The 200341-nt window shown below is 73.1% G+C and carries 148 protein-coding genes, 5 tRNA genes, 2 rRNA genes, 1 pseudogene and 1 riboswitch (1 of these 157 running past the window's edge); of the genes and pseudogenes, 56 read left to right on the forward strand and 100 right to left on the reverse strand.

Annotated features, from left to right (window positions below; all coding sequences use genetic code 11):
* From FZ103_RS15745 to FZ103_RS24910, 3 genes are all read left to right on the forward strand, one after another.
* Positions 1-506: the final stretch of a cytochrome P450 gene (locus FZ103_RS15745; RefSeq protein ID WP_156002205.1), read on the forward strand. The gene continues 826 nt to the left of window position 1, outside the view; 506 of the gene's 1332 nt are visible here — the last part of the coding sequence; the start codon falls outside the window, past its left edge; the stop codon is at positions 504-506.
* Positions 479-1645: a cytochrome P450 gene (locus FZ103_RS26075; RefSeq protein ID WP_156002208.1), complete on the forward strand. Its 1167-nt coding sequence runs from the start codon at positions 479-481 to the stop codon at positions 1643-1645. The genes FZ103_RS15745 and FZ103_RS26075 overlap by 28 nt, the downstream gene beginning before the upstream one ends.
* A gap of 77 nt (positions 1646-1722) precedes the next feature.
* Positions 1723-2244 (forward strand): hypothetical protein, encoded by a 522-nt coding sequence (locus FZ103_RS24910; RefSeq protein ID WP_186356372.1) that lies wholly within the window; start codon positions 1723-1725, stop codon positions 2242-2244.
* Between the two features lie 63 nt (positions 2245-2307).
* Here the strand turns inward: FZ103_RS24910 and FZ103_RS15760 are convergent, their stop codons facing one another.
* The gene (locus tag FZ103_RS15760; RefSeq protein WP_186356373.1) at positions 2308-3771 is read right to left on the reverse strand and encodes an FG-GAP-like repeat-containing protein; all 1464 of its coding nucleotides are present in this window, start codon (positions 3769-3771) and stop codon (positions 2308-2310) included.
* Positions 3772-4015: 244 nt separating this feature from the next.
* Between FZ103_RS15760 and FZ103_RS15765 the strand changes: the two genes are divergently transcribed.
* From FZ103_RS15765 to FZ103_RS15795, 7 genes are all read left to right on the forward strand, one after another.
* Positions 4016-4909, forward strand: a complete 894-nt coding sequence (locus FZ103_RS15765; RefSeq protein ID WP_156002214.1) for a LysR family transcriptional regulator — start codon at positions 4016-4018, stop codon at positions 4907-4909.
* 388 nt (positions 4910-5297) lie between these two features.
* Complete coding sequence (locus tag FZ103_RS15770; RefSeq protein WP_186356374.1) at positions 5298-6368, forward strand: tartrate dehydrogenase; 1071 nt, start codon at positions 5298-5300, stop codon at positions 6366-6368.
* 107 nt (positions 6369-6475) lie between these two features.
* The gene (locus FZ103_RS15775; protein ID WP_186356407.1) at positions 6476-7561 is read left to right on the forward strand and encodes a tartrate dehydrogenase; all 1086 of its coding nucleotides are present in this window, start codon (positions 6476-6478) and stop codon (positions 7559-7561) included.
* Positions 7562-7699: 138 nt separating this feature from the next.
* Positions 7700-8875: an enolase C-terminal domain-like protein gene (locus FZ103_RS15780; RefSeq protein ID WP_343233557.1), complete on the forward strand. Its 1176-nt coding sequence runs from the start codon at positions 7700-7702 to the stop codon at positions 8873-8875.
* Positions 8876-9014: 139 nt separating this feature from the next.
* Positions 9015-10013 (forward strand): tripartite tricarboxylate transporter substrate binding protein, encoded by a 999-nt coding sequence (locus FZ103_RS15785; RefSeq protein ID WP_156002223.1) that lies wholly within the window; start codon positions 9015-9017, stop codon positions 10011-10013.
* Positions 10014-10151: 138 nt separating this feature from the next.
* On the forward strand, positions 10152-11726 hold the full coding sequence (locus tag FZ103_RS15790; protein WP_156002226.1) for a tripartite tricarboxylate transporter permease: 1575 nt from the start codon (positions 10152-10154) through the stop codon (positions 11724-11726).
* Positions 11723-12406: a tripartite tricarboxylate transporter TctB family protein gene (locus FZ103_RS15795; RefSeq protein WP_156002229.1), complete on the forward strand. Its 684-nt coding sequence runs from the start codon at positions 11723-11725 to the stop codon at positions 12404-12406. The genes FZ103_RS15790 and FZ103_RS15795 overlap by 4 nt, the downstream gene beginning before the upstream one ends.
* 226 nt (positions 12407-12632) lie before the next feature.
* On the opposite strand, the gene FZ103_RS15800 is transcribed toward FZ103_RS15795, so the two are convergent.
* Positions 12633-12824, reverse strand: coding sequence for a hypothetical protein (locus FZ103_RS15800; protein WP_156002231.1), 192 nt, complete (start codon positions 12822-12824; stop codon positions 12633-12635).
* A gap of 262 nt (positions 12825-13086) precedes the next feature.
* Between FZ103_RS15800 and FZ103_RS15805 the strand changes: the two genes are divergently transcribed.
* Entirely contained in the window at positions 13087-13764 is a 678-nt protein-coding gene (locus FZ103_RS15805) for a hypothetical protein (RefSeq protein WP_156002234.1), read from the forward strand.
* Positions 13765-13816: 52 nt separating this feature from the next.
* Here FZ103_RS15805 and FZ103_RS15810 read toward each other — a convergent pair whose 3' ends face one another.
* The 10 genes from FZ103_RS15810 to FZ103_RS15855 all read right to left on the reverse strand — a co-directional run bounded on the left by FZ103_RS15810 (position 13817) and on the right by FZ103_RS15855 (position 26408).
* On the reverse strand, positions 13817-14740 hold the full coding sequence (locus tag FZ103_RS15810; protein ID WP_156002237.1) for an LLM class flavin-dependent oxidoreductase: 924 nt from the start codon (positions 14738-14740) through the stop codon (positions 13817-13819).
* Positions 14741-14768: 28 nt separating this feature from the next.
* Positions 14769-14957, reverse strand: a complete 189-nt coding sequence (locus FZ103_RS15815; RefSeq protein ID WP_156002240.1) for a hypothetical protein — start codon at positions 14955-14957, stop codon at positions 14769-14771.
* A 109-nt stretch (positions 14958-15066) separates the two neighbouring features.
* Positions 15067-15852 carry an ABC transporter permease gene (locus tag FZ103_RS15820; protein WP_156002243.1) on the reverse strand — a complete coding sequence of 262 codons (786 nt, stop codon included), beginning with the start codon at positions 15850-15852 and terminating at the stop codon, positions 15067-15069.
* Positions 15852-16772: an ATP-binding cassette domain-containing protein gene (locus FZ103_RS15825; protein WP_186356375.1), complete on the reverse strand. Its 921-nt coding sequence runs from the start codon at positions 16770-16772 to the stop codon at positions 15852-15854. Before FZ103_RS15825 ends, FZ103_RS15820 begins: the two co-directional genes overlap by 1 nt.
* A gap of 50 nt (positions 16773-16822) precedes the next feature.
* Positions 16823-18979, reverse strand: a complete 2157-nt coding sequence (locus tag FZ103_RS15830; RefSeq protein ID WP_156002246.1) for a peptidase domain-containing ABC transporter — start codon at positions 18977-18979, stop codon at positions 16823-16825.
* On the reverse strand, positions 18976-21804 hold the full coding sequence (gene lanM, locus FZ103_RS15835) for a type 2 lanthipeptide synthetase LanM (protein ID WP_156002249.1): 2829 nt from the start codon (positions 21802-21804) through the stop codon (positions 18976-18978). The genes FZ103_RS15830 and lanM overlap by 4 nt, the downstream gene beginning before the upstream one ends.
* A gap of 81 nt (positions 21805-21885) precedes the next feature.
* Positions 21886-22101, reverse strand: a complete 216-nt coding sequence (locus FZ103_RS15840) for a hypothetical protein (protein ID WP_156002251.1) — start codon at positions 22099-22101, stop codon at positions 21886-21888.
* A 96-nt stretch (positions 22102-22197) separates the two neighbouring features.
* Entirely contained in the window at positions 22198-25236 is a 3039-nt protein-coding gene (locus FZ103_RS15845) for a type 2 lanthipeptide synthetase LanM family protein (RefSeq protein WP_156002253.1), read from the reverse strand.
* 246 nt (positions 25237-25482) lie between these two features.
* The gene (locus tag FZ103_RS15850) at positions 25483-25668 is read right to left on the reverse strand and encodes a plantaricin C family lantibiotic (RefSeq protein ID WP_156002255.1); all 186 of its coding nucleotides are present in this window, start codon (positions 25666-25668) and stop codon (positions 25483-25485) included.
* Positions 25669-26048: 380 nt separating this feature from the next.
* The gene (locus FZ103_RS15855) at positions 26049-26408 is read right to left on the reverse strand and encodes a LuxR C-terminal-related transcriptional regulator (protein ID WP_343233558.1); all 360 of its coding nucleotides are present in this window, start codon (positions 26406-26408) and stop codon (positions 26049-26051) included.
* A gap of 634 nt (positions 26409-27042) precedes the next feature.
* On the opposite strand from FZ103_RS15855, the gene FZ103_RS15860 reads away from it, so the two are divergent.
* Positions 27043-27234 (forward strand): hypothetical protein, encoded by a 192-nt coding sequence (locus FZ103_RS15860; RefSeq protein ID WP_156002257.1) that lies wholly within the window; start codon positions 27043-27045, stop codon positions 27232-27234.
* A 267-nt stretch (positions 27235-27501) separates the two neighbouring features.
* Positions 27502-27972 (forward strand): hypothetical protein, encoded by a 471-nt coding sequence (locus FZ103_RS15865; RefSeq protein ID WP_156002259.1) that lies wholly within the window; start codon positions 27502-27504, stop codon positions 27970-27972.
* Positions 27973-28086: 114 nt separating this feature from the next.
* On the opposite strand, the gene FZ103_RS15870 is transcribed toward FZ103_RS15865, so the two are convergent.
* The 6 genes from FZ103_RS15870 to FZ103_RS15895 all read right to left on the reverse strand — a co-directional run bounded on the left by FZ103_RS15870 (position 28087) and on the right by FZ103_RS15895 (position 33923).
* Positions 28087-28614: a hypothetical protein gene (locus FZ103_RS15870; RefSeq protein ID WP_156002261.1), complete on the reverse strand. Its 528-nt coding sequence runs from the start codon at positions 28612-28614 to the stop codon at positions 28087-28089.
* A 454-nt stretch (positions 28615-29068) separates the two neighbouring features.
* Positions 29069-29512, reverse strand: a complete 444-nt coding sequence (locus FZ103_RS15875; RefSeq protein ID WP_156002263.1) for a hypothetical protein — start codon at positions 29510-29512, stop codon at positions 29069-29071.
* Between the two features lie 216 nt (positions 29513-29728).
* Positions 29729-30619 (reverse strand): type IV toxin-antitoxin system AbiEi family antitoxin domain-containing protein, encoded by an 891-nt coding sequence (locus tag FZ103_RS15880; protein WP_186356376.1) that lies wholly within the window; start codon positions 30617-30619, stop codon positions 29729-29731.
* Positions 30620-30882: 263 nt separating this feature from the next.
* Positions 30883-32028 carry a glycosyltransferase gene (locus FZ103_RS15885; RefSeq protein WP_156002392.1) on the reverse strand — a complete coding sequence of 382 codons (1146 nt, stop codon included), beginning with the start codon at positions 32026-32028 and terminating at the stop codon, positions 30883-30885.
* A gap of 604 nt (positions 32029-32632) precedes the next feature.
* The gene (locus FZ103_RS15890; protein WP_156002265.1) at positions 32633-33211 is read right to left on the reverse strand and encodes an NADAR family protein; all 579 of its coding nucleotides are present in this window, start codon (positions 33209-33211) and stop codon (positions 32633-32635) included.
* Positions 33212-33572: 361 nt separating this feature from the next.
* A complete protein-coding gene (locus FZ103_RS15895) occupies positions 33573-33923 on the reverse strand; it encodes a Scr1 family TA system antitoxin-like transcriptional regulator (protein ID WP_255430039.1) in 351 nt (116 codons plus the stop codon).
* On the opposite strand from FZ103_RS15895, the gene FZ103_RS25175 reads away from it, so the two are divergent.
* The 7 genes from FZ103_RS25175 (at position 33897) to FZ103_RS15930 (ending at position 41843) form a co-directional block, all read left to right on the forward strand.
* On the forward strand, positions 33897-34439 hold the full coding sequence (locus FZ103_RS25175; RefSeq protein ID WP_222936773.1) for a DUF5753 domain-containing protein: 543 nt from the start codon (positions 33897-33899) through the stop codon (positions 34437-34439). The genes FZ103_RS15895 and FZ103_RS25175 overlap by 27 nt on opposite strands.
* The gene (locus tag FZ103_RS15905; RefSeq protein ID WP_156002271.1) at positions 34436-34654 is read left to right on the forward strand and encodes a DUF397 domain-containing protein; all 219 of its coding nucleotides are present in this window, start codon (positions 34436-34438) and stop codon (positions 34652-34654) included. Before FZ103_RS25175 ends, FZ103_RS15905 begins: the two co-directional genes overlap by 4 nt.
* Positions 34655-34857: 203 nt before the next feature.
* Positions 34858-35649 (forward strand): DUF6082 family protein, encoded by a 792-nt coding sequence (locus FZ103_RS15910; protein ID WP_156002273.1) that lies wholly within the window; start codon positions 34858-34860, stop codon positions 35647-35649.
* A gap of 298 nt (positions 35650-35947) precedes the next feature.
* A complete protein-coding gene (locus FZ103_RS15915; protein ID WP_156002274.1) occupies positions 35948-36289 on the forward strand; it encodes a DUF6507 family protein in 342 nt (113 codons plus the stop codon).
* 129 nt (positions 36290-36418) lie between these two features.
* A complete protein-coding gene (locus tag FZ103_RS15920; RefSeq protein ID WP_156002276.1) occupies positions 36419-38467 on the forward strand; it encodes a hypothetical protein in 2049 nt (682 codons plus the stop codon).
* Positions 38452-39387 (forward strand): hypothetical protein, encoded by a 936-nt coding sequence (locus FZ103_RS15925; RefSeq protein WP_156002278.1) that lies wholly within the window; start codon positions 38452-38454, stop codon positions 39385-39387. Before FZ103_RS15920 ends, FZ103_RS15925 begins: the two co-directional genes overlap by 16 nt.
* 353 nt (positions 39388-39740) lie before the next feature.
* On the forward strand, positions 39741-41843 hold the full coding sequence (locus tag FZ103_RS15930) for a cellulose binding domain-containing protein (RefSeq protein ID WP_156002279.1): 2103 nt from the start codon (positions 39741-39743) through the stop codon (positions 41841-41843).
* An 87-nt stretch (positions 41844-41930) separates the two neighbouring features.
* Here FZ103_RS15930 and FZ103_RS15935 read toward each other — a convergent pair whose 3' ends face one another.
* Both FZ103_RS15935 and FZ103_RS15940 read right to left on the reverse strand, forming a co-directional pair.
* Positions 41931-44549, reverse strand: a complete 2619-nt coding sequence (locus FZ103_RS15935) for an FtsX-like permease family protein (protein ID WP_255430040.1) — start codon at positions 44547-44549, stop codon at positions 41931-41933.
* A gap of 4 nt (positions 44550-44553) precedes the next feature.
* Positions 44554-45357, reverse strand: a complete 804-nt coding sequence (locus FZ103_RS15940) for an ABC transporter ATP-binding protein (protein WP_156002280.1) — start codon at positions 45355-45357, stop codon at positions 44554-44556.
* Positions 45358-45647: 290 nt separating this feature from the next.
* Here FZ103_RS15940 and FZ103_RS15945 point away from each other — a divergent pair, with 290 nt between their 5' ends.
* Both FZ103_RS15945 and FZ103_RS15950 read left to right on the forward strand, forming a co-directional pair.
* Positions 45648-47333, forward strand: a complete 1686-nt coding sequence (locus FZ103_RS15945) for a sensor histidine kinase (RefSeq protein ID WP_156002281.1) — start codon at positions 45648-45650, stop codon at positions 47331-47333.
* On the forward strand, positions 47330-47989 hold the full coding sequence (locus FZ103_RS15950; RefSeq protein WP_186356378.1) for a response regulator transcription factor: 660 nt from the start codon (positions 47330-47332) through the stop codon (positions 47987-47989). Before FZ103_RS15945 ends, FZ103_RS15950 begins: the two co-directional genes overlap by 4 nt.
* A gap of 77 nt (positions 47990-48066) precedes the next feature.
* Here the strand turns inward: FZ103_RS15950 and FZ103_RS15955 are convergent, their stop codons facing one another.
* Entirely contained in the window at positions 48067-48645 is a 579-nt protein-coding gene (locus FZ103_RS15955; protein WP_186356379.1) for a hypothetical protein, read from the reverse strand.
* A 112-nt stretch (positions 48646-48757) separates the two neighbouring features.
* On the opposite strand from FZ103_RS15955, the gene FZ103_RS15960 reads away from it, so the two are divergent.
* Entirely contained in the window at positions 48758-49246 is a 489-nt protein-coding gene (locus FZ103_RS15960; RefSeq protein ID WP_156002282.1) for a MarR family winged helix-turn-helix transcriptional regulator, read from the forward strand.
* Positions 49247-51280: 2034 nt separating this feature from the next.
* Here the strand turns inward: FZ103_RS15960 and FZ103_RS15965 are convergent.
* The 13 genes from FZ103_RS15965 to FZ103_RS16025 form a co-directional block, all read right to left on the reverse strand.
* Positions 51281-51353, reverse strand: a tRNA-Lys gene (locus tag FZ103_RS15965).
* Positions 51354-51486: 133 nt separating this feature from the next.
* A complete protein-coding gene (locus FZ103_RS15970; RefSeq protein WP_255430041.1) occupies positions 51487-54729 on the reverse strand; it encodes a BTAD domain-containing putative transcriptional regulator in 3243 nt (1080 codons plus the stop codon).
* Positions 54730-56412: 1683 nt separating this feature from the next.
* Positions 56413-57216 carry a cupin domain-containing protein gene (locus FZ103_RS15975; RefSeq protein ID WP_343233559.1) on the reverse strand — a complete coding sequence of 268 codons (804 nt, stop codon included), beginning with the start codon at positions 57214-57216 and terminating at the stop codon, positions 56413-56415.
* On the reverse strand, positions 57213-58250 hold the full coding sequence (locus FZ103_RS15980) for a PmoA family protein (protein WP_156002283.1): 1038 nt from the start codon (positions 58248-58250) through the stop codon (positions 57213-57215). Before FZ103_RS15980 ends, FZ103_RS15975 begins: the two co-directional genes overlap by 4 nt.
* A 147-nt stretch (positions 58251-58397) precedes the next feature.
* Positions 58398-60374, reverse strand: coding sequence for an ABC transporter substrate-binding protein (locus FZ103_RS15985; RefSeq protein WP_156002284.1), 1977 nt, complete (start codon positions 60372-60374; stop codon positions 58398-58400).
* Positions 60375-60431: 57 nt separating this feature from the next.
* On the reverse strand, positions 60432-61508 hold the full coding sequence (locus tag FZ103_RS15990; protein WP_156002285.1) for an ABC transporter ATP-binding protein: 1077 nt from the start codon (positions 61506-61508) through the stop codon (positions 60432-60434).
* Entirely contained in the window at positions 61492-62655 is a 1164-nt protein-coding gene (locus FZ103_RS15995; protein WP_156002286.1) for an ABC transporter ATP-binding protein, read from the reverse strand. Before FZ103_RS15995 ends, FZ103_RS15990 begins: the two co-directional genes overlap by 17 nt.
* A gap of 13 nt (positions 62656-62668) precedes the next feature.
* Complete coding sequence (locus FZ103_RS16000) at positions 62669-63835, reverse strand: ABC transporter permease (protein WP_156002287.1); 1167 nt, start codon at positions 63833-63835, stop codon at positions 62669-62671.
* Positions 63836-63838: 3 nt separating this feature from the next.
* Positions 63839-64840 (reverse strand): ABC transporter permease, encoded by a 1002-nt coding sequence (locus FZ103_RS16005; protein ID WP_156002288.1) that lies wholly within the window; start codon positions 64838-64840, stop codon positions 63839-63841.
* Between the two features lie 169 nt (positions 64841-65009).
* Positions 65010-66128, reverse strand: coding sequence for a Gfo/Idh/MocA family protein (locus FZ103_RS16010; protein WP_156002289.1), 1119 nt, complete (start codon positions 66126-66128; stop codon positions 65010-65012).
* A 531-nt stretch (positions 66129-66659) separates the two neighbouring features.
* A tRNA-Lys gene (locus tag FZ103_RS16015) sits at positions 66660-66732 on the reverse strand.
* 175 nt (positions 66733-66907) lie between these two features.
* A complete protein-coding gene (locus FZ103_RS16020) occupies positions 66908-67096 on the reverse strand; it encodes a hypothetical protein (protein ID WP_156002290.1) in 189 nt (62 codons plus the stop codon).
* Between the two features lie 78 nt (positions 67097-67174).
* The gene (locus FZ103_RS16025; RefSeq protein ID WP_156002291.1) at positions 67175-68134 is read right to left on the reverse strand and encodes a BadF/BadG/BcrA/BcrD ATPase family protein; all 960 of its coding nucleotides are present in this window, start codon (positions 68132-68134) and stop codon (positions 67175-67177) included.
* Between the two features lie 749 nt (positions 68135-68883).
* On the opposite strand from FZ103_RS16025, the gene FZ103_RS16030 reads away from it, so the two are divergent.
* Complete coding sequence (locus FZ103_RS16030) at positions 68884-69954, forward strand: MurR/RpiR family transcriptional regulator (RefSeq protein WP_156002292.1); 1071 nt, start codon at positions 68884-68886, stop codon at positions 69952-69954.
* A complete protein-coding gene (locus tag FZ103_RS16035) occupies positions 69951-70928 on the forward strand; it encodes an N-acetylmuramic acid 6-phosphate etherase (RefSeq protein WP_156002293.1) in 978 nt (325 codons plus the stop codon). The genes FZ103_RS16030 and FZ103_RS16035 overlap by 4 nt, the downstream gene beginning before the upstream one ends.
* Positions 70929-70980: 52 nt before the next feature.
* Here FZ103_RS16035 and FZ103_RS16040 read toward each other — a convergent pair whose 3' ends face one another.
* Positions 70981-72534 (reverse strand): DUF885 family protein, encoded by a 1554-nt coding sequence (locus FZ103_RS16040; RefSeq protein ID WP_156002294.1) that lies wholly within the window; start codon positions 72532-72534, stop codon positions 70981-70983.
* A gap of 194 nt (positions 72535-72728) precedes the next feature.
* On the opposite strand from FZ103_RS16040, the gene FZ103_RS16045 reads away from it, so the two are divergent.
* Positions 72729-73373: an ElyC/SanA/YdcF family protein gene (locus tag FZ103_RS16045; protein WP_343233560.1), complete on the forward strand. Its 645-nt coding sequence runs from the start codon at positions 72729-72731 to the stop codon at positions 73371-73373.
* Positions 73374-73457: 84 nt separating this feature from the next.
* On the opposite strand, the gene FZ103_RS16050 is transcribed toward FZ103_RS16045, so the two are convergent.
* The 3 genes from FZ103_RS16050 to FZ103_RS16060 all read right to left on the reverse strand — a co-directional run bounded on the left by FZ103_RS16050 (position 73458) and on the right by FZ103_RS16060 (position 82144).
* Entirely contained in the window at positions 73458-74960 is a 1503-nt protein-coding gene (locus FZ103_RS16050; RefSeq protein ID WP_156002295.1) for a hypothetical protein, read from the reverse strand.
* A gap of 2366 nt (positions 74961-77326) precedes the next feature.
* Entirely contained in the window at positions 77327-77971 is a 645-nt protein-coding gene (locus FZ103_RS16055) for a vancomycin high temperature exclusion protein (protein ID WP_156002296.1), read from the reverse strand.
* Positions 77972-78556: 585 nt separating this feature from the next.
* Complete coding sequence (locus FZ103_RS16060) at positions 78557-82144, reverse strand: NB-ARC domain-containing protein (RefSeq protein WP_156002297.1); 3588 nt, start codon at positions 82142-82144, stop codon at positions 78557-78559.
* 391 nt (positions 82145-82535) lie between these two features.
* On the opposite strand from FZ103_RS16060, the pseudogene FZ103_RS26215 reads away from it, so the two are divergent.
* Positions 82536-84741: pseudogene (locus FZ103_RS26215) on the forward strand (3'-5' exonuclease).
* 133 nt (positions 84742-84874) lie between these two features.
* The gene (locus tag FZ103_RS16070; RefSeq protein WP_156002298.1) at positions 84875-85258 is read left to right on the forward strand and encodes a hypothetical protein; all 384 of its coding nucleotides are present in this window, start codon (positions 84875-84877) and stop codon (positions 85256-85258) included.
* Positions 85259-85443: 185 nt separating this feature from the next.
* Here FZ103_RS16070 and FZ103_RS16075 read toward each other — a convergent pair whose 3' ends face one another.
* Together FZ103_RS16075 and FZ103_RS16080 are read right to left on the reverse strand one after the other, a co-directional pair.
* Positions 85444-86400 (reverse strand): type IV toxin-antitoxin system AbiEi family antitoxin domain-containing protein, encoded by a 957-nt coding sequence (locus tag FZ103_RS16075; RefSeq protein WP_156002299.1) that lies wholly within the window; start codon positions 86398-86400, stop codon positions 85444-85446.
* 106 nt (positions 86401-86506) lie between these two features.
* Positions 86507-87136 (reverse strand): YdeI family protein, encoded by a 630-nt coding sequence (locus tag FZ103_RS16080; RefSeq protein ID WP_156002300.1) that lies wholly within the window; start codon positions 87134-87136, stop codon positions 86507-86509.
* A 262-nt stretch (positions 87137-87398) separates the two neighbouring features.
* Between FZ103_RS16080 and FZ103_RS16085 the strand changes: the two genes are divergently transcribed.
* Both FZ103_RS16085 and FZ103_RS26080 read left to right on the forward strand, forming a co-directional pair.
* Positions 87399-88295, forward strand: coding sequence for an EI24 domain-containing protein (locus FZ103_RS16085; RefSeq protein ID WP_186356380.1), 897 nt, complete (start codon positions 87399-87401; stop codon positions 88293-88295).
* Between the two features lie 335 nt (positions 88296-88630).
* Complete coding sequence (locus tag FZ103_RS26080) at positions 88631-89950, forward strand: lytic polysaccharide monooxygenase (RefSeq protein WP_343233562.1); 1320 nt, start codon at positions 88631-88633, stop codon at positions 89948-89950.
* A gap of 287 nt (positions 89951-90237) precedes the next feature.
* Here FZ103_RS26080 and FZ103_RS16095 read toward each other — a convergent pair whose 3' ends face one another.
* From FZ103_RS16095 to FZ103_RS16110, 4 genes are all read right to left on the reverse strand, one after another.
* Positions 90238-91350, reverse strand: coding sequence for a D-alanine--D-alanine ligase family protein (locus tag FZ103_RS16095; RefSeq protein ID WP_156002301.1), 1113 nt, complete (start codon positions 91348-91350; stop codon positions 90238-90240).
* A gap of 124 nt (positions 91351-91474) precedes the next feature.
* Positions 91475-92686: a PLP-dependent aspartate aminotransferase family protein gene (locus tag FZ103_RS16100; protein WP_156002302.1), complete on the reverse strand. Its 1212-nt coding sequence runs from the start codon at positions 92684-92686 to the stop codon at positions 91475-91477.
* Between the two features lie 108 nt (positions 92687-92794).
* Positions 92795-93805, reverse strand: a complete 1011-nt coding sequence (locus FZ103_RS16105) for an NAD(P)H-dependent glycerol-3-phosphate dehydrogenase (RefSeq protein WP_156002303.1) — start codon at positions 93803-93805, stop codon at positions 92795-92797.
* A gap of 32 nt (positions 93806-93837) precedes the next feature.
* Entirely contained in the window at positions 93838-94734 is an 897-nt protein-coding gene (locus tag FZ103_RS16110; RefSeq protein WP_186356381.1) for a lysophospholipid acyltransferase family protein, read from the reverse strand.
* Positions 94735-95017: 283 nt separating this feature from the next.
* Between FZ103_RS16110 and cofC the strand changes: the two genes are divergently transcribed.
* Complete coding sequence (gene cofC, locus FZ103_RS16115; RefSeq protein WP_156002304.1) at positions 95018-95665, forward strand: 2-phospho-L-lactate guanylyltransferase; 648 nt, start codon at positions 95018-95020, stop codon at positions 95663-95665.
* Positions 95666-95843: 178 nt separating this feature from the next.
* Here the strand turns inward: cofC and FZ103_RS16120 are convergent, their stop codons facing one another.
* From FZ103_RS16120 to leuC, 3 genes are all read right to left on the reverse strand, one after another.
* Positions 95844-96122, reverse strand: a complete 279-nt coding sequence (locus FZ103_RS16120) for an HU family DNA-binding protein (RefSeq protein WP_156002305.1) — start codon at positions 96120-96122, stop codon at positions 95844-95846.
* 296 nt (positions 96123-96418) lie between these two features.
* The gene (gene leuD, locus FZ103_RS16130) at positions 96419-97009 is read right to left on the reverse strand and encodes a 3-isopropylmalate dehydratase small subunit (protein WP_156002307.1); all 591 of its coding nucleotides are present in this window, start codon (positions 97007-97009) and stop codon (positions 96419-96421) included.
* A 39-nt stretch (positions 97010-97048) separates the two neighbouring features.
* Positions 97049-98446 (reverse strand): 3-isopropylmalate dehydratase large subunit, encoded by a 1398-nt coding sequence (gene leuC, locus FZ103_RS16135; RefSeq protein ID WP_156002308.1) that lies wholly within the window; start codon positions 98444-98446, stop codon positions 97049-97051.
* Positions 98447-98662: 216 nt separating this feature from the next.
* Between leuC and FZ103_RS16140 the strand changes: the two genes are divergently transcribed.
* On the forward strand, positions 98663-99352 hold the full coding sequence (locus FZ103_RS16140; protein ID WP_156002402.1) for an IclR family transcriptional regulator: 690 nt from the start codon (positions 98663-98665) through the stop codon (positions 99350-99352).
* A gap of 25 nt (positions 99353-99377) precedes the next feature.
* On the opposite strand, the gene FZ103_RS16145 is transcribed toward FZ103_RS16140, so the two are convergent.
* The 4 genes from FZ103_RS16145 to FZ103_RS16160 all read right to left on the reverse strand — a co-directional run bounded on the left by FZ103_RS16145 (position 99378) and on the right by FZ103_RS16160 (position 103211).
* Positions 99378-100556, reverse strand: coding sequence for a sorbosone dehydrogenase family protein (locus tag FZ103_RS16145; RefSeq protein ID WP_156002309.1), 1179 nt, complete (start codon positions 100554-100556; stop codon positions 99378-99380).
* Positions 100557-100621: 65 nt separating this feature from the next.
* The gene (locus FZ103_RS16150; protein ID WP_186356383.1) at positions 100622-101368 is read right to left on the reverse strand and encodes an SGNH/GDSL hydrolase family protein; all 747 of its coding nucleotides are present in this window, start codon (positions 101366-101368) and stop codon (positions 100622-100624) included.
* 182 nt (positions 101369-101550) lie between these two features.
* Complete coding sequence (locus FZ103_RS16155; RefSeq protein WP_222936769.1) at positions 101551-102147, reverse strand: DUF4188 domain-containing protein; 597 nt, start codon at positions 102145-102147, stop codon at positions 101551-101553.
* A complete protein-coding gene (locus FZ103_RS16160) occupies positions 102144-103211 on the reverse strand; it encodes a redoxin domain-containing protein (protein WP_156002311.1) in 1068 nt (355 codons plus the stop codon). The genes FZ103_RS16155 and FZ103_RS16160 overlap by 4 nt, the downstream gene beginning before the upstream one ends.
* 87 nt (positions 103212-103298) lie before the next feature.
* On the opposite strand from FZ103_RS16160, the gene FZ103_RS16165 reads away from it, so the two are divergent.
* Entirely contained in the window at positions 103299-103961 is a 663-nt protein-coding gene (locus FZ103_RS16165; protein ID WP_156002312.1) for a MerR family transcriptional regulator, read from the forward strand.
* 78 nt (positions 103962-104039) lie between these two features.
* Here the strand turns inward: FZ103_RS16165 and FZ103_RS16170 are convergent.
* From FZ103_RS16170 to FZ103_RS16200, 7 genes are all read right to left on the reverse strand, one after another.
* Positions 104040-104115, reverse strand: a tRNA-Glu gene (locus FZ103_RS16170).
* A gap of 93 nt (positions 104116-104208) precedes the next feature.
* Positions 104209-104281: transfer RNA gene (locus tag FZ103_RS16175), tRNA-Glu, on the reverse strand.
* Between the two features lie 42 nt (positions 104282-104323).
* Positions 104324-104398, reverse strand: a tRNA-Gln gene (locus FZ103_RS16180).
* 264 nt (positions 104399-104662) lie between these two features.
* Positions 104663-106162, reverse strand: a complete 1500-nt coding sequence (gene gltX, locus FZ103_RS16185) for a glutamate--tRNA ligase (protein ID WP_186356384.1) — start codon at positions 106160-106162, stop codon at positions 104663-104665.
* A gap of 113 nt (positions 106163-106275) precedes the next feature.
* Complete coding sequence (locus FZ103_RS16190; RefSeq protein ID WP_156002313.1) at positions 106276-106884, reverse strand: hypothetical protein; 609 nt, start codon at positions 106882-106884, stop codon at positions 106276-106278.
* 190 nt (positions 106885-107074) lie between these two features.
* Positions 107075-107599, reverse strand: coding sequence for a hypothetical protein (locus FZ103_RS16195; RefSeq protein ID WP_156002314.1), 525 nt, complete (start codon positions 107597-107599; stop codon positions 107075-107077).
* A 164-nt stretch (positions 107600-107763) separates the two neighbouring features.
* Entirely contained in the window at positions 107764-108564 is an 801-nt protein-coding gene (locus FZ103_RS16200; protein ID WP_186356385.1) for a fumarylacetoacetate hydrolase family protein, read from the reverse strand.
* A gap of 275 nt (positions 108565-108839) precedes the next feature.
* On the opposite strand from FZ103_RS16200, the gene FZ103_RS16205 reads away from it, so the two are divergent.
* Positions 108840-109772 carry a DUF3152 domain-containing protein gene (locus FZ103_RS16205; protein ID WP_156002315.1) on the forward strand — a complete coding sequence of 311 codons (933 nt, stop codon included), beginning with the start codon at positions 108840-108842 and terminating at the stop codon, positions 109770-109772.
* Between the two features lie 39 nt (positions 109773-109811).
* On the opposite strand, the gene cimA is transcribed toward FZ103_RS16205, so the two are convergent.
* From cimA to gatB, 9 genes are all read right to left on the reverse strand, one after another.
* Entirely contained in the window at positions 109812-111410 is a 1599-nt protein-coding gene (cimA, locus tag FZ103_RS16210) for a citramalate synthase (RefSeq protein WP_156002316.1), read from the reverse strand.
* A gap of 388 nt (positions 111411-111798) precedes the next feature.
* Positions 111799-112917 carry a branched-chain amino acid aminotransferase gene (locus FZ103_RS16215; RefSeq protein WP_156002317.1) on the reverse strand — a complete coding sequence of 373 codons (1119 nt, stop codon included), beginning with the start codon at positions 112915-112917 and terminating at the stop codon, positions 111799-111801.
* A 270-nt stretch (positions 112918-113187) separates the two neighbouring features.
* The gene (locus tag FZ103_RS16220) at positions 113188-114255 is read right to left on the reverse strand and encodes a 3-isopropylmalate dehydrogenase (protein WP_156002318.1); all 1068 of its coding nucleotides are present in this window, start codon (positions 114253-114255) and stop codon (positions 113188-113190) included.
* 754 nt (positions 114256-115009) lie between these two features.
* Positions 115010-116599, reverse strand: a complete 1590-nt coding sequence (gene serA, locus FZ103_RS16225) for a phosphoglycerate dehydrogenase (RefSeq protein ID WP_186356386.1) — start codon at positions 116597-116599, stop codon at positions 115010-115012.
* A gap of 314 nt (positions 116600-116913) precedes the next feature.
* Positions 116914-117909: a ketol-acid reductoisomerase gene (gene ilvC, locus FZ103_RS16230; RefSeq protein WP_186356387.1), complete on the reverse strand. Its 996-nt coding sequence runs from the start codon at positions 117907-117909 to the stop codon at positions 116914-116916.
* Between the two features lie 133 nt (positions 117910-118042).
* The gene (gene ilvN / locus FZ103_RS16235; RefSeq protein ID WP_156002319.1) at positions 118043-118567 is read right to left on the reverse strand and encodes an acetolactate synthase small subunit; all 525 of its coding nucleotides are present in this window, start codon (positions 118565-118567) and stop codon (positions 118043-118045) included.
* Positions 118568-118606: 39 nt separating this feature from the next.
* A complete protein-coding gene (locus FZ103_RS16240) occupies positions 118607-120463 on the reverse strand; it encodes an acetolactate synthase large subunit (protein ID WP_255430072.1) in 1857 nt (618 codons plus the stop codon).
* Positions 120464-120829: 366 nt separating this feature from the next.
* Positions 120830-123532: a bifunctional diguanylate cyclase/phosphodiesterase gene (locus FZ103_RS16245; RefSeq protein ID WP_156002321.1), complete on the reverse strand. Its 2703-nt coding sequence runs from the start codon at positions 123530-123532 to the stop codon at positions 120830-120832.
* A gap of 1299 nt (positions 123533-124831) precedes the next feature.
* Positions 124832-126382, reverse strand: a complete 1551-nt coding sequence (gene gatB, locus FZ103_RS16250; RefSeq protein ID WP_156002322.1) for an Asp-tRNA(Asn)/Glu-tRNA(Gln) amidotransferase subunit GatB — start codon at positions 126380-126382, stop codon at positions 124832-124834.
* A 799-nt stretch (positions 126383-127181) separates the two neighbouring features.
* Between gatB and FZ103_RS16255 the strand changes: the two genes are divergently transcribed.
* Together FZ103_RS16255 and FZ103_RS16260 are read left to right on the forward strand one after the other, a co-directional pair.
* Entirely contained in the window at positions 127182-128393 is a 1212-nt protein-coding gene (locus tag FZ103_RS16255) for a thioester domain-containing protein (protein WP_156002323.1), read from the forward strand.
* A gap of 487 nt (positions 128394-128880) precedes the next feature.
* Complete coding sequence (locus FZ103_RS16260; RefSeq protein WP_255430044.1) at positions 128881-130101, forward strand: thioester domain-containing protein; 1221 nt, start codon at positions 128881-128883, stop codon at positions 130099-130101.
* A gap of 202 nt (positions 130102-130303) precedes the next feature.
* Here the strand turns inward: FZ103_RS16260 and gatA are convergent, their stop codons facing one another.
* The 8 genes from gatA to mnmA form a co-directional block, all read right to left on the reverse strand.
* Positions 130304-131782 (reverse strand): Asp-tRNA(Asn)/Glu-tRNA(Gln) amidotransferase subunit GatA, encoded by a 1479-nt coding sequence (gene gatA, locus FZ103_RS16265; RefSeq protein WP_156002407.1) that lies wholly within the window; start codon positions 131780-131782, stop codon positions 130304-130306.
* Positions 131783-131802: 20 nt separating this feature from the next.
* Positions 131803-132102, reverse strand: a complete 300-nt coding sequence (gene gatC, locus FZ103_RS16270) for an Asp-tRNA(Asn)/Glu-tRNA(Gln) amidotransferase subunit GatC (RefSeq protein WP_156002324.1) — start codon at positions 132100-132102, stop codon at positions 131803-131805.
* Positions 132103-132347: 245 nt separating this feature from the next.
* Positions 132348-134429, reverse strand: a complete 2082-nt coding sequence (locus FZ103_RS16275) for a bifunctional diguanylate cyclase/phosphodiesterase (protein ID WP_156002325.1) — start codon at positions 134427-134429, stop codon at positions 132348-132350.
* 364 nt (positions 134430-134793) lie between these two features.
* The gene (ligA, locus tag FZ103_RS16280) at positions 134794-136971 is read right to left on the reverse strand and encodes an NAD-dependent DNA ligase LigA (RefSeq protein WP_186356390.1); all 2178 of its coding nucleotides are present in this window, start codon (positions 136969-136971) and stop codon (positions 134794-134796) included.
* A 24-nt stretch (positions 136972-136995) separates the two neighbouring features.
* Positions 136996-138015 carry a methionine synthase gene (locus FZ103_RS16285; RefSeq protein ID WP_186356391.1) on the reverse strand — a complete coding sequence of 340 codons (1020 nt, stop codon included), beginning with the start codon at positions 138013-138015 and terminating at the stop codon, positions 136996-136998.
* Between the two features lie 99 nt (positions 138016-138114).
* Positions 138115-140346: an MMPL family transporter gene (locus FZ103_RS16290; RefSeq protein ID WP_343233563.1), complete on the reverse strand. Its 2232-nt coding sequence runs from the start codon at positions 140344-140346 to the stop codon at positions 138115-138117.
* A 276-nt stretch (positions 140347-140622) separates the two neighbouring features.
* On the reverse strand, positions 140623-141150 hold the full coding sequence (locus FZ103_RS16295) for a DedA family protein (protein ID WP_156002329.1): 528 nt from the start codon (positions 141148-141150) through the stop codon (positions 140623-140625).
* 154 nt (positions 141151-141304) lie between these two features.
* Entirely contained in the window at positions 141305-142390 is a 1086-nt protein-coding gene (mnmA, locus tag FZ103_RS16300) for a tRNA 2-thiouridine(34) synthase MnmA (protein WP_186356392.1), read from the reverse strand.
* A 136-nt stretch (positions 142391-142526) separates the two neighbouring features.
* Between mnmA and FZ103_RS16305 the strand changes: the two genes are divergently transcribed.
* Entirely contained in the window at positions 142527-143711 is a 1185-nt protein-coding gene (locus FZ103_RS16305) for a DUF695 domain-containing protein (RefSeq protein WP_156002330.1), read from the forward strand.
* A gap of 23 nt (positions 143712-143734) precedes the next feature.
* Here the strand turns inward: FZ103_RS16305 and FZ103_RS16310 are convergent, their stop codons facing one another.
* The 10 genes from FZ103_RS16310 to FZ103_RS16355 form a co-directional block, all read right to left on the reverse strand.
* Positions 143735-144910: a cysteine desulfurase family protein gene (locus tag FZ103_RS16310; RefSeq protein WP_156002331.1), complete on the reverse strand. Its 1176-nt coding sequence runs from the start codon at positions 144908-144910 to the stop codon at positions 143735-143737.
* 125 nt (positions 144911-145035) lie between these two features.
* Positions 145036-145980, reverse strand: coding sequence for an electron transfer flavoprotein subunit alpha/FixB family protein (locus FZ103_RS16315; protein ID WP_156002332.1), 945 nt, complete (start codon positions 145978-145980; stop codon positions 145036-145038).
* A gap of 29 nt (positions 145981-146009) precedes the next feature.
* On the reverse strand, positions 146010-146789 hold the full coding sequence (locus FZ103_RS16320) for an electron transfer flavoprotein subunit beta/FixA family protein (RefSeq protein ID WP_186356393.1): 780 nt from the start codon (positions 146787-146789) through the stop codon (positions 146010-146012).
* Between the two features lie 242 nt (positions 146790-147031).
* Entirely contained in the window at positions 147032-149080 is a 2049-nt protein-coding gene (locus FZ103_RS16325) for a serine/threonine-protein kinase (RefSeq protein ID WP_255430045.1), read from the reverse strand.
* Between the two features lie 397 nt (positions 149081-149477).
* Positions 149478-150014, reverse strand: a complete 537-nt coding sequence (locus FZ103_RS16330; RefSeq protein ID WP_156002333.1) for a YbaK/EbsC family protein — start codon at positions 150012-150014, stop codon at positions 149478-149480.
* A 65-nt stretch (positions 150015-150079) separates the two neighbouring features.
* A complete protein-coding gene (locus FZ103_RS16335; protein WP_394350109.1) occupies positions 150080-150889 on the reverse strand; it encodes an enoyl-CoA hydratase/isomerase family protein in 810 nt (269 codons plus the stop codon).
* Between the two features lie 154 nt (positions 150890-151043).
* Positions 151044-151967, reverse strand: a complete 924-nt coding sequence (locus FZ103_RS16340) for an energy-coupling factor transporter transmembrane protein EcfT (RefSeq protein ID WP_186356394.1) — start codon at positions 151965-151967, stop codon at positions 151044-151046.
* Positions 151964-153712, reverse strand: a complete 1749-nt coding sequence (locus tag FZ103_RS16345) for an ABC transporter ATP-binding protein (RefSeq protein ID WP_156002335.1) — start codon at positions 153710-153712, stop codon at positions 151964-151966. Before FZ103_RS16345 ends, FZ103_RS16340 begins: the two co-directional genes overlap by 4 nt.
* Positions 153709-154305 carry an ECF transporter S component gene (locus FZ103_RS16350; RefSeq protein WP_156002412.1) on the reverse strand — a complete coding sequence of 199 codons (597 nt, stop codon included), beginning with the start codon at positions 154303-154305 and terminating at the stop codon, positions 153709-153711. The genes FZ103_RS16345 and FZ103_RS16350 overlap by 4 nt, the downstream gene beginning before the upstream one ends.
* Positions 154306-154454: 149 nt before the next feature.
* Positions 154455-154562: riboswitch (TPP riboswitch) on the reverse strand.
* Positions 154563-154671: 109 nt separating this feature from the next.
* Entirely contained in the window at positions 154672-155337 is a 666-nt protein-coding gene (locus FZ103_RS16355) for a methyltransferase domain-containing protein (protein ID WP_156002336.1), read from the reverse strand.
* A 353-nt stretch (positions 155338-155690) separates the two neighbouring features.
* On the opposite strand from FZ103_RS16355, the gene FZ103_RS16360 reads away from it, so the two are divergent.
* The gene (locus tag FZ103_RS16360; RefSeq protein ID WP_156002337.1) at positions 155691-156164 is read left to right on the forward strand and encodes a MarR family winged helix-turn-helix transcriptional regulator; all 474 of its coding nucleotides are present in this window, start codon (positions 155691-155693) and stop codon (positions 156162-156164) included.
* Between the two features lie 51 nt (positions 156165-156215).
* Here FZ103_RS16360 and glgP read toward each other — a convergent pair whose 3' ends face one another.
* Positions 156216-158840, reverse strand: coding sequence for an alpha-glucan family phosphorylase (glgP, locus tag FZ103_RS16365; RefSeq protein ID WP_186356395.1), 2625 nt, complete (start codon positions 158838-158840; stop codon positions 156216-156218).
* A gap of 582 nt (positions 158841-159422) precedes the next feature.
* Between glgP and FZ103_RS16370 the strand changes: the two genes are divergently transcribed.
* From FZ103_RS16370 to FZ103_RS16400, 7 genes are all read left to right on the forward strand, one after another.
* Positions 159423-161396: an alpha-1,4-glucan--maltose-1-phosphate maltosyltransferase gene (locus FZ103_RS16370; RefSeq protein ID WP_186356396.1), complete on the forward strand. Its 1974-nt coding sequence runs from the start codon at positions 159423-159425 to the stop codon at positions 161394-161396.
* 151 nt (positions 161397-161547) lie between these two features.
* Positions 161548-163398, forward strand: coding sequence for a maltose alpha-D-glucosyltransferase (gene treS, locus FZ103_RS16375; RefSeq protein WP_343233566.1), 1851 nt, complete (start codon positions 161548-161550; stop codon positions 163396-163398).
* A 20-nt stretch (positions 163399-163418) separates the two neighbouring features.
* Entirely contained in the window at positions 163419-164828 is a 1410-nt protein-coding gene (locus FZ103_RS16380; protein ID WP_156002338.1) for a phosphotransferase, read from the forward strand.
* A gap of 28 nt (positions 164829-164856) precedes the next feature.
* A complete protein-coding gene (glgB, locus tag FZ103_RS16385; RefSeq protein ID WP_394350110.1) occupies positions 164857-167073 on the forward strand; it encodes a 1,4-alpha-glucan branching protein GlgB in 2217 nt (738 codons plus the stop codon).
* 151 nt (positions 167074-167224) lie between these two features.
* Positions 167225-167857 (forward strand): TetR/AcrR family transcriptional regulator, encoded by a 633-nt coding sequence (locus tag FZ103_RS16390; protein WP_156002339.1) that lies wholly within the window; start codon positions 167225-167227, stop codon positions 167855-167857.
* Positions 167854-168609 (forward strand): ABC transporter ATP-binding protein, encoded by a 756-nt coding sequence (locus FZ103_RS16395; protein WP_156002340.1) that lies wholly within the window; start codon positions 167854-167856, stop codon positions 168607-168609. The genes FZ103_RS16390 and FZ103_RS16395 overlap by 4 nt, the downstream gene beginning before the upstream one ends.
* Positions 168606-170228, forward strand: coding sequence for a hypothetical protein (locus FZ103_RS16400; RefSeq protein WP_156002341.1), 1623 nt, complete (start codon positions 168606-168608; stop codon positions 170226-170228). The genes FZ103_RS16395 and FZ103_RS16400 overlap by 4 nt, the downstream gene beginning before the upstream one ends.
* 182 nt (positions 170229-170410) lie before the next feature.
* On the opposite strand, the gene FZ103_RS16405 is transcribed toward FZ103_RS16400, so the two are convergent.
* Positions 170411-171091 carry a hypothetical protein gene (locus FZ103_RS16405; RefSeq protein ID WP_156002342.1) on the reverse strand — a complete coding sequence of 227 codons (681 nt, stop codon included), beginning with the start codon at positions 171089-171091 and terminating at the stop codon, positions 170411-170413.
* 166 nt (positions 171092-171257) lie between these two features.
* Between FZ103_RS16405 and FZ103_RS16410 the strand changes: the two genes are divergently transcribed.
* Complete coding sequence (locus FZ103_RS16410) at positions 171258-173027, forward strand: S49 family peptidase (protein WP_156002343.1); 1770 nt, start codon at positions 171258-171260, stop codon at positions 173025-173027.
* Between the two features lie 29 nt (positions 173028-173056).
* Entirely contained in the window at positions 173057-173527 is a 471-nt protein-coding gene (locus FZ103_RS16415) for a flavin reductase family protein (RefSeq protein WP_156002415.1), read from the forward strand.
* 603 nt (positions 173528-174130) lie between these two features.
* Here the strand turns inward: FZ103_RS16415 and FZ103_RS16420 are convergent.
* The 6 genes from FZ103_RS16420 to FZ103_RS16445 all read right to left on the reverse strand — a co-directional run bounded on the left by FZ103_RS16420 (position 174131) and on the right by FZ103_RS16445 (position 179224).
* Positions 174131-175042: an ABC transporter substrate-binding protein gene (locus tag FZ103_RS16420; RefSeq protein WP_255430047.1), complete on the reverse strand. Its 912-nt coding sequence runs from the start codon at positions 175040-175042 to the stop codon at positions 174131-174133.
* Between the two features lie 67 nt (positions 175043-175109).
* The gene (locus FZ103_RS16425) at positions 175110-175793 is read right to left on the reverse strand and encodes an ABC transporter permease subunit (protein WP_186356398.1); all 684 of its coding nucleotides are present in this window, start codon (positions 175791-175793) and stop codon (positions 175110-175112) included.
* Positions 175790-176572 carry an ABC transporter permease gene (locus FZ103_RS16430; RefSeq protein ID WP_156002344.1) on the reverse strand — a complete coding sequence of 261 codons (783 nt, stop codon included), beginning with the start codon at positions 176570-176572 and terminating at the stop codon, positions 175790-175792. The genes FZ103_RS16425 and FZ103_RS16430 overlap by 4 nt, the downstream gene beginning before the upstream one ends.
* Positions 176565-177713 carry an ABC transporter ATP-binding protein gene (locus FZ103_RS16435; RefSeq protein WP_156002345.1) on the reverse strand — a complete coding sequence of 383 codons (1149 nt, stop codon included), beginning with the start codon at positions 177711-177713 and terminating at the stop codon, positions 176565-176567. The genes FZ103_RS16430 and FZ103_RS16435 overlap by 8 nt, the downstream gene beginning before the upstream one ends.
* A 113-nt stretch (positions 177714-177826) precedes the next feature.
* The gene (locus tag FZ103_RS16440) at positions 177827-178480 is read right to left on the reverse strand and encodes an HAD family hydrolase (RefSeq protein ID WP_343233567.1); all 654 of its coding nucleotides are present in this window, start codon (positions 178478-178480) and stop codon (positions 177827-177829) included.
* A 90-nt stretch (positions 178481-178570) separates the two neighbouring features.
* Positions 178571-179224: an NUDIX domain-containing protein gene (locus FZ103_RS16445; protein WP_156002419.1), complete on the reverse strand. Its 654-nt coding sequence runs from the start codon at positions 179222-179224 to the stop codon at positions 178571-178573.
* Positions 179225-179536: 312 nt separating this feature from the next.
* Here FZ103_RS16445 and nadA point away from each other — a divergent pair, with 312 nt between their 5' ends.
* Together nadA and FZ103_RS16455 are read left to right on the forward strand one after the other, a co-directional pair.
* Positions 179537-180535: a quinolinate synthase NadA gene (nadA, locus tag FZ103_RS16450; protein ID WP_156002346.1), complete on the forward strand. Its 999-nt coding sequence runs from the start codon at positions 179537-179539 to the stop codon at positions 180533-180535.
* 195 nt (positions 180536-180730) lie between these two features.
* Positions 180731-182257, forward strand: coding sequence for a hypothetical protein (locus FZ103_RS16455; RefSeq protein ID WP_156002347.1), 1527 nt, complete (start codon positions 180731-180733; stop codon positions 182255-182257).
* Between the two features lie 580 nt (positions 182258-182837).
* On the opposite strand, the gene FZ103_RS16460 is transcribed toward FZ103_RS16455, so the two are convergent.
* Positions 182838-183437, reverse strand: coding sequence for a TetR family transcriptional regulator (locus tag FZ103_RS16460; protein ID WP_156002420.1), 600 nt, complete (start codon positions 183435-183437; stop codon positions 182838-182840).
* Between the two features lie 422 nt (positions 183438-183859).
* Here FZ103_RS16460 and FZ103_RS16465 point away from each other — a divergent pair, with 422 nt between their 5' ends.
* The 4 genes from FZ103_RS16465 to FZ103_RS16480 all read left to right on the forward strand — a co-directional run bounded on the left by FZ103_RS16465 (position 183860) and on the right by FZ103_RS16480 (position 188401).
* Positions 183860-184876, forward strand: a complete 1017-nt coding sequence (locus FZ103_RS16465) for an MBL fold metallo-hydrolase (RefSeq protein ID WP_156002348.1) — start codon at positions 183860-183862, stop codon at positions 184874-184876.
* 363 nt (positions 184877-185239) lie between these two features.
* On the forward strand, positions 185240-186523 hold the full coding sequence (locus tag FZ103_RS16470) for a glycosyltransferase family 4 protein (protein WP_156002349.1): 1284 nt from the start codon (positions 185240-185242) through the stop codon (positions 186521-186523).
* A gap of 25 nt (positions 186524-186548) precedes the next feature.
* Positions 186549-187292: a class I SAM-dependent methyltransferase gene (locus FZ103_RS16475; protein ID WP_156002350.1), complete on the forward strand. Its 744-nt coding sequence runs from the start codon at positions 186549-186551 to the stop codon at positions 187290-187292.
* Positions 187289-188401: a prenyltransferase gene (locus FZ103_RS16480; protein WP_156002351.1), complete on the forward strand. Its 1113-nt coding sequence runs from the start codon at positions 187289-187291 to the stop codon at positions 188399-188401. The genes FZ103_RS16475 and FZ103_RS16480 overlap by 4 nt, the downstream gene beginning before the upstream one ends.
* Positions 188402-189219: 818 nt before the next feature.
* On the opposite strand, the gene FZ103_RS16485 is transcribed toward FZ103_RS16480, so the two are convergent.
* Together FZ103_RS16485 and FZ103_RS16490 are read right to left on the reverse strand one after the other, a co-directional pair.
* Positions 189220-189414 carry a DUF397 domain-containing protein gene (locus FZ103_RS16485; RefSeq protein WP_156002352.1) on the reverse strand — a complete coding sequence of 65 codons (195 nt, stop codon included), beginning with the start codon at positions 189412-189414 and terminating at the stop codon, positions 189220-189222.
* The gene (locus FZ103_RS16490) at positions 189414-190259 is read right to left on the reverse strand and encodes a helix-turn-helix transcriptional regulator (protein WP_156002421.1); all 846 of its coding nucleotides are present in this window, start codon (positions 190257-190259) and stop codon (positions 189414-189416) included. The genes FZ103_RS16485 and FZ103_RS16490 overlap by 1 nt, the downstream gene beginning before the upstream one ends.
* A gap of 184 nt (positions 190260-190443) precedes the next feature.
* On the opposite strand from FZ103_RS16490, the gene FZ103_RS16495 reads away from it, so the two are divergent.
* Both FZ103_RS16495 and FZ103_RS16500 read left to right on the forward strand, forming a co-directional pair.
* Positions 190444-190815 (forward strand): hypothetical protein, encoded by a 372-nt coding sequence (locus FZ103_RS16495; protein WP_186356400.1) that lies wholly within the window; start codon positions 190444-190446, stop codon positions 190813-190815.
* Complete coding sequence (locus tag FZ103_RS16500) at positions 190812-191051, forward strand: hypothetical protein (protein WP_156002354.1); 240 nt, start codon at positions 190812-190814, stop codon at positions 191049-191051. Before FZ103_RS16495 ends, FZ103_RS16500 begins: the two co-directional genes overlap by 4 nt.
* Before the next feature lie 315 nt (positions 191052-191366).
* On the opposite strand, the gene FZ103_RS16505 is transcribed toward FZ103_RS16500, so the two are convergent.
* Entirely contained in the window at positions 191367-192443 is a 1077-nt protein-coding gene (locus FZ103_RS16505; protein ID WP_156002355.1) for a TetR/AcrR family transcriptional regulator, read from the reverse strand.
* A gap of 172 nt (positions 192444-192615) precedes the next feature.
* Here FZ103_RS16505 and FZ103_RS16510 point away from each other — a divergent pair, with 172 nt between their 5' ends.
* Positions 192616-193836, forward strand: coding sequence for a cytochrome P450 (locus FZ103_RS16510; protein ID WP_156002356.1), 1221 nt, complete (start codon positions 192616-192618; stop codon positions 193834-193836).
* Positions 193837-193896: 60 nt separating this feature from the next.
* On the opposite strand, the gene FZ103_RS25895 is transcribed toward FZ103_RS16510, so the two are convergent.
* From FZ103_RS25895 to FZ103_RS16525, 3 genes are all read right to left on the reverse strand, one after another.
* A complete protein-coding gene (locus tag FZ103_RS25895) occupies positions 193897-197739 on the reverse strand; it encodes a transglycosylase domain-containing protein (RefSeq protein WP_275548871.1) in 3843 nt (1280 codons plus the stop codon).
* 592 nt (positions 197740-198331) lie between these two features.
* Positions 198332-198449 (reverse strand): 5S ribosomal RNA (gene rrf / locus FZ103_RS16520).
* Positions 198450-198575: 126 nt separating this feature from the next.
* A 23S ribosomal RNA gene (locus FZ103_RS16525) occupies positions 198576-200341 on the reverse strand; the annotation flags it as partial.

Consider the following 200341-nt stretch of genomic DNA (forward strand, 5'->3'; position numbering starts at 1 on the left):
TCAACACCAGCCTGTGGCACGCGCCGCCGATGCACACCCTCATCGGCCGGTTCGCCACACGCGACGCGGAGGTCGGCGGACGCCGAGTGGCCGCCGGCGACTGCCTGGTGATGGGGTTCGGCCCGGCGCAGCAGCTGCTGCGGCGCGACGAGCGCCTGGACACCGAGACCAACCGCGCCTACATGATCTTCGGGCTGGGCCCGCACGCCTGCCCCCGCGCCGGCCGCGACCTCGGTCTCGCGCTCGCCGAGAAAGCCGTGCAGCGGATCGACCGCCGCCTGCCCGACATGGTCCTGGTCGACGAGCAGTGGCAGGGAGTGTCGGCGGGCCGACTCAGCGGCGTGGAGTCGCTGCGCGTCGCGTTCACCCCCGCCGATCGCATCTACGAAGGAGCTCCGTGGCAACTCAGCGCATCGCAATCGACCCCCGAGACCTCGACAGAGACGCGACCGCGCACGCCCTTCACGCGGCGGGGCCGGTGGCTGAGGTGGATCTGGGGGGAGTGAAAGCCCTGGCCGTCACCCGCCACGAAGCGCTGCGCGCGGTCCTGGCCGACCGCACGGGCACCTTCGTGCGGGGCGGCGCGCAGCAGCACTGGCGCGCGGTGCGCGAGGGCGAGGTGGACCCCGACAGCGCGCTGGCGCAACTGGTCGGGGGGTCCATCGGCAGCCTGCTTACCGCAAACGGCGCCGAGCACACCCGGCTGCGCAAGCCCATGCAGACGCACTTCACCCGGCGGCGGGTGGAGGCCCTGCGCCCGCGGGTGGAGGAGCTCGCCGACGATCTCCTGGCCGACATGGACGGCGCCGACCCCGTGGACGTCAAGGACGCCTACGCCTGGCCGCTGACGGTCGGCGTGCTCGTGGGCCTGCTGGGCGTCGAGGCCGAGGACGCCCCCGTCCTCGGCGACATCGCCCGGCGCGTCTTCGAGCTGAGCGATCCCGGCGTCTACGCCGAGGCCAACGCCTTCCTGCGCGAGCTGGTGGCCAAGCGGCGCGCCGCGCCCGGCGACGACCTGGTCAGCGCACTGGCAGCGGCCGACGACGCCGCCGAGGAGGCCGACCGGCTCGGCGACGCCCAGATCGCCGCCAACCTCGTACTGCTTGTGATCGCAGGATTCGAGACCACGATGGGCACCCTGGCCAACGGCGTGCGCGGGCTGCTGGCCCACCCCGACCAACTGGCGCGCGTCACCGGCGGCGAGGTCGAGTGGACGGCGGCGATCGAGGAGATCCTGCGCCGCTACACCTCGGTGAGCCTGCTGCCGGCCGTGTTCTCCACCTGCGACACCGAGGTGGCGGGCGTGCCCGTGCCCGAGGGAGAGATGCTGCTGCTGGCCTACGGCGCCGCCGCGCTCGACCCGGGCGCCTGGCAGGACCCCGGCGCCTTCGACGTGGGCCGCGACGCCCGCGGCCACCTCGCGTTCGGCCACGGTCCCCACCTGTGCCTGGGCGCCCCGCTGGCGCGCCTGGAGCTCGCCGTGGCCCTGCCGCGGCTGTTCGAGCGCTTCCCTGCTCTGGCCCTGGACGCCGAGCGGGAAGCGGCCGGTGCCGCGTCCCCGGTGGAGAGCTGGATGATGCACCACCCCAAGCAGCTGTGGGTGCGCCCGCGCGGAGTGGCCGCGGGACCGCACGCGCGGCCCTGAGCCGGTGGCGGGTCTGCGGCGCGTATCCGCCGCCGCGTCCGCCATCGGGTGCCCTTCCCTTTCGATACGGTCGTCTCATGAGCGGCGACGGCAACGCGTATCTGATGGTGATCGGCGATCAGGAGGCGCTGGGCTGGATCCTTTCCACTCAGCAGACCGCGTTTCCCGCCACGCGGCGGAGCGACGTGGCGGGGCTGGCGGCCGGTGATCGGATGCTCGTCTACACGACCCGGGGCTGCTTCCGCAATCCCACCCGCGACCAGGGCCGGGTGATCGCCTCGGCGGCGGTGCAGGGGCCGGTCGTGCGGGACGACGACCCGGTGCGCTTCGGCGAGCGCGAGTTTCCGCTGCGCTGCCCGCTGCTCATCACCGAGGTGGCCCCGTTCGGCAGCGGCGTGGTGCTCGCCGAGCACGTCGAGCACCTGCACGTCTTCCCGGATCCGCGCTCGTGGAGCGTCCGCCTGCGCCGCTCCCCCGTGGCGCTGGACGACCACGACCACCGCTACGTCGCCGACCGCCTCCAGCACTGCACCCGCCCGCTCGCCGAGGCCATCGAGGACTACACCTCCCGCGCCGCCTCGGCCGAGCCGCGCCGCTGAGGGCGCCCCGCCGCGGCCCGCACGGCGCGGTCGGCCGCGGGGCATGCCGCAAACGGGCTCCCGTCAGGCCGAACCCCATCCCCGGGTGGAGAAGACCACCTGGGGGCTTTCCGCGAAGCCCTCGCCGTTCGCGGGGTATAGCGCGTAGCGCGCGAACTCGCCTGCGTCCGTCTGCAGAAGCAGGTCCGCCGCTCCGTCGCCGTTGTAGTCCCGCAGCGCCTCCGGGGACCACAGCGGCGGGTCGTCCTCGGCCTGCTCCGCGCCCTCGGGCGGGTCGGGCAGGGTGAGGCTGACGCCGGTGGCCCGGGCGACACCCTCGGGGCCGCCGGAGAGGACGGCGAAGCGCTGCTTCCCGCCGGAAGTGTCGCCGCGGTGGGGGTCGCTCAGGCCGACCACCACGTCGTCGTAGCCGTCGCCGTGCACGTCGGCCGCGATGAGGTCGCCGCCGAAGCCGTCGGCGTCCTGCGCCTCACCGGGCACGCCCGGAGTGGCACGGGTGACGCGCACCGGCTCACCCGCGGCGAAGCCGTCGGCGCCGGAGTAGACGTCCACGCGTCCGGGATGCAGCTCCGGATCCTCCTCCCCCAGCTCGTTCTCGTTGTCGGGGACGCCGTGGGTACCGACGGCGAGGTCGGGCACGTCGTCGCCGTCGAAGTCGCCGCCGGCGAGGTCGTGTCCGGCCGGGGTCTCGCCCAGGATCCCGGCCGCCGGACCGCCGTCGGAGCGCAGCACCAGGTGGGGGGCCGGGGATTCGTCGTAGTTGCGCAGCAGCACCAGGTCGGTGGCCGGGTCGGTGTCGGCGGCGAAGGCCACCAGTTCGCTGCTCACTCCCTCCTCCTCCGGCCTCACCGGCAGCGGCAGGTCCTCGGTCGAGGACGGCGCGCCCGAGCGGTCGAAGGGACCGCGCAGCAGCACCGTCTCGTACCGGGTCGGCAGGAAGAGCAGGTCGAGAGCCACGACGTCGACATCCCCGTCCCCGTCGAAGTCGCCCATCGTCGTGGTGGGCGGCTCGGAGTCCGCACCGGGGTCGGTCTCCAGCCACGGCAGCGGCACCGGCTGCTCGGCGAGCCCGTCGGGGCCGCCCCACAGCACGTACCCGCGGTCGGCCGAGACGACCATGTCGGTGTATCCGTCGTCGTCGAGGTCCGCGGTGGTCCGGAGGAACGGCCCCAGCACCGGTGGCGCTCCGACGTCGGCGACGCCGAGGTCCTCGGGGGTGAGGACGCTTCTGCGGTCGGGGTCGAGACCGGATTCGCCGCCGAGCACCGCGCCCGCGAAGAAGGGCTCATCCCAGGTACGTATCGCCAGGTCGGAGTAGCCGTCGCCGTTGAAGTCGACGGGCGGGTCGGTTCCGGCGCCCGGGGAGCCGCCGGCGGCGGGCGTCGGTGAGACCGGGCCGGGCTCGGGATGGAGGTTGACCGGCGGAGCGGGCGATTCGCCGGAGCCGGGGGCCTCGGCCGCGGATCCGCCGCAGGCGGTCGCGGCCAGGCAGGCGAGGCACGAGGCGGTGGCCGGCAGGGCGGACAACGGACGCCGAAGGCGCCGGCGGCGCGGCGGCTGTGCGTGAATGGGGACCTCCAGGGGGTCGCGGACCGGACTTTTGTACGACTCCATCGGTTCATCGGTGGTTTACCGCGATGTCCCGGAAACGCCGGGTTGCGGGCGCCGAGCGCCCCTGCCGCACCCGTCCGCCCTGGGGCGAACCGGCCCCGGCGCGCCCTTTCGATAGGTTGGACCTATCGCGCCTGGAATACCGAACACGGGATGTCGTATGGACACGCGCCAATTGGAGTACTTCCTCGCGATCGTCGACCACCAGGGCTTCAGCCGGGCGGCGGTGCGGATGCATGTCGCGCAGCCCTCGCTCTCCCAGGCCATCCAGCGCCTGGAGCGGGAACTGGGTGTGGCGCTGTTCCACCGGGTGGGGCGGCGGGTGCTGCTGACCGCGGCGGGGCGGGCGATGGTGGAGCCCGCGCGCCAGGTGCTGCGCGGGCTCGACACCACGCGCGCCAGCGTGGAGTCCATCAAAGGCGTGCTCTCCGGACAGGTCGACATCGCGGTGATGCCCTCCCAGGCGGTCGAGCCGCTGACCACGATCGTCACCCGCTTCGCCGAGCGCTTCCCCGGTGTGACCGTCAACGTCTCAGCGGTGTTCACGCCGCCCGAGGCCGTCGACGCGGTACGCGAGGGAGTCTGCGAACTGGCCCTGGTGGGATCGGGCGAGGCGCTGCTCCCGATCGGCATGCAGGAGCACCCGATCGAGATGCAGAAGTTCGTCCTGGTGACGCCGCCGGACAACCCATTCGGCGGGGCCACCCGGGTGACCTGGAGCGATCTCGCCGGGCAGCGGGTGATCGCCTACCCCGCGGGAAGCCGCGGCCGGCACCTGGTCGACCGCATCCGCGCCGAGGGCGTCGACCTGCACATCGCCGTCCAGGCCGGCCACCGCGAGGCGATCCTGCCGCTGGTGCTCAACGGGGCCGGCGTGGCGCTGCTGACCGAGTCCTGGACCCGCACCGCCCGCAGCGGCGGCGCGCACGTGCTCGACCTGGACCCGCCGACCTGGATCCGGATCTCGCTGCTCAACCGCGACGCGCCGCTGACCCCGGCCGCGCAGGCGTTCCGCGAGACGGCGCTCGCCTCGGCGCACAACGCCCACCGGTGAGCCGCCCGGCGCCCGAATGCGCACGGGCGCACGCCGACGCGCACGCCGGAGCGCGCACCGCGAAATCCGGATTCCAGCGCGCAAATCGGCGCATTCCACCGACCGCCCCGGAAACCCGCATGGCGGAAATCCTCGCGGAACTCCCGTTTCCCCCTTCCCCGAAAACGGGGCCGGCCCTGCAGTGAACACACTCCCATAGGCGCTGCCTATCGGTCCCATCGCCAACGGCAGTTGGACATTCGACACAATCGTGAAATTAGATGTTCACCGTGTGATCCGGGGTGGCACGCGGCCCCGGGGTGCGGCCGTCCCCGCGCCCCGGGCCCGGTGCTCCGGATCGCACGCGCACGAAAAACGGGTCGGATTCCGCGGCGGACAGGGAGTCGGTGTGCAGCGTTTCGATATCGCGGTCATTCCCGGAGACGGGATCGGCAACGAAGTCATGCCCGAGGCCCTGCGCGTCCTGCAGGCGGCGGGCGCCCGATACGGCGTGGAATTCGCCTTCCGCGAGTTCGACTGGAGCTGCGCCACCTACAAGCGGACCGGCCGGATGATGCCCGAGGACGGCATCGACAGGCTGCGCGACCACGACGCGATCCTGCTCGGCGCCGTGGGCTATCCCGGCGTCCCCGACCACGTCTCCCTGTGGGGCCTGCTGATCCCCATCCGCCGGGAGTTCGACCAGTACGTCAACCTGCGCCCGGTCCGGCTGCTGCCCGGCCTGACCCCGCCGGTGCGCGGCGTCTCCCCCGGCGACATCGACTTCTGGGTGGTGCGCGAGAACAGCGAGGGCGAGTACTCGACCCTGGGCGGCCGCCAGGGCGAGGGCACGCCCGGCGAGATGGTCGTGCAGGCGTCGGTGTTCACCCGGCGCGGAACCGACCGCATCCTGCGCTACGCCTTCGAGTTCGCGCGCCGCAACAAGCGCTCGCTGGTCACCTCGGCGACCAAGTCCAACGGCATCTACCACTCGATGCCCTACTGGGACGAGCGCTTCCGCGCGATCGCGGCGGAATACCCGGATCTGGCCGTCGAACAGGAGCACATCGACATCCTCACCGCGAAGTTCGTGCTGCGGCCGGGCCACTTCGACGTGGTGGTGGGCAGCAACCTGTTCGGCGACATCCTCTCCGACCTGGGACCCGGCGTGACCGGCACGATCGGCGTGGCCCCCTCCGCCAACATCGACCCGGAGCGGCGCCACCCCTCGATGTTCGAACCCGTGCACGGCTCGGCCCCCGACATCGCCGGCCGCGGGGTCGCCAACCCCATCGGGCAGATCTGGTCGGCGGCGATGATGCTCGACCATCTGGGCGCCGCCGAGGCGGCCGCCGGGGTGCTCGGCGCGGTGGAGTCCGTGCTGGCCTCGCCCGACGCGCCGCTGACCCCCGACCTCGGCGGCAGGGCCGGCACCCGGGATCTGGGCGAGGCCGTCGCCGCCGCCGTGGCCGGCCGGTGAGGCGGCGCCGGCTCCGGCATCCCTGACCGGCCCCGCCGACCCGCCGCCCCGCCGCCGCTCCCCGTCCCCTCCCCTCCCCGCCCCGCCGAGCGAACAGGAGCCCCGCCATCAGCGCTCAACGCCCCCTGACCATCGCCGCGATCCCCGCAGACGGAGTGGGGACCGAGGTCGTCGACGCCACCCGCACCGCGCTCGCCGAACTCGCCCGGCGCGGCCCCGAGCCCTTCGAGATCACCTGGCGCGAGTTCCCGTGGGGCTCGCGGTACTACGCCGAGCACGGCCGGATGATGCCCGAGGACGGCCTGGACCGCCTGCGCGACATGGACGCGATCTTCTTCGGCGCGGTGGGCTGGCCGACCGTGCCCGACCACATCAGCCTGTGGGGTCTGCGCCTGGCCATCTGCCAGGGCTTCGACCAGTGGGCCAACATCCGCCCCGTGCGCTTCCTGCCCGGCGTCCGCAGCCCGCTGCGCGGCACCCAGGGCGCACAGGGGTCCGGACTGGACTGGGTGGTGATCCGCGAGAACAGCGAGGGCGAGTACGCCGGGCTGGGCGGCCGCAACCTCGCCGCCCGCGGCCCCGGCCACGAGGTCGCGGTGCAGTCGGCGCTGTTCACCGAGACCGGGTGCGAGCGGATCATGCGCTACGCCTTCGACCTGGCCCGCACCCGCGCCCGCCCCAAGGTCACCGGCGTCACCAAGAGCAACGCCCAGCAGTACGGGATGGTGCTGTGGGACGAGGTCTTCGACCGGGTGGCGGCCGACTACCCCGATGTCGAGGCCGAGCGGGTGCTCGTCGACGCCATGGCGGCGCGCTTCGTGCTCCAGCCGGAGAGCCTGTCGGTCGTGGTCGCCTCCAACCTGCACGCCGACATCCTCTCCGATCTCGGCAGCGCGCTCGCCGGGAGCCTGGGCGTCGCCGCCAGCGCCAACCTCAACCCCGAACGCCGCTTCCCCAGCATGTTCGAGCCGGTTCACGGCTCGGCCCCCGACATCGCCGGGCAGGGCGTGGCCGACCCGATCGGCGCCTTCGGCAGCGCCGCGCTGATGCTGGACCACCTGGGCCTGCCCGCGGCGGCCGCCGCCCTGGAGGACGCCATCGCCCGGACGACCGGCGCGGGCGTGCTCACCCCCGATCTCGGCGGCGGCGCCACCACCGACGAGGTGACCAAGGCGCTCATCGACCGGATGTGAGGCGGGCCGGCGGGCGGCACAGCACCACCGCCCGCGGCCTTCCCCGCTTCCCCGTCTCCCGACCCCGGCGGCGCGGCCGACCGGTGCCGCCGCTGCGCCGGCGGCGCGCACACCAGCACAGCCAGGACAGGACGACCATTGCGCATCACCAAGATCACGCACAGCGAGGCGCCGATCGCCTCGCGCATCAGCAACGCGGTCATCGACTTCTCCCGGATGACGGTGTCGATCGTCGCGGTGCACACCGACCTCGTCGTCGACGGCGAACCGGTGGTGGGATACGGGTTCCACTCCAACGGCCGCTACGCCCAGTCGGGCATCCTCGCCACGCGGATCCTGCCGCGGGTGGAGGAGGCGCCCGCCGAGGCGATCACCGATCCCCGGACCGGCGTCATCGACCCCGTCCGCGTGCACCGCGTCGCCATGGCCAACGAGAAGCCGGGCGGCCACGGCGACCGCGCGGTGGCGGTGGGCACGCTGGACATGGCCATGTGGGACGCCGCCGCCAAGGCCGAAGGCCTGCCGCTGTTCCGGCTGCTGCACCGGCGCTTCGGCGCCGGGCTCGGGCCCGAAGAGCCGGAGACCTCGGTGTGGGTCTACGCCGCCGGCGGCTACTACCACCCCGACAAGCCGATCGACGGGCTGCGCGCGGAGATCGGCGGCTACCTGGAGGCCGGCTACCGCGACGTCAAGATCAAGATCGGCGGCGCGCCCCTGGGCGAGGACCTGCGCCGCATCGAGGCGGTGCTGGAGCTGCTGACCGAGGGATCGCGGCTGGCCGTGGACGCCAACGGGCGCTTCGACCTGGCCACCGCTCTGGAGTACGCGCGGGCCCTGAGCGACTACGACCTGCTGTGGTACGAGGAGCCCGTGGACCCGCTGGACTACCGCGCTCACGCGGTGCTGGCGGAGGAGTACGCGGGCACCCTGGCCACCGGCGAGAACCTGTTCTCGGCCGCTGACGTGCGCAACCTGCGGCGCTACGGGGGGCTGCGGCCGCACCGCGACGTCCTGCAGATGGACCCGTCACTGAGCTACGGGGTCGCCGAGTACGAGGCGATGCTGCGCGAACTGGCCGCGGGCGGGTGGTCGCCGCGGCGCTGCTGCCCGCACGGCGGCAACCAGATCAACCTCGCCCTGGCCGCGGCCTTCGGGTTCGGCGGCTGCGAGTCCTACCCGCAGGTCTTCGAGCCCTTCGGCGGGTTCGCCGAGACCACCCCGATCTCCGGCGGCCGGGTCGCCCTGCCCGAGGCGCCGGGGATCGGGATCGAGCTCAAGCCCGCGCTGCACAGCATGCTGCGCGAGCGGCTGTGAGTCCTGCGCCGCGCCCCCGGGCGCGCACAGGCGACGACGGCCGCGGCGGCGCCCCCGCCGCGGCCCGCGGCGCGGCGGCCGGCCGCCGCGCCATGCCCCCCATCTCCTTTGTGCCCGCGGGGCACAGCGAGGAGGCACGATGCACAACACCTCACGCAGGGCCTTTCTGGCCGGTCTGACGGCGGCCGCCCTGCCGCTGCCGCTGGCGGGCTGCGCCACGCGCAGCGCACCCGCAGGAGGCGACGTCGCCGACTATCCCACCCGGAGCATCACCTACACGCTGCCGTTCGACCCCGGCGGCGAGTCCGACATCACCGCACGCCTTCAGCAGCAGCCGCTGGAGGAGGCGCTGGGGGTATCGGTGGTGGTCACCAACCGCCCGGGCGGCGGCGGTGCGGTGGGCTGGTCGGAGCTGGTCCACCAGACCCGCCCCGACGGCTACTCGCTCATGGGCGCCAACGTCCCCCATGTGATCCTGCAGCCGCTGGCGCGCGGGCAGGCCGGCTACGAGACCGATCAGATCAACTGGGCCTACATCTTCCAGAGCACGCCCAACGCGCTGGTGGTCAGCGGTGACGGCCCGTTCCGCACCGTCGACGACTTCATCGCCAAGGCCAAGACGGAAAAGCTGAGCCTGGGCGGCAGCGGCTCCTACAGCGCCAACCACATCGGCGCCCTGGCGCTGGCCCAGGAGTCGGGGGCCGACGTGACCTACGTGCCCTTCAGCGGGACGGCCGCGGCCTCCCCCGCGCTGCTGGGCGGGCAGGTCGACGGGCTGATGACCTACAACACCGAGGCCCTGCAGCTGCAGGACAAGGGCATGCGGGTGCTGGCCGTCGCCTCCGAGGAGCGCGTGCCGGAGTTCCCCGACGTGCCGACGCTGCGGGAAAGCGGTTTCGACATCGTCGAGGGCGCCTGGCGCGGAGTCGCGGTGCCGCCGGAGACCCCCGACCGGGTCGTCGACGTGCTGGCCGACGCGTTCGCCCGGGTCAACCAGGACCGGGAGTTCCGCAAGAAGGCCACCAACCTCGGCTTCCACATCCTCGACTGGGGGCCGCGGGAGTCCGCGGAGTTCATCCGCGAGCGCACCGCGCTGGCGAAGGACCTGCTGCGGCGCTTCGACCTGCTGCACGGATAGCGCCCCGGCGGCCCCGCAGCCGGGGCCGCGGCTTGCCGCGGGTGCTGCACGGCACCCGCCTGGGGGCGGTCGGCGGCACAGGATCCCCCCGGCCCGCCGCACCGGCCCGCCCTTGATCACCCAACGCCAGGAGCAATCATGTTCCCAGGTATCGAGGAGGCCGTGCTGCAGGTCGTCTCACCGGCGACGCTGCTGCTGTGCCTTGCCGGCGTCGTCGCCGGGATGGCGGTCGGCGCCACGCCGGGGCTGAGCGCCACGGTCGGCCTCGCGCTCCTCCTCCCCCTCACCTTCACCCTCGACCCCGCCCGCGGCCTCGTGCTGATGGGCGCGTTCTACTCCGGCGCCATCTACGGCGGCGCCTTCACCGCGATCCTGGTCAACTCGCCGGGCACGCCCTCGTCCATCGCCACGACCTTCGACGGCTATCCCCTGACCCGCAAGGGCCGCAGCGAGGTGGCCATCATCGCGGTCACCACCGCCTCGGTCGTGGGCGGGCTGGTGGGCGTCGTCGGGCTGCTGCTGCTCGGGCCGGCGATCGCCGACGTCGTGCTGGCGTTCGGTCCCCAGGAGTACTTCTGGCTGGGCATCTTCGGTCTGACGATGATCGCCGGTCTGGCCGCGAAGTCCCTGGTGAAGGGGTTCGCGGCCGGGTTCGTCGGGCTGCTGATCTCCACCATCGGCATCGCGCCCGTGGGCGGCGACGTCCGCTTCACCTTCGGCTTCACCCAGATGCAGGCCGGAGTGCCGCTGATCGTGGCGCTGATCGGGTTCTTCACCGTCCCCGCGATGATCGATCTGATGGTGGATCCGGGCTCGCGGGCGGCGGCCATGCGCCGCGAGGCGCGCCGGCGCGAGCCGGGGCTGCTGCTGCGGACGGTGCGCGACGTCCTCTCGCGGCCGCTCAACCTCATCCGCTCGGCGGTGATCGGCACGTTCGTGGGCATGCTGCCGGGCGCCGGCGGCAACGTCGCCAACCTCATCGCCTACAACGAGGCCAAGCGCGCGTCCAAGACGCCCGGCGAGTTCGGCAAGGGCAAGGTCGACGGGGTCGTCGCGCCCGAGGCCGCGAACAACGCGGTGGTCGGCGGCGGGCTCATCCCGCTCCTGACGCTGGGCATCCCCGGAGCGCCCCCGGACGCGGTCATCTTCGGCGTCCTGCTGCTGCACGGCCTGCGGCCGGGCGCCGAGCTGTTCACCACGCAGGGGGAGCTGACCTTCACCTTCATCATCGCGCTGGGGGTCTCGGCGCTGCTGCTGGCGCCGGTGGGGCTCATCGTGGGGCGCGGGCTGCAGCGGGCCGTCGTGCGGACGCCGACCGCCTACCTCGTACCCGGGATCGCCCTGGTCACGATGATCGGCGCCTATGCGGTGCGCAACAACCCGCTGGACGTGGTGATCATGGTGGCGCTGGGCCTGGTCGGTTACGGCCTGCGCCATCTGGGGCTGCCGCCGGCGGCGGTGGTGCTGGGCGTGGTGCTGGGGCCGATCATCGAGGCGGGCCTGGGCCAGGGGCTGCTGACGGCCAGCGGCGACGCCGTGCCGTGGCTGTCGTTCTTCACCCGGCCCGTCAGCGCCGGGATCATCGTGCTCGTGCTGCTGGCGCTGCTGTGGCCGCTGTGGGGCCGGTGGCGCCGGCTCCGCGCGGCGCGCACGACGAGCGCGGCCGGCGCGGCCGGACCGGCCGCCGACACCGAGCGGGAGGGCACCAAGTGAGCAGCGACCTCAGGCGCGATCTGATCTGCGCCGCCTTGATCCTGGCGGTGACCGCGGTGTTCTGGACCCGACAGGACTTCTCGACGCCCACCGACGTGATCTTCCCCCGCTTCGTCCTGGTCGTCCTGGCCGTGCTTGGGCTGGCGATCGCGGGCATGGCGGTGGTGCGCGCGAGCCGGAACGGCGCCGCCTCCGATGGCGAAGCGCCCGAGGCGGGCGCCGGCGCGGAGCTGCCGCCCCAGACTCCGGGGATGCGCCAGGCGCCCGGCGGGCGGTCGGCCGCTCCCGCGGCGGCGGCCGCTCCCGGGACATCGGGCGCCGGTACGAGCCTGACGGAAAGGGCCGCGGCCGAGGACGCCGCGAGCGACGACGGGAAGGGCGGCGACGAGGCCGGCGAGGAGCCGGTCGGCGGCCCGCGGGGTTCCCGCCCGCGCTGGGCCCTGCCCGCCGCGGCCGCCCTCCTCCTCGCATGGGCGGCGGCTTTCGGCCTGTTCGGCATCACCCTCAGCGGCGTGGTGGCCTTCGTGGCGACCGCGATCCTCATCCGCCGCGGTCCGGGCACCCCCCGCCGCCTGCTCATCGACGTCGGCGTCGCCCTGGTGGTGGCATTGTTCTGCTGGGCGGTGTTCACCCGGGTGCTGTATGTGCCGCTGCCGGTTTCGGTGCTGCTCGGGATCTGATTCGGCGGCGGTGCGCGGAATCCGGCGCGACTCACCGCAGCGGGCCCCGGAGCCGACTCCTGCGCCCGGGAACGGCCTCCGCGGCCGCTTCCGGGCGCGGGGCCTTCCGGGCGCTCCGGCAGGAACGGGCGGCGGTCCCGACCGCAACGGCCGGGGCCGCCGCCCGGCGCGCCGCGGGGAAGGCGGTCGGCACCGCCGTCCGCGGCTCAGCGGAGGCCGAGGAGCGTCACTCGCCCATCGGGTTGTTCCAGATGCCCTTGCCCCACGGCGAAGGCCAGCAACCGCCGGTCGCCGACCGCGGCGAGGCCGAGGGCTTGGTGCGCTTCAACGAGATCCGGACCACCGGACGCCCCTTGCGCGAACCGGTCACCTTGCGCTTGGGCGACAGGCCCCAGTTCTCCGGGTTGATCATCGACATCAGCCTCCTGGCCGGTCGCCGGTGTGGACGACACTGGTGCATGTGGGAGATTTCCGATTCTGCCGCCCAAAGTAGCACCGGAATCCGCCCGGAATCGGGAATCGGGCACCGCACCGCCGCCTGTCCGCCACCGGCCACGCGGCGGGCGCCCGCTCGGCCCTCACGTAGCGGAAGAATCGGGTGCCGTGGGTGCTCCCCGCGAAGGCCGCCGGGGACTCGCCGCCGCCCCTGCTCCTGCCGTACGGCAACGGAAGGCTCTGCGATGGATTCCGCGTTCCTCATCGTCATTGTGGTGGTCCTCGTCCTGATCTGCCTAATCGGCTGCGCGATCGCGGTGCCGATCCTGCTGCGCAGGCGCGAATCGGGGCGGTGGGCCGCCTGGGCGCGCGAGAACGGGTGGACCTATGAGGCCAAGCGGCCCGACATGGTCGCCATCCTCGTCACGGCGATCCATCCGCAGAACTACGAGGCGCGGCACGTGCTGTCCCGGCCGCACCGGGGGCGCTGGGTGTTCACCTACGAGCACGTGGAGCGGCTGCCGGGAAGCGCGGGAAACGCCGCGCACTACAGCCGGGCGGTCGCGGTGAGCCTTCCGGTACCCGTGCCCAAGGTGGACATCGGCGACGGTTCGATGAAGGGGCTCGCGGACTTCATGGGCACCACGGTCGCGGCGACGGGGCACCCCCGCTTCGACGCCCTTTACCGCGTGCGCACGGCCGACGAGGACTTCGCCCGGGCGGTGCTGACCCCGCAGGCGATGGACCGGCTGATCGACCGCCACGCAAGGAGCCGGCCGCCGGTGCGGCTCAACGGCCACTACATCGCCACCGCAGAGGACGGTCACCTTGCACCGGAGCAGGCCCTGCAGGAGGCCGACGAGCTGATCGACCTGCTGGAGGCGATCCCGCAGCAGGTCTGGGACAGCGCCGCCCGCACCTGAAGCGCCGCGCAGGCGCGCCTGCGCGCGGGCCGCCGGAGCACCACCCGCGCGCTCAGGCGGCCGCGGCGAGGACGGCCGCGGCGTCGGCGACGGCCGCTTCGGGGCCCTCGGTGCCCATCACGCCCGCCGTGCTGACGATCACCTCGTCGACGCCGGCGCCGGCGTAGGCCTCCAGTTCGGCCGCGATGCGCTCGGGGCCGCCGTACAGGAACAGCCCGGCCTCGCTGACGCGCATCGCGCCCGCGACCGGGTCCTGGGGGACCGCCGCCACCCCGGCGCGCCGCAGCATGTCGGTGTAGTGCGGCAGGGTCAGGTGCGCGCCGCAGGCGGCGTAGGCCAGCCGGGCGGGCTCGCGCCCGGGCCGCTCCACAGCGGCGTGCACCACCGCGACGACCCGGGGCGGCTCGCGGTCGGCCCCGGCGGCGCCCTCGGCCAGCGCGGGCACGACCGTGTCCTTGAGGTAGTGCGGCGGGGTCAGCAGGGTGATGGCGGCGTCGGCCGTCCGCCCGGCGGCGCGCGCCATGCCGGGGCGCAGCACCCCCGCGCCCAGCTCCACCTGCGGATGGTCGATCGGCGGCAGGCCCTCCTCGGGCCGCTCCAGGTGGCCGCGCACCGCGGAGAGGTAGGCGGCCACCGCCGAGGCCGGCCGCTTGTAGGGCGCCCCGAGCAGGCCGGCGGAGAGCGCGGGCGCGCCGGCGCCGAACCCGGCCACGACCGGGTGACCGGTGAGCACCGCCAGGGACCGGGCCTCCACCGCCGCCTGGAACGTGTGGCGCATGGGCGTCAGCTGCACCGCCGTGCCCACGGGGATCCGCAGGCCCGCCCCCGCGAGGTACGCCGCCACCTGCTGGGTGTCGCAGTGCAGCGACGTGCCCATCCACAGGCGGGCGGCGGACCCGCGGTGCACGAGTTCGGCGAACGGCGCCACCGCGGCGCCGCCCGTGGCCTGCACGGGATACATGACCGATAGCCGCATGGCGCGTCGCTCCTCGCAGGGGGTGGGGTCAGGCGTGGCCGTACTTGTGCTGCGCCCGGCGGCGCTCGGCGAAGGTCACCATGGTGATCACCACCGCGATCACCAGGGCGATCCCGGCGCCGCGCAGGTTGCCGGCGGCCGCGCCGCCCGCGGCCGCCACCAGGCTCGCCGCCGCCGATGCCCACATGACGATCTCCGTGGGTCCTGTCGTCTTCACAGTCGCGCTCCCTTCCGTTGGTTTCCGTCTCGCCGCCACGCTGGGATGTATTCCCGCTACGCCGCGCGACCGCGCCCTTGCCCCGCGGCCGGTTGCGGCCACGTCGCGCTCAGGCCATCTCGTAGCGCTGGAACCGCACCGCGCCCGCCGCCGCGCACACGAGCGCGTATGCGGCCAGCACCGCCAGGCCCCAGCCCTGCCCGGCGTCGCCGCCGCCGGAGATCATGGTGTAGACGGTGCCTCCCGCGGCCGTGTCCCCCGCGCCGCCGGGCAGGTACCGCACGAGCTCGGGGCTGCCGACGGCGCCGGCGAACATGCGGGCCGTGGGCTCCACGAACTGGGTGAACAGCACGATGCCCACGATCGCCACGACCTGGTTGCGCACGAGCGCGCCCAGCGCCACGCCGATCAGCCCCCACAGCGCGAGCACGCCCACGCTGCCGGCCAGCGCCCGGGCGACCTCGGGGGTGGCGAGGTAGCTCTCGCCTCCGTAGCCCGACAGCATCGCGGCGGCCACCGCCGCGCACAGCCCCACCGAGACCAGCGCGTAGAGCACGGAGGCGCACGTGCCCGCCAGGAGCTTCGCGCCGAAGACGGCGAGCCGGTGCGGGCGGGCCAGCAGCGTCTGGGCGATGGTGCGCGAGCGGTACTCCTGGGTCACCGTGAGCACGCCGAGGGCCAGGGGGAACACGTAGGCGACCGCGACGCTGAGGTTGTAGACGACCACCGCCGAGCCGGCCGAGTCCAGCTGCAGGGGGCTGCGTTCGGCGTTGGCCGACGCCCACACCATGAAGGCGGTGAACATACCGCTCAAGGCGACCATCCCGGCCAGCAGCAGCCACCATGTGCGGGTGGTGGCGATCTTGGTGATCTCCGATCGGAACTGGGCCGCCATCACGCCTCCTCCCCGTCGCGGCCGCGCGTCAGGCGCAGGAACGCCGTTTCCAGATCCGCCGGGTCCAGCCTCCAGGAGTCGGCACCCAGCCCGTCGCGCGCGGCGGCCGTGCGCACCTCCTGCGCGGCGGCGCCCACCCACAGCCGCCCGTCGGGCAGCGGCGTGCAGGACAGCCCGGCACCGGACAGCACCGCGCGCATCTTGTCCAGCTCCGCCTCGCCGCCCGGCCCGGGCGGGGGCTGTGCGACGCACTGGCCGCTGTGCACCAGGTCCTGCAGGCTTCCGGAGTAGACGCGGCGGCCGCCGTCGACCAGGATCACGTCGTCGACGATGCGCTCCATCTCCCCCAGCAGGTGGCTGGAGAGCAGCACGGTGCGCCCGGAGTCGGCGAACTCGCGCAGGAACCGGCGCAGCCACAGGATCCCGTCGGGGTCGAGGCCGTTGGCGGGCTCGTCGAGCACCAGCAGGTCGGGGTCGCCCAGCAGCGCGGTCGCCAGGGCCAGCCGCTGCCGCATGCCGGTGGAGTAGCCCCCGACCCGGCGCTTGGCCGCCCCCGTCAGGTCCACGGTCTCGAGCACCTCGGCCACCCGGCCCCGGGAGGCGCCCGCGACCGGGGCGTAGCAGCGCAGGTGCCCCCGGCCGCTGCGGCCGGGTACGAACGCCCGCTCCTCCACGGCCGCGCCGACGCGGCGGGCCGGCCAGGGATGCTCGGCGTAGGGGCGGCCGAACAGCAGGGCCCGCCCGCCGGTGGGCCGCACCAGGCCCAGCAGCATCCGCAGCGTGGTCGTCTTGCCCGCCCCGTTGGGGCCGAGGAACCCGGCGATGCGCCCGGGGCCGACGGAGAACGAGACTCCGTCCACCGCCCGCAGCGGGCCGTAGTCCCTGGTCAGATTCTCGGCACTGACCACTGGGTCTGCCACACCGCGTCCTTTCCGTCGTCGTTGTCGTGGGGGTCGGGGCGCCGGCGCCCTCACGCGGCGCCGGCGTCGACCTGGGACCGCACCAGTGCGTGGTAGGGGCCGGGTACCGAGACCAGGTCGGCGTGCCGGCCGGTCTGCACGACGCGGCCCTCCTGCAGGACCACGATCAGGTCCGCGCCCGCCACGGTGGAGAGGCGGTGGGCGATGATGACCCGGGTGCACTCCAGCCCGTTGAGCGTCTCGGCGATGGCCGATTCGGTGACCGTGTCCAGCGCGCTGGTGGCCTCGTCCAGCACCAGCACCCGGGGTTCGCGCGCCAGGGCCCGGGCCAGGGCGATGCGCTGGCGCTGGCCGCCGGAGAGGCTGCTGCCCATCTCGCGCACCGGTGTCTGGTAGCCCATCGGCAGCGCCTCGATCTCGTGGTGGATCTGTGCCCGGCGCGCGGCCTCGCGGACGGCGTCCAGGTCGGTCTCGGGCAGCCCGAACGCGATGTTCTCGGCGATGGTGCGGTTGCTCAGCGAGATCTCCTGGGGGACGTAGGCGACCGCGCGGTAGAAGGAGTCGGGGGCGATGTCGCCGATGGGGACGCCGTCGTAGCAGACGCTACCGCTGTCGGGCGGGTACAGGCCCATCAGCAGCCGCCCCAGGGTGCTCTTGCCCGACCCGGTGCTGCCCACGACCGCCACCCGGGCGCCGGCCGGGGCCTCGAACGACACGTCCTCCAGTACCGGGGTCTTGGCTCCCGGGTAGGTGAAGCGCATCCCGCGCACCGACAGGGCGCCGCGCACCCGGACCTCGCGGTCGCCGAAGACGGGCTCCCCCTGGGGCTGGTTGACGATGTCGCCGACGCGCTCGACCTGGGCGTTGGCGGTGATGAGCTGGTTGAACGCGGTCGACAGGGACATCACCGCGCCCAGGCTCGTGGCGGTCAGCGTCTGCACCGCCACGGCCGAGCCCAGGTCCAGGCGGCCGGTGTAGACCAGCCACAGCCCCAGCAGCAGCACCATGAGCGGCCCGAACGTCTGGAACACGGCGTAGCCGCTGCTGGCCGCGCCCTGCAGGACGATCCGCCGCCGCGTGTGGTCCAGCGCCCGCCCGTAGACCTGCCGCCAGTCCCGGGTGAACGGCCCGGTCATGCCGGTGACCTTCAGGGTCTCGATGGAGTTGAGCGCCTCCATCTGCAGCGTGGAGGACTCCGCGCTGGCGGAGATCTCCCGGTCGGTGGCCTTGCGGATGGGCCGGTAGCTCAGCGCCGCCACCGCGACCATGCACCCGAACAGCGCCATGGCCGCCGCGCCGAGCACGGCCGAGCGGCTGAAGATGTAGCCGAACACGACCACGAGGCTGCCCAGGTCCAGCAGCACCACCGGCAGCTGGTTGGAGATCATGTCGCGCACCGAGGAGATGCTGGAGAGCCGGTACAGCAGTTCGCCCTGGGAGCGGTTGGCGAAGAACTTGTAGGGCAGGCGCAGCAGCGTCGTGAAGGTGCTGCCCATCATGGCCTCGCCGAGCCCGCGGATGACCGCGGCCAGGCTGACGGCCCGCAGCAGCGACACGGCCGCGTAGCCGGCCATCGGCACGGCGACGACCAGCCCCAGCAGCGCCGGCGGGGAGCCGGCGAAGAAGTCGGCGTAGCCGTTGATCGCCGTCTGCACCGCGATGGGCACCGCCAGGGTGAACCCGTACAGCAGGAGCGACATCGCGAACGCGGTCGCCAGCGGCCGCCGGTGCCGGGCGGCGGCGCGCAGGAACTTCGCCCACACGCTGGGCTCGCGGGCGCGCTCGGGCGTGTAGTCGGCGGTGGGCACCGCCTCCACGACCAGTCCGCCGAAGTGCTCCTCGAACTCCGCGCGGCTGTAGCGGCGCCGCCCGCCCGCGGGGTCGACCACGGTGGCGTGGCGGTCGGTGATCTCCTCCAGCACCACCACGTGGTTGTCGTCCCAGTAGGCGATCAGCGGCAGCCGCAGGGCGTTGAGCCTCCCGGCGCTGGCGCGGTAGGTCTTCACCTCCATGCCGCGTTCGCGCAGGATGGTCACGATGTCCTTGATGGACAGCCCGTCGCGACCGGTCTCGTGGGAGCGGCGCAGCCCGGGCACCGTGTTGCGCGAGCCGTAGGCCGACAGCACCATCGCGATGCAGCACAGGCCGCATTCCGACGACGCGAACTGCTGGACCTCGCGCACGCGGCGGACGCGGCGGAGTCTCATCGACGTCCTCCCAGGCAGTAGGGCGGCCGGACCTCGGGGCCCGACAGCATCAGGCGGGCGAAGTGCCAGCCCGAGACCCCCAGCATGAACCCCGGCAGCTCGGGGGCGGCACCGATGCCGCTGCACCAGCGGCCCTCTCCGTAGCGCTCCAGGAAGGCGTCGCTCAGCCTCCGCGCCTCGGTGCGCAGCTCGGGCCAGTCCAGGCGGTCGGCCAGCACGCACAGCATCGCGGTCCGCCCGGCCGCACCGTGGCACAGGCTCAGATCGGGCGTCAGCTCGGCGCCGACGATGCGCTCGGCCTCCGGCTCCAGCGCCCGGCGGATCTCGGCGGCCGGGGTGCCCAGGCACGCGAGCATGTCGGCGGCGGCCGCGGCGATGCCGGCGTAGCCCTTGCACCAGGTGGCCTGCGAGGCCGGGTCGCGCAGCGCGTCGTCGCGCCACCGGTGGCGCAGGTAGGCCTCGGCGAAGTGCTCCAGGTGGGCGCGCGCCCGGCCGTCGGTGTCGGTGCCGCCGGCCACCTGGGCGCTCATGGCGGCGATCCGGCCGAAGCGGCCGTGGGCCAGGCCCACCTCGCCGGAGTGCTCGCCGGGCGGCCCGTCGACCTCCACCAGGCGGCGCAGCAGCGGCTCGGCGGCCGGCCCCGCCTGCGCGGGGCCGTCGGGGTCGTCGTAGCCGGCCAGGTAGCGCAGGTAGCCGCCGAACCCGTTGACGTAGTCGAAGTCCTCGGCCGTCAGCGCCTCCACCGCGACGCGGGAGGTGTCGGGCAGCTCCTTGACCGGCAGGGCGGTGCCGGCCGCCGCGCCGCGCAGGCGCAGCTCCAGCCCGGTGATGCGGGTCGCCAGCAGCCCGGTGAAGGGCGACACCGCCAGCGGGAACGGGTCCTGGGGCACCGGTTCGGGCGCGGCGCCCGCGAAGAGGGCGTCGACGTCGACTCCGGTGTCCTGCCCGCACGCCGCGGCCTGGGCCAGGTAGACCAGCAGCCCGCCGCCCTCGTACAGCAGCGTGTTGGTGCCGTCCAGGCGCAGCCCCGGGCCGTACAGCCGCGGCATCAGGCACGCGGCGCCGTCCGGGCCCTCCACGACCGACTCGGCGAGCATGCGGTGCCAGGCCGCGGTGTCGGACAGGTGGGGGAGCGCCCCGGCGACGGCCGCGCGCCGCTGACCGCGGCGGACCCCGGTCTCCCAGATGTCGTCGACCGAGCTGGCCAGCGAGTAGCGGATGTAGGCCAGGTCGCGCCCCACCGGGCGGGCGAGGAAGCGCTCGATGCGCGACAGCAGCGCCTCGCGCGGGGTGGCGGCGACCGCGTCGGGGATGCGCCGGCCGGTGCCGTTGACGCACAGGTCGCGCGAGTCGGCCTCGACCTCGAAGTAGGGGACGTCCCGGTCCACCAGCGCCTCGGTCTCGGCGCGCCCGGTGGGGCCGCCCGCCTCGGGGGCGACGCCGCGCTGGCGGGGCGGCAGCTTGTCGAACAGCGCCGCCCGGTCGGCCTGGTCGGCGAGGTAGGCGGGGTGGGTGGAGGCCTCCAGGAATCGGCCGTAGACGAGTGTGGGGCGCAGGATCTGGCGCACCGACCAGTCGCCGCGCGCGGCCCGCTCGGCCACGGCGCCGCGGTGGCGCTCCAGCAGGTCGCGGGCCTCGGAGTAGCCGGTGGTGAGGTGGTCGACCCAGACGCGGGGGTCGAGCTGCTCGCCGCCGGCGGTGGCGACGTTGGCGCCGCCCGGCGGGATCGCGGCCGGCTCGGTGGCGAAGCGGATGTCGTCGGTGCCCGGGTCGACGACGGTGAAGGAGGTCAGGCGCCGCGACTGCTCGGTGCGCACCGTGCCCAGGGCCGACAGGTCGACGTCGACGTGGCCGCCCATGTTGCGCAGCGGGAACAGCAGCGTGTTCAGCGGGGACAGCTCGATGTCGCGCGGCAGCACGCCGGAGGCGCCCTCGGCGGTGCGCTCGGGCAGCGACACCAGCGTCTCCAGGTCGATTACCACGGGCCCCTCGGGGGTGGCGATGACGTTCTCGTGGTGCAGGTCGTTGGCGCCCAGCAAGCTGAGCAGGGCGGCGCAGCGGCCGAACCGGCGGAAGTAGCGGGCCGCGGCCGCGTCGGGGTCCTCGCCGGACGCGCACAAATCGCCGCCGGCGACGTAGCCCTGCCACAGGCGGGTGTCGCGCACCAGGGCCGGCGGGCACAGCGGGCCGAAGAACGCGCCGTCGGGGTCGAGCAGGTGCTGCAGCGCCTGCAGCAGGCTCAGGCAGCTGCGCCGCTGCGGCTTGTAGACGGTGTCGACGCCGTTGTCCCAGTGCACGATGCACACCGATCGCCCGCCGCGGTGGGGGTCGCCCAGGCCGGGGCGCAGCCCGACCACGCGCTCCCCGGCGCCCAGCGTGTCGGCGAGGGCGGGCCGGTCGTCCGCGGCCGCCTGGAGCACTTCGGCGGTGTGGCGCAGGTGGCGCTCGGTCGCCAGGTGCAGGAGGCGGCCCAGCTCGGGAAAGCCCTCCAGCAGCGCCGCGCGCCCCGCGCCGGTGCTGATGCGGGCGTGGAAGCCGGCGTAGTCCAGCCCGTCCGCGTCGCCGCGCTGGGCGCGGAAGGCGGAGATGAGCGCTCGGATGCCGATGTGGTGCAGGTCATCGAGCACCGCGTCCAGCAGCGGCCGGGCGATGCGCCGCAGGTCGACGCGTTCGCGCCGGTCGGCGTCCCATTCGGTCTCCCACCGGGCGATCCGGTGCGCGCAGTCGGCCAGCAGCGGGCGGTAGAAGCCGCCGAAGACGCCGGCTTTGCGCTGCAGGCACGCCTCCACGGTCTCGCCGCCGAAGGCTTCGTCCACGTGCGTCACGCACTCCCTTTCTTCCCGGTCGGGCGGGCCGGGCGGGTGCCCGCCGGCGCGACCGCCGGGCACCCGGGTTCGGCTGTCGCCTCAGCAGTAGGTGGTGCAGGCGGTGGTGGGGCAGTTGTCGCCCATCGCGGCGCTGGCGGCCGTGATGGCGCTGGTCACCGCGCTGATGCCGCAGACGACCGTGGTGCTCTGCACCTCGGCCGCCCCGGCCACCAGGTCGTCGGCGGGCTCGGTGAGCTGCAGCAGCTCCTCCTCGGGCACGTAGCCGGTCTCGGCGTCCCGGGTGATCCGGTTCATGCGCGTTCTCCTTCCGTAGTGCGATTCACAGGGCCGCGGGCCGGCGCACCGGGCCGCGGGTCTTGGGGGCGACCGCCGTCGGTCGGTGTGGGCCGGCTACTCCAGCAGCAGCACGGACGGGTAGGTGTCGGGATCGCGGTGGCGCAGGATCGACCAGAGCGTTCCGGCGTGGCCCAGCAGCAGGCTGCCGGTGTAGGTGTACTTGGTGTCGGCGCGCCGGTCGTAGCCGTCGAGGACCCGGTCGAACAGCCGCGCGTACAGCCCGTCGGCGGCGCCGGGGTCGAACAGGCCGGGCGCCTCGCGGTCGGCGAGCAGCACGGTCTCGGCGCTGCCGAGGTCGCCGTGGCAGTAGGTGGGGTTGTTGCCGAAGCCGCGCGCGGCGGTGCGCTGCGCCAGGCGGGCCAGGTGCTCCTCGGGCAGGGCGCCGGGGGCGTGGCGCAGCAGCGCCAGCGCGCCCAGGAGCATGCCGGGGGCGCCGTGGCACCAGGCGTAGGACTGCACGGGCTCGTCCCAGCCGCGCGGCCAGTCGCCGGTTTCGGGGTCGTAGGAGTCCAGGCCGGCGCGGGCGATCCGCACGCCCAGGTCGGCCACTGCCGCGTCGCCGAAGACCGCCCCGTACTCCGCGAGGCCGGGCGCGATGCCCAGGGCGCCGTGGGCGAAGCCGGTGTAGGCGGTCACCCGCGGGTCGGCCAGGCCGGTGCCGCCCAGCAGCTCGACGTGGGTGCGGGCCACCGCCGCGGTCGCCGCGGCGGCGCGGTCGCGGTCGGCGCCGGCGGCGCCGCGGTGCAGCGCCAGGCACACGGCCAGCGCACCGGCTGTTCCGGCGACGAAGTCGACCGGGTCCAGCCCGCCGGCGGCGGAGGCGTCGACGCCGGCGCCGGCCTCGACCCGGCGGGCCAGGTCCTCGGCCAGAGCGCCGGGGTTCAGCCCGTCGCGCCCGAGCAGCCGGTTGGCCTGCCACAGGCCGTACAGGGTGCCCGACATCCCGGTCATGCCGCCGATGGAGACCCCCGCTCCGTCGAGTTCGCCGCTGCGGAGCTGGTCCTCGATGGGTTCGACCACGCGCAGCGCCGCGTCGCGGAAGCGGGCGCGGCCGGTCTCGCGGGCGAGCCCGGCCAGGGCCATGGCCAGCCCGGGCGTGCCGCTGTAGAGGTCGTAGCCCAGGGCGCCGGGGCTCCACTGGCTTTCCTCGGTGGTGCTGATCTGCGGCGCCAGCCAGGTCGCGGGGGTGGCGGGGTCGGCGCCGTCGACCATGGTCTCCAGCATCACGTCGCCGATGCGGGCGGCCTCGGCCAGGAGCCGGTCGTCGCCGATCGCGGCGGGATCGCCGGGGCGGGCCTCCAGGGTGAAGCCGGTGGGTTCGCGGTCGGCGGAGAGCTTGTTGACGAACGCGAAGTCCACCAGCCGCAGCTGGGTCTGCACGGCCTCCTCGCCGAGGCCGGCGATGCGCTCGCGGACCGCCTCCATCGGGGTCTGGGCGAAGGCGTCGGCCAGCACGGCGCCGCCGTCGTCGCTGTGCAGGTCGCGCGAGTGGGGCGTGTAGGTGAAGTAGGGGACGTCGCCCCGCTCCATCTGGCGCGCCTCGCCGGCGGCGAGGTCGAGGCTGCCGTGGCGCAGCAGCCCGCGGTGCAGGACGGCGGCGCGCACGAGGCGGTCGCGCACGGCGTCGGGGTGCGTGGCCATGCGCAGCAGCTGGCTGTAAAAGTAGGTGGGCGCCGGGATGAAGCGGAACCGCGCCGTACCCAGCCGGTTCTCGATGGCGGCGGCGACCTCGTCGCGGTGCGCGGCGGCGTAGGAGAGCACGCGGCGCAGCTCGCGCTTGATGATGTCGCGCTGGGTGCGCACCGGGGTCGGGGCCGCCTGCGACACCGACAGGTTGGTGCTGGTGTTGGCGGCGTGCAGGCGGACCAGGCGGGCGGCCATGTCGTCGCGTCCGGGGTTGTCGATGCGCAGTGCCTTGTAGGGCACGGGCTGGCCCTGGTCGTAGCCGATGACGCCGATGTCCAGGCCCTCGTCGGAGGGGTCGGACTTCATCACCATGGGCAGCACGCCGATCCCGGCGACCGAGTCCAGCAGGATGCCCAGCGCCCTGCCCCAGGCGTCGGAGCCGTCGCGGCCGCCCAGCACCGGGCCGCGGCGGGGCGTCAGCAGCGTCTCGGCGTCGACGACCACGGGGCCGCGGATGCAGGTCACCACGTTCTCGAAGTGGATGTCGGTGGCCTTGACCAGGTGGAGGACGCCCAGGAGGCGCCCGATGAGGGTGAAGTACCGCTCGGGGTCGGGGTGGCCGTCGGCGGCGACGTACTCCGCGAAGCCGCCCTCGGCCGTGGGCAGTACGCACACGGTGGGCAGGCCGAGCTGGAGGCGGTCGTTGAACCAGGCGACCACGTCGTTGAAGCCGGCCTCGGCCTCCATGGCGTGGGGCTTGTAGACGACCTGGCCGCCGTCGTCGAAGCGGATGCGGGCCACCGAGCGGCCGCTGTGGGTGTCGCCCTCCCCCAGGGCCACGGCAGAGATCCGCGTTCCCGGGGCCACTCCGGGCATGCGGGCGTCGAGCCGGGTGCGCTCGCGCGCCACCTCGGCCACGACGTGGGCGAGGTAGAGGGCGGCGGCGCCGACGCGGTCCCGAACGCCGTGGAACAGGCGGGGGTAGCGCTCCAGGAGTTCGGCGTGGCCTTCGGGGCTGTTGGTCCAGGCGCGGAAGCTGCGGTAGCGCTCCTCGGGCGTCTCCCCCGCCAGCTCGCCGCGGGCGCGGCGGTGGTGCAGCTCCTCCAGCAGGGTGCGCAGCATCAGGCCGGCCACGGCGGTGCACTGGCTCTCGACGAAGTCCTCCAGCACGGTGTTGCCGGGAGCCGCCTGGGGCGACGAGGCCGCCTCGGCGGCCGGGGCCGACCACAGGCGCGCGAAGTGGGCGCAGTAGTCGCGGAAGCGGCCGTCGGAGTCGAGGGCGGGGTCGTAGGGGGGCGGCGGGGGGAACTCGGCGGCCGCGGCGCGGGGGGCTTCGCCGTCCTGCCAGTGGGGCAGCACGTCTTCGAGCCGCTCGCGCAGAGCGGGTGCCCGCAGTTCGGGCAGATAGGTCCCTACGACTTCGGAAACCCGGTGTGTGGTGGCGGTGCGGGTGGCGGTATCCGGCACTGGGTCTCCTTGGCTGGTGCGGGAGCCGTGGGGGCAGGGGCCCGGGCGGCGTGGAGGATGCGCCGCCCGGTGGCGGTGCGTGCGGGCGTGGCCGCCACCGCTGTGCGCACTCGGTCGGCCGTTGGCCGAACCCGTTACGGCCGACGGCGCCGGCCGTCGGGCGCCGGTCGGACGCCTCCGCGGGTTCGGGGGCCGGGACTCGCCGAATGCGCGTCCCTCATGCGCGAAGCGCGGTCGGGATGCCGGTCAGCACCCGTCCTGGCACTCGACGGTCACGGTGCAGGCCCAGCCTTCGTTGCCGACCGCCCAGCTGGCCAGGCAGGAGACGCAGGCGGTGGCGATGCTGATGCTGTTGGCGTCGGCGCCGACAGTGGTGTCGGCGATGTTCTGCTCGTCGATCTCGTCGAGGATGCCGACGTTGGGGTTGGGCATGGAGGATCCGCCTTTCTTCTGGTGGCCGGTCGGCTTCCGCCGTTCGCGGAGGGGACCGGCCACGGCCGCGTGGACGGGACGATTCTTACGCGCCCTTTACATCGGCGGCCATTGGCAATTGGGGAGGTGTACCGATGGGCAGTCCGGCGGTTCCCGCTGCCGGACAGGCGGTGCCGACCGGGTCGGCGGGCAGGGCGGCGGGGCCGGCGGCGCGCACGTGGGGGCCGGACGAACCGGTGGGGCGCGGCGGTTCCGGCGGTGGCGGATGGTTCCACCGGTGCCGGAACAGGCGCTGCCCAGGCGAGGCGGGGCAGCGTCGGGCTCCGCGGCGCGGGGTGCTCAGCGGAGCGGCGCCGGGGCGGGGCGGGCCGGGCGCGTCGTCAGTCCGGCCGGCGGGCGTCGGCGTCGATGGGGTCGCGGGCGGCGAGTGCGAGATCCGGGCAGGTCTGCCACCGGCTGAAGATGTAGGCGAGCGCCGCCTGCAGCCGCGACTGCACTTCGAGCTTGTCCAGGATGCGGGTCACGTGCGCCTTGATGGTGCGCTCGCTCACCCCCAGGGCTCTGCTGATGCAGCGGTTCGAAACTCCGGTCGCGAGCAGCCCGAGCACGCGGGTTTCGCGCTCCGTCAGCCTTTCCAGAGCTTGTATACCGGTCGAAGCGGAATCGATCAGTTCGCAAGCGCAGGTCGTTGCGGATGCATCCCGATCACATTTCCGGCCGGACGAAGATTGCGGATCCACGGGATCTCCAATACCGGTGTACGGGGGATTTCCGGTTCATCGGCGTTGAGCGATGCACACGGGCAGGTCGGTGCCGGTACATGCGCCATTCATTTCCTTGGAATGAAACGCGTGGTTTCACAGGACTCCAATGCCGATGGGCGCGGCGAACGGTTTACCACCAGGCAAGCCCGAAGGATGCTAGCAATGCAGGCTAATGCCAGCAATGACCGTTTTGACGGAAACATCCTATTATGGGACGCCCGGCCTTCGTGTGTTTCACCAGGACAACGGAGGATTACCGATCAGTAGCAGGACGTGTCCCGCCATCCGCCACGGTGGCCGAATCCGGCCATATCGGCGCGTGAGAGCGCTCACTCGGCCCCCGGTCCCTCCGGATGCACGCGCGAAGACACCCGCACGCCACGGAATCGGCGCTCGTCACCGGCCGTACCGGTGTGCATACGCAACGCCGGGAGCGCGGTCGGTCAGCCGCTGCGGCGGCGCGTGCGGCGCCCACCGCGCGCATCGAGGGGACCGCCGTCCGTGATTGCATCGGTGTGTCGCACGGCCGCCGCAGGGCGGCCGGCCCGCCGGGGCCGCTCCCCCGGCCGCGGCGAGCACAGCAGCCGAACAACAGCGGAAGGGGACGACCGTGAAACCGGTGAGTCCGTGGGAGACCGTCATCTGGATCGCGGCGGCGATCGCCCTGGTGTGCGCGGTGGTCACGGCGCTGGTGCAGGAGGACCGGACGGGCACCTGGGTGTCGCTGATCGTCGTCGGAATCCTCGCCGTCGCCGCAGGCGGCGAACGCCGCCGCGTCCAGAACCAGCGCGATCGGGGCTGAAGCGCCTCCGGCCGGTCGGCGGCACCCCAGGCGGTGCCCGCACTCCCGGCGCCAGCACCGCCTCGGCTGGGCTGAATGGGCGAACCGGGAAAGAGGAGCGCCGATAACGAATATCGGCGTCGATATCGCATTCGCCGGGCTGAAGGACGGAAATCCGCCCGGTGGATATCCCTCAGCGTGGCGGCGACGCAGAGTTACGATTCGGCCGGATCGGATAGCGATCCGGGGAGTCCGATTCCGTCGACGCACCCCCGGAGAGTGATGCAAGTGCCGATCGACCAGGTGAGCCCCTGGAGGCGCGCGCTGCCGGCCGCCGCCCTCGCCGCCGCATCGATCCTGGTGCTGGGGGCCTGCGGCGACGACAGCGCCGGAGGCGAGCAGGGTGCCGATGTCGAGGACGTCCAAGAGGGCGAGGGCGAAGGCGACAACGCCATCGACGTGGGCGACAAGGTGACGGTCTCCGCCGAGGTCGAGGACGTGCTGTCCAACGAGTCGTTCCGGCTGGAGGGAGCCGAGGACTGGATCGACGGCGATCCGCTCCTGGTGATCTCCGCGGAGCGGTCCGACGTCGAAGAGGGCGACGTGGTCCGCGTGACCGGAATCGTCCGGGACTTCGACTACACGACCTACAGCGAGGACTACGAGCTCGGCGACGAAGGCGCCTACGACGACTTCGAGAACCGCCACTTCATCGTCGCCGACAAGATCCGGCAGAACGCGAGCCCCGAGACCGGATAGTCCGGATCCGGGAATTCCTCGGCTCCGACCGATGTGCGGCCCCCGGCGGAGGCCGGAACAACACCGGCCCGCCCCGTTGAGCCGGAGGCCGCACCGCCTTCGTAGCCGGGAGCGCTACGCGTTGCCCCTCACATAAGGGGTGCAGGTGTCGGAGAGGCCGACACAGATCTTGGTGTACACGCCATAGCCCTCGGGAAGGTCGTTGGTGTAGCCCGGAATGTCGAGGTTGATCTCCCTCCTCGCCCCGATGCCCACGGTGTACTTCTGGGTGTCGACCCACTGCCCGTTCCGGTCGTAGATCACGACCGTGACCTTGCCGCGGGAGTACATGTCGCTTTCCACGTCCATCGACACCGTCTCACCGTAAGCGTAGAACCACACGCCGTAGTCGGTGCGGCCGCGGAAGCCGGCCTTGTCGAGAATGGCGGAGGTGTCGATGCCGCCGGAGTCCCGCGAGGACTCGTAGGTTTTGACGGAGGAGTAGTAGGTGGCCGCCTGGGCGGGGGAACCGGTGACCAGCAGGCCCGCTGCGGCCAGCAGCGCCGCCGCCGGCACCAGGACCGCCCTGCGAATCGTTTTCGCACCGGGTATCAAGGCCGCGGCCACCTTGCGCACACCTGTCTCGTCCCGCGTTGTATTCATCGCTTCCTCGTTTTCCTCCGGTCGAGCCGGGAGTTCGAAGGGCATCAGGCGGAGCGTGAGATCCGGATGGCCTTCCCCGATTCCGGAGAGGAACGGATCCGCCTCCCACTGCGCCGCCCCGGACTGCGGCCCGGTCATGCAGGCGAAAGCGTAGAAATCAAGTACGGGCGGGACAATGCGCACACTGCTCAATCGCGGCGCGGAAACCGGCCACCCTGCCCAGTCGGACGTCCGGACGTGCCGGGACGAGAATTCTTCACCCTCCGCCCGATGAAAGTCCGGAAACGGCCAGACCGATTTCGGCGCCGCAGAAATGCAGGCGGCGACCGCGCGAGCACCTGGCGTTCACGCCAGGTCGGAAAACCGGGGTGCCCTCTCCGGCGCCGAGCCCCCGGGGATTTGCGGCGGCCCGCGTCCGGGGGCATCCCCAGGCCCCGCGCACCGGCCGGCGGGCTCACCAGCCCCGGCAGTAGGCCCACCAGTGCTGGATCAACCCGACCTCCTCGGCGAAGCGCCGCCCGTGCTTGGCCCGGCCCAGGCTGGGCGCGACCAGGTTGCGCCTGCGGCCGTCGGCCATGCGCACCTCGACCACGGTCCGGGCCGCGAACGGCTTGGTGCGGATCATGGCGATCTCGCGCCAGGGCAGCGTCCGCACCCGCACGTCGCGCACCACGATGCCCTCGGGGGTGAGCGTCACGTAACCCCAGGCCAGGTAGGTCTGCAGCAGCATGCAGGCGAGCAGCAGCAACTGCGAGCCGCCGAGGAGCATTGCAGTGATCCCCGACAGGCCGAACACCGCCATGGCGGCGAGCAGCGCGAGGATCGCGGCGCACAGGACGCCGTACACCGCGGTCAGCAGCCCGCGGTTCCTGTTGACGAACGTCGGAGGACCGTACATGGCGACCGACTGTGGCACATCCGCCGCCTGCTCCGCATCAGGTGCGGGCAGCAGCGCCGCCCGTGACGTGGAGGCGCGGCAGCCCTGCGCGGCAGGCGCAGGCGCGAGAGCGGCCCCGCCGCCGAGATCCCCGCAGCCGCGCCGACGAGCCCGAAGGACGGGACCTTTCACCGGCGCCCGGGACCCCCTCGACACCGCAGCAGTGCCGGGAACCGATCAGCATCGGCCCGCGTCGGCGATCGTGGCGAGGATGTAGCCGGGGCGGTCGAGGTCGGACCAGGTGAAGCGGGCGATCCGCACCCCGGGGTAGCGATTCTGCAGCGCGTTCTGCCGCCGCCGGTCCCCGGCCAGCGCGCCCGGGGTACTGTGCGGACCGATGCCGTCAGCCTCGCCGATGAGCAGCCGATCGGCCCACCAGAAATCCGCGACCGCGATGAGGCGCCCGCGCTCGTCGTGGAACGGGCGCTGCAGCTGGGTGGGCGCGAACCCGCCGTCGGTGCAGACGAGTCGGACCCTGGTCTCCAGCGGGCTCTGCGCGCGCCCGTCGGCCAGCGCCTGCCACCCCCGCACCCGGCGGCAGCCCCGGCGGCCGCGGTTGGCGGCTTCGAGCCGCCCCAGCTCGCCGTGGCGGACGAGTCCTCGGCACAGGGCGGAGTCGAGCAGGCACACGCCGGTGTCGCGGTCGACGTCCAGCAGCGTGTCGCGCAGCGTGCGGCCCGGGGCGGTGACCCGGATGCCGTCGACCGTGGCGACGTCGTCGCGGCCGAGAGCCCAGCGGTGCAGGACGACGCCCGGCCCCTGCCGCGTGTTCGCGGGCATCACCACGTGTACCGCGCGGCCGTCCCAGGGCCGCAGCCCTTGCAGGCCCCACAGGCGGGCGGCGGTCTCTGCGCCCACGACGGCGGCCGGCCCCAACCCGAGCTGCGCGGCGAGGGCGGCGGTGGCGACCCGATCCCGCTCGGTGCCGCGCCGCTGGAGCTCCGCCACGGCGTAGACCCCGCCGAAGACCCGTCTCCACTCGCCGCGCCGCAGCAGGCGGCGCAGGGCGGAGTCGCCGACGCCGCAGCGGCGTGCTTGAGCGAGCGTGATGAGCCCGCGCTGCTGCACGGCGGGGACTCGGCCGTGTGCCGGGCGCGGTTCGGGCCGGTGCCGGGTGGGCGGGGGGAATACCGGGAGGTGCGGTCTGCATCCATGCTTCGAGCGTGCTGCACGCCGCCGCCCCGGGCCATGCCGATCGGCGGCCTGTGGAGAACCTGCCGGGCGGGCGTCGCGTCGAGGGTGTCGCTGAGGCCACTCTCGGCGTCGCGAGTGGCCCTACGGACACTTTTGCCGACCGCAGCGGCGCGCCCCTGCTCCCCTCCCCCGCCGGGTCAGCCGCCCGCTGCGGTGAGGACGACGTCCACCAGGCGCTCGGCGGCGTTGGGGCGGCCGTGTTCGCGGGCCTTCCCGGCGACGGCGGCGCGGCGGGCGGGGTCGGCAAGCAGCGGCTCCAGCTTCGCCCGCAGCGCCTGGGCCGACACCTCCTCCAGCAGCGCCAGCGCGGCGCCCGCCTCCTGCAGGTGGCGGGCGTTGTGCCGCTGCTCGTCGCCGGCCGAGGACGTCAGCGGGACGAACACGGCGGCCTTGCCCAGCGCGGTCAGCTCCGCGATGGTGCCGGCACCGCTGCGCGAGACCACGACGTCGGCCAGGGCCAGCACGTCGGGCAGCTCCGGGCCGACGAAAGCGGTCACGTGGTGGCGGGCGGCCAGGGCGGGATCGAGGTCGCGGGTGGCCGCGCGCAGGTCGCCGACGTTGGCCTCGCCGCACTGGTGCACGACGTTGGCGCGCTCCAGCAGCCAGGGCAGCAGGTCGCGGACCGTGGTGTTGATCTGCACCGAGCCCTGCGCGCCGCCGGTGACATAGACCGTGGGCAGGGCCGGGTCGTAGCCGCCGAAGCCCAGTTCCGCGGCGGCGCGCTCAGCCTGCCCCGCCAGCACCGCCGGGCGGACCGGGTTGCCGGTCACCACCGCGCCGGAGCGGGCGGAGTCGGGCAGCAGCTTGAGCGTGGATTCGGAGGTGACCGCCATGCGGGCGCCCGCGCGGGCCAGCACCCGGTTGGCCAGGCCGAGCAGCACGGTCTGCTCGTGCACCACCAGCGGCCGGCGGGCCAGCCGGGCGGCGAGGCCGACCGGGACGGCGACGTAGCCGCCGGTGGCCAGCACAACATCGGGGTCGAAGTCGGCGACGACCCGGCGGGACTGGAAGACGCCGCGGACGGCCTTGCCCATGTCGCGGATGTTCCGGGCCGAGGCGAGCTTCAGCGGGTTCGCCGAGCGGCGGACCTTGCCGGTGTCGACGGCCTGGAACGGGATGCCGTTGGAGGTGGCCACCCGCTTCTCCAGGCTGTCCTGGGCCCCGACCCACAGCACGCGCAGCCACCGGCCGTCGCCCTCCAGCCGCTCCCGCAGCGCGTTCACGGCGGTCAGGGCCGGATAGGTGTGGCCTCCCGTGCCCCCGCCGGTGACGATCAGACGCATCACGCGCGGGGAATCGGTGTCGTTCACTGTGGTCCTCTCTAAGCAGCGGCTGTCTGTGGGACGCTGCGGGGGCGCTCGCCGATCCGGTGCGGATCCGGCCGCGGGGCCCTGCCGAGGGTGTGCTGCGGCGCCTGTCGGCGCTCACCTGCGGCTTCGGGCGCACGGCGGCGGCGTTCGGGTGTCGCTGCGGCTTCGGCGGTTTCATGGCCGGGAAAGGGACGCAGCGGGAAGCGGCGGGCAGCCGGTGAGGGGCGGGGCCTGGGCGAGGCGGTGGGATGCGCACCGCCGCGGATCTGCCTGCGCGCCATCGCCGAGCACTCCGCGGACGCATCGCAGGCCGCTCCCAGGGGGCGTTCGCCGGTTCCCCGCCTCCCGGCGCCCTTTCCGCACGTACTTTATGGGCGAACGCGCCGCCGATCGAATCCGCGCGGCCGGTGGCCCGAAGCCCGATGCGGCGGCCTGCCGCCCGGTGGATCCCCCGGGGGCGTCGAGGGTGTCGCTGAGGCCACTCTCGGCGCCGAGAGTGGCCTCAGCGACACCCTCGACGGCGGAACGGGCAGCCGTCCCGGCTCCGGTTGCTGGTGCGGTGTCCTGTTCGAGACCGCTACTCGACGGCGGCCAGGCGGGTCCGCGCCTCCATCAGGGCGAACCCGAGAAGGTTGCGACCGGGCCACTGGGCGGGATCGGTGGCGCGGTCGTCGGTCGCGGCAAGCCCGATGCCCCAGATCCGGTCTCGCGGACTGGCCTCGACCAGGATCCGGTCACCGGTGCCGATCAGGTACGCGCGCAGGGCGGGGTCGTGCCGGAACTTGGCGACGTTGCCCGCGACGACCAGGTCGAAGCGGGCGGCGGCCCACCGTTCCTCGTCGAAGCCCTGGACTCCCCGGCCGAGCTTCTTGGCCTCGGCAGGAGTGCGGGCCGCGAGAATCGCCGCGCGCGTCGGCTCGTCGCCGAACAGGTGCGCCTTGCCCGCCATCATCCAGTGCTCGGCGCTGGCGTAGGTCTCACCGTCCACGGTGAACGGCGACGGCCACCACTGACTGAGCGCGCCCCGGCCGATCGAGCCGTCGCGTTCCGGCCGGTGCCCCCAGAACATCAACCACTTCGGGTGAGCTCCGCCGGCGATGCGTTCCGCGAGATCCTCGGGGGTGCGTGCCGCGGACGGACTCTCGTTCGTCTGCATGGCGGAGATTGTGGCAGCCGAGGGTGTCGCTGAGGCCGCTCTCGGCGGCGAGAGTGGCCTCAGCGACCCCTTCGGCGGCGGAGCCGGTCAGAGCACGAACGGTGCGAGGGAGAAGATGTAGCAGGCCAGGGCGCCGAACAGGGCGGCGGCGCCGTAGGTCGCCGGGGCCTGGGCCCGGCCCGGGAGGCGACCCGGGCCGGAGGCGGCAGAATCACCGGTGTCGGCATCTCGTGTTCTCTGGGCATAGCGATTTCGATTGCCGACAGGCCCTGGCAGGTGGGGCCCCACCTGCCGGGATTTTCTCATGCCGTGCGAGGGCGGGCGGCCCCGGTGCCCCGACCGGCGGGCGGCGGGCGGCGGTTCAGTCGGCCGCCGCGCGGGGCGGGGCCGGGTGTCCGATGGCGGTGGACGGCATCGCCGCCGCGGCGGGGTCGGCCGGGGCCACGGGTGGGTTGCCGCTGGTAATGGCGCGGCGCGGCTGCGCGCGGTCGGCGGCCTGCTTGAGCAGCGCGAGTGATTCGGCGGCGGGCAGCGCGGCGCCCTGCAGCGTCGCGAACAGGTCGGCATAGCCCTTGATGTGGGTGGCGTCGGTGACCAGCGCCTCCGGCCCGCGCGGGTGCGGGGTGTACGCCAAGGTGTGGCGGGGCGAGAAAGAGATCGTCCAGAACGCCCCGCGCAGGCCGGGATGGGTCGGCGTGGCCGAGGGGATCAATCCCAGTTGGTGCCTGGACTTGCGCAGACCGAGGATTACGCTCGCGAGGTCATCCGAGCGACGATGCGGCCGGGCAGCGACGTCGAACGAAAGGTACAGGTTCGACTCGCTCGGCAGGACATCCTGCGGAATCCCGAACCTCCCAGCATCCGCATGGTCATCGCGGAGGCCGCCCTGCGCCAGCAAATCGGCGGGGCAGCTCTGATGGCCGAGCAGGTCCGCCATCTCATCGAACTGGCCAAACTCCAGTGCCTCACGCTGCAAGTGCTGCCGTTCGGGTCCGGAGCCCACCCGGCTCTCACCCTGGCCTCGTTCTCGATCCTCAGAGTCGAGCACCGTGGGCTGGTCACCGTCTATCTCCAGGAGTCCTCGTCCCACTCGTTCCTGACGAACGCGGAGAATGTGGACCATTACTCGTCCATCCACCGGGAACTGCGCACAGCCGCAACAGAGCCCGGAGACCGGACCGTGCAACTACTGGAGCGCATCGCCGCTGACCACAGGAGCGAAGCATGAGCCGTGAGATTACTGAAGTCCCCGCTGGCACCTGGAACAGGCGTGGGTTCCGCAAGTCCAGCTACTCGCAGAGTGAAGCCGCGTGTGTCGAAGTCGCCGACTGGGACACCGCCGGCGCCATCCGGGACACCAAGCACCGGGACCTCGGCGCCCTCGTCTTCCCCTCTCCCGAGTGGCGCGCCTTCCTCGCCGCCGTCAAGGACGGCGAGATCTGACCGAACCCGCGCCCGCGCCATCCCCGCCCCTCTCCCCCATCGGCTCACCCCTCAATGGGATACGACACGACAGTCACAGGCGCGGCGGCGGCCATCGCCGAGTTGTGGGAGCGCGGCGAGGCGTTCTCGGACTACTTCGACCACTGCATCGCAGCACGGCCGATACCTCGCCGCGCAGCCGGGACCTGATTGAATTAGGCGCCGTGCGTAGACGAGCTGACCGAGGTGCGATCGGCGTCAGGTACCTGGCGACGATTCTGATCATCGTCCTTGCGAGCGTGGCGCTGGTGATCTCGTCCCCGTTCGCGTTGATGCTCTTCGGGGGCGCCCGGTCGGAGTGGGAGCGGCTCAGCTTCATCGGGCAGACCTACGGTGCGGCCGCGGCGCTGATCTCGGTGTTCGCGCTGGTCGGGATCGTGCTGACACTCGTCTACCAAGCGCGCGACAGCCACCGCGCCACCGAGGAGACCCGACGCCAGGCCATGAGCGACCTACTGCGGATGGCCATGGAAGACCCCGACCTGGACGAGTGCTGGGGGCCGGTGCCCGACGACGAGGATCCGAAGGTCCGCAAGCAGCAGCTTTACACGAACATGATCGTGTCGCAGTGGAGTAGCGCCTTCGAGACCGGCGCGCTCCCGGAGTCGCGGCTGCGCGCGGTCGCCGCCGAGATGTTCCAGGGGGAAGTCGGCTACTCCTACTGGACGAAGGCGCGCGAGGCGGCGTCCATGACCGAGGGGACGCGGCGGGAACGGCGCTTCGTGGAGATCGTGGACGAGGTGTACCGCCAGACGTCCGCGCCCGCGCCCCAGGGCGCGCGGTCTGAGGCGGAGCCTCAGCCCGCGGCGTCCCGACGGCGGTGGAAGGGCTACGCGGCGGCCGGAGCGGCGAGCGCCGCAGCCGGCGCCGTGGCGGCGGGGGTGGCGGTCGCCAGGCGACGGGAGGCATCGGTTCCGCTCCCGAAGCGCGGCCTGAAGAGGTGGTTCGCCCGTTAGTCAGGACGGCTGAGGGAGCACCCGGCCGCCGACGCCGGGCGCTCCTCCCCCGGCCGTTTCCAGTGGGGTCGGCCGTGCTCCGGGGCCGCCGAATGCCGGCGGCCGGATCCGGCCAACGGATTCCGCACTTCGCCTCGCCGGCCTGCGCCGTGCCGCGAGTCCGCAGGTCGGCGCGGATTCCCGATCACCACCCAGCGTCACGTTTTGTCGCCGATGGTTGCCATAATGCGATCCGCGGCGATTTTTCCGCTGCGCCGCATGCCGGGACCGCCCCTCCCCAGCCGGAAGGACACCGCCGATGAGCACCTGGGACATCAGCCCCGAAGGAGTCTCCTCCGTCCTGACGGCGGTGGGCGGCCACGTCGGCGACGAGGCGATGACCGAAGGGCTCACCGGCCAGATCGACGATTTCAGCACCCACGTGGTCAGCGCCTCCGAGCAGGCCGCCAGCGAGCCGATCGGGCAGGCGCTGGACGAGTTCGCCGGCCACTTCGGCCCCCGTATGTGGACCATGGTCGCCCGCACCGCCAGCGCCATCAGCGGGTGCAGCGAGGCCACCACCGCCTACGTCAACGGCAACCTCGAGATGGCGGCCGAAGCCCAGGGCAACGCCGGCGAGGTCCCCGACCTCGATCTCTGAGGCCGCCCCCGTCCCGCGGTCCCGTCGTCCTCCCCGCCCCGCCGAGGCCGCCGCCTCGGCCGCGGGCCCATCCCCCACGTCCGCCCCGCCGCACGCCCCTGCGGCCGCGACCGGAAACGGTGATCGCCCTTGGCCGGCGACGAAGGCCTGATCGACCCCTCCGCCATCTGGATCCCCAAACTGAAGGCCGACGAGCTTGAGGCGACGGCGAGCGATCTCGTCGGTGACGGCGAGGCGATCGCCGCCTCGGGCAGCGACATCAAGTCGTCCTGGCAGGGCCTGCAGGAGGTCTACTCCGCTCCCGAGGCCGAGACCCTCTTCAGCGTCGTCGACCCGGTGGCCGAGGACGGCGGTGAGATCGAGGATGCGCTGGCGAAGGTCGGCGACGCGCTCACGTCGTTCGCTCAAGAGGCCCGCAAGACCAGGCAACGGCTCATGGAGCTGAAGGACGAAGCCGAGACCTTCGTCAAGAGCGTCGAAAACGAGCCCGACTGGCGCAAGGACCCGGAGAAGGTCGAGCGGCACGAGTCGCTGCGGATCGACATCAACCACCAGATCCGCAACTACCAGAACTGGGAGCGCTTCTACGCCAACGAGATCACGAAGACCTTCGGCGGTACCCACTTCGTCGGGCGGGATCCCAAGGACCCGCAGATCTGCAAGCCCGGCGAGCAGTTCTACGGGGTCGACTACATCCCCGAGAACGCCAGGATGCCTTGGGGTGCTCCCCAGCAGGTGGACGAGCCCTTCTGGAAGGAGGGGGTCGACGCTCTCGGGGACTACGGCACGAGCTGGCTCGAGGGTGTCGGAGTCATCGGCAAGAACGCCGTGGGCGATCGGGGGCTCGTGTACCCGTTCAGTCCGGAGTGGTTCGACAACGTGCCGGGGCAGCTGAAGGGCGGCGCCGCGTTCATGGGCTCGCTCACCGGGTTCTACGACTACCGGACGGGAGAGGGCGGGCTGCTCGACTGGTCCGCCGACAGCTTCGCCAACTCCTGGCAGCAGCTCGGGAACGCCTTCGTCCCCATGTCGGAGAGCGACCGGCCGGGATACGTCGTCGTCCAATCGGTGCTCAACATCGGCACCCTCGGCGCCGGAGTGATCCCCAAGCTCGGCAAGATCGCCAGGCTGGGTGCGGACGCCCCCGCCCACGGCGGCGACGGCCCCGACCTCACCCGGCACCTGCCCGACCCCGCCGATCCCGCGCAGCCCGGGAACGGGGCCAAGCTGCCGACTACCAAGGAGCTCCAGGAGCAGCTCGACAAGTTCGAACAGCACACGTTCGAGGACTACAGCCCGGCCGACGCCATGGACGCCGCGGCCGACATCCCCGTACGCGCACAGGTGACGGCCGGCGGCCCCGACATCCAGGCGAACGCGGATGGGCCGGGAGGACCGGGAGGACCGAACGATCCGCCGTCAGACAACCCGAACCCGCCCGCATCGCCGACCGATCCGCCGAGCACCGCCCCGGGGGCAGCGCCGCCACCCTCCCCGGGTCCCGCTGTCGGCGACGGGGGCGGTGGCCCGCATGGTGACCCCGGGGATCTGACACCCTTCGATCCCCACGAACTCGGCGGACTACCGGAGAAGGGGGACGGGACGCCTGAGGGAGTAAATCGGACCCTCGAGCAATTGCAGAACCCGGGCGCGCTAGGCGCGGATTTCAAACGTGACATCGTAGAGGACCACAGCTCGCGCTTCAGTGAAATGGAACGTAAGATCGCCGAACTAAGAGAATCGCGGGGATACCATGTGACAGGACTCCATGAGAACCACGGCGAAAAAGGCACATCCCAACTGGACACTTGGGAGCGCGCAAATCCGAGCGACCCAGGACACCCAGTAGAATACAAGACGGTTACCGAGCCAAAGATTTCCACCCTCAAGAGTCAGATAGCAAGCGGACTCGAAAAGCTGCGACCCAGGAAATACAAATATGACGGATTAGCAAACATTGTCATCGATACGAGGGAGACGCTTAATACGGAGGATGCGGTCACTGGCGTCGAAGAGAGGCTGCGGCAGGACCTTCAACGAAACAGCGAAAAACTGGGGAACCTGGCGAGGCTGGATGTGTATACAATGGAAGGCGACAAGGTAACGTTCGCGAACCGCTCCATCTACGTGAACGGGACCATGGTTCGAAGCTGGGAAGGCGAATGGGCTACACCGTAGATTTCTTCGTGAAGAGCAACGCAGGAATCGCGCAGCTTGCTCTCGAGTGCGCGTACGCGTTCGGCTCTCAATACTGCACGATCGACCCGGAGGGGCCATTCTTCCCAGCTTACTTCTCGAACTCTGTGGGAGTCGACGGCGAGGCGAACGTCGATGTGTTCCCCACTGACTTTCGCGCCTATGGCGAGCCCGAAACATATAAGGGAACCGCTGTCGAGAAATTTGATTTCCGCATCCAGGTAGAGTTCAGCAGGAAAACCCTTAATGCCGTCGGCATAGACGGGGCGGATGACCTGGGATACCGACTCTATAGCCGATTCCTAAAGTGCGCCAGGATAGAGCGCCCGTCAGTTTACACGGTTCGAGATGGAACGCGAATCTCAGCGGTCTTCCTTCCCTCGGCGGGCAACCGGATCGTACGGCCACCGAAATTCAACGATGCCCCGGAGTTGCGATCCGAGTTGTCGATCCCTGAGGTCGTGGAGTTCCGGGAGGCCCAAGTGGATCTTTCCCAGTATGAGGAGGCCATATGCATCATGAGAAGCAGGGGGACATCATTCCACATTTATCCCCTTCTCAGCGACGGATCGCGCAAGCCCGCGCCCCCCGAAGCCTTGTTGGAACTCGATTCAGAAACCGAACCGCTGCTTGGCGAAGTGATTGCGGCGATCCTGTGGCGTAGCGCTACGGCAACTGCCGGAGAAACGGAATTCTATGAGCGCAATACGGACAACGACCCCCTCGAAGGGGACGGCACGGACCAGCATTTCGAGCTTCGCCTAAATCGAGGAATTATTTCAGTCGTTCCGATCGTCGAAGAGAGCGTCCCCCCGAAGGATTCAGACGAACCCGTGTACAGCGGTCGCCTGCCGGAAAGCCATCAACAACTCGGGGAGATTGCTAAGACCGCTGTTCAATAGCCCCGACCGTTACTGCACTCCGCAGGAGCGAGTGAGGCCCGCAGCGAATGCTCGTAACCGGTCACCGTTTACCTCGTCTCCGTCTTCGCCAGGGAGGGCTGAATCAAGTCGGCCCGCCGGAAGCTGTGCCCTCTTCGGAATTCAAACGAGACGACGGACCCCGGCACGGAGCACTCCTCAAAGCCCTGCCGCACCCGTCCACCCCATTGACGCGACCCCTGCCGCGCCCGATGATGCTGGGAGCGCTCCCAGCGGTCCGTGTGCGCCGGGGGCGCATTGCCGGTGGGTGTGTTGACGACACCGCACCCGCCCGCCCGGAACTCTTTGACCCCCTAGAAGAGGAAGTCCTCCCCATGCACCTCCCCCACACCCGTTCCGGCCGGCTGCGCGCCGGTGCCGTCCGGGGGCTGGCGGTCGCCGCGGTCGGGGCGCTCGCCGCCGCCTCGGCGGTCGCGCTGTCGTCCCCGGCCGCGGCCGAACCCGAGCCCGGCGCCCCATCGCCCGTCGAGGTCCGCGTCAACGCCCAGCTCGGACTGGGCACCCTCGACGAGGCCGCGTTCGGAGCCAACGCCGCCATCTGGGACGCCCATATGAACGACCCCGAGGTCGCGTCGCTGATGAAGGACGCCGGGATCGGGGTCATGCGCTACCCCGGCGGGTCCTACAGCGACATCTACCACTGGGAGGACCACACCGCCCCCGGCGGCTACGTCGCACCCAACACCGGCTTCGACGCGTTCATGCAGACGGTGCGGGACACCGGCGCCCAGCCCATGATCACCGCGAACTACGGCACCGGCAGCCCGGAGGAGGCCGCGGCCTGGGTGCGCTACGCCAACGTCACCAACGACTACGGCGTGAAGTACTGGGAGATCGGCAACGAGATCTACGGCAACGGCCACTACGGCAACGGCTGGGAGGAGGACGACCACGCCGACAAGAGCCCCGCCGAGTACGCGCGCAACGTGCGCGCCTATGCCGAGGCCATGAAGGCGGTCGACCCCAGCGTGCGAATCGGCGCGGTGCTGACCACCCCGGGCGACTGGCCCGACGGCGTCATCGGCCCCGGCGACTCCGCCGACTGGAACAACACCGTGCTGTCCGGCGTCGCCGACGTCGTCGACTTCGTCATCGTGCATTCCTACCCCGGCGGCGCCACCGCCGACGAGGCCCTGGACCGCGTGTCCCGCCTGCCGGGGCAGCTGCGCCAGGTGCGGCGGCTGCTCGACCGCCACGCCGGCGACCGCTCCGACGAGATCCGCATCGCGCTGACCGAGGTCAACTCCGGCGTGCAGATGAACAGCCGCCCCAACGGCCTGTTCGCCGCCGACGTGTTCATGACGGCGCTGGAGAACGGCGTCTTCAACATCGACTGGTGGAACATCCACAACGGCCCCACCGAGATCAGCCAGGTGGACGGCGAGACGGACTTCAACGACTACGGCCTGCTCTCCAGCGGAGGCTGCATCGAGGACGTGTGCCAGCCGGCCGTCAATACGCCCTTCCATCCCTATTACGGCATCAAGTCCCTCACCCACCTGGGCGGGCCGGGCGACACGATGGTCGCCTCCACCTCCAGCAGCGAGCACGTCTCCGCCCACGCCGTCCACCAGGCCGACGGCGACCTGAGCGTCATGCTGATCAACAAGGACCAGGAGAACCCCCACCCGGTGGAGATCGACTACGCCGGGTTCACCCCCGACGGCCGCGAGCCGGTCGTCCACCGCTACGCGCGCGGCGACGACGACGTCACCCGCGTCGCCGACCCCGGCACGGGCGCCCGCACGCTGCCGCCCTACTCGATCACCACGGTGACCGTCTCGCCCAAGACCGGGGAGGCGGCGGTCGGCGCGCCCGGAGCGCCGGAGGTGGTTTCCACCGACAGCACCTCGGCCGCGCTGACCTGGCCGGCCGCCGACGGCGAGCCGGTGCGCTACGAGGTCTACGAGCATCTGGGCGCCAACGCCGAGCTGCTGGCGACCTCCACGTCCACCTCGGCGACGCTGAACAACCTGCCCCCGGGCACCGAGCACACCCTCAACGTGCTCGCCCGCGACGCGAGCGGGCACCTGTCGCGGCCATCGGAGCCGGTCACCCTGGCCACGACCTCACCCAGCGACAGTTCCTGCCGGGTGACCTACCGGGTGGACCAGGGCTGGGGCAGCGGCTTCGTCGCCACCGTCACCGTGTCCAACCTCGCCGAGACCCCGATCAACGGCTGGAGCCTGGACTTCACCTGGCCCGAGTCCGGCCAGTCCGTGCAGAGCGCGTGGAGCGCGCAGGTGAGCAGCGACGGCCGCCGGGTGCACGTCACCGACAACGGCGACAACGCCGAACTGGCGCCCGAGGGCGGCTCCACCGCCACGTTCGGGTTCGTCGGCGCCAACGAGGGCGCCAACCCCGCCCCCGCGGTGTTCCGGCTCAACGGGACGGTCTGCCACACCGTGCGCGGTTGAGGCGGCGCTTCGCAAGTGTCCTCAGGGACACCTCCGCCGCCGAGGGGGGCCCTGAGGACCCCCTCGGCGGCGGAGTCGTTCGCCCCGTCATCCGCCCTCGGAGGTCACAGACCCCACCGGGATGCGGGCCGCCTGCCACGCCGGGGCGAGGGCGGCGAGCAGCCCGGCGGGGATCGCCGCCGACAGCAGCAGGGCCACGCGCGCCACCGGGATGTCGGGGACCATGTCGGACATCGCCGCGTCGGCCGCCGCGAGGCCGAAACCGGCGCCCAGCACCGCCCCCAGCACCGCTCCGAGCAGCGCGACCAGCAGCGCCTCCGCCGCCAGGGTCCGGTGCAGCTGGGAGCGCGTCAGCCCCAACGCCCTGAGCAGGGCGAACTCGCGGCTGCGCGCCATCACCGACAGCGCCAGCGTGTTGGCGATGCCCACCACCGCGATGGTCACCGCCACGCCCAGCAGCGCCGCCACGGCCAGGAAGATGCCGTCGAACAGCCGCCCGAACTGGGCGCGCTGCGCGGCCGCGCTGGAGACCCGCACGCCCGGGTGGGCCGCCGCGGCCTCTTCGACGACCGTGCGCACCCGCTGCGCGTCCGCGTCGGCGGCCCCGATGACCAGCAGCGAGTCGTCGCGGCGGCGGTCGGGGAACAGTGCGGCGAAGTCGGGCGGGGCCAGGGTGAAGCCGCCGGGGAAGTCCGCCTTCGCGGTCACCGCCGCGATGCGCACGCGGACGCGCTCGCCCGGGACTCCGTCCGCGCCGCCGGATTCGGTGCCGGCCGGAACGGCGAGGGCGACCGCGTCCCCCACCTGCACGCCCAGCCGCTGCGCGTCGTCCTCGGCGATCGAGGCCCGCCCCGGTCCCACGTCTGCCAGGCTCCCCGCGGTGGTCCCCGCCGCGAGATCGGTGCCCAACCGCGCGCCCGGGTAGGTGTTGATCCGGACGGGTGCCGCGCCGCCGCCGTCCGCTCCCGCCGCGACCAGTCGCGCCTGCCCGCGGCGCACCCGGATGACCTCATCCAGCACCGGACTTCGGCGCAACTGCTCCGCGAGGCCGCCGGGCAGCCGCGGCCCCCCAGCGGCATCCCCCTGCCCGCCGGTCTCCGCGGGCAGCAGGGCGTAATCCGCCGGCAGCTCCCGCGCCATCAGGTGGGCCAGGGTCGCCTCGACCGACGCGCTGACCACCGAGTAGCCGGTGATCAGCCCCGCCCCCACAGCGAGGGCCACGACGGCGGTGGCGGTTCTGCGCGGCGAGCGGCGCGCGTTGCCGGCGGCGAGCCGTCCCGGCACGCCCAGGAGGCCCAGCGGCCGTTCCGCCGTCCGGGCCGCCGCCGACACCAGCCGCGGCGCCGCGAGCAGCACGGCGGCGAAGGCGAGCCCTCCCCCGCCCGCGACCACCGCCATGGCCGCGGCTCCCGGCTCAGCGGTCAACCCCGCGGCGGTCACCGCCGCCGACGCCGCCGCGAAGACGCCGGCCGCGACCAGCCGCCGCCGCGCGGCGCGCCGCGCGCCGATCGCATCCGCGTCCTCGGCGGCGGCGTCGCGCAGCGCGGCCAGCGGCGCGGTGCGGGTGGCCAGGTAAGCGGGCCGAAGCGCCGCCGCCACGGTGGTCACCACGCCCACCGCCAGCCCGATCAGCACCGCCCCGGGCCGCACTACCGCCGACAGGTCGTCGACGCCCGGCCCGAACACTCCCGCGGCCTTCGGGAGCGCATCGCTGATGCGCACCGCGCCCAGTGCCGTGCCGATCCCCGCGAGCACGCCCAGGGCCGATGCCAGGGCTCCGACTGCGAGCGCTTCGGCGAGCACGCCGGCGAAGACCTGCCGGCGCGCCGCACCCAGGCAGCGCAGCAGCGCCGTCTCGGCCAGCCTGCGGTTCACCAGCACCGCGAAGGTGTTGTTGATGACCAGCCCCGCCACGAACAGCGCGACCGCCGCGAACAGCAGCAGCGCGACGCCGATCGTGCGCGACTGCACGCCCGCCTCCTCGGCCTTCATCCGCCCGAACTCCGCGCCGGTGAGCACCTCTCCCCGGTCGCCCAGCACTCCGGCCACGGCCGCGCGCACCCGTTCGGGCGCGACACCGTCGGCCGCGCGCACCGCGATCTCGCCGAAGCCTTCGGCGCCGGTGATCCGCCGGGCGGTGGCGGGCGTGAACGCGACGGCGCCGCGCTGGGCGGCCTCCCGGTCGAGCCCGAAGTCGATCAGCCCGGTGATGGTGAATACGTGCTCGGCTCCGTCGCGGCCGACGACCGCGACGGTGTCGCCGAGGCCGTAGCCCGCGCTCTGCGCGGTCGTGGTGGCCAGCGCCGCCTCGCCGGACGCGGCGGGCAGCCGCCCCTCGGCCGCGGGGAGGCGCGTCACCGCTCCTCCTGCGGAAAGCGCCAAAGCCGGCGCCTGCCCCAGTGGGGCGCCGTCGCCGTCCAGCAGCACCGCCTGCCCGCGCACGGTGCCGGTGGCCGCGGACACCCCCGGCAGGGCCCGCACCCGCTCCAGTGCGGCGGCGGGGACGGCTCCGCCCGCCTCGGCGGGCAGCACGACGGCGTCGACGCGGTCGGCACCGCCCTCGGCCTGGGAGGCGAAGCGCGCGTCGAGGCTGTCGGTGAACACGAGTGTCGCGGTGACGAATGCGGCGCCCAGGACGATCGCGAGGGCGGTGGCGGCGAAGCGGCCCTTGTGCATCCGCAGGCCGGCCAGTGTGGTGCGCAGCATCGGCTCAGCCCTCCAGCTTCAGCAGGTGCGCCGAGACGGCTTCGGCGGTGGGGGCGGCGAGTTCGTCGGCGAGGCGGCCGTCGCGCAGGAAGACGACCCGGTCGGCGTAGGAGGCGGCGACGGGGTCGTGGGTGACCATGACTACGGTCTGGCCGAGTTCGCGCACCGAGTCGGCCAGGAAGCCGAGGATCTCGGCGCCGGAGCGGGAGTCGAGGTTGCCGGTGGGCTCGTCGGCGTAGACGACCTCGGGCGCGTGCAGCAGCGCGCGGGCGACGGCGACGCGCTGCTGCTGGCCACCGGAGAGCTTCGCGGGGAGGTGGTCCAGCCGGTCGGCGAGGCCGGTGACCTCGACGATGCGGTCGAACCGGGCGCGGTCGGGGGCGCGGCCGGCGATGCGCGCGGGCAGCAGGATGTTCTGCTCGGCGGTGAGCATCGGCAGCAGGTTGAAGGCCTGGAAGACGAAGCCGACGCGGTCGCGCCGCAGAAGGGTGAGCCGCCGGTCGTCCAACCGGGAGATGTCGGTGCCGCCGAGGCGGACGGTGCCCGACGTGGGGGCGTCCAGCCCGGAGAGGCAGTGCATGAGCGTGGACTTGCCGGATCCGGAGGGGCCCATGATGGCGGTGAAGGCGCCGCGGGCGAACGCCACGCTGACCTCGTCCAGGGCGCATACGGCGGAGTCGCCGGTCCCGTAGGTCTTGGTGAGCGCGTGGGCGGCGACGGCGGGCGGGGCGGATCCGTCTTCGGGCGCGGGCGCGGTTTCGGCGGCGGTGCCGGCCGATGGGCGGGTACCGCGCGATGCGGGTGGCAATGTCGGTTCTCCTGACCTGTCTGGGGGTGGGCGGCGCCTCCGGCGGACACCGGGGCCTCCGGGGTGTGGAGGGGGTCGGGCGGCGCGCCGGGGCGCGGCGCCGACGTCTGTCCTCCGGCCACCGGTGGACCGCGGGTGTCCGGGCGGCACGGCTGACGCTAGGAACGCCGCCCGGGCCCGGGCATCGCACACACGGGCCTGCCGCCTGCCGCTTTCGGGTGGCCGCCGCACCGGCCGACCGGCACTTTCGGGGGAGGGGTCGGCAGCCGTGCGCCGGTTACAGTTCGGGTGTGCGAGGAGAGGGGAAGGCGCCGGGCACCGCGCGGCGCTCGGCGCGGACGGCGGCCCGCCCGCTCGGGCGGTGGATGCGGGGCCGGTGGCCCGCGCGGATCCGCGACGCCCTGCTGGCGGCGTCGGTGGTGCTGTGCGGCCTCGGCATCCTGGCGACCACGGGCCCCACCGGGCCGGTCTCGGTGTTCCTCCCGCTCCTGACGCTGGCCGCGCTGGCGACCGGCCGCGCCTCGGCGGAGCCCCGGATCGCGCCGCTGTGGCTGGGCGGGACACTGCTGTGGTGCCTGGGGCGCGCGGTGCTGGATGCCGAGCCGTGGTCGGGGATGGCCGACGCCATCATCACCGTGATGTTCGGCGTGCTGCCGTGGCTCATCGGCCGCCACCTCCGCCAGCGCGGCGCTCTCCTGCACGCCGGGTGGCAGCGCGCGGCCTCCCTGGAGCGGGAGCTGGCGGCCGTATCCGAGCAGGAGCGGTTGCGCGAGCGCGCCCGCATCGCCGAGGAGATGCACGACTCGCTCGGCCACGAGCTGAGTCTGATGGCCGTGCGCGCCGGTGCGCTGGAGGTGGCGCCGGGGCTCGCCGAGGACGAGTTCCGGCACGCGGCGGGCGATCTGCGCCAGGGGGCGACGACGGCGATCGAGCGCCTGCAGGAGATCATCGGGGTGCTCGACTCCGGCGCGGCCGAAGCCGCGGGAGAACGCGGCGAGGACGCGGGGGCCGCGGGCGGCGGGAGAGCCGCCGCGACCGAGGAAGGCTCCGCCCCGGAGAGCGGGCGGAGTGGCGGGGTCGCCGCCCTCGTGCGCCGGGCCGAGGCGGCGGGCATGCGGGTGGCCTGGGACGGCCGGGAGCCGGGCGGTCTCGATCCGGTCGCGCGCCTGGCCGAAGCGGTGGTGCGCGAGGCGCTGACCAACGCCGCCAAGCACGCACCCGGCGCGCCCGTGGCGGTCTCCTGCACCGAGGCGGTGGGCAGGCGCTTCGGCCCCTTCGCGCTCGGTGAGGGCGCCACGGTGGCGGAGGTGTCCAGCGGCCCCGCCGGCGCGTCGGATGCCGCCGGCCCCTCCGGCGGCGGCCGCGGCCTGTCCCGGCTGGCGGAGCGGGTGCGCGACGCCGGCGGGACGCTGGAGGCGGGCCCGCGCGGCGACGGCGGGTTCCGCGTGGCGGCGCGCATCCCGCACGGCCGTCCTGCGGCCGGGACCGCGCCGAGCGGGCGCGCGGACGCGCGCCGGTCCCGCCACCGCTCGCGCGAGCTGGTATCGGTGCTGGTGGTGTGCGTGGGCCTGCTGCTACCGCTGATCGTCGCCTGGTACTCCTATGCCGCCTACCTGGAGCGCGCGGCCTCCATCGGCGCGGCGGACTACGCGGCGATCACCGTCGGGCAGCCGCGTTCGGCAGCGCAGGACGTGCTGCCGGAGGCGTCGCTGCAGGGCACCGCGCTGGTACCGGGGGCGCTTACGGGTGCGGTCGGCGGCGACACGACACCGGACTGCGACTTCTACCGCTCCGGGCTGGGCCCGGCGTGGTCGCCCGCCTACGTCTACCGCGTCTGCTACGAAGACGGCCGCGTGGCGGCCAAGTGCAGCTACCAGCGCGCTCGGTCGCTGGCCCCCGACGCGCTGAGCTGCGAGGGAGCCGCCGCGCCCGGAACCCGCCCGATCGGCGGCAGCGGGGTTGAGGGGGGCGCGTGATCCGGGTGCTGCTGGCCGACGACGAGGCGCTGATCCGGGTGGGTGTGCGTACGATCCTCTCGGCCGACGCCGGTATCGAGGTCGTCGGCGAGGCCGGGACCGGCGCGGAGCTCGTCGCGCTGGCCGCCGAGCAGCGTCCCGACGTCGCGCTCGTCGACATCCAGATGCCCGGCGGCGACGGCCTCGGCGCAATCGCCGAGGTGCGCCGGGTCTCCCCCGGCACCGCCGTGGCCATGCTGACGACCTTCGGCAAGGACGACTACGTGGTGCGCGCGCTGGGCGAGGGCGCCAACGGGTTCCTGCTCAAGGCGGGCGACCCGCGCGAGCTGATCGCCGGTGTGAACACGGTCGCCGCGGGCGGCGCGTGCCTGTCGCCCAAGCTCGCACGGCGCCTGGCCGGTCGGCTCCGCCGCGAGCCGGCCGCACCGGATCCGGCCGCGGAGGCGTCTCGCAGGCTGGAGGCGCTCAGCCCGCGCGAGCGCGACGTGCTGGCGCTGATCGGCGAGGGCCTGTCCAACGCCGCCATCGCCCGGCGCCTCCACCTGGCCGAGGACACGGTGAAGACCCATGTCAGCTCGGTGCTGTCGCGGCTCGGGGCGGACAACCGCGTGCAGGCGGCCATCGCGGCCTACCAGGCGGGGCTGGTCGAGGGGTGAACGCGAGCGGCGCCTCCCGCTGGTTCGGGAGGCGGCCCGCAGCCCTGTGACCGGCCACGGCCGCACCGGCCGGCCCGTCACCCGGCGGAGCTTCGGGACTCCTCCAGCAGGCGGCCGCCCTCGATGAGGGCTTGGCGGGCGGCCGCGACCATCCACAGGAGGGTGAAGGCGATGACCGTGAGGTTCTTGGCCGCCAGGAGGCACGCCCAGTAGAGGTCGTGCGCCGAAGCGGGCAGCCACAGGGGGACGACCTGCTCGGGGACGATGTTGAAGACGGCGGCGAGGGCGAGCAGCAGGGCGCCCTGCCAGAGCAGACTGGGCCACCGGCGGTCGGCGAACGCCCGCACGCGGCGGAGGACCGGCAGGTGGTTCCACCGCCGGACGCGCTCGTCGCCGAGGACGGCGATCCGCAGCACGAGGTAGACCAGCAGCACGCGTGCGCCCTCGGCCAGCACCTCCAGCGCGACGTGCGCCGGGGCGGAGAACGCCTCCCCCCACAGGGCCACCGTGAAGCGCTCGGCCGCCGGGATGAGCGAGACGCCCACCACGAGAAAGGGATGCCGGGCGTAGCAGCCCAGCGCCCAGCGCGGCGCCTCCAGGGCGAGGCGCAGCTGGCTGCGGTCGGTTGGCAGTCGGGGCGATGGGAGCTGTCGCACTGTGTCCTCCTGGCGAATCGCTTTAGTTCACTAAAGTAAATTATTCAGTAGACTAAAGCAGTAGTGCCAGCACTATCGATCCGACACCGAACCGCGAAGGGACGACAGACCGTTGAGCGACGCCGAATCAGCACCGGCCGCGACTGGAGCCGACCTGGGCCGGCGACTGAGCACCGCCGTGGTGCTCTTCCATGAGGCCGTCGGGCAGCGGCTCGGACTGCGGGCGGTCGACCACCGCGCGTTCGGGCTGATCGAGCGCGAAGGTCCGCTGACCGCCGGCGCGCTGGCCGAACTGACGGCGCTGACCCCCGGCGCCGTGACGGGCCTCGTCGACCGGCTGAGCCGGCTGGGCTACGTGCGCCGCACACCCGATCCCGCCGACCGGCGGCGAGTCCTCATCTCGGTCGACGCCGACGCGCGCCCCGACTTCGGCGACGCGTTCGCCGGGCTGGCGAAGGCGATGGGAGAGCTGACGGCCGGATACGACGCCGCCGAGACCGCAGTGATCGAGGACTACCTCACCAACACGATCGCGATCCTGGAAGCCGAGACCCGCCGACTGACCGCACCCGGCGGCGGTGATACCACGGCATCGGATTAGGCCCGGTACCTTCGGCTCCGCCCTCCGGGGACCGCCGGCAACAGCGGCACGGAGCCACCCGCCCACCGCGCCGCTTCCCCGGCCGCTCATCCGGCGGAAGGGGTGAGAGAGACCGGGGCTGATGGCGAGGACGGGGCAGCGGGTAGCGGATGCGCGCGGCGGATAGTCGGGGGTGGACGACGGCGGACGGCGAATGGCGCAGATCCGCGCGAACCGGTCCCGTTGTTCAGCGGTTGCCCGCCCGACGATGTCGACGACGGCCGGCGGAGGTTTCGGCCCGCGCGGATCGGTTCCCGCCTCCTCCGGTTACGCGCGACGAGGGCGGCGAGGACGGCGAAGGGCTCGGCCCCCAGGAATCGGTTCGGGTGCCCGCCGGTCGCCCACACGACGAAGACGGCAACGACAGCACACGGCGCGCGGACATCGGTCCGGGCGCCCACGGCGACGCGCCCGACGGGGCAGCGACGGCCGGCGGATGGCCGGGCTGAGCGACCACCGCTTGCCCACAACGGATGGCGGGACACCCGACGCGCCAGCGAGGACGGCGGAGCATCCGGGGCGTGGACATTTCGGGCATATCGCTTCGGGTGGCTCGACGATGCGCACCGGTGGCGCGCGGTGGCGCTGTGCGGCACACAGGAGCACGGGATCTTCCGGGATACGGAAGGAAACCGGGGTAGTTTGTCCGGAATGCCAGGCCGTGGCGGGGCCGGGAGCAGCCGGGACGCCACGAGGTGCGCGGATGGATCGCCGCGGGCGCGGATTCCGATCCAAACGCCATGATCATCGCTACCCCAGGCCGCGCCGACCGCCTCGGCGCCCCCGCATACCGGACATCACCGGACCAAACGAAACCTCGTAGCGCCCGATATGCGGCCGGAGGCCGCCCGCGCGATCGCGGGGCGCATCTCGTCGCCCCACGGCCGCCACATGAGTCGCCTATGCGCGGATTCCGTGCCCGGTTCCCGCGCCGAGGGTGTCGCTGGGGCCACTCTCGGCGCCGAGAGTGGCCCCAGCGACACCCTCGGCGCGCCCGGCGCGGGAGAGAGTTACATCAAATCGGGCATTCGGGGTTCCGATTCAGATGCGCTGGTGGAAGTGGCGCACCCGAATGCCCCCACCGCGCCACCGCCCCCGTCGCTGGGGCCACCGGCGAGCACCGGGTGCGCTGGGCGCGGGCTGTCCCCGCGCCGCCCTCGCCGCCCTCGTCGCGCGGGCCACCGGCGAGCACCCGAACCGACGGGCACGGGCCGAGCCACCCGCAGTCCTTACTGCCCCCGTCGCATGCCGGACCAGCCTCCACCGGGACCGATCGGCACGGGCCGAGCCACCCGCCGCCCTCGCCGCCCCGTCGGATGACCAGCCGTCCGCCTCCTGCAACCGGTGACCGCCCAGCCCGGCCGCCCGGCGCCGTCGCGGGCCACCGGCGGGCACCCGGATCGTTGGGCGCGGGCTGTCCCCGCGCCGACCTCGTCACATGCTCAACCGGCGGGCACCCGAACCGATCCGAGTGGGTTGATCGACCCGCCGCCCTCACTGCCTCCGTTTGGCGATCAACCGGCGGGCACCGGGTGCGCTGGGCGCAGGCTGTCCCCGCGCCGCCCTCGCCGCCCCCGTCGCTGGGGCCACCGGCGAGCACCCGAACCGACGGGCACGGGCCGAGCCACCCGCAGTCCTTACTGCCCCCGTCGCATGCCGCACCGGCCTCCACCGGGACAGATCCGCGAGGGCTGGTCCACCCGCCGCCCTCGCCGCATGCTCAACCGGCGGGCACCCGAACCGATGGGGACAGGCCGAGCCACCCGCCGCCCCCTGCTCTCGTCGCCCTTCACGCCGCGCGCACCGCGAACGGTCCGCGCAGGCCGAACCGCCCCTGTCCAACCCCACCAGCGGGCTCACCGAACGGCATCGGGCCAGGGCGCGGCCCGCGCCCGGCCCCCGCCCGGCCCGCGCCGGCCGGCACTCCCCCGGAACCGCCCCCCGGATACGACGAAGCCCCGGTCCGCAGCGCGGCTGCGGGCCGGGGCTTTGCTGTGCGCCATCCAGGACTCGAACCTGGAACCCACTGATTAAGAGTCAGTTGCTCTGCCAATTGAGCTAATGGCGCGAGGGGCCGGCGGCGCGATGCCGCATCGGCGGGGATCGACTCTCGGGTGGACTCTCCCCTTCTCGTCTCCCAGTTTACCGGATGTTCCCGGCGTCCTCGGCCCGGCGCCGTGCCGCCTGCATCACACGGACGCCTACTCGGCCGGGGCCGCGTCGGGCGAGGCGGCGCCGATCCGGTCGGCCTCCTCCTCGGCTCGGCGCGCCGCGTCCGCGTGCCCGCCGGCGGAGTAGGCACGCGCGAGTCCGCGCAGGGCCTCGGCGAGGAAGGCGGGCCATCCGCGGGTGCGCCACACCCGCACGGACTCCTCCAGCACGGCCGCGGCCTCCCCCGCTCGGCCCGCCTCCAGCAGCGCCCGGCCCTGCAGCCCCAGGGCGTCGGCCAGGTGGTGGTTCATGCCGTACCGGCGGCTCAGCTCGGCCGCCTCCGAGGCGGTGTCCAGGGCCCGGGCCTCGCCGGTGGCCAGTTGCAGGCGCGCCAGGTACAGCAGCGAGAACGCCTCGGCGTAGCGGTCGCCCAGCGTGCGCGTCATCGCCAGGGACGTGTCGAGGTTGGCCCGCCCCCGTTCCACATCGCCCGCCTCGCACTGCGCGGCGCCGAGGAACTGCATCGCGGTCGCCTCGAACCGCGAGTTGCCCAGCAGTCGCGCCAGCTCCAGTGCCCGGGTCAGATGCGCGACGGCTTGCTCGGGGCGGCCCATGCCGTGCGCGGCCACCGCCATGACCTGGTAGGCGCGTGCCCTGCCGCCCGTGTACTCCTCGCTCTCGGCCAACTCCAGGGCCGCCTCGGCCGAGCCGAGCCCCTGCCGGGCGGCGCCCTGCGACACCTCCGCCCACGTGCGCATCACCAGCGCGTCCGACATCCCGCGCCGGTCCCCCAGCCGCTCGAACAGCTCCCACACGCGCCGGGCCTGCTCCAGCAGCGTGCCCATCGCGTCGTCGCCGCTCTGGCGCGCCCAGGTGACCAGATCGGCCAGGCCGCGCCGCAGCACCGCCTCGCCGCGGACGTCGCCGGCCGCCTGGCAGGCCGCGATGGCCGCCTCGTGGGTGCGGCGCCAGTCGTCGAAGCGCCCCCGCACGTCGAAGTACTTCTCCAGGCACCCGGCCAGGTCCCAGGCCGCCTCGTGCCGGCCCAGGGCGCACGCCTGCTCGACGGCCGCGGCCATCGCCGCCGCCTCGGCGTCGAACCAGGCCATGGGTTCGCTCAGCAGCTCCGCCGCCTCGGCCGAGGGCAGCGGCCAGCGGGGCGCGGGGCCGTGCATCGTCGCATAGCACGGCCCGGGGATGTACTCGGTGGCCTGCTCGGCCAGCCACAGCCACGCGCCCAGCGCCCGCCCGAGCGCCGCCTCGCGCTCCTGGGGCGCGTCCTCCTCCTCGCAGCGCTCGCGGGCGTACAGGCGCACCAGGTCGTGCATGCGGTAGCGCAGCTGCCCGGTCCCGTCGGTGCCCGCCACCGACAGGAGCTGCGCGTCGACCAGCTCCTCGACCGCGGCCTCGGCCTCCTCCAGCCCGGTGTCGACCAGCGCGGCGACCGTCCACGCGGCCACGTCGCCGGCCTCCAGCACGCCCAGCAGCCGGAAGGCCCGGCGAGCCGGATCGGCCAGGCCCGCATAGCTGAGCGCGAAGGTCGCGCGCACCGCCAGGTCGCCCGCCGCCAGTTCGTCCAGGCGGCGGCGCTCGTCGCTCAGCAGGCGCACCAGGCGCGACAGCGGCCACCGGGGGCGGCCGTTCAGCCGGGCGCCGGCGATGCGCACCGCGAGCGGGGTGTTCCCGCACAACCGCACGATCTCGGCCGCGGCATCGGGTTCGGCCGCCGCGCGCTCCCCGCCGACGATGCGCGTGAACAGCTCCAGGGCCTGTGCAGGCTCCAGGACGTCCAGATCGACCAGGTGGGCGCCCTCCAGCCCCGTCAGCCGGGCCCGGCTGGTGATCAGCACCGCGCAGCCGGGGGCGCCGGGGACGAGGGGGCGGACCTGCCGCTCCGAGCCGGCGTCGTCGAGCACCACCAGCATGCGGCGCCCGGCCAGCAGGCTGCGGAACAGCGCCGACCGCTCCTCCAGGGGACCCGGCAGCGCCGCGCCCTCGACGCCGACGGCGTGCAGGAATCCCGCGAGGACCTGCGCGGGGTCGGCCGGGGTCTCCTGGGCGCCGCGCAGGTCGGCGTAGAGCCGGCCGTCGGGGAAGTCCGCGGCGGCGGCGTGGGCGACCCGCAGGGCCAGCGCGGTCTTGCCGACCCCGCCCATGCCCGCGACCGCCGAGACCACGACCGGGCCGGGCTCGCCGCCGGGGTCGGCGGATGCGCCGAGCCGGGCGCGCAGCCGGGCCACCTCCTCGCCGCGACCGGTGAAGTCGGAGATGTCGGGCGGGAGCTGGGCGGGCACCGGACGCGCGGCCGACCGCACCGCGCCGGCCGCGGGCGCCCGGTCGCCCGCGGGAATCTCTCCGACGGGGGCCTCCTCGGTGGCAGGGCCCTCGGCGGCGGAGCCGCCGGGGCGCCGCGGTTCGGGCTCCGCCGGGTTCGGCGGTTCCCGGCCGCCGTCGCCCTCGGCCGCCGGAGGCGCCGCGCTGGGCGCCCGGGAGTGGTCGGCGCCCGGCACCGCGGGCACCCAGCGCGTCCCCGCGGCGGCCTCGCCGCCGGGCGCGTCCAGGCCGGGGTCGTTGCGCAGGATCGCCTGCTCCAGGGCGGCCAGCTCGCGGCCCGGTTCCAGGCCCAGCTCCGCCACGAGCAGCTCCCGGCCCTCGCGGAAGACCTCCAGCGCCTCGCTGGAGCGCCCCGTCCGGTGGTAGGCGATCATGAGCTGGGCCCGCAGCCGCTCGCGGAAGGGGTGCTGGGCCACCAGCGCGCGGAGCTCGGCGACCGCGGCGCTATGGTGTCCCAGCGCCAGTTCCGTGTCGAACCGAACCTCGGCGATGTGCTGGCGCCGCTCGTTGAGGCGGGCCGCCTCCTCGCGCACCAGCGGCAGCGTCTCCTGCCCGGAGAACGCGGCGCCGCGCCACAGGCCCAGCGCCCCGCGCAGCAGCCGGACCGCCTCCGCGGCGCGGCCGCGCTCCAGTTCGCGCTCGCCGCGCGCGGCCAGGTCCTCGAAGCGCAGCGCGTCGAGGTGCTCGGCGTCCACGGACAGCACGTAGCCGAACGCGCCGCGCTCGATCGGGACCTGCCCGCCCAGCGCCTGGCGCAGGTGGTGGATGTAGACCTGGAGGCTCTTGGCGGCCGAGCGCGGCGGATCCTCCGGCCACAGCGCGTCGATCAGCCCTTCGTCGGCGACGACGACTCCGGGCCTGCTCAGCAGCGCGGCCAGCAGGGTGGCGGGCTTGGGCGGCAGGTGCACAGCGCCGCCGTCGCAGGTGACCTGAAGGGGGCCGAGGACACCGAAGTCCATGTCAACTCCTCAGGGGCGGCGCGGGCCGCGGCACGGTCCGCACCCCCGTGAACCGGGTGGTCGCACGCCCCGTGGGCCCGCGCTGCGCCGATGCGCCGCGCGAGAGATCGCCGACCGGCACCTCAACCGCATCCCAACCGGTCTCCAGGCGGAGCCCGCCATGCTCGAAGGTGCCGGAGCGGTGACTGGCAGTCGCCGCACGGCGGCCTTCGGACCCGGGGCGGTGTGCAGCCGGCGGGTGCGAAGGCGAGGCAGGCACCGGGCGGCGGACTCCTCGGGAGGGAGGGCCGCCGCGCCTTCCGAGGACGGCGGCCGGGCTTATGTCCGGCCGGGAGGGCGGAGGTGTCGAGACGGGCGGCCGTCTCATGATCACCGGGGCGTGACACGATCATGAGGCGGCTCGCCGCTTTTTCGGGGGGTGCGCCGCCGCGGCCGACCGCGGAGGCGAAGCCCGCTCTGTCCGCCCGGGGGGCGGCGCGGGCGGGCGCCGTCTTTACATCGGCTGCCTCCTCGAAAGCCGGTCGGTGCGGGCGGGAGCCCGGAGGGTTCCTGGCAGGCGTTCTCCCGCGGCGATGGCAACACTACGCCCAGTTTAAGAAGCCGGGCACCATCGGAGGCTGCGGCGGTGAGAGGCTGTGATGCGGGGATCCCGCCCGTCACCCGCCGCCGCCCCCAACGGAGGCGCGAACGCGCCGCGAGCCCATCGTGCGCGTCGCCCCCGCAGTCCCGACGGAGGCGCTTCGTGCCACGTACGTGTGCTGCGCCGGCTTGCCGCCGAACGCACGGAGTACCCTTTGCGCCGGAGACCCGCCACGGGTGGTGCGGCTCAATCTGGCAAGTACCGCGTGCGCTCGGCGGCAAGCTGCGATCACGCTTCGCGGTCCGCGCCCATTGCCGCAACCCGCCGGTGACCGGCCCCAGAAGGTTCCCGGAGAGTGCCTTCTCATCCCGCCCGCAGCAGGCACCCCCCGGAACCACCCGGAATCGGACACCACAAAAGCTGCGGCAATGGGGCTGAAAAGCGCGAAGCGCCGCGCGCCAGCTTGCCGCCGAACGCACGCAACACCTTTGCACCGGAGACCCGCCACAGGTGGCGCAGGTCCACCTGAAAGGCAACGCGTGCGCTCGGCGGCCAGGAAACAGGTGACGCGCAGCGTCTCCGTTGGGGTGGTGGCGGGCTGACGGGCGGGCCACGCTTCGCGGTCCGCGCCCATTGCCGCAACCCCCCGGTGACCGGCCCCAGAAGGTTCCCGGAGAGTGCCTTCTCATCCCGCCCGCAGCAGGCACCCCCCGGAACCACCCGGAATCGGACACCACAAAAGCTGCGGCAATGGGGCTGAAAAGCGCGAAGCGCCGCGCGCCAGCTTGCCGCCGAACGCACGCAGCACCTTTGCACCGGAGACCCGCCACAGGTGGCGCAGGTCCACCTGAAAAGCGACGCGTGCGCTCGGCGGCCAGGAAACAGGTGACGCACAGCGTCTCCGTTGGGGTGGTGGCGGGCTGACGGGCGGGCCACGCTTCGCGGTCCGCGCCCATTGCCGCAACCCGCCGGTGACCGGCCCCAGGCGGCTCCCGGATAGGGCCTGAACAGCACGCCCTCATGCTTTTGGCGACCGGAGGCGCACAACGGCCCGGGCGCTCGCTCGGAGCGCCCGGGCCGGTCTCATCGGCTCGCGGTGGGGTTCAGCTCAGAGGACGGGCCCCGTCGAGGTCCCACACCTTGAGCATGCCGCACATCCCGTTGCGGCGCGCCGGTCCCGGCGGGGAGTCGGCGGTGTAGACGGCGGACTCCCCCAGGTGGGCGCCGTCGCCCTCGGCCAGGCCGGCGATGTGGCGGCGGGTGGTCTCGGCCTGGTGGTGGGGGCCGCGCTCCCAGTGGTGGTGCCAGCCGGCCGCCTTGTCGCGGACCAGGCGCACCGCCGCCTCGTGCAGTTCGGCCAGCGCGCCGGGTCCGTCGTGCTGCACCCGGTCGCGCAGCCGCAGGTAGCCCTCGATGGCCAGGTCGCGGCGCTGCCGGGCGGCCGCCGACATCGCGGCGTGCGCCGAGGCGGCGTCGGGGTAGTCGGTCCAGGCGGGGATGGCCGTGGCGCGCGCGTAGGCGTCGGGATCGGCCAGGACGTCGGGCGGGTAGGTCAGCACGGCGTCGCCGGCCTCGGGCAGGCCCGCGTTCTGCATCACCACCAGCAGCTCCAGGTCGCCGCTTTCGTTGACCAGCCGGTGCACGGTGCCCGGTGTGAACCACAGCAGTGTGCCCGGCGCCAGCGGGGTACGCGTGTAGCCGGCGGTTCCGCTGAGGGTCTCCAGCGCTCCTTCGCCCCGCACGACCACGTAGCCCTCGGTCGATGCGGTGTGCAGGTGCGGCGATCCGCCGGCCAGGCCGTCAGGGGTGGGCCAGTCGTAGACGTGCAGGTGGGACACTGCCGTGCCGCCGGGAAAGCCCGGTACGGCGCCGATGTGCCCGGCCGCGGCCGCTTCGGGCGCGGTCACGGCGCGCTCACCCCGCTGGCGGCGGGGGCGGCGCCCGCCTCGGCGGCGGCGTCGAGCCGGGGGCGCCCCAGCTCGGCCAGGCCGAGGTCGGCCAGTTCCGCGCTGCCCGCCTGCTCGCGGTCGCCGTCGGCGATGACCACGGCGTAGCGGTAGGACAGCGGGGCGCCGGGCGGGGCCTCGACCTCCTCGCTGAAGAACGGCGCCGGGCACACGGTGGCGAAGATGCCGGTGCGCACGAACCACTTCACCGGGTGGCCGGGGTTGTCGGGCGCGTCGACGAAGACCAGGGTGGAGGCGCCGTCGTGCTCGTCGTGGCGTCCGGCGAAGCCCATCCACGGCGCTCGGACGCCCATCATGTCGTCGCCGCCCTCCTGCTCGGGGGTGTAGACGCGCCCGCCGCTGAAGGAGCGCGGACCGCGCCAGAAAAGCCCGCCGTAGCCGGCGTTGTCGCGCCCTTCGGTGGTGGGGCTGCCGATGTCGATCGTCTCGCCGGTGAGGTTGGTGAACTCGGTCTCGAACACCAGCGTCCAGGCCGAGCGCGCGGGGTCGGCGGACACGCGGAATCCGCGGCGCTCGGCGAACCAGGTCTCGCCCTGCTGGGTGACCCACTCCAGCCGCTCGCCCACGGCGATCTCGCCGCCGGCGGTGCTGAGGAGGTCGAAGCCGCGGTGGCTCATCGCGCCGTCGTTGGGCAGCTGCTGGTAGCCGCGGTCGCGGACGTAGGTGGGGCCGCCCCAGAAGTTGGCGGGGCCCACGTTGGGCAGCGACCAGGCGATGCCCTTGTGCCAGACGTGGTCGTGGGGCCGGTACAGGCTGACGGTGTCGCCGCCCAGGGTGCGGATGGGGTGGAAGTAGGGGCGCGGCGACTCCAGCTGGGCGTCCCAGGGGCGGTAGACGTAGCGCACCAGTTGGGCGCCGTCGTAGGTCACGCGCAGCGAGCGGTCGTGCTCGTGCACCAGCCCCAGGCCCCGGGCCGCGGGCTCGGCCCCGCCCTGCTGCGCCGGGGTCTGGGCGTCGGACTGCTCGGTGGTCATCGCGCCTCCTGTGCTGTGGGCACTGCGGTGGATCTGCGGTGGATCTGCGGTGGACGTGGGAAACCCGGGCCGCGCCGGGGGCGCGGCCCGGGGAAGGCGGCGCGCACGGGGAGCAGGGGTGGGACTCCCCGCGCCCGCCTCGGGGGCCTACTCCTCGATCCAGAACTGCTCCGGGTTGGCCGGAGCAGGGGTGTTGTAGACGGAGGAGTAGGGGAGGGAGTCGGGGACGTTGTGGAAGTTGTTCGCCACGATGCCGTAGCCGGGCTGGGTGGTGCTGATCCCCAGCGCGTAGAACTGGTCCTGGGTCTCGGCCAGGAAGTCCGACATCAGCTCGTTGCGCTTCTGGTCGTCGGTCTCGGCGAGGACCGCGTCGTACATCTTCAGGTGGTCCTTGACGTCCTGGGGCGGCTCCTGGGCGCGGGGGTCCTTGCCGTCGGAGACGTACCACTGCGCCCACGGGATGGCGAAGTTGGACTCGCCGGAGTGGATGGGCCCGTACCAGCGCGGGTCGTACATGGCGTCCAGCAGGCCGCTGTCACCGGACCACACGTTGATCTCGTGCTCGTTGTTCTCCCGGCTGTCCTGCCAGGAGGTGCGCTCCTCGACGTTCAGCTCCACCTGGACGTCGACCTCCTTCCAGAAGTCGACGACCATCTCCATGGAGTCGATGATGTCGGGCCGGAAGTCGCCGGGCGCCGAGAGGGTGAAGCTCAGCGGGGTGCCGTTGGGCGCGACCCGCACGCCGTCGCCGTTGCGCTCGTCGTAGCCGGCGTCGTCCAGGATCTTGTTCGCCTTGTCGACGTCGTACTCGGTGTACTGCTTGGCCAGCTCCTCGTTGAAGAACGGGGTGTCCGGGCGCGGCGCCCCCTGCCAGGGCTCTCCCTGGCCCTGGTAGACGACGTCGATGATGTCCTTGCGGTTGATGGCGTGCGACATCGCGATGCGGAACTGCTTGTCGCGGAAGATCTCCCGGATGTCCTCGTTCTTGTGGGTGAGGTTGAAGGCGATCATGTTGGTGTTCATTTCCGACGGGCGCTGCGTCATGAAGTGGTAGCCGCCCGACTCCCGGTTCTCCGCCAGCACCGGCCGGTTCTCCGGGGTGTTGAAGTGGCGGCTGTGGAAGTCGAACTCACCGTTGAGCGCCCGGGTGAGCATGACCTCCTCGTCCTGCATGATGTCGAACACCACGCGGTCGATGTAGGGCAGCTGGTTGCCCTCGGTGTCGACCTTCCAGTAGTAGGGGTTGCGCGTGAGCACCATCCGGCCCGAGTCGGCCAGCGGCTTTTCGACCTGCCAGGCGTACATGGTCGGCAGGTCGGGGTTCTGCCAGGTCAGGGCGGAGTCGGTGACGCCGGCCTTGATCTCGAACAGCTCGGTCCAACTGGAGTAGCCCTGCTCCTTTGCCAACTCGTTGGCGTTGTCGTTGTACTTGATGTGGAACTTCTTCAGGTAGTGCTTGGGCTTGTTGACGATCTGGTACTGGAGCAGGTCGTGGGCGGCCCACAGCGCGTTGGGCTTGGCGAGGGTGATCTTGAAGGTGTTCTCGTCGACCTTCTCGGCCTTGGGCGGGTTCTGGTTGGCGACCGGCGTGAGGTCGGGGTTGTTGAAGACGTCGTTGACCGCGAAGACCACGTCGTCGGAGGTGAAGTCGTCGCCGTCGGACCACTTCAGCCCTTCGCGCAGGTGGTAGGTGATCTCGTCGGCGTCCTCGTTGTACTCGTAGGACTCGGCGAGGTTGGGGATCGCCTTGGTCCACTCGGTGTTCCAGCGCAGCAGGTTCTCGTAGCCCACCGTGCGGCCCAGCCACGGCCAGTCGCCGATGCCCAGGATGGCGCTGTTCCAGGTGCCGCCGTAGGAGCCGATCTCCTCGGTGGGCTCGACCACCATGGGATTCTTGGGCAGGCGCTCCTCCAGCGGCGGCAGGTCGCCGGCCTCCACCTGCTCGGCGAGCTGGGGCGCCTGGCCGTTGGCCTCGCCCTGGGCTCCGCCGCCGTCCTCGCCCTCGGGGTTGAGGTTGAAGAAGCCGCAGCCGGTCAGCGCGAGCGCCAGGGCCACGGCGGCGCTCGGCGCGGCGAGCGCGCGCCGCCGCGGCAGCAGCGGTCGGATACGTCGCGGATGGTGCATGTGGGGTACTCCGTTTCTGTGCGGGGGGGGGGGTAGGTGACACGAGGCGGGGCTCGGTCAGGAGACGCCCGATAGCGTCAGCTCCTCGGCGTAGTGGCAGGCCGCCAGGCGGCCGGGAGCGACCTCGCGCAGCGGGGGCGCCTCGTTCGCGCACCGGTCGGTCGCATAGGCGCAGCGGGTGTGGAAGGGGCAGCCCGCCGGCGGGTCGGCGGGGTCGGGCAGTTCGCCGCGCAGGCGGATGCGCTCGCGGCTGCCGCGCATCCGCGGGTCGGGGATGGGCACGGCCGAGATCAGCGCCTCGGTGTAGGGGTGGCGCGGATCGGCGTAGATGTCGGCGGTGGGGCCCGTCTCGACCACCCGGCCCAGGTACATCACCGCCACGCGGTCGCACAGGTGCTCGACCACCGACAGGTCGTGGGAGATGAACAGGTAGGTCAGCCCCATGTCGTCCTGCAGATCCTGCAGCAGGTTGAGGATCTGCGAGCGCACCGACACGTCCAGGGCGCTGACGGCCTCGTCGGCCACGACCAGGCGCGGTTCGCACACCAGGGCGCGGGCGATGCTGACGCGCTGGCGCTCCCCGCCGGAGAACGCGTGGGGGTAGCGGCGCAGGTGGTCGGGGCGCAGGCCCACTCGGCGCAGGATCGCGGTGACGCGGTCCTCCAGCTCGCTGCCGCCGACGCCCAGGAGCACGCGCAGCGGCTCGCCGATGATGTCCAGCAGGGTCATGCGCGGGTTGAGGGAGGCGTGCGGGTCCTGGAAAACCATGCGCACCTCGCGGCGGTAGGCCGCCAGGTCCGCGCCGGAGACCGCGGCCGCATCCAGCACCCGCCCCTGGCCGGAGCGGTAGCGGACCTCGCCGCGGGCCTCGGGGCGCACCCCCATGACGGCCGAGCCCAGCGTGCTCTTGCCGCAGCCGGACTCGCCGACCAGGCCCAGCGTCTCGCCCGGGTCGACGCGCAGGTCGACTCCGTCGACCGCCTTGACCACGCCGCTCTTGCCCCGCCGGCCGCGTTTGCGCAGCGGGAAGTGCACCCGCAGGTCGCGGGTCTCCAGCAGCGGGCCGGTCGCGGTGGCGCCGGTGCCGCCGACGCCGGCGGCCGGGTCGGCGTCGGCGTCAGTTGGCGTCGACATCGGCGGCCTCCTTTCCGGAGGGGGAAGCGGGGCGGGGGTCGTCGCCGGCGGTGCCGGCCTGCGGGTCGGGCGAGCGGCCCTCGGCGCCGCCGTAGAGCAGGCAGCGCACCAGGCGGCCGTTGCCGACGTCGATCGGCGGCGGATCGACGGTGTCGCACAGTCCGGGCATGGCCGCGTCGCAGCGGTCGCGGAACACGCAGCCGGTGGGGCGGGTGCTGGGATCGGGCACGGTGCCGCGGATGGCGGGCAGCCGGTCGCGGCGCGGGCCGCCCATGCGCGGGATCGAGTCCAGCAGCGCGCGCGTGTAGGGGTGTTTGGGCGCGTGGAAGACCTCGTCGACGCTGCCGTGCTCGACCACGTTGCCCAGGTACATCACCGCGACGTCGTCGGCGATCTCGGCGACCACGCCCATGTCGTGGGTGATGAACAGCATCGCCATGCCGCGCCGCCGCTGGAGGTCGGCGAGCAGGTCGAGGATCTGGGCCTGGGTGGTGACGTCCAGCGCCGTGGTCGGCTCGTCGGCGATGAGCATGCGCGGCTCGCACGAGAGCGCCATCGCGATCATGACGCGCTGGCGCATGCCGCCGGAGAGCTGGAAGGGGTAGACGTCGATCAGGCGCTCGGGGTTGGGGATGCCGACCTGGCCCAGCAGGCCGACGCTGATCTCGCGGGCCTCCTTCTTGCTGACGGGGTTGTGCACGCGGATCGACTCGCCGATCTGGTTGCCGACGCGGTGCACCAGTGACAGCGACGCCATCGGCTCCTGGAAGATCATGGCGATGTCGCGGCCGCGCACCCGCCGGATCTCCTTGCCCTTGGGTTTGAGCGCGGCCAGGTCGAGCGGCCGGTCCGCGGGGGCGGCATCGGCGCCCGCCGCGGCCGGGGCGCCGTCTGCGGGGGCGCGGGAGTCGGGGTGCAGCAGCACCTGCCCGCCGGTGATGCGGCCCGGAGGCTCGACGAGCTGCAGAATGGAGCGCGCGGTGACGCTCTTGCCGCAGCCGCTTTCGCCGACCACGCACAGTGTCCGTCCGCGGCGGATGGTCAGGTCCACGCCGTTGACGGCCGGGACCTCGCCGTGGTCGGTGCGGAACCGCGTCCGCAGTCCCCGCACTTCGAGGACGACGTCTGGGTCAGTACCGGTGGCCATGAGTCGCACCTGCTTACTGGTAGGGGTCGGCGGAGTCGCGGATGCCGTCGCCGACGAAGTTCAGCGCCAGCACGGCCACCGTGACGGCGACGCCGGGCAGCAGCGTCCAGGGAGCGCCGGCGATCGAGTGGATGTTCTGGGCCTCCTGCATCAGCACGCCCCAGCTGACGACCGGGGGCTGCAGGCCCAGGCCCAGGAAGGACAGGGCGCTCTCGGCCAGGATCATCAGCGGGATCGCCAAGGTGAGGGAGGCGACGATGTGGCTGGTGAAGGAGGGGAGCATATGTCGGCCGATGATGCGCGAGCGGCTGCAGCCGTCCAGCCGGGCGGCCAGCACGAAGTCCTCCTCCCGCAGTGACAGGAAGCGTCCGCGCACCACGCGCGCCAGGTCGGTCCAGCCGATCAGCGACAGGATCACCGTGATCGCGAAGTAGGTGGTCAGCGGCCCCCATTCGCGCGGCACGGCCGCCGACAGGCCCATCCACAGCGGGATGGTGGGGATGGACATGGTGAACTCGATGACGCGCTGGATGGCGGTGTCCACGCGGCCGCCGAAGTAGCCGGAGGCTCCGCCGAGCACGACGCCCAGCACGAACGCCAGCGCGACGCCGACCAGGCCGATGGACAGCGAGACCCGGGTGCCGTACACGATGCGGGAGAGCATGTCGCGCCCGTTGCGGTCGGCGCCCAGCAGGTACATCCGGTCCTCGGGGTTCTCGGGCCCGAACAGGTGGGTGTCGGCCGGGATCACGCCCCACATCTCATAGGGGGTGCCTTCGACGAAGAAGCCGAGCTCGACCTTCTCGGACTCGTCGACGGTGTACTCGCGGGCGAGGGTCTCCTGGTCGCGCGTGGAGTCGTAGCCGTAGACGTAGAAGCCCAGGTCGAGGCCGCCGCCGGAGGTGTCGACGAAGTGCAGGGCCTGCGGCGGGGCGTGGGTGTGCTCGGCGCTGTACTCGCCGGGTGTCGTGGGGGCGACGAACTCGCAGAACAGGCCGATCAGCGCCATGACGCACACGACGGCCAGGCTGCCCATGGCCAGCTTGTGCCGGCGGAAGCGCAGCCAGATGAGCCGCCACTGCGACGCCGCTGCGATGGCGTCGGCGGTGGCCGGGTCTGCGGCGCCCCCCGGCTCGTCGGCGGGGCCGGGGCGGCGTTTCAGGGGCAGGTTGAGTCCCATGGGTCAGGCCTCCTCGGCTTGGGCGTGGCGGATCCGCGGATCCCACCAGGCCAGGAGCAGGTCCGAGATCAGGGTTCCGATCAAGGTGAGGGCGCCGAGGACGAGGATGAACGCCCCGGCCAGGTACATGTCCTGGTTGCGCAGCGCCTGCAGCAGCAGCGGTCCCGTGGTGTCCAGGCTCAGCACGATGGAGACCATCACCTCGCCGCCGACGATGGTGGGCAGCACCCAGCCGACCGTGGAGATGAACGGGCTCAGCGCCATGCGGACCGGGTACTTGAGGATCACCCGCCACTCGGGCAGGCCCTTGGCGCGGGCGGTGGTGACATAGGGCTTGCGCAGCTCGTCGAGCAGGTTGGCGCGCAGGACGCGGATCAGCACGGCCGTGCCCGCGGTTCCGATGATCAGCACCGGCATCCACAGGTTGGAGACCACGTCGAGGACCTTGCCGAGGTTCCAGGCCGAGTCGGCGAACTCCGGAGAGACGATCCCTCCCATGCTCTCGCCGAAGTAGGCGAAGGCGATCCACACGAAGATCAGCGCGAGCATGAAGTTCGGGGTGGCCAGGCCGATGAACCCGATGAAGGTGAAGACGTAGTCGCCGACGGAGTGCTGGCGCACCGCCGAGTAGATGCCGATCGGGATGGCCAGGCCCCAGCTGACCACGATGGTGGCCAGCGCCAGCGCGACGCTGATGCCGATGCGGTCCCAGATCAGCGTGGAGACCTCGCGCTGGTACAGGAACGACTGGCCGAAGTCGCCGTTCATGACGATCCCGCCGATCCAGCGCAGGTACTGGACGAATACGGGGTCGTTGAGGCCGTAGCGCTCCTCCAGCGCCCGGATCTGGGTCTGGTCGACCGACTGCCCGCGTGCGGAGAGCTCGGCGACGTAGGTGGTGATGTAGTTGCCCGGGGGAAGCTGGATGATCAGGAACGACACCAGCGAGATGGCGAACAGGGTCGGCACCATGTAGATGAACCGGCGGATCAGCAGAGCGCGCATGGCGCCTCCCCTCCGGGCAGCGCGGCCCCTTGCTGGGGGCGGCGCGCCGGCCGTTCTCGGATAGCGCTTACCAAGCCCGCGTGCGTCCGGGCGGACACGGGTGCGGCCCCGATCTCCCGTGCACCGGGCGAAGCGGGATCCGCGAGGCGTTGACCGGGGTGGATAGCGCTTACCATGGCGAGCCGCCTCCGTGCATCCGCTCGTAGTAGCGGGTCCCCTGGCGCAGCTCGCCGGCCGTGACGGTGCGGTGCTGGGCGGCCGAGGCGTAGATGCCGGCCACCAGGCGCATGGTGCGCAGCGACTCGGCCGAGGAGACCGGCGGGGCCTCCTTGGCCCGCAGCGCCGACAGCACGTGGGCGATCTGGGCGGCGTGGCCGCTGTTGACTCCCGACTCCCCGGCCTCCCAGGCGGCGCGGACCTCGTCCTCGCAGCCCGGCGCCGGGGTGATCGTCCAGTCGTCGTCGCCGTAGCCGTAGAGGTGGCGCAGCTCGACGGTGGCCCGCTCGAAGTCGATGCGGATGTAGCTCTCCTCGCGGGGGGAGAGGACGCTGTTGACGAAAGTGGCCACGGCGCCGTTGGCGAAGGCGACGTGGCCGATCGAGAGGTCCTCGGTCTCCATGACCCGGGCCTGGCGCCGCGCCGCGGCCGAGACCTCGGTCCAGTCGCCCAGCAGCGCCAGCAGCAGGTCGAGCTGGTGGATTCCGTGGCCCATGGTCGGGCCGCCGCCCTCGGTGTCCCAGCGCCCGCGCCAGGGCACGTCGAAGTAGGCCTGGTCGCGGAACCACAGGGTGTGGCAGACGGCCACCAGCGGCCGCCCCAGCTGCCCGGACTCCGCCATGGCCAGTACCCGGCGGGCGCCGGATCCGAAGCGGTGCTGGAACACGGTGGCCACCCAGGGGCCCTGGCCGGGGGGTCCCTCGGCGGCGGCCATCTCCTCGATCTCGGCCAGGCTCAGCGCCGGGGGCTTCTCGACCACGGCGCTGGCGCCGCCGCGCAGGCAGGCCAGGACCTGGCCGTGGTGCATGCCCGGGGGCGTGCACAGGTGCACCAGGTCGGGCTGCACCTCGCGCAGCATCCGGTCCATGTCGCTGTAGCGCTGCGGAATGCCGTAGCGGTCGGTGAAAACCGCCAGGTTGTCGGCGTCGACATCGGCGGCCGCGACCACCGCGGCCTCCTCGGGCATCGACTGCAGCGCCTCGACGTGGAACCGGGCGATGTTGCCCGTACCGACGACGGCCACACGCAGGCGGTCGGGCGCCTCGGGGGCCGTCTGGTCGGGTATCTGCATGGCTCTCCTCCAGGGTGGGGACCGAGGGGGACCGGTCCGCCGCTGCGTGTCACCTCGGGCGGGCTGCGTCCGGGGCGCTTCGGCGGCACATGGGGTGTCGGCAGGGTCGGGGGTAGCAGGGCCGGAGGGACGTCCGAAACTATCGGACACAATCTCGCAATCTCTGGCGGTCGAATTTACGTTCACGCCATGCCCAGGTCAATACCCTGATGAGACTTGCCTCACTCCGAAACAGGCAGTGAGCGCAAACATCCGTGTTCGATTGACGGTTTCGACGCCTCACCGGCCGCGGCGGCCGCTTTCGTGATCGAGAGGACCCCACAGACTCCCGAAACTATCGGTATACGGGGCGTAATGGGCGACTCCGCCGAGCGACGATCGAACGCGCCGGCGTCCGCGGCGCCCTCCGGAAACGATCCTGTACGCAGGGTCACCTGTGATCGCGCACAATGACCACCGGTACAGGATCGGAGCGGACAGCACAAAGGCCGATCGCGCAGGGCGATCGGCCTTCACGAACCGTGATTCGGGTGCGCCATCAGGGACTCGAACCCCAAACCCACTGATTAAGAGTCAGTTGCTCTGCCTATTGAGCTAATGGCGCTTGCCGTGGTGCCGGGAGGAGGGGGGATCCCGCCTGTCCGGGCTTGCGACGGATTAAACGATAGCAGCCTCCCGAGGCGCTCGCGAACCGAATGGCCCGCGTACGGTCGCACGGCCCCCACTCCCCGGAGCCCGGCGGGTGGGGGCCGCCGACCGGCGTCCGGCGCTCCTCGCGGTCAGGACCACGTGAGAACCACGGTCACGATGATGCCGATGGCCAGGACCGCACCCACCGCCGCCAGGACGTAGGGGGTGACCGGCCGCTTCGGCGCCGCCTCGGGCTCCTTGTTGTCCGCCACGAAGCGGCGGAACATCATGGTCGAGCCCGCGGGGTCGCCCTGTTCTTGATCGTTCTTGTCAGCCATGCTGACGACCTTAGCGACTCGCGACACCCGCTGCCGCCCTCGGACGAAGATATTTCCGGTTTCGGGGGATTCTCCGGTTCACCGCGCGTCATCGGCGGCGCGCCGCAGCAGGGCGGCGTGCGCCTGCGCCGGTGCTCCCGAGTCCCGCAGCGCCAGGCCGGCGGCGCCCAGGGCGCCCTCCGCCGCCCGAGCGGGCTCGGCGGTCCCGCCCAGGCGCAGTCCGGCGCGGACGGCGTCGGCGACCGGGCCGCCGGCGAGCACGGAGCCGGCGAGCACGACCGGCTCGCCGCCGCCGGCGGCGGGCCCGAGCGCGGCTAGAGAGCCCAGCAGCCGATCGGCGGCGTCGGCGGCGATCCGCTCGGCGGCGGGGTCGCCGTCGGCCGCCGCCGCGGTGACGGCGGGCGCCAGCTCGCCGATTTCGGCCGGGGTCCGGGCGTGTGCGGCACGCACCAGTGCCGCGGCGTCGCCGGCGGGCACCTCCAGCACCGCGGCCAGCCGCTCGCACAGCGACGTGGGACTCCCCCGCCCGTCGACGGCAGCCAGCGCCGCCCGCAGGCCGGCGAGGGCCAGCCACACCGCCGAGCCCTCGTCGCCCAGCAGCCAGCCGTTGCCGTCGCACCGGCGCACCACGGCGCCGGCGCGGACCCGGGCGGCCACGGCACCGGTGCCGGCGATGAGCACCGCGCCGGTGTCGGCGGCGGTTCCGGCGGCGAACGCGACGGCGATGTCGTCGGTGACCCGCGGGCTTGCCCGCAGCCCCAGAGCGCGCCAGGCGCGGTCGACGATCTCGGCGGCCCGTGCCCGCCCGGCGGTGGCCGCCCCGGCGAGTCCGATGACGGCGTGCTCGACCTCGGCGGCGCCCACTCCCTCCAGCGCCTCGCGCACGGCCTGCTCCAGCGCCGCGGCGGGGTCGCCTCCCGAGAATCCGTTGGCTCCCGCGGCCCGCCCGCGGCCCAGCACCTCGCCGCTGAGCGACACCGCGGCGCACCGCGTGCTGGTGCCGCCGGCGTCGAGTCCGAGGACGATGCGCTGGACCATGGACCCGACCCTAGCGCCGCGGCGCCCGGGTGCCGCGGAGCCGCGGCGGGGCGGTTCCCGGGGCGGCCGGGCTTTCGGCCTCCGCGGCGTCACCGGGAGTGGCTGTAAGCGCACGGCCCGCAGGTGAAAGTGAATCGCCAGCGCGCTGTAAGCCCGTACCGCCATTATCGGTTCTCAGGCGGTCCCGGCTGGTACTTCCCCGCTGCCGGCGGCTCGCCTTGCGATGCGAGCCGGGACCGCGGGGGGCGTCTCGGCTCCCAGGGGCCGGAGGACGGCCGGCTCGTGGGGGAACGCGGCTCCCTGCGGAGCCGCACGTGCCTGGCGGGACGACCGGGGAGGGTCCACTCTCGCCAGGCACGCCCCGCTCTCGGCGCCGGCCCGCACACCCCGGAGCGCCGGTCCGCGTGCGGTGTCCACCGCCGCGACCGGCCGGAGCCGGCAGGCCCGCCCGCGGCCCGGCTCGTATCCCCGCCCTGCTCGCCATCCGGCGCGGCCGCCGCCTGCCGCCGTCCGCGCGCCGCCGCACAGGCGAGCGCGGCGCGGGGGCACCGGCCGGCGCCTCCTCGGCGGTTCGTCCACAGCCGCGGTCCGCCCCTGCCCAGGGGAGCGGCCGTAGGCGATCATGGGTACAGCAGCCCACGCGGCTTGCGATCCGGTGCTCGGCCGCGGGCCGAGGGCACGCGGCCGGGCAAGGCACGGGGGACTGCCGCGCATTGACTGCGACCGTCGACCCGAAAGAACGTTCCACCATGGCGAAAACGGCGAAACCGTCGGCCTCCGCCGACGGCGGGGAGGCGCCTCCCGGCGACTCCCCCACCAGGCAGACCGGTCCCGGCGAGTCCCCGGCGCCGACCACGGTGCTGCGCATCCGGTCCCTGATGCCCTCGCTCGCTCCGGCCGAGCAGCGGGTCGCCCAGCGGATCGTCGACGACCCCGAACGGGTCGCGGCCTCCTCGATCACCCAACTGGCCAAGGACTGCGACACCTCCGAGGCCACGGTCATCCGGTTCTGCCGCACCATCGACTTCACCGGCTACCGCGAGCTCCGCCTCGCCCTGGCCACCGAGGCCGGGCAGGCGCGCGGCGCCGGGATCACCGCGCGCGAGGTCGCCGGCGACATCAACCCCGACGACACGCTGGTGACCGTCGTCGAGAAGATCGCCTACACCGACGCCCGCGCCGTCGAGGACACCGCCGCCCAGCTCGACACCGCCGTACTGCAGGCGGTCGTGGAGCGCATGGCCCAGGCCCGCCGGGTCGACATCTACGGCGTGGGCGCCAGCGCCTTCGTCGCGGCCGACCTCCAGCAGAAGCTGCACCGCATCGGGGTCACGTCCTTCGCCTGGTCCGACACCCACGTAATGCTCACCAGCGCCGCCCTGCTGGGCGAGGACGACGTCGCCCTGGCCGTCTCCCACACCGGATCGACCATCGACACCATCAACGCCCTCGCCGAGGCCCGCCGCCGCGGCGCCACCACCGTCGCCGTCACCAACTTTCCCCGCTCCCCCATCAGCGAGGCCGCCGACCACATCCTGACCACGGCGGCGCGCGAGACCACGTTCCGCTCGGGTGCCACCGCGAGCCGACTCGCCCAGCTCACCGTGATCGACTGCCTGTTCGTGGGCCTGGCCCAGTCCCGCTACGCCGACAGCCGCACGGCCCTGGCCACCACCTACGACGCCGTGCGCGGGCTGCGCGTGGGCGAGACCCGCAGGCGCCCGGGCCCGCGCGGCGCCGACGAGGCCAGTGAGGCGGGCGAGGCCGGCGGTCCCGCCGGCGGGACCGGCGAGCCGCCGAACGGCGGGGGAACGCCATGACGCCGCGGCCGGACGCCGACGCCGCCGGCTCCGACGGCGGCACCGCCGCATCGCCGGCGCCGCTGGAGATCGTGCGGGTGCCCACCGAGCGGCGCAACCAGGGCACCTACGACATCGACCGGCTGCCCACGCTGGAGGTCCTGCGCCGGATCAGCGCCGAGGACGCCACCGTGCCCGGGGCGGTCGCCGCCGCCCTGCCCGATCTCGCCCGGGCCGTGGACCTGGGGGTCGAGGCGCTGCGCGGCGGCGGGCGCGTCCACTACTTCGGCGCCGGAACGCCCGGCCGCATCGCCACCATGGACGCCGCCGAGCTGCCGCCGACCTTCGGCACCGACCCCGGCGCGGTCCTGGCCCACCACGCCGGGGGCGCCGCGGCGCTGGGCCGGGCGTCCGAGGGCGCCGAGGACGACGAGCGGCTGGGCCGCTCCGACGCCGCGGAGGTGGGCGCCGGCGACCTCGCGGTCGGCCTGACCGCCAGCGGCCGCACCCCCTACGTGGCCGGGGCGCTGCGCACGGCGCGGCGGGCGGGGGCGGCCACCGTCCTCGTCAGCGCGAACCCGCAGGCCCCGCTCGCCGGCGACGCCGATGTGCACGTGGCCGTCGACACCGGCCCCGAGGTGATCGCCGGCTCCACCCGGATGAAGGCGGGCACCGCGCAGAAGCTGGTGCTCAACGCGTTCTCCACGGCCCTGATGGTGCGCCTGGGACGCACCTACTCCAACCTGATGGCGGGGGTCGACGCCACCAACGCAAAGCTGCGCGGCAGAGCGGTGACCATCCTCGCCGAGGCCAGCGGGACCGACGAGGACTCCTGCGCCGCGGCTCTGGCCCGCGCCGGCGGCGACACCCGCGTCGCCCTGGTGTCGCTGCTGGCCGGCGTCGACGCCGCGCGCGCCGCCGCCGAGCTGGCCGCCTGCGGCGGCCGGGTCCGGGCCGCGCTCGATCGGATCGGTGCCGGCGCCGGGCCGCAGTAGCGGGATCCGGCCCGGCGCCCGCGGTGCCGCCGCCGCGGGGCCTCCGCCCGCCTCAGCCCCGCTCGACGGCGGTGCCGATCAGGCCCAGCGGCGGGGCGCCCAGATCGAGCAGGGCCGTGTGGAACCGCCGCAGGCCGAACTCCGCTCCCCATGCCCGGCGCGCCCGTTCGCGCAGGTCCAGGATGGCCAGCTTGCCCCAGGTGTACCTGCCGTAGGTGGGGTCGACGGCGGCCCTCCTGGCCTCGCTCAGCGCCGCCCGGCCCTCGTGCGGGGTGTCGGCGGCGAAGCGGTGCGCCGCCTGCTCCACGGTCGTCTCGCCGGTGTGCACCCCGATCGCCGCCACCAGCCGCGTGACACGCACCAGGGCCTCCGACCACACGCCGATCTCGTAGTGCGCCGCGGTGAACTCCGCGGAGCCCAGCTTCTCCTCGGCGTAGGCGCCGAACCCCTCCTCCAGGCACATCTCCTCGGCGTAGTGGGCCCAGCCCTCGACGAACGCCGGAGAGAACAGCGCCCGCCGGACCGGGCCGGGCGCCCGGCGCAGGGCGCGGTTGTGCGAGAAGTGGCCGGGCGCGACTTCGTGCACGCTGATCGCGGCCAGCCCGGCCGGGCTGAACAGCCGCAGCCAGTCCTCGGTCTCCTCTGCCGACCACTCCGGGACGGGCGGAGTCACGAAGAAGTTCGCCGGGCTGTCGGCCTCGGCGGGCCCCGACAGACTCAGCGACGCCACTACCCAGCGCAGCGAGGCCGGCGACGGCCGCACGGCGCACCTGCCGTCGTGGTAGGGCACGAGGTCGCGTTCCCGGGTGAAGTCCTGGGCGAGCGCGGTCCAGGTGCGCGCGTGCGCCACCACGTCGCCGCCGTCGGGGTGGTCGCTCATCAGCCGGCGGGCGACGTCCATGGGTTCGGCGCCCGGGTCGATGCGGGCCGCGGACTCCGCCAGGCGGTCCCGCAGCCGGTCGCGTTCGGCCTCGGCACGCCGGGCCAGCTCCTCAAGGTCGACGCTGAGGGCCTCCCCCGCACCCATCAGGCGCGCCAGAGCGGCGCCGCCCAGCGCGGCGTCGCGCGGCCCGGCCTTCGCCGCGTTCTCCAGGTGGGTGACCAGCCGCCGGTGGGCCGAGAGTGCGGCATCGCGCACGTCGGCGGGCAGGCCCTCGTCGGGAACGCCCTCGGCGAGGCCGCGGGCGGCCTCCAGCATCGCCGTGGCCGCCGGAGCGCTCACCCGGTCCAGCGCGGCGATCGCGCGGTCGACGGCGTCGGGCCACTGGGCCAGATGGCGCTCGCGGGCCGCCTCCCGCTCGGGTGCGGGCGCGTACTCGCGCTCGTAGCAGGACACGTCGAGTTCCTGGATGTGGGGCAGCGGATTGGAGCGGTGCAGCTCCAGTTCGCCGAATTGCACCCGCAGTGCCTCCTCGGCGGCACGGGCGTGGGCCTCGTCGTGTTCGTCGGGGAAGGCCTCGCCCCCGAGCCGCGCCAGCCGCTCGGAGACTCCTTCGGGTGAGAGGTCGCCGACGACGCCGTCGTACTCGTGGCGCCCGCCCTCTTCACGCGCCCCGGCGACACCGAGGTCGGCGATGGCGCGCAGCCGTGCAGGAAAGTCGTCCATGCCCCCGGACCCTACTGGCGGACGCCGCCGGCCAGACAGGGCGCACCGCGCGGAACCCCCGCCGGGTCCGGTACGTCGGTCACACTGTGAGCAACCGGTCGCCCGATCCCGCCAACGCGCCCGCAGCGCCCCCGGCGCCGCACGAGCCCGGCGCGCCGCCGCGCCGGCGGCGCCTGCCGTGGAGACCGCCGGGCGTGCGCACCTGGCTGGTCCTGTGCGTGCTCGCGGTCCTGGCCGGGCTGGCGCCGTTCACCTGGCTGCGGGTCACGACGCTGGACCAGCGCACCGAGCCGGGAGCGGCCCAGGCCAAACCGGTGGCGATCGTGCTGGGCGCCGGCCTGCGCCCGGACGGGACTCCGACGACGCTGCTGGCGCGGCGCCTGGACATCGCCGCACGGCTGTACCACGCGGAGCGGGTCGACGCGGTGCTGGTCAGCGGCGACAACAGCATCGCCGCCTATAACGAGCCCGACGCCATGCGCGCCTACCTGGCCGCCGCCGGCGTGCCGCGCAGGAAGGTGGCGGCCGACTACGCGGGCTTCAGTACGTGGGAGACGTGCGTGCGGGCGCGCCGGATCTTCGGCGTGGACTCGGCGTCGGTCATCACCCAGCACTTTCACCTGCCGCGCGCCGTCAAGCTGTGCTCCAGCGCGGGGATCGACACCCAGGGTGTGGGCGACTCCAGCTACCGGGTGCGGACCACCGCGACGGTCTACGGCTACGCCCGCGAGGTGCCCGCGGCGTTCCTGGGCACTTTCGAAGCCCTGACCCGCCCGGAGCCCCGGTTCCTCGGTCCCCGGGAGCCGGGGGTCAGCGAGGCCCTGGAGGCGCCCCGGTAGGACGCCCTTCCGGCCGTCGGCCCGCCGGAAACCGGGTGGCCGGAAACCGGGTGGGCCGGGCGGGCGAGGCCGGTCCCGGCGCGGTCAGCGGCCTCCGCCGAAGAGGCGGCCGAGCAGGCCGCCCGGCTGGGGCTGCCCGCTCTGCGGCGCGGCGGGAGAGCCCGCGGAACCGTTCGGCACCGCGCCGCCCTCGTCCGGGGAGTCGTCGTCGGCCCCGGCGAAGGCGCGGAAGTCGTCGCGGTCCTCGGGCAGGCCCCACGCGCCGACCGTGGCGCCCAGCGCGGAGTCCTCCCACGCCTGCGGCGGCAGCTCGGCCAGCTCCCACAGCACCTTCAGGGTGTCCTCGTCGAACTCGGCAGAGGGGTCGGCGGCCTCCTCGACGGCGGCGCGCGGGCCCATCACCGCCTCCAGCGCGGCGCCGGCCACGTCGGCGCGGACGGCCCCCTCGGCGCCGGCGAGCGCATCGGGCAGCACCGCCAGGCGCTCGGCCAGGCCGCGGCCGCCGGCGCGGCCCAGTGCCAGGAACCCCAGCGCCTCGGGCGGGGTCTCGCCGCAGTGCGGCCAGGCGTCGCCGAAGAGGCCCCGGTAGCCGGGTTTGGTGCGACCGCCCCGGGCGATGCGGGTGAAGCATTCCTGGGGCGCCTTCTCGCCGTGGATCTGCACCATGGCGACGGCCGCGGCGAAGGAGTTGTACAGGTGCCCCGAGGCCATCTCGTGGGCGAGGGAGACCGTGACCGCCGGATCGTCGGCCGGGGCCAGCATGCCCAGGGCGAAGAGTTCGGCGGAGAGGAGGTCGTCGGCCGGCTCCTCGGCCGGCAGCGCCGCTCCGTGCGCCATCTGGCGCGCCGCCGCATAGGGATCTGACGATGCGGACGGCCGGGAGAGGTCCTGGGGCCTGCCGGCGTTGCGCAGCAGGCGGGGGTAGGCCTCGGCCGCGGCGCCGGGAAGGAACGCGAGCACGTAGCAGGCCCACTCGGCCGGCGGGTCGATGCCGCGCCGGTTGTCGCGGCCGTCGAGGAGGGTCAGCAGGTCGGCGGTTCTGGCCAGGACCGCGTCGTATACGCCGAGCTCGGCCTCCAGCAGCGCGGCGCCGTCGTCGCGGGCGGCGGCGTCGACGCGCACCCGCATCTTCCGGAACTGCTGCTCGTCGGGGGCTTCGAGGGCCCAGGCGCGGTACTGCTCGCGGACCTTCTCGCTGTCGGTGCCCGAGGCCCAGGCGATCTCGTCGCGCCAGAGGGAGTCGTCGCCGCGCTGCGGCACGCACGTGGTGGCGGACGGGACCAGCAGCTCCAGCAGCAGGCTGAGCGGACGCGAGCGCCATTCGGCGGGGGTGCCGGGATCGCAGGCGATGGAGACGAGGAAATCGGCGACCCGCGGCGCGGCGGTGTAGGACGGAGAAGGGAAGCGGATGATGTCGAACAGGGCGGCGACGGCGTCGTCGACCGTCCGCTCGGCTTTGCGCTCGGTGTTCTCTCCCACGGCGATGTCGCGCAGGAGGTCGGGGATCTCCTCTCCGCGCGGAGCCAGCCCGCGCCAGTCGATGTCGTCCAGTCCGTGCAGGGGTCCGGAACCCGTCGTCGCGTCCATATCCGGCATTATCGCCGCGGCGACGCCCCCATCGCCAATCAGGCGTGCCCGAGTGTGGACGGGAAAGGGCGGGGGCGGCGGGAGGTTCGCCCCGCGCCCATCGGCGGGGGCGCTCGCCGGTGACCCGCCCGACGGAGGCGGCGACGGCCCCGCATGGCCCAGCCTGCGCGAATCGGCACGGGTGCCCGCCGGTACCGGTCGGCGACGGGGCAGCGAGGACGGCGGAGGGTCCCGCCACCGGAAATCGGCGCGGCTGCCCGCCAGTGACGGTCGGCGACGAGAGCGGCCAGGGCGGCGGGTGGCTCGGCCCCTCCAAGATCGGTTCGGGTGCCCGCGGGTGACGGTGGACAGCGGGGGCAGCGGCGGGGGCCGGGTCGGCGGTCACCGGCTGAGGTCGGCGCATGGCCGGTCACCCGACGAGGCGGCGACGACAGCGTGAAGGGCTCGGGCGGCATGGATCGGTCCGGGTGGGGGCCGGTGGCGGTGAGCGACGGGGGCGGCGCGCCCGGGTGGCGTTCCGGTTCGCCCCACTCACCCGCGCGCCCGGCTCGAAACCCGGAAGGCCCGATTTAATCTAACTCTCCATCGGCGATTTTGTACCTGTGGTCATTGTGAGCGCTAAAAAGTGACCACAGGTACAAGATCGCCGCCGCTGGGAGCGCCGATCCCGAGCATTTGCCTCCGATGTCCCGGTTCGTTCGCCGGGTCGGCTGCCGGACCGCACCCCGGACCGCGTCGAGGGTGTCGGTGGGGCCACACTCGGCGCCGAAAGTGACACTGGCGACACCCTCGACGCGGACCCCGGACGCAGAAGCCGGACCTTCGGCACCTTCGGGGCGGCGGCGGGACGACGAGGCGCGCCGCGCGATCGCCGGGGCGGGCTCCGGCCGCGCGGGGGGTCGTCCGCGGCGTCGAATCCTCCCGCGATGTCCGGTATGCAGGGGCGCCGGAGCGGCCCGCCCGGCCGGGATCGGCGATGATCATGGCGTTTGGACCGGGGATCCGCACCCGAAGCGATCCAAACGCGCACCTCGTGGCACCCGGCCGCCGCCACCTCCCGCCGCAGCCGGGCATTGCGGGCAAACCACCCCGGTTTCCTTCCGCATCTCGGAAGATCCGGGGTTGGGGTGCGCCGCGCAGCCCCGCCGCGCACCATCGGCGGACATCGTGGCCCCACCCGGAGTGAAATGCCCGAAACGTCCCCGACCCGACCGTGTGCAAGAACGGCGGGGGCCGCTTTCCAGGAACCCACCGGGCACCACCCGGGGCGGCCACCAGCGAGGCTGCGGCAATGGGTGCGCCTCGCGAAGCGCGGTCACAGCTTGCCGCCGAGCGCACGCTGCACCTGTCAGACGGAGCCGCACCACCGGTGGCGGGCCTCCGAAACACAGGTGCACCGCCGCTCGGCGGCAAGCTGGCATCGGCGCTTCGCGCATCACAGCCCCATTGCCGCAACCTCCTGTGGTGACCGACTCCTTGAACACGACGTAGGCGGCCCCCACCACCGCCCTCGCCGTCCCCGCCGGGCGACCCGCCACCCACCTTCGGCAACCGGCGACCGCCCGACCCGAACCCCCGCCGACCGTCGCGGCCTCGTCGCGTGGTCAACCGGCCAACACCCGAACCGATGATCGCCGACCCAGCCATCCGCCGCCCTCGCCGCCTCGTCGCTTGCCGCACCGGCGAGCACCCGAACCGATCCCCGCGGGCCAAGCCCACCACCGCCCTCGCCGCCCCCGTCGGGCGGCCCGCCATCCGCCGGGGGCAACCGGTGACCGCCCAGCCCGGCCCTCGTCGGCCGTCGCCGCCTCTCGGATGGGCGACCGGCGGGCACCGGAACCGATGATCGCTACTCCCGACCCCCCACCGCCCTCGTCGCGTGCGCAACCGGCGAGCACCCGAACCGATCCCCGCGGGCCCAACCCCGCACCGCCCTCGCTGCCCGTCGTCGCACGCCCAACCGGCGAGCACCCGAACCGATCCCCGCGGGCCGAGCCCACCACCGCCCTCGCCGCCCCCGCCGGGCGACCCGCCACCCGCGAGCACCGGAACCGATGATCACCACCCCGGCCACCCACCGACCTCGCCGCCCCCGTCGCGTGCGCAACCGGCGAGCACCCGAACCGATCCCCGCGGGCCCAACCACCCACCATCCCCGCCCCCGCCGGACGACCAGCTACCCGACCACAGCAACCGGTGATCGCCGACCTGTGCCGTGCGCCGCCGTCGCTGCTCGCGTCGGTCGCCCCGCCGGCTGGTGTGCGAACCGCTTCGCGGACCGCACCACCGCCGCCCTTGCCGCCCCGTCGCGGGGCGCGCAGGCGAGCACCTGGACCGGACTGCGGGGGGGGCGAGCCGCCGGCGGGTCAGGACAGGATGGCGCGCAGGTCGCCGCGGGGCGGTTCGACCACAGCGGGCGAGGGCTGCAGGACGGCGTCGGCCATCGCCTTGGTGCTGGCCCCCATTTCGCGCAGGTAGCCCAGTGCTGTCGAGCGCGGCCGCCGGCGGAAACTGGAGTCGCCGACCCCGTAGGCGTCCACGCCCGCCGCGCGGCACAGGGCGACGGCGCGGGGCAGGTGGAAGGCCTGGGTGACGACGATGGCCCGGTCGATGCCGAAGGTCTCGCGCGCCCGGACGGCGGTGTCCCAAGTGCGGTAGCCGTGCGGATCGGCGACCACCGCGTCCTCGGGAACCCCCCGCTCTGCGAGCCCGGCGGCCATGGTGTCGGTTTCGCGATTGGACTCGGGGCGGTTGTCGCCCGACACGAGCAGTGCGCGGACGGTCCCCTCGTGGAAGAGCTGAGCGGCGACGTCCAGCCGCCCCTCAAGCAGCGGCGAGGGCCCGGTGGGCCAGGCCGCGGCGCCGAGCACGATGGCGACCGGGCGGACGGGCACCCGTCCCGGCCCCGACCGGCGCCCGGCGCTGGCCAGGTAGCTCCAGGCCGTGGGGCCGAGCACCGCCGCGCTCGCCACTCCCGCGACCGCCCAGGCTCGTGATGCTGCCGGTGTCATCTGGCCTCCCGTCGCCCTCCGCCGCCCTCAACAGCGGCGCTGCACGCCATGTGTCCTTCTTCGTCGCCTGCCGCCGACTCCGGCGGCGGCGCTGCACGCCACGTCTCGTGGACCGTGCCCCGCGGCCGCCCTTGACGGCGGCACCGCGCGCCACCCCGTAGCCCTCCGCCCCCGCCTACCCCGCGGCGCAGGCGCTGCGCCGCGTCACCGGGTGCTGCTTCCGATCCGCCCGGTGGCCGCGCGGACTCGGATCCGGAGGCTTCCCGCCGCCTGATCACGTCCCCGCGCGTCCGCGTTCCGGAGAATCCGGCTTCCAGAACGGCTGGATCGCAGCGCGTCCGCATTCCAACACGTCCGGATCGCAGTGCGTCCGGATCGCAGCGCGTCCGCATTCCAACACGTCCGGATCCCAGCGCCTCTGGATCGCAGTGCGTCCGGACGTGCGCCGTCTCCGACAAGCAGGACTCGGCGGGGGTTCCGGGCTCGTCCGGCCCGCCCGACCCTAGCGCTTTCGCGGCGCCGCGGGGACATCGGGCCGCGGGCGGTGCCCCGGCGCGATCGCGCGGCCGCTCGCCGCCATGCGGCTCACGGAGGCAGCGGCGGATCGTCCGGGGCCGCCTCGCGGCCGCGGGCCGCGTCGGCCGCGGCGCCGGGCGGGCGGCCCGTGTCGTCGGCCTCCGCCGGCCCGCTCGCACGGGAAGCCCCGGCCGCGTCTTCGCCACGGCGCGGATCCGGGGCCCGGGTTCCGTGGAGAAGCCCCGGCACCTGCCGGGTGCCGTCCCCTGCGGTCTCCGCGGTCCCGGTGCCCTCCGCGGCCGTCTCCCCCGGGGCGTCCGCTGCCGGGACCGGCCGGCCGCACTCGTCTCCGGCGCCCTCGCCGACCTCCGCCGGTTCCCCCTGCCCGGCCGGCTCCCGCGGGCCGGGGAGCGCCGCGCCGGGTCCGCCGGGCTCCGCGGTCCGGCCGAACGCCGCACCGGGGGCGGAGGACGCCTGCGGCCGCAGGCCGCGGCCGATGACGTCGAGGCGGCGGTTGGCCTCGCGGTCGCGCCACTCCAGGCCCTCCTCGCGGGCCGCCTCCCGGGCCGCGGTCAGGTGGCGCACCGCTTCGTCGGTGCGGCCGGTCTCGTCGAGCAGCCGGCCGAAGAGCTCCTGGGCGCCGATGCGCCCGACGCTGTCCCCGAGCCGCTGGAAGGCCTCGTAGGAGCGCTCCGCGTCGACCAGTGCGTGGCGGGGATGGCCGCCTGCCGCCAGCGCCTCGGCCGCCGCGCGGTGCGCACGGGCGTGCCAGAGCTGGTCGCCGAGGTCGAGGAAGCCTTCGGCGGCCTCGCGCATGATGCGCGCGGACTCGTCGACGTCGCCCCCGGCGCGCAGCCGGACCCGCCCCAGCGCCAGCCGCGTGCGGTGCGTGCCCCAGGCGTCGCCCATCCCGCTCAGCGTCTCGGCCGCCTCCTCGAGCATCTCCAGCCGGCGCGGGACCGACCAGCGGCGCCGCTGCTCGGCCACGGCGCGCAGCCCGTCGCGTCCGGACCGGGGCAGGTCGGCGAACCACCGCTGCTGTGCGGCGAAGTACTCGCCCAGGTAGCGCTGCGCCGGTTCGCGGAGCCGGTGGGCGAACCACGCGCCGATGCGCTGGTGCTCCAGTTCCGACTCCGGTTTGAGGCGGCGGCCCTCGCGGGCGACGTGGCCCTCGATGTAGTCCCGCCGCTGCTCGGCGCGGGCCGGGTTGAGCGCGAGGTCGACGGCGTCGTACTGGCGGTCCAGCCGCACGGTGTCCAGTTCGGCCATGGCGCGCTGGCAGCGCGCCGTATACCACCGCTCCTCGGCGCGCTCGTAGTAGTCGCGCACCTGGTTGAGCATGAACCAGGCGTTCAGTTCGCGGCCGCGGGCGGCCAGCACCTCGGCGAGGGCGATCCGCGCGTTGCTGTACTCCGCCCAGTCGCCCTCGTAGCGGAAGATGATGCAGGCCGTCCGCAGCAGCGCCTGGGCCCGGCGGTGCTGGTCGCCTTCGCCCGAGCGGCCCGGGCGGTGCTCGGCGCTGCGGCGCCTGCCCCGCTGGGCGTGCACCTCGGCGAGGTCGCACAGCACGCGCGCCCGCCACCAGTTGTCGCCCTCCTCGGCGAAGAGCCGCTCGGCCCTGGTGAGCGCCGTGGCGCCGCCGTCCAGATGGCCTCGGCGCTGGAGGTTCACCCCCAAGGAGCGCAGCGCGCGGGCCTTCCAGTGCCGGGCGGTGCTGCCGGAGGAGTCCCCGTCGCGGCCGCCCACCTGCTCGAAGACGCGCTGTGCGGTGTTGGCGTCCTCGACGCCGGCCGCGTAGTCGCCCATCTTGCCGGCGATCTCGGCGCGGTCCAACCGCGCGAGCCCGACGGCCAGGCGGTCTCCCAGCACGTAGGCCATCCGCAGCTCGGCGAGGGTGGCCTGCTCCCAGTCGGCCCAGAAGACCCGCCACACCTGGCACAGGGCGGCGAACGCGTGCGCCAGCCGCCACCCCGGCTCGGCGAAGTCGTGGTCCTCGGCCAGCCGCAGGCACATCAGCAGCGACTCCCGCTCCTGGGTGAGCCACTGCCGGGGGTGCCCGGTGGGCACCAGCCGCAGTTCCGGATCGGGTGTGAGGTCGGTGCGCTCGGTCAGCACCGTCGGATCGTGGGTGCGGGTGACCTCGGCGGCGGCCTGCTCGACCAGCCAGGTGTAGGCCGAGACCAGGCGGCGGGCCACTTCGCGGTCGTCGGCGCCGTTCCACTGGTCGCGCTCCCACTGGGTGAGGCCGAACTCCTGCGGATCGATCAGCCGCAGTGTTCCGCGCACCAGGTCGTGGATGCGGAAGGTGTGTTCGCCGGTCTCGCTGCGCTCGGTGGTCAGCACCAGGAAGCGGCGGACGAGTTCGTCGACCAGCGCGCGGGCGGTATCGCGGGAGACGCCCAGCAGGACCGCCGCCGACCAGTAGCTGAACTTGTGCAGGTCGGAGTCTGCGATGCGCTTGAGCAGCAGCCGCTCCTGCGGGGCGCACAGCCGAAGGCTGAAGGCGAAGGAGGCCGCGAAGCCGTTGGGGCCGCGCAGCAGCGGACTGCGGGCCATGTCGTCGAGCTCGGCCAGCACCCGCCGCGGCGCGGGGCCGGAGTGCTCGGAGAGCCTGCCGCCGCACAGCCGGATCGCCAGCGGCAGTCCCTGGCAGCGGCGGACGATCTCGGCGCGGTCGCGGCGGACGCGTTCGCGCTCGGCCGGGGTGCCGCGGTAGTCGGGCGGCGCGATCCGGTCCAGCAGCTCCAGGCCTTCGCGCGGGCTGAGCTCGCCGAGCCGGTGGCTCTCGTACTCGAAGGTCGCGTCGCCGAAGGTGCTTCGCGAGGTGATCAGCACGGCGCAGCGCGGACCGGTGACCAGCAGCGGCTGTACCTGGGCGGCGTCCTTGGCGTTGTCCAGGACGATGAGCATCCGCTTGTGGTAGGTCAGCGCTCTCCAGGTGTTGGACAGCTCGTCGGGGGTGGCGCCCGAGGGGATGCGGCCCTGCATCGAGTGGACCAGGACCTCCAGCACCTTCTCGGGCGAGCGGGGTTCGCGCTGGGGCAGCCTGGGTTCGGGGACGTCGGCGGATTCGGCGTCGGGATCGCGGCGGGCGCCGCGGTCGAAGATGCGCCGCACCCGCAGGCCGATCCCCCGCGCGAGGCGGCCCGTCTCGGCTTCGGCCCCGGCTTCCGGGTCCTCGGGCTCCATGTCGCCGGACAGCTCCACCCACCGCACGCCGTCGGGGAAGCGGCCCAGGACCTCGTGTGCGATCTGGGTGACGACCTGCGTCTTGCCGGTGCCCGGTGCGCCGTTGACGACGATGACCAGCGGGGAGCGGCGCCTGCCGCCGCGCAGCTGGGCGGGCATGTCCAGCAGCCGGCGCACCCCGCTGCGGGGAAAGGTACGAAAGCGGCGCCGCAGCCGGTTCATCAAGGCGAGGTGGCCGGTGAAGCGTTCGCTGTAGGGCGGAAGCTCGATCTGGGGCTCGGCGGCGCGCGGGAGCGCGATCCTGCGGCCGCGGCCCAGCAGGGGCTCCAAGAAGACGGTGACGGCGGCGGTGGCGACCGCCCCGGCGGCCGAGAGGGTCCACACCACACTTCGGGGGAAGTCGTCGAGCAGGTCGGGGGCCATCTGCAGGAACAGGGCGGCGGAGATGAAGGCAACGGGGGCGATCACACCCGTCACCGTGCGCAGAAGCGACCGGCGGGCCGATCCCGGCTGCTCGCTCGGCCTCTCCCGCGGCATCGACTCGCTCACCTCTGCAGTTCTGCCGGCTGCGTCCCTCCGACCGGCGGGCGGGCCGGTTAAAGGTGTCCGAACCCCACACGGTACCGCGCCCGCCTTCGCCGGACCGCGCTTGTTCCCGCATCGGCGGGCGCTATCGGCGAAGTGCGGTGCGTCCGGGGGGCGGCGCGGGCCTGCCGGTGCCGCCGCGCTCGGGTCCGAGAACGCCCGCAGAAATCGGCCAAATCCGGCTGTAATGTCACAAGCTTCAGATACAACAACGGGGGAATGGCATTGAACGTGCGGGACACACCGCCCTGATGCGCCCGCGAAAGGGAGGCCCATGCCGCAGTTGGCGATCGACGCGACGTGTCTTCCGCAGTACGACAAACTCGACAAGCCCACGCGCGAGCGCCTGCTCGCGGCCACCCGGAAATTCCGCGAACTCTCCCTCGACGCCCTCCTCGCCCACCCCGACCTGCGGATCCGCTCTCTGCCCAAGGGACAGGACCCGCGTATTCGCACATTCCGCATCAGCGACTCCTGGACCGGTGTAATGCTGGCTCCCGAGTCCGGCGAGACTTTCCTCCTCGTCCATCTGCTGCCCCGCGATTCCGCCGAGGACTGGGCCGAGGACCAGCGCCACGACGTCAACCCGGTCATGGGCACCCTGGAACGCCGCGACGCCACGGCCTTGGAGCAGGCGGGCGGCGGCGAGCCCGCCGCAGCCGCGGGCGCAGCCGCCGAGGCCGCGCCGGGGCCGACCGCGCCCCCGCCGGCGGCCCCGCCCGAACCCGCGTCCTCGACCGCACCCTCCAGCGGGCTGCTGTTCGACCACGTGAGCGACCGCGACCTGCAACTGCTGGGCGTCGACCCCGAGATCCGCGACTTCGCCCGCACCGTCACCACCGCCGCCGAACTGCACGGCTGGGCGCCCGCGCTCCCCCAGGACCAGTACGAGGTGCTGCGCGCCCTCGCCGAGGGCCACTCCGTGCAGCGGGTACGCGACGAGATCGTCGTGCCGCGCCGGCCCGCCGTGGGCGCCGTGGCCCCCGACGACTACGACACCGCCATCCGGCACACCCGCGAACGCGTCATCGTCGTCAACGACAACCAGGAGATCGAGGACGTGCTCGCCGGCGAGTTCAACGCCTGGCGGATCTACCTACACCCTGCAGCGGGACCTGGCCTACCGGCCGCGGTTCAACGGCCCCGCGAAGGTGTCCGGCGGGCCGGGCACCGGCAAGACCGTCGTGGCGCTGCACCGGGTCAAGCACCTGGCCGAACACCTGCCGCTGGGCGGCCGGGTGCTGCTCACCAGCTTCACCAAGGCCCTGGTGGAGTCGCTCAAACGCAACCTCGCGCTGCTGATGCCGCCGGAACTGGTCGAGGACGTCGACGTCCTCACCACCGACAAGCTCGCCCTGGACGTCGTACGGGAGGTCCACCCCGAGATCCGGCTGCGCACCGACACCCGCGGAATGTTCGCCAACTACGCCAAGCACCACCGGCTGCCCTGGCCGGTCGACTTCCTGTTCTCGGAATACCGCCACGTCATCACCGCGCGGGGGATCACCACCCTGGAGGGCTACCTCGACCCCGACGCCCGGGCCGGGCGCACCACACCCCTCAACGCCGACCAGCGCCGCGAGGTCTGGCACGCCATCAGCAGTGTGCGCGCCATGATGCGCAACAGCCGGCAGCTGCCCGCCGAGGACCTGCACGCCGAGGCCGTGCGCATCCTCGGCGAGCGCTCCGAGCTGCCCTACACCAACGTTGTCGTCGACGAGGCCCAGGATCTGCACCCCGCCCAATGGCGCACCCTGCGCGCCGCGGTCCCCCGCGGACCCGACGACATGTTCATCGCCGGCGACAACCGCCAGCGCATCTACGACAACACCGTCTCCTTCCGGCAGCTGGGCATCGAGATCGTGGGCCGGTCCTTCCCGCTGCGGGTCAACTACCGCACCACCGAGCAGATCCTGACCTGGGCCGACGGCATCCTCCGGGGACGGCCGGTGACCGAGCTCGGCGACTCCTCGGCCACCGAACCGCGCGGGACCGCGCGCTGCGTGCTCAGCGGCCCCGAACCCGAGCTCTACGGGGCGCCCGACGAGCCCGCGGAGCTGGACGCGCTGGCCGAACGCGTCCGTGCCTGGCTGGCCGACGGCATCGCGCCCGCCGACATCTGCGTGACGGCACGCACCAACCGGCTGCGCGACTCCGTGGCCGCCCACCTGCGAGCGCGCTCCCTGCCCGCGGCGATCTTCCACCCCAGCCGCCACTCGATCACCGACACCCCGCAGAGCGTGCGGGTGACCACCATGCACGGGGTGAAAGGGCTGGAGTTCCGCGCGGTCGCGGTGTTCGCTGCGACGGCCGAGACCCTGCCCCAGCTCGACTACGTCACCAGCGCCGCTTTGGACGAGAACCAGCACCAGGCCGACCTGGACGCCCAGCGCTCCCTGCTGTACGTGGCCTGCACCCGCGCACGCGAGCGCCTCTACGTCAGCTGGCACGGCACCCCGAGCCCGTTCCTCCCGCTGTGACAGACGGGATGTCGGGCCGGGGCGGGGCGCGGGCAGTGGGGAGGGCGCACGGCATGCGGTCACGGCGGCGGAAGCCGCCGCCGGAACGGCTCCGGCCGACCGCGCGCCGCCGACGACCACACGGGGGAAGGCGATGCTCGACCAAACGGCCATCCAGGACTTCTTCGACACCTACGGCCGCGCCGTTGCCGGAGGCGACCTCGACGGCATCGCCGCCTGTTACTCGTATCCGGCCCACATCGCGGGTGATGCGCAGAGCATCGCGGTCGGGGCTCCCAACGAGGTCAAGGACGCGTTCGCCGGAGCCGCCGAGCAGTACCACCGGCGCGGGCTCTTCGACGCCGTGCCCCGGGTGCGCAGCGCCGACGCGCTGACCGAGTCGCTGGTCTGGGCCGACGTCCGCTGGTCCTACACCGACGGGAACGGCGCCGAGCAGGAGTCCAGCGCCTTCCGCTACGTCCTGCGGGTGACCGCGGAGTCGGTGCGGATCTGCGTGGTGATCGCCGCCGAGGAGTGAGCTCTGCGGCCGCGCGTTTGCCGTGGCAGGGCGAGGCAGGCGGCATGACCCTCCGCACATGATCGCCCGGGTCAGCGCGGAGACGATCAAGAACGCCGCCGAGACCGGCCGACTGCGGGCCATGCGGGCCGCCTCGGCGCAGAGACGCCCCGCATCGCCGTGCCCGGGGCGGGGATGGGGGTGGGTCATCGGTGCGCCTCCTCGCTGATCCGGCAGGCGGCGCGGACCGCGGCCGCGATGTCGTGGGGACGGTGGAGGTCGCGCCAGGTGAACCGGAGCAGGACCAGGCGTTCGGGCGTGCTGACCATGCGGTTCTGCCGGCGGCGGTCGGTGAAGAGCGCCTCGGGCAGGGTGTGCGGTGCCCGGCCGTCGGCTTCGGCGATGACCCCCCGGCTCGGCCAGGCGAGATCGGCGCGGCCGGCGAGTGTGCCGTCGGCCCGGTAGACCGGATACTGCAACGTCTCCGGCGGCACCCCGCCGTCGTGGCAGACCAGCCGGATCCGCGACTCCAGGCTGCTCTGCGCGCGCCCGTCGGCCAGCGACCACCACGGGCGGGTGCGGACGGCGCCGGGGCGGCCGGCGTTGGCGGCACGGAGGGCCGGCAGCAGGTCGGCGGTGACGGCTCCCCGGTGCAGTGCGGAGTCGATGACGCTGACGGCGGTGTGGCGGTCGGACACGACGACGAGGTCGCGCAGTGTACGCCCGGGCGTGGTCAGCCGGATGCCCCTGTACAGCGCGATCTCGCCGGGCGCCGGCCGCCAGGCGTGCCGGCGCACCATGGGCCCCGCCGCGCCCGACCCGCCGCCCGCGGCGATGTGCAGGCGCTCGCCCCCGGTGCCCGGCGAAAGGCCGTGCAGTCCCCACAGCCGTGCCGCCGTGGGGCCGACCGCGACCGCGTGCGAGCCGAGCGCCAGCTGCACCGCCATGACACGTGCCTCCAGCGGGGGTTCGGCGTCGGCGCCGACCGGATGGAGGAAGTAGACGCCGGTGCGCACCCGCTGCCATCGGCGCCGGCGCACCAGGCGCGCGATCCGGCCCGGCGTGATGCCGCAGTGCAGCGCTTGGGCGCGCGTGACGACGCCGTGCTGCCCGGCGGCGAGCCCGTGGACGGCGGAGAGGCGAAAGTGTTCGGGTCCCGGCATATTTCCAGCACACCCGAGTGCGGCCGGTCCGCACAACAGCGATCCGCCCGCCTGTGGAAAACCCGTGGCCCGAACGGTTGCCGGGCTCCGGTCGGGCCCCGACCGCTCACCGGGCCGCGGTCGGCCCGCCGCCCGCGCGCGGCCGTCCCCGCCGCTGCGGTGGGCGGGGCGGATCGCCGGCCGCCAGGCGGGCAACGTACTCCGCGATCTTTCGCGCCCGGGTCTCGGGCCGCTTGGCCCGCTGCAGCGCGTACAGGATGGTGAACCGGCCGGCCCGGTCGAGGCCGGCGAAGGCGCTCGCGGCCGCCGGGTCGGCGTCGAGCGCCTGCTGCAGGTCGTCGGGCACGCGCGCCGTGCTCGGCGGTTCATAGGCGGCGTCCCACCGCCCGTCGGCCTTGGCCCGCTCGACCTCCTGCAGCCCCGCAGGCCGCATCCGGCCGGCGCGGATCAGCTCCTCGGCCCTGTCGCGGTTGATCCGCGACCACACGCTCCGGGGCCGCCGCGGCGAGAAGCGCTGCGCCCACCATCCATCGGGGGAATCCTCCGCCGCGCCGGCCTGGCCGTCGATCCAGCCGTAGCACAGGGCGAGGTCCAGGGCCTCGGAACGGGTGACGGAAGGCGCCGGCGTGCCCTTCTTGGGTAGGGCCAGCCAGACGTGGTCGGCGCTGCGGTGGTGTTCGTCCAGCCATGCCGCGAAGTCCTCGGCGGTGGCGAACACGAGAGGGCGGTCGGTCATGGTCTGCCTTCTGCCTTCCGAAGGTGCGGGACCCGGGCGGTGTACCGGCAAGTCTGCCCCGGACCGGTGACATTCCAACAGTGTGCGCCGGAGACCTCCGAAGCCCTCCGGCCGCCGGGACGCCGCCGGCGAAGCGCGAGCGGGCGGCGGCGCCGGGTCCGGGGCTCACCGGTCCCCGCCCCGCCGGCAGGTGGCGGCGCATCCCGCGGCGGTTCCGGTGCGAGGTGCGGCGGCGGGTGAAAACGCACTATTGTCGTCCGCCGTGAGCACTCCCGTCCGCGATTTCTTCTCCGGTGTCGGCATCCTGTTCCAGGGCGCCGGCATGGTCGTCCGCAACCCCCGGCTGTTCGGGATCGGCATCATCCCGCCGCTGATCACGTCGCTGCTGTTCGCGGCCGCCCTGGTGGCGCTGCTGTTCAACATCGACGGCCTGTCCGCGTGGCTGACCCCCTTCGCCGACGGGTGGTCCTCCGGGGCGCAGACCGCGGTGCGCGTGGCGGCGGGCGTGATGGTCGTGGCCGCGGCCGTGCTGGTGATGGTCGTCGCCTTCACCGGGCTGACGCTGGCCCTGGGCTTTCCGCTCTACGACAAGATCGCCGAGATGGTCGAGGACGAGCTCGGCGACGCCCCGCCGGAGGCCGAGGAGTCGGTCATGGCTTCGGTGACCAGGTCGGTGCGCCAGTCGCTGGGACTCATCCTGGTCTCGGCGCTGGTCACGGTTCCCCTGTTCATCGGCGGGTTCATCCCCCTGGTGGGCCAGACGGTGATCCCGGTGGTGTCGGCGATGTTCGGCGGCTGGATGCTCACGATCGAGCTGCTCGGCGCGGCCTTCGACCGGCGCGGGCTGCGCCGCGTCAAGGACCGGCGCTCGGCGATGGGGCGGCGCCGGATGCTGGTGTTCGGCTTCGGCATCCCCAGCTACCTGCTGCTGGCCATCCCGTTCCTGGCGATCGTGGTGTTCCCCGCGGCCACCGCGGGCGGCACGGTCCTCGCCCGCCGCCTGCTGGAGTCCGCCCCGCCGCGGCACCGGCCCGGAGCGAGCTACCTTCCGCCCAGCGCTCCGAGCGCCCATCCCGGTCCGCCTGCGCACCCCGGTCCCGGCCCGGTCCCCGGCCCTCCCCAGGGGCCGCCGCCCGGCTACCCGCCGCCGACGCGCTGAGGCACGCCGCGGGCGGTCGGCGGCCGTCCGGGCTCCCTCTCGCATGCCCCTACCGCCACTGCCTATGTGGCTTGATGGTTACGTCTTTATTACCCGAGGTTGCGAAATCCTGTGACTCGGGCCACGCTAGGAACGCCTCTGGGTTAGTCTGGCGCAAGTTGGGAGCGCTCCCAAAATCTGGGAGCGCTCCCAACCGCACAAGAAACCCCGAACGTCCATCCCCCGACCAGACGCCCCGGAGCGTCGACCCCATTCCCCGTCCTCGACATCCCCCATCCGCCTCCCCGGTCGCCTCTCGCGCGGCCACGGAGGCAACCGCACCAAAGAGGAGTGCAATGGTGAACCTTGCACGCAGAATCGCCATGATCGGCGGGGCCGCGACCCTCGCCGCCGGCTTCGCCGTGGCGCTGCCCACGGAGCCGGCCGCCGCCCACGGTGGATTCACCTTCCCCGCCACGCGGACCTACGCCTGCTACAAAGACGGCATCGAAAACGGCAGCGGCGGCAGCCTCAATCCGCAGAACCCCATGTGCCAGCAGGCCCTCGCGGAGAACTCCTACGGCTTCTGGAACTGGTTCGGCAACCTGATCAGCGACGCCGGCGGCCGGCACCGCGAGATCATCCCCGACGGCAAGCTCTGCGGCCCCACCGAGAACTTCGACGCCTTCAACGCGCCCGGCAACTGGCCCGCCACCGAGGTTCAGGCCGGTGCCACCGTCACCTTCGAGCACAACGCCTGGGCGGCCCACCCCGGCACGTTCACGCAGTACATCACCAAGGACGGCTGGGACCCCAGTCAGCCGCTGGGCTGGGACGACCTCGAAGAGGTGCCCTTCGACGAGGTCACCAACCCGCCGATGCGCGAGGGCGGCGTCGAGGGCGCCGAGTACTACTGGCAGGCCCAACTGCCCAACAAGAGCGGCCGCCACATCATCTACTCGATCTGGCAGCGCTCGGACAGCCCCGAGGCCTTCTACAACTGCTCCGACGTGGTCTTCGGCGGCGACGGCGGTGGCGGCGGCACCGAGGACACCCAGGCGCCCACCGCGCCCGGTGCGCCCAGCGCCGACTCGGTCACCGCCGACTCGGCCGAGCTGAGCTGGAGCGCCGCATCCGACAACGTGGGCGTGGCGCGCTACGAGGTCCGCGACGCCGCGACGGGCGAAGTCGTGGCACAGACCTCCGGGTCCACTTCGGCCACGGTCAGCGGCCTGCAGGCCGAGACCTCCTACAACCTCCACGTGGTCGCCTTCGACGCCGCGGGCAACGCGTCCTCACCCTCACCGGAGGTGACGGTGACCACCGCCGGCGGCGATACCGGCGGAGGCGGCAGCGGCGAGTGCACCGTGGACTACAGCATCGCCAACGAGTGGTCCGGCGGCTACACCGCCAACGTCGCGCTGACCAACGCCGGCGGCTCGGCGATCAGCGACTGGTCGGTCAGCTGGGACTTCACCGACGGCTCCAGCGTCACCAACGGCTGGTCGGCGGAGTTCGAGCAGCAGGGCACTCAGGTGACCGCCTCCAACAAGAGCTGGAACGGCAGCGTGGCAGCCGGCGGATCGGTGTCCTTCGGCTTCAACGCCGAGAGCAGCGGCGCCGCCGTCGAGCCGACCGCGTTCGAGATGAACGGCGCCACCTGCGCCACGTCCTGAGCCTCATGAACCAACCCCGATAATCCCGCGACCGGGGGCGGCAGGGCCCGGTCACGGGATTCACCCGGGCGGGAAGGCGGACGTGCGTCGGGGCACCGCCTTCCCGCCCCTCTTCCTCCTCCGGGGCGGAAAGGCCGGACCCGAGCACAGCGGGCCGCCTTCCCGCCCTCACGCATGTCCGGCGGCGGTGCCCGTCACCCCCGGCGCTGATCTCGTACCTGTGGTCACTCGTGATCGCTCACAATGACCGCAGGTACAAGATCGGCGCTACAGGGGAGGATGGACTGCTAGCGCAGGCCGGGGGCGCGGCGCAGGGCCGTTTGGATCATCCGCTCGACCAGCGCCGGGTAGTCCAGCCCCGTCGCCGCCCACATCTGCGGGAACGCCGACGAGGGCGTGAACCCCGGCATCGTGTTGATCTCGTTGACGTAGACGCGCCCGTCGTCGCCGTAGAAGAAGTCGACCCGGGCGAGCCCTTCGCAGCCCAGCGCCTCGAAGGTGCGCGCGGCCTCGCGGCGGATCTCGGCGATGACCTCCGAGGGCAGCTCGGCCGGGATGGTCAGACTGCTCGTGGAGAGGTACTTGGCCTCGAAGTCGTAGAAGTCGAACCCGTCGGCGACGTGGATCTCGGCGGGCAGCGAGACGTCGGGGGCCCCGCCGTCGACCGACTCCAGCACCCCGCACTCGACCTCGCGCCCGGCGACCGCCGCCTCCACGATGACCTTGGGGTCGTGCCGGCGCGCCTGCTCCACGGCGGCGGTGACGGCGTCGGTGTCCGCCGAGTCGGCCACCTTGCTGATGCCCACGCTGCTTCCACCGCGCGCGGGCTTGACGAACACCGTCCCGCCCAGCTCGGCGATGTCGTCCAGGACGCGCTTGCGCTCACCGCGCCAGGCCCGGTCGGGCACGGCCACGTAGCTGCCGGTGGGGATCTGGTGCCCGGTGAACAGGGTCTTCATGAAGACCTTGTCCATCGAGGCGGCACTGGCGAACACGCCCGCACCCGCGTAGCGGGCGTCCATCATCTCGAACAGACCCTGGATGGTGCCGTCCTCGCCGAGGGGGCCGTGCAGCAGCGGCAGCACCACGTCGAACCCGCCCAGCCGCCGCGGCCCGTCGCCTTCGTCGACGAGGAGGTCGGCGGCGCCGCTGAAGGGCACCGCCAGCCGGGGGCCGGAGGCGTCGACCTCGGGCAGCCGGCCGTCGACGATCGCGAGTTGCGCGGGGTCGGCCGAGTACAGCACCCAGGAGCCGTCGCGGGCGATCCCGATGGGCACGACTTCGTACTGCTCGCTGTCGATCGCCGAGATCACGCCCCCCGCGGTGACACAGGAGATCTCGTGCTCGGGGCTGCGTCCGCCGAATATCACGGCGACCCGGATTCTACGCTGCTCGGCCATGCTGCCTGACCCTATCTCGCGCTCGTCGGGCTCCGGAACCGCTCGGTTCCGGCTGCCCCGGTTCATTCCGTTGTCGTGTGCCGGCACCCCGGTCCGCCGCCCGGCGCGCCGCCGCGGCGCCGGCTCACCGCGTACCGCCGCCGCAGGCGTCCAGGGCGGCCAGCGCATCGGCGACGAGGTCGCCCGCGTCTTCCAGTCCGATGGAGAACCGTACCGCCGCGGGGCCGATGCCTGCGGCACGCAGCGCCGCGTCGCTCATCTGCCGATGGGTGGTCGAGCCGACGTGGCCGGCCAGCGTGTGGGTGCCGCCCAGCGACGCCGCGATCCTGATCGTGCGCAGCGCGTCGGCGAAGGCCGTTCCCGCCTCCCGGCCGCCGCGCGGGGTCACGGTCACCACGGCGCCGCGGCGCCCGGCGTCGAAGAGGCGGTCGGCGAGGTCGTGCCCGGGGTGGCCGGGCAGTCCGGGGTAGTCCACCCGCTCCACGGCCGGGTGCTGGGCCACCGCCGCGGCGAAGGCGGCGGCGGTCTCGCACTGGCGGGCGACCCGCAGCGGCAGCGTCTCCAGGCCGCGGTGCAGCAGGAAGGCCTCGTCCGGCGCGAGGCAGGGGCCCAGGTCGATGCGGGCGGAGCGCACCGCGGCCATGAGATCGGCGTCGCCGACCGCGACGCCGCCGGTGGCGTCGCTGTGCCCGCCGATGTACTTGGTGGCCGAGTGCAGGACGATTCCGGCGCCGTGCTCCAGCGGGCGGCACACCGCGGGGGTCGCGAACGTGGAGTCGACGACCAGGACGGCTCCGGCCTCCTCGGCGACGGCCGCCAGCGCGGGCAGGTCGGAGACGGTCATGGTGGGGTTGGACAGGGTCTCGGTGAAGACCACCGCGGTCTCGGGGCGGAGGGCCGCGCGCACGGCGGCGGTGTCGGTGATGTCGACGAAGTCGGTCTCGACCCCGAACCGGCGCAGCAGGCCGTCCAGCAGCGAGTAGGTGTTGCCGTAGATGGAGCGCGAGGCGACGACGTGCGCGCCGGCGCGGGTCAGGGCCAGAAGCGTGGTGCTGACGGCGCCCATGCCCGAGGCGAAGGCCTCGCCGTGCACCTCGCGGTCGCAGCCGGCCCCCTCCAGCGCCGCCATCGCCGCGGCGAATCCGGTGGCGGTGGGGTTGTCGATGCGCGCGTAGGAGTAGCCGGGCGCCTCGCCGGCGAGCACGTCGGCGTAGTCCTGCGAGGAGGCGAACTCGTAGGTGGTGCTGCGGTGGACGGGTGCGCGCAGCGGGGGCTGCGGTGGGGCGGGCGGGGCGGGCAGGCCGAGGGCGCGCGTGTTCTCCCCGTGCTGGTGCATCGTGTGGCGGCTTTCGGTGATCGGCGGTGTGCGGTGGTCCGGCGGCTCGCCGGCGGATCCGGGCGCGCGGGCGCCCGCGTCAGGGGCGGCGCCCGCAGGGGCGCGGCCTCAGATGCCGTAGCGCTCGGGTTTGGCCGTGCGCGACATGAACGCCGCGAGCGCCTCGGCGGGCGAGAGGTCGTGGTGCATCATCGCGACGACCGACTCGGTGATGGGCATCTCGACCCCTGCGCGCCGGGCCAGCTCCAGCACCGACTCCGAGGACTTCACGCCTTCGGCGGTCTGCCGGGTCTGGGCGATCACCTCGTCGACCGTCATGCCGGAGCCGAGCTTCTCGCCGAAGGTGCGGTTGCGCGACAGCGGCGACCCGCAGGTGGCCACCAGGTCGCCGAGCCCGGCGAGCCCGGCGAGGGTGTGCTCGTCGGCGCCCAGCGACACGGCCAGGCGCACGGTCTCGGCCAGGCCGCGGGTGATGAGGGAGGCCTTGGCGTTGTCGCCGAATCCCATCCCGACCGCGACACCCACGGCCAGGGCGATCACGTTCTTGACCGCGCCGCCCAGCTCGACGCCGACCAGGTCGGTGGCGGTGTAGGGCCGGAAGTAGGCCGACTTGCAGATGTGCTGCAGCCGCACGGCGGTGGGCTCGTGCGGGCAGGCCATCACGGCGGTGGCGGGCTGGCGTTCGGCGATCTCGCGGGCGAGGTTGGGGCCCGAGACGACCGCCACCTGCTCGGCGGGCACGTCGAGGACCTCCGTGACGACCTCGCTCATCCTCCGGCAGGTGCCCAGTTCGATGCCCTTCATCAAGCTGACGAGGACGGCGCCGGGCTCGATGTGCCCGCGCCAGGCGGCGAGGTTGTCGCGCAGGGTCTGCGAGGGCACGGCCAGCACGACGAAGTCCGCGGCGTGCAGCGCCTTGGCGGGGTCGGTGGTGGCCGCCATGGCCGGGTTCAAGGGGATGCCGGGGAAGTAGTCGGGGTTCTCGTGGCGCTGGTTGATGGCATCGACGATCTCGGGGCGCCGCCCGGCCACGACGACCTCGGCGGCGCCGGCGTCGGCCACCACGTTGGCGAACGCGGTCCCCCAGGAACCGCCGCCCATCACCGCGACCTTGGTCATGCGCTCCTCCCCCCGTCGTGTCGCGCTCCCGCTCACGTGCGGGGCGTCCCCTCGCTGCCGGAGCCGTGCTCGCCCGCGCCGTCGGGCGCGGTCGGGGCGCGGCCGCCGCCGTGGGCCTCCGTATCGCCCGCCGTGCCGGCGGCGGCGGGGTCTGCGGCGGAGCCCTCGTCGGCCGCGGCGACCTCGGGCGGCCCGGAGCCGCCGGGGGCGGCCTGGCGGGCCTTCTTCATGTCGTAGGGCTCGGCGGGCGGCACCTCGCCGCGCAGTCCGGCCTGCAGGTCGGTGATGGCCCGCATGATCTCGGCGGTGGCCTCCTTGAGCACGGTGGAGGTGAGCGGCTTGTCGCGGTAGGCCGAAAGGTCCACCGGCGGGCCGGCGATCATCTGCACGCGCTTGCGCGGGAAGGGCCGCAGCTTGGCGGTGCCGTAGCGCAGCAGGTGCTGCTCGCCCCAGTGCGCCAGCGGGACGACGGGCACGCCGGTGCGCAGCGCGAGGCGGGCGACGCCGGTGCGCGCGGCCATCGGCCACAGGTCGGGGTCGCGGGTGCAGGTGCCCTCGGGGTAGAAGATCACCGAGGCGCCGTCGCGGGTGAGGGCGGTCTCGGCCTCCTCCAGCGCCTTGATCGCGTCGGTGCTGCCGCGCTTGACCGGGATCTGGCCGGTGCTGCGGGCCACGGCGCCCACCACGGGGATGCGGAAGACGGCGTCCTTGGCGGTGAAGGTGGGCCAGCGGCGGCCGCCGATGTAGAGGTAGTGCGAGATGGTCAGCGGATCGGCCATCGACAGGTGGTTGGCGGCGATGATGACGCCGCCTTCGGGCGGGATGTTCTCCTGGCCCTGCCACTCCCGCTTGGTGACGGCCGCCATGATCGGGCGCACGATGGCGGCCACGACCGCCTTGACCCACCGCGATTCGCGTTGCTGTGCCACGGACTCCTCCGATTCGACCTGCCTCGCCGCTGCGCGCCGGGCCCGGCGGTGACCGGCGGCCGCATGCGGCCGGTCCAGTCTAGGCGTCCGGGAAGATCCCCCATGTCGCGCCCGTTGCACCCGGCGGGCGGACGGTGCGGCCGCGGCCGCACCGCGCTGCTTCGGGCGTGGGCGGCGGAGGATGCGCCCGGCCGTGCGCGCCGCGCGCCGCCGGTGCCCGCGGCGGCATAACCTGCCTGCGCAGCCGTCGGGGGCGCAGGGGTGAGCGAGTCGAGGAGGGGCGATGGCGCCGCTGGAGCAGGACAGGCTCTGGTCGCTGGTGGTCCCGGTCAAGCGGTTGGCGCAGGCCAAGTCCCGGCTGTCGGGTGCGCCTGGACTGCCGCGCCCCGAGCTCGCCCTCGCGGTGGCCTGCGACACGGTGATGGCGGCGCTGGCCGCCGAGCGGGTGGGTGCGGTCTTCGTGGTGACCGAGGACGCGCGCGCCGCCTCCGCGCTGGGCGCGCTGGGCGCGCGGGTGGTCGGCGGTGAGCCGGGGACCGGGCTGAACCCCGCGCTGGAGCACGGCGCCGCCGCGGCGGCGGGCGCCCGGCCGTCATGGGGGCGCTGCGCGCTGTCGGCGGACCTGCCCGCGCTGCGCCCGGGCGAGTTGGACGGCGTCCTCGCTCAGGCGCAGGCCGCCGAGCGCTCGTTCCTCCGCGACGCCCCCGGGATCGGCACCACGCTGTATGCCGCGCGGGCCGGCGCACACTTCGCGCCGGCGTTCGAGGGCGCCTCGCGCGATCGGCACCTGGCGAGCGGCGCCGCCGAGCTGGACGGCTCGGCCGCGCCGAGCGTGCGGCGCGACGTCGACACACCCGCCGACCTGCACGAGGCCGCCCGGCTGGGCGTGGGGCCGCATACGGCCAAGCTGCTGGCGCGGGCGGGGTGGTGAGCGGCGGTCCCCGGCGGGCCGCTCGGCATCGGAACCGCGCACGGGCCGCCGCCTGCCCGGCACACTCCCGCCGGCCGAGGCGCTGTGCGCCGCCCGGCCGGGTGCGGACACACGAACGCCCGGGTCCTCTCGGGGGACCCGGGCGCGCGTGAGTCTCAGCCCTCGGCTGCGCCGGGGGTCATTTCTCGCCGTTCACCAGGGCCTTGAAGTCGGAGCCCGGGCGGAACTTCGGCACGTAGCTGGCCGGGACGTTGATGGTCGCCCCGGTCGCCGGGTTGCGGGCCTCGCGAGCGGCCCGTTCGCCCCTCTCGAAGACGCCGAAGCCGGTCACGGCGACCTTTTCGCCAGAGGCGACGGTCGACTGGATCGTGTCCAGTACCGCGTTGACGGCTTCGGTGGCGGTCTTCTTGTCGCCCATACGGTCAGAGATCGCGTCGATCAGGTCACGCTTGTTCATTGGTTCCTCCGGTTCCCCCTTGCTCGCACGAAATTAGGGGACAGCAGGCCCTGGACACAAACACAAACGCCCCTGAATTCAGCGTGTCGGAGGGTCTTCGACCTGCAGAGGGAGGGTCTGGAGCACCTGATCGAGCCGCTCGGAGGCCCGGACGGGATCCCTTTTGACCCCTTCCGTGATGCCCAAAAGCCTACGTATGACGGGAATCCGGGCATCCGGCGGCAGTGCGTTGGCGCGGCGGTGCGCCTCGCGCAGCCGCTGCGCCAAATCAAGGTAAAATTCCGGGGATTCGCCGTCTACTGGGTGACCGGAAGCCATGTGTGGCGCCGCTTCTCGAACGCGTCGATGTCGTCGGTGTGACGCAGCGTGAGCGCGATGTCGTCCAGGCCCTCCATCAGCCGCCAGCGGGTGTAGTCGTCGAGCTCGAACGGCTGGACGACGCCGGCCGCGCGCACCTCGCGCTCCTGGAGGTCGACGGTCACCTCCGTGGCCGGGTCGGCCTCGACCGCCTCCCACAGCCGCTCGATGACCTCGTACGGCAGGACGACGGCCAGCAGCCCGCCCTTGAGGGCGTTGCCGCGGAAGATGTCGCCGAAGCGCGGCGCCAGCACGGCCTTGAACCCGTAGTCCTGCAGGGCCCAGACCGCGTGCTCGCGGGAGGAGCCGGTGCCGAAGTCGGTGCCGGCGATGAGGACGCTGCCGCCGGCGAACTCCGGCTTGTTCAGCACGAACTCGGGGTCGTTGGCCCGCCACGCGGCGAAGAGGCCGTCCTCGAACCCGGTGCGGGCGACCCGCTTGAGGTAGACGGCGGGGATGATCTGGTCGGTGTCCACGTTGCTGTAACGCAGCGGCACGGCGCTGCCGGAGTGGACGGTGAACTTCTCCATGTCGGCTTCTGCTCTTTCGTGCCTGGGTCGGTGGGTGGGCTACAGGTCGGCGGGCGAGGAGAGGGTGCCCCGGACGGCGGTCGCCGCGGCGACCAGCGGCGAGACGAGGTGGGTGCGGCCCCCCTTGCCCTGGCGGCCCTCGAAGTTGCGGTTGGAGGTGGAGGCGCTGCGCTCGCCCGGCTGCAGTTGGTCGGGGTTCATGCCCAGGCACATCGAGCAGCCGGCCTCGCGCCACTCCGCGCCGGCGGCGGTGAAGACCTCCCCCAGGCCCTCGGCGTTGGCCTGCTCCTTGACACGCATCGAGCCGGGGACGACCAGCATCCGCACGCCGTCGGCGACCTTGCGGCCCTTGATGATCTCGGCGGCGGCGCGCAGGTCCTCGATGCGGCCGTTGGTGCAGGAGCCGAGGAAGACGGTGTCGACCCGGACGTCGCGCAGGGGGGTGCCGGCGGCGAGGTCCATGTAGGCCAGCGCCTTCTCGGCCGCGGCGCGCTCGGCGGGGTCGTCGAAGTCCGCGGGGTCGGGGACGGCGCTGTCCAGCGGCGCGCCCTGGCCGGGGTTGGTCCCCCAGGTCACGAACGGGCTCAGCCGGTCGGCGTCGAGCACGACCTCCTTGTCGAAGACCGCGCCCTCGTCGGTGCGCAGGCTCTTCCAGTGCTCGACGGCGGCGTCCCACTCGGCGCCCTCGGGCGCGTGCGGGCGGCCCTTGACGTAGTCGAAGGTGGTCTCGTCGGGCGCGATCATCCCGGCGCGGGCGCCGGCCTCGATGGACATGTTGCAGATGGTCATCCGGGCCTCCATGGACAGCTCCCGGATGGCCTGGCCGCGGTACTCGATGACGTGGCCCTGCCCGCCGCCGGTGCCGATCTCGGCGATGACGGCGAGGATGATGTCCTTGGCGGTCACGCCGGGAGGCAGCGAGCCGTCGACGGTGACGGCCATCGTCTTGAACGGGGCCATCGGCAGGGTCTGGGTGGCCAGCACGTGCTCGACCTGGCTGGTGCCGATGCCGAAGGCCAGCGCGCCGAAGGCGCCGTGGGTGCTGGTGTGGCTGTCGCCGCAGACCACGGTCATGCCGGGCTGGGTCAGGCCCAGCTGCGGGCCGACGACGTGCACGATGCCCTGGTCGAGGTCGCCCATGGGGAACAGCCGGACGCCGAAGTCCGATGCGTTCTTGCGCAGCGTCTCGATCTGGGTGCGCGAGACCTTGTCGGCGATCGGCCCCAGGATGTTCTCGGTGGGGACGTTGTGGTCCTCGGTGGCGATGGTGAGGTCGGGCCGCCGCACCCGCCGACCGGCCAGCCGGAGCCCTTCGAACGCCTGCGGACTGGTGACCTCGTGGACGAGGTGCAGGTCGATGTAGAGCAGGTCGGGCTCTCCGTCGGCACGCCGGACGACGTGCTCCTCCCAGACCTTCTCGGCCATCGTGCGAGCCATGTGCGACGCCTCCTCGCGTCTCGTCACTGCGTCGGTTGCCTGGAGGGGCCTTCTCGCCGCCGCAGGCCGCCGCAGCGCCGGCGGTCGGTCGCCCGCACCGGGCCGTGCGGCGGAACGCAGCACGTCGGACGATTTGCATTCCAAATGGCGAGACGGCAATATCAAGCCATGGACAACTCTAGCTCATCCAGCGGTGTCGGTGTGCTCGATAAGACGATGTCGGTGCTCGACGCCCTGGAATCGGGCCCCGCATCCCTGGCCCAGCTGGTACGGATCACCGGACTGGCCCGCCCCACCGCGCACCGGCTCGCCGTCGCCTTGGAGCGCCACCGCATGGTGACCCGCGACAGCCAGGGCAGGTTCGTCCTGGGGCCGCGTCTGGGCGAGTTGTCCATCGCCACCGGCGAGGACCGGCTGCTGGCGGTCGCCTCCCCGGTACTGGTGCAGCTGCGCGACCTCACCGGCGAAAGCGCCCAGCTCTACCGCCGCCAGGGCGATGTGCGCGTGTGCGTGGCCGCCGCCGAGCGCACCAGCGGGCTGCGCGACACGGTCCCGGTGGGCAGCGAGCTGCCGATGAGCGCCGGCTCGGCCGCCCAGGTGCTGCTGGCCTGGGAGGACAGCGAGCGGATACGCCGCGTCCTGGTCAGCGCCAAGTTCACCGGCAACACCCTGGCCCAGGTGCGCCGCCGCCGCTGGGCCCAGAGCGTCGGCGAACGCGAGCAGGGCGTCGCCTCGGTGTCGGCCCCCGTCTCCGGCCCCGGCGGCCGGGTGATCGCCGCCGTCTCGGTCTCGGGCCCCCTGGAACGCCTCACCCGCGCGCCGGGCCGCCTGCACGCCCAGGCCGTCACCTCGGCGGCCGAGAAGATCAACGAGGCCCTGCACAGCCAGGACGCCCCGGTGGGCTGACGCCCGCTCCGGCGCCGGGGGGCGGTCAACCCTCCAGCGGGATGCGCAGGATGCGGTCGTCCTCGGCGGCGGGCTCGCCGCGGCCGTCGCGGTTGCTGGTGCTGACCAGCAGGTCGCCTCCTCCGGGGACCTCCGTGATGGCGCGCAGGCGGCCGTATTCGCCGGTGAACAGGGCCTCGGGCTCGCCGACCGGGTCGTCCCCGCTTCCGGTGAGCGGGACCCGCCAGATGCGCTCGCCGCGCAGGGCCGCCACCCACAGCGAGTTCCCGGCGATCGCCGCGCCGCTGGGCGAGGCCTCGTCGGTGCTCCAGGTGATGACCGGGTCGATGAGCTCGTCGGGGGCGTCCTCGCCGCCGACGCCCTCGACCTGGGGCCAGCCGTAGTTGCCGCCGGGCTCGATCACGTTGATCTCGTCGTAGCGGTTCTGGCCGAACTCCGTGGCGAAGAGGGTGCCGTCGGCGTCCCAGGCGATGCCCTGGACGTTGCGGTGGCCGTAGCTGTAGACGAGGTTGCCGAACGGGTTGCCTTCGGCCGGCTCCCCCTCGGGGGTCATGCGCAGGATCTTGCCGCCGAGGCTGTCGGTGTCCTGGGAGCGGGAGCCGTCGCCGGCGTCGCCGGTGGTGGCGTACAGCATGCCGTCCGGGCCGAAGGCGAGCCTGCCGCCGTTGTGGAAGGCGGCGCTGGGGATGCCCTCGACCAGGACCTCCGATCCGCCGAGCGAGGGCGGGCCGTCGCCGGAGTGGTCGAGGGCGAAGCGGGCGATGCGGTTGCCGGAGTCGGTGGTGAAGTAGGCGAACAGCTCGCCGGGACGCTCCTCGCCCGGCCGCACGGTTATACCCAGCAGGCCGCCCTCGCCTTGGGCCCGCGCGTCCTCGACCGTGCCGACCTCGGCGGTCTCGCCCTCGGGACTCATGTGCAGGATCCGCCCGGAGTCGCGTTCGGAGATCAGCGCTCCGCCGCCGGGCAGCACCGCGATCGCCCAGGGGACCTCCAGCCCGGTGGCCACGGTCTCGGGCTCGCCGGGCGAGACCGGTTGCGTGGCGGTCTGGCCGGTCGTCTCGCCTGCCGTGGGCGACTGGCCGTCGCCTCCGCCCCCCGTACCGCCGGTGCAGGCCGTGGCGGCGAGAACGGCCGCGGCGACACAGGATCCGGTACGCGACCGCCCGCGCCGGGCTCGGCGCGGGCCTTGCTGGGAGTGCTGCATGGGGCGATACTGCCCGCCCGGCGCGCCGATCGAACGTCGCGCTGGTGAGCGCGGACGGGCGCGCGTCAGGCGGTGGGGCGGGCGCCGTCCGGCTCGGCGGCGCTCTTCCGGAGGGCGTCCAGGCACACCGGTAGGAGGTGCCGCGCCCAGATCCGGTACCCGCGTTCTCCCGGGTGGAAGCCGTCGGCGGCGAAGAAACCGGGCCGGCCGACGGCGCCGGCGGGAAAGGGTGCGCGGACCGCGTGCGGCTGGGAGCGCAGGGCCGCGCGCATCGCGGCGTCGAGGTGGCGCGAGCGCAGCCCGAGCAGCGGCCCCAGCGGCCGGGGCAGCGCCGGGAACAGGTCCATGCGCGGCACCGCGCCGAAGACCGCCGGCGCCTGCCACCGCTCCCCCGCGCCCGCGGCGATCGCGGTGACGGCGCGGTGGAAGGCGCCCCGGCCGGTCATGGCCTTGACGTCGTTGACCCCGATCAGGACCACGGCGAGGTCCGGGCGCGGCGGCTCCCCGGAGCCGCCGACACCGCGGACGCCTGCGGAGTCGACGGCTCCGGCGGCCGCCGGCAGCAGCTCGGCCACGACCGTGCGGGCGTCTGCGCCCGAGCGGGCGACGACGCGCCAGGCGACCTCGCGCCCGCACTCCCGGGCCAGCCCGGCGGCGAGGTGGCCGGCCAGGGCATCTTCCTGCGCCGATACCCCGACACCGGCGGCCGTGGAGTCGCCCAGCACGAGCAGGTGCAGCGGGGCGCCCGGCTCGGCGCGGCCCTGCCTCGCTGCGGGCCCGGAGTCCGCACCGGATCCGGGGGCCGGCGCCACGGCCCTTCCTCCGACTCCTGGACTTACGGCGGGAGGCGCGGGAGCGCGGCCGCACTCGCCCCGCGCCGGCGGCAGCACCGGAGTCCGCCGGCGCACCCGCCGGCCCTGCACGAGCAGGACGGGTGCCGACGCCCACACCAGCGCTTGCGCGGCCCGGAGCGCGGCCTCGGCCGCCGCTGCTCTCACGGGTTCGGGGCTCGGGTCGGACCGTCCTCGCCCGCGGGCTCGGCCGCCCGGGTGCGCGCGCGTGCGCGGCGCAGGGCGAGGCGGTCGAGGGCGCGCTGGGTGCCGCGGCCGACGGGGCGGGTGCCCAGCGCCCTGCCCAGGCCCAGAGCCGGCACGTTGGCGTAGATCGCCTCGTAGCCGCGCTGAGTCGGCGCGGACTCTTCCGGAGACCGCCCGGCCGCGGCGCCCGCCTGCGGCAGCCCGACCTCGAAGGTCTCGTGCCAGAGCCCCACAGCGTCGCCGCCCTGGCGGTAGAAGCGCCGCCAGGCGGAGCTGTGGGTCGGGCCCTGGGCGTAGCTCAGCAGCGCCTCGGTGGACTCCCAGTACTGGATGACGGTGACGCCGCGCATGCTCGGCAGCGTACGTGAGTGCAGCATGCCCAGTCCGGGGTCGGCTTCGAGTTCGGCGGCCATCCGCCGGAAGGCGGCGCCGACCCACATCCAGCGGCGCGGCCGGAGCAGCGCGTTGACGCGCGCGCCCAGCAGGAAGACGGTCAGGCTGTCGCGGGGTTCGGTGGTCAGGCGCGGAATCGGGCTGTCGGACACGGTGGTCACACCTCCGCTTCTGCGGAAGCGTCGGTGGGAAGCGGCCGGTAGACGGGGATCCCCGCGGCGCCGAGCTCCTCGCGCAGGGCGAAGTAGGCGTCGCCGAAGGGGTCCTCTCCGCGCAGCCCCATCAGGCCGCGGCGGACGGTGACATCGTGCGGGGCGAGTTCGGCGGCGCGGCGATAGTGGTTCTCGGCCGCGGCGGCGTCGCCGCGCCGGTGCAGCTCGACGGCGATGCGCGCGTGGGCGCGGGCGCGCTGGCCCTCGGCGGTGGGCGCGCGGAAGCCGGGGGCGGCCCCGCCTGCGGGCAGCCCGGTGTCGCCTTCGCGGACCCAGCGGCGCAGGGCGCGCAGCGACGCCTCCGCGCTGAGTCCGTTCATCGACTGGAACAGGTCGGTGGCGACCTGGCTGTCCTGCGGCCGGGCCACGCGTCCGCGCTCGTCGATCCACACCGCGGTGGGCACGTTGACGACGTCGTAGAGGGCGGCGACCTCCCCTTCGGTGTCGACGAGGGCCGGGTGGGCGGGCACGGCCTCGTCGATCCAGGGACGTGCGTCCTCGACCGCGCGGTCCAGGGCGACGCTGATCACGGTCAGCCCGTGCGGGGACAGCTCGCGGTGGCGCTCCTCCCAGGCGGGCAGGTCGTAGCGGCAGCCGCACCAGGAGGCCCACATCACCAGGGCGACCTTGCGGCCGCGGTAGTCGCTGAGCCGGTGGAGGGCCCCGTCGGGACCGCGCAGCGCGAAGTCGGGCGCCGCGCCGCCGCGGGGGCGGGTGTCGGGCAGCGGCATCACGGCCAGCAGCCCGTTCTCGTGGTCGGCGACCGCCAGGCTCCCCTGCAGCTCGGCGAATGCGCCGACGTCGATGCGGCCGTCGTGCTCGATGCCGGCGACGGCGGCGGCCGGGATGCAGGCGTCGCCCCGGCACCAGCCGTGCGGGCGGCGCTCCCAGCCGAGCACCGGGGCATCCAGCGGCGCGAGCAGGCGCCGCTCGTCCGCGGGACCGGGCGGCGCCGGTTCGGGTTCGGCGTCCAGCACCTCTGAGCCGCCGCCGGCGAGGACCGTGTAGCGCATGCCGCCTCCCAAGGATTAGATAGTGCAACTCTCTAACTTGGAGAGTAGTACTATCCAATTGAACCGGCAAGGGGGAAACGAGCACTGATGCGGATTTCGGAGCTGAGCCGGCGCAGCGGCGTTCCGGTGGCGACGATCAAGTACTACCTGCGCGAGAACCTGCTGCCCAAGGGCGAAGCGGTCTCGGCCACCCAGGCGGAGTACACCGAGGAGCACCTCAAGCGGCTGCGGCTGGTGCGGGCGCTGGCGGAGGTGGCCGAGGTGCCGCTGAGCCGGATCCGGGCCGTCCTGGAGGCGGTCGACAAGCCCGACATCGACCTGCACACGCTGCTCGGCGTCGCCCAGTACGCCTTCACCCCGCCGACCGAGGCACCCGCCGACGACCCCGACTGGGAGCGGGCGCAGCGCCGCACCGCCGAGCTGCTTGCCGAGCTGGAGTGGCGCGTCGGCCCGGGTTCGCCCGCGCGCGGCCAGCTCACGCGCGCGGTCGCGGCCATGGAGCGGCTCGGCCGGCCGCCGTCGGCGCAGATGCTGCGGGGCTACGCCGCCGCGGCGCACCAGGCCGCCGAGTGGGACATGGACTGCATCGATCCCGGCGCTTCGCGCGAGGAGAACGTGCAGCAGGCGGTGACCATGTCGGCGCTGATGGAGCAGGCACTCTCGGCGCTGCGCCGGCTCGCCCAGGAGGACGAGTCCGCGCGCCGCTTCGGTTGCGGCGCAGACGGCGCGGGCGCGCACGGGGAGGGCTGAGTTCGGGGCGGCCGGGCCGGGGCGCCGGGCCGCAGACGACGACGGCCTCCGCCCGCGGGCGGAGGCCGTCGTGTGCGCTGGTACCCCTGAGCGGATTCGAACCGCCGTTACCGCCTTGAGAGGGCGGCGTCCTAGGCCACTAGACGACAGGGGCGCCGGGTGCGGGACCGGGTGGTCCCGCGCGGCGGACGTGGTCCGCCGATCGCAGTAAAAAAGCCCCCGCTGGACGGGAGCTTCTCCCTGTGCGTACCCCCGAGCGGATTCGAACCGCCGTTACCGCCTTGAGAGGGCGGCGTCCTAGGCCACTAGACGACGGGGGCCTGTTTCGCGTCTGCGTCACGGCTTCCGCTCAGCGGATGCCATGGCTGGGGTACCAGGACTCGAACCTAGACTAACTGAACCAGAATCAGTCGTGCTGCCGATTACACCATACCCCAGTGCTCTTGGTGGGCGGGTTCCCGTTCGCCGGTCCCGCTCCCCCTCGGCGCAGGCAATACTCTAGCGGACATCCGGAGTGCTCGCGAACCGGAATCGGACCGGCGGACGGTGGCACGGCCCACGCAGCGCGGGGACCGGACGCGAGCGTGCTCGCGCGCGGACACGGGCGTCCGCGCGCAGGGGCGCGGGGCCGTGCGGCTCCGCCGGGGCGGTTCGGCACGGCCCCGCGTGACCGCCCGCGCCCGGCCGGGCGCGGGCGCGGGCTACTCCGTCGCCGCCGTGCCCTCGGGCCCGCTGTCGGGGACGGCGTCGGCCTCCGCCGGCGCCACACCCCCCTGCTCGGCCCGCAGCCGCTCCTGGGCCGCCTCGATGCGCAGCAGCGTGCGCTCGCGGCCCAGCAGCTCCAGCGACTCGAACAGCGGCAGCCCGACGGTGCGCCCGGTGACCGCGACGCGCACCGGGGCCTGGGCCTTGCCGAGCTTGAGCCCGAGATCGAAGCCCGCGGCCTCAAGCTCGGCGCGCAGCGCGTCGGGCTCCCAGTCCAGCGAGGGATCGGCCAGCCGCTCGCGCGCGGCGGCCAGCATCGGCGCGGCGGTCTCGGGCTTCATCGCCTTGGACCAGCTCTTGGGGTCGTCGACCGGCTCGTCCAGGAAGAGGAAGTCGACGTTGGGCACGATCTCGCCAAGCACCGCCACCCGACTCTGGGCCAGCGGGGCCACCGCGCGGAAGACGTCCTCGTCGTAGTTCTCCTCCGACCACGGCGCCACCTCCGGGTCCAGCCACGGCCGGCAGCGCCGGACGAACTCCTCGACACTCAAGCCCCGGATGTACTCGCCGTTGAAGGCCCGCAGCTTCTTCTCGTCGAAGAACGCACTGGAGCTGTTGACGTCGGAGACGGCGAACAGCGGCTCCATCTCCGCCCACGGCATGATCTCCCGGTCATCGCCCGGCGCCCAGCCCAGCAGCATCAGGTAGTTGACCATCGCCTCGGGCAGGTAGCCCTCCTGCTGGTAGGACTCCAGGGCCACCTTGTCGCGGCGCTTGGACAGCTTCTGCCGCTTCTCGTTGACGATCACCGGCAGATGCGCCCATCCCGGCGGGGTGTGGCCCAGCGCCTCCCACAGCAGCTGCTGCTTGGGAGTGTTGGACAGGTGCTCCTCGCCGCGGATCACCTGGTTGATGCCCATCTCGATGTCGTCGGCCACATTGGCCAGCACGAACAGCGGGGAGCCGTCGGCGCGGGCGATGACGAAGTCCTCGATGGAGGCGTGGTCGAACTCCACCCGGCCGCGGATCGCATCGTCGACCACCGTGGGCCCGCCCTCGGGCACCCGGAACCGCAGCGCCCGCCCGGGCCCGGGCTCCAGCCCGCGGTCGCGGCAGAAGCCGTCATAGCCCAGGTTGGGGTTGTCGCGCCGGGCCTGGACCTGCTCGCGGGTGCAGTCGCAGTAGTAGGCGCGCCCCTGCTTGTAGAGCTGCTCGGCGCTCTCGCGGTGCTTGCCGGCGTAGTCCGACTGGAAGTAGGGCCCCTCGAAGTGCGGATCGGAGGCGCTGATACCCAACCAGGCCAGCGCCTGGATGATCCCCTCGGTCCACTCCGGCTTGTTGCGCGCGGCATCGGTGTCCTCGATGCGCAGCACGAACCGCCCCTCGTCCTGCTGGCGGGCCAGCGCCCAGTTGAACAGCGCAGACCGCGCCCCGCCGACATGGAACATCCCCGTCGGAGAGGGCGCGAAGCGCACGCGAATCGGATTCTCAGTCACACCCCCAACCCTATCGGCGCCGCAGGTGGGACGGGGTGGGCCACTCAGACCCGGGCGGGAGCCGCCGCGCGTGAGGCCCCCACCCTTTCATCCCATTGTGCTCGGCGAAGCGCTCAGGCGTTCCCCTTCTGGCGGTCTTCGAATTCGTGCACGACGATGGGGGTCTGCGTGACGAGCTCTCCATGGATGATTCCCGAGTCCAGTTCCCCGGTCAGGGCTTCGAGGAGGAATTGAGCGGCACACATGTCGTGCACTTCCCAGATTTCGTCCCGATAGTCGACGACTACTGGCCACTCTTCCGGATCGCCATCCGTCAGCCAGTACATCGACGCGCCGCCGTCTTCTCCCCAACAGAGCAACCCCGGACGCTCGGGATGGAACGGATATGCACTTCCCCGCTCAGCAAAGAATGGAAACTTTTCCACCATCTCTCGGTACTGCTCAGGAAATTCAGACCGAAGATCGCTGTAGATGAACTCGATCTCCGCGGTCTGCGATGCGAGCTCTTCCACTCGACCGCCCGGCCACTTGGGAGAAATGACATTCAAGCTATTGAGAGCCAACCCACCATAGGAATCGACGATGTCCCTGTAGTCCGGAGGGAAGGAAAACCCGTAATGCCGCTCCATCGCATCCCAGGAGACGGCCCCGCGGTCGACCATACGCGACTCACCGATGACCGCCTTCAACTCCAGGACCGCACTCCGCCACGGCACCCTCACAGACAACTCTCCTCAATGAGCCCCAACCGAATCGAGCCCTCCGTCCTCCCCAAGGCGGGATCGCTCGTAGGACGCGAAGCGCACGCGAATCGGATTCTCAGTCACACCTCCAAACCTATTAGCGCCGCAGGTAGGGGTGGCCGAAAAGCGGGGCCCCTGCGCCGCCAGAAGGAGCGACGAGCCTGGCCTGTCAGAAGAACTCCACGTCGAAGGTCTCCCCGGGCCACCCCTCATCGTTGAGCGGAGGGCACTCGATCTCCCGGTTCAGCAGTTTGAACAGAAACTCATCGGGCTCCATCGAATATACGTAATACTCATGGTAATCAGTAGCCACGACACGATACTCACTCTTCAAACACTCCCAATGAAAAGCGAAATTCCCGGCTTCGGAACCCGCCCAATCAACCAGCCGGAAATGATCTATATATTCACCGCTGCCACACTCTTCAAGTGCAACCCCGTAGCCATCGCAAACTTCCACCATACGCATGGAGTCAATGATCTCCGGACTTCCGGATCTGCCGATCGCATTAAGGAATTCCGGGGTACCTACTCTGAAAAATCCGCCGTCGAGGTCCAGACCCCCAAAGTTTTCTACAATCGTTTTGTACCCGGACGGAACCGCGCCTACGGCCTCCTCAATCGCTCCCCAGGCATAGGACCAGGAAGCAGGGTTAACCCCCAACAAGTGGGACAACTTCTCGATATACCCCATTGAACAATCACCCGCTATTGCTCGCACGACTTCCCCGGAAACACTTCAGGAAACCGTTGATTGGTGATGCTGACGTCAATTTCGTACCGCCCGAGCACCCCGCGCCAATCGCATGGTCCGACGTTGTGGGAGAAGGAGGCGGCGGCCGGAGTTCGCGGGTCAGCCTAGTCGCGGGTGATGACGCGGTTGGTGAGTTCTCCGACGCGTTCGACGGTGACCGTCATTTCGGAGCCGACCTCTACGGGGCCGACGCCCGCCGGGGTGCCGGTGAGGAGGACGTCGCCGGGCAGCAGGGTCATGAAGGAGCTGGCGTAGGCGATGACCGCGGGGATGTCGTGGATGAACTGCGAGGTGCGGCCGTCCTGGCGGATCTCGCCGTCGACGGTGGTGGTCACGCGCAGGTCGCCGGCCTCCTCCAGGGTGAGGCCGGTCTCGATCCAGGGGCCGATGGGGCAGAAGGAGTCGAAGCCCTTGCCCCGTGTCCACTGCTTGTCGGACTTCTGCAGGTCGCGCGCTGTGACGTCGTTGGCGACGGTGTAGCCGAAAATGACGTCCTTGGCGCGCTCGCGGGGGACCTCGCGGCAGGGGCGGGAGATCACCACGGCCAGTTCGCCCTCGAAGTCCACGCGCTGGGAGATCGGCGGGTAGAAGACCGGGTCGCCGGGGCCGGTGACGGCGGTGGAGGGCTTGAGGAAGACCACCGGCTCCTCGGTGGACTCGCCGGTGATGTCGCGCATCTCGGCGACGTGGTCGGCGTAGTTCTTGCCGATGCACACCACCTTGCTCGGCAGCACCGGCGACAGCAGGCGGACGTCCTCGACCTTCGCACGCTCGCCGGTGAGCTGGATCTGGCCCATCAGCGGGTGCCCGCTGATCCGCGACACGTACTGCTGGCCGCCGTCCTCGTCGGTGTCGATTAAGCCGTATCCGACATCGTCGCCCACGGAGAATCTTGCGATGCGCACGTCTGCTGCCTGCCTGTTCTAGCGCGTTCTTCCCTGCTCGTCCGCCGACCAGCGTACCCAGCCCGGCCGCGGCGCGGGCGCGCCGCCCTGTGGCACGCCGGTGCCGAATTAGGGACGGCACGCGCGTTTCGGACACTACGGACGACGCGCGACTTGCTCGCCGTTTCTGCGATGCTGGGACGGAACCCGGACGCCCTCCCGCAGCGGCGCCCCGCGCGGTCGGCCGCCGGGATCGGCACGGCCACGACGCTCCCGGATCGCAGGAAGGCCAGCGCTTGTCCCATCCCTCGCCGAACCCGCTCCGCAGGCGCCGCGGCACCCGCCGCCGGCGGCGCTACGGCCTCGAACTGCTGCTGGGACTCGCCGTGCTCGCCGCCGGCACCGGCCTGCTGGTCCTCGACCGGCAGGCTCCCGAGCTGACCGGGGAGGCGGGCAGCTCCACCTCCGGCCCCGCCTCCGAGGGCGGCGACGGCGGCACGGCCTCCGCATCGGCGCCGGCCACGGTCCCGCAGGCCGCCGAGGACGGGGACGGCGGCAAGCGCCCCGGAGGCGGCGACGCCTCAGCCGATGCCCAGGAGAGCCCGAAAGCCGACCGCCCGTCCGCCGACTCGCCCTCGCCCCGCCCCCAGGGCGGTGACGGCGCATCCCCGGACCTGCCCGCGGTGATGCGCTCGGTCGAGGAGGAGGTCAAGCGGGCCAGCGGCGACCTGAAGGTCGTCCCCGGCGAGAGCGACGCCGCCGGCGAGGGGCCGCTGCGGCGCTACCTGGTCGAGGTCGAGAAGGGCCTGCCGGGCGAGGCCGCCGACTTCGCCGCCGCCGTCGAGCAGATCCTCGCCGACAAGCGCAGCTGGCGCGGCGAGGAGGGCCTGTCCGTGCAGCGCGTGGACGAGGGCCCCGTGGACTTCCGGGTCGCCCTGGCGGCGCCCGAGACCGTCGACCGGATGTGCGCGCCGCTGCAGACGATGGGCCGCGTCTCCTGCACCAACGGCGGCCGGGCGATCATCAACCAGAACCGGTGGGTCTCGGGTGTGCCGCACTTCGACGGCGACCTGCGCACCTACCGCATCTACGTCATCAACCACGAGGTCGGCCACGCGCTGGGCCGCGGCCACGTCTCCTGCCCGGCCGAGGGCGAGCCCGCGCCGGTCATGCAGCAGCAGACGTTCGGGCTGCAGGGGTGCGAGCCCAACGGGTGGGTGCGGGACTGACGCCGCCCGGGGGCAGCCGGTGCCGGCCGCCGCCCCGCCTCACTCCTGCGGATAGCCCTGCCGCAGTAGGCCGTAGGTCATCGCGTCCTTCAGGGCGATCCAGGAGGCGTCGATGACGTTCTCGCCGACCCCCACCGTCGTCCACTCGCCGCGGCCGTCGCCGAAGGTCACCAGGATGCGGGTGACGGCTCCTGTGCCGGAGTTGCCCTCCAGGATGCGGACCTTGTAGTCGGTCAGCTCCAGCCCGGCCAGGGCGGTGTAGACGCCTTCCATGGCGCTGCGCAGCGCCCGGTCGAGGGCGTTGACCGGGCCGTTGCCCTCGGCGGTGGCGATCACCCGCTCGCCCTTGACCTGGAGCTTGACGGTGGCCTCGCTGACCGCGGCGCCGGCGGCCCCCTCGGCGGGGGCGCGCCGCTCGGCGATCACCCGCCAGGATTCCGCGTCGAAGTAGCGCGCGGGACGGCCCAGCTCCTCGCGCAGCAGCAGCTCCAGTGACGCGTCGGCCGCCTCGAAGCTGTAGCCGCTCAGCTCCAGGTCCTTGACCCGCTCGACGACGCGGCCCAGCAGGTCGCGGTCTCCGGAGAGGTCGAAGCCCAGCTCCTTGGCCTTCAGCTCGATGGAGGCCCGCCCGGCCATGTCCGAGACCAGCATCCGCATGTCGTTGCCGACCAGCACCGGGTCGATGTGCTGGTAGAGGTCGGGGTCGACCTTGATCGCCGAGGCGTGCAGCCCGGCCTTGTGCGCGAAGGCCGAGACCCCGACGTAGGGCTGGTGGGTGGAGGGGGCGATGTTCACGATCTCGGCGATGGCCTGGGAGACGCGGGTCATCTGCGTCAGGCAGCCCTCAGGCAGCACGTCGCGGCCCTGCTTCAGCGCGAGGGCGCCCACCACCGAGAACAGGTTGGCGTTGCCCACCCGCTCGCCGTAGCCGTTGGCGGTGCACTGCACGTGGGTGGCGCCGGCGTCGACGGCGGCGAGGGTGTTGGCGACGGCGCATCCGGTGTCGTCCTGGGCGTGGATCCCCAGCCGCGCACCGGTGGCCTCGGCGACCTCGGCGACGATGCGGGAGATGTCGGCCGGCAGCATCCCGCCGTTGGTGTCGCAGAGGACGACGACGTCGGCGCCGGCCTCGGCGGCGGTGCCCACCACGCGCACGGCGTAGTCGGGGTCGTAGCGGTAGCCGTCGAAGAAGTGCTCGCAGTCGAGGAAGACGCGCTGCCCGTGCTCGCGCAGGTGGGCGACGGTGTCGGCGATCATCGCCAGGTTCTCCTCGCCGGTCGTGCGCAGGGCGCGCTCGACGTGCCGGCCGTCACTCTTTGCGACGAGAGTGACGACCGGCGCACCCGACTCGCGCAGTGCGGCGACCTGCGGGTCGTCGGCCGCCCGCACCCCCGCCCGGCGGGTCGCGCCGAACGCGGAGAGCTGCGCGTGCTCCAGCCGGAGCTCTTGTGAAGCCCGCTGGAAGAACTCGGTGTCCTTGGGGTTCGCGCCGGGCCAGCCGCCCTCGATGAAGCGCACGCCGAACTCGTCGAGGAGCTTGGCGATGGCGAGCTTGTCCGCGACGGTCAGGTTGATGCCTTCGCGCTGGGCACCGTCGCGCAGCGTCGTGTCGAAGACGTGGAAACTGTCGTCAGGCATGGGTGCGAACTCCCGAGTGTGAGCTGTCGATGTCGCGGGCCCCGCCGCCAACAAAAAAGACCCCTCGTGGACACGAGAGGTCTGCGCGCTGGCGAGGTCCGTTTTCAGCCAGCGCGCCTCACGATAATGATCACCTGAGACGGCACGTTCATCAGTGTGCCACAGGATCGCGCTTCAGTCCGAATAATCGACACCTTCATCTCGGATGGCGAGACGAAGCCGGGGTTTCGCCTGGTATGCGGGGATTGCGTGGGGCGCCGCGCGCCACGCTCGGGGCGCATCGCCTCGGTCTGCGGCGGCCGACCCGACGCGGTGCCCGGCGGCCCCCGGCTGCGGCCCTGCGCGCCGGAGACGCGCAGGGCCGCGGGCCGTGCACCGGACACGGCGCCTATGCGAAGGTGCGCACCCACCCGTGGGTGTCGGGCCGGGTGCCGTACTGGAGCGCGACGAGCTCCTCGCGCAGCCCCATGGTGACCGGGCCGGCGTCGCCGTCGCCGATGGTGAACTCCCCGTCCCTGCCCTTGACGTGGCCGACCGGGGTGATCACCGCCGCCGTGCCGCAGGCGAAGACCTCGGTGAGCTCGCCGCTGAGGGCGGCGCGGCGCCATTCGTCGGTGGAGATGGCGCCCTCCTCGGTGGGGAAGCCCAGTTCGGGCCCGAGCGTCAGCAGCGAGTCGCGGGTGATTCCGGGCAGCAGCGTGCCCGTGAGCGCGGGCGTGAGCAGCCTGGCCTCATCGCCCGAGCCGAAGACGAAGAACAGGTTCATCCCGCCCATCTCCTCGACCCAGCGGTGCTCCTTGGCGTCCAGCCAGACGACCTGGTCGCAGCCCTGCTGCACGGCTTGGGACTGGGCGACGAAACTGGAGGCGTAATTGCCGGCGAACTTGGCCTCGCCGGTGCCGCCGGGCGCCGCGCGGGTGTAGTCGTCGCTCAGCCACACGGTGACCGGCTTGATCCCGCCGGAGAAGTAGGGGCCCGAGGGCGAGGCGATGAGCACGAACCGGTAGCTGCGCGAGGGGTGGTTGACCCCCAGGCCGACGTCGGTGGCGAACATGAACGGCCGCAGGTACAGGCTGCTGTTGGGCTGCGTGGGGATCCACTCGGAGTCGTGGCGCAGCAGGGTCTCGATGGCGCCGAGGAACAGCTCCTCGGGCAGTTCGGGCATCGCCATGCGGCGCGCGCTGCGGTTGAGCCGCGCGGCGTTGGCCTCGGGCCGGAAGCAGGCGACCTCGCCGCCGGGGTGGCGGTAGGCCTTCAGCCCCTCGAAGATCTCCTGGGCGTAGTGCAGGGCCGCCGTGGCCGGATCCAGCGTGAGCGGTCCGTAGGGCTCCAGCCGGGCGTCGTACCAGCCTTTGCCCTCGACGTAGTCGATGGTGACCATGTGATCGGTGAACACGGTCCCGAACCCCGGATTGTCCAGCAGTTGCGCGCGCTCCTGCGGGGTCTTCCGCTGAGCCGACAGCTGGACGTCGAACGTCAACCCGCTTGTGGTGGTGCTGCTGTTCATGGGTTTCAAGGTCCTCTCCGTACAGCGGGGCGGCAGCGCTGCCGGCCCCGGATTCCAGTGTGACGGAAACGACGCACCCGCGGCCATAGCACTCCACAGGCCCCGCCCGGCCGGTTCCGGCGCCCTGGGGCGGACGGAAGGCGGGGCGGCTGCGCGGCGGAACAGCGCAAAACGGGCGCGCCGGTGAACCGGCACGCCCGCTGCAGCGTGGAAGCGTTCCTTCGCCCCGGCCGCGCCGATCCCAAGTCAGCAGGGCCGAGGCGGCGGCGCTCAGCCCTGCCCGGCTACTCGCTTGGCGATGTCGTCGCCGATGGCGGCGGTGGAGCGCTCGTCGCCGCCCAGTTCGGCGCGGACCCGCAGGTCCTCGGCGACGGCGTGCTCGACCTTGCGCGCGGCGGCGTCCAGGCCGAGGTGGTCGAGCATGATCACCGTCGAGAGCACGGTGGCGGTGGGGTCGGCCTTGCCCTGGCCGGCGATGTCGGGCGCCGAACCGTGGACGGGCTCGAACATGCTCGGGAAGGCGTTCTCGGGGTTGATGTTGCCGCTGGCGGCCAGCCCGATGCCGCCGGCGACCGCGGCGCCGAGGTCGGTGATGATGTCGCCGAAGAGGTTGTCGGTTACCACGACGTCGAAGCGCTGCGGCTGGGACACGAAGAACATCGCGGCGGCGTCGACGTGGGAGTAGTCGACCGCGACGTCCGGGAACTCCGCGCCGACCTCGCGCACCACGCGCTGCCACAGCTCGCCGGCGAAGGTCAGCACGTTGTCCTTGTGCACCAGAGTGAGCTTCTTGCGCGGGCGCTGGGCGGCCTTGGCGAAGGCGTAGCGCACCACGCGCTCCACGCCCAGGCGGGTGTTGACGCTGTCCTGCGTGGCGATCTCGTCGGGCGTGCCCTTGCGCAGCACGCCGCCCATGCCGGCGTAGGGCCCCTCGGTGCCCTCGCGCACGACGAGGATGTCCATGTCCTCGGGGCGCACTCCGGCCAGGGGCGTGCCCACTCCGGGGTACAGGCGCACCGGGCGCAGGTTGACGTAGTGGGAGAAGGCGAAGCGCAGCCGCAGCAGCAGGCCGCGCTCCAGGACGCCGCTGGGCACGCTGGGGTCGCCCACCGCGCCCAGCAGGATCGCGTCGTGGCCGCGCAGCTCCTCCTCGACCGAGTCGGGCAGCGTCTCGCCGGTGGCGTGCCACCGGCGGGCGCCGAGCTCGTACTCGGCGGTCTCGAAGGCGATGTCGTGCTCCGACGCGGCGGCGGTGAGGACCTTGAGTCCTTCGGCGACCACCTCGGGGCCGATCCCGTCGCCGGGGATCACGGCCAACTTCACGGTGCGCGCAGCCATGGGCAGCCCAGCCTCTACTCAGCTCGTGGTCTTGCGACCGGTCTCGGCGCGTGGCGCCCCGGTCCGCGCGAACCGGGCGTTCTCACATGCTGAGACCAACGGAACGGTCAGTGAGACAAGCCTAGCGCCCCGCGGAGCCTCCGTTGTCGCGGCGGTCCAGCGCGACCTGCACGGCTTCGGTGGCCTCGGCGGTGTCGGTGTCGGCGGGTGCGGGAGTGGTGTCGTACACGGCGGTCCCCTTGCGGATCCGAGCGCGGCACGGCTGCCGCGCGGCGGTCGGTCGGATGTGCTGCACCAGGTCCGGGCGGCTCCCCGACCCCGCGAGAGCCGCCGGGGCCGGCGGCGGGAGCGGACGGGGGCGCGCGAAAAGCGGGGCCGCGGATCGGTGGCGCGACGGTGTACCGGACCTGCCGGCCGCGTCCGGTGTCGGGCGGGCGCGGCGCAAAGGCGCACATGCTCCCGGGCGAAGGTGGTGCCGGGCGGCCGCGGTCCCCGGTGTGCCGGGCGGGCCGTGCGCGGGGCGCCGGCGGTGTCCGCCGGATGCGGGCGGCGTGAGCCACCGGGCGCCCTATCTCTTAGGACGACAGACTATCGGACGTCCGACTAACCCGCCAGCCGCCCCGGCGTCGCCCGCGTTCCCGAAACGCCCGCCGGAAAGCGCGCGGGGCCGCCCGCACCGATGCGGACGGCCCCGCGCGTGTTTCCCGCGGGTGGGCGGGGCGCTTCAACGCGCCGCACACCCGCTCAGGCTCGATCAGTCGTCGAGGTCGACCTGGCGGGTCTGGGAGGCCTCGATCTCGGTGGAGATGGCCTCCAGGGTGGCGTCGGGGATCGCCGAGTCGACGGTGAGCGTGATCAGCGCCGTTCCGCCCTCGGTGTCGCGGCTGACCTGCATGCCCGCGATGTTGATCTGCGCCTCGCCCAGCAGCGCGCCGACCTTGCCGACGATGCCGGGGCGGTCGTGGTAGGAGAGGAACGCCATGTGCGCGTTGACCGGGATCTCCATGCTGTAGCCGTTGATCTCGACCAGCTTCTCGTGGTGGCGCGGCCCGGACAGCGTGCCCGAGACCGACACCCGCTGGCCGTCGGGCATCAGCCCGCGCACCGTGATCAGGTTGCGCCAGTCGGAGTGGTCGTCGCTGGTGACGAGGTTGACCTCGACACCGCGCTCCTTGGCCAGCAGCGGTGCGTTGACGAAGGTCACCGCCTCCTCGACCACGTCGCCGAAGACCCCCTTGAGGGCCGCCAGCTCCAGCACCTTGACGTCGTAGGCGGCGATCTCGCCGCGGACCTCGATGTCGATGCGGTCGGCCACGCCCCGCGCGAGCGAGGTGAAGATGCGGCCGAGCTTCTCGGTCAGCGGCAGGCCCGGCTTGACGTCCTCGGCCACCGCGCCGCCCTGCACGTTGACCGCGTCGGGGACGAACTCGCCCGACAGCGCCAGCTTCACCGACCGCGCGACCTGGGTGCCGGCCTTCTCCTGGGCCTCGGCGGTGCTGGCGCCCAGATGGGGGGCCACGACGACGCTCTCGAACTCGAACAGCGGGCTGTCGGTGCACGGCTCCGAGGCCCACACGTCGATGCCCGCGCCGGCGACGCGCCCCTCCTTGAGCGCCCGGTAGAGGGCGTCCTCGTCGAGGATGCCGCCGCGCGCGGCGTTGATGACGCGCACGCTCGGCTTGACCTTGGACAGCGCGTCGTCGCCGATGAGGCCGACCGTGTCCTTGTTCTTGGGCAGGTGGATGCTGATGTAGTCGCTGCGCCGCAGCAGCTCGTCCAGCGACACCATCTCGACGCCGATCTGGGCGGCGCGGCTGGGCTGCACGAACGGGTCGTAGGCGATGATGTGCGTGCCGAAGGCCGCGAGCCGCTGGGCGACCAGCGCACCGATCCGGCCCAGGCCGACGATGCCGACCGTCTTGTCGTAGACCTCGACGCCGGTGTACTTGGAGCGCTTCCACTCGCCGTTGATCAGCGCGTTGTGGGCCGGCGCAGTGTTGCGGGAGGTGGCCAGCAGCAGGTTGATGGCCTGCTCGGCGGCGCTGATGATGTTGGAGGTGGGGGCGTTGACGACGAGGACGCCGGCCTTGGTCGCCGCATCGACGTCGACGTTGTCCAACCCCACCCCGGCGCGCGCCACGACCTTGAGCCGCGGGGCGGCGGCCAGCGCCTCGGCATCGACCTGGGTCGCGCTGCGAACGATCAGGGCGTCGACGTCGGCGAGGGCCGGCAGCAGCTCGGAGCGGTCGGCGCCGTTGGCGTGGCGGACCTCGAAGTCGCCTTCCAGCAGCGCGAGACCGGCGGGGGAGAGTTCTTCCGCGACGAGAACGGAGGGCTTAGGCACAGCTTGCTTCCTTATTCGGGTTGCGGCGTGGCCGCGTTTTCGCGGCTGGTCCTTTCCCACATCGGTGGGGCTCGTTCGGTTGTGACGGCCACGAAAAGTCTAGTGCGCCGGTGGGTTTCGCTCTCGGACAGGGGTGCCGGAACACCGGAAGCAAGCGCTGTGCCCAGGCAGAACGCGCCGAGAGGGCGGCGGAGGCGGGTGGCTCCGCGGCACGCAACCGGGCCACCCGGCCGGCCGCGGGCCGCTCCCGCACGGGCGCGCCCCGGCGGGGGCGCGGTGCGGGAGCGGCCGGCGCTGGAGCCGCCCGGACGGCCTCAGCCCTGCAGCCAGCTCATCAGCGGGCGCAGCTCGGCGCCCACCTTCTCGATCGGCTCGCTCTGCTCGGCCTCGCGGCGCTTGAGGAAGTTGGGGCGGCCGGCGTCGAACTCGGCCACCATCTCGCGGGCGTAGCTGCCGTCCTGGATCTCCGAGAGCACCCGGCGCATCTCCTCGCGGGTCTGCTCGGTGATGATGCGCGGACCGCGGGTGTAGCCGCCGTACTCGGCGTTGTCGGAGACCGACCAGTTCATCTTGGAGATGCCGCCCTCGTACATGAGGTCGACGATGAGCTTGACCTCGTGCAGGCACTCGAAGTAGGCGACCTCGGGCTGGTAGCCGGCCTCGGTCAGGGTGGAGAACCCGGCCTTGATCAGCTCGGCGAGGCCGCCGCAGAGCACGGTCTGCTCGCCGAAGAGGTCGGTCTCGGTCTCCTCGGTGAAGGTGGTCTTGAGCGCGCCGGCGCGGGTGCCGCCGATGCCCTTGGCGTAGGACAGGGCGAGGTCCCAGGCCGAGCCGGAGGCGTCCTGCTCCACGGCGACCAGGACCGGTACGCCGCGGCCCTCCTCGAACTGGCGGCGCACCAGGTGGCCCGGGCCCTTGGGCGCGATCATGGCGACGTCGACGCCTGCCGGCGGCTGGACGAGGCCGTAGCGGATGCTGAAGCCGTGGCCGAAGAACAGCGCGTCGCCGTCGTTGAGGTGGGGGGCGATCTCCCGGTCGTAGAGGTCGCGGTGGATGTGGTCGGGCACCAGGATCACGATGAGGTCGGCTTCCTGCGCGGCCTCGGCGGGGGTGACCACCCGCAGCCCGGCCTCCTCGGCCTTCTGGCGGCTCTTGGAGCCCTCGGCGAGGCCGATGCGCACGTCCACGCCGGAGTCCCGCAGCGACAGCGCGTGCGCGTGCCCCTGGCTGCCGTAACCGATCACGGCGACGGTGCGCCCCTGGATGATGCTGAGGTCCGCGGCGTCGTCGTAGTACATCTCTGCTGCCACTTCGGCCTACTCCTTGCGTATGTGGGAAAGTGTGTCGGTTCTGCTGGGCGGGGCCCGCCGCGCCGAGAGCCGCGCGGCGGATGCGGAACGCCTCCCGGCGGCCCCGCCTTCTGGGCGCGGGCCGGACCGGGGCTCACGCGCTGCGCTCTACCGCGCGCAGTGAGCGGTCGGTGATGGACCGGGGGCCGCGGCCCAGCGCGACCAGGCCCGACTTCACCAGTTCCTTGATGCCGAACGGTTCGAGGTTGCGCACCAGCGCGTCGAGCTTCTCGGGCTTTCCGGTCGCCTCGATCACCACGACGTCGGGTCCGACGTCGACGATGTTGGCGCGGAACAGCTCGGCCGTCTGGATGACGGCGGCGCGGTTGCCGGCGTCGGCCTTGACCTTGGCCAGCAGGAGCTCCCTGCGGACCGAGGCGTCGTTGTCCATCTCGACGATCTTGATGACGTTGACGAGCTTGTTGAGCTGCTTGGTCACCTGCTCCAAGGGGTGGCGGTCGCAGTTGACCACGATCGTCATGCGGGACAGGCCCTCGTACTCGGTGGTGCTGACGCTGAGCGAGTGGATGTTGAATCCGCGCCGCGAGAACAGCGCCGAGGTCCGGGCGAGGATGCCGGGGGTGTCTTCCACGAGGACGGAAAGGGTGTGCTGGCTCATTGTGACGTCGTCGCCTCTCTCGTGAACCGGGCCGGTCCGTTAGTCCTCGTCGTCCCAGTCGGGCGCCATGTCGCGCGCGTACTGGATGTTGTCGTTGCTGATGCCGGGTCCGACCATGGGCCAGACCATCGCGTCGTGGTTGACGGAGAAGTCCACGACCACCGGTGCGTCGTCGACGGCCATCGCCTTCTCGATGGTGGCGTCGATGTCCTCGGCCCGTTCGCAGCGCAGCCCGACACAACCGTACGCCTCCGCCAGGCGCACGAAGTCGGGCACGCGGACCTTGGCGTCGCGCGGCGCCGTCTGCAGGTCGGTGTGGGAGTAGCGGCCGTCGTAGAAGAGGGTCTGCCACTGGCGGACCATGCCGAGGTTGCCGTTGTTGACGACCGCGACCTTGATGGGGATGCCCTCGATGGCGGCGGTGGCCAGCTCCTGGTTGGTCATCTGGAAGCAGCCGTCGCCGTCGACGGCCCACACGGTGCGCTCGGGGTCGCCCACCTTGGCGCCCAGCGCGGCGGGCACGGAGAAGCCCATGGTGCCCAGGCCGCCGGAGTTGACGAAGGTTCCGGGCTTCTCGTAGCCGATGAACTGGGCCGCCCACATCTGGTGCTGGCCGACCCCGGCGACATAGGTGGCGTCGGGGCCGACAAGCTCGCCCAGGCGCTGGATGACCTTCTGCGGAGCCAGGCTGCCGTCGTCGGCGTCCTCATAACCCAGCGGGTAGACCTCGCGCAGCCGGTCGAGCTGGGCCCACCAGGCGGCGTAGTCGCCCTCGCGGCCGGCCGCCTGGTCGTTGCGCACCGCCACGACCAGGTCGGCGATGACCTCGCGGCAGTCGCCGACGATGGGGACGTCGGCGTGGCGGTTCTTGGAGATCTCGGCCGGGTCGATGTCGGCGTGGACGATCTTGGCGCCGGGGGCGAAGCTGTCGAGCCGGCCGGTGACCCGGTCGTCGAAGCGTGCGCCCAGGGCCACGATCAGGTCGGCCTTCTGCAGCGAGCCCACAGCCGCGACGGTGCCGTGCATCCCGGGCATGCCCAGGTTCTGCGGGTGGCTGTCGGGGAAGACGCCCCGCGCCATGAGCGTGGTGGTCACGGGCACGCCGGTCAGTTCGGCCAGGACGCGCAGCTCCTGGGCGGCGCCCGAGCGCAGCACCCCGCCGCCGACGTAGAGGACGGGCCGGCGCGCCTCGGCGATCATCCGGGCGGCCTCGCGGACCTGCTTGCCGTGGGGCTTGGTGACCGGGCGGTAGCCGGGCATGTCCAGCCGCTGCGGCCAGGAGAACGACGTGGCCGCCTGCAGCGCGTCCTTGGCGATGTCGACCAGGACGGGGCCGGGGCGGCCGGACGAGGCGACGTGGAACGCCTCGGCGATGGTGCGGGGGATGTCCTCGGCGTTCTTGACGAGGTAGTTGTGCTTGGTGATGGGCATCGTGATGCCGCAGATGTCGGCTTCCTGGAAGCCGTCGGTGCCGATCAGGGGGGTGGCGACCTGACCGGTGATGGCGACCAGCGGCACCGAGTCCATGTGGGCGTCGGTGAGGGGGGTGACGAGGTTGGTCGCACCCGGGCCGCTGGTGGCCATGCAGACGCCGGGGCGCCCGGTGGCATAGGCGTAGCCCTCGGCGGCGTGGCCCGCTCCCTGCTCGTGGCGCATCAGGATGTGGCGCACGCCGGCGGAGTCGTAGAGGGGGTCGTAGGCGGGAAGGATCGCCCCGCCGGGGATCCCGAACACAACGTCGACACCGGCATGCTCCAGTGACCTGATGAGCGATTGGGCTCCGGTCATCTGCTCGGTCATCACAAGTTCCGATCCTTCACCAGAGGGGCTCGTCGTCGGGGGTGCTTGAGCAACAAAAAACCCCCCACCGCGAATGCGGTTGGAGGGAGCGCGCAGCGAGTGGCTTGGTCAGCTGGCTGCGCGCCGACCAAGTACGAGAATCAGGAAGTTGCTCTGCACGGTCACAACGATGACCGAGCGGATGTCCGCCCGTCAACTGAAACGCGAATTTGTCTCACTATTCGAGACACAGCGGTCAGCATGCGAGTGCGACCCAGGTCACAGTAGCGTCCGTACCCAGGGAAATCCACCCCCGGAGACAGCGGAATTCCACCATTCGGTACCGGCCGGACATTCCGCGGCATTCTGCGGCATTGCACGGCGAATCCGTGCACACGCAAAGGCCGGCCCGCGCTCGGCGGCACGGGAATGGCGGAAGACCGGCGAGCGCTCCGCCCGGCGCCGGGGGCGGGGGCCGGGCCCCTACAGCGGTATCCCGGCCTCGCCGCCCACCAGCGCCTCCACGCCGTCGGCCACCATGGGGCGGGCCACCAGGAAGCCCTGGCCGTACCCGCAGCCCATCGAGCGCAGCTGCTCCAGCTGCTCGCTGCGCTCGATGCCCTCGGCCACCACCTGCACGCCCAGGTCCTGGCCGAGCCGGATGATGGTGTGGGTCAGCAGCGTCACCGTGCCGTCCGTGCCCAGGTCCCGGATGAACGACGGGTCGATCTTGATGGTGTCCACGCGCAGCTCGCGCAGATGCGCCAGCGACGCGTACCCCATGCCGAAGTCGTCGATGGCCAGGCGCACCCCCAGCCGCCGCAGCTGGGCCAGCCGCTCCACGGCCTCGCCCTGGCTCTCCAGCAGGACCTCCTCGTCGACCTCCATGGTCAGCACCTCGGCGGGCAGCCCGCTGTCGGCCAGCGCCCCGGCCACCGTCTCCACGAACCGCGGCGCCAGGATCTGCTTGACCGACAGGTTCACCGACAGCGCGATGTCCCAGTCGGAGGCCCGCCAGATCGCGACCTTCTCGCAGGCCTCCCGCAGGATCCACTCCCCCAGCGGCGTGATCAGCCCCGACTCCTCGGCCGGGCCGATGAAGCCCTCCGGCAGCACCCGTTCGTCGCCCCGCTGCCAGCGCACCAGCGCCTCCACAGCGGTCACCTGCGAGCTCTCCAGGTCCACGACCGGCTGGTACTCCAGCAGGAAGTCGCCGTTGGCCAGCGCCTGGCGCAGCTCGGTCTGCAGCTCCAGGCGGCCCACGACCTTGGCGTGCATGTGCGCGGCGTAGATCTCCAGTCGGCCGCCCCCGCCCATCTCCTTGGCGCGGGCCAGTGCCATGTCGGCGTTGCGCAGCAGTTCGCCGCTCTCCACGACGGAGTCGGCGAAGGCCACTCCGGCGCTGGCCGACAGCACCACCTCGCGGTCGGCGACCTGGAACGGATCCGCGCTGATCGACCGGATCAGCCGCTCGGCCAGGTCCACCACGTGCTGGGCGTTGGGGCCGTGCTCGATCAGTACCGCGAACTCGTCGCCGCCCCAGCGCGACAGCGTGACCCCGGAGTCGGTGGTCGCGCGCAGTCGGCGGCCCGCCTGGGCCAGCAGGTAGTCGCCGAAGGTGTGCCCGGCGGAGTCGTTGACCGCGGTGAACCCGTCCAGGTCCAAGAAGATCGCGGCGATCTCGCCTTCGGCCTGGCCGCGCTCGCGGCGCACCAGCACCTCGCGCGCCCGCTCCTCCAGGTAGGCGCGGTTGGGCAGGCCGGTGATCCCGTCGTGGAAGGTCAGGTGGTTGACCTGGTCCTCCAGGGCCACCTGGGCGCTGATGTCCCTGGTGGTGACCAGCAGCCGGTCGGGTTCGCCCGGCTGCTCGTACAGCGAGGCGGTCGACTCGGTGTGCCGCCAGGTGCCGTCGCCGGCGCGGACCCGCAGCCGCAGGTGGATGCCCTCGCTGTCGTCCTGGGTGAAGGCCGCCATCGCCCGCTTCACCTGCGGCAGGTCCTCAGGGTGCACGATCGCGGTGACGGGCTCGGTGAGCAGGTCGTCCAGCCGGTAGCCGAACGCCTCGGCGGCTCCGGCGCTGACGTAGAAGATCCGGCCGTCGAAGTCCAGGATGAGGATGACGTCGCCGCTGTTCTTGGCAAGCTCGTGGAAGTGCTGCTCGCGCGTGTGCACCATCCGCGACAGGGTCGCGTTCTCCTCCAGCAGCCCGCTCATCCGCACCAGCAGCACGATCACCGCCGACCCGGCCGCCAGCGGCAGCACCGGCGCCAGGCCGTCCACCCGCAGGGCACCGATCGTCAGCACCACCGCCGCCACGAACAGCGCACCGCAGGCGGCGATCTCGGGGGCGAACCGGTACAGCCCGCGCCCGGTGATGCGGCGCGGGCGGGTGCCCGCGCGGTCGCGGATCAGCCACGGCAGGCAGCCCAGCAGGGCGAAGCCGACGAACCGCACCGGATACTCGATGCCGCCCGCGGGCAGCACCCCGGTCAACCGGGTCACCGCGCCGATGAGGTCGGCGCCGCAGATGATCACGAACGCGCCGACGGCCAGCAGCACACCGCGGCGCGTGCTGTGCGGCGAGGTGAAGACCAGCGGGGCCAGCAGGCACAGCACGACGATGTCGGCGACCGGGTAGACCAGCGCGAAGGCGAGGAACCCGCCGCCTTCGCCCAGCTCGCTGTAGAGCGGGGCGAACAGCAGCAGCCACACGATGGAGAACAGCGCCGCCGCGCACACGTAGCTGTCGGTGACGTGCCGCACCACCGGGCGGAAGCCCTTCGGCAGCGGCGCGAACCGGGTGAACCCGAGCACGAAGAGCGGCAGCGCCACCAGGGAGAAGAGGTCGCCGAAGCTCAGCGAGACCGCGGCGTTGGTGCTCAGCAGCCCGGTGACCGCGTAGACGAAGGCGCCGGCGCTCCAGGCCAGCGCGGCGAAGCCGAGCAGGCGCAGCGCCGCGGCGCCGTCGGCGCCGTCGGCGTTGGCCTCGCTGTCGGCGGCGGTCGCGGCCCGGCGGCGCGAAGCGTACAGGAGCGACACCGCGGCCGCGGCCGCGGCCGCGGCGGGAGGCCACGAGCCCAGCCACGCGGTCAGCGTGACGTCGCCGACGCTGACGAGCGAGCCCAGCGCGTAAAGCACCGCGAGGGCGATGATGGCTCCCAGCCAGATGCGCGAATCGGCCTTCATCGCCACGCTCCCGAACGTGGGCGGAAGACCGAGTGGGCGGCGGGTCCCACCGCGGCGACCGTGATCATCACTGGTTGGGCGCGTCGGCTGCGGTTTCCGGGCCGCAGCGAAGGCGCCCGCCTCCTTCCGGAATGCGTGCCCCGTGCTGTCGGTGCGGGCCCGTTCGGGCCTTCGGGGCGGATCTGGGGGATGGTCGGGGTCCGGGCACAGCACGGAGCTGGGCCGCCGTCCCCGGTGAGCGGCCGCGCGACCGCCGCCACGGCGCGTATCGGCCGTGTGCGGTCTGCCCGGTGAAGCAGGAGGCCCGGTGGCGGACAGGGGGCCCGATCGCCGACGCAGTTGGCGAAGCGGTCAACGAGCGGCTCCTCCTCCCGCATGGCCGGAGCGCGGCAGTCGGGCCCGGCGCGGGGAGCGCAGCCACGGCTTCGGGGCCGGGCCCCTTCGGCACCGGGACGTCGACGGCGGGTACCGGCCCGGCCGTCCCGCGGCGCCCGTTTCGCACCGGGGGCGGCTCGGACGTGCAGGGACGCGGAATCGCCTGCAAGCGTCTCTCCGGTATCCGCCCTGACCAGGCTAGTCACCCAAGGTCACGCTGAGATAGAGATGCAGACGAGACATGGCGACGACATGAACACCGTATGTGATCATCCCCTGTCACCCGCGCCGTTCACCCGAACCGCCCTGGGACTCCCCGTGTTCAACGACTCCCCCGTTTCCGCCGCAGACCGTGCAGGGGCGGACGGCGCCCCCGCGTCGCGTGTATCGCCCCGCCCCGGCAAGGCGGGACGCTGTACAGCACCGCGCCGCCCCGGACGGTACCGCCGTCCGGATCCGCTGCCTGCCACATGCCCGGCGGCCGTGCCCGGGCACGGGACGAAAGACCCGTCCCGTACACGCTCGGCGGCCGCCGCGGGTTCCCGGCGCCCGCGGCGGGCCGCGCGTACCGCGGACGTCACCGGAGCCTACTAAGGACGGGCGGATGGTCGGGCCTGCGGTGATCGGTGCGGGCGCCCGCCGGTGACCGGTGAGCGACGGGAGCAGCGACGGCGTGTCCGGAGCTTTCGGGGGCGCGTCACCCTCCGACACACGCGGACCGGAACCCCGCATGCCCGATTTGGGCCGGGCCATCGACCGCGCGGATTTCACCGGATTCGGGGGGCGAAATCCGGTGAAATCCGCGCGCTCGGCTCCCCCAGCGGCGATGATCTTGTACCTGGGCACGAGCCCGGCCCCGCGCCGCCCCGCCTCGCCTGCGCGGGTGCGCTGCCGCCGCGCTCCCCCGCCGGGCCGGCCCCGCGGTCACTGGGCGCCGAGACGCTCCAGGATCAGCTCTCGCGCCCGGCCGGCGTCCGCCTGCCCGCGGGTGGCCTTCATCACCGCGCCCACGAGGGCGCCGGCCGCGGCCACCTTCCCGCCGCGCACCTTCTCGGCGGCGTCGGGGTTGTCGGCGATGGCCTGGTCGACGGCCGCGCCCAGCGCCGAGTCGTCGCTGACGACCTTCAGCCCGCGCGTCTCGACCACCTGGTCGGGGTCGCCCTCGCCGGCCAGTACGCCTTCGACGACCTGGCGGGCCAGCTTGTTGGTGAGCGTCCCCTCGGCCACCAGGGCGGCCACGCGGGCCACCTGCTCGGGCGTGATCGCCAGCGCCGCCAGCTCCACCTCGGACTCGGTGGCGCGGCGGGAGAGCTCGTTGAGCCACCACTTGCGGGCGTCGTCCGGCGACGCACCGGCCTCCACCGTGGCGGCGACGAGGTCGATCGCCTCGGCGTTGACCAGGTCGCGCAGCTCCTCGTCGGACAGCCCCCACTCGGCCTTGACCCTGGCCCGCTTGGCCGCGGGCAGCTCCGGCAGGCCGGCGCGCAGCTCCTCGACCCAGTCGGCGCCCGGTGCCACGGGAACGAGGTCGGGGTCGGGGAAGTAGCGGTAGTCCTGGGCCTCCTCCTTGCTGCGGCCCGAGACCGACGTACCGGTGTTCTCCTGGAAGTGCCGGGTCTCCTGTACCACGCGCTGCCCGGCGCCGAGCACGCCGGCCTGGCGCTCGATCTCCGAGCGCACCGCGCGCTCGACCGAGCGCAGGGAGTTCACGTTCTTGGTCTCGCTGCGAGTGCCCCACTCGTCGGCGCCGCGCGGCATCAGCGAGACGTTGACGTCGCAGCGCAGCGACCCCTCCTCCATGCGCACGTCGGAGATGCCCAGGGAGCGGACCAGGTCGCGCAGCTCGGTGACGTAGGCGCGCGCCACCTGCGGCGCCAGGTCGCCGGTGTGCTCGATCGGCTTGGTGACGATCTCCAGCAGCGGGATGCCGGCGCGGTTGTAGTCGACGATGGAGTACTCGGCGCCGTGGATGCGCCCGGTGGCGCCGCCCATGTGCGCGGTCTTGCCGGTGTCCTCCTCCATGTGCACCCGCTCGATGCCCACGCGGAACTCGCGCGGACCCTCGGGAGTGTCGACCGTCACGTCGAGGTAGCCGTCGGTGCACAGCGGCTCGTCGTACTGGGAGATCTGGTAGTTCTTCGGCATGTCGGGGTAGTAGTAGTTCTTCCGCGCGAAGCGGCACCACGACGCCACCGAGCAGTTCAGCGCCAGCCCGAGCCGGATCGCGCTCTCCACGGCCTTCTCGTTGACCACGGGCAGCGAGCCGGGCAGCGCCAGGCACACCGGGCATACCTGGGTGTTGGGTTCGGCGCCGAAGGCCGTGGCGCAGGAGCAGAACATCTTCGAGGCCGTGCCCAGCTCGACATGGGTCTCCAGCCCGAGCACCGGCTCATAGGAGCGCATGGCGTCGTCGAAGGCCACGGGGGCCGGACCGTCACCGCTCGTGGCAGGGCTACTCGTTACCGCGCCAACCATCGCCGCAACCCGTTTCCTTATCCGAAGTCCGTGTCCGACGAGCCCCGCTTTCGGAGCGGGGCCGTCCGAGTCCTCCCTCGCGGTGCCGCACGGCGGAACCGCGGCGGCGCACCGCGCCCGCCGGTCAGCGGGCCGCGGGCCGCTTCATGCAGCCTACCGATGCCGGGCGCACCCGGGGACACGCCGCCGCCCCCGGCGCCGTCCGCCACAGCGCGGGAGTCGTCCCCGCTCAGCGACGGGCCGGTTACGCGCCAGGCCCGCTATGTCACAGCATGCGCACGATTCGACGTCGGGTCGTCGCACATCCCCCGACGGCGGGGGCCTGCGAGGTTACGCTGTGCCTTCCGAGCAGGTATTCCGTTGCATTCCGCGCGCCCTGGCCGCCCCCGGTGCCAACCGCCGACCGGCATCTCGCGAAGGAGCGAAAGGGCGGCGCACGGCCCGCGTGGAGACGGTTGCAGCGGGCGACCACAGCGACGTGGCGCACGCGGCCTCCTCTCCAGGCGACGGGTGACGGAGAGAGACAGGAACACGACGCAGTGCAGCGCATCCGTCGGGGCGGCGGTGGGCGACGCAAAGAGACGACGCGGCGCGCAGCGCCACCGTTAAGGGCGGTGGCGGGCGACGCAAAGAGACGACGCGGCGCGCAGCGCCACCGTTAAGGGCGGTGGCGGGCGACGCAAAGAGACGACGCGGCGCGCAGCGCCACCGTTAAGGGCGGTGGCGGGCGACGCAAAGAGACGACGCGGCGCGCAGCGCCACCGTTAAGGGCGGTGGCGGGCGACGGGAGGGAGGGTCCATGTCCGGCTTCCGAGGATGCGGACTCCTGCGGCGGTGCGTCGCGGCGGCCGCGGCGCTCGCTCTGGCCGCGGGCACGCCGTCGCCGGCCTCGGCCCAGGACATAGCGCGTGTCGGCCCCGAAGCGGAGTCCGGCGCCACGATCCGGCTTGAGGGCGGCGACGCCGCGAAGACCTCCCTGTATCGGCTGATGGTCGACGAGGACACCGCGGTGGCCGCCTACTGCGCGGACATCAGCACCAGCGTCAACCCCCGGGCCGCCTACACCGAGTCGTCGTGGGACGCCGACTCCGCTCCCGCCGTGCACGCAGCCGCGCCGGCCGCGCTGAACTGGATCACCGCGCACTCCTATCCGAGCGTGGATCTGGAGCGGCTGCGCGAGGAGAGCGGTGTGCCGGGGGTCAACCAGGCGCAGGCGATCGCCGCGACGCAGGCGGCCGTCTGGCACCACACCAACGGGATCGACCTGGCGCAGGGCCCCGGCCGGGGTTCGGCGGGCAACGCCGCCCCGATGCGGGAGCTCTACGACTACCTGCTGGAAGGCGCCCGGCTCAACGCGGGCGCCGAGCCGGAGGCGACGCTGGCGCTGACGCCGGGGCGTGTCGAGCGCGCCGACCCCGCCGCGCCCATCGGTCCGTTCACCGTGCACACCACCTCTCCCGGCCCGGTCGCCGTGTGGGTGGGCGGTGCGCGCAACGGGCAGCTGACGGGCCCCGGGGGCGAGCCGGTCGAGCAGGTGGGCGACGGCGGCGAGTTCTTCCTGCGGCTGCCGCCGCAGACCCCGACGGGCGTCGCGACCGTCTATGCGCGGGTGACCGACGCGCGTGTGCGGCCCGGACGGCTGTTCGTGGGCAAGGACGGCGTGCAGACCCAGCCGCTGGTGGCCGCCGACACCGCAGCGACGGGTGCCACCGCCGCGGTCAAGGTCGACTGGGTGTCCGAGGAGGCCGCGGCCGAGGAGCGCCCGGAGCCGGAGTCGCCGGGCACCGAGGACGGGGACCAGGACGCCGACGAGGCCGCGCCTCCGGCTCCCTCGGCGAGCCCGGCGCAGACACCCGCGGCCTCCCCCACGGAGGTGGTCGTCGCCGAGGACCGCCGCCCCGAGGACAACCTCGCGCGGACGGGAACCTGGCTGGGGACCATCCTCATCGTCGGGTTGGCGCTCGTGGCGGTCGGCGCCGCGGTGCTGTACCTCACCCGGCGCTCGCTGTGATGTCGGACGTCGTTTCCAAGGCGCTTTCGGATGACGGCATGGCCGTTTGCGGCCAGAGGTTTCAGCGGCGGCGGTCGGCGGCCTTCCGTCCGCCGACCGTTCCCGAAGCATCCCATCACCCGACCAAGCTGCGAATACGGAGGTCTCCGAGGGGTTCCGGATCCTCTGCAGTCACGGGCGTCTCGAAAGTTCCGGATAACGGACAGCACAGAACAGATTCCATAATTTTGGCGAAGCCGGTTGGAAGGCCGGAATCAGGTCGCTAGGATCTGCCGTGCGGTAGTCGAGAAATCGCCGTCGCGGCCCCCCGCTACCGTCCTCGGCGATCGAACCACGCCCCCGGGGCGTCTGATCCACCTTCGGCCGAGCACCGCACCAGCGACCGGCGCCTCGACGCGCCCCTCCCCTGGTCGGCCGAGCGCTGTTCGCATTGTGAAGTGCGGAAACAGTACTGTCCGGTTTCCCCTAAATTCCACCGGGACACGATTTGAGCATAACGAGTCACCCCCTGCCCGCCACGCGCCGCAGTCGCGCGATCACCAAGGTCGCGGCCACGGCCGCGGCCGCCGCCCTTGCTTTCGGTCTCTCCTCCGCCCCGGCTGCCGCCGAGGGCGCCAAGGGCGAGTACGTCGGCAACGCCCAGGGCGGCCACAAGGTCCACACCGCCAACGGCGCGACCGTCGGCACCAACCTGTTCAAGCTCAAGCTTGAGGACGGCACCGTCCTGCGGACCTACTGCATCGACTTCGAGACCCGGATCCGGGGCGGTGCCGAGTACCAGGAGGACGACTGGGCGAACTACCCGGGCAAGGGCGAGTTCGCCGAGCCCGCCAAGGTGCACTGGGTCCTCCAGCACAGCTTCCCCAAGCTCGACGTGGCCCAGCTCGCCCAGACCAGTGGTGTCAAGGGCCTGGACCAGCGCGACGCCGTGGCCGGAACCCAGGCCGCCATCTGGCACTTCAGCAACGGCATCAAGCTCGGCGAGGGCAACGACGCCGAGGTCAAGGCGCTCTACACCTATCTCACCGAGAACGCCGTCGAGGAGCCGCAGAGCCAGCAGCCCGAGATCTCGCTGAGCATCACCCCGGCCGTCGCCGAGGGCAAGGCCGGCGAGACCATCGGCGGGTTCATGCTGGAGACCAGTGCCGACAGCGTGCCGCTGAAGCTGTCCGGCCCCGAGGGCGTCAAGCTGGTCGACGCCGAGGGCGCGGAGATCACCGGCCCGGTGGCCAGCGGCACCGAGTTCGGTGTGGCGGTGCCCGAGGGCGCCGAGGCCGGCGAGGCCGGCGTCTCCGCCTCGGTCTCCACCGAGGTCCACATGGGCCGCCTGTTCAAGGGCGTCGAGGGCCAGAAGGCGACGCAGACCCTCATCACCGCGGAGACCAGCACGATCTCCGCCGAGACCGGTGCCAAGGTCAGCTGGACCGCGGGCGCCAAGCCCACCCCCACCCCCTCGCCCAGCGAGACCCCGAGCCCCTCGCCGAGCGAGACCCCGAGCCCCTCGCCCAGCGAGACCCCGGACACCAAGCCCACCCCGAGCGAGACCCCCTCGACCCCGCCTGCCGCGGGTGGCGATGACGACGAGGGCGGCCTGCCGGTCACGGGTGCTGCTCTGGGCGGCCTGGTCGCCGCCGCGGTCGCCGCTCTGGGCGCCGGCGCCGCGGTCATGTACCTGAGCCGCAAGCGCCGCAGCTCCACGGTCGAGTAAGACCGGCCCGGGTCCCCTCCCTTCGAGGGGATCGGACGGCGTGCAGCGCCCGTCGCCGCGATCCCGCGGCGGCGGGCGCTCTCGCGTTTACCGGGGCGCGGCCGCGCCCGCGCACAGCACGAAGGGCGCCCGGATCCCCGCGGGGATCCGGGCGCCCTTCGGCGTATCGGGGCGGTGCGGCGCGTGCCGCCCGGGCCTGCGGCTACACCGCGTACGCGCTGTTGGCCAGCAGCGGACCGCCCTGGCGCTCGTTGAGCGCCGCCTCGACCGCCGCGCCCACGCGGTAGGTGCGGTCGTCCGCGAGAACCGGGGCCATGATCTGCAGCCCGACCGGCAGACCGTCCTCGGGGGCCAGGCCGCAGGGCACGGACAGGGCCGCGTTGCCGGCCAGGTTCGCCGGGATGGTGCACAGGTCGGCCAGGTACATCGCCATCGGGTCGCCGGTGCGCTCGCCGATCGGGAAGGCCGTGGTGGGCGTCGTGGGCGACACCAGCACGTCGACGTTCTCGAACGCGGCGTCGAAGTCGCGCTTGATCAGCGTGCGCACCTGCTGGGCCGAGCCGTAGTACGCGTCGTAGTAGCCGCTGGAGAGCGCGTAGGTGCCCAGGATGATGCGCCGCTTGACCTCGGGGCCGAATCCCTCGGCACGGGTCAGCGACATGACCTCCTCGGCGCTGCGGGTGCCGTCGTCGCCCACACGCAGCCCGTAGCGCATCGCGTCGAAGCGGGCCAGGTTGGACGAGCACTCGCTTGGTGCGATCAGGTAGTAGGCGGCCAGCGCGGCGTCGAAGCTCGGGCAGGAGACCTCGACCACCTTGGCGCCCAAGGACTCCAGCAGCTCCACGGCCTCCTGGAAGCGCTGCTGGACGCCGGGCTGGTAGCCCTCGCCGCCCAGTTCGCGGACCACGCCGACGCGCAGCCCTGCCACGTCGGCGCGCCGCGCGGCCTCGACCACCGGCGGGACGGGGGCGTCCACCGAGGTGGAGTCGTGCGGGTCGTGGCCGGAGAACGCCTCGTGCAGCAGCGCGGCGTCCAGCACACTGCGCGCGATGGGCCCCGGGGTGTCCAGCGACGAGGCGAAGGCGATCAGCCCGTAGCGGGAGGACCCGCCGTAGGTGGGCTTGGCGCCGACCAGGCCGCAGACCGCCGCGGGCTGGCGGATCGAGCCGCCGGTGTCGGTGCCGGTGGCCAGGGGCGCCTCGAACGCCGCAACGGCCGCCGACGAGCCGCCGGAGGAGCCGCCGGGGATGCGGGTGAGGTCCCAGGGGTTGCGCGTGGCGCCGAAGGCGGAGTTCTCCGTGGAGGAGCCCATGGCGAACTCGTCCATGTTGGTCTTGCCCAGGATCACCATGCCGGCCTGGCGCAGCCGGGCGGTGACCGTGGCGTCGTAGGGCGGCCGCCAGTCGGCGAGGATGCGGGAGGCGGCGGTCGTGGGCATGTCCACGGTGGTGAAGACGTCCTTGTGGGCCACCGGGACGCCCGCCAGCGGCCCGGGGTCCTCGCCGGCCGCGATGCGCTCGTCGACGGCGCGGGCCTGGGCCAGCGCGGTCTCGCGGTCCAGGTGGAGGAAGGCGTGGACGTCGCTCTCGACATCGGCGGCGCGGTCCAGGTAGGCGCCCGCGGCCTCGACCGCGGTGGTCTCCCGGGCGCGGACGGCCTCGCCCAGCTCGGCGGCGCTCATCCGCAGCAGGTCGGTCGCGCTCACTGCTCCTCCCCCAGGATCTGCGGGACGCGGAAGCGCCGGTCCTCCACCGCGGGCGCGCCCGCCAGCGCCTGGTCGGGCGTGAGCCCGGGGAGTGACTCGTCGGGGCGGTAGACGTTGGTCAGCGGCAGGGCGTGCGAGGTCGGCGGGATGTCGCCCTGAGCGACCTCCTGCACCTTGGCCACAGCCGAGATGATCTCGTCGAGCTGGGCGGCGAGCTGGTCCAGCTCGTCCTCGTGCAGCGCCAGCCGCGACAACCGGGCGAGGTGCGCGACCTCATCGCGGGTGATGGCGGACATGTAGGCAAACCGTTTCTTCGGCGGAATCGGACGTGCCCGCTCCGCTGAGCCGCCGGCGCGCGGGTCGCACGCCGCGGAGCGCCGGGCAGCGGCGGCTCGGTGGATTCGGACAGCTCAATCCTATTGCCGCCGCAGCGGCCCCGGGCGCGCTGTACGAACCGCCCGCCGGCACCGAAACCCGCGATCTTGTACCCGCGGTCACCGGTGATCGCGCACAATGACCACCGGTACACGATCGCCGCAGGTCAGGCGGAGCGGCTGTGTTCCTCGCCGAGTTCGCTGCCGCGGTAGCCCGCGGGGGGCTGCTGGCCGCCGTGTTCGACGAGCCAGGGGACGACGTCGTCGGCCTGCAGCGGGGCGGCGAAAAAGCGGCCCTGGGCGGCGTAGCAGCCCATGGTGCGCATGTCGGCGGCCACGCTCTCCGACTCGACCCCCTCGGCGACGGCGCGCATGCCCAGGGTGCCGACCAGGTCGACGGCCGACTGCACGATCAGGTGGCCGTCGGGGTCGGCGAGACTGCGCCGGACGAAGGACTCGTCGATCTTGATCTCCTCAAGGGGCAGACCGTTGAGCCGGGCCAGGGTGAAGTAGCCGGTGCCGAAGTCGTCCAACGCCAGCGAGACCCCCAGGTCGGCCAGCGCCAGCATGGTGGGGGTGATCGCGTCGGCCTCGGCGACCATCACGCGCTCGCTGATCTCCAGCCGCAGCGCCTGCGGGGCGACGCCGTGGCGCCGCAGTGCCGCCGCGACGATGTCGGGCAGGGTCGGGTCCAGCAGCTCGCGTGCGGACAGGTTGACGGCGACGGGCAGCCGCACGCCGGCGCCCCACCAGCGGGCGATCTGGGGCAGAGTGCGCTCCAGGACCTCGTGGGTGAAGCTGCGCATCAGGTAGGACTGCTCGACCAGGGGCACGAAGTCCTCGGGCGGCAGGACGCCGCGCTGGGGGTGGCGCCAGCGCACCAGGGCCTCCAGCCCCACGGCCCGGTGGTCGGCCAGGCTCACCTTGGGCTGGTAGTACATCAGCAGCTCGTCGTCGACCAGCGCGCGGCGCAGCTCGCCGAAGAGGCTGAGCCGGGCCGTGGAGTTGCGGTCCTTGTCCGGCTCGTAGAGCTCGACCCCGGTGCGGCGCTCCTTGGCGACGTACATCGCGACGTCGGCCCGCTGCATCAGCAGTTCGAAGTCGGGGGCGTGGTTGGGGTAGAGCGCGATGCCGACGCTGGCCTCCAGGTCGAAGTCCATGCCGTCCAGGCGCATGGGCTCGGCGAGGGAGACCCGCAGCCGGGCGGCGACCTCGCGGGCCGAGGCGGCGTCGCGGACCTGGGGCAGCAGAACGGCGAACTCGTCGCCGCCCAACCGGGCCACCAGGTCGCCGGGGCGCACGCTGTGGGTCAGCCGCCGCGCGACGGTCTGCAGCAGCCGGTCGCCCGTGGGGTGGCCCAGCGTGTCGTTGACCTCCTTGAAGCGATCGAGGTCGAGCAGCAGCAGGCCGACGCGGCTCTTGCGCTGCTGGGCCTCGGTGAGCGCCTCCTGGGTGCGCAGGATGAGCAGCTTGCGGTTGGCCAGCCCGGTCAGCTCGTCGTGGTTGGCCTGGTGCTCGCGCTTGACCGACAGGGTCGCGCTGGAGTAGAGGGCGGCCAGCGGGAAGAAGAACAGCGGGACCAGCCAGATCTCCTCGGTCATGGCCACCGACACCAGCGGCGCGAGGCTGAGGAGGACACCGTGGACGAACAGCCGCTGCCCGATGTCCTTGCGCAGGGTGGCGGTCAGCGGAGCGCGCTCGTGGATGGCCACGGCCGAGTCGACCAGCACGACGTTGCAGACGAAGTAGGCGGCGCCGGCGAGGGCGACCGCGGCCAGGTCCGGGCCGCCCACCGAGCGGGGCGGCTCGCCGCCCTGGGACATCAGCAGGCGCAGTACTCCCTCCGCCGCGCTGAAGCTGAGGACGTACTGGGCGATGTTGAACGCTACGCGGTGCGGGGCGTGGCCGCGCGCGATACCGGCGATGACCGAGGCCACGGCCTGCACGAGGGCGGCCACGGGCAGCCCCAGGGAGATCAGCAGCGCGAAGGCGAACGGCAGGGAGGTGGGGGCGCCTTGGTCGGGTGCGCTGCGCGGGGAGGCGATGGGGCGCAGCTCGCCGATGATCACCATGCACAGCATCAGCCAGATCAGCGGCATGGTCGTGAGCTGCTGCAGGCGGCCGAGCCCGTAGAAGTAGAGCGCGGCGGCGAGGAGCGCGCCTCCGGCCGCCGTCACGCCGGCGAGGTGGAGCCATAGCGGCGTCCCGGCCCGGGGGCCGATGTCCCGGGTGCTGGTGGGATCCAACATAGACGTCCTCAGGGGGATTCACGGTGCCCGGCGCCGAGCTTGCTCCCCCCGCAGCGCCGAGGCGTTCGAACGAAATCTGTCATCTTGTCCACGTTCCGGTCCCCCCATGACCGGCCCGGTCCTTACGTCTGCAATAGGCAGCGGAGCCCGATCGATTCCGATTTCAGCTTACGACCCTTCATAACCAGGTGTCGCCGATCGGGAACTTTCGGTGAAACAGGCTTTGCCTGGGATGATCGCCCGATTCGACCCGAAATGCTGCGAGAGGTAGCCTAATGATCGCGGATCGTAGACGCCACTGCCAGCGAGGACGCCGCTGCCCTGTATACAGCCGCTGATCCGGCCGAAACCGCGCTGAGCACCCTCAATCCGTATTCAGCCGGTGCTTCATGGCCGCTTCCGGCCCTTTTTCGAGCAGCACGCGGAACCCGTCCTCGTCCAGGATCGGCACCCCGGCCTGCACGGCCTTGTCGTACTTGCTGCCCGGGCTGTCGCCCACCACGACGAACCCGGTCTTCTTCGAGACCGATCCGGTCACCCGGCCGCCCCGCTCGGCGATGGCCTCCTTGGCCTCGTCGCGGCTGAATCCGGTCAGCGAGCCGGTGACCACCACCGTGGTGTTGTCGAGCAGGCGCGGGCCGCCCGCGCCCTCCTCCTCCATGCGCACGCCGGCCGCGCGCCACTTGCGCACGATCTCGCGGTGCCAGTCGACGTCGAACCACTCGCGGATCGAGGCCACGATCGTGGGGCCGATCCCCTCGACGGCCGCCAACTCCTCCTCGGAGGCCTCGGCGATGGCCTCGATGGAGCGGAAGTGGCGGGCCAGGTCCTCGGCCGCGCGGGGGCCCACGTGGCGGATGGACAGCGCCACCAGCACCCGCCACAGCGGCCGCTGCTTGGCCTGCTCCAGCTCCTCGAAGAGCTTCTCGACGGTCTTCTTGGGCTCGCCCTTCTGGTTGGCGAAGAAGGTGACGACCTTGGGCTCGCCGGTCTTGGGATCGCGCTTGGGTTCGGTGGTGTCGGGGTCGAGCACCAGCGACTTGATCGGCAGCAGGTCCTCGACGGTCAGGTCGAACAGGTCGCCCTCGTCGCGCAGCGGCGGGGTCTCGGGGTGGAGCGGCTGGGTCAGGGCGGTGGCCGCCACATACCCCAGCGCCTCGATGTCCAGGGCCTTGCGGCTGGCGATGTAGAACAGGCGCTCGCGGCGCTGGCCGGGGCAGTCGCGGGCGTTGGGGCAGCGGAGGTCGACGTCGGCCTCCTTCTGCCGGCCCAGCGGGGTGCCGCACTCCGGGCAGGTCTCGGGCATGGCGAACGCGCGCTCGGAGCCGTCGCGGCGCTCGACCACCGGCCCCAGGATCTCGGGGATGACGTCGCCGGCCTTGCGCAGCACCACCGTGTCGCCGATGAGCACGCCCTTGCGGGCGACCTCCTGGGCGTTGTGCAGGGTGGCGAACTCGACCTCGGAGCCGGCGACCCGCACCGGCTCCATCACGCCGTAGGGGGTGACCCGGCCGGTGCGCCCCACGTTGACCCGGATGTCCAGCAGGCGGGTGGTGACCTCCTCGGGCGGGTACTTGTAGGCGATCGCCCAGCGGGGCGCGCGGCTGGTGGAGCCCAGCCGGCGCTGCAGGGAGACGTCGTCGACCTTGATGACGACGCCGTCGATCTCGTAGGCGGGGTCGTGCCGGTGCTCGGTGTAGTAGTCGATGTAGTCGCGGACCTCCTGCCGGGTGGTCAGCACCCGGTAGCGGTCGCTGACCGGCAGGCCCCACTCGCGCAGCAGGTCGTAGACGTGGGACTGGTGGGTGAACTCCACCCCGGTGTGCGCGCCCACCCCGTGCACCAGCATGCGCAGCGGGCGGGTGGCGGTGATGCGCGGGTCCTTCTGGCGCAGCGAGCCGGCGGCGCCGTTGCGCGGATTGGCGAAGGGGGTCTTGCCCTCGTCGGCGAGCCGGGCGTTGAGGGCCTCGAACTCCTCGCCGGGCAGGAACACCTCGCCCCGCACCTCCAGCAGCTCCGGCGCCGGGCGCACGGAGTCGTCGAGCCGGTCGGGCACGTCTTCGAGGGTGCGGATGTTGAGGGTGATGTCCTCGCCCACGCGGCCGTCGCCGCGGGTGGCCGCCCGCACCAGGCGGCCGTTCTCGTAGACGAGGTCGACGGCCAGCCCGTCGATCTTCAGCTCGCACAGGTAGGCGTCGATGGGCGCCTCGGTCTCGACGCGGTGCACCCAGGCCTCGAACTCCTCGGCGGAGAAGGCGTTGTCGAGGCTCTGCATGCGCTCCAGGTGCTCGACGGGCGCGAAGTCGACGCTGATGGGCGCGCCGACCTTCTGGGTGGGCGAGTCCTGCGTGATCAGGGAGGGGTGGCGCTCCTCGATGCCGCTCAGCTCGCGCATGAGCGTGTCGTACTCGGCGTCGGAGATGATCGGCTTGCCCAGGTAGTAGCGGTAGCTGTGGTCGTCCAGCTCCTGGCACAGCGCGGCGTGGCGCTCGCGCACCTCGGCGGGGACCCGGTCGTCAGCCGTCGGCTCCTGTGCGCTCACCCTCAGCCGTCCTTTCCGCAGAAACTAGCGCCGTGGCTCGTCGTGCAGCACCCGGGCCGCCTGGCGGCAGGCGGTCAGCGCCGCGCGGGCGTGGTCGGGGCCCGCGGGCCCCAGCCCGCACGTGGGCGTGACGACCACGGCGCGGGAGAGCAGCTCCGGGGCGAATCCGACGCGGTTCCACAGTTCACGTACGGGATCGACGTTAGCCGCAGGGTCCGACAGAATCCCGCCTGCACTCGCCACGACACCGGTAAAAAGACCCACTCCGCTCTCGACCGCGACACCGATGTCCTCGTCCAGCGCGCGGCCGATCAGGGTGGCGTCCAGGCTGACGGCGCGGGCGCCCGAGCGCCGCAGCAGGTCCAGCGGAACATCGGCGGCGCAGCAGTGCGCCATCGGCACGGCGCCGGCCTCGCCCAGCGCGGTGAACAGCTCGCGCAGCCGGGCCTCGACGGCGACGCGGTCGGGGGCCGGAAGCCGCCCGTAGCCGCTTGCCGTGGGCACCGCGCCGGTCAGCACCGCCGGCAGCGACGGTTCGTCGACCTGCACGAGCAGTTCGGCGCCCGGCACGCGCTTGCGCACCTCGCCGACGTGGGCCAGCACGCCCTCGATGTGGGAGGCGGCCAGGTCGGCCACGGCGCCGGTGTCGGCCAGCAGCTTATCGCCGGAGCGCAGCTCGATCGCGGCGGCCAGCGTCCAGGCTCCGGCGACCTGGATCTTCAGCGTCCCCGCGAACTCCTGGGAGTGCTCCTCCAGCGCGTCGAGGTCGCGGGAGAGGTGGCTTTGCGCCCGCTGGAGGTCGCGGCCGGGCCGCTGGGCGACGCGCCAGCCCGAGGCGTGCAGCTCCAGCGGGAGGTCCACCAGCATGCCGCCGGTGCGGCCGATCATGTCGGCGCCGGCGCCGCGCTCGGGCAGTTCGGGCAGGTGCGGCAGTTCGGGCAGTTCACCGAAGACGGTGCGCACCGCCTCGTCGGGTTCGGTGCCGGGGTAGGAGCCGACGCCGGTGTAGCTCGCCACCGGCCAGGGGTATCGCTGCTGCTTCACAGCTCCCCAGGTTAGAGCAACCGCGGGCGCCTCCCGCGGGCGCGGGAGGCGCTGCCGCAGCGGCCGGCGGGCGGCCCGGGGACCGCCCGCCGAGGGGGCTCAAACCTCGCTGATCCCGAACCGCTCGTGGACGCGGCGCAGCGGGCGCGGCGCCCACCAGTTGGCCCGGCCCGCCAGGCGCATGAAGACCGGCACCAGCACGGCGCGGATCAGCGTCGCGTCGACCAGGATGACCAGGGCCATGCCGGCGCCGAGCATGGTCAGGTACATGACCTCCGAGACGGTGTAGGTGGCGAAGGACGCGGCCAGGATCACCGCCGCCGCGGTGATCAGCGGGCCGCTGCGCTCCAGTCCGGTGGCCACCGCCTCGGTGTTGTCGCCGGTGCGGTCGTACTCCTCCTTGATCCGCGACAGCATGAACACCTCGTAGTCCATGGACAGCCCGAACGCGATGCAGAACATCAGCAGCGGGAAGGTGGGCTCCAGGGCCCCGGTGGTGGTGACGCCCAGCAGGCCGGCCAGGTTGCCGTCCTGGAACACCCACACGAGGGCGCCGAACATCACCGCCATGCTCAGCACGTTGAGCACGATGGCCTTGAGCGGCAGCAGCAGGCTGCCGGTCATCAGGAACAGGATGGCGAAGGTGACGATCAGGATGAGCCCGAACACCAGCGGGATGGACGCGACGAGGGCGGCGCGGAAGTCGTTGAGCTCGGCCGGGTAGCCGCCCACCAGCACCTCGGCGGGCGCGTCGGCGGCCCGGACGTCGGCCAGCAGCGCGTCGACCGAGCCGACCCCGGCCAGCGCCTCGTTGGAGGGCACCGCCGAGAACCACGTGGCGTCGGCGGAGGCGAACCGCTCGGAGTGGGGACCGGGCTCGCGCACCCGCTGCCCGTCGACGTAGGTGCCGGTGGCCGCGTCGACCTGGGCCATGCCGTCGATGCGTGAAAGCTCGGCGGCGTAGGCGGCGATGTCGTCGGACCGGCTGCCGTCGCCCGGCAGCCCGGGCGCGACGATCTGCACCGCGTCCATCTCCTCCTGGGCGAAGTTCTCCCGGATGTCCTGCTGCACCTCGCGGCTGGAGGTGCCCGGCGGCAGCACGCGGTCGTCGGGCAGCCCGAAGTTCAGGTTCAGCGTGGGCGCGGCGAGCACCAGCAGCACGGCCAGCGCCGAAAGCCCGTAGAGGGCGGGGCGGCGCATCATCCGCACGGCCGTGGTGTGCCACAGGCGCGCCCCGCCGCCCGAGCCGCTGAGGCTGCGCGTCTGCACGCGGGCACCCAGCCGGGCCAGTGCGGCGGGCATGATCACCAGGGCGGCCAGGACCGAGGTGAGCACCACCCCGGCGCCGGCGTAGGCGAAGGAGCGCAGGAACGGGAACGGGAACAGCAGCATGCACAGCAGCGACACCGCCACCGTCAGACCGCTGAAGAGCACGGTCCGCCCGGCTGTGGCCACCGCCCATTCGACCGCCTCGTGCACCGGCCGCCCCTTGCGCATCTCCTCGCGGAAGCGGTTGATGATGAACAGGCTGTAGTCCACGCCCAGCCCCAGGCCCATCACCAGGGTGAGGTTGGCCGCGAAGGTGGACACCTCGGTGCCCGCGGCGACGCCGCGCAGCAGCGCCAGGGTGGCGATCACCGAGAACAGGCCCATGCCGAGAGTGAGCGCGGCCGCGGGCAGCCTGCGGTAGATGAACCACAGCAGCACGAGCACCAGGGGCAGCACGATCAGCTCGGCCGTGACGAAGTCGCTGCGGGCCTGCTCGGCGGCCTGTCGGAAGACCTCGTCTCCGCCGCCGACGGCCACGGAGATCGGGCCCTGGCCGGTGGTGTACTCCGGCGACAGCTCGCCCAGGCGAGTGCGCGCCTCGGTGACGTCGCCGCCCATGCGCGCGATGATCAGCGCCTGGGTGCCGTCCTCGGAGCGCAGCGCGGGCGACTCGCCGCGCGACCAGTAGGAGGCGACCTCGGCCACCCCCTCCTCGGCGGCGAGGTCGCGCTCGATCGCCTCTCCGGCTGCGCGCACGTCGGCGTCGTCGACGCCGCCCTGGTCGGCGGTGACCAGCAGCAGGAAGTTCTGGGTCCCGGTGCCGAACTCCTCTTCGAGCACGTCGGCCGCGCGCAGCGACTCCGACCCGGGGCTGACGAACCGGCTGAGCACCAGCCGGTCCAGGGTGCCCGCCGCCACGAGGAGGGCCACCAGCGTGGCGACGATCGAGGCGACGACGACCGTCCCCGACCGGCGGGCGGTGAACCTCCCCAGCCGGCGCAGGACGGGGAGCGGGGCTCCGGTCCCCGCGCTTTCGTGGACGGGGCTTCTGGTTATCGACACGGGCTGCCTTCCAGAGGTCTCGCGGGCTGTCACCGACTCCGCCACGTCAGTCAGACATCGATATTATATATTACTAATATAATATGTTAGACATATCGAATTCAACCACCGAAGGAAGACGGGCGTAGAAGGCCGGAACCGGAAGCCCGGACAGCGGTGCACGGCAGCGCGCGGTGGGTGCCGGTGTCGGAAAGCGACACGAAAGCGGCCCGTCCGCGAGCGGACGGGCCGTGTCGGCGGGATGAGCACCGCCGGCCCCGGAGGCGCGGGGTGTCGTCAGGAGGCCCGGGAGTCCTCGGCTGCCTCGGGCGCGGGCTCGGCCGCGGACGCGCTTTCCGCGGCGCGGCGGCGCCGGAGGAGGACCGCGGCGGCCGCGCCGGCGGCGAGCAGCACCGCGGTGGCCGTGACGACGGCGGCGGGCGAGTGCAGGAACAGCTCCCACCACACGGCGATCACCGCCAGGCCGCCCAGGCTGTAGATGGCGGCCCACCCGGCGCAGCCGGGCAGCATGGCAGCCAGGTAGCGCCAGAAGGACATGCGCATGGCGCCGGCGGCCAGGTGGATGGCCGACTGGACGCCCACCGTGGCATACGACACGGTGACCACGGGCGGCCCGAAGCGGTTGATCAGGCGCTCGGCGCGGGCGAGGCGGTCGCCCACGCGTTCGGCGAGCCGGGAGCGGTGCAGCCCCGCGCCCAGGCCGCGGCCGATCCAGTAGATCGTCTGCGTGCGGGCGAAGGCGATGGCGAACAGCGCGGCGTAGACGATCCAGAAGGGCCGGCCGTCCAGGAACCCGTAGTCCATCGCACCCCTCCGCGCTCGCTCGCCGCACCGACCGGCGGCGTGACTATGCTATGCCTTACCTAACTTTGCGGGCAGGGTCGGCGGCGCGAATGCGGGCGGGGCCACTCGGGCGGCCGCGCTCGGATCGGGCGGGCGCTGCGGGGCACGCGCCGGCTCAGCCCGCCGCGGCCGGCTCCCCGCGGCGCGCGGTGGCCGCGATGGTGCCCGACCCCAGCACGGTGTCGCCGTCGTAGAGCACGGCCGCCTGGCCGGCGGCGACGCCCGTGGCGGGTTCGTCGAGGCGGATCACCAGCTCGCCGCCGCGCTGCACCGCCGTGCAGGAGTACACCTCGCCGTGGGCGCGCAGCTGCACCGTGCAGGCAGCGGGCTCGGTGAAGGGCTCGGACCCGCTCCAGACCGGGCGCTCGGCGGTGATCTCGTCGACCCGCAGCGAGTCCCGCGGGCCCACGGTGACCGTGTTGTTCACCGGCTCGATGGAGAGCACGTAGCGGCGCTCGGGGGCGCCGCCCAGGTTCAGGCCTTTGCGCTGGCCGACCGTGTAGGTGTGCGCGCCCTGGTGGGTGCCCAGCACCTCGCCGGACTCGTCCTTGATCGGGCCGGGCCCGCCGCCCAGCCGCCCGTTCAGGAACCCGGCGGTGTCGCCGTCGGCGATGAAGCAGATGTCGTGGCTGTCGGGCTTGTCGGCCACCGCCAGCCCGCGGCGCTCGGCCTCGGCGCGGACCTCGTCCTTGGTGCAGTCGCCCAGCGGGAACATCGCGTGGGCCACCTGCTCGGCGGTGAGCACGCCGAGCACGTAGGACTGGTCCTTGTCGGCGTCGACACTGCGGCGCAGCCGGCCCTCGACCTTGCGCACGTGGTGGCCGGTGCACACGGCGTCGAAGCCCAGCGCGATCGCGCGGTCCAGCACGGCCTCGAACTTGATCTTCTCGTTGCAGCGCAGGCACGGGTTGGGGGTGCGCCCCGCCGCGTACTCGGCGACGAAGTCCTGCACGACGTCGCGGTCGAACTCCTCGGCCATGTCCCAGACGTAGAACGGGATGCCGATCACGTCGGCGGCCCGCCGCGCGTCGCGGGAGTCCTCGGCCGTGCAGCAGCCGCGCGCGCCCGTGCGGTAGGACTGCGGGTTCTTCGAGAGGGCCAGGTGGACGCCGGTGACGTCGTGGCCGGCCTCGGCGGCGCGGGCCGCGGCCACGGCCGAGTCGACGCCGCCGGACATGGCGGCCAGTACACGCAAAGTCATAGCGCCTTCCAGAGTATGCGCCCCGGCGGCCCCGTCTCGACCGCGTCGTACCGACCGCATTGAGCCGGCCCCGCCCCGGCGCCAGGGCCCCTGCCGTGTGGCGCGCCGGCCTTGGGCCTCTGCAAAAATCATGAGCATGGCATTGTTCCGTCGCCGCCGCTCACCGCAGTCCGACTCCGCCGTCGCCGTGGACGAGTTCTGGCGCCGCTGGCCGGAGTTCCGAGCCGCCCTGGCGGCCCGGGTCGACAGCGGCGAGCCGCTGCCCGAGGACGTCGACCGGGGGCTCACCGAGGCCGTCCGGCGCATCCACCCCGACCTGAAGTGGGAGGCCGGCACGGCTCCGCAGGGCTCCGGGCCCGATCCGGGCGGCGCGGGCGACCTCGGAATCGACGAGGACAGCGATCCCGGGCAGCTGCTGGAGCGCCTGGCCGCGCTGGACGACCCGCTGGCGTCGCTGGAAGGCGGCGCGGACCGCGCGCTGATCCTCAGCGCGGGCTCCGACGACCAGGCGCGGGTCCTCACCGAGCGCTGGGCGCGCGCGGCGCCCGAGGAGCCGGGCTGGCGGTTCTACCCGGCCTTCCCCCGCGACCACGGCCGGCTGGACAAGCCCGTCGAGTGGGACGGCCACGAGCTCGACCTGTCCCACTGCACCGTCGCGATGCGGGTGGACCAGCAGCGCAGCAGGGTCGAGGTGGGCGTCTACCATCCCGACTTCATGTTCCTGGCCGATGAGACCCGCACGGGCGTCAGCGACCACGTCGTGATGCTGGCCCTGGGCGAGGACGACTACGTGCGCTGGATCTCCAAGGTCGAACCGCTGGTGGAGAAGCCGCTGGACCCGCTGCCGCCCGCCTCGATGCCCGCGGTGGTGCAGCAGCTCGCCTCGGCCATGGGCAGCGGCGGCTGGGTCACCCTCCAGGGCCGGGTGCCGCTGCGCGGGATCATCGAGATCGCGGTGCGCCACCCGCTGCACCGCCGCGACTTCCCGGCGCTGACCCTGTACGTGCACGTGGCGCTGCCCTACGCCAGCAGCGACAGCGACCGGCTGCCCGCCGAGCCCTCCACCACCGCCCTGGAGGAGTTCGCCGCGGGGCTGCGCACCCTGCTCGGCGACAACGGGGCGCTGCTGGCCCAGCAGACGGCGGGCGGCCAGCGCCAGTTCTACTTCTACCTCGACCCCGACTCCGGCGTCCTCGGCGACTTCGAGGCCGCGGTGCGGGAGTGGGGCGAGGGCCAGCCCACCGTGCAGAGCCGTCTCGACCCCGAGTGGCAGACCGTCGAGCAGCTGATGCGCCCCATCCGCCGCCAGCTGGGGGGCTGAGGGCCCGCCGCGCCGCGCGGGCGTCAGGCCGCGCGGCGCTTGCGGCGTGCGGCGCGGGCGCGCTCGACCGCGGGGCCGATGGCCTCGCCCAGCGCGTCGATGTCGGCGCGGGTGGAGCCCCGGCCCAGCGAGAACCGCAGCGAGCTGCGCGCGGTCTCGGCGTCGGCGCCCATGGCCAGCAGCACGTGGCTGGCCTGGGACACACCCGCCGAGCACGCCGATCCGGTCGAGCACTCGATGCCGTGCGCGTCCAGCAGCATCAGCAGCGCGTCGCCCTCGCACCCGGGGAAGGACAGGTGCGCGTTGCCGGGCAGCCGCCGCGTGGGGTGCCCGTTGAGCACGGCGTCGGGCACGCGCTCGCGCACGGCCGCGACCAGGTCGTCGCGCAGCCGGGCGAGCTCGCGCACGTGGTCCGCGCGCTCGGCCACCGCCAGGCGCAGCGCGGTGGCGAAGCCGCGCAGCAGCGGGGTCATCAGCGTGCCCGAGCGGACGTCGCGCTCCTGGCCGCCGCCGTGCAGCACGGGCACGGGATCGGTGCCGCGGGCCAGCAGCAGCGCGCCGGCGCCCACGGGGCCGCCGATCTTGTGCCCGGTCAGAGTCAGCGCCGAGACGCCGCTGGCGGCGAAGTCGACGGGTTCGGCGCCCACCGCCTGCACCGCGTCGGTGTGGAAGGGGATCGCGTACTCGCGGGCGACGGCGGCCAGTTCGTGCACCGGCTGCAGGGTGCCGACCTCGTTGTTGGCCCACATGACCGAGACGACGGCGACGTCGGCGGGGTTGCGGGCGATGGCGGCGCGCAGGTCCTCCGGCGCCACCCGCCCCGCGGAGTCGACCGGCAGCTCCTCGCAGACGGCCCCCTGGTGCCGGGCCAGCCAGTGCACCGGGTCGAGCACCGCGTGGTGCTCGACGGCGCTGACGAGGATGCGCCGGCGGGCCGGATCGGCCTGGTTGCGCGCCCAGTAGAGGCCCTTGAGCGCGAGGTTGTCGGACTCGGTGCCGCCGCCGGTGAAGACCACCTCGTTGGGGGTGCAGCCGAGGGACTCGGCGATGCTCTCGCGCGCCTCCTCGACGGTGCGCCGCGATCGGCGGCCGGCCCCGTGCAGCGAGGAGGCGTTCCCGAGGCGTCCGAACTCCTCGGTCATGTCCGCGACGGCCTCGGGGCGGACGGCGGTCGTGGCGGCGTGATCCAGGTACACCATGGCGCTTTCCAGGATACGGCGCCGCTGTGGGCACGGTTCCCGCGCCCCGGGCCCCGGGAGCGCGGGGCGGGCCCCGGGCGCACCCGCCCGGGGCCGCACACCGGTGCGCCCGGCCCGCTCAGGGCCTACTTGCGCTTGTTGATCTCCTCGGTGAGCTGCGGCGCGACCGTGTGCAGGTCGCCGACCACACCGAAGTCCGCCAGCTCGAAGATCGGGGCCTCGGGGTCCTTGTTGACCGCGACGATGTTCTTCGAGGTCTGCATGCCGGCGCGGTGCTGGATCGCGCCGGAGATCCCCAGGGCCACGTACAGGTTGGGGCTGACCGTCTTGCCGGTCTGGCCGACCTGGAACTGGTTGGGGTACCAGCCGGAGTCGACCGCCGCGCGCGAGGCGCCGACCGCGGCGCCCAGCGAGTCGGCCAGCGACTCGACCACCGAGAAGTCGTCGGAGCCGACGCCGCGCCCGCCCGAGACCACGATCGCGGCCTCGGTCAGCTCGGGGCGCTCGCCCTTCTCCTGCACGACGCGCTCGACGACCTTGGCGGCCTTGGCGGCGTCCGACAGCTCGACGGAGACCTCCTCCTGCTCGGCGGCGCCCTCGGCGGGCTCGGCCGGCACGGAGTTGGGGCGCACCGCCACGACCGGCACGCCCGAGCGCACCTTGGCGTGGGTGACGGTGGCGCCGCCGAAGACGCTGTGCTCGGTGACCACCTCGCCGGTGACGTCGACCACATCGGTCAGCACGCCCGAACCGAGCTTGACCGCGGTCCGCCCGGCGATCTCCTTGTTCTCCGGCGTGGCGGAGACGAGCACGGCCGCGGCCGACTTCTCCTGCGCCAGGTGGGCCAGCAGCTCGGCCTTGGGGGCCACGACGTAGTCCGCGAGCTCGGCGGGGGCCGTGTAGACCTTCTGCGCGCCGTACTCGGCCAGCTTGGCCGTGCCGGAATCGGCGCCGGCGCCGACCCAGACCGCCGCGGGCTCGCCGATACGGCGGGCGGCCGTCAGCAGCTCGGTGGTGACCTTCTTGACCTCTCCGTCGACGTGGTCGACGAGGACGAGGACCTCAGCCATCTGTCAATCCTTCCTTCGTCTCCGCCGGCCTACACGAACTTCTTCTCGGCGAGGAACTCCGCGGCCTTGACGCCGCCGTCGCCCTCGTCCTTGACGACGGTGCCCGCGGCCCGCGGCGGGGCCGGCGCGAAGTCGACGGTCTCGGTGGCGGCGTTGGCCAGCCCGACCCGGTCGGCCTCGATGCCCGCGTCGGCGATGCCCAGCTTCTCCACCGGCTTCTTCTTCGCCTGCATGATCAGCTTGAACGAGGGGTAGCGCGGCTCGTTGATCTTCTCGATGACCGAGACCACCGCGGGCAGCTGCGCCTCGACGACGTCGTAGCCGTAGTCGGTGGCGCGCTGGACGCGGACGGCCGAGCCGTCGACGTCGACCTTGCCGGCGAGGGTGAGCTGCGGCAGCCCCAGGTACTCGGCCAGCGCGGCGCCCAGGACGCCGGTGCGCGCGTCGGTGGACTCCGAGCCCAGCACGACGAGGTCGAACTCGACGGTGCCCAGCGCCTTGGACAGCGCGTAGGCCGTCTGCAGCGCGTCGGAGCCCTCAAGGGCGTCGTCGACGAGGTGCACGGCCTTGTCGGCGCCCATGGACAGCGCCTTGCGGATGGAGTCGGTGGCCTGGTCGGGTCCCATCGTCAGGACGGTGACCTCGCCGCCGTGCTTCTCCTTGAGGAGCAGCGCCTCTTCGATGGCGTACTCGTCGAGTTCGTTGATGACGCCGTCCGACGCCGCGCGGTCCAGCGTGTTGTCGTCGGGCGAGAGTTTGCGCTCGGTCGCCGTGTCGGGGACCTGCTTGACCAATACGACAATATTCATGGCCGGTGGCCGACCTCCCTGCACTCCCATGCGTCGCCCACTCGGACGGCGCGGGCGCTGGCGCGCCCGTGGCTCCTTCGGGTGCCAACTGCACGTTGCCATCGGATGGCGGGCGGCGTTCCCGTCACGCCTCCCGCCTGCGGATTCTGCTGTACCACCCCGATGTTACTGGCTGGTAGCACCGGGGGCGAACGCGCCCCCGCCACCGCGGACCGCGGGGGCGGTGCGGCACCGCGGCCGGATCAGCCGCCGAAGACCGGCCACCCGGAGGGTCCGCTGCCCATCATCCACCACGACGGCGCGGAGCTGATGCCGTAGGACAGCACCAGCATCGCCAGCAGCACCGTCAGCACGATCACGCCCCAGTAGACATAGGGGCTGCGAACGGTGATGGAGTCGATCGCGGCGCGCGCCTGGCGCACCGCGGGCCGGCCGTTGGGGCCGAGGAAGCTCAGCACCACGACCAGGGTGAAGGCGTAGGAGCCGACGAAGTTGGGCGTGTTCGTGCCATCGCTGGTCAGCAGTGTGATCACGATGCCCACGACGATCCCGGCGAGCAGGTAGCCCAGCCCGTAGACCAGGTTGCGGCCCAGCGTGCGCAGCAGCGCCCAGGGCATGCTCAGCGCGATGACCATGCTGTCGGAGCTGCGCGGCCCGCGGGTCTGCAGCCGCCGGGCGTGCTCGGCCTTGACCGTGTCCAGGGCCCCCAGGACGCTCGCCGTGAGCAGGCCCAGGATGACGCCCGGCACCGGCACCGTCAGGCAGAGGCCGGCGAGGAAGACCAGCACCGGGATCAGCAGCAGCCAGGGCAGGGGGCGCGCCTCCTGCTCGGCGCCGTAGTGGTCCTCGTCGTCGTCGCTGTCGATGTAGTCGCTGAGCCGGTCGCTGCTGGAGCGGCGGAACCGGTCGAACACGCCGCCGGACTCCTCGCCGTAGCCGGAGCGGGCGGCCGGCCGGTTCTCCACCGGGGTGAGGATGTCGCGGAACTCCTCGGGGCGCAGCGTGGAGTTGAAGTACTGCGTGCCCGGCCCCGCGGAGTCGTCGGGCTCGTAGGTGCCGAGCATGCCCGCCTGCTGCGGCGAGCGCGGGTCGTCGGGCTCGGCCCGCATCGTCTGCTCGGGGCCCGCGCCGCCGACCCGGGTCTGGTCGGCGCCGCCCCCGGACACGCGGGTCTGATCGGCGCCGCCGGCCACCCGGGTCTGGTCGGGTCCGCCCGCGGCCATGGTGCGGTCGGCCTCGCCGCCGGACTCCGAGACGGAGGTGTCGCCGCCGGCGGCCGGGCCCGCCAGGGCTCCGGCTCCGCCTCCCGCCCCCGCCGCTGCTCCCGCGGCCATGGCGCCGCCCCAGCCGGCGCCGTCGGCACCGTCGCGGCGCTCGCGAGCCGGCTCGGAGGTGGCGGCCTGCACCGTGTGCTTGCCGGTCAGTCCGCTGTCGACGTAGGAGGCGATCTCCTCGCTCAGGGGCAGGTCGAGGTTGAGCCGGCCGGTCTGGGCGACGAGTTCGGCGGCGGTGGGGCGCGCGGACATGTCGCGCGAGACGGCGGCCTGCACCAGCGGCTGCAGCTCGGGGGGCATGCCGTCGAGGTTGATCTCGCCGTTGAGGATGCGGAAGAAGATGACCTCGAAGGACCCGGAGCCGTAGGGCGGGGTGCCGGTGGAGGCGAAGGCCACCGTGGCGCCCCAGGCGTGGATGTCGGTCGCCGGGCCGAGGTCGGTGCCCTCGATGACCTCCGGGGAGAGGTAGCTGGGTGTGCCCACGAACGTGCCGGTCTGGGTCAGCTTGGCGCCGTCGACGGCGTGGGCGATGCCGAAGTCGATCACGATCGGCTCGCCGTTGGAGATGATGACGTTGCCCGGCTTGAGGTCGCGGTGGATGACGTCGGCGGCGTGGATGTCGTCGATGGCGCGCGCCAGGCCCGAGATGAACCGGGTCAGCGCCCTGCCGCGCAGCGGGCCGTGGTCGGTGACGGTGGAGTCGAGGGTGGGGCCGGGGATGTACTCGGTGACGACCCAGGGGAGCTCGGCGTCGGTGTCGGCGTCGATGACCTCGGCGACGTTGGGGCTGTGCACGCGGCGCATGGTGGCCACCTCGCGCGCGAGCCGGGCGCGGGCGACGTGGTCGCCGGCGACCTCCGAGCGCAGCACCTTCACCGCGACGAGCCGATCCTGCCGGGGGTCGACGGCTTGGTACACGACACCCATGCCGCCTTGGCCGATCCGGCGGCGGATCATGTAGGGGCCGACGCGTTCCGGCAGCTCCTCGCCCTCGGGGAAACCTGCCGACATTGCCATTGCGAATTCATCCCCTCAAACCTGGCACACCACGACATCAAGCCTATCCGCTGGGGATGGCCGGGCCGGAGACGCGGAACCCGGCCGACCGGCCGGAGACGCCGCCGCTCGCGCCGCACAGCGATCACGTTTGCCGCGGCGGAGGATTCCGGCCGCGGACCGTTCCCAGGCAAAGCTAGCCGGACCGCCCGGACGCGGGAAGACCGCAGCGGCGATCAGGCCGCGAGCGGCCGCTGTCCGAGCGACCACACGAGTATGACGCACGTTTCGGGGGGTGTGGTTCCGGCGCGGGCGCGCGGTGCGCGCGCGGGGCGGTGCGGGCCGCCGGTGCGGCGCGGACCGCGCCCCGCTGCCGCGCCGAGTGCGCCGGGCGGCCGCCGACCGCGGGAGGCGCCGGTCAGTCGGTGCGCACCCCGAGGCCCGAGAGCGTCTCGGCGTTGGGCAGTTCGGCCAGGTCGGCACCCGGCAGCACGAGCTTGGACGCGCGCAGGCCGCTGCCGATCACCACGTGGCCGGCCTCCAGCACCGCCTCGTCGACCAGAACCGGCCACTCCTGCGGCAGGCCGATGGGGGTGATCCCGCCGTACTCCATGCCGCTCGCGGCGACGGCCTCCTCCTGGGGCGCGAAGGAGGCCTTGCGGGCGCCCAGGTGGCGCCGCGCGACGCCGTTGACGTCGGCGCGGGTGGTGGCCAGCACGATGCACGCCGCCATGCGCACCCGGCCCGCCCGCTTGGCCGCGATGACCACGCAGTTGGCCGAGGCGCCCAGCGGGATCCCGTAGGTGGCCGCGCAGTCGGCGGTGTCGGCCAGCTCGGGGTCGATGGGCGCCGCCAGCACCCGCTCGGCGGGCCCCCAGCCGTCCAGTCCGGCCGCGACCGGCGCGGCCAGCAGGTCGGGGCGGTCCCGCGCCGGTTCGGTCTTCAGTCCCCACATGTCGTTCCTCCCCTTCGCGCGGGTCGCGGACAGGGCGGCGCCGCTTCGGGCCGGCCGCGACTCCCCTACCGGCCCGAGAAGCGCGCCTTGCCCGGACCCTCCTCGACGAAGCTGCGCATCCCCGCCTTCTGGTCCTCGGTGGCGAACAGCCCGGCGAAGTGCATCCGCTCGATCTCCAGGCCGGTGGCCAGGTCGGTCTCCAGACCGCCGTCGATCGCCTGCTTGGCGGCGCGCAGGGCGAGGGCGGGGCCGTTCGCGTAGCTCGCGGCCATGGCGACCGCGTGGTCGTAGACCTCGGAGCCGGGGACGACGGCGTCGACGAGGCCGATGGCCAGCGCCTCCTCGGCGGCGACGTGGCGCCCGGTGAAGATGAGGTCCTTGGCACGTGCCGGGCCGATCAGCCGCGGGAGGCGCTGGGTGCCGCCCGCACCGGGGATCACGCCCAGGCGGATCTCGGGCTGGCCCAGGCGCGCGTCGTCGGCGGCCACCCGGAAGTCCGCGCACAGCGCCAGCTCGCAGCCGCCGCCCAGCGCGAAGCCGGTGATGGCCGCGATGACCGGTTTGGGGATGGTCGCGACAGCGGTGAGCGAACCCTGGAGGAGGCGCGAGTGGTCCGCCATGTCGGCGAAGCCCATCTCGGCCATCTCCTTGACGTCGGCGCCGGCGGCGAAGACGCGCTCGCCGCCGTAGACCACCGCGGCCCGGATGCCGTCGTCGGCGCCGACCCGCTCGGCCGCGGCCTTGATCTCGCGCTGCATCCGCGCGTCGAGCGCGTTCATCTTCGGGCGGTCCAGCCGGATCACGGCGACCGCCGGATGGTTCGGGTCCCGCTCCACCCGGACGAACTCGCCCGCGGCCTCGTCCACACTCGTCACCCGGCATCCTCCAGACATCGACTCCCCGGCCCCGCTGCGACCGGGCCGCGTCTCAATACCTACCACTGCCCGCCCGCGCCGCGCCGCGTGCCCTTCTCCGCCGGCGCCGGGATGGGCGCCGCGCTCGCCCCGCACTCTCGCCGCCGCGCGCGGATCAGAACGTCAGCGGGGTCCAGGTGCCCGCGGCGGCGGAGACGGCGTGGGCCGCGGCCAGCAGCGCGAGGGTGCCGGCCAGGAGCGCGGTGTCCGCGGTGCGCCAGCGGCTCAGGCGCGCGTGGCTGCGGGGGCCGCCGGCGAAGCCGCGCGCGTCCATGGCCATGGCCAGCAGCGTCCCGATACGGATCGAGCGCACCAGCAGCGCGAACGCCTTCCCGGTGAAGACGGCGGCCGCGCGCGCCGGGTTGCCGCCGGAGTCCAGGCCGCGGGCGCGGCGCGCCCGCCCCAGCGTGCGCCACTGCTCCGCCAGCAGCGGTATCAGCCGCAGCGCGGCCAGCACCGCGATCGCCGGCCGCTCGGGGACCCGCAGCCGCTGGACGAGGGAGTCGGCCATGTCGGTGGGGTCGCTGGTCACCGCGGCCAGCATGCTCGGCAGCGCGATCGCCAGCAGCCGCACGGCGGCGCCGAGGGCCCCCATCGGCCCCTCCTCGCCGAAGACCAGGTTGACCAGCCCGATCGAGGCTCCCATCAGCAGCAGCGGGACGCCCAGCGCGGCGAGCCGGGCCCGGCCCAGACCGGAGAACGGCAGCAGCCCCAGACCGGCGGCCAGGACGACGCCGGACGTCACCGGGTCCACGACGGGGATCAGCCCGGCGGCCACCAGCACGGCCGCCAGCAGCTTGCCCGCGGGGTCGGCGCGCGGCAGCCACGCGCGCCGCGGCAGGCGGGGACCGGCGGATGCGGATTCGGCGGGGGCCGTGCGGACGGCGGCGGAGCCTCCGCCCTCGCCCCCGCAGTCCGCCGCCTCCGCGCGCACGGCCGCTCCGGCGCCCGCCCGCCCGGGGGCCGGCGTCCGCTCGGGTGCCCCCTCGGCGGCCGTCCGGGCGGCCCGCCGGCCGCGATCGGCACCGGCGGCGCTCATCGGCGCTCCCCCTCCCCGCGACCGGAGACGCGGCGGCGTCCGCGCTCCCCGCACCGGTCGGCATCGGCGCCCGGTGGGGAGCGGTGCGCGCCGTCCGCGTCGTTCCTGCCGTCGGGCCCGCTACCCGATCGCTCGCGGGACCGTGCACTCGGCGGCCGATCGGCCAGGAGAGCGGCGCCGGCCTCGCTGCGGGCGGCCGGGGGCCGGGCGTACCCGCCGCTCAGGCCGATCTCGACGTCGGTGAAGCAGCGCAGCAGGGCGGCGTCGTGGGTGGCGGTGACGACGGCGCGGCCGTCGGCGCGCAGTTCCGACAGCAGCTCGACCAGTTCCCGCCAGGTGCGGGTGTCCTGGCCGAAGGTCGGCTCGTCCAGCAGCAGCACGTCGGGGGCGTGCGAGGCCCCGGAGCTGAGCGCGGTCGCCACCGACAGCCGCCGCTTCTCGCCGCCGGAGAGGGTGAAGGGGTGGACGTCGGCGAGTCCGGTGAGCCGCAGCCGCTCCAGCAGCTCGTCCACGCGGCGCCGCGTCTCCCCCTCGCTCAGCCCGGCGCGGCGCGGCGCGAAGGCCAGCTCGTCGCGGACGCTGCCGGTGACGAACTGGTCCTCGGCGTGCTGGAACACCGTGCCGACATGGCGTGCCAGGCGCCTGGCCGGCCATTTCGCCAGCGGCCGCGTGCTGACCCCGGCCAGGCGGCCGCGCGGGGCGACGGTGCCGTCCTGGGGCGCGTCCAGCCCGGCGAGCAGGCCCAGGAGGGTGGACTTGCCCGCGCCGTTGGGTCCGGTCAGGGCGGTCGCCGTGCCCGGGTGCACGGCGGCGTCGACTCCGTGCAGGACGGGTGCGCCGGGGGCGCCCAGCAGGCCGATGCCGCCGGGGGCGCGGGCGGTGCAGCCGGCGGCCTCGATCACCGCCGGTCCCGCGGCGCCCGGGCGCACGCTCGGCCTCGGCTCGCGGCCCGGGACCCACACACCCTGGTCGGCCAGGCTGCGGCCGTGGCCGGCGAAGACCGCGGCGGGCTCGCCGTCGGCGACCACGCCTGCCCCGGGTTCGACCACGACGACCCGGTCGACGAGGTCGGCCACGGCCTCCCCGGCCTCGTCGGCGTTGGCCGCATCGCCGACCACCTCGGCCACGCGGTGCTCCACCAGCACCATCGTCGCCTCGCTGCTGCGCAGCAGGTGCTCCAGCACCCGCCGCACCCGCGCGGCGCCGGCGCGGTCGAGGTTGGCGGTGGGTTCGTCGAGCAGCAGCAGGCGCGGACGCATCGCAAGCGCGCCGGCCAGTACCAGCCGCTGCTTCTCCCCGCCCGACAGCGCGGCCGTGGGGCGGTCGGGCCCGTAGCCGAAGCCGACCTCCTCCAGCGCCTCGCGGACCCGCGCCCAGATCTCCGCGCGCTCCAGGCCCAGGTTCTCCGGCCCGAAGGCGGCGTCGTCGCCGGAGCGGGCCATGACCAGCTGGGTCTCCGGATCCTGGCTGACCAGCGCGACGCCGCCGCGCGAGGCGGCGGCCGGACCGCCGTCGATGCGCAGCCGGCCCTCCTCGTCACCGGAGACGGCCCCCGATTCGCCGGTCAGCCCGGCCATGGCATGCAGCAGCGTGCTCTTGCCGGCGCCCGAGGCGCCGAGCAGCAGCACCCGCTCACCCGGCTCGATGAGGAGGTCGACTCCGCGCAGCGACCATCGGCTCCGGCCGGAGTGGCGCCAGCCCCATCCGGCCAGCTCGACACGGGCGCCGCCGCGCGCGGGGGTCATCCGCGCGCCGAGGGGAACGCCGACAGCGCGCCGGCCCGGGCCAGTGCCGAGGTCAGCAGCCGGGCGCCGGCACCGCCGATCGCCGCGGCGCTGAGCACGACGAGCACGCCGTAGGTCAGCTGGTAGGACAGCGGCCAGGTGTGGTAATAGGCCACGTTGTCCCAGATGGCGGGCGGTATGCCGGCGGCGGCGCCGGCCGCGATCGCGATCGGCATGCCCCAGCGGCGGTAGCGGGCGGCGGCGAAGACGAGTTCGGGCAGCAGGCCCTGCAGGAAGCCGGCCACGGCGACCTCGACGCCCCAGGGCGTGCCCAGCACCATCGACACGAACGCGGCCGCGGTGGAGGTCAGCACGGCCGCACCGGGCTTGCGGACGACGAGCCCGCCAAGCACGCCGGGCAGCAGCCACATGCCGTAGATGACCGCCTGGGCGGGCGGGAAGAACACGAACAGCGGGGTGGTCACCTGCCACAGCAGGCCCCACGCCCAGAAGATCACGCCGATGGCCACGCCCAGCACCGCGGGCACGACGATGTCGACGGTGCGGTAGTGCGGCAGCGCGCGCCGCACGCGCCGAAGCAGGCGGGCGAACATCCCTCCGCGCGCCTGTGCGGCCGGAGAGGGGGTCGATGGCTGGTGCTTCACGGGACGTCCCTTCGCGTGTCGGAGCGAGGGGGCCCGGGCCAAGAGCGCCGGCCGGATCCGGAAAACGCCCGCCCGGAGTGGGACGCGCGGCCGAACCGGCGGACGGGTTCACGACTCCCTGCGCTGGCATTACCCAGATCAGGTGTGTGAGGGTCTGCGGTCGCGGACCGCACTCTCAGCGCCTAAGCGCTCCCCTGTCGGTTTCCCCTCCATTATGCGGACCGCTGCGTGGCGAAGGTCAAGGCGGGGCGGCTTACGGGCAGTCGGCCGGTCGGCCCATGGCGACGACCGGTCCGGCATCGACGCGGCGCCGCCTCACAGGCCGCCGTCCCCGCGGCTCCGCCGCTGCGGCTTGTGCGCCTCGATGAGGAAGCGGGTGGAGTGGGCCGTGAACGAGCCGCGCGTGCGGATGTGCTCGTGGAGGGCGCGGAGGCGGTCCCGGTAGCCCTCCACGCTGAATCCCGGAACGATCCAGACCACCTTGCGCAGGAAGTACACGACGGCGCCGATGTCGTGGAACTCCATGCGGAGCCGCTCCGCCCGCAGATCGGCGACCTGCAGACCGGCCGCCTCGGCGGCGGCGCGCGCGTCGTCGGGATGGCGCCGGCGGCGGACCTCGGGCGGCTGGGGGCCGAGGAAGAACTCGGTGAGTTCGAAGACGCTGGCGGGGCCGACCTGCTGGGAGAAGTAGGTCCCGCCGGGTCGCAGCACGCGGGCGATGTCGATCCACCGGGTTTCGACCGGATGGCGGCTGACCACCAGGTCGAAGGACTCGGCGGCGAACGGCAGCGGCGGCCGGGGATCGGTCGCCACAACGGCCGCGCCGCGCGGACGCAGGCGGGCGGCCGCCCGCGCGAGGTTGGGCGGCCAGGACTCCGTCGCGACCGTCTGCGGCGGCAGCACGGGGGCCTCGTCCAGAACCTCGCCGCCTCCGGTGTCGATGTCGAGGGCCGCCCGCGCCGACCGCAGCCGCTCGGCCATCGCGCGGGCATACCCCCACGACGGCCGCTCCTCGCTCGCGCGCCCCTCAAGCCACGAGAACCCCCACCCGTCCACCGAGGCGGCGGCCGGTCGAAGTCGCCGCCGGCGTCATCCCGGCCCCAGGACCGAGCGGTTCCGCCGCTTGCCGCGCCGCCGGCGCCGTCCCCGCGGTCGCGATCGATGTCAGCCACGGGCGCGATCATCGCAGCCCGCGCCGGGAGGCGGCGAGGGCTTTTCGGAACCGCCGGGGACGGCTCACCCGGTACCGCGGGTGCCCCGCCGGACTCCCGCACATCGTATGTTCAGCATACTATATTGGTGATTTGACGATCCAGCAGAACTAGCATGAGGGCATGAGCGGCGCAGACGACGTGAGCGGGGTTCCCGGAAGCACACTGTGGGGCAACACCGGCTACCGGTTGATCAAGCTGGGCGAGATGGTGTTCGCCATGACCGAGGAGGCCTTCGGCTCCCTTGAGGTCAATCCGCGCCAGTTCAACGTCCTGGCGACCGCCGCCGCGATGGAGTCCCCCTCACAGCAGGAGCTGAGCCGGCGGCTGGGCATCGACCCCAACGTCATGGTGGGGGTCGTCGACGACCTGGAGCAGCAGGGGCTCGCCGAGCGGCGGCGCAACCCCGCCGACCGGCGGCGCTACATCGTCGCGCCCACCGAACGCGGCCGCAGGCTGCTCAAGGAGACCGCCGGGATCGTCGAGGAGATCGAGAGCCGCCTGTTCGCCGGCCTGAGCGAGGACGAGCGTGCCGTGCTGCACGACATCGCCGGCCGCCTGCTCCAGGAGCACCCCCCGCCGGTCAAGCGGCACTGAGCGCGCCGCTCACCGCCACCCCGCCGCGCCAGTCGCCCACCGGACCGGGCCTCAGCGCAGCACGATCCCGTCGGCCGTGCCCTCCGGCACCTCCGGCAGCGCCACCAGCCCCATCTCGGCGCAGTCGCCGAGCAGTTCGTGGCGCGGCAGCACCCGCACCGTGAACCCGCAGCTTCCGGCGCGCCGCAGCGGCACCGAGCCGTGGTAGGGCACCGTCCCCGCGCGCCCGCCCGCGGCCGCCTCCTCCCCCGCCGCAAGCTCGGCCAGCACCGGGTCCACGAGGACCTCGGAGTCGGAGACCCGCCCGATCGCCACCTCGACGCGCACGTCCTCGGGCGCCAGCCCGCCCAGGGCGACCGACGCGCGCACCCGCAGGTCGCCGCCGACCATCGGCGGGCCCTCGGCACCGGTCATCTCCACGTGCTCGACCCGCACGCTGGGCCAGGCGGCGCGCACCCGCTGCTTCCAGGCCGCCAGCTCGCGCGCGCCGCGCATGTTCGCCGCGGCCAGGGCCCGCGAGGACTCGGCCGCGCCCTGGTAGAGCCGGGTCACGTAGTCCTGCACCATGCGCGTGGCCAGCACCTTGGGGCCCAGCGAGACTAGCGTGTGCTTGACCATCTCCAGCCACCGCTTGGGCAGCCCCTGGTCGTCGAAGTCGTAGAAGAGCGGCACGACCTGGTGCTCGAAGAGGTCGTAGAGCGCGGCGGCCTCGATGGCGTCGCGCCGGTCGGGGTCCTCGACGCCGTCGGCCGTGGGCACGGCCCAGCCGTTGGAGCCGTCGTACCACTCCTCCCACCAGCCGTCGCGCACCGACAGGTTGAGGCCGCCGTTGAGCGCCGACTTCATGCCCGAGGTGCCGCAGGCCTCCAGCGGGCGCAGCGGGTTGTTCAGCCACACGTCGCAGCCCTGCACCAGCGAGCGCGCCAGCGCCATGTCGTAGTCGGGCAGGAAGACGATCCTGCGCCGCACTCGCGGGTCGTCGCTGAAGCGCACGATCTCCTGGATGAGCCGCTTGCCGCCCTCGTCGGCCGGATGGGCCTTGCCGGCGACGACGATCTGCAGCGGGCGCTCGGGGTCGAGCAGCAGCGACGTGAGCCGCTCGCGGTCGCGCAGCATCAGGGTGAGCCGCTTGTAGGAGGGCACCCGGCGGGCGAAGCCGATCGTGAGCACGTCGGGGTCGAGCACGTCGTCGACCCAGCCCAGCTCGGCCTCGCTGGCGCCGCGCCTGCGCCAGGAGGCCCGCAGCCGCTCGCGGGCGTCGGCGACCAGGCGCTCGCGCAGGGTGCGGCGCATCTGCCACAGCTCGGCCTCGGACGCACCGGTGATCTTGCGCCAGCCCTCGGTACTGGTGAACTCGCCGGTGTCGGGCACCATCCGGCGGGCCAGGTCCTGGGCCTCCTCGGCCACCCAGGTGCGCGCGTGCACCCCGTTGGTGACGGAGGTGATGGGCACCTCGGCGGTGTCGAACCCCGGCCACAGGCCGCGGAACATCTCGCGGCTGACGGCGCCGTGCAGCCTGCTGACCCCGTTGACCCGCTGGGCCAGCCGCATGCCCATGACCGCCATGTTGAACACGTCGGGGTCGCCGCCGGAGAAATCCTCGGCGCCCAGGCGCAGGACGTCCTCGGTGGCCAGGCCGGGCGTGACCGAATCGCCGGAGGCGAAGTGCCGGCGGACGAGGTCGCGGGCGAACCGGTCGATCCCGGCGGCGACGGGGGTGTGGGTGGTGAAGACGGTTCCGGCGCGGGTGGCCTCGACCGCCTCGGCGAAGGACAGCCCGCCGCTGACCAGCTCGCGCACGCGCTCCACGCCGAGGAAGCCGGCGTGGCCCTCGTTCATGTGGAAGACCTCGGGCGCGGGGTGCTGCGCGGCCCGGCAGTAGGCCCGCACCGCGCGCACGCCGCCCACCCCCAAAAGCAGCTCCTGCAGCAGCCGGTGCTCCTTGCCGCCTCCGTAGAGCCGGTCGGTGACCCCGCGCAGGTCGGCGGGGTTGTCCTCGTGCGCGGCGTCGAGCAGCAGCAGCGGCACCCGCCCCGCGCGCGCCACCCACACCCGCGCGTTCAGGCGCCGTCCGCCGGGCAGGTCGAGGCCGACGCAGACGGGCTCGCCGCCGTCGCGCAGCTGGGTCAGCGGCAGCCCGCGCGGGTCGACCTCGGGGTAGTCCTCCAGCTGCCAGCCCTCGGGCGAGAGCGCCTGGCTGAAGTAGCCGTGCTGGTAGAGCAGCCCGACCCCGATCACAGGGGCTCCCAGGTCGCTGGCGCTCTTGAGGTGGTCGCCGGCCAGGATGCCCAGGCCGCCGGAGTACTGCGGCAGCGCGGCGGTCAGGCCGTATTCGGCGGAGAAGTAGGCGATGGCGGCCGGCGCCTCGCGCTCGCGGGCGTAGTGCTGGTACCAGCGGTCGCCGTCGAGGTAGGCGGCGAGGTCGGCGTCGGCGGCGCGCAGCCGCGCCAGGAACTCCTCGTCGGCGGCGAGTTCGGCGAACGTGTCGGCGCCCACCTCGCCGAGCATGCGGAAGGGGTCCTGGCCGCACCGCTGCCAGACCGCGGCGTCGACCGCCGCGAAGACCTCGCGCGTAGGTGCGTGCCAGGCCCAGCGGAGATTGGCCGCCAGGCGTTCCAGGGGTGCGAGTTCGTCGGGGAGCGCGGTGCGGACGGTGAACCTGCGAATGGCCTTCACGCAGCGTGAGGCTACTCAATCCGAGGTCCGGGCGCGACCTTCCGCGGGCGTTTTCGCGACACAACGCGGAAACCGCCGCGTTCCAACCGTGTTACCGGCTTCCATATTTTGCCGAAAACTGACCGGAACACCCGCATACCGCCATTTCTCCGACCACCGCGCCGCGATACCGGACGGCCGGTTCCGAAGCCGTGCAGTCGGACTTGTGTTTCCGGTCGGCACAGAAACGAAACCCCTGGTACGGGAGGTACGCACGTCCAAGATCAGGGGGTTTGCCCGCTTTGCCGCATTCCCCGGAAACCGGGAATCCCCGCTGGTCAGCGGAAGACCAAGGCGGTGTGACGACAATCACAAAAATTACCCGCCTCGGGTTGTCGGCGCGGCCCGCGTTCCGGCCTGACGATAGACAGAGGAGCAGGCCCGAACCGAAATCGCCGGTGCCGAACCGAAGGCCATTCGGTTATGCCGGGCTGCCCGCAACAGCCCGGGAGTGCCATGCGGTGCCCGCGGCTCGCATGGACTACCTGAAGAATCCGACAAACCCGAGCAAAGCTCGGGTATGACCACAATGATGGTGCACCTGTGATTGGACGCATTCCCATTCTCGACGTCTCACCGGTCCTCGACTACGGAACCGCCAAGGCGGCCGCCGGCGAGACCCTCCCCGTCCGCGCCACGGTGATCCGCGAGGGCCACGCCGCTCTGGGCGCCGCGGTCGTCCTCTACGACCCGCGCGGCCGCAGGCACTCGGTGACGCCCATGCGCGAGATCGCGCCGGGAACCGACCGCTACGGCGCCGACATCACCGTGGGCCACGAGGGCCGCTGGAGCTTCAGCGTCGAGTCCTGGAGCGATCCGATGGCCACCTGGCGCCGCGACGCCGCCGTCAAGGTCCCGCTCGGCCAGGACACCGAGCTGATGCTGGAGGAGGGCGCGCGCCTGTTCGAGCGCGCGGCCCGCCGCGTGCCCCGCAGGCCCGCGCCGGCCCGCATCGCCGCACTGCTGCGCGACGGCACCCGCACTCCCGAGGAGCGCCTCGCCGCGGCCACCGACCCCGACGTGACCGCGCAGCTGGAGGCCGCCCCCCTGCGCGACCTGATCACCCGCACCAAGCGCTTCCCGCTGGTGGTGCACCGCCGGCGCGCCCTGGTCGGTTCCTGGTACGAGTTCTTCCCGCGCTCGGAGGGCGCGGTCATGGACGGCGACGACGGCGCCTGGCGCTCGGGTACCTTCGCCACGGCCGCCAAGCGGCTGCCGGCCATCGCCGACATGGGCTTCGACGTCGTCTACCTGCCGCCGATCCACCCGATCGGCCGCTCCTTCCGCAAAGGGCGCAACAACACGCTCACCCCCGCTCCCGGCGACCCCGGTTCGGTCTGGGCGATCGGCTCGCCCGAAGGCGGACACGACGCCGTGCACCCGGACCTGGGCACGCTGGAGGACTTCGAGGACTTCGTGGCCGAGGCCGCCGAGCACGGCCTGGAGATCGCCCTGGACCTGGCCCTGCAGTGCTCGCCCGACCACCCCTGGGTGCACGAGCACCCGGAGTGGTTCACCCGCCGCGCCGACGGGTCGATCGCCTATGCGGAGAACCCGCCCAAGAAGTACCAGGACATCTACCCGCTGAACTTCGACAACGACCCCGAGGGGCTCTACGCCGAGGTCCTGCGCGTCGTGCGGTTCTGGATGGAGCGCGGGGTGCGCATCTTCCGCGTGGACAACCCGCACACCAAGCCCCTCGCCTTCTGGGAGCGGCTGCTGGGCGAGATCGCCTCCTCCGACCCCGACGTGGTCCTCCTGTCGGAGGCCTTCACCCGCCCGGCGATGATGGCGGCGCTGGCCCGGGCCGGGTTCCACCAGTCCTACACCTATTTCACCTGGCGCAATTCCAAGGAGGAGCTGGAGGACTACCTCACCGAACTCAGCCGGGAGTCCTCGCCCTACATGCGCCCCAATCTTTTCACCAACACCCCCGACATCCTCTCGGGCTACCTCCAGCAGGGCGGCCGGCCCGCCTTCGAGGTACGCGCGGTCCTCGCGGCACTGGCGTCTCCGGCGTGGGGCGTCTACTCCGGCTACGAGCTCTGCGAGAATACCCCGATAAAGCCCGGGAGCGAGGAATACCTCGACTCGGAGAAATACCAGTACCGGCCCCGCGACTGGGCCGCCGCCGAGTCGTCGGGAAAAACCATCGCGCCCCTGCTGCGCAAGCTCAACTCGCTCAGGCGCGAACATCCTGCATTGCAGGAACTGCGCAACCTGCGGTTCCACCATGTCGACCGGCCGGAGCTGATCTGCTTCTCCAAACGGCTGGCCGGGGCCGGCGACCAGGGACGCGACGACGTCGTCCTTGCCGTCGTCAACCTCGATCCGCACCACGCGCATGAGGCTACGGTGCGGCTCGACCTGCCCGCTCTCGGGTTCAGCCCGGATTCCCGTATCACCGTAACGGATCAACTCTCCGGGGAATCCTATTGCTGGGGAGAGGCGAATTATGTCCGCCTCGACCCGCATTTCCAGACCGCACACGTATTCACAGCCGTCCCCGCTGAATAAGGCCCGCACCCAAGGGCTCCGCCCTGTATGAGGCGCACCGCTCTTCGGATACCGGGCCATTGAAGCGGCACGCTGGAAAGCCAACTCGTGGAGTAGCCTCGTGACCACACAAGAGCCGGTGCCAGGCACCAGTCAGACGCCCTTTGCGGCCGTGCCCGATACCTTCACCCACGAGAAGCCCCGCGAACCGTACTGGTACAAGCACGCGGTCTTCTACGAGGTCCTCGTCCGCGGTTTCTACGACTCCAACGGCGACGGCACCGGCGACCTGCGCGGGCTGATCGAGAAGCTCGACTACCTCGAATGGCTGGGCATCGACTGCATCTGGCTGCTGCCCCTGTACGAGTCGCCGCTGCGCGACGGCGGCTACGACATCTCCGACTACATGAAGATCCTGCCGGAGTTCGGGCACATCGCCGACTTCGTGGACCTGGTCGACCAGGCGCACCGCCGCGGCATCCGGGTCATCGCCGACCTGGTGATGAACCACACCAGCGACCAGCACCCGTGGTTCGTCGCCTCGCGCGAGGACCCGGAGGGCCCCTACGGCGACTTCTACGTGTGGTCCGACACCACCGAGCGCTACGGCGACGCCCGGATCATCTTCGTCGACACCGAGCAGTCCAACTGGACCTACGACGAGACCCGCGGGCAGTACTACTGGCACCGGTTCTTCTCCCACCAGCCCGACCTCAACTTCGAGAACCCGGCGGTGCAGGAGGCGATCCTGGAGGTCCTGCGCTTCTGGCTGGACCTGGGCATCGACGGCTTCCGCCTGGACGCGGTGCCCTACCTCTACGAGCGCGAAGGCACCAACTGCGAGAACCTCAAGGAGACCCACGAGTTCCTCAAACGCATCCGCTCCGAGGTCGACCGCCTCTACCCCGACCGGGTCCTGCTGAGCGAGGCCAACCAGTGGCCCGCCGACGTCGTCGACTACTTCGGCGACTTCGAGTCCGGCGGCGACGAGTGCCACATGAACTTCCACTTCCCGCTGATGCCGCGGATGTTCATGGCGGTGCGCCGCGAGCAGCGCTACCCGATCTCGGAGATCCTCGCCCAGACCCCGCGGATCCCGCGCAACTGCCAGTGGGCGATCTTCCTGCGCAACCACGACGAGCTGACGCTGGAGATGGTCACCGACGAAGAGCGCGACTACATGTACGCCGAGTACGCCAAGGATCCGCGGATGCGCGCCAACGTCGGCATCCGCCGCCGCCTGGCGCCGCTGCTGGACAACGACAAGAACCAGATCGAGCTGTTCACCGCGCTGCTGCTGTCGCTGCCCGGCTCGCCGGTGCTCTACTACGGCGACGAGATCGGCATGGGCGACAACATCTGGCTGGGCGACCGCGACGCGGTGCGCACCCCGATGCAGTGGACCTCCGACCGCAACGCCGGGTTCTCCCGCTGCGACCCCGCACGGCTGTACCTGCCGCTGATCATGGATCCCATCCACGGCTACCAGGCGCTCAACGTCGAGGCCCAGCGCGACAACCCCGGCTCGCTGCTGAACTGGACGCGCAAGATGATCCAGATCCGCAAGCGGCACCCGGTCTTCGGCACCGGCGACTTCACCGAGCTGCACGCCAGCAATCCCAGCGTGCTGGCCTTCGTCCGCGAATACGGCGACGACCGGATGCTGTGCGTCAACAACCTCTCCCGGTTCCCGCAGCCGGTGGAGCTCGACCTGCGCCGCTTCGAGAGCGTCACGCCCATCGAGTGCATGGGCGGCGTGCGCTTCCCCGCCATCGGCGAGCTGCCCTACCTGCTCACCCTGCCGGGGCACGGCTTCTACTGGTTCCAGCTGCCTCCCGTCGACGAAGCCGAAGGCCCCGCCACCGACGACCGCAACCGACAAACGCGAACGACTCCGCGGCCCGGCACGGCGACCGCGCGGCAGCGGCCGGCGGTCGCGGCGCGCGCATCGGGCGCCGCGGCGGCCGAGCAGGCCTCCGGCGGCACGTCCCGCGCCTCGGGCCCCTCCGGGCCGCGTCGATAAGCGGAAGAGGTCTCTCCTAGATGACACAGCTTGAGGAGCTCCTGGCCGCCTGGATCCCCCGGCAGCGGTGGTTCGCCGGGAAGGGGGCGCCGATCGAGACTGTCACAGTCGAAGCGGAGCATCCGCTGGTCTGCGGCGATCCGGGGCTGCGCGTCCTGGTCGTCGAGGTCGACCAGCGCGGCGCCGTATCCCGGTACCAGGTGCTCCTCGGGCTGCGCACCGCGGGGACGCTGCGCGAAGAGCTGGCCCACGCCGTCATCGGCGTGTGCCGGCTCGGCGGCGCCTCCCGCACCGTCTACGACGCCTCGCACGACCCGGAGCTGACCGCGCTGCTGCTGGACCGCCTCGCCGCCGGCGGCAGCGCCGAGGCGGCCGCTCCCGCCGCGCCCGCGCCCGGCGGCGCCGGCGCCCCGGTGCGCTTTTGCCGCCTGCCCGGCAGCAGCGTGCGCACCGGGCAGCGCAGCCTGGTGCTCAAAGGCGAGCAGTCCAACACCTCCCTGGTCTACGGGGAGGACTACGTGCTCAAAGCGTTCCGCCGACTGTGGCCGGGCCTCAACCCCGACCTGGAGCTGACCGCCGCGCTGGCCGGCTCCCCCTATGTGGCGCGCCCCTACGCCTGGATCGAGACCGACGTCGCCGACGGCGGCCGGTCGGTGCCCACCACCCTGGCCATGCTCCAGGAGTACATGCGCAGCGCCACCGACGGCTGGGTGCTGGCCGCCACCAGCGTGCGCGACCTCTACGCCAACCCGGGCCTCTCCCCCGCCGACGCCGGCGGCGACTTCGCCGGCGAGGCCGAGCGGCTGGGCGCGGCCACGGCGGCCGTGCACCGGGCGCTGGCCCGCGAGCTGCCCACCGACGTGCTGTCACCCCGGGCGCTGCGCGAACTGGCGGGTTCCATGCTCGACCGGCTGCGCCTGGCCACCGCCGAGGTCCCCGAGCTGCAGCCCCACGCCGGGGTCCTGCGCAGCGCCTACGAGGCCCTGGCCTGCGTCGACGAGCCGCTGCCCATCCAGCGCGTGCACGGCGACTACCACCTGGGCCAGGTGGTGCGCACCGACGCCGGATGGGTACTGCTGGACTTCGAGGGCGAACCCGCCGCGCCGATCGAGGAGCGCCGGCGCCCCTCCAGCCCCCTGCGCGACGTCGCCGGAATGCTGCGCTCGTTCGACTACGCGGCCCGCTACCAGCTCGTGGGCTCGGCCTCGGCGCCCGAACTGGCCCCGGCCGCGCGCGCCTGGGCCCAGCGCAACCGCGACGCGTTCAGCGCGGGCTACGCCTTCGGCGGCGGCATCGATCCCGAGAAGCACCAGACCGTGCTGCGCGCATTCGAATACGACAAAGCCGTCTACGAGGTGCTCTACGAAGCGCACAACCGCCCTTCGTGGCTGCGCATCCCGCTGGACTCCATCGCGGCGCTGGCCGCGTGACCGAACAACCCGCCACGACACTCCCAGGATGGCCACGATTCCCATGAGCGTCCCCACCGCCGAACTGACCGCAGAGATCGACCGGCTGGTCGCCGGCCGCCATCACGACCCGCACGGCCTGCTCGGCGCCCACCCGGTCAAGGGGGGCACCGCCGTGCGTACGCTGCGCCCGCTGGCGCGCTCGGTGCACGCGGTGCTGGAGGACGGCAGCCGCATCGAGCTGCCGCACGTGCACCGGGGGGTCTTCGCCGGCGTCCTGCCCGGCTCCCCGGCTCCCGACTACCGGCTGGCCGTCGCCTACGACGACGGGGGCCGGGCCGGCGCGACGATCGAGACGGTCACCGACGACCCCTACCGCTACCTGCCCACCCTCGGCGAGCTGGATCTGCACCTGATCAGAGAAGGCCGCCACGAGGAGCTGTGGCGCGCCCTGGGCGCCCACACCCGCACCTACCGCACCCCCATGGGCGAGGTCAGCGGGGTGGGCTTCGCCGTGTGGGCCCCCGGCGCCCAGGGCGTGCGCGTGATCGGCGACTTCAACCACTGGGACGGCACCGCCCACCCCATGCGCTCGCTGGGCTCCTGCGGCGTGTGGGAGCTGTTCGTGCCCGGCCTCGGCGACGGCACGCTGTACAAGTTCCAGGTCCTGGGCCGCGACGGCGTGTGGCGCGACAAGGCCGACCCGATGGCCTTCGCCGCCCAGCGCCCGCCCGAGACGGCCTCGGTCGTCTACACCTCCCAATACCGGTGGCGCGACGACGCCTGGCTGTCGGAGCGCAAGATCCAGGAGTGGGACCGCCGCCCGATGAGCGTCTACGAGGTCCACCTGGGCTCGTGGCGGCCGGGGCTGTCCTACCTGGAGCTGGCGACCCAGCTGGTGGCCCACGTCCGCGAGATGGGCTTCACCCACGTGGAGTTCCTGCCGGTGGCCGAGCACCCCTTCGGCGGCTCCTGGGGCTACCAGGTCACCTCCTACTACGCGCCCACGTCCCGCTTCGGCTCGCCCGACGACTTCCGCGCGCTCGTCGACGAGCTGCACCGGGCCGGGATCGGGGTGCTGGTGGACTGGGTGCCGGCGCACTTCCCCAAGGACGAGTGGGCGCTGGCGCGCTTCGACGGCTCCCCCACATACGAGCACCCCGACCCGCGCCGCGGCGAGCACCCCGACTGGGACACGCTGATCTTCGACTACGGCCGCACCGAGGTGCGCAACTTCCTCATCGCCAACGCGCTGTACTGGCTGGAGGAGTTCCACATCGACGGGCTGCGGGTCGACGCCGTGGCCTCGATGCTGTACCTGGACTACTCGCGCGAGGGCGGCGACTGGGCGCCCAACGAGTACGGCGGCCGGGAGAACCTGGACGCGCTGGAGTTCCTCAAGGAGCTCAACGCCACCGCCTACCGCCGCAACCCCGGCATCATCATGGTCGCCGAGGAGTCGACGGCGTGGCCGGGCGTGTCGCGGCCCGTCGACCACGGCGGCCTGGGGTTCGGCTTCAAGTGGAACATGGGCTGGATGCACGACACGCTGGAGTACATCAAGCGCGACCCGATCCACCGGCAGTACCACCACAACGAGGTCACGTTCTCGATGGTCTACGCCTACAGCGAGAACTACGTGCTGCCCCTGTCCCACGACGAGGTCGTGCACGGCAAGGGCTCGCTGCTGTACAAGATGCCCGGCGACGAGTGGCGGCGCTTCGCCGGGCTGCGCGGGCTGCTGGGGTTCATGTGGTCCCACCCCGGCAAGCAGCTCCTCTTCATGGGCGGCGAGATCGGCCACGGCGAGGAGTGGTCGCACGAGGCGGGCGTGCAGTGGTGGCTGCTCGACCACGCCTACCACCGCGGGGTGCGCTCCCTGGTGGCCGAGCTGAACCGCGTCTACCGGGCCACTCCGGCGCTGTGGTCGCTGGACACCGACCCGGCCGGGTTCACCTGGCTGGAGGGGGGCGACGCCGCCGGCAACACCCTGTCGTTCCTGCGCCGCGGCGAGGACGGGTCGGTGCTGGCCTGCCTGATCAACTTCTCGCCGGAGGTGCACACCGACCGCCGGGTGGGCCTGCCCCGCACGGGCCGGTGGCGCGAGGTGCTCAACACCGACTCCCGCGACTTCGGCGGCAGCGGGGTCGGCGCGGTGGGCCCCTCGGGAACGGTGCGCGCCGAGGCCGTGGAGTGGAACGGCCAGCCCGCCTCGGCGAAGGTGACGATCCCCCCGCTGGCGGCGGTCTGGCTGGCCCCGGCCTGAGCCGCTCCCCGGCGCCGGGAAGCGGTCAGGGCCGTACCCGGCGCCGGGAGCCCCTTCGGACACGCGCCGGGCGCCCGTTCCGGGCGGCGGCGGTGCAGCCGGGGGCGGCGACTCGGGTAGGCTTGGCATCAATGCCAAATTTTTGACATGAATGCCGAGGTTCCGAGTGGCCGAGAAGCGGCCGGCGACGCTGACGCAGGAGGTGCGGCGCCGGCGGATCATCGACGCGGCGATCGACTGCCTCGCACGAGACGGCTGGCACGGCACGACGCTGGCTGCGATCGCGGCGCAGGCGGGGATCAGCCGCGGGCTGATCTCCTACCACTTCGCGGGCCGCGACGACCTGTACGCAGCCGTGGCGGAGTCCGTGGTGGAGACGGTCTTCGGCACGGGCTCGGCCGCGATGCAGCAGGAGATCGACGCGGCGACGACGGCCCGGGGCAAGCTCCGGGCCTACATCGAGGGGAACCTCCGCTTCATCGGCGCGCACCGCCGCGAGATGGCCGCGCTGGGCGAGGTGATGCCGAACCTGCGCCGCGAGGACGGCACGCAGCGATTCGGCCACGACGCCGAGGAACCGATCATCGCGGGGACCGCGCTGCTGTTCGAGTACGGCCTGAGCACGGGCGAGTTCCGCGCGGTCGACGCCCGCCTGGCGGCCTACACCCTGCGCCGCTGCATCGACGGCGCGGCCTCGCGGATCGTCGCCGACCCCGGCTTCGACATCGACGCCTACGCCCGCGAACTGACGGCCCTGTTCCTGCGAGGAGTACAACAAGCATGACCGCCGCGGCACCCCCCGCCGTCCAGCTGTCCGGGCTCACCAAGCGATTCGGTGACCGGCTCGCCGTGGACTCGATCGACCTGACGGTCCCCGCGGGCACGTTCTACGGCATCGTCGGTCCCAACGGGGCCGGCAAGTCGACCACGCTGTCGATGATCGCCGGACTGCTCGCCCCGGACTCGGGCACCGTCCGGGTCGCCGGGTTCGACGCCGCGAGCCGGCGCGAGCAGGTTCTGGACGCGCTCGGGATCATGCTGGAGGGCCTGTCCCTGCCGGAGCGGCTGACAGGCGCCGAACTGCTCGAATACACCGCACGGCTGCGCGGGATCGGTGACGGGTGGCGCACGCGCGCATCAGACCTGCTGGAGGTCCTGGAGCTGGACGGGGCGCCTTCGACCCTGGTCGTGGACTACTCCACCGGGATGCGCAAGAAGATCGGCCTCGCCGTGGCGCTGCTGCACCGCCCGCGGGTGCTCGTGCTCGACGAGCCGTTCGAGGCCATCGACCCGGTGTCGGCACGGGCCATCGACGGCCTGCTGCGCCAGTACGTGGGCGGCGGCGGAACGGTACTGCTGTCCAGCCACATCATGGACGTCGTCGAACGCACCTGCGAACGGGTGGCCCTGATCAAGGACGGCCGCATCCTGACCGAGGGCACCGTCGACGAGGTCAGAGCCGGAAGCACGCTCGACGACACGTTCGTGGACCTCGTCGGTGCCGCCCCGCAGCGCGCGATCGGGTGGCTGGCGTGAGCGCGAGCACGGCCTTCGCCTCGCTGCGGTGGCGGATCATGCGGCACGGCCCCAACGACGAACGCGGTTTCGGCCTGGTCGCGGGGCTCGCCGCGGCCGCCGGGGTGATCGCCCTCGCCGTACTCGCTCGGGCCGGTGCGGTGCATCCGAGCTGGCTGACCGCGGCGGTCTCGCTGTTCGGACTGACCTGGCTGGTCGGCCCGATCCTGCTGCCCGGCTCATCCCCGGTCCTGGACCCCCAGTGGTTCCGCACCCTGCCCCGGCGCCCGATCACGATCGCCCGGGAGATGGCGGCGAGCGAGGCGATCAGCGTGGGGACGCTCATCACGGCGGTCGCGCTGAGCAGCATGCTCGTCGTCGCCGCGCCGCACGGACCGGCGGCCGTGGCCGTCGCCGCCGCGGCCGCCGCGGCGCAGCTGTACTTCCTGCTCTGGCTGGGCAGGTGCGCCGCGGCCGTCGTCGGCCGCCTCCTCAGCTCGACGCCGGGCATGTGGGTGGCGGCGTTGCAGATGTCCGTGCTGCTGGCGGTCTCCTTCGCCGGCTGGGTGCCCCTCATGGCCCTGGTCCTGCCCGACCTCGGAGAAGGCGGGACCGAGGTCGTCGTCCCGCCGGTGTCCGCCGCGGTGCCGGCAGCGGTCGAGGACGCGCTGCTCGGGCTGCCCACGGGCTGGGGCCTCGCCGCTGTCGGCGCCGCGACGTCGTCGGACTCGTTCATCGCCGCGGCGATGCCGCTCGCCGGGCTCGTTGCGGGCGGTGCGGTGCTGCGGGCCGGCTGGATCGCGCTCACCGCCCACACGCTGAGCCGACCGCCGGCCCGCGCGCAGAGCAGCGTCACCGCCGGCCGCTCCGCCGCCTTGGCCGGTTCGCACGGCGGCGGCGCGGTCCGGGCGGTGACCGTCCGCGAGCTCAAGACGTGGTTCCGCGACCCGCACCGCAAACTCGGGCTGGGGCACGCCTGGATCACGCCGCTGCTCATGATCCTGCTGGTCGCACCCACCGACTGGACCTGGGCGCTGCCGTTCATCGGTGTCATGGCGGCGGTGCTGGGCGCGATGGTCGCGGTGAACACCTACTCCCTCGACGGCACCGCGCTGTGGCAGCCGCTCACCACCCCGGGGGCGATCCGCGCCGACGTCCGCGGACGCCAGGCCGCGTGGATGCTCCTCTTCGGCACCCCCGTCCTCGCCGGAACGGTGCTGCTGTGCCTGCTCAGCCGGTCCCCGCTGTGGGCGGTCGCGCTCGGCATGACGCTCGCCGCCACGGGGGCCGCCTGCGCGGGCGCACCGCTGTTGAGCGCCCTCATGCCCGCCATCGGCGCCGACGCGCGCGAACGCGTGTCCACCGCCGACCGCACCGGCAACGCCGGCGGCGGGCAGTGGACGGTCTTCACCGCCGTCGCCGCCGTCGCCGCGGTACCCGCCGTCGCCGCTCACCTCGGCGGTGCGGGGTCGCTGTGGCCGGTCCACCTCGCCCTCGGCATCGCCACCGGCGCGGCGGCGGTCCTCGGCCTGTCGCCGCTGACACAGCGGTACCTGCGGCGATCCGGCCCCGCGCTGCTGTCGGCGATGGCCGCAGGCGACCCCGCCCGGCTCAGGAGCGCGCCGCCGGCGCGGAGCTGACCTCGCCGCCGCCTGCCGGCTGCGCCGCCTGACGGGAGGGGTGTGTGGGAACCGGTCGCTGCGGACCGCCCCCTCGCCGCTCCCGTCAGGCGGGCGACCGGCCGGCACCCGAACCGGTCCGCGCGGGCAGAGCCGTCCGCGGTGGCACCCGCCGGATGACCGGCCGAGCGAACGGACCGGTCCTAATCGCGCTTGTAGGCGTCGGTGTTCATCGACTTGGCGATCTTGTCGTAGAGCGCGGAGTACTGGGCGTCGACCGACCACACGTAGACGGCGATGTCGCTCTGGGGCAGGAACCACAGGCGCACCTCGAAGGTGTCGCCGTTCTGGCAGGTGACCTCCCACTCGCGGTGGTGCGACTTGAGCCCGTCGGCGTGCTTGGTGAGGCCCTGCGGGTGGTCGACCGGGAGCTTTTCGGCCCCGGTGGCGGGGACATTGCTCGCCTCGGCGGTGCCCAGGCTGCGGCAGGTGGTGGGGTTGGAGGACCAGCCGTCGGGGCGGTTGAACTGCTTCTTGGGCCACTTGTTCGGATCGTTCTTGGCCACGTGCGGGATGACCAGCACCGACCCGTAGGCGCAGGACTCCTGACCGGGCGGGCGCATGCACAACTGGGTGCCGGTCTTGTCGATGCTCCAGTTCTTGGGCGCGCTGATCTTGATGCCCTGGATCTCGACCGTGGTGAAACCGCCGGCGGGCGGGGCGGGCTCGGCGGCGGCGACCACGGCGCTGTAGGTCGAGTCGGGGCTCGGTGCGGCACCGGAGTCGCCGGAGCCGCCCGAGCACCCCGACGCCAGCAGCGCCAGCGCCGCGGCGGCGGCCGCGGCAGCGGTCCTCGACCACGGTGAACCGGGCGTCTGGGACATGGGCTTCCCTTCTGCGTCCACGCTTGACCCCACGACGATAGCGGCACAAACCGCCCTCCGCGCCACATCGGGGCGCCCGGCCGCGGCGGCCGGGATCCAGAAGGCGCCGGCGACGGTCCGCGTGCGGCGGTTAACCGCGGCCGAACGACTCGTCTAGCCTGAGGGCATGGTGCAACCGGTCAAGCTGCTCGGTCCTTTGTCCCGACTCCAGCAGCGGCGCAGCGGCCCGCTGATACTCGAACTCGACCTGACCGGCGGGCTAGCCGAGGAGGCGCCGGCCGACCCGCTGGGCCAGATCCTGGCGAGGCGGCACCAGCAGCTGCGCGACGTCGTCGAGGGCATCCGCCGCGGCGCCCACGACCCGCGGGTCAAGGCGCTGGTGGCCAGGATCGACGGCCGGCCGCTGGGCCTGGCCAAGGTCCAGGAGGTGCGGTCGGCGGTGGCGACGTTCCGGGCCGCGGGCAAGGACACCGTCGCCTGGTCGGAGTCCTTCGGCGAGTTCGGCCCCGGCACGGTCCCCTACTACCTGGCCACCGCCTTCGCCGAGATCGCGCTGATGCCGTCGGGGTCGGTGGGCCTGACCGGCGTGAGCATCGGCAGCGCGTTCTTCGGCGGCGCCGCCGAGCGGCTGGGGGTGCGCTTCGAGGGCGGCGCCCGCCACGAGTACAAGAACGCGCCCAACATGTTCACCGAGCACGGCTTCACCGAGCCCCACCGCGAGAACACCGAGCGGCTGGTGGAGTCGCTGGGCGAGCAGATCGCCGACGGCATCGCCGAAGGGCGCGGACTGACCCGCGAGCGGGTGCGCGAGCTCACCGACCGCGGGCCGCTGCTGGCGGCCGAAGCGCTGGAGGCCGGGCTGGTCGACCGGCTGGCCTACCGCGACGAGGTCTACGCCGACCTGCGCGCCCGCCACTCCCCCGCCGAGGCGGGCTCCGGGCAGGGCGATTCCGGCTCGGCGCCTCCCAACGAGGACTCGCAGGCGGAGGGCGCACGGCTGGTGTACGCGGTGCGCTACCGCCAGCGCGCCGCGATGGCCGAGCGGATGCCGGTGCGCGCCGGCGGGTACATCGCACTGATCACCGCCACCGGCGTCATCACCCAGGGGCGCAGCCGCCGCACGGCCCTGGGCGGTGAGACCATGGGCGCCGACACGGTGGCCGCCGCCCTGCGGGCCGCCCGCCGCGACAGGAACGTGCGCGCCGTCGTCTTCCGCGTGGACAGCCGGGGCGGGTCGGCGGTCGCCTCCGACGCGATCCGGCGCGAGGTGGCCCTCACCCGCGAGGCGGGCACACCGGTCGTCGCATCGCTCGGCGACATCGCCGGGTCCGGCGGCTACTACATCGTCATGGACGCCGACGCGATCGTGGCCCGCCCGGGCACGCTCACCGCCTCCATCGGCGTCTACAGCGGCAAGCCCGTCCTGGCGGGCCTGCTGGAGCGGCTGGGCGTCAACAGCGAGTCCGTCGACGGCAGCGCGCACTCGGGCATGTTCGGCTCCGACCGCGGATTCAGCGACTCGGAGTGGGAACGCGTCAACGCCATGCTCGACAACACCTACGAGGACTTCACCGGCAAGGTCGCCCGCGCCCGGGGGCTCAGCGCCGAGCAGGTCGACGCGGTGGCGCGCGGACGCATCCTCTCCGGCAGCGACGCCCTGGCCGGTGGCCTCGTCGACGACCTGGGCGGCCTGCCCGCCGCGGTGCGCCTGGCCCGGGAGAAGGCCGGGCTGCCCAAGGGCCGGCTGCGGCCGTTCCCCGTCGCCGGGCCGTGGGAGCGGCTGATGCCGGCCGAGTCCAGCGAGGACCGCGCGGCGGCGCCGCAGTCGGCGCTCGCGCTGGGCGGCGACGCGCTGGGCCTGACCGAGCTGGCGGCGCGCGCGGGCGTGCCCGCCTCCGCGCCGCTGATGGTGCCGGGGAGCTGGGAGGTCCGGTGAGCCCGTCGCCCGCGGAGTTCACCGAGACGATGGCCCGCTTCGCCACGGGGGTGACCGTGGTGACCGTGCGCGACGACCGCGACGACATCGGCAGCACGGTCAGCGCCTTCGCCTCGGTCTCGGCCGATCCCCCGCTGGTCATGGTGGGGGTGACGGCGCAGAGCTATCTGTGCGAGGTGATCGACGCCCAGGGCCGCTTCGCGGTGAGCGTGCTGGGCGAGGGCCAGCGCGCCGTGGCGGGCCGGTTCGCGGCCGAGGGGCGGCCCAGCGCCCGGCTGCTGCTGGCGGGCGAGGCCCACCGGCGCGGGGAGCACACCGGCGCGCTGGTGCTGGAGAGCGCGATCGCGGCTTTGGAGTGCTCGGTCGAGCAGCGGGTCGCGGCCGGCGACCACGCGGTCTACATCGCCGCGGTCGAAACGCTTCCGGCCGTGGGCGCGAAAAGCCCGGCCGACGCGCGCCCGCTGGTGCGCTACGGCGGCCGATACCGCAGTCTGGGCTGAGCCAAACTCCCTAGAGAGACAACTCTTCGCGTTCCGACCGACACGGTCTTGTGTGCGGCGGCGCTAGTTCACCGCGCGGGCCGGGCGTCGTCCAATGGTGGTATGGATGGCTTCTACACCGTGCTGGGAATCCTGGTGGCCGGGCTCATCCTGGCCATGATCCTCTGATCGCCGTCGGACGCTTCCACACCCACCGCTGTCCAGGGGGTGGGCCCCGCCCCTTCCACACCCACCACCGTTCAGGGGGTGGGCCCCGCCCCTTCCACACCCACCGCTGTCCAGGGGGTGGGCCCCGCCCCTTCCACACCCACCGCTGTCCAGGGGGTTGGCTGCGGCAATGGGGCTGTGATGCGCGAAGCGCCGTGCGCCAGCTTGCCGCCGAGCGCACGGCGCACCCTTCTCGCCGGAGGCCCGCGACCGGTGGTGCGTTTCCATCTGACGGGCACAGCGTGCGCTCGGCGGCAAGCTGTGATCGCGCTACGCGAAACGCACCCATTGCCGCAGCCTCAGCGGTTACCGGCTCCGGATGGTCCCCGGAGTCCCCCGGCGGCGCGGCACCCGCTCGCCTCACGCGGGAGCGGCTGCCGCGCCGCCGGGCGTGCCTCAGGCCAACCCCGTCTCGGCCAGCCAGTCGGCCGCGACCTTGTCGGCCTCCTCGTGGTCGATCTGCACGCGGGCGTCCAGCTCGATGAGCTCCTCGGTGGTCAGTTCGGCCGAGACCGCGTTGAGCACGTCGCGGGCCTGCCGGCCGACGTCGTCCTTGTTGATCAGCGGGGTGACGTTCTGCGAACCGAAGAGGTTCTCGGGATCCTCCAGGGCCACGAAGTCGCCGGTGGTGAACGCAGGGTTGGTGGTGAACAGGTTGGCGGCCTGGACGTCGCCGCCGCGCAGGCCCTCGACCAGCAGGTTGCCCTCCAGCGGCCGGAAGCTGCCGAACTCGACGCCGTAGACGTCCTTGAGCCCGGGCACGCCCTGGGGTCGTGTCTTGAACTCGGCCGGGGCGCCCAGGGCCATGTCGCCGGCCACGGCCTCAAGGTCGCCGATGGTGGAGAGGTTCTCCTGCTCGGCGGTCTCGCTGGTGACGGTGATCGAGTCCTTGTTCTGGGCCGGCGCCGACTCCAGGATCGCCAGGTTCTCGGGCAGCGCCGCGCGCACCGCCTTGTTGGTCTCCTCGGTGGTGCCCGACTCGGCGTCGGGGTCGAGGTGGTAGAGGATCCCGCCGTTGTACTCGGGGAACACCGACAGGTTCCCCTCGGCGATCTGGTCGTAGTAGACCTCGCGGCTGCCGATGTCGAGCTGGGTCTCCACGGCGATGCCCTCGGCCTCCAGCGCCTGGGCGTAGATCTGGGCGAGCAGCGTGCTCTCCGGGAAGTTCGCCGAGCCCACGACGAGGGCGTCGCCGCCCCCGCCGCCTCCGCCGCCGTCGTCGGAGTAGGGGTCCTGGCCGCCGCCGCAGGCGGCGAGCAGGAGCAGCAGCGGTGCCGCGGCGATCGCCGGTCGCATCCGAGTGCGCATGGTTCACCTTTTCGTGTTCGGGGATCTGGCGGGGCGTTGCACGAGGACCGCGCCGGGCCCGGCGCGGTCAGGACGAGGGGGACGCGGGCCGCGAGCGCAGCCCGGGGGCGACGACCAGGCGGCGCAGGAGGGCGAACAGGGCGGTGACCGCCAGCGCGAGCAGCACGACGAGCAGCGCGCCGCCCAGGATCTGCTCGATGATCTGCTGCGACTGGCCGTCGACGATGAACCGCCCCAGGCCGCCGATGCCGACGTAGGCGGCGATGGTGGCGGTGGAGACCACCTGTACGGCCGCGGTGCGCAGCCCGAGCAGGATCAGCGGCATGGCCAGCGGGACCTCCAGGCGGGCCAGCACCTCGCGGCCGCGCATGCCCATGCCGCGGGCGGCGTCGGTGACCTGCGGGTCGACGCCGCGCACCCCTTCGTAGGTGTTGACGAGGATGGGTGGGACGGCCAAGGCCACCAGCGCCACGAGCACCGGGACCAGCCCGAGGCCCATGCCCAGCACCACCAGGGTCAAGACGCCGATGGTGGGCAGGGCGCGGGCGAAGTTGGCCAGGCTGATGGCGAGGAACCCGCCGCGGCCGGTGTGGCCGGTGAGCAGACCGACCGGCACGGCGATCGCGGCGGCGAGCGCGAGCGCCGCCAGCGAGTAGTAGACGTGCTCGGCGAAGCGGACGGGGATGCCGCCCGGTCCGCGCCAGTTCTCCGGCTGGGCGAACCAGGACGCCACGTCGGCGGCGACGTTCACAGCGCTCCCTTCTCTCCGGCGCGCGCGGCGGCGGTGGCCCGGCGGCGCACCGCGAGGCCGCGGCCGCCTCGCCGGGCGGGGCCGCGGTCGCGGGCCCAGGGGGTCAGCGCGCGCTGGGCCAGCACCAGCAGGCCGTCGGTGGCGAAGGCCAGCGCCACCGACAGCGTGATCCCTACCACGACCGGGGCGGCGAAGTTGCGCGCGAAGCCGTAGGTGAGGATGACGCCGCCCAGTCCGCCCAGCCCCACCAGGGAGGCGACGCTGACCATGCTGATGGTGGCCACCGCGGCGACGCGCAGCCCCGCGATGATCACGGGGACCGCCACCGGCAGCTCCACCTGCAGCAGCCGGCGCAGCGGGGAGAAGCCCATGGCCGCGGCGGCCTGGCGCACGTGGTCGGGCACCTGGTTGAGGCCGTCGACGACGTTGGGCACCAGGATGGCCAGGGTGTAGAGAGCCAGCGGGATGATGGCGGTCCACGGGCTGAAGGCGGTGTAGGGAAGCAGCAGGAAGAACAGCGCCAGGGAGGGGATGGCGTAGAGCGCGTTGACCCCGCTGAGCACCGGCGGGTAGACGACGCGGTAGCGCACGCTGAGCACGCCCAGCGGAACCGCGAGCACCAGCCCGATGAGCACGGAGGCGTACGACAGCAGCACGTGCTCGGCCAGCAGCGGCCCGACCGGGTCGTCGAGGTTCTGCCACCCCCAGCGCGCGCTCTCCACGGCCCACCCCCACAGTGGTGCGGCGGCGGCCCAGACCTCGTGCGCGGGATCAGCCATGGCGGCTCACCGCCCCCGTGTGCTCGTCGCCGCCGACGGCCCAGATGGCCGCGCCCAGCTCGGTCTGGGCGACGGCGCCCAGCGCGGTGCCGTCGTCGGCCACCCCGACCGCGCGCCCGGCCGGAGAGAGCACGGCGGCGTCCAGTGCGGCGCGCAGGGAGTCGGTGGAGACGGTGAACACGTGGCCGTAGCCGACGAGGTCCAGGTCGGCGACGTCGCGCTCGTCCGCGGCCGCCGCCAGCGCCTCGGCGGCCACCCAGCCCAGCGGGCGGCGCCGGGAGTCGACGACCAGCAGCCAGGGCTCTTTGGCGCGCCGGGCCACATCGCGGGCGTCGGCGGCGGTGTCGCCGGCGGTAACGATGACGTCGCTGCGCAGCGGCAGGTCGCGGGCGGGGAAGAAGGACAGCCGGCGCACGCCGCGGTCGTAGCCCACGAAGGCCTCGACGAAGTCGTCGGCGGGGTCGGCCAGCAGCCGCTCGGGGCGATCGACCTGGGCCAGCCGCCCGCCGGGGCGCAGCACCGCGATGCTGTCGCCGATCTTGACCGCCTCGTCGATGTCGTGGGTGACGAAGACCACCGTCTTGCGCAGCTCGTCCTGGAGCCGCAGCAGCTCGTCCTGCAGTCCCGCGCGTACCACGGGGTCCACGGCGCTGAAGGGCTCGTCCATCAGCAGGATCGGCGGGTCGGCGGCGAGGGCGCGGGCCACGCCCACGCGCTGCTGCTGGCCGCCGGAGAGCTGGTGGGGGTAGCGGTCGGCGTGCTCGGGTTCGAGGCCCACCAGCTCCAGCAGCTCGCCGGCGCGCGAGCGCGCCCGCCGCCGGGACCAGCCCAGCAGCCGGGGGACGGTGGCGATGTTGTCGGCGACGGTGCGGTGCGGGAACAGCCCCGCCTGCTGGATGACATAGCCGATGGAGCGGCGCAGGACGGGCGGGTCCTGGCCGCGGACGTCGTCGCCGTCGATGGCCACCCGTCCGGCGGTGGGCTCGACCATGCGGTTGATCATCCGCAGAGCGGTGGTCTTGCCGCTGCCGGAGGAGCCGACGAGGACCGTGGTGTGGCCGCTGGGCACGGTCAGGTCCAGGTCGTCGACGGCGACGGTGCCGTCGGGGTAGCGCTTGGTCACGCCCTCGAAGGTGATCATTGTGCTCGCCTGCCGTCTCTCCTCGGGGCACCGCACGCCGGTCCGTCGTCGGATCTGGTCTGGCCGGACCGCCGTCGGGCCGGCTCCGGGCGGCCGCGCCGCGGCCGCGCTGTTCAGTCGGCCTGGTCGGCGATCCAGGCGGGCAGCTCGGCGAGGCCGTCGAGGACGGCGTCGGCCTGAGCGGCCTCGGCGCGCCCGGCGTGCAGGTAGCCGAGCATGCCGCGGCGCAGCAGGGCGGCGCGCAGGCCGGCCGCCTTGGCGGGCCGCACGTCGTTGTCGAGGCGGTCGCCGACGTAGAGGATCTCCTCGGGGGTGTGGCCGGTGGCGGCCACGACGCGGGAGAAGAAGGCGGGGTCGGGTTTGGCCACGCCCCAGTCCTCGGAGACGTGGATCTGGTCGGCGGGCAGCTCCATGGCGGCCAGCGAGGCTCCGGCCGCGGAGGGCTGGTTGCCGGCGACGACCACGCTCAGGCCCATCGCGCGCAGCTCGGCCAGCGCGGGGCGGACGTCGGCGTAGAGGTCGTCGGCATCGAAGTTCTCGCGCAGCGACTCGGGCTCCTCGGCCAGCCAGGCCGCGGATTCGGCGCTGAGCTCGAAATCGGGTTTGACCAGTCGGAACGCATCGATCAACGGGCGGCCCTCGGCGAGTACGGCCCCCATGAGCCCGAAGAAGGCCAGCCGCGGCACCCCCAGGCGGTCGGCCCACCGCTCGAAGATGCGGGTCTCGTCGATGAGGGTCTCGCCGACGTCGAGCACCACACTGCGAATCTTCACGAAAGGGACGCTAACACGGGGGGCCGACGCGCGGGCGGGGGCGCGTCCGCGCGCGGGGGCGCCCCGCTCGCGCGGGGCCCGGGCTCAGCCGCCCGCGGGCGGGCGCAGGACGGCGAAGGCGTCGGTGATCTCCAGGCGGCGGGTGCGGAAGCGGAACAGGGCCGCGGGGCGGCCGCCGGAGCGGCCGGAGGGCACGAAGCCGCCGGTCTCCTCGATCTGGCCGCGCCGCAGCAGGACGCGGCGCAGGTTGGTGGCGGCCACGTCGTGGCCCAGCGCGGCGCGGTAGTAGCGCGACAGCTGGGAGACGGTGAACTCCGGCGGCGCCAGGGCGAAGCCGACGTTGGTGTAGGAGAGCTTGGCGCGCAGCCGCCGGCGGCCGGAGTGCACGATCGCGGCGTGGTCGAAGCCCATCTCGGGCAGCTCGCCGGCAGGGTGCCAGCTGGTGTCCTCGGGCACCACCGGATCGATGTCGGCGGGCACGAGGCCGAGGTAGGCGGTGGCCAGGATCCTGCCCTGCGGGTGCCGCCCGGGGTCGCCCCGGGTCTCCAGCTGCTCCAGGTGGGCGAGGTCGCGCACGTCGACCTTCTGGGCCAACTGGCGGCGGATGGAGGAGTCCAGGCCCTCGGCGCGGCCCAGCCGCCCGCCCGGCAGCACCCAGCGCCCCTCGTAAGGCGGCCGCGCCCGCCGCCACAGCAGCACGGACAGGCGGTCGCAGCGGATCTGGAAGACGACGGCCAGGACCTCGTGCCCGGAGGGCGCGCCGTCGTGCGCCGCCGGATCGGCCCGGGGGGCCGCCTGCGTGCCGGTCTCGGCGCCGGTCACCGGTGCACCTCCTCTGCCGTGCCGCAGCCCGTATCGGCCGCGGTGCGCGCTGCCGCCGCGCTCGCGCTGCCTGCCCCTGTCCGCGCCATGACTCCCCATGTTAGAGTGTCATCAGTTTTTGCCTGTAAGACAAAAACCGGATGCGGGCCGACCGCCGCAACCGGCAGGAGAGCCGACGGCACCGGGTACCGGATCACCGGACCTCTCTCGCGAAGGAAGAGCACGGACATGGCAACCGCCCCCGCCGCAGCAGACCCGACGACCGCCCGGGAATGGGCCGAGGAGGTCCGCCGGCTGGCCAGGAGCCGCGACGCGGTGATCCTGGCGCACAACTACCAGCGCCCCGAGATCCAGGACGTGGCCGACCACACCGGCGACTCCCTGGCGCTCTCGCGCCTGGCCGCCGAGGTCGACGCGAGCACCATCGTCTTCTGCGGGGTCCACTTCATGGCCGAGACCGCCAAGATCCTGGCGCCGCAGAAGACCGTCCTGCTGCCCGAACTCGCCGCCGGGTGCTCGCTGGCCGACACGATCACCGCCGAGGACGTGCGCGCCTGGCGCGCCGAGCACCCCGGCGCGGTCGTGGTCGCCTACGTCAACACCTCCGCGGCGGTCAAGGCCGAGACCGACGTCTGCTGCACCTCCTCCAACGCCGCCGACGTCATCCGCTCCATCCCCGAGGACCGGGAGATCCTGTTCCTGCCCGACCAGTTCCTGGGCGCCCACGTCAAGCGGGTCACCGGCCGCGACAACATCCACGTGTGGATGGGCGAGTGCCACGTGCACGCCGGCATCGACGGCCACACCCTGCGCGAGCGCGTGGCCGCCGAGCCCGACGCCGAGCTGTACGTGCACCCCGAGTGCGGCTGCGCCACCTCGGCGCTGTACCTGGTCGGCTCGGGCGCTGTGCCCGAGGACCGCGTCAAGGTGCTCTCCACCGGCGGCATGCTCAGCGCGGCGGAGAAGTCCTCGGCGAGCAAGGTCCTCATCGCCACCGAGACCGGCATGCTGCACCAGCTGCGCGCCGCCAACCCCGCCACGGCCTTCGAGCCGGTCAACCCGCGCGCGGAATGCCACTACATGAAGATGATCACGGCCGATAAGCTGCTGGCGACCCTGCGCGACGGCACCGGCGAGATCCGCGTCGACGACGAGACCGCGGCCCGGGCGCGCCGGTCGGTGGAGCGGATGGTGGCCATCGGCACGCCTTCGCGCGGCGGGGAGTGAGTCGGGCGGGGCCCGGTTCGGCGGCAGAGGACCGCGCGGCACCGCGCTGGGGTAACAAAATCCTTACCTTCGCGCTATAACTGTCCTATGTATCGGACAGCGTTCCACCCGAATCACTAGCGTTATCGGACAACTCCGGCCTATCGCCCGATGCAGGACGTCACGGCCGGTGCGTGTCGCGCTTGGGGAGGGAACGTGACGACGCAGTTCCGGCGTTCGGGGAACGCCGCCGAGCCGGCCCCGCAGGCACCGCCGGGCCGGTCCGCGCGCGCCGCGGCGGGGCGCCACAGCGCCGCGCCCGGCGCGGAGCTGGCCGCTGCGCTGCGCCGCGGCACCGGCTACGGCCGCTGCTACGACCGGTTCGGATCTCAGCTCTACCGCTACTGCTGGTCCCTGCTGGGGCCCGGCGGCAGCGGCACGGAGGCCGATCGCGCCGCGGCGGCGGTGCACGAGGCGTTCTCGGCCGCGGCCGAAAGCATCGATGCGCTGGGCGACGACCGGGAGTTCGCCGCCTGGCTGTTCGCGCTCTGCCGCGCCGCCGCCCGGCGCCGCGGGTTCGCGCCCCGCTCCCCCTACGCCCAGCTCGCCACCGCCGACTCCGAGCAGGCCCCGGTCCAGCTGTCGCTGCGCCTGCCGCCCAGCTACCGCGAACTGCTGGAGCTGTACCTGCGCCACGGGCTTCCCACGGCCTCCATCGCCCGCATCCTGGGCCTCGCTCCCGAGACCGCGGCCGAACTGTGCCGCGCGGCGGTGCTGCGCGCGGCCGAACTGCTGACCCGCCACGCCCTGGCCCCGGGGCGCACCGGCGAGCGCGGCGTGCGCTCCGTGCTCGGCGGTCTGGAACCGCCGGGCCCGCCGCCGGCGCTGCGCGAGCGCGTGATCGAGGACTGCGCCTCCCCGCTGGCCGCCCCCGCCCGCCGGGCGGCGGCCGAGGCCCTGGCCCCGCTGGGCGAGGACGGCTTCCCGCTGCACCGCAAGCGCGCGCCCGGCGCCCACGGCCGCCCCTCGGCGCCGGCCCCCGATTCCGCTCCCGAGCCCGGCCGCGGCGACGACGAGACCGCCGCCCTGCCCGCCGACCGGGTCACCACGCGCGACGTGCCGGTCCGGGCCGCACCGGAGCCGGTCGCCGCGTCCGGTGCCGCCGAGGCGGGCCGCCCCGGCCGGCGGCGGCTGCCCACGGCCGTCGTCGCGACCCTGGCCGCCGGAGCCGTGTTCGCCTGCCTGTGGGCGGGGGTGGCGGCCGTGCGTGCCCAGCAGGGCGATACGGTGACCGGCGCGGTCCCGCCGGCGGCTCCCACGGCGGCCCCCTCACCCGCACAGCAGAACCCCTCGCCGGTGACCGGCCGGGGCGACCTCCCCGAGATCGCCGAGCCGGTGCCCCCGGAACGCCTGGAGGCGACCGTGGAGGCCCCGCCGGCCCCGGAGAGCGGCGGATCGGACCCCGCGGAGGCCGACGGCGCCCCCTCCGCGGCGCCCGCCCCCGGCGAGCCCGACGGGCAGCAGCCCTCCGCGGCGCCCGGGGATCCCGGGAGCGGAGACCAGCAGGAGGGCGCCTCGGACGACGGCGGTGAAGCCTCCGGCGAGTCGGACGACGAATCCGGCGGCGCCTCGGGCGCCGGCTCCGATTCCGGATCGGACGACGCCTCCGGCGGCGGACCCCTCTCCGACCTCTTCGACGGCCTGTTCGGGTTCTTCACCGCCGGTGAAGGAGAGAGCGCCTGAGCGGCGCCTGCGGCGCGGCGTCCAGCTTCCGAGGACGGAGCCGGGTGTCTCACCACCCCGCCGGAAGCAGGAACCCCCCGAGACCTCCGCGAGGCAGCCACCACAAAGGCTGCGGCAATGGGGCTGCGACGCGCGAAGCGCCGCGCGCCAGCTTGCCGCCGAGCATACGGAACACCTTCGCACCGCAGGCCCGCCACCGGTGGCACGGCTCCACCTGATACGTTCAGCGTGCGCTCGGCGGCAAGCTGCGACCGCGCTACGCGAGACGCGCCCATTGCCGCAGCCTCGGTGGTGGCCGCCCCGGGTGGTACCCGGGGGGTTCCCGGCAAGCGGCACCCCGTCGTTCTTAAACACGGCCTACGCGACCATCGGCCGGCGTGGGCGGATGGCCGATCACCCGGCGGGGCGGCGAGGACGGCGGCGTTCCGGTGCTCCGCCTCCACCGACACATCGGGGGCCGGAACACCGAATACCCGATTTGATTCAACGTGTTCCCGCGTCGGTCGCGTCGAGGGTCCGTTCCGCGCAAGCCCAACCACCGCCGACCTGATTGCCTCGCCGCCCTCAATACGACCCCGTCTCAGCGGTCGGCCAGCAGCGGTTCGGCGGCGATCTCCAGGCGGTGCTGGACCTCGTCGACGTCCCGGGCCCCCTTGAGGACCTCCAACAGCTCGAAGATCCACACGCTGGCCAGCGACGCCACGCGGATGTAAGCGGGGTCTGCGCGGTCGGGCGGCTCCGGCACGCCGGACTCGGGCCCCTCGCCTTCGGCGTCCGGGCTCCGGTGGGCCACGCGCCAGAGCAGGTCGGTGATGCGGGCGCCCAGCTCGGTGTTGGCCTCGGTCATGATGAGCGAGCGCACGAGGGCGTCGGCCAGCTCCGGCTCGCGCATCAGTCCGCGCGTGGCCCGCATCAGCACGTCGACCGCACGGCCCGCCGCGGTCTCGGCCGTGGGCGGTCGGCGGTCGATGCTGGCCTCCAGCAGGTCCAGCTCCTCGGCCACCACCGCCACGACCAGGTCCATCTTGGAGGGGAAGTAGCGGTAGAGCGTGCCCAGGGCGACGCCGGCGCGCTCGGCGACCGTGCGCATCTGCATCGCCTCGACGCCGCCGCGCAGCGCCAGGGCCGCCGCCGTCTGCACGATGCGCTTGCGGCGCTGGTTCTGGCTTCGGGACCGCATTCCGATCGGCGCCTGCTGGAACGCCACGCCGGCTCTCCCATCATCGTCGTCCGCGGGGCGCACCCGCCGACCCGGCGCGATCCGCGACCGAGGCGAGGCCGGACGCGGGCCCGCGGGCAGCTCCGCACGAGGGCAGCGCTCGACGCCCTCACAAGAACACGTTATCCCAGGATCCCCCACCGGTCCGAGCCGCCACAACTGTCCACGCGACGTCTTAACCCGGAGTTGATCCGTCCCACCGCTGCGCGACCACCTCCCGCCCCGTTTCCGGAGGGGCGAAGTGGAATGCGTTCTAGTCACCGCGGCGCCTCCCGCGCCTCCCGCGCCCCGGCGGGCCGGTACCGCCCCCGGAGCCCCGCTCGGTGGGCGCGACCGCGACAGTACTAGAATCCGATTCGGATTCGGTTCAGGAGGATGATCCCATGCGGCCGCTGCCACCGGTGGAGGATCTGGGCGAGGGCGTGTGGAGCGTGCCCGTGCCCATCCCCGGCAACCCCCTCGGCTACACGCTGGTCTACGTGCTGGAGAGCCCGCGGGGACCGGTTCTCGTGGACGCCGGGTGGCACCACGAGGACTCCTGGCAGGCGCTCACCGCCGGGCTGGAGTCCGCCGGGACCGCGGTGGCCGACGTCCGCGGCGTCGTCCTCACCCACTTCCACCCCGACCACTCCGGGCTCGCCGGGCGCGTGCGCGAAGCCTCCGGCGCCTGGATCGCGATGCATGGCGCCGACGCCGAGCTGGTGCGCCACTTCGCGCGTATCGGCGCCGACGAGCAGCGCGAACGGCTGATCGGCCGCACCGCCGGCGCCGGGGCCTCGGCCGCCGAGCTGGAGGAGCTGGCCCGGACGGCTCCCCCTTTCGCGGTGCCCGCACCACCCGACCGCACCCTGGCCGACGGCGAGCTGGTCGACCTGCCGCAGCGCAAGCTGCGCGCCGTGTGGACGCCCGGCCACACCCCCGGCCACATCTGCCTGCACCTGGAGGACGCCGACCGCCTGTTCACCGGCGACCACGTGCTGCCGCGCATCACCCCCCACATCGGCCTCTACGCCTTCGACGACGGCGACGACCCCCTCGGCGAGTACCTGGCTTCGCTGTCGCGGATCGCTGAAACCCCTGATGAGACCCGCATCCTGCCCGCACACGAGCACCGCTTCAGCGGCGCGGCCGAGCGCGCCGCCGAGATCGCGGCCCATCACGAGCACAAGCTCGCCGAACTCGCCGGCCTCCTCGCCGACGGGGACGCGACGCTGTGGGAGCTGAGCGCGCGCCTGCCCTGGAAGCGGGGGTGGGAGGCGATGGCGGTCGCCCAGCGCCGCATGGCCGCCGCGGAGACCGCAGCCCACGTGCGCACCCTGGAGCGGCGCGGGCTCGCGGTGTGCGCCGACGGCGCCGACGGCGCGCTGCGCTGGCGCTCCGCGGACCCCGCCGGCCCCTGACGCTCCGGCGCAGCCGGCGCCGGAGCCGCCCGCGTGCGGATGCCCACAGCCGCCCCGGCGCCCGGCCCGCGGGCGGCCCCGAGGATCCTGGGCGGAGGGGCCAGGCCTTAAACTGGTGAGTAACATGCGGGCGCGCGGCCGAACTCGCCCTTCTGGCGGTCCCACGCAGCGACCAGCGGTGGCGGAACGCGCGAGCGACGAACGAGGTGAAGCAGTGACCCTGCCGGTGCGACCACCGTCACCGCGCGCCCGCAGCACCCCCGGCCCGCTCGGCCTGCGCCCCGCCCCCGCTCTCCCCCCGCTCCACCGCGCCCGGCGCGGGCACCGTCCGTCCGCCACCACGCTGTCGATGGGTTAAGACCTATGCCGCACCCCGACCGCCCCCTGCGCGTCGCCCTGCTCTCCTACCGCAGCAAGCCGCACTGCGGCGGCCAAGGCGTCTACGTGCGCCACCTCTCCCGCGAACTGGCGGCCCTGGGCCACGACGTCACCGTCTTCTCCGGCCAGCCCTACCCCGAGCTGGACTCCGGAGTGGCCTTGGAGAAGGTCCCCAGCCTGGACCTCTACAACGACGCCAACCCCTTCACCGCGCCGCCGGTGCGGCAGTGGCGCGACTGGATCGACGTCCTGGAGGTCGCCACCATGTGGACGGCCGGGTTCCCCGAGCCGCTCACCTTCTCCCTGCGCGCACTGCGCGAGCTGCGCCGGCGGCGCGGCGAGTTCGACGTCGTCCACGACAACCAGACGCTGGGCTACGGCCAGCTCGGCATCCGGTCCGCCGGCCTGCCGATGGTCACCACCATCCACCACCCCATCACCGTCGACCGCCGCATCGAGGTGGAGCAGGCCACCGGCTGGCAGCGCATCAGCAAGCGGCGCTGGTACAGCTTCGTGCGCATGCAGGGCCGGGTCGCCCGCCGCATGGCCCCCGTGCTCGTGCCCTCCCGCTCCTCGGCCGACGACATCGTCCGCGAGTTCGGCGTGCGCCGCTCGGCCGTGGACGTCGTCCCGCTCGGCGTGGACACCCGCTACTTCCACCCCCGGCCCGCCACCGAGCGCATCCCCGGCCGGCTCGCGTGCGTGGCCAGCGCCGACAGCCCGCTCAAGGGCGTCGCGACACTGCTGCGCGCCACCGCCAAACTCGCCACCGAGCGCGACGTCTCGCTGACCGTCGTCAGCAGACCCACCCCCGGCGGCCCCACCGATCGGCTCGTCGACGAGCTGAGCCTGCGCGACCGCGTCACGTTCGTCAGCGGCATCGACGACGCCGAACTGGGCGAACTGCTGGCCCGCGCCGAGGTCGCCGTCGTACCGTCCTTCTACGAGGGCTTCTCCCTGCCGGCCGTGGAGGCCATGGCCTGCGGCACCCCCCTGGTCGCCAGCCGCGCCGGCGCCATCCCCGAGGTCGTCGGCCCCGACGGCGAGGCCGCGCGCCTCACCGAACCCGGCGACCCCGAGGAACTGGCGGCCGCCGTCGGCGACCTGCTCGACGCCCCGGACCGCCGCGCACGCATGGGCGAGGCCGCCTGGAACCGCGTCCAAGAGAGGTTCACCTGGCGGGCCGTCGCAGAGGCGACCGCCCGGCGCTACACCGCCGCGATCGACGCCGCCCGCGGCCGCGCCGGCGAGCCCGCGGCGCGCACGTGACCAGCACGACCCGAAGGAGCCAGCACTGATCACCGTCGACTTCTCCCTGTTCCCCGTGGGACCCGGCGACCGCGTCCTCGACCTCGGCTGCGGCGGCGGCCGGCACGCCTTCGAGGTCTACCGCCGCGGCGCCGACGTGGTCGCCTTCGACCAGAACGAGAACGACCTCGCCGAGGTCTCCGACATGTTCGCCGCGATGCGCGCCGCCGGCGAGGCCCCCGCCGAGACCGGGGCCACCGCCGAGACGGTCAAGGGCGACGCCCTCGACATGCCCTTCGACGACGGCTCCTTCGACCGCGTCATCGCCTCGGAGATCTTCGAGCACATCCCCCACGACACCGCCGCCATGGCCGAGCTGCACCGCGTGCTGCGCCCCGGCGGAATCGCCGCCGTCACGGTGCCCAGCTGGCTGCCCGAGCGCCTGTGCTGGGCGCTGTCGGAGGAGTACCACACCAACGAGGGCGGCCACATCCGCATCTACACCCGCGCCGAGCTGGAGGCCAAGCTCAAGGCCGCCGGGTTCCTGATCGGGCCGCACCACCACGCCCACGCCCTGCACTCCCCCTACTGGTGGATCAAGTGCGCCGTGGGCACCTCCAACGACGACCACCCGCTGGCCGCGGCCTACCACCGGCTGCTGGTGTGGGACCTGATGAAGGCGCCCAAGTCCACCCGCACGGCCGAGCGGCTGCTCAACCCCCTGATCGGCAAGAGCGTCGTCGTCTACCTGCGCAAGCCGCTCGGCGGCCGCGCGGAGAGCACCGGATGAGCCGCGGCACCCCAGACCGCCACGAATCCGCCCCCGACTCCCCCCGCGTCCCCGAACTGCCCGGCGTCCTCGGCGCCGCCGACGTCGCCCTCAGCGCGGGTTACCTGCTGGGCGCCCAGACCCGCGACGGCGCGATCCCGTGGTTCCCCGGCGGCCACACCGACGTGTGGGACCACGTCGAATGCGCCATGGCGCTGGCCGTCGCCGGGCACACCGGCGCGGCGCAGCGGGCGTATGCGTGGCTGGCCGCCGTCCAGCTGCCCGACGGCTCCTGGCCGGCCAAGATCCGCCAGAACGAACCGGCCAGCCCGCTGCGCGAGGCCAACCACGCCGCCTATCCGGCCGTGGGCGTCTGGCACCAGCTACTGATCACCGGCGACGAGGAGGCGGCCGCGAAGCTGTGGCCGACCGTGCGCGCCGGGATCGAGTTCGCGCTGGGGCTGCGCACCGACCGCGGCGAGATCCGCTGGGCGCGCGACGCCGAGGGCAACCCCGGCGACCACGCGCTGCTGACCGCCTGCGCCAGCGTCCACCACGCCCTGCGCTGCGGTGCGGCGCTGGGCGAGCGGCTGGGCAGCCCGCAGCCCGACTGGGAGCTGGCGGCGGCGCGGCTGGCGCACCTGCTGGCCGAGCACGAGTCGGTCTTCGCCGACCGCAGCCGCTACTCGATGGACTGGTACTACCCGATCATCAGCGGCGCGGTCCGCGGCGAGGCGGCGCACCGGCGGCTGGAGGCGGAGTGGGACGCCTTCGTGGTGCCGGGGCTGGGCATCCGCTGCGTCAGCGACCAGCCCTGGGTGACCGGCGCGGAGACCTGCGAGCTGGCCCTGGCCCTGGCGGCCCTCGGCGAGACCGGCCGCGCCGGGCAGCTCGTCGCCGACATCCAGCACCTGCGCGACCCCGACGACGGCGCCTACTGGACCGGCTACCAGTTCGCCCAGGACGTGCGCTGGCCGGTGGAGCGCAGCACGTGGACCGCGGCCGCGGTCATCCTGGCCGCCGACGCCGTCACCGGGACCACTCCCGGTGCGGAGGTCTTCACCGGCCGCGTGGAGGCCGCCGAGGCTCCTGAGCCCGACGTCTGCGGGTGTGCGGCACTGGTGTCCTGAGGGGCTGCGCGTCCGCCAGCAGGACAGGCGCCCCGTCAGGAACCCTCCGGGAACCACCCGGAGTCGGACACCGCAAAAGCTGCGGCAATGGGGCTGAAACGCGCGAAGCGCCCGCCCGTCGCCCGCCTCCGCCCCAACGGAGGCGCTTCGCGCCACGTACTTATTCAGAGCCAGCTTGCCGCCGAGCGCACGCGACACCGGAGGAGGCCCCGGAGCCCGACGCCTGCCGCTGCGCGGCGCTGGTCACCTCAACGGCCGCACGGCCGCCCGCAGAACAGGCGCCCCGCCAGGAACCCCCCGCGAACCACCCGGAGTCGGACACCACAAAAGCTGCGGCAATGGGGCTGAAACGCGCGAAGCGCCCGCCCGCCGCCCGCCTCCGCCCCAACGGAGGCGCTTCGCGCCACGTACTTATTCAGAGCCAGCTTGCCGCCGAGCGCACGCGACACCGGAGGAGGCCCCGGAGCCCGACGCCTGCCGCTGCGCGGCGCTGGTCACCTCAACGGCCGCACGGCCGCCCGCAGAACAGGCGCCCCGCCAGGAACCCCCCGCGAACCACCCGGAGTCGGACACCACAAAAGCTGCGGCAATGGGGCTGAAAAGCGCGAAGCGCCGCGCGCCAGCTTGCCGCCGAGCGCACGGGGCGCCCTTCGCACCGGAGGCCCGCCACGGGTGGTGCGGCTCCACCTGGCAGGTACCGCGTGCGCTCGGCGGCAAGCTGTGATCACGCTTCGCGATCCACACCCATTGCCGCAACCTCGGTGGTGGCCCTCTCCACGGGGTTCCCGGAGGCTCCTCACTGCGAGGAAGCGAACGATCTACAGCTCACCCGCGGACAGGCCGCGAAGGAACGCACACCACTCGGCGGCGGGGAACTCGAGGTGGCCGAGGTGGCGGTGCCGGGTGTCGCGGACCGCGGCGCCGAGAGGGGTGTCGGCGACTTCGACGCAGTTGTTGGTCTTGCTGTAGGCGGACTTGCGAAAGATGAGGGGTTCGGGGTCGGTGGAGGCCATTATGACTCTCTAGACAGGAGGTTCTTCAAGTACGCGAGCGATCGTGGCGGTTTCATCGCCGCCACCTGGACATGCAGGAAAAGCTTGCGATAGCGCTCGATCTCTCCGGGCTGCTCCAGGTAGATCCCGTCTGTGTCTGTTTCCAGATACACGATCGGTGAATTCGCATCGTCGAAATCGAGGATGACGAACGGGCCGCCGAGTCCGGCGTGCAACCCGGCATCCAGCGGCAACACCTGGATCGTGACGGAGTTGCCCGGGTCCTCGGCGATGTCCACGAGGTGCTGCACCTGCTCGCGCAGCATCTCGCCCTCACCCAGCCGACGAATGGCGTGCTCGTCGATTACAGCCCAGTAATCCGGCGCATCCTTCCCAGTCAGGATCTCCTGCCGCTTCAAGCGCCCGTCTATGACGCGCTGGACATCCTCTGCATCGTAGATCAGCGTCGCTTCAGTCGTCGCCCGCATGTAGGAGGGCGTCTGGAGCAGGCCGGGGATAAGGGCGACCTCGTATGTCCCGATCTTGCGAGCAGCAGCCTCAAAGCCTGGAAATCGGCCGGTGAAAACGTCGTCGTATCGAGTCCACCATCCGCTCTCCCGAGCTTGTCGGGCGAGGTCGAGAACCGCTTCGCGCTCGCGCAGGCTTTCGAGCCCGTAGAGGTCCAGCAACGCCTTCACGTCGGTCACGAGGGGCTTCTTGCGTCGCCCGGTTTCGATATGTCCAAGTCGCGCCCGAGACCATTCCAACGCATCGGCGGCTTGCTCCACCGTCATGCCGGCAGCCAGGCGCAGGCGCCGCAGCTCGTTCGAGAGCTGCCGCCTCTTGATCGTTGGACTGTCGGGCATCATCGGTCCCTCCCCGTGAGCTGGATCAGCTTACCCATGCGACCCCTTAGCTGACATTTCACCCTCTACTTATCCGACACTACTTCCTTACCGATACAGACTCTAAGTTGAAAACGTAGCGGCTACACTCCATGCTGATCCTATAGCGATTCGACGGCCGGGCCGCCCTGCCCAGCCCTACCCCATGGGGGTTCCCTTGCCGTACCTGCTACTGAGTGTCGCTCTCCTGCTCCCCCGAGTGTTCCTCGCTCCCGGTCGCACGCGTGCCGCGCGGGTGCGGGCCTACGCGCCGCAGCCCGTGCCTGCGCGCGCCCCCGCGCCCGCCGACCATGCCGCCTTCTGCGAGGTCGCCGAAGCCCACGCGCACGCCTGGCCCGAGATCCGGCGCCTTCCCGGCCCGCTGTACGTGGCCGCCGACCGGCCCAGCGGGGTCCAGATCGCCTCGACCGACCTCGGCGCCTTCGCCGCCGCGCTGGACGCCTACCCCCGCCGCCGCAGCGGCGCCGTCCGCCCCTACGTGTTCGCCGCGCACCCGCCAGCAGAGGCCCCGCGGTGACCACCGAGGGGTCTCCCGAGGACCCCGGCTTCCCCGAGGCCACCGACCATCCCGGCGACCACTACCCCTACACGTTCGCCGACGTCACGCCGACCGCCTGGACCCAGGTCTGCGACCGCTGCGGCCACCGCACGCGCATCGAAACCGCCCCCGCCGCACCACGCAACCGCCGCCGCCCCGCTCCGCCCGCGCCGCTGCCCTACCGCGAGTACTTCACGATCGGGTTTCAGACATGACCGCACGCACGACCGCACTGCCCGCACTCTCCGCGCTGCCGCCCGCGGCCCGCGCGCACCTGCGCCGTCTCAAAGCCGGTTTCCCAGCCGCGACCTGCTGGTACGGCACCCACACCGGCACCTGGTGGGCGATGCTGCCCGGCCTCCCGCGCCTGATCGAGGCGGCCACCCCGGCGGCTCTCGCCGAGGCCCTCGCCGCCCGCGCGCCCGCCCCGCCCGACCTGCTCGCGCCCGCTCCGCCCCAAGCCCGCCCGCGCCGACGGCTGCCGCCGAGCCAGCCGGGCCACCCCGGCCCGCCGCGATCGATCCCGGCGGTCATCCCCCGGCCGCAACGGCGGCAGCCGCGTGGCCGGCTCCCAGGCCCTCTGCCCGTGCGTTGATCCGCCCGGCCTCGATGCGGACCGAGACCTCGGTGGCGTCGCTGATGCCCGAGACGCCCGCGGCGGCGGCCACGGCTCCCGCCTCGTCGCAGACCAGGCGGAGGCGCGGCCACGCCGCCGCAGGCACGGAGCTGCGCAGCAGCCCGGTGATCTCGGCGACGGCCATCCGGGCCAGCGGTCCCAGCTCGGCGGGGGCGCCGGAGACGACGACGGCGGTGACCTCGGCGCCGGCGGGAGCCGCGCGCAGCGCGTCTTCGATGCGGGCGAGCCGGTGCAGCCCGAGGACGGAGACGACGCCGTCGGCGGCGAGCGGCGCCGGGATGCCGCGCAGCTCGTCCACCGCGCGCGGCGGTCGCCACGCCTCGTCGGCGGGCCGGGCCTGCGGCGCGATCTGCGGGGCGCTCCACCGGTCGTCCAGGTCCAGCCCGGCGAGCCGCTCGCAGGCGCTCACCACGTTGAACGGCTCCAGGAACCCCGGCGCCGCCGCGGCCATCCGGCTGGCGCCGTGCAGCGTCGTCAGGGCCGTCTCGGCCAACCGCACCCGCCGCTCATCCCCCGCAGCGGCCGGGCTCAGCTGCTCCAGGCCCATGCCGAGCAGGATCGCCTGCAGGCGCACGAGCTGTGCATAGGGCAGGCGCGTCCGCTCCTCGGCGAGGATCTCCGGCATCGCCTCCGCGCCGATCCGCGCCGCAGGGGTGCCGGCCTCGGTCGCCAGCGGCAGCCGCGCCACCCAGGCGCGGGCGAACGCGGCCAGGGCCTCGCGGACGGTGAGCGCGGGCTCCGCGGGCTCGGGGCCGGACGCCTCGCGCGCGAGCTGCGCCAGCACGGCGAAGTACAGCGCGCGCTTGCCGGGGAAGTTGGAGTAGACCGCACCGCGGGTCAGCTCGGCGCGCTCGGCGATGCCGTCGATCTTGGCGTCGCGGAACCCCCGCTCGGCGAACTCCTCCCGCGCGGCGGCCAGCACCCTGGCCCGGTTGCGCTCCTGCGCCTCCGCTCTGGTGAGCCGAGCCAATCGTCCTCCCCCTTCGGCCCGCGGCCTTCTCCGCGCGGGGCGACTAAGATACTGTCGCCATTCAGATGATGCGATCATCTGTTTTCAGCATCCGAGTTTCGGGGCGCGACTGCCCGCACCCCGCCGGCCGCGCCCGCCCCCTTCCGCCCTCCCCGCCTCACCTGGAGAACCGATGAACGGTGTCACTCTGAACGCGAACGGCGTCAGCGAGATCGACCTGTCCTGCACGGATGTGATCGGCGCCCCCTTCGCCGCCTACGGCCTGGCGCGCGAGCACGGGCCGCTGGCGCGGCTCGCGGTCCCCGGCATGGCGCCGATGTGGGCGGTGCTGCGCCACGGCGACGCCCGCGCGATGCTCACCGACCCGCGCTTCGCCCTGACCGCCGACACCTTCGCCATGCGCCCCGACGTATCGGAGGAGTACCGCCCCTACCTGCGGAACATGGGCGAGATGGAGGGCACCGAGCACCTGCGGCTGCGCCGCCTGGTCGCTCCCGCGTTCACTCCCCGGCGGGCCGCCGCGTTCCGGCCCCGCATCGAAAGCGTCGTCACCGGCCTGCTGGAGCGGCTGCCCGAGCACGCCGAAGGCGGCACGGTCGATCTCGCCGCGCACTTCGCGCGCCCGCTCCCGATCGAGGTGATCTGCGAACTCCTCGACATCCCCGCTGCGGACCGCCCTCGGTGGCGCGAATACGGGGGCCTGATCGCGACCGGGGCGGGCGCGGGGTTCGCCGAGGCCGTACCCGCGATCATCGACACCGCCAAGGCGGCCGTCGCCGCCCGCCGCGCCGACCCCGGAGACGACCTGGTCTCCGACCTCCTCCGCGCCCAGGCCGAGGACGGCGACGACGGTGACCGCCTCAGCGACACCGAGCTGGTCTCCCTGGTCTGGAACATCGTGCTGGCCGGGCAGACGCCCGCCAACCTCATCGCCAACGCGGTCGCCGAACTGCTGGCCCGACCCGACCAGCTCGCGGCGCTGCGCCGCGACCCCGCGCTGATGCCCGGCGCGGTCGAGGAGCTGATGCGCTGGTGCGGACACCAACTCCTGTCGATGCCCCGGTTCGCCCGCGAGGACGCGGAGATCGCAGGGACGGCCATCGGCACGGGCGAGCCGGTCACCGCCGCGATCGCCGCGGCCAACCGAGACCCCCGGGCCTTCGCGGCCCCGGACATCCTGGACGTCACCGCGGACGCGGCCGGGCAGCTCGGCTTCGGCCACGGCCCGCACTTCTGCCTCGGGGCCTCCCTCGCCCGCGTCCAGACGCAGGCCGCCCTTGAGGCGCTGCTGCGGCGCCACCCCGATCTCGCGCTCGCGGTCGCCCCAGAGGCGCTGGACCGCGCGCCCGACCCCGGCACCTGGCGGCTGCGCTCGCTGCCGGTGGTGCTGTGAGGCCGGGCGGTCCGGTCGCGGCGGCCGGCGCGGCGCCGTGACCGCACCGACCGCGCGCGGCTACATCCCGGCCTGCGCCTGCTCCTCCTGCCCGCCTTCCGGATCCTCCGGGAAGATCGGCCCGGGCTCGGACGAGGCGGTCTCCTCCGGCCCCGGCGGCGGCACCGGCGGATCGGTCGGCGCCGAGGTCTCCGGCGGAGGCGGAGGCGCAGGCGTGGTCGGTTCCTCCGGCCGGACCGGCGGGGTGGACGGCTGGACCGGCTCGGTCTGCTCCGGTGCCGGCGGCGGATCCGGCGCGAGGTCGTGCACCTCTCCGCCGAAGCTGGGCTCGGGGAACTGCTTGACCTCCTTGCCCTGCATGGCCTGGGTCATGAAGTTGTCCCAGATGGCCGCCGGCAGCGTACCGCCGGAGAGCTGCCCCCACCCCGGCACGGAGAACGGCTGGTTGTTGCCGTTGTAGACCCCGACCGCCGTGGCGAGCTGCGGCGTGTACCCGGCGAACCAGGCGGCGACGCTGCCGTCGGTCGTCCCGGTCTTGCCCGCCACCGGGCGGCCGTCGGGCAGCGCCGCGGAGGTTCCGGTGCCGCCCTGGACGACCTGCTGGAGGGCGTAGCTGACGTTGGCGGCCGTCTCCGAGCTCAGCGCCTGGGTGGTCTTGGGCTCGGGCCGCTCGTTCTCGCCCTCCTTGTTGACGATCTCGCGGATGACGTGGGTCTCGACGTGTTTGCCGCCGTTGGCGAAGGTCGCGAACCCGGTGGCCTGGTCGACCGGGCGCACGTTCGTCACACCCAGCGCGATGGCCGGCACCACCTGGTTGTCCTTGATCATGCGCTTGGGGATGCCCGCCTCGTATGCCGTCTTGCGGACGTTCTCGGGCCCGACCTCCTGCGCGAGCTGTACATATCCGGTGTTCAGCGACATCCGGGTCGCCTCGACCAGCGTGGTGGGGCCGTGGCTGGTGTGGTCGTAGTTGTTGATCGTGGCCCCGTTCACTTGGATCGGGGAGTTGCCGTTGACCGTGCTGTGCAGGCTGTAGCCCTGCTCCAGCGCGGTCGCCAGCACGTAGGGCTTGAACGCCGAACCGGCCTGGGCCGAGCCGTTGAACGCGCTGTCGTACTGGTTCTCCAGGTAGTTCTCACCGCCGTAGAAGCCCACGACCTCGCCGGTGTTGGGGTCGACGGCGGTCAGGCCGGCCTGGACGCCCTCCGGGAGCGATCCGACGTCGACCGTGTCCTCGACCGCGCGCTTAGCCATCTCCATGGTCTGCTGGTCGAAGGTCGTCACGACCTTGTAGCCGCCGCGGTTGATGTTGTCTTCGCTGTAGCCGAGGTCCTTCAGCTCCTTCATGGCCTGCTGGAGCATGTAGCCCTTGTAGCCGCTGAGGTCGACGCTGTTGGCGGGCCGGTGCTTCTTCGGCTCGGGGAACTCCATCTTGTCGGCCTCGGCCTGGGTGATGGCCCCCGTCTCGACCATCCCGTCGACCACGTACTGCCAGCGGCCCTCCATCTCCGGCGTCGTGTGGCTGTCGGCCTGGCCGTAGATGCTCGGCTGCTGGATCGCCGCCGCGAGGAACGCCGACTCCGCCGCGGTGAGCTCGCCGACGTCCTTGTGGTAGTAGGCCTGCGCGGCCGACTGGATGCCGTAGGCGTTGCGCCCGAAGTAGATGGTGTTCAGGTACTGCTCCATCACCCACTGCTTGTCCATGTCCGGAGACTGATCGACCTTGAGGGCGATGATGATCTCCTTGAGCTTGCGGGTGACGGTCTGCTCCCGGCTGACGCCCTCGAAGTAGTTGCGGACGAACTGCTGGGTGATGGTGGAACCGCCCTGCACCTGCTGCCCGGTCACCGTGAACCAGACGGCGCGGAACGTGCCGGTGATCGACACGCCGGGCGAGTCCCAGTAGCCCCGGTCCTCGGCGGAGATGACCGCCTCCTGGACCTGCTCGGGGATCTGCTCGTAGTCGACGGGCTCGCGGTCCACGCCGCGCTCGGCGAACTGCGTCTTGCCGTCGGCGTAGTAGAAGGTGGAGCCCTGGTTGGTGGCCTCCTCCTTGGCGACGTCGGGAACCTCGATCACCGCGTAGGCGATGCCGAAGCCGCCGAGCATGAGGACCGCGCAGGCGGCCAGCGCGATGAGGGACGCGCGGGTGGCGCGCCACCACAGCGGCTTGTTGGGCTTGGGCTTGCCGCCGCCGGGCGGAGTGGGGCCGCCGCCGCGCCCGGGCGGACGCGTGGGCCCCGCGGGGCCGGAGGAGCCGGGGGGACCGGCCGGGCCCGAGGCGCCGGACGCACCCGAGCCGTGGGCGGACGGCGGTCCGGCGGCAGGCGGCGGGGTGCCGGCCGCTGCCCCGCCTGCGGCGGCCGCCGAGGATGCGGCGACCGCGCCGGACGCACCGGAGGCACCGGACGCGCGTGTTTCGGGCGGGTGCCAGCCGGGGCGGCGGCGCGTTTCGGCACCGCTGCCCGTCTCCGCGGGAGCCGACGGCGTTTTCGGCTCCGGGCTCTCGGGCGGCTCGGCGGACGCCGCCGCGGCCGCCCCGGCGCCGGCGGCGGAGCGGCCCGGCGTGCCGGTCGCCGCGGCCCGGTCGGCGCCGGCGGGGGCGTCCGGAGTACGGTACGGGGACGTCCGCTCGGAGCTCCCGGGCTCGTCGCCGCGCACGGAAGCGTCCTCGCCGGACTCGCGCGCCTGACCGTCGACGGGGGCCGCGGACTCCGCGAGCGCGGGCGAAGCGGGTGCGGCAGGCGGAGTGGGGGCAGCGGCAGCGGGGGAGCCGGCCGTGGGGGACGGTTGGTCCGGAGTCTGGCTGCGCGGAGCGTCGTCGGAGGGCGCGGGGCCGGGGACGGCGGAATGCTCGGCAGGGGTGGCCTGCGTGTCGGAGGCAGGGGCGCTGTCGGCGCCCGCACTCCGCGCCGAGGGCGGAGAGGGGATCGTCTGGTCGGGATCCGCTGCGGACTCGGGCGACGGCTGGTCGGCGGCATCCGCCTTGTCCGCGGACTCGGGTCGTGAGGAGACGCGGGGCGTGAACCAGGACCGCGGCTCGTCGGCGAGGGTCTCCGCGGATGCCGCGCCGTCCTCATCGGCGGGATCGGCGGGCTCGTCCTGCTTCGCAGTACCGTCGAAGGCGCCGACGGCGGCTGCGGACGCGGCCCCGGCGTCCGTGCGCGGGCGGGCCCCGGTCTCGACTTCGGTCGGGGGAGCGTCGCCGGCGTCGGTCCTAGCGGATCCGGCCTGCGGAGTTTCCGTCGGAGCGGACTCCTCGCCCGCGGGGGAGGCGGCCGGTGACGGCGCAGTCGGGTCGCCCGACGATTCCGCGGATGCGGAAGCCCTGCGGTCGGCGGCGGCCGGACCGCCGGGGCGGGAGTCGTCGGCCTTCGCGGGCTCCTCGGTCTGCTCGGACGCCGCGGCCGGGCCTTCACCCGCACCGGCGGCAGGTGTGGCGGCGCCGGCGGCCTCCGCATCGGCGGGCCGGTCCTCGTCGGCGGGCCTCGCGGCAGCGGGGGGCTTGTCAGAGGCGCCGGACCCGGTTCCGGCCTGCGCGTCCGGGACTGTCTTGGGGGAGTCGGACGGACCCCAGGTGCCGTCCTCCCTCAGGTTGAACCCCTGCTCCGCGAGTGTGCGCGCGACCTGGTCCCGGAAGAAGCTGCCGCTGTCCTTGAAGGCGCTGGCACCGGCGGCGGAGGGAGACGCGGCTTCTCCGTCCTCGCCGTCGTCGGCACCGCCCTTGTCCTCGGGCCCACCAGCGGGATCGGGTGGACCGGCTTCACCGCCGACAGCGGGGGCGGCAGAGGGCGCCGCCTCGCCTTCGGGCTTCTCGGACTTGTCGGCGGCAGGCTGCCGGCTCTCCCGCCGCTCCTCCTCCTGCGGATTCTCCCGGGAGTCGTCGTCACGCTCGTTCATCATTGCAGCACCATCGGGTCGGTTCACGCGATCGTCGGTCTTCTCGCCGGGACCGCGACCGGAGCCACTCCCCCAGCGCACTGCATCCCCCGCAGCACGACCATCATCAGGCGTCTCAGCGTCATGGCGCGGCGTGACATCGCCGTCACCGTCAGTGCGATCACTCAGTTGGTGGCCCCCTGGCACTCTCGACTCGCCCCCGTTGCATCCCTATGTAGGACGCGAAACCGGGCAAATCGGTTCAGCACAATCTTGCAGCGTAGGCAGGTTCGGCCCAGCGGGGGACGTGCCGGAACCCGCTCAACACGATACCCGCACTGATCACCGGGGCCATCACGGGAATCCTGCGGTCGAGCCAACAGTTTAGTTTCGGTCCCGCAGAACTCCCGTCGCGGACGAGCGGCCGGCACCACCAGCCCAGGGAGTGCTCAGCTCGGACTCAGCTCCTGTTAAGCCCCTCGGGCCGGGCGGATCTCGCGGCCAAGAATCATCGATCATCGATCGACGTCATGATCCTTAGAATGCCGCCAAATCGAATCAAGGCATAAAAAAAGGGGGCGGGCCCGCCGAAACGGACCCACCCCCACAAAGAAAATTGCGGCGGCAACCTACTCTCCCACCCCCACCATGGAGGCAGTACCATCGGCGCAAAGAGACTTAACGACCGGGTTCGGAATGGGACCGGGTGTCACCCTCCCGCTATCACCACCGCAACACTCAACCCCGCCCACAACACCCCGAAAGGCCCCGCAGGCGGAAAAACCTGTGGACACAACCAGCCACCCAGGAAAAACCCGGGCAACCGGTCGACACATGTGCGCGAACACCCAGCATCCGTGGCGGACAAGCCCTCGGCCTATTAGTACCGGTCAGCTCCACCCCTCACAAGGCTTCCACACCCGGCCTATCAACCCAGTCATCACCTGGCAGCCTTACCCCCACCACAGGGCAGGAGACCTCATCTCGAAGCAAGCTTCCCACTTAGATGCTTTCAGCGGTTATCTCTCCCGAACGTAGCCAACCAGCCATGCCCCAGCGGATAGGGACCGAACTGTCTCACGACGTTCTAAACCCAGCTCGCGTGCCGCTTTAATGGGCGAACAGCCCAACCCTTGGGACCAACTCCAGCCCCAGGATGCGACGAGCCGACATCGAGGTGCCAAACCATCCCGTCGATACGGACTCTTGGGGAAGATCAGCCTGTTATCCCCGGGGTACCTTTTAGCCGTTGAGCGACGCCGCTTCCACACGCCGGCGCCGGATCACTAGTCCCTGCTTTCGCACCTGCTCGACACGTCCGTCTCACAGTCAAGCTCCCTTGTGCACTTACACTCACCACCTGATTGCCAACCAGGCCGAGGGAACCTTTGGGCGCCTCCGTTACCCTTTAGGAGGCAACCGCCCCAGTTAAACTACCCACCAGACACTGTCCCCGAACCGGATCACGGCCCAAGGTTAGATGCCCGAAACAGCCAGAGTGGTATTTCACCAACGCCTCCACCACCACTAGCGTGGCAGCTTCACCGGCTCCCACCTATCCTACACAAACCATCCCAAACACCAATGTCAAGCTATAGTGAAGGTCCCGGGGTCTTTCCGTCCTGCTGCGCGAAACGAGCATCTTTACTCGTACTGCAATTTCACCGGGCCCGCGGTTGAGACAGCGGGGAAGTCGTTACGCCATTCGTGCAGGTCGGAACTTACCCGACAAGGAATTTCGCTACCTTAGGATGGTTATAGTTACCACCGCCGTTTACTGGCGCTTAGATTCCCAGCGGCACAGGCACAAAAGCCTGCTGACCGGTCCTCTTAACGTTCCAGCACCGGGCAGGCGTCAGTCCGTATACAGCGTCTTACGACTTCGCACGGACCTGTGTTTTTAATAAACAGTCGCTTCCCCCTGGTATCTGCGACCCCACCCAGCTCACAGGGAAAACCTGATCACCGGACAGGGCTCCCCTTCTCCCGAAGTTACGGGGACAATTTGCCGAGTTCCTTAACCACGGATCACCCGAACGCCTCGGTATACTCTACCTGACCACCTGCGTCGGTTTCGGGTACTGGCCGCACACGCACTCGCTAGAGGCTTTTCTCGACAGCACGGGATCACCCACTTCGCCGAAAACGGCTCGGCATCACGCCTCACCCACATAACAGGGCAGGGATTTACCACCACCCCGGGCTACACGCTTACCCCCGGACAACCACCGCCGGGTAGGGCTACCCCACTGCGTCACCCCATCACTTGCCTACACACCCCTCGGGTCCCAGACCAGGCCACCCGCACCGCCCGAAAGCGGCACAAGCACCCGGCATGGTCAGCATCAGGGCTATCAGCATGGGCGCACGCGCACGGGTACGGGAATATCAACCCGTTGCCCATCGACTACGCCTGTCGGCCTCGCCTTAGGTCCAGACTCACCCTGGGCGGATCAACCTGCCCCAGGAACCCTTAGTCAATCGGCGCCGGAGTTTCCCACTCCGGTATCGCTACTCATGCCTGCATTCTCACTCGCACACCCTCCACCACAAGGTCACCCCGCAGCTTCACCGGATGCACGACGCTCCCCTACCAACCGACACACAACGTGCCGGCCCCACAGCT

Source organism: Streptomonospora sp. PA3 (assembly GCF_009728995.1).
Lineage (GTDB): Bacteria > Actinomycetota > Actinomycetes > Streptosporangiales > Streptosporangiaceae > Streptomonospora.

Bases quoted from the DNA above. Each gene is read 5' to 3' on its own strand.
- FZ103_RS24910 (WP_186356372.1), top strand. From the start codon at position 1,723: ATGAGCGGCGACGGCAACGCGTATCTGATGGTGATCGGCGATCAGGAG.
- FZ103_RS15765 (WP_156002214.1), top strand. From the start codon at position 4,016: ATGGACACGCGCCAATTGGAGTACTTCCTCGCGATCGTCGACCACCAG.
- FZ103_RS15785 (WP_156002223.1), top strand. From the start codon at position 9,015: ATGCACAACACCTCACGCAGGGCCTTTCTGGCCGGTCTGACGGCGGCC.
- FZ103_RS15790 (WP_156002226.1), top strand. From the start codon at position 10,152: ATGTTCCCAGGTATCGAGGAGGCCGTGCTGCAGGTCGTCTCACCGGCG.
- FZ103_RS15800 (WP_156002231.1), bottom strand. From the start codon at position 12,824: ATGTCGATGATCAACCCGGAGAACTGGGGCCTGTCGCCCAAGCGCAAG.
- FZ103_RS15805 (WP_156002234.1), top strand. From the start codon at position 13,087: ATGGATTCCGCGTTCCTCATCGTCATTGTGGTGGTCCTCGTCCTGATC.
- FZ103_RS15810 (WP_156002237.1), bottom strand. From the start codon at position 14,740: ATGCGGCTATCGGTCATGTATCCCGTGCAGGCCACGGGCGGCGCCGCG.
- FZ103_RS15820 (WP_156002243.1), bottom strand. From the start codon at position 15,852: ATGGCGGCCCAGTTCCGATCGGAGATCACCAAGATCGCCACCACCCGC.
- FZ103_RS15830 (WP_156002246.1), bottom strand. From the start codon at position 18,979: ATGAGACTCCGCCGCGTCCGCCGCGTGCGCGAGGTCCAGCAGTTCGCG.
- FZ103_RS15840 (WP_156002251.1), bottom strand. From the start codon at position 22,101: ATGAACCGGATCACCCGGGACGCCGAGACCGGCTACGTGCCCGAGGAG.
- FZ103_RS15850 (WP_156002255.1), bottom strand. From the start codon at position 25,668: ATGCCCAACCCCAACGTCGGCATCCTCGACGAGATCGACGAGCAGAAC.
- FZ103_RS15870 (WP_156002261.1), bottom strand. From the start codon at position 28,614: ATGAATACAACGCGGGACGAGACAGGTGTGCGCAAGGTGGCCGCGGCC.
- FZ103_RS15875 (WP_156002263.1), bottom strand. From the start codon at position 29,512: ATGTACGGTCCTCCGACGTTCGTCAACAGGAACCGCGGGCTGCTGACC.
- FZ103_RS15885 (WP_156002392.1), bottom strand. From the start codon at position 32,028: ATGCGTCTGATCGTCACCGGCGGGGGCACGGGAGGCCACACCTATCCG.
- FZ103_RS15890 (WP_156002265.1), bottom strand. From the start codon at position 33,211: ATGCAGACGAACGAGAGTCCGTCCGCGGCACGCACCCCCGAGGATCTC.
- FZ103_RS25175 (WP_222936773.1), top strand. From the start codon at position 33,897: ATGGGTCGGCGTGGCCGAGGGGATCAATCCCAGTTGGTGCCTGGACTT.
- FZ103_RS15905 (WP_156002271.1), top strand. From the start codon at position 34,436: ATGAGCCGTGAGATTACTGAAGTCCCCGCTGGCACCTGGAACAGGCGT.
- FZ103_RS15915 (WP_156002274.1), top strand. From the start codon at position 35,948: ATGAGCACCTGGGACATCAGCCCCGAAGGAGTCTCCTCCGTCCTGACG.
- FZ103_RS15925 (WP_156002278.1), top strand. From the start codon at position 38,452: ATGGGCTACACCGTAGATTTCTTCGTGAAGAGCAACGCAGGAATCGCG.
- FZ103_RS15930 (WP_156002279.1), top strand. From the start codon at position 39,741: ATGCACCTCCCCCACACCCGTTCCGGCCGGCTGCGCGCCGGTGCCGTC.
- FZ103_RS15935 (WP_255430040.1), bottom strand. From the start codon at position 44,549: ATGCTGCGCACCACACTGGCCGGCCTGCGGATGCACAAGGGCCGCTTC.
- FZ103_RS15970 (WP_255430041.1), bottom strand. From the start codon at position 54,729: ATGGACTTCGGTGTCCTCGGCCCCCTTCAGGTCACCTGCGACGGCGGC.
- FZ103_RS15980 (WP_156002283.1), bottom strand. From the start codon at position 58,250: ATGACCACCGAGCAGTCCGACGCCCAGACCCCGGCGCAGCAGGGCGGG.
- FZ103_RS15985 (WP_156002284.1), bottom strand. From the start codon at position 60,374: ATGCACCATCCGCGACGTATCCGACCGCTGCTGCCGCGGCGGCGCGCG.
- FZ103_RS15990 (WP_156002285.1), bottom strand. From the start codon at position 61,508: ATGTCGACGCCAACTGACGCCGACGCCGACCCGGCCGCCGGCGTCGGC.
- FZ103_RS15995 (WP_156002286.1), bottom strand. From the start codon at position 62,655: ATGGCCACCGGTACTGACCCAGACGTCGTCCTCGAAGTGCGGGGACTG.
- FZ103_RS16000 (WP_156002287.1), bottom strand. From the start codon at position 63,835: ATGGGACTCAACCTGCCCCTGAAACGCCGCCCCGGCCCCGCCGACGAG.
- FZ103_RS16005 (WP_156002288.1), bottom strand. From the start codon at position 64,840: ATGCGCGCTCTGCTGATCCGCCGGTTCATCTACATGGTGCCGACCCTG.
- FZ103_RS16010 (WP_156002289.1), bottom strand. From the start codon at position 66,128: ATGCAGATACCCGACCAGACGGCCCCCGAGGCGCCCGACCGCCTGCGT.
- FZ103_RS16020 (WP_156002290.1), bottom strand. From the start codon at position 67,096: ATGGCTGACAAGAACGATCAAGAACAGGGCGACCCCGCGGGCTCGACC.
- FZ103_RS16025 (WP_156002291.1), bottom strand. From the start codon at position 68,134: ATGGTCCAGCGCATCGTCCTCGGACTCGACGCCGGCGGCACCAGCACG.
- FZ103_RS16030 (WP_156002292.1), top strand. From the start codon at position 68,884: ATGGCGAAAACGGCGAAACCGTCGGCCTCCGCCGACGGCGGGGAGGCG.
- FZ103_RS16035 (WP_156002293.1), top strand. From the start codon at position 69,951: ATGACGCCGCGGCCGGACGCCGACGCCGCCGGCTCCGACGGCGGCACC.
- FZ103_RS16040 (WP_156002294.1), bottom strand. From the start codon at position 72,534: ATGGACGACTTTCCTGCACGGCTGCGCGCCATCGCCGACCTCGGTGTC.
- FZ103_RS16050 (WP_156002295.1), bottom strand. From the start codon at position 74,960: ATGGACGCGACGACGGGTTCCGGACCCCTGCACGGACTGGACGACATC.
- FZ103_RS16055 (WP_156002296.1), bottom strand. From the start codon at position 77,971: ATGACACCGGCAGCATCACGAGCCTGGGCGGTCGCGGGAGTGGCGAGC.
- FZ103_RS16070 (WP_156002298.1), top strand. From the start codon at position 84,875: ATGCTCGACCAAACGGCCATCCAGGACTTCTTCGACACCTACGGCCGC.
- FZ103_RS16075 (WP_156002299.1), bottom strand. From the start codon at position 86,400: ATGCCGGGACCCGAACACTTTCGCCTCTCCGCCGTCCACGGGCTCGCC.
- FZ103_RS16080 (WP_156002300.1), bottom strand. From the start codon at position 87,136: ATGACCGACCGCCCTCTCGTGTTCGCCACCGCCGAGGACTTCGCGGCA.
- FZ103_RS26080 (WP_343233562.1), top strand. From the start codon at position 88,631: ATGGTGAACCTTGCACGCAGAATCGCCATGATCGGCGGGGCCGCGACC.
- FZ103_RS16095 (WP_156002301.1), bottom strand. From the start codon at position 91,350: ATGGCCGAGCAGCGTAGAATCCGGGTCGCCGTGATATTCGGCGGACGC.
- FZ103_RS16100 (WP_156002302.1), bottom strand. From the start codon at position 92,686: ATGCACCAGCACGGGGAGAACACGCGCGCCCTCGGCCTGCCCGCCCCG.
- FZ103_RS16105 (WP_156002303.1), bottom strand. From the start codon at position 93,805: ATGACCAAGGTCGCGGTGATGGGCGGCGGTTCCTGGGGGACCGCGTTC.
- cofC (WP_156002304.1), top strand. From the start codon at position 95,018: ATGGCGCCGCTGGAGCAGGACAGGCTCTGGTCGCTGGTGGTCCCGGTC.
- FZ103_RS16120 (WP_156002305.1), bottom strand. From the start codon at position 96,122: ATGAACAAGCGTGACCTGATCGACGCGATCTCTGACCGTATGGGCGAC.
- leuD (WP_156002307.1), bottom strand. From the start codon at position 97,009: ATGGAGAAGTTCACCGTCCACTCCGGCAGCGCCGTGCCGCTGCGTTAC.
- leuC (WP_156002308.1), bottom strand. From the start codon at position 98,446: ATGGCTCGCACGATGGCCGAGAAGGTCTGGGAGGAGCACGTCGTCCGG.
- FZ103_RS16140 (WP_156002402.1), top strand. From the start codon at position 98,663: ATGTCGGTGCTCGACGCCCTGGAATCGGGCCCCGCATCCCTGGCCCAG.
- FZ103_RS16145 (WP_156002309.1), bottom strand. From the start codon at position 100,556: ATGCAGCACTCCCAGCAAGGCCCGCGCCGAGCCCGGCGCGGGCGGTCG.
- FZ103_RS16160 (WP_156002311.1), bottom strand. From the start codon at position 103,211: ATGCGCTACACGGTCCTCGCCGGCGGCGGCTCAGAGGTGCTGGACGCC.
- FZ103_RS16165 (WP_156002312.1), top strand. From the start codon at position 103,299: ATGCGGATTTCGGAGCTGAGCCGGCGCAGCGGCGTTCCGGTGGCGACG.
- FZ103_RS16195 (WP_156002314.1), bottom strand. From the start codon at position 107,599: ATGGGGTATATCGAGAAGTTGTCCCACTTGTTGGGGGTTAACCCTGCT.
- cimA (WP_156002316.1), bottom strand. From the start codon at position 111,410: ATGCCTGACGACAGTTTCCACGTCTTCGACACGACGCTGCGCGACGGT.
- FZ103_RS16215 (WP_156002317.1), bottom strand. From the start codon at position 112,917: ATGAACAGCAGCACCACCACAAGCGGGTTGACGTTCGACGTCCAGCTG.
- FZ103_RS16220 (WP_156002318.1), bottom strand. From the start codon at position 114,255: ATGGCTGCGCGCACCGTGAAGTTGGCCGTGATCCCCGGCGACGGGATC.
- ilvN (WP_156002319.1), bottom strand. From the start codon at position 118,567: ATGAGCCAGCACACCCTTTCCGTCCTCGTGGAAGACACCCCCGGCATC.
- FZ103_RS16245 (WP_156002321.1), bottom strand. From the start codon at position 123,532: ATGAAGGCCGATTCGCGCATCTGGCTGGGAGCCATCATCGCCCTCGCG.
- gatB (WP_156002322.1), bottom strand. From the start codon at position 126,382: ATGGTTGGCGCGGTAACGAGTAGCCCTGCCACGAGCGGTGACGGTCCG.
- FZ103_RS16255 (WP_156002323.1), top strand. From the start codon at position 127,182: ATGTCCGGCTTCCGAGGATGCGGACTCCTGCGGCGGTGCGTCGCGGCG.
- gatA (WP_156002407.1), bottom strand. From the start codon at position 131,782: ATGAGCGCCGCCGAGCTGGGCGAGGCCGTCCGCGCCCGGGAGACCACC.
- gatC (WP_156002324.1), bottom strand. From the start codon at position 132,102: ATGTCCGCCATCACCCGCGATGAGGTCGCGCACCTCGCCCGGTTGTCG.
- FZ103_RS16275 (WP_156002325.1), bottom strand. From the start codon at position 134,429: ATGTTGGATCCCACCAGCACCCGGGACATCGGCCCCCGGGCCGGGACG.
- FZ103_RS16295 (WP_156002329.1), bottom strand. From the start codon at position 141,150: ATGGACTACGGGTTCCTGGACGGCCGGCCCTTCTGGATCGTCTACGCC.
- mnmA (WP_186356392.1), bottom strand. From the start codon at position 142,390: ATGACTTTGCGTGTACTGGCCGCCATGTCCGGCGGCGTCGACTCGGCC.
- FZ103_RS16305 (WP_156002330.1), top strand. From the start codon at position 142,527: ATGGCATTGTTCCGTCGCCGCCGCTCACCGCAGTCCGACTCCGCCGTC.
- FZ103_RS16310 (WP_156002331.1), bottom strand. From the start codon at position 144,910: ATGGTGTACCTGGATCACGCCGCCACGACCGCCGTCCGCCCCGAGGCC.
- FZ103_RS16315 (WP_156002332.1), bottom strand. From the start codon at position 145,980: ATGGCTGAGGTCCTCGTCCTCGTCGACCACGTCGACGGAGAGGTCAAG.
- FZ103_RS16320 (WP_186356393.1), bottom strand. From the start codon at position 146,789: ATGAATATTGTCGTATTGGTCAAGCAGGTCCCCGACACGGCGACCGAG.
- FZ103_RS16325 (WP_255430045.1), bottom strand. From the start codon at position 149,080: ATGGCAATGTCGGCAGGTTTCCCCGAGGGCGAGGAGCTGCCGGAACGC.
- FZ103_RS16330 (WP_156002333.1), bottom strand. From the start codon at position 150,014: ATGTGGGGACTGAAGACCGAACCGGCGCGGGACCGCCCCGACCTGCTG.
- FZ103_RS16340 (WP_186356394.1), bottom strand. From the start codon at position 151,967: ATGAGCGCCGCCGGTGCCGATCGCGGCCGGCGGGCCGCCCGGACGGCC.
- FZ103_RS16345 (WP_156002335.1), bottom strand. From the start codon at position 153,712: ATGACCCCCGCGCGCGGCGGCGCCCGTGTCGAGCTGGCCGGATGGGGC.
- FZ103_RS16350 (WP_156002412.1), bottom strand. From the start codon at position 154,305: ATGTTCGCCCGCCTGCTTCGGCGCGTGCGGCGCGCGCTGCCGCACTAC.
- FZ103_RS16355 (WP_156002336.1), bottom strand. From the start codon at position 155,337: ATGGCCGAGCGGCTGCGGTCGGCGCGGGCGGCCCTCGACATCGACACC.
- FZ103_RS16360 (WP_156002337.1), top strand. From the start codon at position 155,691: ATGAGCGGCGCAGACGACGTGAGCGGGGTTCCCGGAAGCACACTGTGG.
- FZ103_RS16380 (WP_156002338.1), top strand. From the start codon at position 163,419: ATGACACAGCTTGAGGAGCTCCTGGCCGCCTGGATCCCCCGGCAGCGG.
- glgB (WP_394350110.1), top strand. From the start codon at position 164,857: ATGGCCACGATTCCCATGAGCGTCCCCACCGCCGAACTGACCGCAGAG.
- FZ103_RS16390 (WP_156002339.1), top strand. From the start codon at position 167,225: ATGCCGAGGTTCCGAGTGGCCGAGAAGCGGCCGGCGACGCTGACGCAG.
- FZ103_RS16395 (WP_156002340.1), top strand. From the start codon at position 167,854: ATGACCGCCGCGGCACCCCCCGCCGTCCAGCTGTCCGGGCTCACCAAG.
- FZ103_RS16405 (WP_156002342.1), bottom strand. From the start codon at position 171,091: ATGTCCCAGACGCCCGGTTCACCGTGGTCGAGGACCGCTGCCGCGGCC.
- FZ103_RS16410 (WP_156002343.1), top strand. From the start codon at position 171,258: ATGGTGCAACCGGTCAAGCTGCTCGGTCCTTTGTCCCGACTCCAGCAG.
- FZ103_RS16415 (WP_156002415.1), top strand. From the start codon at position 173,057: ATGGCCCGCTTCGCCACGGGGGTGACCGTGGTGACCGTGCGCGACGAC.
- FZ103_RS16420 (WP_255430047.1), bottom strand. From the start codon at position 175,042: ATGCGCACTCGGATGCGACCGGCGATCGCCGCGGCACCGCTGCTGCTC.
- FZ103_RS16430 (WP_156002344.1), bottom strand. From the start codon at position 176,572: ATGGCTGATCCCGCGCACGAGGTCTGGGCCGCCGCCGCACCACTGTGG.
- FZ103_RS16435 (WP_156002345.1), bottom strand. From the start codon at position 177,713: ATGATCACCTTCGAGGGCGTGACCAAGCGCTACCCCGACGGCACCGTC.
- nadA (WP_156002346.1), top strand. From the start codon at position 179,537: ATGGCAACCGCCCCCGCCGCAGCAGACCCGACGACCGCCCGGGAATGG.
- FZ103_RS16460 (WP_156002420.1), bottom strand. From the start codon at position 183,437: ATGCGGTCCCGAAGCCAGAACCAGCGCCGCAAGCGCATCGTGCAGACG.
- FZ103_RS16465 (WP_156002348.1), top strand. From the start codon at position 183,860: ATGCGGCCGCTGCCACCGGTGGAGGATCTGGGCGAGGGCGTGTGGAGC.
- FZ103_RS16470 (WP_156002349.1), top strand. From the start codon at position 185,240: ATGCCGCACCCCGACCGCCCCCTGCGCGTCGCCCTGCTCTCCTACCGC.
- FZ103_RS16480 (WP_156002351.1), top strand. From the start codon at position 187,289: ATGAGCCGCGGCACCCCAGACCGCCACGAATCCGCCCCCGACTCCCCC.
- FZ103_RS16485 (WP_156002352.1), bottom strand. From the start codon at position 189,414: ATGGCCTCCACCGACCCCGAACCCCTCATCTTTCGCAAGTCCGCCTAC.
- FZ103_RS16490 (WP_156002421.1), bottom strand. From the start codon at position 190,259: ATGCCCGACAGTCCAACGATCAAGAGGCGGCAGCTCTCGAACGAGCTG.
- FZ103_RS16495 (WP_186356400.1), top strand. From the start codon at position 190,444: ATGGGGGTTCCCTTGCCGTACCTGCTACTGAGTGTCGCTCTCCTGCTC.
- FZ103_RS16510 (WP_156002356.1), top strand. From the start codon at position 192,616: ATGAACGGTGTCACTCTGAACGCGAACGGCGTCAGCGAGATCGACCTG.
- FZ103_RS25895 (WP_275548871.1), bottom strand. From the start codon at position 197,739: ATGATGAACGAGCGTGACGACGACTCCCGGGAGAATCCGCAGGAGGAG.